The organism is Pseudomonas sp. PvP009, from assembly GCF_017832995.1.
GTDB classification, from domain to species: domain Bacteria; phylum Pseudomonadota; class Gammaproteobacteria; order Pseudomonadales; family Pseudomonadaceae; genus Aquipseudomonas; species Aquipseudomonas syringae.
This window is the reverse complement of sequence record NZ_JAFIBG010000001.1, coordinates 4,172,862-4,402,878: the sequence shown is the minus strand read 5'-3', so window position 1 is coordinate 4,402,878 and position 230,017 is coordinate 4,172,862. Positions and strand designations below refer to the sequence as shown.

The following is a 230,017-nucleotide window of genomic DNA, read 5'->3' as shown; positions in this document are numbered from 1 at the left end:
GTTAACTGAGCACAGGTGAACAGCGCTGGCCTGCCGACCTTGGTGTCGGCAGGCCAGTCGTGATGTTTTGCATTACTTTCCCCGGCGACCCCCGTTCATTTCCTTGCATCAAGTTCGCAGGTCTGTGGTCACATCCTCTGTGGCATGAAAGACGTTCGTGCTGTGCAGCCTCCGCGCTGCCTGGTGCCACGTTCAATTCGATTATCAGATCAGGGACGCATTGAAATTATGAAACCTCATCTTTTGCTAGGTCTGCTTGGCGTTTTCTCTTTCGGTGTTCAGGCTGCATCGCTGGACGTTCCGGTCAATCTGGTCAGCGCTGATGGCGCGCCCAAACCTATCGGCAGCGTTACGGTGAGCGAAACGCAATACGGTTTGCTGTTCACTCCGAATCTGAAGGAGCTGCCTGCAGGCATCCACGGTTTTCATGTGCATGAAAACGGCAGTTGCGAAGCGGGTACCAAAGACGGCAAGAAGGTCGCAGCCCTCGCGGCAGGCGGTCACTTTGACCCGGCCAAGACCGGCAAGCATCTTGGGCCTTACGCCGATGGCCATCTAGGCGATCTGCCTGCGCTGTACGTGGCTGCTGACGGCACCGCGAGTTATCCGGTGCTTGCCCCACGCCTGAAGAAACTCTCGGAAGTCAAAGGCCACGCGCTGATGGTTCACGCCGGCGGCGACAACCATTCCGACCACCCCGCACCTCTGGGCGGTGGCGGTGATCGTGCTGCCTGCGGCGTGATCTGATGCCGCGTGCCTGCATCCGTTTCGGATGCAGGCACGCCAATGGTTACAGCTTTCTCGCGTGAGTGAGAAGGGCGCTACACCGTTCTCTCCACGACGCGGCGCAGAGCAATCACGCGTGCTTGAGCGCATCCCCATGATGCATCGCCGAATGACCGGTCTTGTCGCTTTTCACTTCGTACTGCGGATCGTCCTTTGAAGCGGGCCGATGTTTGCCCATGAACTCCACGTCCTGCACATGTACTTTGGTGACTTTGCCATGCACCTGGCCTGCCTCGGAGTTCCAGTGTACGGCGTCGCCAACTTTGAATGCGGTGGTCATTCAGATTTCCTCGAGTGGAGAGCGACTGATCTGCGGCGTTCGCTCGGTACTGTTCGGAGTGTTCGGCGGGGGAAGAATTCACTGTGTTTGATCGGGTGGTTGGCCTTTATCTTGCTCATGTATCTGCAGTTCGTTAAGAAGGAAGTGCTGACATGATGAAGTGGCTTACAGGTGCCCAGATTGCTGATGATCAAACTCGGGTTGTTGCTGACGGCGTCTTGCAACACGGCCGCGCATTGTCCGAGGCGAAAGGGGGAATGGCTGATCCTATTGCCTGCATGATCATGGAGAACGATCTATTGATTGGCGGCGCCACAGGCCGAACCGAGTTCCAGCGGCTGTTTGTGAGTTACCTCTGGATCGATGCCGGGTCGCGCGGAAAAGGGCTCGGGGCGCAGACCCTGCACAGGCTTGAAGCGTTGGCCATCGAGCGAGGCTGTACTGACGCTCTGATCGAAACGCTGGATGACGATGTCGCCAGATGGTACGCGCGTTACGGTTATGTGCCGATCGCATGCCTTCCACGCTACTGTGGCCCCTGGAGCCGGCATACGCTGTTGAAGTCGTTCGGTGCACAGGAGCGCATGTGAAAGAAGTACGATGGGCTCTGCCATCGCCCGGCACACCGCCTGCTTGCCGCGAACTTCAATCTTCGCGCAACACCGCCAGCCTGCGCAGGATCTTCAGCACGTAGCCTTTTTCAATCATCGCGCCATGGTGTCCATCGCAAAAACGCTCGCCTCTGATGCAGTACGTCAGCAGCGTTTGCATATCAGCGAGGTTTGCCTGGGCGATATAGATGTCGTCATTGAGCATGTCCGCCGCGCCATGATTAAGGTAATCAATGTCACACCAGCAGTCTTTGGCCACCACGCGATAAAACGCTTCGACTACCGGAAAGTAGTCTGGCCAATAGGTGTTTTCCTTGATGATATAACTCTTGATCGCCACGCCGTCTGGGTACAGCAGTGGCAGGTAGGAGAGTAACTGGTCAATATCGTCGGCCCCCGGCGAGGGTTCATCAGGCAAACGTGTTTCGCTTGAGGGATGTGGCAGAAATGTCCTGACCTGTCTTGGCGTATGTTCGGCCACATAAATATCAAACGCCCATACTTGCCCGGCCGTCAGTCGCTGGTCTTTGTAGTGCTGCACATATTCTTGATAGCGTTGAAACGCGTCCGATTGCGCGCCGTCGGCAAACAGCGAAGCAATAGCAGCGGATTGAGTCAGCCAATAAACATCCGGCGAGCTTTCGGCTTTTGACGTAACGATGTCGATTGCCGCTGACTGCAGCTCTCTGGCCAACTGCCGTCCTGTTTCACGGCATGACTCGTCCTGACTGGCTGGATCAGCCTGTTCCGTTTGCGCAACGTAGGCGTGGTAGCGGGCTCGCAGCGGTTCGTCCTGTTGCCTCAATGGGGGGCAGGCAGGCGGCTGCAGACGCAGTGGCTCCGGCTCTCTATAGACTGGCAGCCAAGCCAGATTTTCCTGCACGCGTGACATGGATTCTTGCTGATCGGCAGGCTGCGCAGGCGGCAACCGATCAGACTGCTGCCCCTTGGACTTTCGGTCGAAGCGCGCTTTCAGGCGCATCAGCAGCTTGATCATATGGGCACTCCAGTGCATCGCGTCGATTCAAAAGGGGATTCTCGCATCATTGCTCTTGGTGTAAGTTGAAATGCTTCCTGATCAAACGATCAGAAAAATTCGCGCTTTGCCTGCCAAGGAATGCCTTCAACCATGAACCTGTCACTCAAAAAACTGGCTGCTTCCACCTTGATACTCGCCAGTCTCTCGTCGTTCACCAGTCTGGCAAACGCCACTGTCACTGCACAACAGAGCGCCGTTATCCTCAAGACATTCAATGATGCATCGGTAAAGGATTTCAGGCAGTTTCTGAACAATCTTGCCAGTACTGATGTGGTTAAAACTGCCGATTTTGGCTCGGCCATCAGTGCCTTTCTCGACAACAAGCAACTTTCCGCAGCGCAACAAAACGACATTCATCGCTTGCTCGGATTGTATACCCGCATGAAGTACGGCAGCGCGGCCACTGAAACCCTGCGTGAGCTAGTGGCTATTCCCACGGTTCGTGTCGACGGCGTTGCCCAGCATGAAAACCCGGCGTTCATAAAGATCGCCGACACGATCAAGCGCCTGGCCGAGGGCTTCAATCTGAAGTTTCGCAACGTCGATAACCGTGTGTATGAAGTCTCGCTCGATGGCGCGGGTGATGAAGTAGTTGGCATTCATGTGCATGCCGATGTTGTACCGGTCACGCCGGACAACTGGGTCTTGCCTGACGGCACTCGTCTGGACCCGTTCAAGGTGACGCTGATCGGTGATCGCATGTATGGACGCGGCACCGAGGACGACAAGAACGGTATTGTGGTTGCGCTCTATGCCATGAAAGTCATCAAGGAAGAAAAGCTGCCGCTGGCCAGAAACTTCAAGTTGCTGATCGATACCACGGAAGAAACGGCCGGCGACGCAATCCCTTACTATTTTGAGCGTAACCCGACGCCCGCCTACAACCTGGCGCTGGATGGCGGTTACCCGGTCGTGATTGCCGAAAAAGGTTACGGCACGGTCATGGCCAGCTTTGCCCGACGCGAGGCTGAAGGCGAGGGGGCCGAGATTGTTTCAATGACCGGGGGTATGGCCACCAATCAGATTCCGTCGAAGTCGGTCGCCACTCTGCTGACTGACAAACCTGCCGAGCTGGCTGCAAGCTTGCAACAGGTCAGTGCCGAGTACGTGAAAAGCAATGGCGGTGACTTCGAGGTCGATGCCAGGGTCGACGGCAAGGACGTCAAGCTGACTGTTACCGGCGTGTCCGCGCACTCATCGGCACCCCAGTCCGGCGTCAACCCGGTCGCGAGGATGCTGGATTTCATTAACAGTCTGCAGGGCAAGGTTGCGCTTAAACACAACCAGATCACCGATGCTGCTCGCTATGCCGCCGACAACTGGGGACTCGATTACCTGGGAAGCAAGTTGGGCGTGGGGTTCTCCGACGACTTCATGGGGCCTCTCACAGCATCCTTGACGTACGTCGCAATGGATGAAAAGGCATTCAAACTAGCGGTCAATCTGCGTGTGCCGAAAGGCAAGTCCCCGCAGGAGCTCAAATCCGAAATCGCCGAAAAGCTCGCCGCCTGGAGTACGAAAACCGCTATCAGGCCAGTGTTCGACTATTCCATCGCCGAGCCGATGTACCGCAACCCCGAGGGTGAGTGGGTCAAGGCGCTGCTCGCTGTGGCCAGTGAAAATCTCGGTATGGAACACACCTTTGGCACGTCGGCTGGCGCTACGTCGGTCCATTCATTGCCCAACGGGGTGCAGTTCGGCCTGGCGAGACCCGAAGTCAAATACACCGGTCATACGGACAACGAGTTCAAGACCACCGGCCAGTTCTTGCTGGATCTGCAGATCGTCACTGAGATGATGGGGCGTATCGGACAACTGCCGAAGCTCTGACACGGCGTCCGGGCCTGTCGCAATGACAGGCCCGGGTTCAATGCGCAGGCAAACGAGGCGGGCAACGAGTAAAACCGAGTCTTGGTCTAAGCGCATTCCACCCGGTTGCGGCCCAGGCGCTTGGCCTGATAAAGCGCCTTGTCTGCACGCTGAATGAGGCTGGCGGCCGTTTCCCCGGCGCTGAGTTCTGCAACGCCCAGAGAAATGGTCACCGATCCGGTTTCCGGAATCACCAGGCTTTCAACGCTTTTGCGAATGCGCTCCGCGAGTTCGGCCGCCTGTTTCAACGAGCTGTCGGGCACCAGGATCAGAAACTCTTCTCCTCCCCATCGAGCGGCGACGTCCAACAGGCGGATACGTTGTTTGAGGATGGCCGCAACGCTGGTGATTACGCTGTCCCCGGCAGGATGGCCATACCGGTCATTGACCGCCTTGAAATGATCGATATCGCAGATGATCAGGCTGAACGGCTTGCCCGACATACTCACCGCAGGTATCTGTCGCTCAAGCGTATGCTCGGCTGAGCGACGGTTATCCAGCCCGGTCAGCGGATCGCTGTGAGCAATCTCCAGCAACTTTTGTTCGCGGCCCAGGCGTGTGGTCACATCCTGGCTGATGCTGACATAGTGGGTGACTGCGCCTTCAAGGTTACAGAGCGGCGAAATGCTGTGTTCCGCATAGAACAGCGAGCCGTCCTTGCGCTTGTTGATGAAGGTCGTGCGAAGCGGGGCGCCACTCTTCAGCGCTTCCTTGAATTGCGCATAGAACGCCTCATCGTGTTTTCCAGAGCTCAGCATCCGCGGGTTTTCGCCGAGGATTTCGCTGCTGCTGTAGCCAGTGATCTGCTGAAAGGCTTCATTGGCAAACACGATGGTGGAATTGCAGTCGGTGATGATAATCGGATCAAGCGCAGCGTTCAGTGCCTGCGCCAGCAGGTGTTGCTCACGCTCGGCGCGGATGCGCGGGCTGATGTTCTGCTGCACAGAGACAAAGTTGCACACCGTACCTGCATCGTCGCGCACGGGAGAAATTTTCCACTCGACGATGTAAGGACTTCCGTCCGCGCGGTAATTGACCGTCGACCCTTCGAAAAAAAGACTTTCGCTCAGGCATTCGCGCATCCGCTCGATCACTTGAGGATCGGTGTCCGGGCCTTGCAGGATCCGTGGTGAGGCACCGATCAATGCCTCTGCCGTGTAGCCGGTCATGGAGCAGAAGGCCGGATTGACGTACACGATGAAGGGGCCGCCATTGGCCAGATTGGCGTCGGTGATCAATACGGCATTGAATGACTGTTCAACAACGGCTTCAAGCAAGGCAAGACGCTGGCTGGATGAGGTCATCTGATTTCCTGTCGAGTGATCCGTTAATTGATCGCGGCTCTGATCAGATAATGTGTGACGCAATGCCGGTTGGACAATGGATGCAGTAAGTTGGACCGCAGGCACCGAGCACTGGTTGCACAGGCACTATACCGCCATGAATATACGGGTGCATGACGCCCATCACGACGGTATTCAGTACGCTGCGCAGAGCTTCCTGGATCAGTTACCAGGTCATTGGCAAGATTTTACAGGTAGAGACACATTACAAGACAGCGTGCTCACGCTCAGACTACGGGATGGCCGGGAGTCATTCCGGCCCATCAACGTCGGGGTAGATCAGGCCGTGCACTCGGCAGCGGACTTGATGATGTGCAGCAGTGCCTCTGAGCGCATCGGCCTGTTCAGCAGATAGCCCTGAAAGTAAGGGCAGCCCATTTTGCGCAGCAGGTTGTATTGTTCCGCTGTCTCCACGCCTTCCGCCGTGATATCCAGATTCAGCGCTCGGCCCAGCGACAGGATGCTGCTGACAATGGCTTTGCTGCGCTCATACGTCATCATTCGGGACACGAAGGACCGATCGATCTTCACGGCATCGATCGGGTAACGGTCAATGTAGCCGAGCGAGCTGTAACCCGTGCCGAAATCATCCAGCGCCACTCTCACGCCAAGCTGCCTGATCTGCCGGAGAACCTCGGCGATCGCGTCAGGCTGATAGAGAAACACTGATTCGGTGACCTCGATCTGAAGCTGGCCCGCGGGCAGGCCGGTGGTGGCGATGATCCGTGTCACCTGATCGACGAATCCAGGGTGGCTCAGCTCTTTCCCGGACACATTGACGTTGAGCCTCAGGTCCAGGTGAGAGAACTCCTTGCGCCAGGCCTGCACTTCGCTACAGGCCTGATGCATCACCCAGGCCCCCAACTCATGAATGATCCCGAGGTCTTCGGCAATCGGGATAAAGGCATCGGGGTAAATGATGCCCATGGTGGCATGGTTCCACCTGACCAGCGCCTCGACCCCGACCAAATGCTCACAGTTGCCGCTGTAGATCGGCTGATAAAAGACCAGGAAATCCTTGTCTTCAAGTGCCTGGCGCAGCGCGTTCTGAATCACCAGCGTGTCGATCGCCGCTTCGCGCATCGAGGTGTTGAAGATGCTCCAGCGCCCTCTGCCCTGTTTTTTTGCGGAGTACATGGCAACGTCGGCGTCACGCAGCAACTCTTCGGGTTTGGTATGGCTGTCACCTGCGGTGACGATACCGATGCTGCACGAGATGAAAATGTCCTGGTTTTCGATCTGTATTGCCGTGTGCAATTGACTGACGATACGTTCAGCCATCTTTACGGCAGTCTCCGGCTGATCCTTGCCCATCAGCAGGATCGCAAATTCGTCGCCGCCGATTCGCGCTAAAACGTCATTAGAGCGAACGCAGGTCTGCAATCGATTCGCGACCGCCTTGAGCAACTTGTCACCGGCCAGGTGCCCCATGCTGTCGTTGACTACCTTGAAGCCGTCCAGGTCCAGAAAGAGTACCGTTGCCCGTTCGTATCGGGGGTCGCGGATTTCAAAGGCCGTGGTCAACTCGTTCATCAGGTAAGCGCGGTTGAACAGTGAGGTCAGCTCATCGTGAAAAGCGATATAGGTCAGCTCTTCGGAAATGCGTTCGCGCTCCTCCAGCCGGCTCTGTAGCGCAAGCTTTTCCTCCCACTCCAGACGGGCTCGCTGAGCCAGTTGCTGAGACTCCTTGCGCTCGGTGATATCGCGCTGCACGGACACCCAGTGGGTGAACCAGCCTTTTTCGTTGGCCACCGGCACAATGCTCAACTCGACCCAGAACTTGCTGCCATCCTTGCGGGTGTTGAGCAGTTCGACCTCAACCGCCCGCCAGTGACTGAGTGCCTCACGAATGACGTCCAGTGTTGCCCGACTGGTTTCCTCGCACTGCAGGATGCGGGGCGTGCGACCTATGACTTCCTCTTCAGTGAAGCCGGTGATCGCCAGAAACGCAGGGTTGCAATAGACGATACGCGGGCCTGGCAGATCGATGGGTTCCGCTTCGGTGATAAGAATCGCGTCATTGGCGTTGATGACCACCGACTCAAGCAAGCGCAGGCGTTCGAACGAGGTGACCAGCGGGTTATTGGCTTCGGGATCACGTCCCGGTTGCAGGTAAGTACGAATATGAGCCGCCTGGGCCTGCAGCGCATAGCGTTGCGCAGCGCTCAGCACCATTGCTTGATCGCTGTTGCGCAACAGCATTGCGCCGAGCAATTCATGCCTGAAGCCACGGATAGCAACGTAGATCAGCGTAGACCCCGAGCTGTTGGTTTCCATCGTATTCGCCGGGCTGTCCTGACCGACCAGCACCACGTCGCCATACGACGAGATCATCCTCAACCATGCCTCATCCGCTTTGGGCAGGCTTTGACCGGAGCTGACCAATTGCTCCCAGCCTGTTGCGCTGGATACCATCAGCAAACCGGCGGTGCACGAGGCGGAGTGAGCAGCGGCCTGCAATACCTTGGCAACATCTTCAATATTCGTCGGTATGACGTGGTCGTGCTCATAGCCCTGTGGGTTCATCGATCACTATTCCTGAGTGGTGCGCATGTGTGGCCCCGATCATGTTTGGCAGCGCATAAGCGGCGGATCCGTCCTGTGGACCTCTTCCAGCTGCGCGCAGACATGGCCTGGTTGACTTAGCAGTTTTCAGCTGCGACTACGTACAGACTTGAAGTTGCTCACGATGTTTGGTCGAGGCGACGACTGACCCATTGCATAACGAGCCAGACGGTCATTCACCGGCGAATCTGCAGTAGGGAGTCATGTGTCAATACATCGAATACGAGATGATGGTTAAGTGCCATTACGTACTAATGGCTAGGGCAGGGCTGGTTTGAAAAGGTTGCATGGGATCATATCTATCCGCATGGAGTGCTAGCGCTACTGTGGCGTGATAGCGTCAGACGGAGAGTCGAAGTTGGCCTGCTCATATGAATGGCCAGTACGGGGAAGTTGGAGTCGTTCGCAGCCATGCTATTTGTAGCGTTACGGTGCTCCTAACGCTCAGCTTTAAAGACACCCGCTTTCTCAAGCGTTCTGACTAGATCATCCGGTTTGATGATTTCCGTCGTCGAGTTCAGTTCATGGGCGGACCACCACCGATGCTCCGTCATCACCTGGGTTTCCTGCAGCGTCCATTCTGATCGAGAGAGTACCTGGCTCTCTGCATATACAACGTAATAGCGTTCAACAGCGAGTACGCTCTCACCACTAGGGAGCAGCATTGGAAAACGTCTGTTGGCAATATGCTCAGCGACCGAGTTGACCCTGATACCGGTTTCTTCGCGCAATTCACGTATGGCGGCGGCCTCATAAGTTTCGCCGTCTTCGACGCCTCCACCAGGCGTTGCCCAATAATTGCTGCCGGCCAACGCCCCTTTTGTGTGCTGAAATCTGAAAAGCAGTATTCTCATCGACGGGCTGACGATTAACAGCCTCGATGATTTGCGCTCACGCAATGGTTTGTCTACCTGGAAATTTGACATGAAACCTCACGCCTCATACCGCCGCCGCGCATCACTGAGCATGGAAATCGTCAGTTTGCGTACTTCCAGCTTGCTGATCTCTACATGGGAGCGCAGCAGCAATAATGCTTCGTCACGTTTACGCGCCTGAAGGGCATTGAGGATCGCGGCGTGTTCGAGGTAGGTATGTTCGATGCGCGCGCTTTTGAAGAAGTCCAGACGGCGCACGATCCGGATGCGCTCGGTCACTTCCTGGTGGATGCGGGCCATTTCCAGGTTGCCTGAAGCGGCCACCAGTTGGGTATGGAACTGTTCATCGAGGTCGGCGACTACTTGCATGTCTATCTGCCAGCTATCGCGATCGATCAACCAGTGTTGGCGCAGAACAGTGAGTTCCGGATGCACTTCGGCCGATGCACAGATGCGCTCGACCGCTGCGCACTCCAGGACGATGCGCAGATCGTAGAGCTGGTCGATCTGGTTGAAGTCCAGAGGCTTGACTGACCAGCCACGCCGGAACTCGACATCCAGATAGCCTTCGCGCTGCAGGCGGTAGAGCGCGTCACGCACTGGTGTTCGCGAGACCTGATAACGGTCGGCCAGTTGGGTTTCGGTGAAGCGGTCGTAGGGCAGTAGGTAGAAGTCGAAAATCTCCTGCTTGAGCCGCCGATAGACGTCTTCAGCCAGCGCGTTGGTGGTGTTCGGGGAATTCAAGGGCGTGGCTCCAGGCTGCTCAGGTCAATGCTGACATGTGCGGCAACGACTTTCCAGCCGCCCTCCAGTCGCGCCCAGGTCTGCATCTGCCGACCAAGGCGCTGGGTGACGCCATCATGAAACTCGGTACTGACCGTGGCGAAGTCTTCACCGAAGGTGCTCACCACGGTACGCAGCAGCGTGCGTCCCGGTCCGACCGGCTGACACTGGCGTCGATAGCGAGCGATCGTGTCCGCGCCCAGCAGGTTCTCCGCGACGCCGTAGCGGACGGTCTGTTCGGAATTCCAGAAATACGCATCCAGCGTGCTCAGCTCATTGGCCAGCAGGGCGCGTTCGTAGTCGTGAAAGGCGTGGGTCACTTCAGCGACCACGTGGGGGAGGTTGATGTCCATCAAAGTGTGCTCCTTGTCAGCAGCGCCTGCTCCAGGTCCGTCAATGAGGCAACCCGGCCGACAATCCCGCCCTGTGCGGTGATCATCTCCAGCGTGGCCTTTTTGAACGCGGGAAAGTAGCTTTCGGTTGCGTCCTCGATCAGCAGGCAGCGATAACCCCGGTCGTTGGCTTCGCGCATGCTGGTCTGCACGCAGACTTCGGTGGTGACGCCGGCAAAGATCAAATGCGTGATCCCCGCTTCGCTCAGCCGTTGTTGCAGGTCGGTGGCGAAGAACATGCCTTTGCCGGGTTTGTCGATGACCCACTCGCCAGCGCGCGGCGCCAGGGTGTCGATAATCTGATTGCCGGGTTCGCCGCGAATCAGGATGCGTCCCATCGGGCCAGGATCGCCGATGCGCAGGCCCGGCGAGCCATGGTCACGTTTGGCTTGCGGGCAATCGGCAAGGTCCGGGCGGTGCGATTCACGGGTGTGGATCACCGCCATGCCCTCGTCGCGGGCCAGCGCCAGCAGGCGTTGCACGGACGGAACGATGGCCTGCAACGGTGCGACATCGTTGCCCAGCGCGGCACCAAAGCCGCCGGGTTCGAGGAAATCGCGCTGCATGTCGATGATCACCACAGCGGTACGGGATGTATCGAAGGCGAAGCGGTCAGGGCGCGCATTGACCTTGATCATGCCGGTTCCCCCGCGAGATGCTCGGCCCCGGCCATGTGTCGGCCCAGCTCGGTACGGTCGGCGTCCGCTGCGCGGGTTTCAAACACCAGCTCGCCGTCGTGAATGACCACGATACGGTCTGCCAGGCTCAGCAGTTCGTCAAGGTCTTCACTGAGCAGCAGGACCGCTGTGCCGCTGTTGCGAGCGTCGATCAGGCGCTGGTGAATGAGCGCGACACTGGCGAAGTCCAGACCGAATACCGGGTTGGCGACGATCAGCACCGCGACGTCGTGGGTCAGTTCACGGGCCAATACAGCGCGCTGTACGTTGCCTCCGGACAAGGTGGCGATCGGCCGGTTCGGGTCGTTGGGCGATACCTGAAATTGCTCAATCAGGCTGCGTGCCTGGACATCTGCTGCGCGACGATCCAGGCGCCAGCCCTGGCGGCAGAGCGGCGGCTGGTCGAAATTGCGCAGGGCCAGGTTGTCAGCCACGCTGAATGTACCGATGCAGGCGTTGCGCAGGGGTTCTTCGGGCAGGCTGAACACGCGCAGGCGCTGCATCTGTTCACGCCGCGCGTCGTAAGGCTGGCCGTCGACCGCTATCTGCCCGGCGCTGAAGGCGCGCTGGCCGAGCAGCGCTTCGGTCAGTTCGCGCTGACCGTTGCCGGAGATACCTGCAACCCCGACGATCTCACCCGGGTGAACCGCCAGAGACAGGTTTTTCACCGCCAGCGTGCCTTTGTCGCCAGGCACATCCAGGCCTGCCACCTGCAACTGCGGCGGGCGGGGCGCCATCGCCGGGCGCTCGGTGCTCACCCCGCGTACTTGGGCCTCGCCCATCATCCACGCCGCCATCTGTTGCGTGGTGGTGTCAGCCACTGCCGCGCTGCCCACCCAGCGACCCTTGCGCAACACAGTGACGTCATCGGCGTAGGTGCTGACTTCGCGAAACTTGTGGGTGATCATCAGGACGGTCAGTTCGCCACGATGCGCCATTGCCTGCATCAGCCCCAGCACTTCGTCGGCTTCCTGCGGCGTGAGCACCGAAGTGGGTTCGTCGAGAATGACCAGTCGACGCTCCAGATACAGCTGTTTGAGGATTTCCAGTTTCTGCTTTTCGCCGGCCGCCAGGCTGCTGACCGGCCGATGGATGTCCAGCCGAAAAGGCATTTTTGCCATGAACGCTTCCAGGCGCTGGTGCTCGCCGGCCCAGTCGATACGCCACGGCAGATCGCCGCGCGACAGCACCAGGTTTTCCGCCACGCTCAGGCCCGGCGCGACGGTGAAGTGCTGATACACCATGCCGATCTGCAACTGATGAGAGTCGCGCGGGGTGCGAATCTCGTGTTCGCGGTTGTTGATAAGAATGCTGCCCGACTGCAGCGGGCTGTAGCCGATGATGCCTTTGACCAGTGTGCTCTTGCCGGCGCCGTTCTCGCCGAGCAGGGCGTGAACGGTGCCGGCGCGGACCTTGAAGGACACCTCGTCGAGTGCGCGAAACGCACCGAAATGCTTGCTGGCACCAATCGTCTCAAGGCTCGGGGCGCGCATGTTCATGCTCCCAACAGGTCGCGAAGCATCGAGGAATGGCCGACGGCGCCGAACACGCCACCCTGCATTTTGACCATGCTCAGCGCCGCCGCATGGTTGCCAGGGTCGGTCGCCCCGCAGCAGTCTTCCAGCAGCAGGCACTCGAAGCCACGGTCATTGGCTTCGCGCAGGGTGGTGTGCACGCAGACGTCGGTGGTGATGCCGGTCAGGATCAGATTGTCGATGCCGCGGGTGCGCAGGATAAGTTCCAGATCGGTGGCGCAGAAGGAGCCTTTGCCGGGCTTGTCGAGCACGATTTCGCCGGGCAGCGGTGCCAGCTCGTCGATGATTTCCCAGCCCGGCTCGCCACGCACCAGAATCTTGCCGCACGGACCCGGGTCGCCGATTCCCGCGCCGATGCGCTGCGAGCGCCAGCGTTTGTTGGCGGGCAAGTCACTGAGGTCCGGGCGATGGCCTTCGCGGGTATGGATGATGGTGAAGCCCAGCGGGCGCATCGCGGCGAGCAGCGCCTTGATCGGCTCGATGGGCGCTCGGGTCAGTGCCAGGTCGTAACCCATGCTGTCCACGTAGCCGCCGACGCCGCAGAAATCGGTCTGCATGTCGATCACGATCAAGGCCGTGTTGTGCGCATGTAATTGCCCGTTCCAGGGCCAGGGGTAGGGCGCCGATGCAATATGACGTTCGCTCATGGCGTTACTCCTTCCAGCTGCTGGGGGTGGGGTTGAAGTCGCGCTCGGGGGCTGCAAAACCACACGAGCTGCCATCGGTATGCACGACGTCGTCTTCCCACGGCAGACGGTACTGGCCTGCGCTCAGATCGTGCATGTAGGTGTAAGGACAGTCGCGTGCGCCGCCCTTGACCGCCACATAGCCGCGATGCCCGAATTGATAGATGTTGTTCTCCACGCCCCAGTTCACACGGGCTTCGCGGACCAGATCGGGGCGCAGTTCGCAGCAGACGATTTCGTCGGCCCGGCCACCCCCTTCAGCCATGATCGTGCCGTCGAAGTCGACAAACATCGCTTCGCCCATGGAGTCGAACGTGCCGTCGGAGCCGCACATGCAGACGCTTGCGGTCTGCATCAGGTTGGTGAAGGCGTTGCTCTGATTGGTGATCTTCCACGAGTGGCGGATCGGTGCGGTGTAACCCGCAGTGCGCAGCATGATGTCGGCGCCCTTGTAGGCGCACTCGCGGGCCATTTCCGGGAACATGCCGTCGTGGCAGATGATCAGCGCCAACTTGCTGCCGCGCGGTCCGTCGCAGACCGGAATACCCAGATCGCCCGGCTCCCACGGTTCGACCGGCACCCACGGGTGCAGCTTGCGGTAGTACAGGCGAATCTCTCCAAGGTCATCGACGATCAGGCCGCTGTTGAAGGGGTTGCCGTGCGGGTTGGCTTCCATGATCGAGAAGCAGCCCCATATCCGGTGCGTTTTGCACGCCTCGCGCAGCGCGATCACTTCCGGGCCGTCGAGGCTGCACATGATCTCTGGTGCCGTGCTCATCGACAGGCCGTGCAACGAGTATTCGGGAAATACGATCAGGTCCATGCCCGGGTTGCTGCGTCGTGCCTTGGCAACCATGCCGACCACTTTCTGCGTCTGTGCCCACAGCGCCTCGCGCGTATGCGGATCGGGCAGCGCCAGTTGCGCCAGGCCGATCACCACGCCATTGGGCGACTTGTTCAAACCACCAAGACCACTGGCCATGCAATGCCTCCTCGAAAAGATCAGTTCATCGCGTCAGGCTGAGTTCGCCAGGCGCGCCGTTCAACGTGCGACCACGGCGACAGGTGGCGTACATCACCACCAGCGTCAGCGCATAAGGTGCTGCGGCAAACAGGTAATAGCCGCTGCTGATACCGACCGCTTGCAGGGCCGGGCCGATGGCTCCGGCCGCGCCGAACAGCAACGACGCCCACAGACATGCCAACGGGCGCCAACGGGCAAAAATCACCAGCGCCACGGCCATCAGTCCCTGACCGCTGGACAGCCCTTCGTTCCAGCTGCCGGGGTAGTAGAGCGACAGGTAGGCGCCGCCGATACCGGCCAGCCCGCCGCCGACCGCAGTGGCCACAATGCGTACCTTGAGCGGTCGATAGCCCAGCGCCTGAGCGGTTTCGGCATGGTCGCCGACCAGACGCAGCATCAGCCCCCAGCGCGTGGTGCGCAGCCCCCAGTGCAGAACGAACGCCAGTGCTGCACCGACGAAGAACAGCACATTGATGTTCAATGCCGAGCGCACCCGTTCTTCGCTGCTCCAGGCGCCCAGCGCCAGTGAAGGCAGCATGGGCGCCTGTGGCTGGATAAAGGCTTTGCCGAGAAAGAACGCCAGGCCGGTGCCGAGCAGGATCAGCGCGATGCCGAACGCAATGTCGTTGACCCGTGGCAACGAGCACGCCAGCCCATGCAGCAGGCCCAGCAGAACGCCGACCCCGGCAGCCGCACCGACGCCCAGCCACGCCGAGCCGCTGAGGCATGCGACGGCATATCCGGACATGGCGCCAGCCACCAGAATGCCCTCCAGCCCCAGGTTGATCCGGCCGCTCTTTTCGGTCAGGCATTCGCCCAGGCTGACGAACAGAAAAGGTGTGCCGACGCGGATGGCTCCGGCCAGCAGGGCGAGCAGAAAGGTAGTCAGGTCGATATCAGCCATGTTGCAGTGCTCCCTTGTCGAGCGGCGCAGGCGCCGCCGTCAGCCTGATCTTCCAGGCGGCGATACGCCCACCCAGGGCTTCCCAGAGCAGCAGATTGGTGAACAGCAAACCTTCAAGAATCAGTGTGGTGGCGTCCGGCAGACCGAGCCGTCGCTGCAGCAGTCCGCCACTGGCTTCCAGCCCGCCGAGCAGGATGGCGCAGACGATAATTGCCAGCGGATGATGGCGAGCGGCGAAGGCCACGAGGATGCCGCTGGTGCCATAGCCTGCGATCAGCGCGGCGTTGGCGCTGCCTTGCACTGCGGTGACCTCGAACATGCCGGCCAGACCCGCCGCCGCACCGCCCAGCAGGCAACTGAGCATGATCAGCCGGTCCACGGGCAAGCCGATCATCAGCGCAGTACGCACGTTGCCGCCGACCACGGCGAGGGCAAAACCCTTGACGCTGTGGCGCACCAGCACATACGCCAGCAGGCAGGCGACGACACCCGCCACCAGGCCCCAGTGCACCTCGAAACTGTCGCTGATCGTGCCGATCATATAGGCATCGTCCAGCGGCGGCGTCGAAGGCTTGTTCAGGCTTGCCGGGTCGCGCAGGGGGCCTTCCACCAACTGCCGGAACAGGGCCAGGGCGATGTACGAAAGCAGCAGGCTGCTGATCGTTTCATTGACCCCGCGCCGCTGGCGCATCCAGCCACTCAGGCCGATCCACAGTGCGCCCACGGTCATTGCCGCGACGGCCATGCAGGCGAGCATCAAAGCGGCTGGCAGATGGCTGAGCCACAAGGGTGTCACTGCGGCAGCCAGCCCGCCCAGTACCAGCGCGCCTTCACCGCCGATGATGATCAGCCCGGCCCGTGCGGGCAGGGCGACGCACAGCGCGGTCAGCATCAGCGGCGCGGCGCGTTGCAAGGTGTTTTCCAGGGCGAACCACGAGCCGAACGCGCCTTCGCCGACCAGGTGCAGCGCCTGCCAGGCAGGCTTGCCCTGAACCGCCAGAAACAGCCCGAACAGCATGCACGAGGAAAACACCGCCAGCACTGTAGGCAACCCTGGCAACAACGCGCTGGCCAGGCGGCGCAGACTTATCGATGAACTCATGAACGTTCCTCAGAGCTGGCCAAGCACGCCTTCGACCAGGTAATTCATGCTCTCCAGAGCAATGTCGGTCTGGCCTTGGGCAACACCATCGGCAATCACCACGTTGCCCTTGTTGTCCTTGAGCGGGCCTTTGAAAATCACGAACTGACCGGCCATCATCTGCGCCTTGATGGCATCCGTTTTCTGCTTGGCGTCTGCCGTGACCGCAGGCCCGTAGGCAGACGTTTTCACGAAGCCTTCCTTCAGCCCGCCGCGCAGGAAGTTGATCATCGGCGCGCCGCTCTGGGCTGCTGCGACGTGAGCACGATAAGGCGTCTCCCAGTTCCATTCGGCACCGGTCAGGTAGCCCTTGGGCGCCAGCGCAGCCTGGCTGGCGTGGTAGCCACAGGTCATCACGCCGCGTTTTTCAGCCGTCTCGACGATCACCTTGGGCCCGTCGACATGGCAGGTCAGCACGTCACAACCCTGGTCGATCAGGCCGTTGGCAGCTTCTGCTTCCTTGACCGGCAGCGACCAGTCACCGGTGAAGATCACTGTGGTGACGATGCTCGGGTCGACCGAGCGGGCACCCATGGCGAACGCGTTCAGGTTGCGCAGCACTTGCGGCACAGGTTTGGCGGCGACGAAACCGAGCTTTTTGCTCTTGCTCATGTGCCCGGCGATCACGCCGTTGAGGTATTGCGCTTCGTCGATGTAACCGAAAAAGCTCCCCGCGTTCATCGGGTCGCGACCTTTCTGCCAGAGACCGCCGCAGTGCGCGAAACGGACGTCGGGGTACTTTTTGGCGACCTTGACCACGTGCGGTTCGAAATAGCCGAACGAGGTCGGGAAAATCAACGTGGCGCCGTCCTGACGGATCATGGCTTCCATGGTCTTCTGTACGGCCACGGTTTCCGGAACGTTTTCTTCCTCGATCACTTTGACGTTGGGCAGCGTCTTGATGATGGCCGCTGCCTGAGCGTGGGCCTGGTTGTAACCAAAGTCGTCGCGAGCGCCGACGTAGATGAAACCCACTACCAGCGGCGCATCGGCTGAATAGGCGCGACCGAAAGGCAGCGCTGCGCTCAGGCCGATAATGCCCGCCAACTTGATGAAACTGCGACGATCAACATTCGACATGTGTGCTACCTCGGGTCAGTGAGCGATGGAAGATGTGTGCGCGGCGCGGTAGGCGCGCCAGCCTTTGTAGTCGGTGATGTCCAGCGCGCCTTCAAGGCCGCCAGGTTCACAGATGAAACCCTTGACCCACTGGCCGTCGGCCAATTGCAGGGAGCCGATGCCCAGTGGCGCGGGAATGGCCGCGACGAAAGCGCCGAACTGGCTCAGCGGCATTTCCCAGACTTCTATCTCGATGCTCGCGCCCTGTTCAGCGACGCGCACCAGTCCCGGCTTCGGCGGCGACGTTGCTGCCAGCGCATACAGGCGGTAATCCGCGCTGGTGGTTGTGCTGCGCAGCAGACGCGCGCCGCCTTCGAGCAATTGCCAGTTGAGTGGCTGGCCAACGAGGTGGGCACCGACCACCGCAACCTGCACGGTCGGGCTGTTATAGGGCAGGGGAGCCATCGCCACGGCGTCACGCTTGTCAGCCTGGCCGAACAGCGGCTGCCAGGCCGCGGCGATCTCTGCCAGGCGCTGATCGGCGCCGGCCGGGCCAATCAGCGTGATGCCCGCGGGCAATCCGTCCGCGCGACGATCTGTCGGGATGGCGATGGCGCACATGTTCATCAGGTTGACGAAGTTGGTGTAATAGCCGAGCTGTGAGTTAAGCGCGACCGGGTTGCCGAGCACCGCTTCGATGGTCGGCATGCACGGCGCGGTCGGCACCACCAGCACATTGATGTCGGTCAGCAACTGCTGCGCAGCGCGGGTCAGCTCTGCCAGGCGATAGCGAGCGTTGAACGTGTCCACGGCGTCGAATGAATCCGCGCTCTGCACAATGCCGCGTACCACAGGATGAATATCGGCCGCGTTGCTGGCGAAGAATTCGCCGATCGCAGCGCGGCGTTCCGCCACCCACGGGCCTTGATACAGCAGGGCAGCCGCCTCGGCGAACACGTCGAACTCGATGGTGCTGACCGTCACCAACGGGTCGTTCTGCAGGGCTTCAAGGGTTTTGAGGTAAGCCGCCTTGGCCTGCTCATCGCCGAAGAACTCGCAGTGCCGCGCGACGGCGACACGCCGAACCCTGCGCTGCACCGGCAATGCCTGCACGGCCACACTGGACGCATCCAGCGGGTCGTAAGCTGCAATGACCTGCGCTACCTGCCAGGCTTGCATGACATCCTTGGCAAAGATGGATGGGCAGTCCAGCGTGCGGCAGGCAGGCACGACTCCGCGGCTGCTGAACAGGCCGAGGCTGGGCTTGAGCCCGACGATGCCGTTGAAGCCGGCCGGCACGCGGCCTGAACCTGCGGTGTCCGTGCCCAGTGCAAAACTGACGTAGCCACGCGCTACCGCCACTGCCGAGCCGGAACTCGAGCCGCCGCTGACGTAGGCCGGATCATGCGCATTGCGCACCGCGCCGTAGGGCGAACGGACGCCCACCAGGCCAGTGGCGAATTGATCGAGATTGGTCTTGCCCATCAGGATCGCGCCGCTGTCGAGCAGCAGTTGCACAACGTGAGCATTGTCCTCGGGCACGTAGGCGAACGCCGGGCAAGCAGCCGTGGTCGGCATGTGCGCCACGTCGAAATTGTCCTTGACCGCAAAGGGCACGCCGAACAGCGGCAACCGGTCATACAGCGCATCGCCCAGTTGTTCGGCGATACTCTCCAGCGCCTTTGCCCGCTCGACAAGCTGTGCCAGCGGGACGCGATGAATCCAGACCTCTGCCCGGTCATCCGCATCGATGTGTGCGGTCAGGGTGTGCACCAGTGTCGTCAGCGTGGTGTCGCCCGAGCGGAGCGCCGACTGAAGTTCAGGGATATCGAGTGCAGTCATGGTGGTGTTCATTCATGTATACAAGATGAACTGACGGGTTTGCACGTTACGGGCCAAGCTTGGTCAGAGGGCGATTTACAGGGAGGTTACCGGCAGTTGGCAGGGTGTTATTCAGCAGTCATGCGTCATGTTTGCGCTTGAACGTGTCTGTGTGCACAAAGATGGGTCGTGTCAGCCGCAGGGCGAATGTATCGCCGCACGGCTGACATCAATGCAGGTTTCTCAGCTCTCGCAGAACCTGAGCCGGTTACCGAACGGGTCGCAGACTTCCAGGGTTTTCCCCCAACCTTGCTGGACGATGTCCGGGCGGGCATAGCCGTACTGCTTGCCGATCAGCTCATCGCGCAATTGCTCGATGTTCTGCGTCGGGATGAACACCGCCGCACCTGGACAGGCGTCACCGTGATGCTCGGAGAGGTGCAGGTTCAACCCGTTACGGCTGATGCCCAGATACAACGGCAGATCCGCTTCGAAGCGGTGCTCGAACTCGATGCTGAAACCGAGAAAGTCGATGTAAAACTCACGCGCTTTGCGTTCATCGAAGATCCGCAGGATCGGGATGGCGCTGGTGAAGGTCACGGTGGCTGGCTCGGTCGCGGGCATGGCTATTCCTTTATTTGAAATGATGGGCGTGCAGTCATTGATGCCAATGCACGCATTTATGCTATGCGGGCTGCTTTACCGGGAACGAGACGAACGGTTTTATTTCCTTGAGGACGAACATGCTCTGCATTTCCTTGATGCCGGGTAATCGTCTGACCACGGTCATGGCGAAGTCAGCAAAGGAATCCAGATCGGGCGCTACGACCTGAAGCAGAAAGTCCGCATCGCCACCGATGCTGTAGCACGCCACGACATCTTCCAGCTGCATGACTTCCTTCTCGAACTTTCTGGCCTCGGCCTCACTATGACTGTCGATGCTGATACGAATGAACACCATGACGCCCAGCCCTATCTTGCGGCGGTCCAGTACGGCTCTGTAACCCTGGATATAGCGATGTTCTTCCAGTTGCCTGACCCGTCGCCAGCAGGGCGAGGCAGACATGCCGATCTGGTCGGCCAGGGTCTGATTGGTGATACGGCCATCCTGCTGCAGCGCCGTGAGGATCCTTACATCTATCGGGCTTAATGTCGGCTGGGTCATAAATACCGTTACTCCTCATGTTGCAGGAAATTTATACCGGTTTTAGCCGCCCAGCCAGTAAGAACAGATAATTCTTTCCGCGTTGAAACACGTAATATTTTTCGACAGGGGTTTGCCTGCTGGATCTCAGGCAAGCTCTTCAATCAGCGTCAAGTCTCAAGGAGTGCAACATGCTTGATCTGACTCAGGTTCTTACGTATTCGGCAGCGTTGGGTATTGCCGCCGCCATTCCTGGCCCCGGTATGGCAGCGCTGGTCGCACGGAGTGTCAGCGGCGGGGCGGTGTCAGGCTTCTGCCTGCTGTCCGGGCTGATCCTCGGTGACCTGACCTATCTTTCATTTGCGGTATTTGGTCTTGCCATGATTGCCGAACACTTCAATGCGTTGTTTCAGGTAGTGCGATGGGGGGCGGCGATTTATCTGTGCTATCTGGCCTGGCAGTTCTGGTTCGCAGATCATCAAGCCATCGAAATCGGAAAATCAGCGAAGAAAAAAGAGTTGCTGTCCGCGGCCGCGTCCGGACTGACCATTACCTTGGGCAACCCCAAGACCATTGCCTTTTATCTGGCGCTTTTGCCGTTGGTCATCAATCTTGAAACGGTCTCTTTGCAGACGTGGGGGCTGGTTCTGGTGCCGCTGACGGTGCTGGTACTGCTGGCGGTCGGGGCCGTGTTCATATTTGCCGCCTTGCGCATTCGACATTTGCTGTCGAGTGAGAGTGCGCAAAGAAAACTGTTTCGTGGTGCGGCGGCAATCATGGTAGCGGCGGCAGCTTCGATGCTGGTGCGCTGATCTGCCTGGAGGGTGGATGAGGCCGTTGACGACCTCATCCGGTCGCCGTTACAGCTCCTTCTTCAAATGCTTTTCGATCTGCTCCAGCGACTTGCCCTTGGTTTCCGGCAGGCACAGGAACACGAAAATCAACGAGCCAATGTTGATGGCGGCGAAGATGAAGAACGTCGGGTTACCGATGGTATCGACTGCAATCGGGAATGTGAACGCTACCGATGCGTTGAACAACCACTGCATCGATACCGCTGTGCCGGTCAGCAAGCCGCGCACCTGCATGGGGAACAGTTCTGACATCAGCAGCCAGTAGACCGGCGAGATGCACATCTGCATGAACAGCAGAAACACCAGAATGCAGGCGAGGGCGGTGTAGCTCTGGGTCATGTTCTGCGGCATGAACTGCAACACGCAACCGAGCGCTGCCTGCATCAGAATGACGATGACCAGACCGGTCATCAGCAAATGCCGACGCCCGTAACGGCCGATGGCCCAGATGCCCAGCAAGGTCGCGATGACTGACACCACGCCGTTGCCTATTGTCGCAGTCAACGCAGCGTTGGTGCCCATCCCGGTGTTCTTGAGAATGATCGGCGTGTAGTACATGAACGCGTTCACCCCGGTGAACTGCGCGGTAAAGCCCAGACCTACGCCGATCAGCAGCAACTTGATGACCCAGCGCTGACGCAGCAATTCTCTTGCTTTGGGACGATGGCGAGCTTCTTCGTCCTGCGCTTTCATCTCGTCGATTTCACGCTGCGCGTCCTGTGTGCTGGGGCGCAGTTGCTCCAGCACATCCTGCGCTTCGTCGAAACGCCCTTTGGAGGCCAGCCAGCGCGGCGACGCAGGTACGAAGAACGTACCGACCAGCAGCAACACGCCTGGCACCATGGCGACGGCCAGCATGTAACGCCAGATCCCCGGTGTATGCAGCAAGGCCGCCATGACCGCACTCAGCACATAGGCGAGTAACTGGCCGCTGACGATCATCAATTCGTTACGGCTGACCAGCCGCGCACGCCTTGACGGGCCTGCGATCTCGGCGATGAACACCGGCACTGTGGCAGAGCCGCCGCCCACTGCGATACCCAGCACGAAGCGCGCTGCAATCATGAACGGAATCGACGGCGCAATGGCGGTGCCCAGTGCGCCGGCGATAAACAGCATTGACAGCAGGCGTAATGTGAGGCGGCGTCCGAAGCGGTCGGAGATATAGCCGCTGGCAAGCGAGCCGAACGCGGCGCCGACAATCAGTGACGCGGTGACCATCCCTTCGCTGTACGCATCCAGACCCAGGCCTCCCTGATCGGCGGGCAGGGTCATGAACGGCAGGGCTCCGGCGATGATGCCAGTGTCATACCCGAACGCCAGTGCGCCCATGGTCGCCACAAGCACAGAGATAAAGATGAGTCGATTCGATGCAGCGCGTTGCCGGCCTTGCTGACCCGCCGCTGCTGAGGTGCTACTAGAAGACATGAATCTGAAGTCCTTGGCTTGAAACCAGCGTTGCGCCAGTACGTGGATGTCACGCTTAGGGCGGTGTCGGCCGTGCTAGTTCCCTACAAACCCGCTCAGGATTGTTTTCCTGGCGAAAGCCTTGAGCGTCAGACTGCTGAAACGATTAACTTTTGCTTGTCATAACGCCCCTGTTTTCCCCTTTTGCTGTCAATGAAATTCAGTTTTTTTGACTGGTAAAAGAGGCTTTTCATTGATTTACAAGCCGTTTTTATCTGGCACATACGCTGCTGTCATTACTCACTCTCTGCGCCGCTCATAAGCGCTACAGTAAGGCCGCAATTGTTCGCAGCCTTTTCAACGAGGCTGCGTCGGTATCTTTTGAAAAGGAGGGCGCCATATGAACCTGGCTGAGCAGTACCGTGCCTACATCGCCTGCCTCAATGACCGTCGCTGGCAGGACTTGGGCAATTTCGTCGACGACGGCGTGCACTACAACGGCGAGCGGATCAGTCTGGCCGGTTACCGGGCGATGCTGGAAAATGACGTCAGGATCATCCCCGACCTGCGTTTCAATATCGACCTGCTGGTGGTCGAAGCACCACAGGTTGCCGCCCGTCTGCTCTTCAACTGCTCTCCGCAAGGCCGTTTTCTCGGGCTGGAGGCGCTTGGCAAGCGCATTGCCTTCAGCGAAAACGTGTTCTACACCTTTGACGACGGCAAGATCGTCGGCGTCTGGTCGATCATTGATAAAGCGGCAGTGGAGCGCGAGCTTCGTGGCGAAGCGGCGAGCGTTTCGAGTGATAGAGCTACCTGAACGATTCCACTACGTTCATCGAAGTAAAATCATTTCAGGGCACTCCGGGGTGGTAGCGCAGTCTTTTTTAGACACTCTCACCCGGCGGAGCCCGACATGATCACTGTCCATCACCTGAACAACTCACGTTCGCAGCGTATTCTGTGGCTGCTCGAAGAGCTCGACCTGCCCTACGAAATCAAACGTTATCAACGCGACCCGAAAACCAACCTTGCGCCACCCGAGCTCAAGGCGGTGCATCCGCTGGGCAAATCACCTGTCATCGAAGATGGCCCGCATGTGGTCATCGAGTCCGGTGCCATTGTCGACTACCTGATTCGCCGCCATGGCGACGGTCGTCTGCAGCCGGACCCTGCCAGCGCAACCTACGACGAATACGTGCAATGGCTGCACTTCGCGGAAGGCTCGGCGATTCTGCCGCTGATGCTCAACCTGTACGTTGGGCGTCTGGGGGACGCAGGTGCGCCACTGCATCCGCGTATCCAGTCGGAACTGGCCAACTACCTGGGCTATCTGAACGAGGCCTTGGGGCTGACTCCGTATCTGCTTGGCGACGAGCTAAGTGGTGCGGACATTCAGATGAGCTTCATCGGCGAGTTCGCCAAGGCCCAGGCAATGCTGCAGCCGTACCCGAACGTGACCGCGTGGGTTGAAAGACTGCAGGGCAGACCTGCGTACCGCAGGGCTTTGGAGCAGGGCGGGGAATATTCTTTCGCCAAGTAACCGCGGTGCCTGATATTCGGGCTGATCCTTCCTCACGCTCCAGCGTGGCAATGCAGTTCCCGACGCTCTGCGTCGCAAGAGGACGCAGAGCGTCCGGAAAGGCATACGACGCAGAGCGTCGCACGATAGTTGAGATGATCGTTCCCTACGCTCCAGCGTGGGAATGCAGTTCTCGACGCTCTGCGTCGCAAGAGGACGCAGAGCGTCCGGAAAGGCATACGACGCAGAGCGTCGCACGATAGTTGAGATGATCGTTCCGAACGCTCCAGCGTGGGAATGCAGTTCTCGACGCTCTGCGTCGCAAGAGGACGCAGAGCGTCCGGAAAGGCATAAGACGCGGAGCGCCGCACGATAATTGAGATGATCGTTCCCTACGCTCTGGTGTGGGAATGCAGTTCCCGACGCTCTGTGTCGCAAGAGGACGCAGAGCGTCCGGAAAGGCATACGACGCAGAGCGTCGCACGATAGTTGAGATGATCGTTCCGCACGCTCCAGCGTGGGAATGCAGTTCTCGACGCTCTGCGTCGCAAGAGGACGCAGAGCGTCCGGAAAGGCATACGACGCGGAGCGCCGCACGATAGTTGAGGTTATCGTTCCGCACGCTCCAGTGTGTGGATGCAGTTCCCGACGCTCTGCGTCGCACGATGGCGCTTACGTGGTGGGTCAGCCTTCAGACGGGCTGTTTGAGTCCTGATCCGCTTCGGCCGCCAGCTTCACGCGGTCGGCCTTACTGATGTATTTTTCCTTGCTCTGCGGGGCCAGTTTGGCGTTGGCCTTTTTGGCATGGGCTTTCAGCAACTGCTGGATTTTCTTGCGACGATTCATGTTCTTCAACTCGCTTGCACAGGCGCGAATCATAGCAGTTTGCCTGTCGCGCCATGCATGCGACTACCCGCCGTTCTGAACCATCTGCCACAACGACGCACCGACGCCGGTAATGCTCTCGCCGGCAATCAGGCCAGCCGCTGCGGTGATGGCGAAGCGTTCGGTAAGCGATGGCCAGCGACAGTTCACCAGCCAGGTGAGCACTGCTCCGAGCGCCATCATCAACGACACCGAGGCGGGCAGTACGAAGGCCAGGCCCAGTGCTGCGGCGCTGGGCAGGTACCGGGCGCGGTGCGCGGGCAGTGTGCTGTCGAGGATGCCCAGCAGCAAACCGGCCAGACCACCGATGAAAATTGCCCAGCGGATGCTCGCCGACAGCGAGTCCAGACCGTGCGTCAGCGTCTGCGCCACCGCTTTCCAGGTCGCCACTGCCGGGGCTGGCCACTCTTCGGTGAGCAGCATCGATTGCGGGTCCGGGATCAGCGCCATATAGGCAAGGACCCCGACGATACTGCCGACGAAAATCCCCAGGGTCTGGGCAATCAACTGTTTGCGCGGCGTGGCGCCAATCGCCCGGCCTACCTTGAAGTCGTTCATCAAATCGGTGCATTGCCCGGCTGAACCGCCGGCCGTGTTGGCGCTCATCAGGTTGATCGGCACCTGACCCGGCGCGACGATGCCGAAGCTCAGTTGCGATAACTGCCCGATTGCGCCGATGGGCGGAATACCCGTGGCACCGACCACGCGCGCCGCCACGGCTGCCAGGCAGATCGCCAGAGGAATGGTCAGCAGGGCCATCCACAGGTTGATACCGAACAACAGCGCCTGCAGGCTGACGACCAGCAGGATCGCCAGCGCAAAACCGGCGGCCGGCCCGGGCTTGGGCATTGACCAGGGTGTTCCGCCGCTGGCTTTGGTAGAAGCGTGCAGTGTCCACAGGCGGATGGCCAATGAGGCCAGCGTCGAACAGACCATCAGGCTAACGCCCGGCCACAGCAACCATTCCACCAGCGCGGCGAACTGCGGGCCGCTGCTGTCGGCCGGTAGCGTCACCAGCCCCTGTTCCAGCAGCCACGGCGCCAGGCCACCCCAGGCTAGCAAGGCTCCGATCAGCAGGGTCAAGCCGACGCGAATACCGATAATCGCCCCGAACCCCACCAGCAGCAGCGAAGGGTCAGCGGTAAAGGTCAGGCGCTCCAACTGAGCGCTCGGCGACCAGCGCGGGAACGCCCACACGAACGTGTCGACCCACTTGGCCAGCGCCGACAGCAACGCAGTACTGAGCAGCACCTTGAGGCGCGTCGCAGCTTCACGGCCATGATTGTAGATGTGCAGGAGGGTTTCCAGAGTGGCCATGCCCTCGGGAAATTTCAGCGATGTGTCATTGAGCAGTGACGGCCGCAAATACCAGGCAATCCAGATCCCCAGAAAGCTCACCGAGAAGACCCAGGCGATCATCGGGATGGCATCCAGTTGCTGGCCGGTCAGCAAGGTATAAGCCGGAATCGGCGCGACCAGCCCGCCGGAAATGATCGACGCAGCGGCGGAGGCGACCGTCTGATTGATGTTGCTCTCATGCAGCGTCCACGGCAGCTGCGCGGACGAGCGCTTTGACAGCCCTTGCCAGATCGCATAACCGATCAACAGCGCAATGATCGACATGTTGAACGACCAGCCGATCTTCAACCCGGCGTACACATTGGAAGGCGTCAACAGGATACCGAGCACAACCCCGGTAATCACCGCGCGTAGACTGAGCTCACGCTCGACAGGGCTGGCAAGAGGGGTCGATGGTGAGGTCGAAAGCATGCGAATTCCTTTCGGCAATGAGACAAGGCAACCTATAAAGTGAGCGCCATATCGGCTGAAGGTTCATATAGCAGGCATCGTTGGGTAGTGGCGTTAAGGCATCCGTTTGCTCCGGTTTTCGCCGACCGGTTACGCAGGGTGCCTGTTGCAGGAACCTCAGAAATCAGGCTGTTGAAAGGACGTCGTCACGCGCTCTCTGATGAATCACAGGCGGTGAACCAGAATATCCAGCCCCTCGTCAGTGTGCGGAATCTGGAAGTGGCCTGTGATCAGCCTGAACTGCGCATCTGTAGCCGCAAAGTCATGCTCGGCTCTTTCGTTGCGGGCATGCAGTCTGGCAAGGCAAATATCGTCCTCCACATCAAGATAGTGCAGTCGATGCTTGACCTGCGCGTCATCAGCCAGGCTGCGAAGCCACTGGCGGTCGGCGAGCGTATTGGCAGGGAAATCCAGAACCACGCACATGCCCGAATTCAGCATGTCGATAACCAGAGGGCCGATGATGTCGCGAATCCGATGGGCCAGGCGCACGTAGTCCGCCACTGATGTGATCTCGTCAGGGTAGAGCCGAGAGAGCCATTGATCTTCACTCAGCAGGATCGCTGAATGTTCGGTCGCGATTGATTTTGCCAGTGTCGATTTACCGGATGCGATCTTGCCGCACAGGAGGTGAAGTCTGGTGGCGAGCATCAACGTGTCCTTACTCTATGGGTGCCTGTCAACCAAGCACATTCAGCCCATCATTGAAATGGCACTCGCGATCATCACCGCCAAGGTTTTCCGGCAGGAAAGCGGTGAGGTCGTAGGGCAAAAACAGCGTATCCAGCGCCAGAGAGAACGGCACGTCTATCAGCCATGGCCAGGTCGATGTCACATCTTTAGTACCCCATGTCCAGCCGTGTCGTGTGCCGGGATAGACGCAACGCTCACCATCGAGGTGATACATCAGGCTCCAACAGCCGCTCAGTGAGATGGCCGTAGCGAGTAACAGGCATTGTTTGAACATACATTCCTTTGTTTCCGAGTTGATGCAACATGCGCGTCATTCTAGTCGCATAACCCGGCGGCGATCATCCTGCGCACGGCCCGGGCCATATCTTGCGCAGCCTGCGCGGTCTGCTCGCCTGGCAACTGATCGAACATATGCGGCACGCCTGGGTAGACATGCAATTCCACAGGCACCCCCGAGCGCGACAGGGCCAGCCCGAATGACAGGTCCTCTTCCAGAAACAGATCGAGTGCGCCGACGCAGATGAAAGTGGGCGGTAGATCGCTCAGGTCGGTGGCCAGTGCGGGGGAGAACAGGGCCTTGCGATCATCGTCCACTGCGTAGGCACCGCGCAGGCATTCCCAGCAAAAATGATTGGCCTGACGCGACCAGCTGAAAGTGCCGGTAGTCGGGTTGGCTGGCGGAGCGTCGGGTGTGCCTGTGCGGTGATCCAGCATCGGGTAGATCAGCACCAGGCCGGCGATGGTCCGCAGACCTCTGTCTCTTGCCAGCAGGGCGAGCGCGGCAGCAAGCCCGCCGCCGGCGCTGTGGCCCATGATCACCAGATTGCTGGTGTTCATGCCCTGCGCCGCTCCGTTGCAGAATATCCATTCCAGCGCTGCGTAACAGTCCTCCAGCGGGATCGGGAACGGATGCTCGGGGGCAAGCCGGTAATCGACGGCAATGATGATTGCCTGGAGCTCGACGGCCAGCTTGGCCAGGTCATCATCGGCCATCTCCGGGCTGCCCAGTACAAAGCCGCCGCCATGGATATACAAAATGACCGGGAGGTCAGTGTGAGGGTGTGAAAGGTCCGGGCGATAAAGACATAGCCTGATGCCATTGTCCGAATCGGAGGAGGTCCAGTGTTGCTCGCCGCGCGCTGTGGCGGCGGTGGCCCAGGTGGCGCTGACGCGAGCCCTGATGTCGGCAAGGGTGTGCAGCGTCCAGTTGCTCGACGGCTCGTCCATGAACCAACGATAGGCCGGGTCCAGTAATTCATTGGCGTTCAATACGTGCTCCCGAGGCGCAGGGAGATCAGCCCCTGCGCCTGCCAGTGCTTAAAGCCACGCCTTGATTTGCGTACAGACGGCGGGCGTGGAAATGCCATAACGGTCATGCAGTGTAGGCAGCGCGCCAGCGTCGAGAAAAGCGTCTGGCAGGGCGATCTGCCTGAACGTGGGCGTCACGCCATTGCGCAGCAGCACCGTCGCCACTGCCTCGCCCAGCCCGCCAATGACCGAATGGTTTTCGGCCGTCACCACCAGCCGGCCCGGTTTTCTGGCTTCAGCGAGTATGGTCTGCTCGTCCAGCGGTTTGATGGTGGGGACGTGCAGCACTGCCACGTCGATACCGTCAGCCTGCAGCTGCTTGGCAGCTTCCAGTGCACGCATGGTCATCAGGCCGGTGGCAATGATCAGCACGTCGTTGCCAGTGCGCAGTGTCTTGGCTTTGCCTATCTCGAACGTGTAGCCGTACTCGTCCAGCACCAAGGGCACGTTACCGCGCAGCAGGCGCATGTAAACCGGGCCTTGATGCGCTGCGATCGCGGGAACCGCCTGTTCGATTTCCAGTGCATCACAGGGATCGACGATCATCAGATTGGGCATGGCGCGAAAAATCGCCAGGTCGTCGGTGGCCTGATGGCTGGGACCGTAACCGGTGGTCAGGCCCGGCAGGCCGCAGACGATTTTGACATTGAGGTTGTCTTCGGCAATCGCCATACAAATGAAGTCATACGCGCGTCGGGAGGCGAATACCGCATAAGTGGTCGCAAACGGTACAAAACCCTCCCTGGCCATGCCGGCCGCTGCGCTCATCAGCAACTGTTCGGCCATGCCCATTTGATAGAAACGTTCGGGATGCGCCTTGGCGAAGATGTGCAGGTCTGTGTATTTCGACAGGTCAGCCGACAGTCCGACGATGTCCTGACGTTGCTCAGCGAGCGCCGCCAATGCATGGCCGAACGGAGCCGGTCGAGTGGCCTGACCCTCGGACGCAATGGACGCGATCATCGCCGAGGTGGTCAGTTTTTTCTTCGTGGTGCCGGACGGAGCCGGTGTGTGATTGGCAGAGCTCATACGGTTTTCCCCTCGTCGAGGTTATTCAGTGCGACGTCCCATTCATGCTCATCCACGCGGATGAAGTGGGTCTTTTCGCGGGTTTCCAGAAACGCCACACCCTTGCCCATTTTTGTGTCGCAGATGATGACCCTGGGCTGCGTACCGGCGTGCTGGCGCGCGTTGTCGAAAGCTGCGACGAGCGCGTCCAGATCGTTACCGTCGACCCGTTGGGTAAACCAGCCAAACGCCTGCCAGCGATCGACAATGGGTTCGAACGCCAGTACTTCACTGGAGTGGCCATCGGCCTGCTGGTTGTTCACATCGATGATCGCGATCAGGTTGTCCAGCTTCCAGTGCGAGGCGGACATCGCCGCTTCCCAGGTGGAGCCTTCGTTCAGCTCGCCGTCCGACAGCAGGTTGTAGACGAAGGCACTGGAGTTCTTGCGCTTCAAGCCCAGGCAGGCCCCCACCGCAATGCCCAGCCCATGACCCAGTGAGCCACCGGTGATTTCCATGCCGGGGGTGTAGGTGGCCATGCCGGACATGGGCAATCTGCTGTCGTCCGAGCCGTAGGTTTCCAGCTCATCGAACGGAATGATTTCCGCCTCGATCAATGCCGCGTACAGCGCAATGGCGTAGTGGCCGATCGACAGATAAAAGCGGTCGCGCTGTTCCCATTCAGGGTCTTCAGGGCGATAGTTCAGCGCGTGAAAATAGGACACGGCGAGCAGGTCCGCAGCGCCCAGCGCCTGTCCGACATAACCCTGGCCCTGAACCTGGCCCATGCGTAATGCGTGCCGGCGAATGTTATGAGCGCGCTGCGCCAGCGAGGTAGAAGGCGCAGATAAAGTAGTGGCTGTCATGGTGATTACTCCGTTGACTCAACGATTGACCGAGGCGGCAGGGATGCGCAGTACCAGATACGCGCCGATGAACAGCACGCCGGTAATCAGGTACATACCGATGGCGCTTGAGCCGGTTGTGGTGGTGATCCAGCCGATCAGATAGGGCGAACAGAAGCCCGCGAGATTGGCGAAGCTGTTGATTCCGGCGATCCCGGCGGCCGCCGATACCCCGCCCAGCAGGGTGGTGGGCAGCATCCAGAACATTGATGATGCCGAGAGAATGCCCGCTGCGGCGAGGCACAGGCTGAGCACCGACAGCAGCAGATTGCCGCCGAACAGCGCCGCCAGACTCAGCCCGAGCGCGCCTGCGATCATCGGGCCGACCAGGTGCCAGCGGCGTTCTCGATGCTTGTCGCCGCTGCGCCCCATCAACAGCATCACGACGATTGCGCACAGGTAGGGAAGGCTGGTCATCAGACCGATATGCAGCGGGTCGGAAACGCCTGCATTGCGAATCAGCGTCGGCAGCCAGAAGGTGATCGCGTACTGGCCCATCACCACGCAGAAGTAGATGCACGCCAGCAGCCATAGACGCTTGTCGCGAATGAAGGCGCCTACCGACGCGTGTACCACTTTCTGGCTGTTGTCCTCTTGCAGCTCTTTGTTGACCAGTTCCTTTTCTTCAGCGGACAACCATGTCGCCTGATGCACGCCATCCTTCAGATAGCTGAGTACCAGCAAGCCGACGATCACCGTCGGGATCGCTTCGAGGACGAACATCCATTGCCAGCCGGCCCAGCCATGAACGCCTGCGAAGCGGGTCATGATGTAGCCCGACAGCGGGCCGCCGATCATCCCCGACAGCGGGATGGCGATGAACCACAGCACGGTCATGCGCGCGCGGCGATAAGAGGGGAACCAGTACGTCAGGTACAGCAGCAGGCCGGGTGCCAGACCGGCTTCCGCCACCCCGAGCAGAAAGCGCAGGGCGTAGAACTGCCAGGCAGTTTCGACAAAGGCGAAGAGCGCGGAAATAATCCCCCAGGAGATCATGATGCGGGCGATCCAGCGTCTGGCACCGACCCTGTGAAGGATCAGGTTGCTGGGCACCTCACAGAGGAAATAGCCGATGAAAAACATGCCTGCACCCAGCCCGTAGACGGTTTCGCTGAAGGCCAGGTCGTTCATCATCTGCAGCTTGGCGAAGCCGACATTGACCCGGTCCAGGTACGCGCACAGGTAGCACAGCATCAGGAACGGCATCAGTCGCCAGGCGGTCTTGCGGTAGGCATTGGCGCGCGTGGTCGACACCGCGTCGAGGGTCATGGTGGTTATCATGATGGTCTGATCTCTTGTTTTTATAGATCGCCAGGCAACCGCCTGGCGTATCGTCGATCCAGAACAAACACAGGCTGTTTGCCAGCCCGTCCACTCGCGGTCAGTGAATCAGCATGCCGCCGTTCACATCCAGCGTTATACCGGTGAGGTAGGACGACAGGTCGCTGGCCAGAAACAGCGCAGCATTGGCCACGTCCTGCGCCGCGCCCAGACGACCCAGCGGGATGCCATCGATGATCGCGTGACGTCGCTCGTCCTGCATCAGGCCGCCGGTGATATCGGTATGGATCAGGCCGGGGGCGATGGAGTTGACACGTACCTGATCGGGTCCGAATTCCCGCGCCATTGCCTTGCCAAGTCCCAGCACGCCGGCTTTCGCGGCGCTGTAATGAGGCCCGCCGAAAATGCCGCCGCCGCGCTGGGCGGAAACCGAAGACATACACACGATACTGCCCGAGGACTGGGCACGCATGGTCGGGATCACCGCTTGCGACATGAGCAAGGTGCCGCGCAGGCTGACGTCGAGTACCTTGTCGTAATCAGAAGGGCGGATGTCCAGGGTCTTGATGGGCTGTGTGATACCGGCGTTATTCACCAGGATGTCAATGCGACCGTAGTGCGCGATGATTTTGCTGACGGCCTCGTGAACCTGGTGTTCGTCGGCGACGTTGGCTGCCAGGCCCAGATGACCTTCGCCCAGTGCGGCGGCGGCATCGCGTGCTGCGGACTCGTCGAGATCGATGATCACCACACGTGCGCCATGGTTGGCGAAGGTGATCGCGGTTGCGCGACCGATACCGCGCGCCGATGCCGCACCGGTGATCACTGCAATTTTGCCTTGAAGAAGCATGAGGGTTACCTCTGATTATTGTTATGGGTTCGATTCGGGTGATCGATGACTTCAGAGTGTTCCCGGTGCCGGCCCTGAGCAATGCCGCAAAAATCACTGGATGCTGAAAAAAATTCACCTCTCGTCAATTCGGCAGGTGAGTGGTTGAATGAACGAAATTCAAATAATCGGACACAGCGGAGCATCCATGCGGCCTGATGACGAGGCACCTCTGAGCCTGCCACCGCTGAAAGCGCTTCAGGCCTTCGAGCAGACGGCGCGTTTTGGCAATCTGGCCAGAGCCGCCGAAGTGCTGGACCTGACGCCGTCGGCAGTCAGCCACCAACTGGCTCGTCTGGAGGCCTTGATTGGTCGCCAGCTGTTCGTTCGGGCCGCCCGTGGTGTGACCCTTACGCCGGTGGGTGAGCAGTATCTGAAAGATGTCTCTGGAGTGCTGCACAGCCTCGCCGTCGCCACCGAGCGTGCCGCCAGCGATGTCAGCCTCGATTGCCTGCGTCTGCATTCTGCGCCCAGTTTCGGGCTGCTGTGGCTGATGCCGAGGCTGGAAGCCTTTCGGGTAAGCCACCCGGACATTCAGATCAACCTGTCGTGTTCTTACGAGTCGCTGCATTTCAGCAGGGACAAAATCGACGTGGATATCCGGCATGGCAGGCCGAACTGGCCGAGTTATGAAGTGCGCACCTTGCGTGACGAGAAGTTCGCTGTGCTGGCGTCTCCGCAATTATTGGCGCGCCGTCCGGTGGAGAGCGCCGCTGGCTTGCTCGACCGCGAATTGATTCTGTCCGAGGCCACACTGCTGAAATGGCCTGAATGGTTTGCCCGGCATGGCCTGGCTCGCCCGGAAAAACCCTACGCGCTGAGTTTCGACCGCTCATACATGACACTCGAAGCGGCCAGCCACGGGCTGGGGTTCGCGCTGGAAAGTACGCTGCTGGCGCAAAAGTACCTGGCCACGGGCGAGCTGATCGAAGTTGCCCCTCAAGCCCTGACTGCACCGGTCGCCGCGCACCATCTGGTATTCCCCAAGGCGCACTCGAGCTTCCCCAGAGTCAGGCGATTTCTTGAATGGATGGAAGGCGAACTGGGGCAGGGATTTGTGTTTTGAACCGTGCTGCCTGTGGTCTGGCAATGTGATGCTCAATATCCCGGATGGCGTGCCAGCGTGGAATATAGGCACGCCAGTCAAGCGCTTCTAAACCACCAGCCGATGCGGTTGCCAGGCGCTGCCCTGCTGGTCTTGCGCGTCAATCACCAGACTTTGCCTTGCCGGTGCGTCAAACATCGAGCGCAGGTTTTTTTCGATGGTGTTGCACAGGTCTTCCATGCGGATCCGGTGCTGGCTGGCGCCGAACGGAGCTTGCAGGTCAGTGCCGATGCGGTCCATTGCCAGCAGCATGCAGCCGACCACCGTGGATATCGCCGGGGTGAACCAGCCCAGAGTGGTCACCATGCTCAGCGGCATGATGATGCAGAACAGCGTACTGAACAGTCTGGGGAAATAGACATACGGGTAAGGCAGCGGCGTATTGGCGATACGTTCCATGCCGCCCTGGCAGTTGGACAGTTCGACCATGGTCGACTCCAGTCGCGCCAGACGGATACTGTCGATTCGCCCTCCGGCAAACTCTTCGGAGATCATGGCCGCCGAACCATTGAGGATGTCATTGGGAAAGTTATTGCTCTCCTTTGCGCGCTGAATCTCGGAATCCGGTAACAGCCCTTCGAGTTTTGCTGTGCTGACATCGCCTTTCAAATGAGCGCGCAGTACCCGCAGGTAAGCCACGTGACGATTGAACAATACCTCTTTCACCGGGTTGCCACGCTCGTTGGCATTGCCTTCAATCAAGGTCAGTACCTGGCGGCCATAGCTGCGCGAGCTGTTGACCATCGCGCCCCATAACGTGCGAGCTTCCCACCAGCGGTTGTAGGCGCTGGTGTTGCGAAAACTGATCAGCACGATCAATGCCGAGCAAAGCAGCGTGAGCGGCATCAGTGGGAGATCTATCCCCGCACCCTGGATCAACATGAAGTCCATGGTCACGGCCACGTCCCAGAGCAGAAGCCAGAACAGTGACCAGCCAACGTAGGTGACCGTTCTGCTGATGCACCGCCATTTTTTTTCAAAAGGACCAGGCATTGCGGCACTCCTTTGCTGGGTTGGAAGAGGTTTGGCGCGGTCAATCAACACACCACGCTGCAAACTTACTGACCGAGGCTTAAAGCTCGCTTAATTCTCCATGGTGGCGAAACAGTTACGCCTGTCTTGACCATTTCAACAGCTGGAACCCCCGGCACCCTTGCGACCACACAGCCTTGTCGGTCCTCTTCGCTGACGGGCTCCCGGACGTTTGCAATTGTTACCACTCTCGGACCGACGCCCCATTGCCGTGCCTGTTCGCAGGCCAGTCGTCCGGCCAGACCCGTCTCGTCGCGTTGCTACGCAACTTACGCAATAGAGAGGGAGTTTCAATGCACATCAACCGAACCGGCAGTCCGCAGCCCAGCATCGAGCTGGAGCTGGAGCGCTTTTATTCCGCATCGCAATCATTGGCCTCCAGTTCCGTACGCGAGCTCAGCCCTGCCGAGCAGACAATGTTGGATTCCATTACCGATTACCTGAAAGATCATGTGTTCGCTGCGCACAAACTGCCGTTGAGTGAGTCGTCCGTTGACCAAGACGCCGTTCATGCGCACAACGAGCAGATCGACAACATTATCGACTCTCGCGCCAGACGTTTGCTGGACGAGGGCGAAACGCCTGCCACCATTGCCGACACCTTCGCCAAGGCGGAGAAGTTCGACAGGATGGCAACCACCGCTTCGACCGCGCTGCGCGCCACGCCGTTTGCCGCTGCGTCAGTGCTGCAATACATGCAGCCTGCCATCAACAAGGGCGACTGGCTGCCGACGCCGCTCAAACCCCTGACGCCATTTGTGTCCGGAGCGCTGTCCGGGATCATGGATCAGGTCGGCACCACGGTCATGAATCGCGCCACGGGCAACCTGCACTACCTGAGCACCTCGCCTGAGAAACTGCATGATGCGATGGCTGCTTCCGTGAAGCGTCATTCGCCGGGTGTCATGCGTCAGGCGGTCGATCTGGGCATTGCCGTTCAGACTTACAGCGCGCGTAATGCGGTGCGTACCGTACTGGCGCCAGCATTGGCATCCAGACCCGCCGTGCAGGGTGCGGTCGACATCAGCGTGTCGGCGGCAGGCGGCCTGGTGGCCAACGCGGGGTTCGGCAATCGGATGCTCAGTGTGCAGGCGCGTGATCACTTGCGCGGCGGTGCATTCGTGCTCGGCATCAAGGACAAGCAACCCAAGGCAGACTTGAGTGAAGAAACCGACTGGCTCGATGCCTACAATGCGATCAAGTCAGCCAGCTATGCCGGCGCGGCGCTGAACGCCGGCAAGCGGGTGGCGGGTCTGCCGCTGGACGTCGCTACCGACGGCCTGAAAGCAGTGAGAAGCCTGGTGTCGGCCACCGGTCTTGCGCAAAACGGGCTGGCCCTGGCAGGCGGCTTTGCCGGCGTGGGCAAATTACAGGAGATGGCGACCAAAAATATCACTGACCCGGCCACCAAAGCGGCGGTCAGCCAACTGACCAATATGGCCGGCTCGGCAGGCGTTTTTGCGGCCTGGACCACCGCAGCGGTCGCAACCGATCCCGCAGTAAAAAAAGCCGAGTCGTTCTTGCAGGATACGGTTAAATCGGCGGCGTCGAGTTCGACCAGCTATGTCGCTGACCAGGCTGTCAAGCTGGCCAAGGCGGGCATTGACGCGAGTGGTGAAGCGATTGCTGCGACGGGGGCATCCTTGCGTGACACATTACGTCGTCGCAATGCTCGTGAGCCGGACATCGAAGAGGGTGGCATTGCAGCGGGTTCACCGAGCGCGGTGCCGTTCCAGCCAGGACGCGCATAAGCGTTTCCCATCATAGCCAGTAAAGGAAAGGGGCGCCCTACACGGAATGCGCCCCTTTCCTTGTTACTCATGTATGCGTCGTATCAGAGCTCGGTGTGCTGGGTAGACGCCTTGGTCTTGTCATAGGCGTGTTTGACGTCGGTCATGGCGATGTCGCCAGTGGCCAGTTTCAGATCGTCACTGTCGCTTTTGACGAGTGCGAACTTGCCGTGGGTTGCGTCCACGCCATTGAGCTCGACACTCATGTCATCAAACTGCTTGCCACCATTGGTACGGACCAGCGTGCCGAAATCGGTGGCCTTGAAACCGTCGACTTTCAGGTGGGTATCGGCATTGAGCTGAATGACCTTGTCATCGGCACCGTTGGCGCTGCTGTTAGTGATGTTCAGATTGGTGACCTTTGCGCCTCCTTCGCCCTTGACCGTGATCATGTCTTCACCGACGTTCTGGGCGTGCACGTTATCAATGGTGACTTGCTCCGAATTTTTGGCATTCACGTGGATGCCGTCGGCTTCGTTCTCACCCAGGTTCACGTTTTTCAGCACAGCGCCTTCGGCCAGTTCGAACAGGGGCTTCTGATGTTCGTCCTGGTCGCCGGTGCCCATCGACTTGTCGGCGGTAAAGGTTGCACCGTGACCGTCAAACACCTGGCCAGCACCTACTTTGATGGTGTCTTTCACGACATTGACTTCGCCTGATTGCTCAAGGGATCCCGTTGTATCCGAAACCGTGCCGTTGCCCGAGTTGCGGCCAGGGTTGGCCAGTTGCGGGGTGACTTGAGGTGTTACGCCATCACCGCTGTCGCTTCCGTTGTCGGTCGAAGGCGTGCCGCCGCCGTCACCTTCAGTGGTTGGGGATGTACCGCCACCATCGCCACCACCCGTCGCTGCCGTTGTACCGCCGCCGCCGTCGTCACCGCCTGAAGTCGCCTCAGTACCGCCTCCGCCTTCTTCCCCGCCTGAAGCCGCCTCAGTACCACCGCCACCGCCTTCGGTCGATGGCGTACCGAGTCCGCCATTGTTTTGAAACGGGTCTTGCCACTCGTTGGCGTCCTGACCCGTGTCCTGTTTTTTATTGAGGTTCATGAGCATTTGCAGCAGCGATGTGACGAGCGCGCTGAGCAGCTTGACGACATTGGATTGAGGGTCAGTTGCAGCACTGCTGTCGGTGGGGCTTTGAACCGTATTGTCGGGTTTTCCGAAACTGACGTCTTTCTGGCTGGCAGTGTCGAACAGCAGGGCACTCGGGTCGACGGCCTGTGCAGTGCTCTCCTCGCTGAACGTATTGGTCTGCGGGCTCTTGCCGCTCAGCGCCGAGAAGTCCAGCTGGGTTGAAGCGGGTTGGTAGGAGGTGGAGGAGTTGATACCGATGCTCATGGTGCTTTACCTCGATGGGATGGACATATGAACCAGCGTCGTCTTCCGGAGTTACCGGCGTTGATCGCCGCGTCCTTGTCGGGTTCTATAGGTCGATGAGGACTCTGCCTTGGCGTTGCCCGAAGTGAGTGGCAGCACGGGGGGATGGGTTCCCGTTTGTGTGCGTTGACTGGCGATGACTCCGCTGCACCGGGCTGGAGAGGCCGACTCGCGCCAAGGAACCAAAACGCCTTGCCCTCCGACTCAGTGCGCACACGCCAGCAAAAAAATGGTGTGGACCCACAGCGCACCGAGAGGCTGTTAAATGAATAAAAATGATGAATATCAGACGCTTATCAATGAGATTTGCACGCTCAGCCTGATCTCCGAACCCGAACGTTTTTACGAGTCAGCCAATTTCAAAATCAGCGACGTCGACTTCACCCTTCACTATCAGGACCGCGACGAGGGGCGTGCGATTCTGATCTACGGGGATATGGGCGCGCTGCCCGCGCGCAATCGTGACAGCGCCTTGCTGGCGTTGATGGACATCAATTTTCATATGTTTGCGGGTGCCCACAGCCCGGCTTTCTCCTGGAATGCCCAGACCGGCCGAGTGCTGCTGATGGGATCGATAGGCCTTGAAAGAGCGACAGCCGAGGGCGTGCTGCTGCTGATGAAGTCCTTTGCCGACCTGGCCAGAGAGTGGCGCGAGCACGGTTTCATGGGACCGGTGGGTACTGCGAGCGCCCCGGTCAATACGCCTGCCTCCAAGGCAACCATGCGTGATACGCCTGCGAGCTCCGGGAGGTTCCAATGACTGGCATACGAGTCGGCGGATCAGGCAGTACCGAGATCGTTCAGGCGAACCAGCCGCAGCCGTCTGCCGCTGTCGCCCAGGCTCATCCACACGCGGTAAGCCCGGGCAGCAACCCGCCGCTGACCGCTAGCCAATCGGCCGCACAAGCGCCGGAAAGCTCGGCGGCCGGTGCCGCTCGCCTGCCAGTCGCGCCGCGACATCTGCCGACATTGGAGAAGTTTCGTGCCGAACAGCCCACCGTAAAGGGCACCTCCACGCCGACCATCAGCGCTAACGCGGCGCTGCTGATCGGCAGTTTGTTGCAATCTGAAAAACTGCCCTTCGAGGTCATGGCCGCCCGTTTGTCGCCTGAGCGTTATGCGTTGCAACAGTTTCACGGCTCAGATTTACAGCAAATGCTCGGACGATTCGCTGAGCCAGGGCATGAGCCAAGCAAGGCCGAGACCGAACAACTGATCAAGGGCTTTGCCCGGTCGCTCGCAGACCAGCTGGAACACTTCCAGCTCATGCATGACGCGACGGCTGAGGCATTCGGCCCAGGAGGGCTGCGCGACCGCAACACGCTGGCGGTCAGTCAGGCGGCGCTTGGCGAATACGCCGGTCGGGCGAGTAAGTCCATCGAAGCGGAGCTGAACCACAGTCTTGCGGTGCTGGACGAACGCATCGCCACGCTGGACAGCCAGTTGGAGGGCGCCACTGAGGGCAGCAGACCGGTTTTGCTGATGGACCGGCAGGCGCTGGAAACGGCCAGGGCGATGCTGAGCGACCTGCACGCCGACTTCTGCAAATCGCCTGAAGCCAAGCGGCTGAATGCCGTTGCCGCTCACACGCAAATGGATGCTCTGATCGACAAGCTGAACGTTGATCGCAACTCGGTCGGCGGCTGGAAGGGGTTCGGTCCGATCGTCGCGGCAGCGGTGCCGCAGTTTATGGTGTCCATGCTCCACCTGGGGTATATCCGCACGGCCACCGGTGACGCGATGAAAGATGCCGTTCCCGAAAAAAGCGCCGACGCGAGCATGAAGAGGGCCTTGGCCGTAGGGCTGACTGCCGGGGTGGCTCACGAGGGCGTTACCAACCTGTTGAAGCCTATGGTTCAAGCCGGGTTTCAGAAAGCCGGCCTCAACGAGCGGCTGAATATGGTGCCGCTCAAGGGGATTGATACTGACTCGGTGATTCCCGACCCTTTCGAGTTGAAGAACGACAACGGCGCACTGGTCAGAAAAACGCCTGAGGAAGCCGCTGAGGACAAAGCCTTCGTCGAAAGCGAGCGAGCGGTTTTGAATCAGAAAAAGGTTCAGGTTTCGTCTACCCATCCACTGGGTGAGATGATCCCCTACGGCGCCTTTGGTGGCGGGCAGGCGGTACGTCAGATGCTCAATGATTTCAATCTGCTCAATGGCCAGACCCTGTCGGCCAGAGCGGTGACCTCCGGGATCGCCGGGGCCATATCAGCCACCACCCAGACCATTGCACAGCTGAACTCGACCTATGTCGATCCGCGCGGGCGCAAGATCCCGGTCTTCACCCCGGACCGCGCCAATGCCGATTTGGGCAAGGACCTGGCCAAAGGCCTGGACCTTCGCGAACCGGCGGTACGCACCGCGTTCTACAGCAAGGCTGTTTCAGGTGTGCAGAGCGCAGCGCTGAATGGCGCGCTGCCACCGGTTGCCGTCCAGCCCCAAGGTGCATCCGGCACGCTCAGCGCGAGGAATATCCTGCGCAACATGGCGCTGGCGGCGACCGGTTCGGTGTCTTACCTGTCGACCCTGTATGCCAACCAGTCGGTTACGGCCGAGGCCAAGGCCTTGAAAGAGGCGGGCATGGGCGGCGCAGTGCCGATGCTGCCGCGTACTGAAAGCGCCTGGAACACTATTCGCCATCCCGACAGAGCTTCACTGCCGCATACGTTCCAGCCGGATACCCTGGGTGGTGTCCCCAGAGCCGTTGAAAGCGCTTATCACATGGGCAGAGGGGCGTTGCAATTACCGACCCAACTGGTGGTGGATACACTCCGCGGGGTGGAGGACGGCGTATCGAAAGGTGTTTCGGCCTTGCGCAATTCACGCAACGCGCCAGAGACACCTTTGCCTGCGGACAACGCTGACCCCGTCGATGTCGAGCTGAGTTCGATGGAGGAGGGCCGTCGAGGCTGATAAACACACGGGGGGGCTTGTCCCTGGCGGCCCCTTTTTGTGGAACCGACAACGCCAGGCAGCCACTCACTGCCTGGTCAGCTCAGGCTTTTCTTAAAGGACTATGACGATGAATACCTCGCAACATGAGTTTTCCCGTTTCATCACTGCGCTGGGTGCCCAGCTTGGCACTTCGCTTACCTGGCAGAACGGGGTATGCGCGCTGTATGACGGCCAGGACAACGAAGCCGCCGTCATCGAGTTGCCCGAGCACAGTGAGATGGTCATCTTTCATTGCCGTGTCGGGCGCTGCCCTGAACGCTCTGCCGATTTGCAGCACTTGTTGAGCCTGAACTTCGACGTCGCCCGCTTGCACGGTTGCTGGTTTGCCGTCGATCAGGGCGATGTACGCTTGTGTGCGCAACGTGAGCTGGTGTCGCTCGATGAGCCAGCCTTTTGTGACGTGACACGTGGCTTTATTGCTCAGGCACGCGAAGCCCGCGCATTTCTGCACGCCTGAACAGGCGGGGCTGCACGTAAAAGCGTCGCTTCCATGCGGCGCTTTTGCGTTGTTTCAGCTATCAGCTTTTGACTTCGAAGCCCGACAGTTTCAACTCGCCTGCCGCCTCTTTCAGCGACGCCGAGGGCCGCGACAGCTCCCCGTCGAACGTGTAACCGATGGGTTTGTCCTGGTCTTCGCCATAGATGAAATTGATCCGCCCGAGGGTCTTGTTCACGCTCAACGATGCGCCGCTGTTGTAGCTGATCAGTGGCGTGGGTGACGTGAAATTCTCGGTCTGCGGTGGGGCATGGAACACCACCAGCCTTTTGATCCTCATGTTATTGCGATTTTCCAGAAGGCCGGAGAGTTGGGTCTGCGTCAGCGTACCCCTGCGGCTGCCTTCGTCGATGTCGTCGATCAGCGAGTCTTTTGGTTCAAGGCGTACCCGGGCGAGGGTGCCCTGGCTGTTTTCAAGCTGCTTGACCATGGCGCTGAGCGTCGGGTCCTGACGCATGTACTCCGCGACCCTCGCCGCGTTGCCTGGCGCACTGGCTTCGCGTATCGAACCCATGATTCTGGTGAGGATGCTTTCCTTGCTCAGGCCTGACAGGCTGGTCTTGCTGGTTTCGAAGCGGGCATTGTCCAGCACGCTGTGATTGTTGACCGACGCTTCGTGTTGCACGACCGCCCGTTTCAGGTCTCGAAGCGCCTTGTATTGCGTATCGTTCTGCGACGGCTTGTCGGCAAACAGCGCTTTGAGCCCGTCAAGTCGAGCCTGAATGGCCTGCTCAGGGTTCATGTCGGCGTAAAGAGCGTTCAGCGGATCCTTCAGGTCTGCAAGGCGGGCGGTCGTGGCTTTATCCTTGAAGGCCGCACCGAGACTTTTCGATAGTTTGTCCAGGCTCTCGGTGGTCATCGGGGTCGCTACGTTAAAGCGGAACTTGACCCGTTTGACGGTTTTGTCATCAATGGTCACGTTCGCTGCGACCCCCAGGTTATTGGCTGCCGATTGCGTCGCTGGCGTCGGCCCGGCAGCGGAGGCGGGTGTCGCTGTGGCGTTGGTATGTGTGCCACTGATTTGCCCGCGTGCCTGCCCGCCGACGTTCAGGCTGTTGAAAAAGCGCGGCCGGTTCTTGCCGCCTTCGCGCAGCTCTGTCTTGTCGTTCTTCTGGGTCAGGGAGTAATCGGTGTAGCTCAGCAGGTTGACCGTGACATTCGCCGCCACGCCCAGACGCGCAACTGCGGAAAGCGGCGCGCTGTCGGCCTCCGACAGACCGAAGCCGACGCGCATATCAGCGCTGAAGCCTGTCGTGATATCGAAATTGAAGCGGCGCGCTTCATAGGTTTCGTGGTCCTTGACCTTGTTCAACAGCTGCAAGGGGTTGAGCTTACCTTCGAACAGATCGTCGACGAACCCGTCGATTTCGTCGTCCGCCACATTGAAGATCACCCCGGCACGCTGGCTGGCGGCAGCCGTAGCGGTCACGTCTCCGCCAAGACGGAAGTTCGGAGTCATCTTGCGGTTGTTGCCGATATCGACGCTGCGGGCAGGGTGGTTGTCTTCGAAGAACCCCGGCCAGTAGTCCTTGCCGCCGCCCACGCCGCCGCTGATGTTGCCGGCCGCTTCTCTCATCAGGTACAGGGTCACGCCACCTTCGCAGCGTTCGGCACTGAAGAGGTAGTTGCGATTGCCGGTAGCGCCGGCGGTCGGCCACGGGCCTGTCGACTTGTCGGCAAGGACGGCGAACGGGCTGGTGAGGTTCAGCCCGTAACTGCGTTGCACGCCGATTTCATCGTCGCCATGCTCCAGATTTTTGAGCATGGCCTTGAGCGTGTCGGCCAGTTCGGACTGATCCTGGCTGCCGGTTGCCGCGCGCATATTGACGCTGACCGCGTGGTCGGATTTCTTGAGCGCGTTCGAGAACGCCTTGACTGCGTCATACGCGCCTTCCAGTGCTGCGTTATCGGTAAAGCCCATGTCGGTGACCTGCTTGACCGGGTTCTCGCCATAGGTCACATCGCGTAACGAGGTCAATTCCGCTTGCAGCCTGGGCAGGTCGCTGCTGCGTGTCAGCAGCTCAACCTTGCTGATCAGCGCGCCGAGGTCTTTCAGGGTGACCAGATCCAGCGCCAGACGGGCCTTGCTCAGCCCGTGATCTTCGTTGGCATCGCGGCGCTGGCCCAGACCGATATCGGTTTTGGTGTGAGAAAGCTTCACTCCGTTGTCTTTCAGCCGCTTGAGCGTTGTGGCCGTCGGATTTTCTGCGGATGGGGCGACTTGCGTCAGGGCGTCATCCAGCTCTTTCACGAAATCATGGCCGGAGCTTTTGAAGTTAAGCATTGAGCCCAGTTCAGCCAGCTTCTTGCCGAGCTGGGTGCGTTTTGACGACTTTGCCACTGCGCTGTGCTGGTTGAGCACACCGTCGTTCTGCCTGAGATTTTTGAGCTTGCCGTAGTCCTTGCCAATGTTTTCCAACGCAGTTCTGGCGTGCTTTTCCAGTTCGTCGCGGAAGACTTCGAGTTCTTTTGCCAGCTCAGCGCCCTCAGGGCCAAGCTGCAGGCGCGCAATGCGCGCTTTCAGATCGTTGCCCGGGGTTGGCGGTGCGCCGCCGGCTTCATGAATCAGTTCGAGTTGTTTGAACGCGATCAGCTCTTTCTTGTAGAGCTCCGTCAGGCCCTCGCGACCGTGATAGCGATGCTGGATGTTGTTGCCGACGTTCTTCATCCAGCGAGGCGGTTCCAGTGTGTGCTTGTAAACGTTGGCGCGAATGGCCTCGCTGGCGGTGGGTCGATTGCTTTTCTCCATGCCGCTGCGCCCGAATGCATTGATGTCCAGCTTTGCTGTCAACCCGGTGCCTGGAATCCGCCAGGTCTTGTGCGCGCGCGTGATGCGGTTGTAAACGTCGTTCAAGCCGTTTTTTTCTACGGGACGCTGTTCGAACGCTTGCCACTGCCCCTCTTTGAGTTGCATCAGGCCTTGACCGGCGGCGTCCTCGACCTGGACGCTCAAGCGATTGTCATCATTGCTGTACAGCGCTTTGACCGGTTGGCCGTCAGGCGCTGCAAGAGGCGTCCATTTAGCGGCCAGCTGGCCTCCGAATCGGGTTGCCTGCCATGCCTCTCGGGGCATGCAATACAGCTTGCCGGTGCTGCTCAGCGCGTAAAGGTTGTGCTTTTCGTCCAGTGCCAGTTCCTTGATGTCACCGTCAATTGCGGACGTATCCAGATCGATGGGTTTGTGGTCCTTGCTATGGGCCGTCAGCCTGTTCTGATCATCGAGCGCGACAAAGCGCTTGTCGCTGACCATGGCAAAAGCGGTCACGACCCGATTCTCCAGCCCTGCGATTTCTTTGCCCATCGCCACTTTGGTCGAGCGCGCTATCTGGGCCAGTGCCGTATTGTGGTCGAAGGCGACATTAGGGTGTTTAGGGGCCACGTCGAGCCTGAGCAACTTGCCACCTTTCAACACGTAGGCGTTGCTGTCGGCTCCGCGTTGCAAGCGATCGACATCCTTGATGCCTGCGTCTTTCCAGCACTGCGGCGTCGCGTCCCAACGCTGGATGCGACCGGCGCTCAAACCGACCAGACCGGCACGGTCGAGGTGCAGGCGGTCGGCCCCGACGGGCGCAGGCATAACCGTCAGGCCGCGTGTGTTGTCCAGAACCAGCGCATTGGTCAGGTTCCAGCCGCTTTCCAGCTTCGCACCCTGCTCGTCGAGCGCATGGGAGTGCACCTCGCCCTGACGATTCCTGATCAGTGCGTGCACGCGACCGTCATCGCCGCTGATGAATCCGCTGACGCTGTTGTGGCCGCCCATTGGTTGGTCGTCCAGCCTGTAACCGGCCCGTTCGGGCATCAGGCGCAACGTTGCGTCGTTGCTTTCGAAGGCGCTGCGATCAGTGCTGTAAAGCCTGCCCTGCGTGTCGGCAATAAATAGCCTGTCGTTGCTCAGGGCGACTTCGGCGGCCTGTGCCTGACCGCCGTCGAGTTCCAGGGTTTTGGTTTTTTTCGGGGTCAGCCCACCAATCACCGGACTCATGTCGGTCAGCAGGACGGTCTGTACATCCGAGCCACTGAGCAGTGCCGCGCTATCGTCAGGTGCGACCGAAAATGACTTCAGGTCTTTGAAGTCGGCATGCGGCATGAACGGGCTGGAGAGATCGACGACCACATCGTCACTTTTGGCGTAGACCGAGCCGTTGCCTCCGGTTATCAGGCGGTTGAAAGCGATGTTCTCGATTTCATCCACCGGCTTCCAGCGTGCGGCGAGCGGTTCGAACTGGTACAGCCGGTCTTCGTGCACGCGCAGGCGGTCGCCGTTGGTGGTCTGATGGACGTCGGTGAGGTGAGCGATATGGGCCTTGCCCGGCAACTCCTGGCTGCGCCGCCCGTCAAGGGTGTCGAGATGAATGTGGTTTTCTTCACGCTGCATGTTCACCGGCGGAGGTTTTCCGCCCGGTACCGGCAGTGTTGGCTCGCTGCTGCGGATGACGGCCAGCGAGCTGTCGCCCTGCGCCAGATGCAGCAGATGCCCGTTGGCTTGCAGAAGTTGGTGGCCCTGCGCGCCTTGCTCACTCTGCTGCGCCAGATAGGTTTGTCCGGGCTTGGCGAGTATGTCGTCCAGCAGCGCGGCCATGCCGGGCGTCTTGAACGAAGAGAAATCCGGCTTGCCGTCGGCACTCAGCCTGACAGTGGGCTGTGGTCGCGCATTGCGTATCAGTTGCTCACTCCTGAGCTCGGAGCGCCCGCTGGTGCCATGTTCCAGCCCGGGGTTGCGCAGCGCGAGCGGCCCGTCAGGATCGTCGGCTTTGGTGCCGGAACTGCTTGCCGTGTTCGTGTCGACAGGTTGCATTGACTGGCGTGTACCATCGGAGCCTTTCAGGCGGCCGCCGGGGTTACGGCGTTCGCGCATAGCGCTGGCGACGGCCTCTTCGTCAGTCATGGGCTCTGCGGAGAGTTGCTCTGAAGCGCTGCGCGTGAGCTGATCCTGCGGAAGATTGAACGTGACACGGCGATTGTTACGGGGGGGAGTGTCTGTCCGCGTCGATTCTTCTTCTATTTCATGCGTCGTCGTTCCTGAAGCGTTCGCCCTGTTCGTACGGGTGCGCAGAATGGACTTGGGGAGATGATCGCTGTGCGGTGGCGGGTTATCCGGCAAACGAGTGCCACGAGCGGTGTTTCTGCTGGCCTCGCGACTGGAGCGCGGCGCTGAGCTTGAGTTGGGTTGTGTACTGGGCGGCCTTGCTGCCGACTGCCGGGGTGTCCTGGATTTCTGGAAAACCTTGCCGACACTTTTCAGCAGCCGTTTTCCCATGCTCCCTAGGGAATGTGAGGAGCGCTGGGTCGGCTGTTCGGTTTGCTGCCGGAGATTTGAAGGGTTGTCGGCTCTTGCTGTCGCTTCTGGCGCAATGACGTTTCCGGTATTGCGTTTGACCGTTGGTACCTGCACGGTGCATCTCCCTTTCCTTTTGCCGCCCGACGACGGCGATTGTGTAACCCTTTGAAAAGTCCTTCAGTTCCTGTGTGGCATGGGAAAGGCACCGGTTCCAAAGAAAAACAGCTGGCTGAAACGTTTCAGGCTCGTGGGTACGCAAGCGAAATATGCCTTGCAGGGAACTGGAAAGGCGGGCGTGCCACGTAGGGGGACACGTTCAGGACATTCCGCACATGGCCGCCGTTGCCCTCCACGTTTCGTCCCCTCGCTTGCTGACGCGTTCGGTACAGATCGCCGTTCTGGCCCTGGGGGCGCTGTGCGTGGGCTGCCAGTCAGTCGATGACTCACAGTCGCGCCTTGACCGCTTGCCGCGACTGGTCGCCGGGCTGGGGCACAGGTCTGACGACGCGCAGGCCGACCCTCGAGCTGTAACGACTGTTTCCGATTTGCCCGTCTACAACGGTGAAGACGTTTGGCAAAGGGTGGCGCAGCGATGCCGGCTGGTGGACGGGCAGGGCGTTAATGAACGTATCGCTCGCCAGCGTGACTGGCTGCTGAACAATCGCGGCTTCCTGGCCGGGGCCAGCAAGCGTGCCACGCCTTACCTGCATTTCATTGTCGAACGTCTGGATGAGCGCAACATGCCATTGGAGCTGGCGCTGCTGCCCATGATCGAGAGCTCTTACAATCCCTTGGCCAACTCCCCGGCAGCCGCAGCGGGCCTCTGGCAGTTCATCCCGTCTACCGGTCGCCAGTTCAACTTGAACCAGAGCGCTACCTACGACGCCCGCCGCGATGTCGTCGCGTCAAGCAAGGCGGCGATGGACTATCTGACTCGCCTGCATGATCAGTTCAATAATGACTGGCTGTTGGCACTGGCGGCCTATAACGCAGGCGAGGGTACGGTTGCACGAGCGATTGACGCCAACCGTCGGCGTGGCATGCCTGTCGACTATTGGCATTTGAATTTACCCCGGGAAACCCAGGACTACGTTCCGCGCCTGCTGGCACTCTCGCTGGTGGTGCGCAATCCAGGCGCCTACGGCGTGCAACTGACGCCGGTCGCCAACATGCCGTATTTCGATGTGGTTGAGCTCAACCACACGGTAGACCTGACTCAGCTCGCCGCCACCACCGGGGTAGACGAGGCACAGTTGTTGCGCCTCAACCCGGCATTCCTGCGAAAAAAGACCCCGGATGGGCCGGGACGTTTGCTGATTCCCAAGACCCACACGCAGGTGTTGACGGCAGGTATCGAGCGGATCACCGGAGAGTCGCCGACAACCGCTGTGATCCCGGCAAGCCCCGGAAAGCGTGTGATCGAGCGTCAGCCAGCGTCACAGGTGGCCGAGCGCGCTCCGGTGCCTGGACCGTTGCAAGCAGCAGGGCGCGAGCAGACGGCAGGCCTGAGGCAGGTGCTTGAGCGCGAGCCTGCACCGGAATCGGTACAACCGGTCAGGCGTGAACCGCAACCGAAAGTCGTCCAGGTTGCCAGGCAGGAGCCCTTGCCTGGCCCAGCGCAACCCGTTCAGGCTGCCGAACAGGTGACTGTGTCCGAATCCATCCAGCCAGCGCGTCAGGCGCCACCGCAGGCGACAAACGAGCGTTCGCTGCTGGACCGCCGGATTCAAAAGAGGCTGTACATTGATGACCGTTCGTCGCCACGCAAGCGCGACGAGATCGCGTATCGCGATGAGCCGCGTGAGCTGCCGAACGGTCCTCGTGTCGTGGTATACGCAAGCGATCCACGCCAATAACCTCTCGATTTTTTTCTCCTGAGCACTTAAAGCACCTGAAAATTGCCCTTTTTTAGTGCTTTTTCGCGTTACCAGCGCGTGCCCGAAACCTGCGAATGAAAAATTCTGCTCCTTTTTTTGCCTTTATAGGGGCGTAAAAAGGGGGGCGGACCAAGCTTTACCAAATATGTTTCTCAATGGCTCACGCAAACTTTGTAAAGAATTGTAAGGAAATACTTACACATTTTTTGAAACAATCTCAGTGATGATGAGGTATCAGCACTGCTTATGGTGGTAGGCCTTCACAGCGCTATAAGCGTGGATTGCCAGATTGTCCTACAGTGAATCCTTTCAGCTAATTAGCCATTTTCATAACCTGCAAATCCGCATTCTGAAAAGGCGCCGCGTTCGGATTGCCGAATGCGAGGGTGGCAAAAAGCTATCGCGAGATGCCCCCAAAAACTGGGACACTTCAGGATCCAACCAAGCCAGAGATGCGACCTCGTTCGGAAATCCGACTGAACTCTTGTTTATATCAGCCCAGTGGTCGAGTACTGTCTGGCCACCGGTACTGCCTATTCTAATGTGTGAAATAAGTTAAATTTTTACAGGCTTTTTGTTTGAGTGCATTAGTTGTGAGTGTCATGAAAGTTAATACAGTCAGTTCGTGTGGCTGGCTCTCCTGTTTTGGAAAAATATAGTGCAGTACACAACTAAGGTGCTGCGGGGCCTATTAAGTGCATCGTCCGGTTCGCGGAGTGGCTATCTGTTTTTTCTGCGATTGGCAAGTTACAAATTTTTCGATTTCATTATGACCCATGATCGGGCATACGGCTGGATTCCCGTGCAGCCACGGGGGCTGCAGCGACGATTAGCCAGCGTAAGTCTATGATAATTTTGGAATAAGGATATATTAATAGGGTCATTTCAAAGCGCTTGCGCTATACCGAGTGGATCTTAACGCGCTGTCGCTACTTGATAGTGATTCTCGAGTTTGTGAAATTTTTCACAGTCGCTGGGGAACTAAATGGCTATATGTGTGCCTTGTAAGACGTGGTATTAATATCCCGCCTTCCTCCCGCTATGAGAGTGATCGATGAGCACAGACATTGATAACGACGTTCGAACGTGTTGGAACGTAACTGCATTATCGGCTGGTCATCAAATTGCAATGAACAGCGCGCTACTGGATATGGACTTGCTTCTTTGCGGGGAAACCGGCACCGGCAAAGATACCCTGGCCAGCCGGATTCACGAGCTGTCGAGCAGGACCGGGCCCTTTGTCGGCATGAACTGTGCGGCCATCCCCGAATCGTTGGCAGAGAGCCAGTTGTTCGGCGTGGTCAATGGTGCGTTCACCGGCGTGTGCCGGGCTCGCGAGGGCTACATCGAAGCCTCCAACGGCGGCACCCTCTATCTGGATGAAATCGACAGCATGCCGTTGAGCCTTCAGGCCAAGCTCTTGCGGGTGCTGGAAAGCAGGGGCGTCGAGCGGCTAGGCTCGACCGATTTCATACCACTGGATCTGCGAGTGATTGCTTCGGCCCAGCGTCCGCTGGATGAACTGGTGGAACAAGGACTTTTTCGTCGTGACCTGTTTTTCAGGCTCAATGTGCTGACACTGCAGTTGCCAGCCTTGCGCAAGCGTCGCGAGCAGATTTTGCCATTGTTCGACCAGTTCACCCAGGACGTCGCCGCAGAAGCCGGCCGCTCCGTTCCAACGCTCGACAATCGACGTGTACAGATCCTGTTGAGCCATGACTGGCCCGGCAACGTGCGCGAACTGAAGTCGGCTGCCAAGCGATTTGTCCTGGGGTTGCCGTTGCTGGGCGCCGAGCCGGTCGAAGCGCGTGACCCGGTAACAGGGCTGCGCATGCAGATGCGCGTCATCGAGAAAATGCTCATTCAGGATGCCTTGAAGCGACATCGGCACAATTTCGACGCTGTGCTCGAGGAGCTCGAACTGCCCCGGCGCACCCTCTACCACCGCATGAAAGAGCTGGGTGTTGCTTCGCATATCGACCTGGTAGCCGAGTCCTGAATCGCTGCTGCGCTCGCGCAACGCTGATGCCATTGGAGTCATGAAATGAATCTCGACGATGAGTTTGACGATCACCTGGATGCGGAGCGCGTACCCAATCTGGGGATCGTCGCCGAAAGTATTTCGCAGCTCGGCATTGATGTCCTGCTGTCGGGCGAGACCGGTACCGGTAAAGACACCATTGCCCGGCGCATTCACAACATGTCCGGGCGCCAGGGGCGCTTCGTCCCGATGAACTGCGCAGCCATTCCGGAATCGCTCGCCGAGAGCGAGCTGTTCGGAGTGGTGAGTGGGGCCTATACCGGCGCCGACCGCTCCCGAATGGGCTACATCGAGGCGGCGCAGGGCGGAACCTTGTACCTGGATGAGATCGATAGCATGCCGCTCGCCCTGCAGGCCAAGCTGCTGAGGGTGCTTGAAACCCGTGCACTGGAGCGTCTGGGTTCGACCTCCACGATCAACCTGGATATCTGTGTGATTGCCTCGGCCCAGGCCTGTCTGGACGACGCCGTCGAAGAAGGCAAGTTTCGGCGCGACCTGTACTTTCGCCTGAACGTGCTGACCCTCAAACTGCCGCCGCTGCGCGATCAGCCCGAGCGTATCCTGCCGTTGTTCACCCGATTTGTGGCGGCGTCGGCCAAAGAACTTAACCTCGCGATTCCCGATGTATGTCCGTTGCTTCAGCAGGTACTGACGGGGCATCACTGGCCCGGCAATATCCGCGAGCTCAAGGCCGCTGCAAAGCGCCATGTGTTGGGCTTTCCTCTGCTCGGGGCTGACTCGCAGACCGAAGAGCACCTGGCGTGCGGGCTCAAGTTCCAGCTGCGAGCGATCGAAAAGGCCTTGATTCAGCAAGCGCTCAAGCGCCACTGCAATTGCATCGACGCGGCCAGCCTGGAGCTCGATATTCCACGTCGTACGCTCTACCGCCGCATCAAGGAATTGAGCATCTGATTTTTTGCAGAAGATCTGGAACCGATTCCCGGGCACAGGCCACCTAGCTGTACCAAGCAATTACGCTGGTACAGACGAAGGGGTATGACGTTATGACTATCATGAGTTCTCTGGCGGGTGCAGGTCGCGGTGTCGTCAACACGATCGGTGGTGCCGCTCAAGGCATCAACAGCGTAAAGAGCAGCGCCGACCGTAATGCTGCACTGGTGAGCAACACCGGCAGCACTGACAGCATCGACGCTACTCGCTCCAGCATCAGCAAAGGCGATGCAAAAAGTGCCGAGCTTGACGGCACCGCGAACGAAGAGAACGGCCTGCTGCGCGAGTCGAGCATGCTGGCGGGCTTTGAGGACAAGAAAGAGGCGCTTTCCAACCAGATCGTCGCAAGCAAGATCCGGAACTCGGTCGTCCAGTTCTGATTTCTTGAAGCCCCTTCGCACCTGAGGGGGCTGCTACTTTGAGGAGGTTGTGATGCAGAGTCTCAGTCTTAACAGCAGCTCGCTGCAAACCCCGGCAATGGCCCTTGTTCTGGTACGTCCTGAAACCGAGACGACTGGCGCCAGTACGTCGAGCAAGGCGCTTCAGGAAGTTGTCGTGAAGCTGGCCGAGGAACTGATGCGCAATGGTCAACTCGACGACAGCTCGCCATTGGGCAAACTGCTGGCCAAGTCGATGGCCGCGGATGGCAAGGCAGGCGGCGGTATCGAGGATGTCATCGCTGCGCTGGACAAGCTGATTCATGAAAAGCTGGGTGACAACTTCGGCGCGTCTGCGGACAACGCCTCGGGTACCGGACAGCAGGACCTGATGACTCAGGTGCTCAGTGGCCTTGCCAAGTCTATGCTCGATGATCTTCTGACCAAGCAGGATGGCGGGGCAAGCTTCTCCGAAGACGATATGCCGATGCTGAACAAGATCGCGCAGTTCATGGATGACAATCCCGCACAGTTTCCCAAGCCGGACTCGGGTTCCTGGGTGAACGAACTCAAGGAAGACAACTTCCTTGATGGCGACAAAACGGCTGCGTTCCGCTCGGCACTCGACATCATTGGCCAGCAACTGGGTAATCAGCAGAGTGGCGCTGGTGGTCTGGCGGGGACGGGTGGAGGTCTGGGCACTCCGAGCAGTTTTTCTAACAGCTCGTCCGTGACGGGTGATCCGCTGATCGACGCCAATACCGGTCCCGGTGACAGCGGCACTACCAGTGGTGAAGCGGGGCAACTGATCGGCGAGCTTATCGACCGTGGCCTGCAATCGGTATTGGCTGGCGGTGGGCTGGGTACACCCCTAAACACCCCGCAGACCGGCACGGCGGCGAATGGCGGACAGTCCGCTCAGGATCTTGACCAGTTGCTGGGCGGCTTGCTGCTCAAGGGCCTTGAAGCGACGCTCAAGGACGCCGGACAAACCGCTACCGACGTGCAGTCGAGCGCTGCGCAAATCGCCACCTTGCTGGTCAGTACGCTGCTGCAAGGCACCCGCAATCAGGCCGCAGCCTGACCGACACCCGCCTGACGGAGAACTCACGTGACCATTTCCCACCTTGGTAATGTTAAAAGCATCTCGCCGGAACTCGGGCAGGATGTGCCACAGGGGCTCGTTTCAGAACCGGCCCAGGCGGATGTCGACATCTTCACCGCTGCCACGCAGCCGGACGGCGTTTCGAGCGGAGCGCCGCTTTCCGAGCATATCGCCAGCGCAATTTCCGGCGGTCTGGGCGAAACCGAAAAAATGTCTCAGCAAGCAATGCGGTCGATGAAGAAAGCCTCCGGCACGGGAGACGCGCTGGATATCGCCGCGATGACCAGGACCCTGTCGCAATGTTCGTTGCAGACTGCGCTCACGACCAAGGTGGTGAGCAAGACTGCGCAGGCGCTCGACAAGCTGACTAACTTGCAGTAGAGGTTTCCGTGAAATTTCTGAGCGCAGGGCTGCTGCTGATTTGCATGGTGTTGCTCGGCGGCTGCAGTGATGAAACCGATCTGTTCACCGGCTTGTCCGAGCAGGACTCCAATGAGGTCGTTGCCCGTCTTGCCGATCAGCATATCGACGCGCGCAAACGCCTGGAAAAAACCGGCGTTGTCGTCACCGTCGCGACCAGCGACATGAACCGCGCCGTCAGAGTGCTCAACGCTGCCGGCCTGCCACGCCAGTCTCGCGCCAGTCTGGGGGATATCTTCAAGAAAGAAGGGGTCATTTCGACCCCGCTCGAAGAGCGCGCCCGCTACATCTATGCCCTGTCTCAGGAACTCGAAGCGACGCTTTCGCAGATAGACGGCGTCATCGTGGCCAGGGTGCACGTGGTACTTCCGGAACGCATCGCACCGGGCGAACCAGTGCAACCTGCCTCTGCTGCGGTGTTCATCAAACACTCCGCAGCGCTTGACCCGGACAGCGTGCGCGGACGCATTCAACAGATGGTCGCCAGCAGTATCCCCGGCATGTCGACGCAATCGGCAGAGTCGAAAAAGTTTTCCATTGTGTTCGTACCGGCTACCGAGTTTCAGGAAACCACACAGTGGGTCAGTTTCGGACCGTTCAAGCTGGACAGCGCCAATCTGCCGTTCTGGAACCTGATGCTTTGGCTGGTGCCGGTTGGCCTGGCGGTGTTGCTGCTGATCATCGCGCTGCTGTTGCGCAGTGACTGGCGCGCCTCGGTGCTTCGGCGGATCGGTTTTGCCGGCCGTAGCCGCTCGACCGTACCGGCGCGCGCGTGATGGACCTGACCGCCGAGGACTATTGGACTCAGTGGTGGTGCAATCCCTGGCCATGGGCGCATGCGGGCTGGCAAAGCCGGTTCGCCGAGCGCTGCGGACTGACCGTCAGCGACTGTGAGGCCCTGATGGTCAGCCGTCACAGCGTGTTCCTGCAGAGTGTCGGCATCACGCCAAGTCAACCGCCGATGCCTGCAGCGCCGGTGTTGAGCTGGCTGGCACTGACGACCGTGCAGCGTGATCAGGCGCTGGATCTGGCGCAACGCATCTGTTTTTCCCGTAACGAAAGCGACGGACATGACGGACAGTGGTGCTGGTCCCTGACCAAGGCGTTGCGCCCCGGTGTCTGGCTGGATCTGGAACATGAAGATGTGCGCTTGCTGTTGGGTGCCTGGCTCGGGCCTGAGTATTGGCCGCGATTGCGTCTGGCCTGGGCGCCCGATGAGGTCGCCGACAGCCCTTGCTCGGCCCCCGAAAATAAACTTCAGACGCTGTGGCAGGCTGTTCTATGGCGTGTCACTGCGGCCTGAATATCCGCTTTCCTCTGCACCAGGAACTTTCCCATGCTTGCCAAACGCAGTATTACCTTGACTGCCGACGCGGTGCTGCCCGAGCCGGTATTGCGCCGTGAAGACATCGCCAACAGTCTGCTGGCTCGCGATATTCTGATGGACGCGCAACGTCAGGCGGAGCAGTTGCTGGTACTTGAGCAGGCTAAAGCCGATCGTCGGCATCAGGAGGCGCTTGCGCAGTTCTGGGAGCGCGCTAATGCCTTTCTGGACGAGCTGCACGTCCAGCGCGAAGCCTTGCAGCAGCAAGCCATGACTGCTGTCGAGGAGTTATTGACTGAGGGATTGCGCCAGTTGCTCGACGAAACGACCCTTGCCGAGCGCGCTCGGGCACTGGTCAGGAACCTGGCAGCCAGTCAGCTCAACGAAGCAGTGGCCACGCTCAGCGTTCATCCGGAGATGGCCGAGCCAGTCGCCGAATGGTTGGCAGAGAGTCGTTTTGCCGAGCACTGGGAGCTCAAACGTGATGCGACGCTGGCCACTGAAAGCCTGCGCCTGAGCGACGCCAACGGCGCGTTCGAAATCGATTGGGCAACGCTGCGCAACGGGCTGGCAGGCACTGAGCCAGCTGCCTGAAACAGACTCTTGCGGCGAAAATGGAACCGCTCCACCTGTTTGCTCCACTCAAGGTTTGAACCTTTCTGCTGGAGCATCCGGACATGATAAATTTCAAATCCCTGCAAAATAACCTCGATTCCACGCTCACTCGCGCGTTGTCCGACGTGGATGACGTGCTGGACGGGGGCAATGGGCATTTCACCGCCGACGACATCGATGCCTTCAGTGAGGCGAGCCAGCAGGCTGCGGTCAGCTCCAACATCGCTGATCAATGCCAGCAGGCTGGTTATAAAATGACCAAAAATGTCATCGATGGATTTCAGTGAGTTCGAGGAGGTCGTCGGCCTGTGGCGTGATCAGCGCCCGGCGAGCCCGCTCGACTGCTGGGTCGACGACGCCAACGCACGGCTGGAAATGGTGGGTGGCGGAGTCCGTTGCAGCATCGAGTTACTCGACCCCTATGACGCCAACGACCCTCAGCGTATCGAAGCATTGCTCAGTCATGGCGGTGCCAGCCTGGCGTGTGCCTGTGACGGCGCGTTCGCCATCGATCCGCAAACGCGCTGCATGGTGCTGGTCAGCTGGATGCCTGGCCCCTGCAGCCTTGCCGATCTGCTGAACCGTCTGGAAAGCCTGGCCAATCAGCGCGCGGCCTTGCTCAGCCTGATGCACACCACTCTGGTCAATTCTGTGCCCGCCTTAGCCGGGCGCACGACCCTCAATCACCGGCAACCGGGAGTTTGAAATGCGCAAGGCCTTGATGTGGTTGCCTTTATTGTTGATCGGGCTGTCCCCCGCCACGTGGGCGGTGACCCCCGAAGCCTGGAAACATACGGCTTACGCCTACGATGCCCGGCAGACCGAGCTGGCGACAGCGCTGGCCGACTTCGCCAAAGAATTCGGCATGGCGCTGGATATGCCGCCCATTCCCGGGGTCCTTGATGACCGGATACGCGCTCAGAGCCCGGAAGAGTTTCTCGACCGTCTGGGCCAGGAATATCACTTCCAGTGGTTTGTGTATAACGACACGTTGTACGTCAGCCCCTCTAGCGAGCACACCTCGGCACGCATCGAAGTGTCATCCGACGCGGTAGATGACCTGCAGACTGCTTTGACCGATGTGGGGCTGCTGGACAAGCGCTTTGGTTGGGGTGTACTGCCGAACGAAGGCGTGGTTCTGGTTCGCGGCCCGGCAAAATATGTGGAACTGGTGCGCGATTACAGCAAGAAAGTCGAAGCACCTGAAAAGGGCGACAAGCAGGACATCATCGTATTTCCGCTCAAATACGCCAGTGCCGCGGACCGCACCATTCGCTATCGCGATCAACAACTGGTGGTCGCCGGTGTCGCCAGCATTCTCCAGGATTTGCTGGATACCCGTTCTCATGGCGGGTCCATCAATGGTATGGATCTGCTGGGGCGAGGCGGTCGCGGTAACGGTCTGGCGGGCGGTGGCGCCCCGGACGCTCCGAGTCTGCCGATGAGCTCCAGCGGCCTCGATACCAATGCGTTGGAGCAGGGCCTCGATCAGGTACTGCACTATGGCGGCGGAGGCGGCAGCAAAAGTGGTGGAAAAAGCCGCTCTGGCGGTCGGGCCAACATCCGCGTAACGGCCGATGTCCGTAACAATGCTGTGCTGATCTATGACTTGCCCTCACGCAAGGCCATGTACGAAAAGCTCATCAAAGAGCTGGATGTTTCGCGCAACCTGATCGAAATCGACGCCGTGATTCTCGACATCGATCGCAACGAGCTGGCAGAACTGTCCAGCCGCTGGAACTTCAATGCCGGGAGTGTCAACGGGGGTGCCAACATGTTCGACGCGGGCACCAGCTCCACCCTGTTCATTCAGAACGCCGGCAAGTTCGCTGCCGAACTGCATGCGCTGGAAGGTAACGGCTCAGCCTCGGTGATCGGCAATCCATCGATTCTTACCCTTGAAAACCAGCCGGCCGTGATTGACTTCAGTCGCACCGAATACCTCACTGCGACGTCGGAACGTGTGGCCAATATAGAGCCCATCACCGCTGGCACCAGTCTGCAGGTGACTCCGCGCTCGCTGGATCACGATGGCAAGCCTCAGGTGCAACTGATCGTCGATATCGAGGATGGTCAGATCGACATCTCCGACATCAATGACACGCAGCCAAGTGTGCGCAAAGGCAATGTCAGTACCCAGGCCGTCATAGCCGAACACGGTTCACTGGTCATAGGCGGTTTCCATGGCCTTGAAGCCAACGACAAGATCCACAAGGTTCCGTTGCTGGGCGATATCCCCTACGTCGGCAAGCTGCTGTTCCAGTCCCGCAGCCGTGAACTGAGCCAGCGCGAGCGCCTGTTCATTCTGACGCCAAGACTGATTGGCGACCAGGTCAACCCGGCTCGCTATGTGCAGAACGGCAACCCTCACGATGTCGATGACCAGATGAAAAGGATCAAGGAACGGCGTGACGGCGGTGAGCTGCCTACCCGCGGCGACATTCAGAAAGTCTTCACGCAGATGGTCGATGGCGCTGCGCCAGAGGGTATGCATGACGGCGAAACACTGCCCTTTGAAACCGACAGCCTGTGTGACCCGGGTCAGGGCCTGACCCTCGATGGCCAGCGCTCGCAATGGTATGCACGCAAGGACTGGGGTGTGGCCGTTGTGGTAGCGCGTAACAATACCGACAAACCGGTGCGCATCGACGAGAGTCGCTGCGGTGGTCGCTGGGTCATCGGCGTCGCCGCCTGGCCCCACGCATGGCTGCAACCGGGCGAGGAGAGCGAAGTGTATATCGCGGTACGTCAGCCACAGATATCAAAAATGGCCAAAGAGAGTCGGCCATCACTGCTCCGGGGGGCAAAGCCATGAAGATCAGCAGCGTTGCAGTCGTGTTGGTGGTGTTCGCTACCCTGACCGGGTGCGCCACCCACGGTTGTTCGGGAACTGCCTGCAAACGCCCGGACTCCACCAGCCGTGAACTGGTCATCTGGTGGCCTCCGGACATGCGTGACGGTCTTGATGATCAAGACCACGAGCGCGATTACACCGTCGTGAAGTTAAGGGACTAGACATGATCGAGGTCGAGGAGAAAACAGCGTTCTACTACAACGTTGCGGCGCAGAGTCCCGCGGTGTGGCCGGTGGCAAACGGAGTCTCTTTTGTCAGCCGGCGCGAGCATCATGACTGGGGCATTGCGCTGCACATCGAGGGGCGAGCGCTGCGTCCCGAACAACTTAGAGAGGCGCTGCAACTGAGGTTCTCAGAAGCCGAACGATTCAATGACTACTTTCTGTTCCTGGATATGCGGCGTGATTTCGTCGTATGGCACGCGGTGAGCGACGCCCCCCATGCCGTCACCAACCTCGACGATATCCGGCGAAACGAATTGATACTGGCAGGCCTGGATCATCTGGTTTAAGAGATAACACCCGCATGAAAAAAAGACCGCTCCAGTGCAGATGGGGCGGTCTTTTTTTGCGCAGATGCAATCTACAAGCGTCAGGCAGTCACTGGTCGTGCGGAGCTCGGTCGGTTTTCGACACTGCACAGCGGTCACCCCGGCAGCGAGCACTGCCATCCGGATGGGGCAACCAGGCCAAATGCGGACGCCAGCGACAAAAAAGACGATAGCCAATATCAAGTAGCGGCCTGGTCAAGCGCCATGACAACGGTGCAGCCCAGACACCCAGCCCTGCTGCTCGCCAGCTCCAGAGCGTAGCGTCCAGGCCTGTGACCCATGTCCCATCGTCAAATCGGGCGTGCAATGATGATTCCATCTGCGCAAGTGTGAACCCCACAGATCCGGCATCAAACGCTTCACCACTAATATCGACAAAACGAAGGCGATCGGGTTTGGCGCGCGCACGCAGGATCTTGATTTCGCGCGCGCAGAGTGGGCATTCACCGTCGAAATAGAGGGTCAGGGGCCAATGGGTTATCTTGTGCATCGATGCTGTGTCCCGTACCGGTTGTGCACAAGGTAGTCGCAAACATCCAGGCCGACAATGGGCAATGCGGCCCGGTGTGACTCTGTCGGTTATTCATGCGGGTTTCGACGCTCACCAGATGACGTCGGTTCAGGTGACCTGGCCGGAAGTACGCCTGTGGCTAAACAGCCATCACAGCTCGACTTCGACCTGAATCACTTCATCGGTGACTTCGTCCAGTTGCCGAACCACTTTGTAGATGTGGCCGACAGCCTGCAGGGTGGGGCGGGGGATGTATTTGCCGACCTTGGAGCGGTACAGCGTCCGGGTCAGCCAGATGCTCTGCACCACCGGGATGCCGGCTTTTTTGGCGCGGGCAATCAATGCCAGGGCTTCCTCGTCTTCACCTTTGCAATGAATCAGAGGCAGAGGCGTTTCGCCTGGTCGGTAATACAGGGCCACCGCATAGTGGGTCGGGTTGACCAGCAGCATGTCGGCATCTTCCACAGGCTTGGGCGCAGCACTGGGCTCCTGATTGAGGATCTCCTGGGCCAGTTGCCGACGATGGCCTTTGACGTGGGGGTCGCCTTCCGACTGCTTGTACTCTTTCTTGATGTCTTCGTGGCTCATGCGCAGTTTTTTCGCATGGAAGTATTTCTGCATGGCGAAGTCGATCATGGCGATCGCCAGCAGCAGCCCCAATATCACTCGCAAAATATGCCTGAACAGCTCGACCAGGGCATGCCAGTAGGTCGTCAGATCGCTGTTGGCCAGCAACACCAGGGTGCCCAGCACAGGTTTGACTTGCACATACAGCGTCGCGCCGATGGCAATGGCCTTGAGAACGCTGAGCAGCAGGTTGAGCAGGTTTTGCCCGGAAAACATCTGTTTGGCGTGGGAGAACGGGTTGATCTTGTTGGGATCGATTTTCAGCGCCTTGGGCGCGAACAGAAAGCCGATCTGCATCCAGCTGCTGATCAGGCGCATCAGCATCGCTATACCGACGCTGCACAAGGTGAAGCTGAGCAGTACGGTGAGGCCTTCGCTGGCGATCAGCTCGACCGATGCGGCAAAGCTGCGGTCGATGCCTTTAAAGGACAGCGACAATAGCGCCTCCAGTCGGCTGACGCTTTCATCAGCCAGGGCCAGAGTGATTTCACTGACGGCCATCAACACCAGCAGTTTGCCGAGGTCCTGACTCTGCCCGACCTGACCCTTTTCCCGCGCGTCGCGCAGTTGCTTGGGCGTGGCCTTTTCGGTTTTTTCGCTCACGGCACTTGCACCAGAAGCGTCAGCAGCGACTTCAGATCAACCAGCTTCAACAATTGACCTGTGCCCAGTTCCAGCAGCGTCGGCAGATAGATCAGCAGAAAAGCGAGGCCGGCCATACTCTTGGCTGGCATGGCGAGGATCGAAACGTTCAGCTGTTGCGCATACAGGCCGATGATCGCGAACGCTGCTTCAATCAACAGCAGCAGCGCGATGAAGGGCGCGGCGTACAGCAGCATGTGCTGCATCGTCTGGTTCAACTGCTCCAGAAAGACATCCAGGCCGCCAGCGTTCATGCCCGGCATCCAGGCCGTCGGAGGCCAGACGCTGTAGCTGTCCCAGATGATCTGAGTCATCAGCGACAGCCCCCCGGTGAGGATTACCAGCATGATCAGGGTTTCTTGAAACAGTTCGCCCAGTGGCGTGGCGTCAGGGCCCAGCGCCGGGTTCAACTGGCCGCCGCTGAGCGCACCGCGCTGGCTGTCGAGCAGCGCGCCCACCGAGGCGAACATCCAGAATGGCGCATACAGCAACAGCCCCAGTAGCGTGCCGAGTACCGCTTCCTTGATCAGCAGGCCGCCGATTGCGAACCAGTTGTCGTCGAGGGACTCCAGAGCCTTGCTGATGGCCGGTGCCGGGATCATCGCCATCACCGCCACGACGGCATAACGCAACGGGCCTTTCAGGTATTTGAAGCAAAAGGCTGGCACCAGCAGCATGCAGGGCATCAGCCGTGCCATTGCCAGTCCCATGCCCAGCATGAATTGAAAGGCGCTGTGCGCGTCGAAGGGCATTTAGTGACTGACCCCGGAGCGTGCAATCAGGTCGAAGGCCATATTGATGAACTGGATCAGCTCGACGCCGATCCAGCGGCCGGTCATGGCCAGGGTCAGTCCGACGGCCCCCAGTTTGATGCCGAAGGGCAATGTCTGATCCTGAATCTGCATGAGTGCCTGCAGCAGCGAGGTGACCACACCCACGAGCACCGCAACGGCCAGCGGCGGGGCGGTCAGGATGACGACCAGAAACATGCCTTGCTTGAACAACGCCAACGCTTCCATGACCGCCTCACATGTAGGAATAGAACAGGCTGTCGAGCAGACGCGACCAGCCCGATACGAGCACGAACAGCAGCAGTTTGAGCGGCAGCGACAGTGTCATCGGCGAGACCATCTGCATGCCCAGTGCCAGCAACAGGTTGGAGACAATCAGGTCAATGACGATGAAAGGGATATAGATCAGAAAACCGATCTCGAAACCGGCCTGCAGCTCCGACAGCACAAAGGCCGGGATCGCCAGCAGAAGATCGTTTTTGTTGGCCTGATCGGCCATTTCCTTGGGCCACATGCGCTGGGTATTTTCCAGCAGATGGGCTACGACATCCGGGTCGGTGTTGCGTGTCATGAAGCGTTGCAGCGGCCCGATGACCACTTTGAGGCTGCTCTGCAGTTTGTCGGCGTTGCTTAGTTCCAGCGGGTGTTCATGAACCCGCTGCTGTATGTCGTGCGCCACCGGGGCCATGACAAACATCGTCGCGGCCAGGGCGATGCCATACAACGCCATGTTCGGCGGCACTTGCTGAACGCCGATCGCGTTGCGGGTGATCAGCAGCGTCATGGCGATCTTCAGAAAGGCGGTGCAGACGATCAACAGGAACGGGATCAGCGACAGCGAGCCGAGAAACAGCGCCAGCATGATCGGGTTGACGCCCTCCATGATCATGAGCGCGCCACCAGCCGGGTAATCTGCAAACCGAGGCGGCCTTCGACGTCGACCAGCTCGCCTTCGGCAACCACCTGCTCGCCATGGCACAGCGTGGCGTGGCCTGGCGCGATGCCGCTGACTTCGAGAATGGTTCCGGCGTCCAGTCGGCGCAGTTCGGCAAGGGTCAGTCTGAGCTCGCCGCAGCGCAAGGTCAGGGCCAGCTCCAGTGAGTCGAGCATCGGCGACTCGTTGTGTTCTCCCGACGCCTCTTCATGCTCCGCTTCGCTGTCCGCATAGCCGAATGCGTGCTCGGCATGCTCGTCGTCACGCAGTTGCTGATCAGCCTGTTCAGGCACCGGTTCTTCATAGTCGTCGAGCATCTCGACGTCGTCCTGATACAGATCTTCAGTACTCATGGTGACTGTGCTCCTCATGACCGAGCTGCAGAAAAAGATGCTGGGCCTGTTGGTCGGTGCGGGCCGCCCATTGACGTCCAGCGAGTGTCACGGACCCTTGTCCGGCGCTGTCGAACCGGCAGCGGGCGGGTAGCACCACGTCACCGGGGCGTAGCGAGGCGATTTGTTCCCGAGTCAGTGACAGTTCGCCGACGATCAGTGGTGTCGCCACCGACCAGGATTCGTCCACGTTACGATTCAAGACTTGCCAGTCAGCCGAACCCAGAAGCCTGAGCAGGGTGGCGGGTGCGGCGTGCAGGTGGGCATCGAGTCGTTCGCTGCCCAGTCGCACGAGAATCCTGCAGCCGATGGCTGGCTCGGTCGGTGCGTCTGAAAACGGCGCAACAGGCGCCAGCAGATCGGCGATCACCGGGCTCAGGCGCTGGTTGAATAACTGCCAGTACCAGGCCTGGTACTCGCCGCCGAGCGTTAAGGGCACTTCGCCCAGCAGGCTGAGCAACGCTTCGGCATCGCTTAGCAACAAGGGGCCGACCGCCGTATTCAACCAGACACCGTCTGCCGGTATCCGCGCGTCTTCGTGCTGCGGCAGCAGGCTCAGTTCGGCGTGCCAACCGCGGGCGCTGAAGCCCAGGCGTCGTCCGGCGCCGAGTGCGCGTGTGGCTTGGGCCAGCAGAGCGTCGACCTTGCGCAGACGCAGGGCGCTCATGCTGTGAAGTCTTCATGCATGTCCAGCTCGACGTCCTGGCCAAGTGCCTGCGCCAGCGATTCCCGGCATGCGCCGACCTGGCCCTGCAAGCGCTTGAGAACGTCACGTCGGCCAAAGCCCAGTTGAATGCTCCAGCGGTTTTCGGATTTGCTGGCGTTGACCCGCACGCTGCCCAGATTGGGCATGAGCAGGCTGAACGCCAGCGGACCGTCCGGCTGATCGGGCAAACGCTGCGCCAGCTCGTCGATCAGCTGAGTCGGTACGTTTTCGGACTGTGCAGAGAAGGCCACACCGCTGCCTCCGAAGCCCTGCTGATCCGGCTCTTCGCCTACCTGCGGTATCAGCAGTTGCGAGAAGAACATGCCGTCGGCGCTCATCGGGCTGTCGGCCACTGAACGGTTCAGCGCGAAACGAACCTTCTGCACATCGCCCCGTGGTGCTCCGGTAAAGGCTGGTGGCTGGTCATCGGACCTGGCGGGCTGACGCAGCGAAGGCAGGGGGCGCGAGGTGGCTGGCGGGGCGCTCGGCGCGGGTGGCGCTTTGGCAGGGGTTTTGATCGGTGCGGTCATCGTCACTTAACCTTCTTCGTTGAGCGTCTCCTCCATGCAGACGAGTTTCTCGACCGCGCGCTGAGACGCCTTGGCTTGCAGCCGTTTCTGTTCAAGCAACGCCTGTTGTTCAGCTACTCGCATTTGCTGTTGCTGCACGTCCTGGCGGATGTAAGCCAGGCGGTCGAGCATGGTTCTTTCCTTTTCGTGCCAGCCGTCGACATCAGTCAGGCTGAGCGTCTTTTGCAAATGCGCATGGGACAGACTCTCGCGGCGGCGCTTATGGTTGTCGCGTTCCTGATTCAGCGACGCCCTTGTCTCTGCTAAGTGGTCGAGCATCGATTTCAGTTCCAACTGCGCTTGGCGATGGGCCCGCTCGGCACTGGCCTGACGGTGTTGGCGTAATGGCGTGAGCAGACCGATCACCTGCTGCAGAGCGACCTGTTGCGGGTCGTCTTCCAGTGGTTCGTCCATGGCTACTCCGGCAGTTGAGAGGTGAGTTGCAGCAGCCTGTCGAGGGTTTCCTGCAACGGCACGGGTTCACGCAGGTCCTGGCGCAGGAACGCGTTTATGGCCTCGTTCAGTTGCACGGCACAGTCGGTGACCGGGTCGGCCCCGGCCTGGTATTCACCCAGGCGCAGGAGCATTTCCACTTGTTTATAGGCAGCCAGTAACTGGCGCAGGCGATTGTTCGCCCGTTGATGTTCGCGACCGGTGACGTTGCTCAGGATCCGGCTGATGCTGGCTGACACATCGATTGCCGGGTAGTGCCCGCGTTCGGCCAGTTTGCGCGACAGTACGATGTGCCCGTCGAGCAGCGAGCGCACTTCGTCGGCGACCGGATCGTTCATCGAGTCCTGTTCGATCAGCACCGTGTAAAGCGCGGTGATCGAACCGTTCTCGCTCATCCCGGCGCGTTCCACCAGGCGTGGCAGCAGGGTGTACACCGAGGGTGGCAGACCGCCGCGCCCCAGCGGCTCGCCCGAAGCAATGCCGATTTCCCGTTGCGCGCGGGCGAAGCGGGTCAGCGAGTCGAGCAGCAACAGCACTTTCTGGCCTCGGGCGCGAAAGGCTTCGGCGATGGCGGTCGCGGTGAACGCAGCGCGGGCGCGCTCCATGCTGGAACGATCGGATGTTGCACAGACCAGCACCGAGCGGCGGCGCAGGGTTTCGTCCAGTTCGTGGTCGAGAAACTCGCGCAGTTCGCGGCCCCGTTCGCCAATCAGGCCGAAAACGATGACGTCACAATCCATGTTGCGCGCCAGTTCGGCCATCAGCGTGGTCTTGCCGCAGCCTGCTCCGGCGAACAGCCCGACACGCTGGCCCTCGCCGAGCAGAATCGCACTGTCGATGGCGCGTATCCCGGTGGGTAACGCCCGGGTGATACGCGGTCGCTGGGTCGGGGGCAGGGCGTCGGCGATCACCGGCAGAGTCGTGCGGCGGTCCTCGGGGCCGGCGAAAGCGCCGAGGCAATCGCCCATCAGCGGGCGCCCGAAACCGTCCAGTACACAGCCGAGCAGGCTGTCATCGACGCCGATCCGGTGTGCCACGCCCAGCGGGCGGATCGGTGCGCCGACCTGAATACCGTCGGGTGGGCCCAAGGCACTGAGCAGCGTGCATTCCTGGGTGAAGCCGACGATTTCGGCCAGCAGCAACGAGCCGTCGGCTTTGCTCACTTCACACAGATCGCCGACCTTGGCCGATGGAATCTTGCACTCCAGCAGAATTCCGCGCACGGCGCTGACGCGGCCAATGACGCGCACCGCGCAGTACTGGCTCAAACGCTTGGCGTGCGCGTCTTTCCACAGGTTCAGTGCTGCATTCACCAGTTCACCTCGATATGGCGATTACCGTCGAATTGCAGGCGCTGATTATCGATTCGGGTGAGGCGCAGGCCATCCACTTCGTCACCTACGTAAACCCGTCGACCGTCGGCAGTCACCAGATGCGCATGCGGCCCGGTCATGATCTGAACCACCACAAAGGGCAGGGTGTTGCGATTGCTGCCCACGTTGTCCAGAACGGTTACCGGCGAGTCGTACAGGGTCTTGAAGCGCTGAAGCATGCGCTGGTAGACCAGCAGCGATTCTTCTTTCAGATCGCCGTTGAGGACCAGCCCGTCGGGCGTCTCTTCTACGCTGACATCAGTCAGCAGGCGGTCGCTGAGCATGGTGCTCAACTGGTGGCGGACGTCATCCGCGCTGCTCAGACGTATGCGTTTGTCGGTCACAGGGTTTGCAGCCCTGGCTGGCGCCTTGGGTGTATCGGGCGAGGCCTCTGTCGTGGCGGCCGCCAGGTGTGCCGGGCTCTGATCCATCGCAATAGCGGGCGGGCGGGTCAGGCTCCAGGCGCTGCCGATGACGCCCACCAGCAGCCCGGCGATGATGCCCGTGGTGCGGTTGAGAAACTGCGAGCGGGACTTGACCTTCTCCAGCGGCACGTCGTTGCGTGCCGGCCCGGATTCGGCCTCAGGCTGTTTGGGAATCACGGCGGGCACGGAGGGCCATTCATCGCCCGCAGACGAAACGCACAGCCACACCGAACCCAGCATGAAGGCGTTGTTGAGCGTCAGGTCGATGCTCGGCCGGGCGTTGCCCTGTTCGTCGCAGACCGCGCCTTGTTCAGCGTTCAGTGTCCAGTTGTCGTCGACACGTTGCAGGCGGCAATGCAGGCTTTCCACGCCCGCATCGTCCAGCGCCAGATCGTGTTGTCCGGCAGAGCCAATCGACCATTGCTCACCGATCAGCGGTAATGCCGCGCCTTGGTGCTGGCCGTTCAGTACGCGTAATTCAAACATCTGAAAGTCTCCGTGCGTTCAGGCCTTGCAGGCTCAAGCAGCATGCTCGTTGTCCAGCGGCTCGAGATCGTCTTCAAGGTCGAATCGACCCATGACCTTGACCTTGGCCGCATTGCTGATTTCCGCGAAAGATAGTACGGGTACATGGTAGAACTCCTCCCTCAACAAGGTACGCAGAGGGCTGCGCAGATCCTGTGCCACCAGCAGAACCGCCTGTTCGGGAGCTCGTACCGGGAAGGCAATGTGCAGCTGTTGCACGAGCATCTGGCTGATCTCGTTGCTCAGCGCGAAGAATGTTTCGGTTTGCGTCTGGCGCAGGCCATCCCGCAACAACCCCTCGCTTTCCGGCGTCAGCAGCCACACTTGCAGGCCTTCGGCACCGCAGTACTGGTGGTAGATCTGCGACTTGAGCGCAATGCGTACGTAGTCCGTCAGCACATTGGTATCGCGTTCATGCTGACAGTGCTCGATCAGGGTTTCGGCAATGACCCGGATCGCCCTCAGCGGCACACGCTCCGAGGCCAGGCGTTGCAGGACGGCCGAGAAGCGCGTCAGGGTGAGGACCCGTTGCATTTCCTGAGCGAGTTCCGGTTGCTCGGACTCTAGCCAGCTGAGGATGGCTTTGGTTTCCTGCAAGCCGATGAACTGCGGCGCGCAGGACTGCAATGTGCGCTCCATGCGTTCGATGATCAGGGTCGTGGAGCTGACCGGGTTCAAGTCGCCAGACTGCTCGGCCGGCAGCCAGACCCATTGATCTTCCTGGCGGTCGGTGTTGCCCGGGATGGCCGCCGGAAGGTTTTCGCCTGCCAGCTGGCGTGCTTCCACGGCGACATGGCTCTGCGTGAAGGTGGCCTTGAGCATCGGTACGTCATAGACGGTGAAGCGAAACTCGTCCGGGGCAATGTCATCGACATGCTCGATGATGAACGAAGGCAGGGTCAGGCCGTACTGCACCACCAGACGGTTGCGGCGCTTGCGTATTTCGCTGACCAGCGCTTCGATCTGCGCGCTGTCCTGGCCGGGATGGAATTGCAGCACAAACTGCCGGCTGGGGGAAAAGGTACGCAGGTCTTCCTTGCCGTTCATTTCTGGCGCCACAGCGGCTGTACGTTGCTCATCGGCCTTGGGTTTTGCCCGTTGCAACTGCAGCAGTCCACCGGCACCGCAGATAATCGCGATGGTGATGAACACACCGGTCGGCATTCCCGGCAGTGCAGCGAAGCCGAGCATGGCCACCGAGGCGATGATCCAGGCCTTGGGCTGACTGGTGATCTGCTCGGCAATCTCGCGGCCGATATTGGCTTCCGCCCCTGCCTCGGTGTTGGGCACGCGAGTGATGATCATGCCGCTGGTGACGGAGATCAGCAGCGCAGGAATCTGGGCGATCAGGCCGTCACCGATGGTCAGCACGGTATACAGCTGCAAGGCGTCGCCCGCTGCCATGTTGTGCTGCAGCACGCCGATGGATATGCCGCCGATCATGTTGATGGCCACAATGATCAGGCTGGCGATCGCATCGCCGTTGACGAACTTCATGGCGCCGTCCATCGCACCGAACAACTGGCTTTCTTTGTTCAGTTCGGCGCGTCGTTTACGGGCCTCGTGGACGGTGATCAGGTTGGCGCGCAGGTCACTGTCGATGGACATCTGCTTGCCGGGCATCGCGTCCAGGGTAAAACGCGCGCCGACTTCGGCGACCCGTTCCGAGCCTTTGGTGATCACCAGAAAGTTGACCACCGTCAGGATCAGGAAGATCACCAGACCCACCGCCAGGTTGCCGCCCACCACGAACTGCCCGAACGCCTCGACGATGTGCCCGGCGTCCTGGTTGAGCAGAATCAGCCGCGTCGTAGACACCGACAGGGCCAGGCGAAACATCGTGGTCAGCAGCAGCACGGCAGGGAAGGTCGAGAACGCCAGTGGCCTGGGCAGGTGCATCGCCAGCATGATCAGCAGGCAGGAAATACAGATGTTCACGGCGATCAGCACGTCGATCAAGCCGGTGGGCAGCGGCGTGATCATCATGAACACGATGGCGATCACAAAAAACGCACCGACCAGTTCCGAGCGGCGCATGGCCGACAGCGCGACCATGTTCAGAAAGTTGATGACCCGGTTCATCAGGCAAGCCCCTCGTATAATTGCTTCTGTTCCTTATGCGTGAGCTCGGCCATCAGCGTGAGTAGATTATTCAGCGCGGCCTGACGGCTTTTCAGGTCCCGCCAGAGCAGGATCGGCAACTGCATCAGCATCGGCCGCAGGCCATTGAGAAACGCCAACTGGTGTTCGAGCCTGTTGCCCCCGATGTGCTGGGTCAGTTGCAAGGTCTGATTCACATTCATGCCATTGGCCGTCAGGGTCAGCATGTGTTTGAGGAAGGCCGGTGGGTCCACCGTCAGTTTGGGATTCTTTTTGCGCATGCGCCCCAGCAGGTGTTCGCAGCCGCGCAACAGCGTAGTGACATGGCGCGCGGTGGTCAGGCCATGCATCAGCGTGCGCAGTTGTTCATGAGAAGCCGACGGGGTAATCGCCGAAAGATCGTCGGCGATGGCGATGCGCATGTCGCGCAGGTTCAGGTCGAACTCGCCGGGTTCCTGTTGCTCGCCAATCAAGGCTTCGATCAAGCCCGTGACGTTGGGTTGTCCGGAAACCGCTACGCCATACAGATTGCGCAAGGCCGTGCGGCGCTTGTTATCGATGTTCTGGCGCCCGAAGGCTCTTGCGGTATTGATACCGGCGCGTGCGCGCGGGCCGAATCGGCGGCGCAGATGTTTGAGCGTCTGGGTCAGCGCTGCATATTCTGCTTCAGCCCCATCGTCTTCTGCCTGTTTGCGCGCTGCCTGCAACACCACGTGAGCCTTGGCAGCGTCGCCGTCAGCGAATTCCAGAACCTGTTCCAGATCGGCGTCGTTGTCCTGCAGCAGTTTTTTGCGCAGCAGTCTGGCGGCGTTATCCAGCCCGGTGTCGCTGGTGCTCATCAGCAACTGATAAAGCTCGCCCAGCTTGACGGCCCGCGACTGCAACGCGTTCCTGCTCGCGATCAGTTCTCGCTCACGCAATATCCGGCTGTGCTGCACCAGAGCCGCAGCGAAGCGCGAAACCTGCAGTGACGAGGTGCCTTTTTCATCAGGCAACCCGCTGCCGGGAATCGCTCGCGCAGCCGGTGTGATGGCGCGGATTGGCGCTACCGGACGAATGGGCAATGTAGGCGGGGCGACAATTTTCATAGGACGATTCTGGGCCTGGTGTGACCGCTGAGTGGGTCGTTGGCCCGGTTCGGTTCCCTGGTGCCGAAGGCTCATGCGTTTGTGCCAAAAGCTGCAGAGCTAAAAATCATGTTGCGCAAAAAAATGTATTACAAAGAATTTCACATTTTAAAATATTTATATAAATCATGTGGTTATGATTATTTTTGGACTGGCATGGTTATCGCTATAGGACTTGCACTCCATCAATTGAGGCAAGCCCATGCTCCCGAATCTTGTGATCCTTGATGCAACCGAACCACGCCAACCATCGTCGTCCGCCGGTATCCGGCAATTGACGGCCGATCAGGTCCAGATGCTCAGAGCGTTCATCCAGAAGCGGGTGAAGAACGCTGATGATGTGGATGACATCCTGCAATGCGTGTTTCTCGAGGCGTTACGCAATGAGCACAAGTTTCAGCACGCCAGCAAACCGCAAACCTGGTTGTGTGGCATTGCGCTGAATCTGATCCGTAATCACTTTCGCAAAATGTATCGTCAGCCCTATCAGGAAAGCTGGGAAGACGAGGTCCATACGGACCTGGAGTCGAACGGCGATATCACCCATCAGGTAGACGGGCACCGACAGCTGGCACGCGTCATAGAGGCCATCGACTGCCTGCCGACGAACATGCAGAAGGTTCTGGAAGTTTCTCTGGAAATGGATGGCAATTATCAGGAAACCGCCAACATGCTCGGTGTTCCTATCGGCACCGTCCGCTCCCGACTGTCCCGGGCACGGGTGCAGCTCAAGCAACACATAGACCCGTTCGCCTGAGTGAATATCTGTCTGGAACCAACTTGCGCGCAAAACCACACAGTTGCCATCCCTCACCACTTGGATGGCAACCATGCGTATATCCAGTTCTCCCAGTCCTGCCCTCGGCAGCATCGTGAATCAACCCACCTCTGGCGAACTGGCTGCTGAGACGCCATTGGCCAAAGCTTCGCTTACGCAGGGCAGCGCAGGTGGTGGTCAGGCTTTTGTGCAGTTCGGCCAGGCCAACGACAGCCCCTCTTCCTTTTCGGTAACCGAGCAAAGCGGTTCATCGCTGATGAGTCTGCTGACTCGCAGCAGCAGCAGTGAAAGCACCTCCAGCGTCGATCAGGACGGTGATCAGGTGTCCCCGATGACATCGGTCTCGGCCACAGCGAGCTCGGCATCCACGGCGGCCTCCAGCCCGGCGAATGCCCCAAGCGCTACCGATGCAGCGTTTCTCGATAACTCCGAATATTCTTCGCCCGAGGCGCTCAAGCGCTGGGAGCCGATGGTTGCCAACCTGCCGCCCGAAGAACGCGAGCAGGCGGCCAAAGAACTCAACCGGCCCATCGCCGCAGCGTGGATGGCCAGAGAGGATGGTCCCAATGCCGAAAAGGCGATGGCGTTCATCAATGCCAACCCTGCGTTGAAGACGGCGGTGGACGTCGGCAAGGATGGCGGTAATGCGGATGGCAAAATCACCAACAAAGACCTCAAGGCGTTCGCCAAAAATATGGAGAAGGCGGCCGACAATGCCGACAAGGACGTGGCCAAGTACATGGAAGATAACCCCGGCGCCGATCCTCAATCCCTTGAAATGGTACGCAGCGCAGCGGTGATGCGCGCCAATATGCCGTTGGCGACGGCAGCCGACCCTCATCATGCCGTCGGGGCGGCGGACAAAACCGATGTCGATGGTAATGTCAGCGCCGAGGGTCTGAAAGCGCTGATTAAAAGTAACCCCGGGTTGTCAGGTACGCTCAAACAGTCCTGCAACATGTGGTCGCAGGCGGGCTTCCTCAGCCAGGTGGATGAAGCCGGTCTGACCGGGCGCAAGAAGGCTGCGCATAGCCCCGACCAGGTGTTCGATGCGTCCAATATGAGCGAGTGGATCAGGAAGAGCGCCCCCAAAAATGGTGGCCAGTTCGCCAGCATGCTCAGCGATGCCGCGACGTTGAATTCGGTAGCCGGTATCGATATCAGCAAACTCAATGCTCAGGTTTTCGAGAAGCCCGAGGCTTACACAGGCGCGCAGAAAGCCGCTGTGATGATCAAGTTGCAGCAGACCCAGCAAAGCGTGATAGCCGGGCGGGATTTGCGCAATACCGAGAAGACCGAGGCGGGCCTTAACGACCGAATTGCCCGGTTGCAAGAGGATCCAGACGTTCAGGAGTACCTCAACAAAAGCATTCCCGAGCAGGAGCGCAGCCTGGTTCGCAGCGATTCGGCGCTGCAGAAGGCCGTGACTGAGCAGGCTCAAAACGTCAACAGCGGAAAGGCCTTGCAAGCCGACATGGCAACCGCAGACAAGGCCGTCGACAAACACAACCCCAACCCCGATTACAGCGGCGCCATCACCGGCCTGTCGGCTCAACTGCAACTGCAAAAAGACCTGTTTCCCGATACCCAGGTGCCCACTGCCCAGCAAGTATTCAACAACCAGTCTGATGAACTGCAAACGAAGATCGCCGACTCCTACGTTCGCAATTTCAGCGAGGGGGGCGCTCTGAAACAACTGCTTGGCCAGAAAAAGTCTGACGCCGGCGAGTCTTTGCAAACCGCAGATAACCAGAAAGCGGCGTATGAAAGCGTGCTCCCCGCTGATTTCGTTAATGATGAGCGTGAGAGCTACACGGCCAGCACCTTGTCCGAACTGCAGAACTCCAAAAAAGGCCGCAAGTTGCTGGAGGGCAAGACCGATGAAGAGGGCGGCCCTTCGCTGGCCGAGCAGCTCGCCGAGCAAGGTATCGGAGGCAAGGCATTCAACTCGGTCATGGGCTTTGCGTCAGTATCTGACAGGCTCGCCAGCGGTGACAAGCTGGGCGCTGCTCAAGGCATCATCGACAGCTCCAGGTTGGGCGCGGAGGCAATCAAGGGCGGCATAGACACCGGCGCGAAAATGATGGGCCGCGAGGCGTCCGCGGGTCTTGGTCGTCTGGGCGGACAGATGATCGGCCGCGCTGTCGGTCTGGTTGCCGGTGAAGCCACAGGGCTTGCCGCAGGCGCAGCGCTGGGTGCTGCTATCCCGGTCATCGGCTGGGCCATCGACGGTGCCATGGCTTTGGGTTTTGGTATTTCGGCGATTATCGACGCAGTCAAAAAGCACAAGGCGCAGAAGGCGTTTGATCATAATGTTGACCCGGTGCTGGATCAGTTCGGGATTGACAGGGCGCATTGATTGAATTGAATCGGCTCAGACGCCTTGAATGCTGAGCCTTCATTTCTACAGATCCGTGTGAGCTGTTTAATCGGCCGCATGAAAGTTTATGGACAGCGTTAGCGCTAGACGCTAAAAAACCGAGGCTATTTGACAAATATCGGCCTTTTGTCAGGCCTGACATTAAATTAAACAGTTAAAAAAGGTGAGCCCGAAGAGTTGCGTATCGTCAAAAGCATCTGTCATTTCTTCGGACAGCTTTCGCGCATCATATACAAACTCTCCAGAGGCATCCTCTGTCCATCAACGAGCCAGGACGCCAAGGTGCGGTGAGCTTCAGGGGCCCCAAGTGAGCGGATTGATGCCTTGCCAGCAGGCGTTAGTAGGAGTGGCCCGATGGCCTGATCCGCATTTTAACAGCCTGCTGAATCGTGGGACGGTGGTGCCCTTGGTTTTCGGATTCGAAAAAGTCAAAGGTCTTTCTGCCCATGAGATCAGTACCTCTATACCGGGCAAGAATAATAGGTTTATGTACTAGGCAAATGAGCATCGCCTGGCCGGGGAGGCAGACGGTGGCAATCGAGGAAGTGGAGATCAGAAGCCTTGGCGATCTTGTAACGCTGTCTCTGGGATGTGAGCTCAAGAATATAAAGCTGCCTGAAGATCTGCTTGTAAGGCTGAAAATAAGCAAGAAAGAGAAAGCCGAGTATCTGGATGCGTCAGCTGTTGACAGGTTTCGCAAGAATCTTCTTGATCAGGTCTCGGAAATGTCCAATGGTGCGCCCTTGAATACGCTGAGTCTTGAGGCGCTACAGGATATAAACGCGGAGTTGCGTGTGCGTGATCTGCGGACTTTTCTTCGGCAGTCCTGACAGCGTTGGCGCTCTTTCAGCAAAGTGACGCACGTCTTTCTATAACCTGATTCGTCTTGCAGTGGAGCTGAGGCCGCGATACACGGCCCCGGCTCCAATAGGGGGGCTGGCCAAACCCGTTACTCCAGCTTTTCGTTTGCTGAGCAAGCCGAGCCTCGACTCGTTCCTCCTGCCTCTTGAGGTGACAACCTTTATTCTTCTCGAACACCTGTCCTCGGACAAAACGCGCCAACCATAAGGCGCGTTTTTTCAGAGGACGTGAGTCAAGGCTTGGCCCGGACCCTGTTTGCGGCAAGGAAGTCACCTGCTCGCTTTATTTCCTGCATTCTGAAACCTTCAATAGAGGTAACGTGCTGACCGGCAGATCGTTGCGCCCGGTAGGCACGGTTTCTGTGTAATAGCGTTTCCATATGCAGACCGCCCTGGTCTTTAGTGACGGTGGTATCTTTTTTCGGGTGATTCTCCACGAAGCTTTTTGACTGAGCATGTTTCAAGAAGGTCGCCGGGATAGGCACCTGCTTTTCTCCATTGTGCAGACGGGAGGTATATTCTTCGTGATGTTTAAAAGCTTTCAGGGCGTTATTAAGCGCAAACATGGTGCAGTCAGTTTTCGAGTATTGAAGAAAATTTCCTACCATTTTGAGTTTGACGTTGCCTAATGCTGAAAATATTTCCCTTTCTGCAGCATCTATAATGTTCCCCGGGGCAGACTCAAAGCCGACAATCGACGGTCGATGGCCGTATCTCAGTTGGATATCCAAGGCTATATGGTGGTCTGGCATCTTTTTGAATGGGGGGTAAACAACTCGCATACTCAGCGATTGCTTGTTTTTTTGAATATCCCTGTTTTGCTCTTTTATCGCCTGGTAACAGTCTTTATGACTTTTGAATGTATACAGATTCAAGCCGGGATTTCTTGTATTTTCCGCTTTGGCGAACAGCGGCAGTAACTTGATATCTCCTTGCGTAATATTGGAGTTCGGACCTTCACCCTTTTTCACTTGGTTACAGACCATTACGGCATATTCATGCAGATCCTTATCACGCAAAGCTAACTGGGCCAGGTTAATCGGTTCCATCTTCTCCAGTAGGCGCTTAGGTATTGCTTCGGGCTTCTCAGGTATAGCATCTCGCCGTGATGCTTTCGGTGAATTCAGCATCATTGTATGAAAATCTTCCAGCTCAGAATGGTTCCGCCCGCCGGGGAGGCGAAATTGTAAAAGGGCGGACGACGAAGGCATTGAACCTTCAGCCTGCGGAGTATCATTCGCGCCGGATGAGCTGGCCCCTGATTCATATCTTCCTGCCGCGCGCGCGTTTTGCGGTGATGCCGCTGTCTGGTTGGCGTTGTATCTGATATCCGTTGGCAGCGCATCCTGACGTCGCAGACGTCTGCCCTCGCTACGCTGTAGCGGTGGGTTAGTTACCGATGATGACGAAGCGCTTTCAGTGTTCTCTGCCTGAGTCCCCTGACGTCTGTTCGGACCTGAGATATTCATCGAATAGTCCCCGCCATGGTTAGCATTAAACCGGCTTTCGTCAGCCTGGTTGAGGAGGCGAGCGGAGCAGAATGGCCATGCAGTAACTTTGCCCGCCATATTTTCGCCACTTCGATCATCTGAACGCAGGCGCTGACAAAGTGATCCTCATCAATCCGTAACGGATCAAACCGCTGAAAAAGCAGCACTTCATTATTTTTTTCGTCCAGCCCGAAGGCCGCACCATCGCTGGAGCCGTAATGAAAGAGGTTGGCGGCCAGAATATCGCTCAGAAGTGTGCTGCTGGCTGGAGTAGAAAGCGTGCCCACGCACAGATAAACAAACAGCGTATTTTGCTGTTCAATCCGTTCCAGCGTCATGTCCAGTTCGTTGACCTTCAGACAGCACAGGTGATTCGCATCCAGAGAAAGCGGTCCACTTTCAAGCCTTATCGCCAACGCATTCAGCAAGTCTTGTATCGTCATAATCGGAACTCTGCAGGTCAGGAAAATGTGCACCAGCCGCTATCGAGGCCAAACCTCGCCCTGTCATGGCCAGGTCCTGTCCGGCTGGCCCGGTGCTCTATTACTGATCGTTGAGTGGTTGAGGCCTTCAGTCAGTTCCCCAGGCATTGATCGACTCAATGAAAGATCTTTTAGGGGGCGCCTTAGAAAAAGGATTTTAAAGTACGTTAAGCTGAACTGATTTCAGCTGTTGTAATGGCCGGAATCTTGGCGACGCCAGCTAGGGCATTACTAACCGGTCTAGCCTAGCAAGCTCTTCAGTGAATCCGTAAACGGCGTTTTTCAGCGCCTTGAATCGCTCATTCGCTGCCAGAATCGCTGTTTTCGTACCAAATCGGCGGGGTTGGCAACCACTTGGCCTAGTAGTCCGGGTCGAGAGTCGGCGGGCAGGCCCGCAGCGGCTCGATCGCGTCCTGATGGCTCATGCCTCTGGCCAGTAGCGTGTCGATTTCCTTCCGGATCTGATCGCGGCAGGCTGCCTGGTAGAGCAGGGGCCGGCTGTGAGCGATCTGGTTTAGCGCTCGCTGAATCGGCTTGGGTAGCGTTTCAGGTTTGGTGATGCTCATGGCGGTGGTGGTGTCGAGAATCAGCGCTTTACCCTCGGGCATTCCCATGGTGACAACTACCGGCGTACCCCACAGGCTCGGTGACGCTGGCGGGCGTCACGGTGGGGTAGGCGCCAAGCCCCATCATTTTGGCTTTGCCGCCGAGACGGTAACGGAACCGCCAAAGCTTCGAGCCGCCACGTGTGATCTCAAGGCAAAGGCCAGCGGTATCCGTCAGACAGTAGAGTTTTTCGCGGGGCTTTGCGGTACGAACGGCTGTGTCAGTGAGAGCCAAGACAAACCCTCTGGGCTGGCGCTGGCGGGGGATTTTCCCGTCAGAGTGTGAGTAGAAATCTGGACCGAACTCGATCTACTCACAATAAACTGGGCTTACAAGGGATTCGCTGGGAAAGCTGAGCACAAAAAAACCGGCTCGTGGGCCGGTTTATCTGGTGTTCCGGGTCTGGTTGGGACCTCTGGATACTGCTATGTGGTGCCCCGAGGGAGAATCGAACTCCCACTTCTTTCGAAAACGGATTTTGAATCCGCCGCGTCTACCAATTCCGCCATCAGGGCTCAATGGCGGCGAAGTATAAGGATGAGTTTTCTGTTGGTCAACAGGGATTTACGCAGGTTTTTTACTAATGCCGTCAAACCGGATAAACTTCCCGGCCCTGCTAAACGAACCCGATCATGCGCGTCGCTGACTTTACCTTCGAACTCCCCGATTCCCTGATTGCTCGCCATCCGCTGGCCGAGCGTCGCAGCAGTCGTCTGTTGACCCTCGATGGGCCGACGGGCGCGCTGGCACATCGTCAATTCACCGATTTGCTCGAGCATTTGCGCCCGGGCGACTTGATGGTGTTCAACAATACCCGGGTCATTCCTGCACGCCTGTTCGGGCAGAAAGATTCCGGCGGCAAGCTGGAGATTCTGGTCGAGCGCGTGCTGGACAGTCATCGGGTGCTGGCGCATGTTCGCTCGAGCAAGTCGCCCAAGCCTGGCTCGTCGATTCTGATCGATGGCGGTGGCGAGGCCGAGATGGTGGCGCGGCACGATGCGCTGTTCGAGCTGCGTTTCTCCGAAGAGGTGCTGCCGTTGCTGGAGCGTGTCGGCCACATGCCGTTGCCTCCTTATATAGACCGTCCGGATGAAGGTGCGGATCGCGAGCGCTATCAGACCGTTTACGCGCAGCGTGCCGGTGCTGTGGCTGCGCCGACTGCCGGCCTGCATTTCGATCAGCCGCTGCTCGAGGCGATTGCCGCCAAGGGTGTAGAAACCGCGTTCGTCACCCTGCATGTCGGCGCTGGGACGTTCCAGCCGGTGCGCGTCGAGCAGATCGAAGATCACCACATGCACAGCGAATGGCTGGAAGTTGGCCAGGACGTGGTCGACGCTGTGACGGCGTGTCGTGCACGGGGCGGGCGGGTGATTGCAGTGGGGACCACCAGCGTGCGCTCGCTGGAGAGTGCCGCGCGTGATGGCGAACTGAAGCCGTTCAGCGGCGATACCGACATCTTCATCTACCCAGGCCGGCCGTTTCACGTGGTCGATGCCCTGGTGACCAATTTCCATTTGCCTGAATCCACGCTGTTGATGCTGGTTTCGGCGTTCGCCGGTTATCCCGAGACGATGGCGGCCTACGCGGCGGCCATCGAGCACGGCTACCGCTTCTTCAGTTACGGTGATGCGATGTTCATCACCCGCAATCCCGCGCCGACGGCCCCACAGGAATCGGCACCAGAGGATCACGCATGAGTCGCACCTGTCGTATGTCTTTCGAGTTGTTGGCCACCGATGGCAAGGCCCGTCGCGGTCGGCTGACCTTTCCGCGTGGTGTGGTGGAAACCCCGGCGTTCATGCCGGTGGGCACCTATGGCACGGTCAAGGGCATGCTGCCCCGTGATATCGAGGCGACCGGTGCACAGATGATTCTGGGCAACACGTTTCACCTGTGGCTGCGTCCGGGTACCGAAGTCATCAAGGGCCACGGCGACCTGCACGATTTCATGCAGTGGAAGGGGCCGATTCTGACCGACTCCGGCGGCTTTCAGGTGTTCAGCCTGGGCGCCATGCGCAAGATCAAGGAGGAGGGCGTGACGTTCGCTTCGCCGGTCGATGGTGCCAAGGTGTTCATGGGGCCGGAAGAGTCCATGCAGGTCCAGCGTGATCTGGGTTCGGACGTGGTGATGATCTTCGACGAATGCACACCGTACCCGGCCGACGAAGATGTGGCACGTGTCTCCATGGAGTTGTCGCTGCGCTGGGCCAAGCGTTCCAAGATCGCCCACGGCGAAAACACTGCCGCGCTGTTCGGCATCGTTCAGGGCGGCATGCACGAGAACCTGCGCAAGCGCTCGCTGGAAGGCCTGGACGAAATCGGTTTCGACGGTCTGGCGATTGGCGGTCTGTCGGTGGGCGAACCCAAGCACGAGATGATCAAGGTGCTGGACTACCTGCCAGGCCTCATGCCGGCAGACAAACCTCGTTACCTGATGGGTGTAGGCAAGCCGGAAGATCTGGTCGAAGGTGTGCGTCGTGGCGTCGACATGTTCGACTGCGTGATGCCGACCCGCAACGCCCGCAACGGCCATCTGTTCACCGATACCGGTGTATTGAAAATCCGTAACGCGTTCCATCGCTACGACAATACGCCGCTGGATCCGACCTGCGATTGCTACACCTGCCAGAACTTCTCGCGCGCTTATCTGCATCACCTGGACAAGTGCGGGGAAATGCTGGGGAGCATGCTCAATACAATCCACAATTTGCGGCACTACCAGCTGCTTATGGCTGGTTTGCGCGAGGCTATTCAACAGGGTACATTGGCCGCCTTCGTCGATGCCTTCTATGCCAAACGCGGCCTTCCAACGCCGCCTCTGGGTTGAAACAGAACGAGTTTTTCCTGCTTTTTATACTAATTATGTAACTGGAGCGACAAATGAGCTTTTTCATCTCTCCCGCTTTTGCGGATGCTGCTGCACCGGCTGCCGGTCCTGCGGGCAGTGGTTTCGAGTGGATCTTCCTGGTCGGCTTCCTGGTCATCTTCTACCTGATGATCTGGCGTCCACAGGCCAAGCGTGCCAAAGAGCAGAAAAACCTGCTGGGCAACCTGCAGAAAGGCGATGAAGTTGTCACCAGTGGCGGTATCGCGGGCAAGATCAACAAAGTGACCGATGACTTCGTGGTCATCGAAGTGTCTGACACCGTTGAGCTGAAAATCCAGAAGGGCGCCATCGCGGCCACTCTGCCTAAAGGCACCCTGAAAGCGATCTGAGCAACAACTTTTTACCCATCGACGGGGCGCGCAAGGCGCCCCGCGTTTTAAGCGGGCGGCGTGATGCTGAACAAATACCCTCTGTGGAAATACGTACTGATCCTGGCGGTGCTGGTGGTCGGTTTTATTTATTCCGCACCCAATCTCTACCCTGATGATTCTGCCATCCAGATCAGCGGCGCAAGCACTGCGCTGCAAGTCAATCAGGCGGACGTGGATCGTGCAGCCAAGGCGCTTGCCGATGCCGGCATCTCGGTCAAGGCTTCTTCTCTGGCCGAGAATGGCAAGGGCGGTTTGTTGCGTCTGAGCAAGCAGGAAGACCAGTTGCCAGCCAAGGATGTCGTGCGCAAGGCGTTGGGTGACGATTATGTCGTCGCACTGAACCTGGCGCGTACCACGCCGACCTGGTTGCGTAAGCTGGGTGCAAGCCCGATGAAGCTCGGTCTCGACCTGTCCGGCGGTGTGCACTTCCTGCTGGAAGTCGACATGGACAAGGCGATCGATGCACGTCTGAAAGTCTACGAAGGCGAAGTCAAATCCCTGTTGCGCAAGGAAAAGGTGCGTTATCGCAGCCTGCCGCAGCTGGGCAATGTGATTCAGCTGGGCTTCACCGACGACGCAGAGCGTGAGCAGGCGCGTGCACTGGTACGCAAGACCTTTACCGATTTCGAAATCACGCCTGCCGAGCTGAACGGTATCCCGGTGCTGCGCATGGCGTTGACGCCGGCCAAGCTGGCCGAGATTCGCGAATACTCGATCAAGCAGAACCTGACCACCGTGCGTAACCGGGTCAACGAGCTGGGTGTTGCCGAGCCGCTGGTTCAGCGCCAGGGTGCCAACCGCATCGTGGTCGAGTTGCCGGGTGTGCAGGACACGGCCGAAGCCAAGCGTATTCTGGGCAAGACCGCCAACCTCGAATTCCGTCTGGGTGCAGGCCCGGATGATTCGAAAGGCACCACCGAGATGTTCGAATTCCGCGAAGGCGGTCGTCCGGCAGCGGCGGTGGAGCGTGGTCTGATCATTACCGGTGATCAGGTGACTGACGCCAAGGCCAGCTTCGACGAGCATGGTCGTCCACAGGTGAACATCAACCTCGATGGTCACGGTGGCGAACTGATGAGCCGTGCAACCCGCAGCAATGTGGGACGCAGCATGGCGGTGATCTTCATCGAACAGCGTCCGACCACCACCTACACCAAACAGATGGTCAACGGCGTCGAAAAAGACGTGCCGGTCCAGACCTTCAAGGAAGACAAGAAAATCATCAGCCTGGCGACCATTCAGTCGCCACTGGGCAGTCAGTTCCGGATTACCGGTCTGAATGGTCAGGGTGAGTCTTCCGAGCTGGCGCTGCTGTTGCGTGCCGGTGGTCTGGCGGCACCGATGTACTTCGCTGAAGAGCGCACCATCGGTCCTAGCCTGGGTGCCGACAACATCACCAAGGGTATCGATGCATCCCTGTGGGGCATGCTGTTCGTCTCGCTGTTCATCATGGCGATCTACCGCTTCTTCGGTCTGATCGCGACCGTGGCACTGGCCCTCAATATGGTCATGCTGCTGGCCTTGATGTCCTTGCTGGGTGCCACACTGACCCTGCCGGGTATCGCCGGTATCGTGTTGACCATGGGTATGGCGGTGGACGCCAACGTGCTGATCTTCTCGCGGATTCGTGAAGAGATCGCCAACGGCATGACGGTTCAGCGTGCTATCAACGAAGGTTTCGATCGTGCCTACACGGCGATCCTCGACGCCAACCTGACGACGCTGCTGGTCGGCGGCATTCTCTTTGCGATGGGCACCGGCCCGGTCAAAGGGTTTGCGGTGACCATGTCGCTCGGGATCTTTACCTCGATGTTCACGGCCATCATGGTGACCCGCGCTATGGTCAACCTGATCTACGGCGGTCGTGACTTCAAGAAGTTGTGGATTTAAGGGGCTGCCATGTTACGTACCATCAACTTCATGGGCGTTCGCAATGTTGCGTTCGCCATCACGATGCTCCTTACCGCACTGGCGTTGTTCAGCTGGTTCCATAAAGGGCTCAACTTTGGTCTGGACTTCACCGGCGGTACGCTCATCGAGCTGACCTACGAACGTCCCGCCGACCTCGGCAAGGTCCGTCAGGAGCTGGTTTCGGCGGGCTATCACGAAGCCGTTGTACAGAGCTTCGGCGCTACCACTGACTTGCTAGTGCGCATGCCGGGTGAAGACCCGCAACTGGGTACTCAGGTTGCCGAGGCGCTGCGCAAGGCTGGTGCCGATAACCCGGCAGTGGTCAAGCGTGTCGAGTTCGTCGGCCCGCAGGTCGGTGAAGAACTGCGCGATCAGGGCGGCCTCGGCATGCTGATGGCGCTGGGCGGTGTTCTGATCTACCTGGCATTCCGCTTCCAGTGGAAATTCGCAGTCGGTGCGATCGTCTCGCTGATTCACGACGTGGTGGTGACGATGGGTATCCTGTCGTTCTTCCAGATCACCTTCGACCTGACGGTGCTGGCGGCGGTGCTGGCGATCATCGGTTACTCGCTGAACGACACCATCGTGGTCTTCGACCGGGTACGCGAAAACTTCCGCCTGCTGCGCAAGGCTTCGCTGATCGAGAACATCAACATCTCCACCACGCAGACACTGCTGCGCACCATTGCCACCTCGGTTTCGACCCTGTTGGCGATCGTGGCATTGTGGGTGTTTGGCGGCGACAGCCTGGAAGGCTTCTCCATCGCGTTGTTCATCGGTGTACTGGCGGGTACCTACTCGTCCATCTACATCGCCAACGTAGTGCTGATCTGGCTGAACCTGACCACCGAGGATTTGATTCCGCCAGTGGTCGTCGAGAAGGCTGACGACCTCCCGTAGGTCCGGCCATCATAAAAAAGGCGCGAGTGCTGAACTCGCGCCTTTTTTTATGCTCCAAGGCTAGGCATTGCGCAGCCATGCTGCGTTTCGATTGGTCAGGAGGTTCAAGTGAACAAGTCTATGCTTGTTGGTGCTGTGTTAGGTGCTGCTGTCGTGACTGCTGGCGGCGCCGTTGCCACCTATAGCTTGGTCAAGGGTGGTCCTGAGTATGCGGATGTTTTGGCGGTAGAGCCGATCAACCAGCAGATCAAAACCCCCCGTGAAGTTTGCAAGGACGTAACCGTTACCCGTCAGGCGCCGGTCAAGGACCAGCATCAGATCGTCGGTAGCGTTATTGGCGCGGTTGCCGGTGGTTTGCTCGGCAATCAGGTTGGTGGTGGTAATGGCAAGAAAATCGCAACGGTCGCAGGCGCGCTCGGCGGTGGTTATGCCGGTAACAAGGTTCAGGAAGGCATGCAGGAGCGTGACACCTACACCACTACGCAGAACCGCTGCACAACGGTCAACGATGTGAGCGACAAGGTTGTGGGCTACAACGTCAAATACAAGTTGAACGAGAAAGTGGGTCAGGTTCGTATGGAGCGTGATCCGGGTAGCCAGATTCCGGTCGACAAGAACGGTCAGCTGATATTGGGTCAGGCGCAGTAACGCCAGCCGCTGGGCTTCACAAGACATAAAAAAACCGGCTTGCGCCGGTTTTTTTATGCCTGCAGCTTAACGCTTGAGTGAAGCTGGCAGGTGCGGTGCGATCGCGGTCAGTACCGCCTTGAAGCACTTGGTGTTGCCAGCAACGATGTGGCCTTTCTCAAGGAAGTCGTGACCACCGGTGAAATCGCTGACCAAACCGCCTGCTTCCTGAATCAGCAGGGCGCCTGCAGCCATGTCCCACTCGGACAGGCCTGACTCCCAGAATGCATCGAAGCGACCGGCAGCGACATAAGCCAGGTCGAGGCTTGCAGCACCTGCACGGCGGATGCCGGCGGTCTGGCCTACCAGGCTGCGGAACATGCCCAGGTAGTTCTCGATGTTGTCCATCTGGTTGTCACGAAACGGGAAGCCGGTGCCGAGCAGGGCGCCTTCCAGGCTCTTGCGCTGGCTGACGCGCAGACGGCGACCGTTCAGGGCAGCGCCACGACCACGGCTGGCGGTGAATTCTTCCTGGCGGACCGGGTCGAGAACCACGGCGTGCTCGAGGCGGCCGCGGTATTTGCAGGCGATGCTGACGGCAAAGTGCGGGATACCGCGAACGAAGTTGGTGGTGCCGTCCAGTGGGTCGATGATCCACAGGTAGTCAGTACCCTCGCCGCTGCCTTCGTGCAGGCCGCTTTCTTCGCCGAGAATGCCGTGAGTCGGGTAGGCCTTGCGCAGAGCGGTGATGATGCTTTGCTCGGCAGCGCGGTCGATCTCTGTGACGTAGTCTTTGGCTTCTTTTTCGTCAACCTTGATGGTATCCAGGCGCTCGATGGAGCGGAAAATCAATTCGCTGGCGCTGCGGGCGGCGCGCAGCGCGATATTCAGCATGGGCTGCATGGATAATTCACCTAAGGTTGTTAAAGAGAGCCGGGCATTCTATGGGCTGATTCGAATTATTTCCAGCCTTGCGTTGTTACGGTTGTCGGGTTCGTGTGTGTTTTTTTGCGTCCGGTGCGGTCGCTTCTGCGGTTGCGCTCCGCACAGCTTCATAGCGTTAGCCGAGCCGTTTCTGTAAGATTTGCCCCCCTAATTCGTGTCAGTGAGCGTTCGCTTTGTTGCAGAACATTCGTGTTGTCCTGGTCGGCACTACCCATCCCGGAAATATCGGCGGGGCTGCTCGCGCCATGAAAAACATGGGGCTTTCGCGTCTGGTGCTGGTTGATCCGCGCATTTTCCCTTCGCCCGATGCCGATGCGCGTGCGTCCGGGGCTACCGACATTCTCGAGGGCGCGCAGGTGGTGGCGACCCTTGAAGAAGCGCTGGTCGGCTGCCGTCTGGTGCTGGGCACCAGCGCGCGGGATCGAAGCCTGCCGTGGCCTATGCTGGATCCGCGTGCCTCGGGTGAAAAAGTCATCGAGCAGGCCGGCGAGGGTGCCGAGGTGGCGCTGGTGTTCGGTCGCGAACATGCGGGCCTGACCAACGAAGAGCTGCAGCGCTGCCACTTCCATGTGCACATCCCGTCAGACCCTGCGTTTAGCTCGCTCAATCTGGCGGCTGCCGTACAGGTGCTCAGTTATGAAGTGCGCGTGGCCTGGCTGGCTGCCACGGAGCAGGGCGAGGCTTCCAGACCTGCGTCGGCGCACAATGCCGAGCTGGCGACGATGGACGAAATGGAAGGTTTCTATACCCACCTTGAGGCCACGCTTGTGGCCATCGGCTTTCTTGATCCGGAAAAGCCGCGGCATCTGATGGCCCGGCTGCGCAGGCTGTACGGGCGTAGCGAAGTCGAGCGATCCGAGCTGAGTATTCTGCGCGGTGTGCTCACCGAAACCCAGAAAGCCGCACGTGGTGAACCCTACAAGCGAAAGGATCAGTGATGTTCGAGCGTCTGCGAGAAGACATTCAAAGCGTATTCCACCGCGATCCTGCGGCGCGCAATGCCTTTGAAGTCCTGACCTGCTATCCGGGGATGCATGCCATCTGGCTGCACCGCTTCGCCCATATCCTGTGGTGCACCGGCTGGAAATGGCCGGCGCGTGTGGTGTCGAACTTCGGGCGCTGGATGACCGGTATCGAGATCCATCCAGGTGCGCGTATAGGTCGCCGTTTTTTCATCGATCACGGTATGGGCATCGTGATCGGTGAAACCGCCGAGATCGGCAATGACGTCACCCTCTACCAGGGCGTGACCCTGGGTGGCACCAGCTGGAATGCCGGCAAGCGCCATCCGACGCTGGAAGATGGTGTGGTGGTCGGGGCGGGTGCCAAGGTGCTCGGGCCATTCACGGTGGGGGCGGGCGCCAAGATCGGCTCCAACGCAGTGGTCACCAAGGCTGTGCCTGCGGGCGCAACCGCAGTGGGCATCCCGGGGCGGATCATCGTCAAGTCGGACGACGAGGTTGAGGCCAGGCGCAAAGCCATGGCCGAGAAGCTCGGCTTTGATGCCTACGGTGTCAGTGCAGATATGCCTGATCCGGTCGCGCGCGCCATTGGCCAGTTGCTTGACCATTTGCAGGCTGTCGACGGTCGTCTTGAAGGCATGTGTGATGCGCTCGGCAGGCTTGGCAGCGACTACCGCGCCAAGGAGTTGCCGGAGCTGCGCGATGAGGTGTTCGACTGCGTGAAAGACCGTCAGGACGACAAGGTCGGCTAGGTATTGCAGCGGGCGAGCGCGTGCCATTACGCCGCACCTTTGCTATGATGCAGCCCGCACTTTTCGCTAATCCCGACTGTTTTACTTGGTCTAATAGTTGACTCTTTTACTCGGGAATAGCATACTCGCTCTCATTCCGAATCTCTGCGGTATACGCCATGCGACTGACTACTAAAGGCCGATACGCTGTAACAGCCATGCTTGACCTGGCGTTGCATGCGCAGAACGGGCCAGTGTCTCTGGCCGACATCTCCGAGCGGCAGGGTATTTCCCTGTCCTACCTCGAGCAGCTGTTCGCCAAGCTGCGTCGCGGCAATCTGGTTTCCAGTGTTCGTGGTCCGGGTGGTGGTTACCAGCTGTCGCGCGACATGAAAGGCATCCAGGTTGCTCAGGTTGTCGATGCAGTCAATGAATCGGTCGATGCTACGCGGTGTCAGGGTCTGGGCGATTGCCACGCTGGCGATACCTGCCTGACCCATCACTTGTGGTGCGACCTGAGCCAGCAGATTCACGAATTTCTAAGCGGTATCAGCTTGGCGGATCTTGTCACTCGCCGTGAGGTACAAGAAGTCGCTCAGCGCCAGGATATGCGCCGTGGTCATAACCACATGTCGCAACTGGGTAAGATCGAAACGTCCGCCGTCGAATGAACGCAGATGAATGAGCGGTGCGCCTGCCTGATAGGAGAGCTTCAATGAAATTGCCAATTTACCTCGACTACTCCGCGACGACCCCGGTCGATCCGCGTGTCGCGCAGAAAATGATCGATTGCCTGACCGTCGAAGGAAACTTCGGCAACCCGGCCTCGCGCTCCCACGTCTTTGGCTGGAAAGCCGAAGAAGCGGTCGAGAATGCCCGTCGTCAGGTCGCTGATCTGGTCAGCGCCGATCCGCGCGAAATCGTCTGGACCTCGGGTGCTACCGAATCCAACAACCTGGCTATCAAGGGTGTTGCGCATTTCTACGCCAGTAAAGGCAAGCACCTGATCACCTCCAAGGTTGAACACAAGGCTGTCCTCGACACCACTCGCCAGCTGGAACGCGAAGGTTTCGAAGTGACCTACATCGAGCCGGGTGAAGACGGCCTGATCACGCCTTCCATGATTGAGGCGGCACTGCGCGACGACACCATTCTGGTTTCGATCATGCATGTGAACAACGAGATCGGCACCATCAACGATATCGCCGCGATCGGTGAACTGACGCGCTCGCGCGGTGTGCTGTTCCACGTCGATGGCGCGCAGTCGACCGGCAAGGTTGAAATCGATCTGGCCAGCCTCAAGGTTGACCTGATGTCGTTCTCTGCACACAAGACCTACGGCCCTAAAGGCATCGGCGCACTCTACGTAAGCCGCAAGCCTCGTGTTCGCCTTGAAGCGACCATGCACGGCGGTGGTCATGAGCGGGGCATGCGTTCCGGCACCCTGGCGACTCACCAGATCGTCGGCATGGGCGAAGCATTCCGTATCGCCAAAGAAGAAATGGCTGCTGAAAACGTGCGCATCAAGGCACTCAGCGATCGTTTCTTCAAGCAGGTCGAAAATCTGGAAGAGCTGTACGTCAACGGCAGCCTGACTGCCCGGGTACCGCACAACCTGAACCTGAGCTTCAACTACGTCGAAGGCGAGTCGCTGATCATGGCGCTCAAGGATCTGGCGGTATCGTCCGGTTCGGCCTGTACCTCGGCGTCGCTTGAGCCTTCGTACGTGCTGCGTGCCCTGGGTCGCAACGATGAGCTGGCACACAGCTCGATTCGTTTCACCTTCGGCCGCTTCAGCACCGAAGAAGAAATCGATTACGCCGCGCAGAAGGTTTGCGAGGCGGTTACCCGGCTGCGCACACTGTCGCCGCTGTGGGACATGTTCAAAGACGGCGTCGACATCTCCAAGATCGAGTGGGCGGCGCACTAATTTAAAGTCGCCTCCAATACAGGTCATGGGCAATTGCGCGTGACCTGCAGAGCGGCTCCCTGATGTGAGAGGAATAGAATCATGGCTTACAGCGAAAAGGTCATCGACCACTACGAAAATCCACGTAACGTCGGCAAGATGAACGCGGAAGATCCTGATGTGGGCACCGGCATGGTCGGCGCTCCTGCGTGCGGCGACGTGATGCGTCTGCAGATCAAGGTCAACGAGCAGGGCGTTATCGAAGACGCCAAGTTCAAGACCTACGGCTGTGGTTCGGCCATTGCGTCCAGCTCCCTGGCGACCGAGTGGATGAAAGGCAAGACTCTGGACGAAGCAGAGACCATCAAGAACACTCAGCTGGCTGAAGAGCTGGCGCTGCCGCCAGTGAAGATTCACTGCTCGGTACTCGCTGAAGACGCCATCAAGGCGGCCGTTCGCGACTACAAGCAGAAGAAAGGTCTGCTGTAAGCAGGCTTTTCAACAGAAGCTTGCGACAGAGTTAACTGCAACAGGCTAATGCAACAGGCTAAGGAGTTCCGATGGCTATCAGCATGACAGAAGCTGCCGCTAACCACGTACGACGTTCCCTCGAGGGGCGCGGCAAGGGTGACGGCGTTCGTCTGGGTGTTCGCACCACAGGCTGTTCAGGTCTTGCCTATGTGCTCGAGTTCGTCGATGAGGCGGCCAGCGAAGACACCGTGTTTGAACTGCACGGCGTCAAGGTGATCATTGACCCGAAAAGTCTGGTCTATCTGGATGGCACCGAGCTCGACTTCGTGCGCGAAGGGTTGAACGAAGGCTTCAAGTTCAATAATCCCAACTCGCGCGGTGAGTGCGGCTGTGGCGAAAGCTTCAACGTCTGAGGCTTTTATTGTGGGTACTCCCTGTCACTTCGCCCTGTTCGACCTCAAGCCCGAGTTTCAGCTTGATCTTGACCAGTTGGCCACGCGTTACCGTGAGCTTGCGCGCAACGTGCATCCGGATCGTTTTGCGGATGCCCCCGAGCGTGAGCAGCGTGTGGCGCTGGAGCGCTCGGCCAGTCTCAACGAGGCCTATCAGACCCTGAAAAGCCCGCCGAAAAGGGCGCGTTATCTGCTGGCAATGAACGGCAACGAAGTGCCGCTCGAAGTCACGGTGCATGATCCCGAGTTTCTTCTGCAGCAGATGCAATTGCGCGAAGACCTCGAGGACTTGCAGGACGAGGCCGATCTGGCCGGCGTTGCGACCTTCAAGCGTCAGCTCAAGATCGCTCAGGACGAACTGAACCAGAGCTTCGCAGCCTGTTGGAATGATGCTGCACAACGCGAGCACGCTGAAAAGCTGATGCGGCGTATGCAGTTTCTCGACAAGCTCTCTCACGAAGTGCGCCAGTTAGAAGAGCGCCTCGACGATTAACCCCGCGCGGCTTCTGCCGCGCGCCAGTGATTATTCTGAACAGCATGGCTTTACTGCAGATCGCCGAACCCGGCCTGAGTCCTCAACCGCACCAGCGTCGTCTGGCTGTGGGTATCGACCTGGGCACTACCAATTCTCTGGTCGCTGCAGTACGCAGCGGCCTGTCCGAACCGCTGGCCGATGCAGAGGGGCAGGTCATTCTGCCGTCTGCCGTGCGCTATCACGCTGATCGTGTCGAAGTAGGGCAGTCAGCGAAGATCGCCGCCTCCCAGGACCCGTTCAATACCGTTCTTTCGGTCAAGCGTCTCATGGGTCGTGGTCTGACCGACGTCAAGCAACTGGGCGAGCAGCTGCCGTACCGGTTCGTCGGCGGTGAGTCGCACATGCCGTTCATCGACACCGTGCAGGGGCCGAAAAGCCCGGTCGAAGTGTCTGCCGACATCCTCAAGGTCCTGCGCCAGCGCGCAGAAGCCTCGCTGGGTGGCGAGCTGGTAGGTGCGGTGATCACCGTTCCTGCCTACTTCGATGATGCTCAGCGTCAGGCGACCAAGGACGCTGCCAGACTAGCGGGCCTCAATGTACTGCGGCTGCTCAATGAGCCTACGGCTGCGGCGGTGGCCTACGGCCTGGATCAAAAGGCCGAAGGCGTGGTTGCCATCTACGACCTGGGCGGCGGGACCTTCGACATCTCTATCCTGCGCCTGACCGGTGGTGTGTTTGAAGTACTGGCCACTGGCGGCGATACCGCTCTGGGTGGCGATGACTTCGATCATGCGATCGCCAGCTGGATTGTCGCTGATGCCGGTCTGTCTGCCGACATCGACCCTTCTGCGCAACGCAGCCTGCTGCAGGCTGCCTGCTCGGCCAAGGAAGCGCTGACTGACGCCGAGTCTGTCGAGGTCGCCTACGGTGAGTGGCGTGGCACGCTGACTCGCGAGGCGCTCAATGCGCTGATCGAACCTATGGTTGCGCGCAGCCTCAAGGCCTGTCGCCGAGCAGTACGTGATACCGGTATCGAGCTTGAAGAAGTCGAGGCGGTGGTCATGGTCGGCGGTTCGACCCGTGTTCCACGAGTGCGCGAAGCGGTGGCCGAGCTGTTCGGTCGTCAGCCGTTGACCGAGATCGACCCGGATCAGGTGGTAGCCATCGGGGCTGCGATCCAGGCCGATACTCTGGCCGGCAACAAGCGTGACGGTGGCGAACTGCTGCTCCTCGATGTGATTCCGCTCTCGCTGGGGCTGGAAACCATGGGCGGGCTGATGGAGAAGGTCATTCCGCGCAACACCACCATTCCTGTGGCACGTGGTCAGGAATTCACCACGTACAAGGATGGCCAGACGGCCATGAAGATTCATGTCCTGCAGGGCGAGCGTGAATTGATCAGCGACTGTCGTTCGCTGGCGCGCTTCGAACTGCGTGGCATCCCGCCGATGGTCGCGGGTGCGGCAAAGATTCGTGTCACCTTCCAGGTCGATGCAGACGGTTTGCTCAGCGTTTCGGCGCGTGAAATGGGCTCGGGTATCGAGTCGAGCATTCAGGTCAAGCCGTCCTACGGGCTGACCGATGACGAGGTCACTCGTATGCTCAAGGATTCCTTCGAGTATGCCGGCGACGACAAGGTCGCTCGTGTGCTGCGTGAGCATCAGGTTGATGCCGAGCGCCTGCTCGAAGCTGTTCAGGGTGCCCTGGACGCCGATGGCGAGCGTCTTCTCGACGAAGAAGAGCGCCTGGTCATCAACCTGCAGATGGACGAACTCCGTGAACTGATGCAAGGCACCGATGGTTATGCCATCGAGCAGCAGACCAAGCGTCTGTCGCAGGTGACCGATGCATTTGCTGCCCGACGCCTCGATTCGACGGTAAAAGCCGCACTGGCCGGGCGCAACTTGAATGAAATTGAGGAATAACTGATGCCGCAGGTGATTTTTCTGCCCCACGCCGAGCATTGCCCGGACGGGCTGGTTGTAGAAGTGGAGCCCGGCACGTCTATTCTCGAGATTGCCCACGAGCACCACATCGAGATTGAAAGCGCCTGTGGTGGCGTGTGTGCGTGCACTACCTGCCATTGCGTCATTCGCGAAGGGTTCAATTCGCTGGATGAGGCCGATGAGCTGGAAGAAGACATGCTCGACAAGGCTTGGGGGCTGGAGCCGCAGTCGCGTCTGTCCTGTCAGGCCATTGTCGGCAACGAAGACCTCACGGTCGAAATACCCAAGTATTCGCTCAACCACGCCGCTGAAGCGCCGCACTGATTCAAGGATTGCTCATGAGTCTCAAATGGGTTGATGTGCAGGAAATCGCCATCCAGCTGGCTGAAAGCCACCCGGAAGTAAATCCGCTGACCGTAAATTTCGTCAAACTGCGCAATCTGGTCATCGCCTTGCCCGAATTCGATGATGTCCCGGATCGCGGCGGGGAAAAGGTTCTTGAGGCGATCCAGGGGTTATGGATCGAAGAGGCCGATTGACGTTCAGTAACGCGCGCAGTTAGGCAATACACCAGAACCCGCGTATAATTCGCGGGTTTAATTTTTCGCTTCAATCACTGCTTCTGGAGTTTCACCATGGCTGTTCAACGTACTTTCTCCATCATCAAGCCTGACGCCGTTGCCAAGAACGTAATCGGCGAGATCACCACTCGTTTCGAAAAAGCCGGTCTGCGCGTTGTCGCTTCCAAGCTGAAGCAACTGTCCAAGGCCGAAGCTGAAGGTTTCTACGCTGAGCACAGCGCTCGCGGTTTCTTCGGCGACCTGGTTGCTTTCATGATCTCCGGTCCGGTTGTCGTTCAGGTTCTGGAAGGCGAAAACGCTATCGCTCTGAACCGTGAGCTGATGGGCGCTACCAACCCTAAAGAAGCTGCTGCCGGCACCATCCGTGCTGACTTCGCTGATTCCATCGACGCCAACGCTGTTCACGGCTCCGATTCCGAAGCAGCCGCCGCTCGCGAAATCTCGTACTTCTTCGCAGCTACCGAAGTAACCGCTCGCTAAGTCATTTTTGACTGACGAGTGAAGGGTGAATTCATGATTGCATCGACTGGTAAAACCAACCTGCTGGGGCTGACTCAACAGGAAATGGAGAAATTCTTCGACTCTATCGGGGAGAAGCGCTTCCGTGCCGGTCAGGTCATGAAGTGGATTCACCACTTCGGCGTCGATGATTTCGACGCGATGACGAACGTCAGCAAGGCCCTGCGCGAAAAGCTCAAGGCCTGTGCTGAAGTTCGCGGTCCTGAAGTGGTCAGCGAGGACATCTCCAGCGACGGCACCCGTAAATGGGTGGTGCGCGTAGAGTCCGGCAGCTGTGTCGAGACCGTCTATATCCCGCAGGGCAAGCGCGGCACCTTGTGTGTTTCGTCCCAGGCGGGCTGTGCTCTGGATTGCAGTTTCTGCTCCACGGGCAAGCAAGGCTTCAACAGCAACCTCACCGCCGCCGAAGTCATCGGTCAGGTGTGGATTGCCAACAAATCCTTTGGCAGTGTCCCGGCGACCGTCGACCGTGCCATCACCAACGTGGTGATGATGGGCATGGGTGAGCCGCTGCTGAACTTCGACAATGTCATTGCCGCCATGCATCTGATGATGGATGACCTGGGGTATGGCATTTCCAAACGCCGGGTGACCTTGTCCACTTCCGGTGTGGTACCGATGATCGATGAGCTTTCCAAGCACATCGACGTGTCCCTGGCCTTGTCGCTGCACGCACCTAACGATGCGCTACGCAACCAGTTGGTGCCGCTCAACAAGAAATACCCGTTGAAAGTGCTTCTCGAGTCCTGCCGTCGCTACATGTCCAGTCTGGGCGAAAAACGTGTGCTTACCATCGAGTACACCATGCTCAAAGACATCAACGACAAGGTAGAGCACGCGGTCGAGATGATCGAACTGCTCAAGGACACGCCTTGCAAGATCAACCTGATTCCGTTCAACCCGTTTCCGCACTCCGGTTACGAGCGTCCCAGCAATAACGCGATACGTCGTTTTCAGGACCTGTTGCATCAGGCCGGTTATAACGTCACTGTGCGTACCACACGTGGTGAGGACATCGATGCTGCATGCGGCCAATTGGTCGGGCAGGTGATGGACCGCACACGTCGTAGCGAACGCTATATAGCCGTGCGTGAGTTGAGCGCCGAGGCCGATGCGGTCCCTGTCGCGGTGACTCGAACCTGACTGCGAACCTGATCGAGAGAGACTCCATGCCTGTGCGTGCCTCGCTGCTGCTCTGTGTTGTCGTTTTGCTGACAGCGTGCGTATCCACCGGCAATGTCAACCCGCTGACGACGGCCCAGGGGCGCGAGGAAGCGCGCAAGGCTTACGTGCAACTGGGGCTGGGTTATTTTCAGCAGGGCCAGACCGAGCGAGCCAAGGTTCCGCTGAAAAAGGCGCTGGAACTCGACAACTCGGATGCACAGGCCAACGCCGCGCTGGCCCTGGTGTTCCAGACAGAGATGGAGCCAGAGCTGGCCGAGCAGTACTTTCGCAAGGCGTTGGCCGCCAGCAATAACGAAACACGCATCGTCAACAATTACGGCAGTTTTCTGTTCGAACAAAAGCGTTACAAGGAAGCCTACGAGCGTTTTGAACAGGCGGCTGCCGACAACCTGTATCCTGAGCGGTCACGGGTTTTTGAAAGCCTGGGCATGACCTCGCTGAAATTGGGCAACCGCGAGCAGGCTCGCGAGCATTTTACCAAGGCATTGCGCCTGGACCGTCAGTTGCCGTTATCCTTGCTGGAAATGGCTCAGCTGTCCTACGAAGACAAGCAATATGTGCCGGCGCGTGACTATTACGACCGTTTTAGCCAACTCAGCGAGCAAAATGCACGTAGTCTATTGCTCGGTACACGGCTGGCGAAGATATATGATGATCGTAACAAGGCGGCCAGCTTTGGCCTGCTGTTGAAAAGACTCTATCCCGGTACGCCGGAATATCAGCAATACCTGTCGGAGCAATGATGAAAGCGGCGCATCCCGAAGTTGTAGCAACCAATCGCGTGAATCCTGGAGAAACCCTGCGCCAGGCCCGCGAGAGCAGGAGCTGGTCGCTGCCAGATGTGGCCTTGAGACTCAATCTCACCGTGACCTCCCTGACCAATCTGGAGAACGGCCAGTTTGAAAAGCTGCCTGGGCATACGTTTGCCCGGGGCTACGTGCGTGCCTACGCCAAACTGCTTGAGCTTGATCAGGCGGCGCTGGTCGAACAGTTCGACCAGTTCACCGGCACTGACGGTAAAGGCAGTTCGGTTCACGCGCTGGGCCGTATCGAAGAGCCGGTCAGGCTGTCGCACAACATTCTGCGTATCGTCAGCCTGCTGTTGCTGGTGATCCTCGTCGGCGGTGGTTTCTTCTGGTGGCAGGATCAGGCGACCTTGCGCGGCAAGGATCAGTCCGGGCTGAACATGGAGCACGTCGAAGTCGAAAGCGCTGACGGCACCACGCAGATTCACCCGCTTGACGAACCGGACGAGCCTGCTGTGGCTGAAACGCCTGCCTCCGGGCAAACTTCCTTGCCGTTGAATACCGGTGCGCCTGCCAGTGAGGCGCCAGCTGCTGCGCCTGCGGCACCGGCTTCCAGCGTCACAGGCCACGCAACCGCACAACCACAGACACCTGCTGCCGCTACGCCACCGGCGAGCGCGCCTCAAGCCCCCGTTGCTGCGCCGAACGTGCCGTCGATGCCGACTGCACCTGCCGAGCAGCCGGCGCCTGTCGTAGCGGGTGCCGGTCAGGTGACCGTACAGTTCGTTGCCGACTGCTGGACCCAGGTCACTGACGGGAACGGCAAGGTGCTGGTCAGCGGCCTCAAGCGCAAGGGCGAGAGTCTGGATGTCAACGGCAAGCCGCCGTTGACCCTGCGTCTGGGTTACGCGCGCGGTGCGCAGGTCAGCTACAACGGTCAGCCTGTGGATGTAGCACCTTTTACCAGCGGCGAAACTGCTCGCCTGAAGCTAGGGCAATAAGTCATGCACGGCGAATCTCCAATCAAGCGTCGCGAATCCCGGAAAATATGGGTCGGTTCCGTACCGGTCGGCGGTGATGCGCCGATCGCGGTGCAGAGCATGACCAACAGTGATACCAACGATGTCGCCGCTACCGTGGCACAGATCAATCGTCTCGAAGCGGCAGGTGTCGACATCGTGCGTGTTTCGGTGCCGGACATGGACGCTGCCGAAGCATTCGGCCGCATCAAGCAACTGGTCAAGGTGCCGCTGGTCGCCGACATTCACTTCGATCACCGCATCGCCTTGCGTGTGGCGGAGCTGGGCGTCGACTGTCTGCGTATCAACCCGGGCAACATCGGTCGTGAAGACCGTGTGCGGGCCGTGGTCGATGCTGCGCGCGATCGCGGCATCCCGATCCGTATCGGCGTCAATGCCGGTTCGCTGGAAAAAGATCTGCAGAAGAAGTACGGCGAGCCCACGCCAGAGGCTCTGGTAGAGTCTGCGCTGCGCCATGTCGAGCACCTGGAGCGCCTGAACTTTCAGGACTTCAAGGTCAGCGTCAAGGCTTCCGATGTGTTCATGGCGGTCGCTGCCTATCGGCTGCTGGCCAAAGAGATCGTTCAGCCGCTGCACCTGGGCATCACCGAAGCCGGTGGCTTGCGTTCGGGTACGGTGAAATCGGCTGTCGGTCTCGGTATGCTGCTTGCCGAAGGAATTGGCGATACTATCCGCATCTCGCTGGCGGCTGACCCGGTCGAGGAAGTGAAGGTCGGGTACGACATTCTCAAATCGTTGCGCCTTCGTTCGCGTGGAATCAACTTCATCGCCTGCCCGAGCTGCTCGCGGCAGAACTTCGATGTGGTCAAGACCATGAACGAGCTGGAAGGTCGCCTCGAGGATTTGCTGGTTCCGCTCGATGTCGCGGTCATCGGTTGTGTGGTCAACGGTCCGGGCGAAGCCAAAGAGGCGCATATCGGCCTGACCGGTGGCACGCCGAACCTGATCTACATCGACGGCAAGCCCGCGCAGAAACTGACCAATGACAATCTCGTGAATGAGCTGGAACGCTTGATTCGCGAGAAAGCGGCTGAAAAAGCCGAAGCCGACGCCTCGGTCATCGTGCGCGGCTAACCCGGATTGCTAAGGATTTTCTGTGAGTAAGTCTCTACAAGCCATTCGTGGCATGAACGACATTCTGCCCGAGCAGACGCCGCTGTGGCGTCACTTCGAAGGCACTGTTGCCCGTCTGCTGGATAACTACGGTTACCGGCAGATTCGTATGCCTATCGTCGAATTCACCGAGCTGTTCAAGCGCTCCATCGGTGAAGTGACCGATATCGTCGAGAAAGAGATGTACACCTTCGCCGACCGTAACGGTGACTCTCTGACCCTGCGCCCTGAAGGCACTGCCGCGTGCGTGCGTGCGGTCCTCGAGCACGGCATCACTGGCGGCGGCCAGGTTCAGAAACTGTGGTACATCGGTCCGATGTTCCGTCACGAGCGTCCGCAGAAAGGCCGTTATCGTCAGTTTCACCAGATCGGTGTCGAGGTCTTCAACCTGGACGGTCCGGATATCGATGCCGAACTGATCGTCATGACCTGGCGCCTGTGGGGCCTGCTGGGCATTCGCAACGCTGTCAAGCTCGAGCTGAACAGCCTGGGCACCACCGAGGCGCGTGCGCGTTATCGCGATGCGCTGGTCGAATACCTCTCGGCACGTCTCGACCAACTGGACGAAGACAGCCAGCGCCGACTGAAAACCAACCCGCTGCGCGTGCTGGACACCAAGCACCCTGAAACCCAGGCTGTGCTGGTCGATGCGCCGAAACTGGCGGACTACCTGGATGACGAATCCCGCGTTCACTTCGAAGGCCTGAAGGCCCGTCTGGACGCCGCCGGTATTCCTTATGTGATCAATCCCAAGCTGGTGCGTGGCCTGGATTACTACAGCAAGACCGTTTTCGAGTGGGTCACCGATCAACTCGGTGCCCAGGGTACGGTCTGTGCGGGCGGTCGTTACGACGGTCTGGTCGAGCAGATGGGCGGCAAGCCTACTGCAGGCGTCGGTTTCGCGATGGGCATCGAGCGACTGGTTCTGCTGCTCGAAACCCTTGAGCAGGTGCCGGAAGAAATTGCCCGTCAGGTCGATGTCTACCTGTGCGCATTCGGCGAAGCGGCTGAGCTGGCCGCACTGGCACTTACCGAAAAGGTCCGTGATCAGTTGCCGACCCTGCGCTTGCAGGTCAACGCCGGTGCCGGCAGCTTCAAGAGCCAGTTCAAGAAAGCCGACAAGAGCGGTGCGCTGTACGCGCTGATCCTCGGCGAAGAAGAACTGGCGGCGAAGGTCATTGGCGTCAAACCCCTGCGTGGCCAGGGTGAACAACAAAATATTGCCTGGGATGCTCTGTCAGAGCACCTGGCCTCCTGCGTCGTGCAGGGTTGAAGCTGATTTAACAGCCGTTTAGCGAATAGGAGTATTGGGGTGTCGGGTACCGAAGATGAAGAGCTGGCGGTAATGAAGGACTGGTGGCAGCGCAACGGCAAACCTCTGTTGACCGGCGGTCTGCTGGCCCTGGTCGTGGTTCTGGGTTGGCAGTTCTGGCACAGGTATCAGGCCAGCCAGTCGCAAGGCGCCTCGATGCTTTATCAGCAATTGCTGGAAACCGCACTGACGCCCAGTGGCCAGGCAGACACCGCACGTGTCGCCGAGATCTCCGGCAAACTGAAAAGCGAATTCGGTGGCACTACCTACGCACAGTTCGGTAGCCTGTTCGTCGCCAAGGTGGCGGTCGATGCCGGCAAGCTGGATGATGCTGCAGCCGAGCTGAAACCCGTGGCCGACAAACCTGCCAACGACACGCTGGGCGAGATTGCCCGTCAGCGTCTGGCACGCGTGCTGGCTGCGCAGAACAAGACCGATGACGCGCTGAAGCTGCTCGACGGCGATGCCGACAAGGCTTTCCTCGCCAGTCGTGAAGAACTCAAGGGTGACCTGCTGGTACAGCTGGGTCGTACCGACGAGGCGTATGCTGCATACCAAAAGGCCAAATCTGCTCTGTCCGAAGATGCAGCAGTGGGTGGCCTGCAAATGAAGCTCGACGATCTGGCGAAAGGGGATGCGTGACGTGATTCGTTGGAAACATGCAGCATTGCTGGCTCTGGCCATTCTGGCCGCGGGTTGCAGCAGCAACAGCAAAAAGGAATTGCCTCCGGCCGAGCTGACCGACTTCAAAGAAGAAGTGGTTTTGCACAAGCAGTGGAGCCGTTCCGTTGGCGACGGTCAGGGCAAGACTTACAACATGCTCGTGCCGGCCATTGATGGCGACCGCATCTATGCGGCTGACGTCACGGGCGAAGTCGTGTCGCTGGACCGTCTGACCGGCGACGTGATCTGGAAGAAGGATCTCGACCTGCCCGTTTCCGGCGCAGTCGGCGTGGGCTATGGCCTGGTAATGATCGGCACCCTCAAGGGTGAAGTGATTGCCATGGACGCCACGTCCGGTGAGGAAAAGTGGCGCGCTCGTGTCACCAGCGAAGTGCTGGCTCCACCTGCCACCAACGGTTCTGTGGTCGTTGTCCAGACTCAGGATGACCGTATCGTCGGTTTCGACGCCTCTACCGGTTCGCAGCTCTGGATCTACGAAAGTACCCCAGCGGTGCTGACCCTGCGCGGCACTGGTGCTCCACTGGCAACCAACCGTCTTGCCGTAGCGGGTCTGTCGACCGGCAAGGTCGTCGCTCTGGACATCACCAACGGCGTGCCGGTCTGGGAACAGCGCGTTGCCATCCCGCAAGGTCGCTCGGAACTGGATCGTGTCGTCGATATCGACGGCGGCCTGTTGCTGTCCGGCGGTACGCTGTACGTCGCTACCTATCAGGGTCGCGTCGCCGGTCTCGATCTGGAAAGCGGTCGTGTGCTCTGGCAGCGTGATGCTTCGAGCTACTCGGGTGTCGCCCAGGGCTTTGGCAGCGTCTATGCCACTCTGGCCTCCGGTACTGTCGAAGGTATCGACGAGCGTTCGTCCTCTGCACTGTGGAGCAACGAATCACTGGCTCGCCGCCAGCTCGGCGCGCCGGAAGTGTATTCCAGCTATGTAGCGGTCGGTGACATGGAAGGCTACCTGCACCTGTTGAGCCAGGTGGACGGTCGTTTTGTCGGTCGCGAACGTATCGACAGCGACGGCCTGCGTGCGCGTCCGCTGGTGGTTGGGGACATGATTTACGTGTATGGCAACAGCGGCAAACTGGAAGCCCTGACCATCAAGCAATAAGTGTCCATGCCCGGGGCCATTGGCCTCGGGTGCCCTTGCTTCGGCAAGGCTGCGGTGCCTTTGTGGCATCGCCCCGAACTCCGGCCGCTGCCCTGCAGCGGCTTTTGTATTTTCTGAAATAACGAAGTGGAGAGCCGCATGGTTCCCGTAATCGCCCTGGTGGGTCGACCGAACGTCGGCAAGTCCACCATGTTCAACCGCCTGACCAGGACTCGCGACGCCATTGTCGGCGATCTGTCCGGTCTTACCCGTGATCGCCAATACGGAGAGGCGAAGTGGCAAGGGCGCTCCTATATTCTGATCGACACCGGCGGTATCTCCGGTGACGAGCATGGCATGGACGAAAAGATGGCCGAGCAGTCGCTGCTGGCCATTGAAGAAGCCGATGTGGTGCTGTTTCTGGTGGACGCCCGTGCGGGCTACACCGCTGCTGATCAGATGATTGGTGAGCACCTGCGCAAGCGCAACAAGCGTTCCTACGTGGTTGCCAACAAGATCGACAACATCGACGAGAACCTGGCACGCGCCGAGTTCAGCCCGATGGGTCTGGGCGACGCCATTCCGGTGGCCGGTGCCCATGGCCGTGGCATCTCGCAGATGCTCGAAATCGCCCTGCGGGAATTCCCCAGGGACGAGGACGAGCTTGAAGAAGGCGCTGAGGTCGAGGAAGTCGCCGAAGGTCAGGAAGCCAAGCGCATCCCCGGCCCGAGCGAGAAAGACGGCATCAAGATCGCCATCATCGGTCGTCCCAACGTCGGCAAGTCGACGCTGGTCAACCGCATGCTGGGTGAAGACCGGGTTATCGTCTATGACGAGCCAGGCACCACGCGCGACAGTATCTACATTCCCTTCGAGCGTAACGAAGAGAAGTACACGCTGATCGACACCGCCGGTGTGCGCAAGCGCGGCAAGATCCACGAGGAAGTCGAAAAGTTCTCGGTGGTCAAGACGCTGCAGGCCATCAAGGACGCCAACGTGGTGATCTTTGTGATGGACGCCCGCGAAGGAGTGGTCGACCACGACCTGAACCTGCTGGGCTTCGCCCTTGAAGCGGGTCGTGCGCTGGTCATCGCGCTGAACAAGTGGGACGGCATGACGCCGGGCGAACGCGATTTCGTGAAGATCGAGCTGGAGCGCCGCTTGTTCTTCGTCGACTTCGCCGACATCCACTTCATCTCCGCGCTGCACGGCACGGGCGTGGGCAACCTGTATCAGTCGGTACAGAACTCGTTCAAGTCAGCGGTCACACGCTGGCCAACCAGCCGCCTGACGCAGATTCTCGAAGATGCGGTCAGCGAGCATGCACCACCGATGGTCGGCAGCCGCCGCATCAAGCTGCGCTACGCCCACTTGGGTGGTGCCAACCCGCCGCTGATCGTGATCCACGGTAACCAGGTCGAGAAGGTACCCAAGTCCTACGTCCGCTACCTGGAAAACACCTATCGGCGTGTACTCAAACTGGTCGGTACGCCGATCCGTATCGAGTTCAAGGGCGGCGAGAACCCGTATGAAGGCAACAAGAACACGCTCACTGACCGTCAGGTCAACAAGAAGCGTCGGATGATGTCGCACCACAAGAAGGCCGACAAGAAGCGCCGCGACAAGCGTTGAGTCAGCATCGGGAAAAAGGCGCTTCGGCGCCTTTTTTTGTGGCCGTTTAATGGGCTATCCTGCTTGACCCGTGCCGCCCGGTGCCGGGAGATTGCAGGGAAAGGGTTCCATGATCGACAGCAAGTTGCCCAACGTGGGCACCACTATCTTCACCGTCATGTCACAGCTGGCCGCCGAAACCGGGGCTATCAACCTGTCCCAGGGGTTTCCCGATTTTGACGGGCCGCAGGCGCTGCGTGATGCGGTCTGCCGACATGTCACCCAAGGCCACAACCAATACTCCCCGATGACCGGGCTGCCTGCGCTTCGTCAGCAAGTCGCGGCAAAGATCGCCCGCAGCTATGGGCGTACGGTCAATCCGGACAGCGAAATCACTATCACGCCGGGTGCCACGCAGGCTATTTTCTGCGCGATCCACAGCGTGATTCGCGCCGGCGACGAAGTGATCATTTTCGACCCTTGCTATGACAGCTACGAGCCCGCCGTCGAACTGGCCGGTGGGCGCTGCGTCCATGTGCAACTGGGGCTGGATGACTTCGCCATCGACTGGCAAAAGCTGAGCGATGCGCTGAGCCCGCGTACCCGCATGATCGTCATCAACAGCCCGCACAACCCCAGCGGCGCGTTGATCAGCCGTGCAGAGCTCGATCGGCTGGCCGCGCTGATCGCGGATCGTGATATCTACCTGCTCAGCGATGAGGTCTATGAACACCTGGTGTTTGACGGCGCACGCCATGTCAGCGTGCTCGACCACGAAGCGTTGTATCAGCGCGCCTTCGTCGTCAGCTCGTTCGGCAAGACCTATCACGTCACAGGCTGGAAAACCGGTTACGTGGTCGCGCCGCCTGCGCTGACGTCCGAGCTGCGCAAGGTGCACCAATACGTGAGCTTCTGCGGTGTCACGCCGTTGCAGTACGCGTTGGCCGACTTCATGGCCGAACACCCGGAGCATGTCGACGAGCTGCCAGGCTTCTATCAGGCCAAGCGCGACTTTTTCTGTGGTCATCTGGCTGAGTCGCGTTTCAGCTTCCGGCCGGTGGGCGGGACTTATTTCCAGTTGGTCGATTACTCGCAGATCAGGCCCGACCTCAACGATGTCGACATGGCCTTGTGGATGACCCGCGAGCATGGCGTGGCGAGCATTCCGATTTCTGTGTTCTACCAGAGCCCTCCAGCAGGCCAGCGCCTGATCCGCTTGTGCTTCGCCAAACAGGAAGAGACGCTGCGTCAGGCGGCGGAGAAACTATGCGCGATATAAGCGGGCTACCAAACCTCAACCTCGCGCTGATCCAGACCACGCTGGCGTGGCATGATCGCGAGGCCAATCTCGAGCATTTCGAGCCATTGCTGGATCAGGCGCGCGGCGCAGACCTGGTGATCCTGCCAGAGATGTTCACCACCGGGTTCTCGATGGAGTCCGAGGCCCTGTCAGAACCGGAAGCCGGGCCTACATCGGTATGGCTATTGGCTCAGGCCAAGCGTATCAACGCCGTGGTGGCGGGCAGCGTCATGATGCGCGCCGCCGATGGCAGTCATCGCAATCGCCTGCTGTGGGCGCGACCGGATGGTGAGCTGCTGCATTACGACAAGCGCCACCTGTTTCGCATGGCCGGTGAGCACGAGCATTACACGCCGGGTGATCGCCAGGTGATGTTCGAACTCAACGGCTGGCGCGTGCGCCCGCTGATCTGCTACGACCTGCGCTTTCCGGTCTGGAGCCGTGACGCTCAGGACACCGACCTGTTGCTGTACACCGCCAACTGGCCGGGTGCGCGGCGTCTGCACTGGAATCGCTTGCTGCCTGCCAGAGCCATTGAAAACCTGTGCTATGTGGCGGCAGTCAATCGCGTTGGGTCGGACGGCAAGGGCTTTGCGTACACCGGTGACAGTCAGGTTCTGGATTTCCAGGGCGAGAGCCTGTTGAGCGTGGGCGAAGCGGACGGGGTGTTCAAGGCGACGCTTGGCGCGGCAGACTTGCATGCCTACCGCACACGGTTTCCAGCCGGGCTGGATGCTGATTCGTTTAATATTGAGTAAAAGTACTTCAGAATGTTTCTGATCGGCCGATAGCCTCTCCAGAATTCCTGGAGACCGCCATGACTACGATCAATACATCCACACTGAACAGTTACTCGAGCTCGTTGACCTTAGCGATCAAACCTACCGAGGCTGAAACAGCCAAGGCCGCAACTGCTGCTGCCACCACGACTACTGAAACAGAGAAAAGCTCTGATCAGGCGTCCACCGAAGGTGGCAAGGCCGGTGCGGCGGGTGGCGGCGGCAGCGTGGGTGGCTCCAGCGAATCTTCGCTCAATCAGACCATCGAACAGATAAAGCAGCAGATCAAGGACGCTCAGAAGCAACTCGCCGAGCAGAAGGCGCAGTTGGCTGCTGCTCAAAGCGGTAACGGCTCAGCGGAAGAAAAGGCTCAGAAATCCATGGCGATTCAGGGCCAGATCGCGACCATCAGCGCCAACCTGCAGACGTTGCAGGCCTCGTTGCTGCAGCTGGAAACCGGTGGCGGTGTAAACACCACCGCGTGATATCGCCTGCCTTGCGTCCGAAGTGACGCTCATCATGCCCGCGCACAGTGTTGCGCGGGCATCCAGCTGCTTGCGCCCCTGATCAGGCGGCGCAGCGTCCAGCGTTGCCTGTCACTCGTTGACGTTCATGAACTTGCGGGCCCACTCTACGTAGTCTTCAGGCTGTGTATAGGTGTGGGTCAGTTCGGTCGCGCTCATGTTCGATTCGCTGCCCAGGATCTGACGCTGCTCGCGCAGGCAGTCATAGGTGGCCTTGATCGCAGCGAAGTACGCCGCATGACCATGCACGCAGACCCTCACGCCCATCTCGGCAAGACGCGCGTTGTCGTGCAGTTCCGGGTTGCCGTATGTCACCAGCATCAGCGGCACGGTCACGCCTTCGGATATCTGCGCCAGGTGATCGAAGTCGCGAATGCCGACGATGGTAATACCGTCAGCCCCGGCAGCCTGGTACTGCTGAACCCGGCTGATGGCTTCCTGAACCGGAATGATTGCCGCGTTGGTGCGAGCGAAAATCGACATCTCCGGATCGACACGCGCTTCCAGCGCTGCGCGGATCTTGCCAACACCTTCTGCAGTGGAAATCAGGTCAGTGGATTTGCGTCCGAACTGCGCCGGCAGCAGGGTATCTTCGATCGTCAGTGCAGAAATACCGGCACGTTCCAGTTCGACAACGGTGCGCATGACGTTAAGGGCATTGCCATAACCATGGTCTGCGTCCGCGATGACCGGGAGCTGTGCGACGCGGCCGATGCGCGTGGCCTGTTCAACGAATTCGCTCAGGGTGATCAGGGCGAAGTCAGGGGCTGCCAGAACTTGCAGCGACGCCACGGAGCCGCCGAGGATGCCTACTTCAAAGCCCAGGTCCGCTGCGATTCGCGCTGACATGGGGTCGAACACCGAGGCTGTGTGAAAGCAAGCGTTCGACGAGGTGAGCGCACGGAAGCTGCGGCGCAAATCTTGATGGGAAGCCTTGGGCATAATCGCTCCAAATGTGATTGGATCAGCTCAGCGTACCGAGGCCGATGGTAATTTCAATGCACGGTGGGTCTGCCCGAGCATTCTTTTCGTCCGGAAATCAATGCAATAGTCGTCTTGGTTTTATAGGAAAGGTGCAGCTGGCAGGTAAGTCCGAGCAGGCATCGTCAGCATATGAATTGCTGTTGGATTGGGCGCGCTCTGGAGTAAGGGCAGCATGCTACCACAGCATAAATGAAAAAGATTATGCCGAAACAGGCAGGGTCATGCGCGGAATGCAAGAAGCTGGCGCAGCGTGAGGCGGGGAGGGAAGAGTGCGATGCGGATGGCGGACCTGCGTCCGCCATCCGGCTATTGAATCAGGCAGCCTTGGCTTGCGTCTGACTGATTGAACGATTCAGAGCACTGAACAGGGCGCGGAAGCTCGCCGTGGTGATGTTTTCATCGATGCCCACACCATGCACGGCGCGTTCGCCATTCACACGCAGCTCGATGTAGGCAGCTGCCTTGGCGGTGGTACCCGAGCCGATCGCATGCTCGTTGTAGTCCATGATTTCCACGGCCAATGGCAGGCCGGCCACCAGTGCTTCCAGGGCGCCCTTGCCCTTGCCGCGCCAGTGCTGGGTTTCACCGTCGACGTGCACCTCGGCATCCACCGAGCTGTTGCCGTTCTCTTCCTGCAACTTATGGCTGATCAGCGCATAAGGAACGTTGGCTTGCAGGTATTCACGACGCAACAGCGAGTGAATCTGCTCGGCCGTCATCTCCAGACCCAGACGATCGGTTTCACCCTGAACCACCTGGCTGAACTCGATCTGCATGCGGCGTGGCAGGGAAATGCCATATTCCTGTTCCAGCAGGTAAGCGATGCCACCTTTGCCCGACTGGCTGTTGACGCGGATCACCGCCTCGTAGCTGCGACCGATGTCAGCCGGGTCGATCGGCAAGTAAGGCACTTCCCACAACTCGCCTTCCTTCTGCTGGGTGAAACCCTTGCGGATCGCATCCTGGTGCGAGCCGGAGAACGCGGTATGAACCAGGTCGCCAACGTACGGGTGACGTGGGTGAACCGGGATCTGGTTGCACTCTTCGACGACCTTGCGCACGCCGTCGATGTCCGAGAAGTCCAGCCCGGGATTGATGCCCTGGGTGTAGAGGTTCAGCGCTACGGTGACCAGATCGACGTTGCCGGTCCGCTCGCCGTTACCGAACAGGCAGCCTTCGACGCGATCCGCACCGGCCATCAGGCCCAGCTCGGTGGCGGCAACGCCCGTGCCACGGTCGTTGTGGGTATGCAGGCTGATCAGCACGCTGTCGCGGCGGGTAATGTTGCGGCCGAACCACTCGATCTGGTCGGCGTAAATGTTGGGTGTCGCTACTTCCACGGTCGCCGGGAGGTTGAGGATCACCTTGTTCTCGGGCGTCGGGTTCCACACCTCGATCACCGCATCGCAGACTTCCTTGGCGAATTCCAGCTCGGTCGCACTGAAGGTTTCCGGCGAGTACTGGAAGGTCCACTGGGTTTCCGGCTGTTGTGCTGCGTATTTAACGAACAGCTTGGCCGCGTTGACCGCGATCTCTTTCACCCCGGCCTTGTCCTGATTGAAGACAATGCGGCGGAACGACGGGCAGGTCGCGTTATACAGGTGAACGATGGCTTTCTTGGCGCCGCGCAGCGATTCGAAGGTGCGGGCGATCAGGTCTTCGCGAGCCTGGGTCAGTACCTGGATGGTGGTGTCATCCGGGATATGGCCGTCTTCGATCAGGGTGCGCACGAAGTCGAAGTCAGTCTGCGAAGCCGATGGAAAGGATGCCTCGATTTCCTTGACGCCGACGCTGACCAGGGCTTTCCAGAAGCGCAGCTTCTTGGCCGCGTCCATCGGCTCGATCAGCGACTGGTTGCCATCGCGCAGGTCGGAACTGCACCAGATCGGCACTGCGTCGATGGTCTTCGAAGGCCAGGTGCGGTCAGGCAGATCGATGGTCGGGAACGCACGGTACTTCTTCGAGGGGTCTTTGAGCATGGTCATCAGGAAATCCTTTTGTATTCACGGGGCCGGGGTTGGGCGGCCTGCCGTTCTGGATAGATAGCACAGGGAGTTGCGAACACAGGGACGAGGCACAGCATGCTAGCCAGGCAGTCGGGCGCTGACCAGGCTGAGGCACCGATGTTGGCGCAACAGAATAAGGGTTTGAGAGGTTTTCATGAGGCCAACCGTAACCATTGGCATGGATGATGGCAAGCATTTGAAAAAGATTGGAATAAATTCTCGAAAAGGCGCTTTTGGCGATTTTTTATAGCGGGATATTACGCTTTATGTACAGGTTGTTGTTGGACGAAAGCGATGTGCGCAATGAGGGGGCAGGTGAGCGAGCGGGGTAACACTCGCTCACCAACAGGCTTACGGCTGAAACGCGCCGATGAAGATCGCCGGGTCCACGCGCGCATCGTTGAGGCTGACGTTCCAGTGCATGTGCGGCCCGGTTGCGCGACCGGTTGCGCCGACTTTGCCAACCACTCCGCCACGCGGGACGAGGTCGCCGACCTTCACGTCGATCTTCGACATATGGCAAAACATGCTGATGAAGCCTTGCCCATGATCAACGAATACCGTGTTGCCATTGAAGAAGTAATTGCCGGTCAGGATGACCTTACCCGCTGCCGGAGATTTGATCGGCGTGCCTGCAGGAACCGCGAAGTCGAGGCCCGAATGCGGGTTGCGCTCTTCGCCGTTGAAGAAGCGACGCACACCGAACTTGCTCGACAACGGGCCGTTGACCGGCTTGTCCAGAATCAGATTGCTTGGCGTGCCCGGGCTGAAACTGCGGTAGGCACGCAGTTGCTCGGCCAGTTCGCCCTCGATACGTTTGTTGTCTTCGGGGTTGGGATTGACCTGACGTTTGTTCTTGAGCGTGATGTGCTGTTCCGGGTACTTCTTGCTGCCAACGGTGAAGTTGAGCGTGCGCCCGCCGGACGTGACTTGCTGGGTACCGGGTTTGACGGTCAGCGGAATGCCGATGATGGCCAGCCAGCGTGTGCCCTGTTCCTTGACCACCAGCACCGGTTTGCCTTGATAGGTGGCGGTCGGTGCCTGAGCGCCCGTGCCCAGGTCGATAACCGCGACACCGCCGGGCACCGGCTTGTCGAGTGCGCGAGTGATGAAACTGTCGGCGTGGGCGGGGAGACAGAGCAGCAGGGCGAACAGCGGGGCGATAAAACGTAGCATCAGGCAGTCAGTCCAGAAGGGAGAGGGTCACGGGTGTGAGGTGATTGTCTTCGACGCGCACGTGCAGTTCGCCTTCGCCGAGCCTGGCGGTAAGCCGTTGGCCCGTTTGCGTCTGTGCAGCGTTGCGGATCGCGTGGCCGCGCTCGTCGAGCAGGATGCTGTAACCGCGTCCCAGTGTGGCGAGCGGGCTGACCACGTTGAGGGTCTGCACCTGACTTTGCAGTTGCAGCTTGCGCGCCTTGATCTGTTCGCGAATGGCTCTCGGCAGACGCTCGGCCAGGGCATCCAGACGCTGGCGCAAAAAGGCCAGGGTCCGGCCTGGATGCTGGGCAGCAAGGCGGCTCTGCATGTGCGCCAGACGCAGCTGACGTTGATGCATGTTCTGTTCGAAGGCGCGGCGCAGGCGCATGTCCAGGTCGTCCAGCCGTTGCGACTGCTGACGCAAACGTTCGCCAGGGTGGCGCAGACGCCGGGAAATACCCTCAAGACGCAGCCGCTCGCGCATCAGGCGGTCCTGCATGCGGCTGACCAGTCGCCGGTGCAGGTTGTCGACGCGTCGATGCAGGTCGCTTGAATCCGGGGCGAGCAGTTCGGCGGCAGCTGAGGGCGTCGGTGCGCGCACGTCGGCGACAAAGTCGCTGATGGACACATCGGTTTCATGCCCGACAGCGCTGACGATCGGCGTCACGCACGCGTCGATGGCACGGGCGACGGCTTCTTCGTTGAAGCACCACAGGTCCTCCAGCGAGCCGCCGCCACGGGCCAGGATCAGTGCATCGAAGCCTCTGCTGTCGGCCAGCTTCAGTGCGCGGACAATCTGGTTGATCGCCTCGCGACCCTGAACGGCTGTGGGAATCAAGGTCAGCTCGACCCGTGGCGCGCGACGGCGGAACACGCTGATGATGTCGCGGATCACCGCACCGGTCGGAGAACTGATAATCCCGATACGTTGCGGGTGCAGCGGCAGCGCGACCTTGCGCTCGGCGCTGAACAGGCCTTCATCGCTGAGCTTGGCTTTCAGCGCATCGAACGCCAGGCGTAACGCACCATCACCGGCAGGTTCCACCGTATCGAGAATCAGCTGATAGTCGCCACGACCTTCAAACAGCGAAACCTTGCCGCGCACCTTGACCTGCAAGCCGTCCTTGAGCGCCTGACGCACCCGCGCTGCGCTCTGCCGGAACAACGCGCAGCGTACCTGCGCGCCAGAGTCCTTCAGCGTGAAGTACACATGGCCCGAGGCCGGGCGCGAGAGGTTGGAGATCTCGCCCTCGACCCAGATGCTGCTGAACACGTCTTCCAGCAGCACGCGGGCGCGGCCGTTGAGCTGGCTGACAGTAAGGACTTCCCGGTCGAGGCCGAGTCTTGCGAAAGGGTCTTTGATCATGTCGGGCATCATAATGGCAATGCCGGTCTGGCGCACAGGTCTGTCTCGTTGGTAAAGGCAGGATTGCTTCTTGACCTGAATGGCCAGCCCATTAAGCTGCGGCCTCGAACAGCTTTAAGCGACGCTCCGTTATGAACACCCAAAGCATCATCGTCCCGCAAATCTCCACCTTTCCCGGGCACGAGGCCAGGGCGCGGCTGATCCTGCGCTGGTTGGTCAAGCTCAATGTGGTCGAGCCAGAGCTGACCACGTGCGGACGCACCTATAACAAGATGGCCTACGCAGTGGCACCGGGAGCGAGGCGGGTGGTGAAGAATCCCGATGCGTTGCCGTTCGGACAGGTCGTCAACGGGCTGGAAATCGTCACCAAGCGCTGCATCTATACCCCGCTGAACGACTTTGCCGAAGAGGCCGGTTGCCCGGAGTGTCGCCGCGAAGTGGGGGAGGCGCTGTTCGACAGCCTGGAAGACTGGATGCCCGGTCACACCGATAATTTCACCTGCCCCGAATGCCGCCATGAAGATGACATCAACGGCTTTCTTTTTCTCGACGCCTGCGGGTTTTCCAACCTCGGTTTCATCTTCAATAACTGGCTGGATGCGTCGTTCACGCAGACCTTTCTGGATGACTTCGCCGAACGTCTGGATCGCCCGGTCTCCTGCGTTAATGTGCGTCTATAAACAGCTTTGATAATAGGCTGAGGTTTACATTGAGCCGGGCGGGGTCTGTGGGTATAATGGCGCGCTTCCAATTTCCCGCCCGGGAGCCCCCGCGATGCTGCGTATCAGTCAAGAAGCCCTTACATTCGACGACATTCTCCTTGTGCCCGGTTATTCCGAGGTACTTCCCAACGAAGTCAGTCTGAAAACCCGTTTGACCCGTGGCATCGAGCTGAATATACCTTTGGTCTCTGCTGCAATGGATACAGTCACCGAGGCCCGTCTGGCAATTGCCATGGCCCAGGAAGGCGGTATCGGTATCATCCACAAGAACATGACCATCGAGCAGCAAGCTGCCGAAGTGCGCAAGGTCAAGAAGTTCGAGGCCGGTGTCGTCAAGGACCCGATCACGATCGAAGCCGACGCCACTGTCCGCGATCTGTTCGAACTCACCCGCATGCACAACATTTCCGGCGTACCGGTCCTGCACAATGGCGACCTGGTCGGCATCGTGACGTCCCGCGACGTACGCTTCGAAAATCGTCTTGATGTCCCTGTCCGCGAAGTGATGACGCCCAAAGAGCGTCTGGTCACCGTGCGTGAAGGCGCCGACAAGAACGAAGTGCGCGAACTGCTGCACAAGCACCGCCTTGAAAAAGTCCTGATCGTGGATGCTAATTTCGCGCTCAAGGGCATGATGACCGTCAAGGACATCGAGAAAGCCAAGGCTTACCCGCTGGCCAGCAAGGACGATCAGGCTCGCCTGCGTGTCGGCGCTGCAGTCGGTACCGGCAAGGACACCGGCGAGCGCGTCACCGCACTGGTCGCGGCTGGCGTTGACGTCGTGGTCGTCGATACCGCTCACGGCCATTCCAAAGGCGTGATCGACCGCGTCCGCTGGGTCAAGGAAAACTTCCCGCAGGTGCAGGTCATCGGCGGCAACATCGCCACTGGCGAAGCAGCCAGGGCACTGGTTGCCGCAGGCGCCGATGCAGTCAAGGTCGGTATCGGCCCGGGCTCCATCTGCACCACGCGTATCGTTGCCGGTGTCGGCGTGCCGCAGATCAGCGCCATCGCCAACGTCTCCGCTGCCCTTGAAGGCACTGGCGTGCCGATGATCGCCGACGGCGGTATCCGCTTCTCCGGTGACCTGTCCAAGGCCATCGTGGCTGGCGCCTCCTGCGTGATGATGGGCTCGATGTTCGCCGGTACTGAAGAAGCGCCAGGCGAGATCGAACTGTTTCAGGGCCGTTCCTACAAGGCCTATCGCGGCATGGGCTCGCTGGGTGCGATGTCCCAGGCGCAAGGCTCGTCCGATCGCTACTTCCAGGATTCGTCCGCAGGTGCCGAGAAGCTGGTGCCGGAAGGTATCGAAGGCCGTGTGGCCTATAAAGGTCCGTTGTCGGCCATCATCCATCAGTTGATGGGCGGCCTGCGTTCCTCCATGGGCTACACCGGCAGTGCCGACATCGAGCAGATGCGTACCAAGCCCGAGTTTGTTCGCATCACCGGTGCCGGTATGGCTGAGTCCCACGTCCATGACGTGCAGATCACCAAGGAAGCGCCGAACTATCGCGTCGGCTAAAGCCTCCAGCTTCAAGCCCCAAGCAATCAGCTACAAGCGGTAGTTACGCACATGTAACTACCGCATTGATTCCGACAACTTGCCGCTTGCAGCGTATAGCTTGCAGCTGCTCAGAGAGTTTCCATGGCCCTCGACATTCACGCCCACCGTATCCTGATCCTCGACTTCGGTTCCCAGTACACCCAGCTGATCGCCCGCCGCGTGCGCGAAATCGGCGTGTATTGCGAGCTGCATCCGTTTGACATGGACGACGAAGCGATTCGCGAATTCGCTCCAAAAGGCGTGATCCTCGCCGGCGGCCCCGAGTCCGTACACGAAGCCGACAGCCCGCGCTGCCCGCAAGCGGTATTTGACCTGGGTGTGCCGGTTTTCGGTATCTGCTACGGCATGCAGACCATGGCCGAGCAGTTGGGCGGCAAGGTTGCCGGTTCCGAGCTGCGCGAGTTCGGCTACGCTCGCGTTGACGTAGTCGGCAAAAGCCGTCTGCTCGATGGTATCGAAGACCATATCGACGCCGACGGCCTGTTTGGCCTCGACGTATGGATGAGTCACGGTGACAAGGTCACCAAACTGCCGGAAGACTTCCACATTCTGGCCAGCACCCCGAGCTGCCCGATTGCCGGTATGGCTGACGACGCTCGCGGTTACTACGGCGTGCAGTTCCACCCGGAAGTGACCCACACCAAGCAGGGCGGTCGCATCCTGTCGCGCTTCATCCTCGACATCTGCGGCTGTGAAGCGCTGTGGACCCCTTCGAAGATTGCTGAAGACGCTATCGCTCAGGTTCGCGCCCAAGTGGGTACTGACAACGTGTTGCTGGGCCTGTCCGGCGGCGTTGACTCCTCTGTCGTTGCCGCGTTGCTGCACAAGGCCATCGGCGATCAACTGACCTGCGTATTCGTCGACAACGGCCTGCTGCGCCTGCATGAAGGCGAGCAAGTGATGGCCATGTTCGCCGAGAACATGGGCGTCAAGGTGATCCGCGCCAACGCCGAAGAGCAGTTCCTGAACAACCTGGCAGGCGAGAGCGATCCAGAGAAGAAGCGCAAGATCATCGGCCGCACCTTCATCGACGTGTTCGATGCCGAGTCCTGCAAGCTGGACAACATCAAGTACCTGGCGCAAGGCACCATCTACCCGGACGTCATCGAGTCGGCTGGCGCGAAAAGCGGCAAGGCCCACGTCATCAAGTCGCACCACAACGTGGGCGGCCTGCCGGAAGAAATGAACCTCAAGCTGGTCGAGCCACTGCGCGAGCTGTTCAAGGACGAAGTCCGCCGCCTGGGCCTCGAACTCGGCCTGCCCTACGACATGGTCTACCGCCACCCATTCCCAGGCCCCGGCCTGGGCGTGCGCATCCTCGGCGAAGTGAAGAAGGAATACGCCGACATCCTGCGTCGTGCCGACCACATCTTCATCGAAGAACTGCGCAAGGCCGACTGGTACCACAAGGTCAGCCAGGCATTCGTCGTGTTCCAGCCGGTCAAATCAGTCGGCGTCGTCGGCGACGGCCGCCGTTATGCCTGGGTCGTCGCACTGCGTGCGGTGGAAACCATCGACTTCATGACTGCTCGTTGGGCACACCTGCCTTATGAGCTGCTGGAGACGGTGAGCGGCCGGATCATCAATGAGATCGAAGGGATCTCGCGGGTGACTTACGACGTGTCGAGCAAGCCGCCGGCTACTATTGAGTGGGAATGATTGGACGTCCGGCATTGTCCGGCACGATCTAGCAAGAAATGCCCTGGAGCCCGCTTAATTGCGGGCTTTTTGGGTCTGGCCGATCTCTTTTTGAGAATGATGTGATTACTTTTCACGCAATATGCTCACTCCCAGCCTACCTGCGAGCCGAGTCAGGTTCGCGCGATCCAGATTAAGACCTCTAGCTGCAGCAGAAACATTGCCTTCTGAAAGCCTGAGAGCCTCTTCCAATATCGCTTTCTTGTATCCGTCGACAGATGATTTGAAATCGTGAGACGGGAGCTGCTGTGCAAGGATAGTGCCTGACTTTTCCGCAACCCTCTCGGAGGGCGATTCCAGGAGGTCAAGGTCCTGCAATTCCAGCGACAAGACACTCTGCCTTTTCAAAGACGCCGCTCTTTTTTTTGCCTTCAGCGCCGCCCTTGCCATCAGGTGTTCCAGTTCCCGGATATTCCCTGGCCACGAGTAGCCGACTAATGCTTGGCGGGCAGAGTCGGAAAATCGCAACGAAGGTACGCCGACCCTCCAGCGGTTTTCTTCCGCGAAAGCTCCGGCCAGCAACATGATGTCGTCCCGACGTTCTTTCAAAGAGGGGACGCGTAATGGGTAGACGCTTAGTCGGTGATACAAGTCTGCTCGAAAGCGACCCGCACGCACTTCCTCAATCAGGTCTCGGTTGGTGGCGGCAATCAAACGAATATCGACGACATGGAGCTTGTCGGAACCGACCCGCTGAAGCTGGCCGCCCTGAAGTACGCGAAGCAGGGTGGCTTGCGCGGCCAACGGCAGCTCGCCGATCTCATCGAGAAATAGTGTGCCAGTGCTGGCCACTTCAAATTTACCCAGCCGATTTTCGATGGCTCCCGAAAAGGCGCCTTTGACGTGTCCGAAAAGCTCGCTTTCAATCAGGTGCTCAGGAAGGGCGGCGCAATTGACCGTTATGAACGGTTTGTCCGCTCGCGCCGAGAGATCGTGCAGCCGCTGGGCGACCAGTTCCTTACCTACTCCGGTTTCGCCGGTAATCAAAACCGTGAGGTCGCTTGAAGCGACCAGATCGATTTCAGAGAGGAGTTGCCTGAAACTGTCGCTGTTCCCAATCATTTCAGGCTTGGGCCTGCGTGCAGAGAGTCGATAGGCTTCTGCTCGTTTCCGTTCTCCGGCAACGGTGCGCAATAGATCATCAAATCGGGATGCCGCTACGACGGTCGCCGCAGCGAACATGGCAAAGGTCTCGACGGTTTGAAGATCCTGCTCAGAGAACTGCCCCACGGTCAGGGCGTCCATTGTCAGAACCCCCCAGGTTTTGTCATTGATCCGCAACGAGCACCCCATGCAGTCGTGTACGGGCAAGGCGCTTGAACCGATCAGTCCGTCATAGGGGTCTGGAAGATCACAGTTCGGTGGAAACAGAACGGCTCCCTGCGCTTCAATGATCGCCTCCAGTCGCGGATTGCTTGCCACGCGGTAGCGTCGCGCCATTGCGTCACTGGCCAAGCCATGCGCGGCAACCGGAATGAGTTCGCCCTGCTCCAGGCGCAGTAATGCCACAGCATCCGAGGGGACCAGCTCTCGTAACGCGTCCAGAACACGGTAGTAACGATGCTCGGCAGGCAGCTCTACTGCTAAATCCCCCAAGAGCGGAAGAAGGGCATGCAACGCCTTCAACTGATGAGTCGAAATGACATCTTTTTTCATGGATCAGGTCTTAATAACACAGTCATAAAGACTCTATACGCCTTCGGCTTGCTGTTTTACAAGGCTTTTATGCTTGGCACGGCGGTTGCTCTAGCCAAGGGTATAGATTCCTACCCTCTGGAGCCCACCATGCTGACCTCAGCCCAGCGCGACATCATCAAAGCAACTGTGCCTCTGCTTGAAACAGGAGGGAAAGCGCTGATCACTTATTTTTATCAACTCATGCTCGATACGCACCCTGAGGTGCGTCCGTTGTTCAATGAGGCGCATCAAGCTAACGGGGCGCAGCCCCGTGCGCTTGCTAATGGCGTGCTGATGTATGCCAGGAACATCGACAGGCTCGAAAATCTGGGAGGGCTGGCGAGCCAGATAATCAACAAGCATGTGGCGCTGCAGATCCTTCCCGAGCATTACCCTATTGTCGGCTCCTGCCTTTTGCAGGCTATCCGCGAGGTGCTGGGCGCAGAAATCGCGACAGATGAAGTCATCGCAGCGTGGGCCGCAGCCTATCAACAGCTTGCAGATATCCTCATCGCCGGTGAGCAGAGTGCCTATGACGCCATTGCTGCAGCACCGGGCGGATGGCGGGGTGCCCGCCCATTCACAGTCCTGAGAAAGGTGGCCGAAAGCGCTGAAATTACGTCATTTTATCTTGCGCCCACTGATCATCAGCCCGTTATCCGGCATAAAGCCGGCCAGTACATCGGCGTACGGCTCATGATCGATGGTAAGGAAGTGCGGCGTAACTACTCTTTGAGTGAGCAGGCTAACGGTGTTCGATATCGAATCAGCGTCAAGCGTGAGCTGGGGGGGCTCGCGTCTACTTATCTGCATGATTATGTGGAAGAGGGAAGCACCCTCGATGTGTTTCCTCCCTCCGGGGATTTCACGCTTAACGACCATATCAAGCCACTGATACTTATCAGCGGCGGCGTCGGTATCACGCCAACGTTGGCAATGGCCGAGCAAGCGCTGGAGTCCGGGGAGCGACCATTAACCTTCATTCACTACGCACGTAATGGTCAGGTGCATGCGTTCTCAGACCTCCTGCGAGACTGGCAACAACGCTATCCGCTGTTCAGGGCTCATGTCGTTTATGCAGAGCGAGCCGATCATGAGGTCTACACGCCAGACGCCATTGGCTTTCCCTTAATCACTCACCTTGAACAATGGCTGCCGGCCGACCGCGATGTCGACGTTTATTTCCTGGGACCCAAACCATTCATGGCATTCATGAAACGGGCCTTAAAGGATCTGGGAGTACCAGAGAAACAGGCCCGGTATGAGTTTTTCGGTCCCGCAGAAGCCTTGGCGTGAGGTTGTAAGGCAAACGTCTAACCAGGCAACAATGCTGCTGATGTGCGGCGCTTCAAGCTCTATCTGCGCTGACCTTTAAGCGCACATGGATCCAGGTAAGCGGTTAGAGTTCGAACCTGTTTTGGCCTATTTGACTTTGCTGATCGCCGTAGGCGTTGGCCTACTGCTCTCAACGCTGCTGACCGTTCGACTTCCTTCACCACTCCAGACAGGCAGGTAGTGACATGAACACCACTAATTTCTGGTCCAGCATAGGGGTTCGGCTACCCATTATTCAGGCGCCGATGGTTGGCGTTTCAACTCCTGTACTTGCTGCCGAGGTTAGTAACGCAGGAGCCCTGGGATCGATCGGCCTTGGCGCCAGCACCCCGGATCAGGCACGAGCCCTTATAAAACAGACGCGCGAACTGACTGACCAACCGTTCAACGTGAACATGTTCTGCCATAGACCTGCCTGTTTTAGCCATACGCAGAATGATGCCTGGCTGGCCTATACCGCAAAATGGTTCTCCGAATTCGATGCAGCGCCTCCTCAAGAAATACGCGAAATTTATAAAAGTTTTCTGAGTGACCGGGTGATGCTTGAAGTGCTGTTAGCCGAGCGGCCCGCCGTAGTCAGCTTCCACTTCGGCACACCCGACTCGGCCTGGGTAGCTGAGCTACGAGAGGCGGGCATTGTTACGCTGGGTTGTGCCACCACGCTTAAAGAAGCACAAATGCTTCAGAAGGCCGGCGTAGATGCCATTGTCGCGCAAGGCTATGAGGCAGGTGGGCACCGTGGCGTATTCGACGATGCGCCCAATCAGGACCACGAGCTTGGGTTGTTCCCATTGACCCGCATGCTGACAACGCACATACGCTTACCGGTGATCGCAGCCGGTGGGATCATGGACGGCGCAAGCATTAATGCAGCATTGGCACTAGGGGCCGCAGGGGTACAAATGGGAACCGCCTTTATCCTGTGTCCGGAGTCCTCAGCTACGCCCGAGCATCGCGCAGCGCTTATCTCCGCAAGAGCCCATGAAACTCGAGTAACCAGCTATGTATCCGGCCGTCCTGCCCGTGGCTTGGCGAATCGTTTGTACCTGGAAAGCACTGGACAGCAGATCCCTGTCCCAGCCGAATATCCCTTGGCTTATGATGTGACCAAAGCACTGCACGCCGCCGCTGTTCTAAAAGGCTGTCATGATTTTGCCGCTCAGTGGGCCGGGCAAGGGGCGCCGCTCGCACGCGCACTCCCTGCAGCAGAATTGATCAAAACCCTGGTGGAAGAGATGCGTTCAGCGTCTAAATCCACAACCTTCCTGTAGAGAGACAATCAATGCCATTGCTGAAAATTGATGTAATAGAGGGCCGTTCGGATCAGGAAATCGAGACGTTGCTGGATGCGATCCACGACGCGATGGTGAACGCATTCCAGGTTCCTGAACGTGACCGATACCAGGTGTTGAATGAACACAAAAGAAATCGACTGGTCATTCAGGATACGGGGCTTGGATTTACGCGGTCCGACAAAGTCGTTGTCATCACCGCCATTAGCAGGCCGCGTCCAGCAGAGATGAAAAAGCGGTTTTATGCCCTGATAGCAGAAGGATTGGAGCGCAACTGTGGCATCGCAGCAGAGGACGTCATGGTTTCGATAGTGATCAACAGTGATGAAGACTGGAGTTTCGGTCTGGGGCGCGCTCAATTTCTAACAGGTGAGCTATAAAGGCACTTCCGCCAATCACCACCTCGAACTTCACGCTAGCTGCTGGGCAAAAATCAATCAGGGTTGCGGCTTATGTGATCTATCAAACGGCCCGAGAACGCAAAGGAATCAGCGCTACTTTACCCGCTGGTGATACGTCCCAATGAGCACTTTCGCATAAGAGGCTGCCGTCGTGACGGACGTCTCAGCTCCTTACCGACCGCAAAGCACCTCATTTGAAACTGGCTTGAAGTTCGAGGAAAATCCGCTCAAAGGCACCCCAAGCCCCAAGCCCCAACATCGACGCAGGGGGCGCCCAGCAAAAAGATTCGATATTCACATCCCCAAAAACCAAGGACCCCCGTTCATGAAATCCCGATTTTCTCTCAGTTCATCTTTCCTGATCCTGTTGTCGCTGACAGGATGTGCAGCGAATATGGATGCTCCAAAGCACGATCAGCCTGGAGAAAGTGCGCTTTACGGCAGTTGGCATGTTGCAGGCGTAGCGGTATCAGACTCAGGCGTGCAGGCACTGGGGGATGATGATCCGAGCTTTATGGGGCGACGTCTCAGCTTCAGTCACGACCAGCTGGCATGGAAAGCGTCCACAGACTCAACGGAAGATGTGTGCAAGGGGCCTGTTTTTCATAAGCTTCCGGCGATGACTGGAGCTGAACTGGAGCCGCAGCTCCACAAGCTTGGCATCGAAAAAGCTGTGCGCTATAGCGTTGAATGCAAATCTGGAAGCTGGGGTCCTTTTGATAAAGAAACGCCGGCATTTTTCCTGGCACAGGACGGGTCGTTAGCTCTTTCCTGGTATGACGGCGGACTGCTGAAGCTCGTGCGAGACTGATCACGGGCAGGCCCTTCGCATAGCGCTGTGAAGGGTCTCCTGAAAAAGGTGCTCGCGCTGTAACCAGTGCGATAAGGACTCAAAGTCGGCTAGCGGGTCCAAGCGCAGCGCTCGGCAACCGAGCCATGCGTGCTCGACGAGTGTGGGGCAGGCTATGTCACCGCCAACTCTTCAACTATCCGCTTGCCGCTTTCCCCGGGAAGCAACCCACCTGAACAACCTGCTCAGCCACCAGCGGGCGCGAGCGTCGCGTATCTCATCGATTTGCATGAAGGTGTAAGGCGTGAGCATCGTCTTTTCCTGGACGCGCAGGGTGCGCAGGCCTCTGATGAGGTGACGAGAGTGGATGAGCATGAACGTGCATCCAAATACAAACAGCAGAATAATAAGGATGCCTGTTGTCAGTGGCGTGAAAGACTTTATAACCGCTGAAGCGACCAGTGTTCCAAGGCCTGCGATCACTCCGCCGCTGACGCTGGATGTGTCGGGCGAACTGAAGGAAACTTTATTGCCGGATACCTCGAATGGAAACTCTTTTGTCGGCGTCAGATAGATAAACAAATAGAGCAGCATCACGGCAGCCAACAGCGAGGCAGCGGCAAACCCGCCCGCAAGCCTGGAACCGCTCAGGTCATCTGTGACAACGCTATAGCTGACGCACGCGGGCGCGAATGCCAGGAGAAAGATCAACAGTGTTAAGTAGCCAGAGGCGAACAATGTGTAGCGCTCACACGCATACTTTATATAAAGCGCGTAAATGAATGCCGTCAGCAACATGCAGCCGTAAATCCACCAGCCACCTGAAAAGCTCACTGGACCCATGACGCCAACGGTCCCGGTGAGCAAGAATATCGCTGTCGATACTTGCCTGACCGTTCGTGCGTCCGGATCGTAAATAGTGCTCATCTCGGCCAATAATCCTTTGTTGTGTCATCCAGCAGCTTGTCCTGGCCGACTCTGGGCGTGCAGCATTGGCATCGCGCGAGCAGGTCGACCGCTGTAACTGTACTAGGCTATGACGGCTGCTCCCTGGGTGCCAGCCTGACCGGGTCCAAACGCCACAATATCTTTAGTGGCGAATTCAAAAGCTGACCCTCCGCACACGTTATGACCTGAAGCACCTGAAACCACTTGCCCACTAACCCCAAACCGCGGCGACTCCATTTATGTTCAAACGCATTCTGTCCGCCCTCAGCGGCAAGAAATCTCAAGCTTCAACAGATAACTCGCCTGCTGATACGAAGTCGCCAGAAGCTCACGACGGCGAATTGATCACCGCCTACGACAGTTACGGGCGCGAGATGAAGATCACTCGGAGCGAGTGGCGCGAGAAGGTGTTCCTGCCCAATCTGAAACAGCAGTGGGGTGATGCTGACGAGCTTTACAACCTCATTGTTTCGGGGCTCAACGATGGATTTGCGACTGACCTGATACCTGCCGCCGAACGACTGGTCGAGATCGACGCTAATCCCGAGCGCAGTTATGTGGTGAACGGCATCGTGCTGATGCATAACGCCCGGCTCGATGCTGCAGAAGCCACGCTGCGCCAAGGGCTGGCTAAAGTCGGCGTGTCGGGAATCATTCTGACCAATCTGGCCAAGGTGTTTGCCGAGCGTGGTGATCAATCAGTTGCAGAGGCAACACTTTGGCAGGCGGTTGAGGCCGATCCGAATCAGGAAAACGGCCTGTTGTGGTGGCTGAGCATCCAGCAGGAACGGGGCGGTGAGGCCGCCTATCTCGATGCTCTACGCACTGTAGCGGCGTTGCCGGACAGTTGGCGTGCGCAGTTGTGGATGGCGCGGCACTACCTGCAACAGCAGAACGTCGCGCAGGCGCGTGTGTTGTATGAGGAGGTACTGGCAGGTGGTCATTTCGACCGCAGTGCCTTGCAGATGATATCGGGTGACTTGGGCAACAATGGCCACATTCCGCTGATCATCGAGCTTGTCGGGCCTGCTTATGATGAGCACAAACATGATTCGACGGCAGGTCTCAACTTGCTGCGTGCCTATCAGGAACTGGGCAGGGTGGATGAAGGCGAGGCGTTGCTTACTCGCTTGTATGCACTCGGCTTTGCGCCAATCAAAAGTCATCTTGACCAGTTTGCGCACGCTTTCGAGGACGTGCGCAGGCAGGAAGACAAAGGCATTCCGATTGATCCTGCCAGCGTGACGATCAATACCTTGGCGCTGAACAAGCCGGTCTGGCACTACGGTTTGCGCAATGCTGACTGGCTCTTCGCGCAAAAACCGGAAGGTGCGCCAGAAATCGGTTTCTTCGCCTTGTCCAAAATCATGGAGAAAGCAGAGCCTGCCGAATCGCAGCGCGAGGATGATGTCGGGCGCTATACGCGTGCCATCTCTCTTTACATGGCGGAGTCGGTTCACTACTGGAACGACTATGTAGCCAATTGTTATGTTCAGGTCGCGGAGGGCGCGGGGCCGGTTGTATCGGGGGTTGAGGTCGACGGAAACACACTGTTCGATATCGTCCCGCCAACAACGAAGTATTTCGTGACGGGCGAAGTGGGTTGTTCGGGTGAGGGCGATCAGGCCCAGTGGCGGATTTCACTGAGCCTATGGAATTGTGCGACCCGCACCCGGCAAACCGTTGAAAATGGTAGTGCAGGCAAGGCAGAACTTGGTGCGTTGGTACTTGATCTTCAGCAGCGCTTGCTGGCCGGTATCGGACTCAAGCGTGAGCAGCCACTGGATGTGTTTTACCAGCAGCCTGCAGCCGAGGTTTTGCCGGTGTATCTGACCCAGTTGGGCCAATCATTCATGCTGACGTTGCTTGCGAACGACCATTTGCCCAAGTCGTCAATGTGGGGTGAGCGGGCCATGCTCGAATGGCCCCTGAATATGGCGCTCCAGTGGCCTGAGATGGAGACCGCAAAACTGATGTACATCTCAGGGCTGGGAAAGGCGTTCGGTTACAAGTCGGAGACAGTGGCCGAGCACCAGCAACGATGCCTGCAAGTGCTGAGCGAACTGGAACGGGCAAACAGCCCGGCATGGCGCCTTGCACCGTTGGTGTGGAAGGTGTTTGGCATGCAGGAAGAGCTGGAGGATTACCGCGCCAATCTACCGCTTGACGCAGAGCCGGCCTATATCGAATGGCTGGAGCGGGTTAGTCAGGCATAGCGGTTGATGGATACAAAAAGCCGGAGCGGGCGTCACTGCCTTGCCCGGCTTTTTTACGCCTCGACTTCAGTTCGTGGTATCCACCCTTATCTTTACGCAAATGCAGGTGTATCGTATTCGCCCCTCGCATTTGCATCGCAGATGCGCTCAGTCGTCGTTTTCGAGGTTGCGCCGTTCATGTCCTTTACCCGTCGTCAAATCCTTACAGGCATCGCCGGTCTGGCCGTAGTCGGCCTAGGCGCGGGTGGGGCTTCGCGTTACTGGATGGGGCGTCGCGAGTCTGAAGCTGGTACGGACTTTGTGCTGATCGCCGCGCCGCTGGATGTGGAACTGGTGCCTGGCCACAAGACGCCTGCCTGGGCCTTCGGCGGTTCTGCGCCGGGTACTGAGTTGCGCGTGCGGCAGGGTGAGTGGCTGCGGCTGCGTTTCATCAATCAGTTGCCGGTCGAGACGACCATTCACTGGCACGGTATCCGCTTGCCGCTGGAGATGGACGGCGTGCCGTATGTGTCGCAGTTGCCGGTCAAGCCGGGTGAATACTTCGATTACAAATTCCGTGTGCCGGACGCCGGTAGCTACTGGTATCACCCGCACGTCAGCAGCAGTGAAGAGCTGGGCCGCGGGCTGGTCGGGCCGCTGATTGTCGAAGAACGCGAGCCGACCGGTTTTGCCCATGAGCGCACGGTCAGTCTGAAAAGCTGGCATGTGGACGAAGTGGGTGCGTTCACCGAGTTCAGTGTGCTGCGTGAAGCGGCACGTGAGGGCACGGCTGGTCGATTGTCGACGCTGAACGGCATTGCGCAGGCGGTAATTGAGTTGCCTGCCGGGCAGATCACTCGCGTGCGCTTGCTCAATCTCGACAATACCGTGACCTATAGACTCAATCTGCCGGACGCCGAGGCGCAGATCTATGCGCTGGATGGCAACCCGGTGAAGCCGCGTCCCTTCGGCGACGAATACTGGCTGGGGCCGGGCATGCGCATCTGTCTGGCAATCAAGGCCCCGCCGGCGGGCGAGGAAATCTCCTTGCGTAACGGCCCGGTGCGCCTGGGTACGTTCCGCTCGGTCGCCAATAACGACGCGCCTGGCCAGTGGCCGCCCGAGCTGCCGGCCAATCCGGTGGCCGAGCCTGACATGGAAAACGCCGAGAAGATCAATTTCAACTTCGAGTGGGTGGGCTCGATGTCGGTCAACACCGGCAATGGCAAGCCGCCGAGCCTGTGGCAGATCAATGGCGAAGCGTGGGACATTACCGACAAGACCTGCGCAGATCGGCCTATCGCCAGGTTGAAGCTGGGCAAGAGCTATATCTTCGAGCTGAAGAACATGACTCAGTATCAGCACCCGATTCACCTGCACGGCATGAGTTTCAAGGTGATTGCCTCCAATCGGCGCAAGATCATCCCGTACTTTACCGACACCTTCTTGCTGGGTCGTAACGAGCGGGCGCGAGTGGCGCTGGTGGCGGATAACCCCGGTGTATGGATGTTTCATTGCCACGTGATCGATCACATGGAAACCGGCCTGATGGCCGCCATCGAGGTGGCATGATGCGGCAACCGCAGATCATCGACCGCAGCAATGATCAGTACTTCATGCGCGAGGCGCTGGCGCTCGCCGCGCAAGGCGCACTGTTGGGTGAGGTGCCAGTCGGGGCAGTGGTGGTGCAGAACGGCGAGATCATCGGTCGTGGTTACAACTGCCCGATCAGCGGCAGCGACCCCAGCGCGCATGCCGAAATGGTCGCGATTCGTGACGCCGCCAAGGCGCTGGACAATTATCGCCTGCCGGGCAGCACGCTCTACGTGACGCTAGAGCCGTGCAGCATGTGTGCGGGGCTGATCGTGCACTCACGGGTGGCGCGTGTGGTCTACGGAGCGCTCGAACCCAAGGCGGGCATCGTGCAGAGCCAAGGGCAGTTTTTCAGTCAGGCATTTCTCAATCACCGCGTGCTGTTCGAAGGCGGAGTGCTGGGCGAGGAGTGCGGGACGATGTTGAGCGAGTTTTTCAGGATGCGACGGGCAGCCAAGGACGCTGGCAAAGGCCAAGGCAACGTTTAGAGCGCAGATTCGTCCGTGCTATTGCTGGACGAGGGGACGGGAGAGGCTGGCGGGACGGGCGGTTGGGTCTTGTCGACACCAGGAACATGCAGGTTGCCGTCGGCGACCTGACTGCCTTCAAGCTGTGGCTGCGTCACCCAGGTCAGAATGTCGTAATAACGGCGGATGTTGGCCACGAAATGCACCGGCTCACCGCCTCGGGCATAGCCGTAACGCGTTTTGCTGTACCACTTCTTCTGTGCCAGACGCGGCAGCATTTTTTTCACGTCGAGCCATTTATCAGGATTCAGCCCCTCGTTCTGGGCCAATTTGCGCGCATCTTCCAGGTGACCGCTGCCAATGTTGTAGGAAGCGAGAGCTAGCCAAGTGCGATCCGGCTCTTTAATTGAGTCGTCCAGTTGATCCTTTATGTAGGCAAAGTACTTTGCCCCGCCCTGAATGCTCTGGCGCGCGTCCAGCCGGTTGGATACACCCATCGCTTGCGCGGTGTTCTGGGTGAGCATCATCAGGCCGCGTACGCCGGTTTTCGAGGTCACGGTCGGCTGCCACATCGATTCCTGATAGCCAATGGCGGCCAGCAGTCTCCAGTCGACCTGTTCTTTCTTGGCCGATGTCTGGAAGTGTTTTTCGTATTTGGGCAGGCGCTCCTGAAGGTGCTGGGCAAAGGTGTAGGCACCCACATAACCGAGTACATCGACGTGACCGTAGTAGCGGTCTTTCAGGCGTTGCAGCGTGCCGTTCTTTTCAACCTTGTCGAGGTAGGCGTTGATTTCGTTGAGCAGGCTGTTGTCTTCACCCGGCGCGACGGCCCAGCGTTGCGCGCGCGCTTCGCCCAGGTCGAAGGCGACGCGCACGTTCTGGAAGTAGACCTGGTTCATTGCCAGCTCATTGGAGTCGACCAGGGTCAGGTCGAGCTGGCCTTCGTCGACCATGCGCAGGAGATCAACGACCTCGACCGCGTCAGATTCTTCATATTCAATGCGGGGATTCTGCGCCTTCAGCGCCGCCAGTTGCTCGGCATGCGCGCTGCCCTTGAGCACCATGATGCGCTTGCCCACCAGATCGCCGGGATCGGTCGGCCGCGACTGGCCGTTGCGATAGACCACCTGAGGGGTGACTTCCAGATAAGAATGCGAGAAACGCGCCTGCGATTTGCGCTTTGGTGTCTCGATCAGGCCGGCGGCACCGAGTACCGGACCGCCTGGTTTGTTCATCTGGTCGAAAAGATCGTCGAGATTGTCAGCCGTTTCTATCTTCAATTCGACGCCCAGGTCCTTGGCAAAACGCTTGACCAGCTCGTATTCGAAGCCGGTTTCACCGTTGCGATCCTGGAAATAAGTCGCCGGGCTGTTGCGAGTGATCACCCGCAGTACGCCGTCCTCCTTGACTCGCTCCAGTGTGGTGGGTTTTTCCACACAGGCGCCGAGCATCAGGAAGAGTCCGGTTGCGATGAGCCATTTGGCGCAACGTGGGCGGAAGTCTGGTTTGAAGAACATCGGTGCAGTATACGCAAAGCGCACCGGGCGCCATATCTCGACAGTGAAGCTTGCGTCTGATAGGCGAGTGGCTTTTACAGGCATTTCCGGAGTTTTTTTGCCTGGGGCGACATTCGGGCGCAGCGGATGCCGCCGTTTTGGGTGATCAAATGCCCGGTTTAGGCTAGAATATGCGGCCTCAAAGCACACCCCCTTCTCGAGGCTGTCCCGAAGATGTTGATCCTGCGCGGTGCTCCTGCCCTTTCTGCTTTCCGCCACAGCAAATTACTAGAACAACTGAAACAAAAAGTTTCAGCTGTCAGTGGCTTGTACGCCGAATTCGCTCACTTCGCTGACGTCAACGACGTTCTGACCAGCGAAGAACAGCAGGTTCTCGACCGTCTCCTGAAATACGGCCCCAGCGTGCCGGTTCAAGAGCCGAGCGGCCGTCTGTTTCTGGTGTTGCCGCGTTTTGGCACCATTTCACCCTGGTCGAGCAAGGCCAGCGACATCGCTCGCAATTGCGGCCTGAGCAAAATCCAGCGCCTCGAGCGCGGGATTGCCTTCTATGTAGAAGGCCAGTTCAACGAGACCGAGGCTCAGGTAATCGCCGACAGCCTGCACGACCGCATGACGCAACTGGTATTGGGCGACCTCGAGCAGGCTGCCAACCTGTTCAGCCACGCCCAGCCCAAGCCGCTGACCGCGGTGGACATTCTGGGTGGCGGCCGCGCGGCGCTGGAAAAAGCCAACGTCGAGCTGGGCCTGGCTCTCGCCGAAGATGAAATCGATTACCTGATCACCAGCTTCAATGGTCTGGGGCGCAACCCGCACGACATCGAGCTGATGATGTTTGCCCAGGCGAACTCCGAGCACTGCCGCCACAAGATTTTCAACGCCAGTTGGGACATCGACGGCCAGAGCCAGGAAAAAAGCCTGTTCGGCATGATCAAGAACACCTACCAGATGCACAGCGAAGGCGTGCTGTCCGCTTACAAGGACAACGCTTCGGTGATCGTCGGCAACGTCGCCGGTCGCTTCTTCCCGGACCCTGAAACCCGTCAGTACGGCGCGGTTCAGGAGCCGGTGCACATTCTGATGAAGGTCGAGACCCACAACCACCCGACCGCCATTGCGCCGTTTCCTGGCGCGGCGACTGGCTCCGGCGGCGAGATTCGCGACGAAGGTGCAACCGGTCGCGGTGCCAAGCCCAAGGCGGGGCTGACCGGTTTCACCGTCTCCAACCTGCAGATCCCCGGTTTCGTACAGCCTTGGGAAGTGCCGTACGGCAAGCCCGAGCGCATCGTGACTGCGCTGGACATCATGATTGAAGGCCCGCTGGGTGGCGCGGCGTTCAACAACGAATTCGGTCGCCCGGCGCTGACCGGCTATTTCCGTACCTTCGAGCAGTCCATCACTACGCCGCACGGTGACGAGGTTCGTGGTTACCACAAGCCGATCATGCTGGCGGGCGGTATGGGCAATATCCGCGAAGATCACGTCCAGAAGGGCGAGATCACTGTAGGTTCCAAGCTGATCGTACTGGGTGGCCCGGCGATGCTGATCGGCCTGGGTGGCGGCGCGGCTTCCTCGATGGCGACCGGCACCAGTTCTGCAGACCTGGATTTCGCTTCGGTTCAGCGTGAAAACCCCGAGATGGAGCGTCGTTGCCAGGAAGTCATCGACCGCTGCTGGCAGTTGGGCGACCGTAACCCGATCAGCTTCATCCACGACGTGGGTGCCGGTGGTCTGTCCAACGCCTTCCCCGAACTGGTCAACGATGGCGACCGCGGCGGACGTTTCGAACTGCGTAACGTACCCAATGACGAGCCGGGCATGGCCCCGCTGGAAATCTGGAGCAACGAATCCCAGGAACGTTACGTGCTGGCCGTGGGCGTCGAAGACTTCGAGCGCTTCAAGGCTATCTGCGAGCGCGAGCGCTGCCCGTTTGCGGTTGTCGGCGAAGCCACTGCAGAGCCGCAACTGACCGTCACCGACAGTCATTTCGGTAACAGTCCGGTAGACATGCCGCTGGAAGTCCTGCTGGGCAAGGCGCCGCGCATGCACCGTTCGGTCGCCAGAGAAGAAGAGATCGGCGATGATTTCGACCCGAGCACGCTGGACATCGAAGAAAGTGTGCAGCGCGTATTGCGCCACCCGGCCGTCGCCAGCAAAAGCTTCCTGATCACCATCGGTGACCGCAGCATTACCGGCCTGGTTGCTCGCGATCAGATGGTCGGTCCATGGCAGGTGCCTGTGGCTGACTGCGCCGTCACCGCCACCAGCTTCGACGTCAACACCGGCGAAGCCATGGCGATGGGCGAGCGGACTCCGCTGGCGTTGCTGGATGCTCCGGCTTCGGGCCGTATGGCGATCGGCGAAACGCTGACCAACATCGCGGCCTCGCGTATTGAAAAGCTTTCTGACATCAAACTGTCGGCCAACTGGATGTCGGCGGCTGGTCACCCTGGAGAAGACGCGCGTCTTTATGACACCGTGAAAGCGGTCGGCATGGAGCTGTGTCCGGAACTGGGGATCACCATTCCAGTGGGCAAGGACTCGATGTCCATGAAGACCCGCTGGAGCGACGAAGGCACCGAAAAGAGCGTGACCTCGCCGCTGTCATTGATCGTGACGGGCTTTGCGCCCGTAGTCGACATCCGTCAGACCCTGACGCCCGAGCTGCGCATGGACAAGGGCATCACCGACCTGATCCTGATCGATCTGGGGCGTGGCCAGAACCGCATGGGCGCCTCGATTCTTGCGCAAACTCACGGCAAGCTCGGCCGCGTCGCTCCGGACGTCGACGACGCTGAAGACCTCAAGGCCTTCTTCGCGGTGATTCAGGGCCTCAATTCCGACGGTCATATCCTGTCCTATCACGACCGTTCCGACGGTGGTCTGCTGGTCAGCACGCTGGAAATGGCTTTCGCCGGCCACTGCGGTCTGAACCTGCACCTCGACGGTGTTGCCGACAACGTCTCCGAACTGAGCGCGATCCTCTTCAACGAAGAGCTGGGCGCGGTCATTCAGGTGCGTCAGGACGCTACTCCACTGGTGCTGGCGCAATTCAGCGCGGCTGGTCTGGAAGACTGCGTGGCAGTGATCGGTCAGCCGATCAACAACGATGAAGTGTCGATCAGCTTCCATGGCGAGCCGGTATTCACTGGTCAGCGCCGTCTGTTGCAACGTCAGTGGGCCGAGACCAGCTATCAGATCCAGCGCCTGCGTGACAACGCCGAATGCGCGGATCAGGAATTCGATGCGCTGCTGGAAGAAGACAATCCGGGCCTGACCGTCAAGCTGGGCTTCGACGTCAACGAAGATATCGCCGCGCCGTACATCAAGACGGGTGTTCGTCCTCAGGTTGCCGTTCTGCGCGAGCAGGGTGTCAACGGTCAGGTCGAGATGGCGGCAGCCTTTGATCGTGCCGGCTTCAACGCAATCGACGTGCACATGAGCGATATCCTGGCCGGTCGTGTCGACCTGAACGACTTCAAGGGTATGGTCGCCTGCGGTGGCTTCTCCTACGGTGACGTACTGGGCGCCGGCGAAGGCTGGGCCAAGTCGGCATTGTTCAACAGCCGTGCGCGTGATGCGTTCCAGGGCTTCTTCGAGCGTTCCGACAGCTTCACGCTTGGCGTGTGCAACGGTTGCCAGATGCTGTCCAACCTGCACGAGCTGATTCCGGGTAGCGAGTTCTGGCCGCATTTCGTGCGTAACCGCTCCGAGCAGTTCGAAGCGCGCGTGGCCATGGTCCAGGTTCAGGAGTCGGCGTCGATCTTCCTGCAGGGCATGGCCGGTTCGCGCATGCCAATCGCCATCGCGCATGGCGAAGGGCACGCGGAGTTCCGCAATGACGACGCACTGCTCGAGGCGGACGTGTCCGGCACCGTGGCACTGCGCTTTGTCGATAACCACGGCAAGGTCACTGAAACCTACCCGGCCAACCCGAATGGCTCGCCACGCGGTATCGGCGGCATGACCACCCTCGACGGTCGTGTGACCATCATGATGCCGCACCCGGAGCGTGTATTCCGTGCCGTGCAGAACTCGTGGCGTCCCGAGGACTGGAACGAGGACGGTGCCTGGATGCGCATGTTCCGCAACGCGCGGGCCTGGGTTAACTAAGGCGCGTGTACAAGCTCGCCTTCTTCGTTCCGCCGAGCCATGTGGACGAGGTCAAGAGCGCCGTATTCGCTGCTGGTGCAGGGCGAATCGGCGCTTACGATCACTGCTCGTGGCAAGTGCTCGGCCAGGGCCAGTTCCGCCCGCTGGATGGCAGTCAGCCGTTTATCGGGCGGAGCGGTGTGGTCGAGTCGGTGGAAGAGTGGAAGGTCGAGCTTGTCGTCGCTGACGAGCTGATTCAGCACGTGGTGGTGGCGCTCAAGCAGAGCCATCCTTACGAAATGCCTGCTTACGAAGTATGGCGGCTGGCAGAGTTCTGAATCTGGACGCAGAGCGTCCGGAAATGCGTCACCACGCTGGAGCGTGGGGACGATAATCATCCTGTAACTATCGTGCCAATGCTACGCACTCAGACTTGTACATAAATCTTGTGGGAGCGAGCTTGCTCGCGAATGCGCAACGCCGCACATTCAAGGTCGAATTTCAATCATCGTCCCGTCTTTCACCAGATCCCATATTTCCCGCATGTCGTTGTTCTTCAGCGCAATGCAGCCGTTGGTCCAGTCCAGCGTGTGGAAATACCATTCCGGATACTCTTCATCCACCGGTGTGCCATGAAGCATGATCATGCTGCCCGGTTTCACGCCCTCGGAGCGTGCGCGTGCCGAGTCCGAGACATTCGGGTAGGAAATGTGCATCGACAGGTTGTAGTTATTGCTGGGTTTGCGCCAGTCGATCCAGTAGAAACCTTCCGGCGTGCGCTGGTCGCCTTCCTGCAGCTTGGTGCCCTTGGGGTTCTTGCCCAGCGAGATTCGGTAGGTCTTCAAGGCCTCACCACCGCTGATCAACTGCAATTGGCGCGCTGACTTGAGCACCAGCACCTTATCGATCGGCTTGCTGGCGATACTCTCTGTATTGATGACCTTGTTATTGATGATTTTCTGTTCGCTGCCCTTGGGCACGATGGTTTGAGTAAACGCGGCCTGCGAAAGCGGCATGAACGACATGCAAAAGAAAGCGAGCAACCAGCGCATTACAATTTCCCTGAAGATACTTCTTTGACAAAAAGCGCCGATGTTGTATGCGACCCTGGCGTTCAGGTGTCCAGCAACGGACGTGACGGGGGAAGGGCGCTAGTATGAACCGGGTAGGCTTGGCGACGCCGATCCGCGAAGAAGTATTCTAGGGTACGCCCGACTGTCATGAAAGCCAGGTCCGACCACGGAATGTCTGCTTCGTCGAATAACTGCACTTCCAGGCTCTCGATGCCTGCGGCGAATGCCTCATTCGCCATCTCTCCACGATAGAACACATGTACCTGATTGATATGCGGCACGTCGATCAAGGTGTACAGATGCAGTTCACTCAGGCTGGCGCAGGCTTCCTCCATGGTTTCGCGCCGTGCAGCCTGTTCGATGGTTTCGCCGTTTTCCATGAAACCGGCCGGCAGCGTCCAGAAACCCAGGCGCGGTTCGATGGCCCTGCGACACAGCAGCACTTTGCCGCCCAGCGTCACCAGGCAGCCCGCAACGATGTTCGGGTTCTGGTAATGAACGGTGTGGCAATGCTCGCAGACATAGCGCAAACGGCTGTCGCCTTCGGGAATGCGCTGGATAACAGGGTTGCCGCACTGGCTGCAAAATTTCATGGGATCAGTCGATAGTGAACGCAGTCGCTATCTTGGCCTGTCGTGCAGCGGCTCGGCAACCCTCTGTGTGACAGGAGTTGTCCTACAAGGGCTTGGGCGCAGCGTTGCTTTGGTGCATGATGCCAGACAGGCAACAGATCGAGATTTCCCATGCTGGATGAGCTACTTCGCCGTGTAGTCAGGCACACGCCAGAAACCCTCGACTCGGATCGACAATTCCCCGAGGCGGCTGTTCTGGTGCCGATTACCCGCAGCGAGCAACCCGAGCTGATTCTGACCCTGCGCGCCAGTGGCCTGTCGACGCATGGCGGTGAGGTGGCGTTTCCGGGTGGCCGGCGCGACCCCGGCGACCCTGATCTGATTTTCACAGCGTTGCGCGAAGCCGAGGAGGAAATCGGCCTGCCTCCCGGGCTGGTCGAGGTGATCGGGCCATTGAGTCCGCTGATCTCCAAGCACGGTATCAAGGTCACGCCTTACGTGGGGGTGATACCTGACTTCGTCGAATACCAGCCCAATGACGGCGAGATCGCTGCAGTATTCAGCGTGCCGCTGGAATTCTTTCGTCAGGACACACGCGAGCATACTCACCGCATCGATTACGAAGGCCGCAGCTGGTACGTGCCCAGTTATCGTTATGGCGAGTACAAGATCTGGGGGCTTACCGCGATCATGATCGTCGAGCTGGTCAACGTGCTGTACGACACCAGAATCAGCCTGCATCATCCGCCCGAACGGTCGACGATCTGAGCCGCTGGCACCTTAAGCGTCATTGTTTATAGTTCGTCCCCATGAGTACGACCCGCCCGAGGAGGCTGCATGAAATTTCGCCTGGGAGAATCCCGTGTCCAGACCGATCCGCAGAGCTGGGTGGCTCCCAATGCAACGCTGATCGGCAATGTCAGGCTCGAGGCCGGCGCGAGTGTGTGGTTCAACGCGGTATTGCGGGGCGACAACGAGCTGATTCACATCGGTGAAAACAGTAATGTGCAGGACGGTACGGTGATGCACACCGACATGGGGTCGCCGCTGAGTATCGGCAAAGGCGTGACCATCGGCCACAACGCCATGCTGCATGGCTGCAGCGTTGATGATTACAGCCTGATCGGTATCAATGCGGTCATCCTCAACGGGGCGAAGATCGGCAAATACTGCATCATCGGCGCCAATTCGCTGATCGGGGAAAACAAGGTCATTCCTGATGGCTCGCTGGTCATGGGGACACCGGGTAAAGTGGTGCGCGAACTCACCGATGTGCAGAAGAAGATGCTGGAAGCCAGCGCAGCCCATTACGTACACAATGCCCAGCGTTACGCCCGTGACCTGGCGGTGCAGGAAGAGTGATGAGCACTGATACCCCGATCGAAAAACCGGTCCGTTCCCCATGTGTAAGTATTTGTGCACTGGATGAGCAGGATATATGCACCGGTTGCCAGCGAACCGTCACCGAAATCACCCGCTGGAGCCGCATGAGCAACGACGAGCGCCGCGTGGTGCTCGGCCTCTGTGACGAGCGCGCCCGAGCCAGCGGCCTGATGTGGACAGTGGGCGAAGCACGCTGATGTTCCGATGGCCTTGTAGCCGCGAGCTTTTGTAGGAGCGAACTTGTTCGCGAAGAGGGCGGTGCAGTCGATGCATTTCCTGCGTCAGAAATAGCGCTTTCGCGAACAAGTTCGCTCCTACAGGTTATCCGCGAGCTTTTGTAGGAGCGAACTTGTTCGCGAAGAGGGCGGTGCAGTCGATGCATTTCCTGCGTCAGAAATAGCGCTTTCGCGAACAAGTTCGCTCCTACAGGTTATCCGCGAGCTTTTGTAGGAGCGAACTTGTTCGCGAAGAGGTCGGTGCAGTCGATGCATTTCCTGCGTCAGGAATGGCGCTTTCGCGAACAAGTTCGCTCCTGCAGGTTATCCGCGAGCTTTTGTAGCGAACTTGTTCGCGAAGAGAGTGGTGCAGTCGATGCATTTCCTGCGTCAGGAATAGCGCTTTCGCGAACAAGTTCGCTCCTACAGGTTATCCGTGAGCTTTTGTAGCGAACTTGTTCGCGAAGAGAGTGGTGCAGTCGATGCATTTCCTGCGTCAGGAATAGCGCTTTCGCGAACAAGTTCGCTCCTACAGGTTATCCGCGAGCTTTTGTAGCGAACTTGTTCGCGAAGAGGGCGGTGCAGTCGATGCATTTCCTGCGTCAGGAATAGCGCTTTCGCGAACAAGTTCGCTCCTGCAGGTTATCCGCGAGCTTTTGTAGGAGCGAACTTGTTCGCGAAGAGGGCGGTGCAGTCGATGCATTTCCTGCGTCAGGAATAGCGCTTTCGCGAACAAGTTCGCTCCTGCAGGTTATCCGCGAGCTTTTGTAGCGAACTTGTTCGCGAAGAGAGTGGTGCAGTCGATGCATTTCCTGCGTCAGGAATAGCGCTTTCGCGAACAAGTTCGCTCCTGCAGGTTATCCGCGAGCTTTTGTAGGAGCGAACTTGTTCGCGAAGAGGGCGGTGCAGTCGATGCATTTCCTGCGTCAGAAATAGCGCTTTCGCGAACAAGTTCGCTCCTACAGGTTATCCGCGAGCTTTTGTAGGAGCGAACTTGTTCGCGAAGAGGTCGGTGCAGTCGATGCATTTCCTGCGTCAGGAATGGCGCTTTCGCGAACAAGTTCGCTCCTGCAGGTTATCCGCGAGCTTTTGTAGGAGCGAACTTGTTCGCGAAGAGGGCGGTGCAGTCGATGCATTTCATGCGTCAGAAATAATGCTTTCGTTTTCGCTTGGGCGCGGCTCTTGTCCGCGTTTGCTATCATTGCCGCTCGCTTGCACAGGCCCAAACCCTCCATGCTTTTCCTGATCGCCTACATCAGCAGTGTCGTGCTGATCAACTTCGCCTTTTCCAGTGCGCCGCATCTGGACATGATCTGGTCTGCCTGGGGCGGGTTGGTGTTCGTGTTGCGGGACATGGTGCAGATTCGCTTTGGCCACGGCGCGATCATTGCCATGCTGGTGGCGCTGGTTCTGTCATATGTCACCAGCGACCCCACCATCGCCCTGGCCAGCGCCACGGCGTTCGCGGTTTCCGAATGCATTGACTGGCTGGTGTTCAGCATTACCAGACGCCCGTTACGTGATCGGTTGTGGATCAGCTCGGCACTCAGCATTCCACTGGATACCTTTATCTTCTTCGGCATGATCGACGCCCTGACGGCGCCGGTCGTGCTCACCGCGCTGGCATCGAAGTTCGCCGGCGTTACCATTGTCTGGATGATCATGGCCTGGCGGGCGCGCAACAGTGCCTGTCCAGGCTGAGCGCCCATTTGCCGGGGCTTCGTGGTAAATTGCGCGCCTTTCTTCACAGCGGTTGCTTGCATACGGCGGGCAGCCCTCGACATCTGCTTCACGAGGACCTGAGATGACTCAAATCGGAACTCCACTGTCGCCCACCGCGACGCGCGTACTGTTCTGCGGCAGCGGCGAACTGGGCAAGGAAGTCGTGATCGAGCTGCAGCGCCTCGGCGTTGAAGTGATCGCTGTTGACCGTTACGAGAACGCGCCGGCCATGCAGGTCGCTCATCGCAGCCATGTGATCAACATGCTCGACGGTGCGGCACTGCGCGCAGTCATCGAGGCCGAGAAGCCGCATTTCATCGTTCCGGAAATCGAAGCGATCGCCACCTCGACGCTGGTCGAGCTTGAGGCCGAAGGTTTCACCGTGATCCCGACCGCACGTGCCGCGCAGCTGACCATGAACCGCGAAGGCATTCGTCGTCTGGCAGCCGAAGAGCTGAAGCTGCCGACCTCGCCTTACCACTTTGCCGACACTTTCGAGGCGTACAGCAAGGCGGTCGAAGACCTCGGTTTCCCGTGTGTGGTCAAGCCGGTCATGAGTTCTTCGGGCAAAGGGCAGAGCCTGCTCAAGAGCACCGATGACGTACAGAAAGCCTGGGATTACGCGCAAGAGGGCGGTCGTGCTGGCAAGGGTCGCGTCATCGTCGAAGGCTTCATCGACTTCGATTACGAAATCACCCTGCTGACCGTGCGTCACATCGGTGGCACCACGTTCTGCGCGCCGGTTGGGCATCGTCAGGAAAAGGGCGACTATCAGGAATCCTGGCAGCCGCAGGCCATGAGCCCGGTTGCACTGGCAGAGTCCGAGCGTGTTGCCAAGGCGGTGACCGAGGCATTGGGTGGGCGCGGGATGTTTGGCGTCGAACTGTTCATCAAAGGTGATCAGGTGTGGTTCAGCGAAGTCTCGCCGCGCCCGCACGACACCGGTCTGGTGACACTGATTTCTCAGGACCTGTCGCAGTTTGCTCTGCACGCGCGCGCGATTCTTGGCCTGCCGATTCCGTTGATCCGCCAGTTCGGCCCGTCGGCTTCGGCAGTCATTCTGGTCGAAGGCCAGTCCACGCAAACCGCTTTCGCCAACCTCGGCGCTGCACTGGCCGAGCCTGATACTGCATTGCGTTTGTTTGGCAAGCCGGAAGTCAACGGTCAACGGCGCATGGGCGTTGCCCTGGCGCGTGACGAGTCCATCGAAGCGGCTCGGGCCAAGGCGACCCGGGCATCCAGTGCGGTAGTCGTCGAGTTGTAGGTTGGTAGCTGCAAGCCTCAAGCTACAAGAAAGAGCACCACGCTTTTTCTTGAGGCTTGCAGCTTGCAGCTCAAAGCTCTCTATCTCTCGTCTCCTTCAGGCTCAACACCGCCAGCACGCTGATCAGCGCTGCTGCAGACACATACCCGCCCACCCAGCTCAGGCCACCCATCGCCACCAGTTTCTGGGCGAAGAAGGGGGCGACCGACGCTCCGACGATTCCACCCAGGTTGTAGGCCGCCGATGCCCCGGTGTAGCGGACCTGCGTTGGGAACAGCTCCGGTAGCAGCGCGCCCATCGGGGCGAACGTGATACCCATCAGAAACAGTTCGATGCACAGAAACAGCGCCACAGCCCAGGTGCTGCCGTGGGTCAACAGCGGCTCCATGGTGAAACCTGACAGGATCGCCAGCACACCACCCGCAATCAACACTGGCTTGCGCCCGAAGCGATCACTCGCCAGTGCGGCCAGTGGTGTTGCTGCCGCCATGAAAAGCACCGCAAAGCACAGCAGCCCCAGGAATGTCTCACGGGTATAGCCCAGAGTGGCCACGCCGTAGCTCAACGAAAACACCGTTGAGATATAAAACAGCGCGTAGCAGACCACCATCGACGCTGCACCGAGCAGCATGGGTTTCCAGTGCTGGCTGAAGGTCTCCACGATTGGCAGGCTGACCCGTTGGTGACGAGCCATGGCCTTGGCGAACACGGGTGTTTCTTCCAGCTTCAGGCGCACGTAAAGCCCGACCATGACCAGTACGGCACTGAGCAGAAATGGAATCCGCCAGCCCCACGAACGGAACTGCTCGTCATCCAGGGTCATGGCCAGCGCCAGAAACAGGCCGTTGGCGGCGAGGAAGCCGATCGAAGGGCCCAGTTGCGGAAACATGCCGAACCAGGCGCGCTTGCCTTTCGGGGCATTCTCGGTCGCCAGCAGCGCCGCGCCACCCCATTCGCCACCCAGGCCAAGTCCCTGACCGAAACGCAGCACACATAACAGAATCGGCGCCCATGCCCCGATCGTCGCGTAACCGGGCAATACGCCGATCAGCGTGGTGCAGATACCCATCAACAGCAGCGAGGCCACCAGCGTCGACTTGCGTCCGATCCGGTCGCCGAAGTGACCGAACAGCGCCGACCCCAGGGGGCGAGCGAGAAAGGCGATGCCGAAGGTCAGAAATGACGACAGCATCTGGGCTGTGCCCGAGGTCTGTGGGAAAAATACCGGACCGATCACCAGAGCGGCGGCGGTGGCATAAACGTAAAAGTCGTAGAACTCGATGGCCGTGCCGATGAAGCTGGCCGTAGCGACGCGGGTCGTCGAATTCACCGGCTTTGCGGGCGCGTCTTGGTCTTCGCGAGAGAGCAGGGTGCTGGTCATGCGGATTTCCTGACAGTCGACTCGCCGATCGGCAACGACCGTACTCCGGCAAGCGTGCATTTATTGTGATTGTGGTTACAGCGTCGAGCAGAGTAACCCGAATGGGTCGAGAGGCAAGGGCGGTGCAGGAATCTATTTGAAGGCAGACAGCTATTTAGCTATTTGAAGGTGCGGACCAGCGTGTTCTGCCACATGGCGACACGCTTGACGCGGTTGTCCTCGGTCTCGAGGATTTCCAGTCGGTAAGGCCCTATCTTCAAGCACACCGGAGCGTCCGGGATGGTCTCGAGTGCTTCGGTAACCAGCCCGTTGACAGTTTTTGGACCGTCTGAGGGCAGGTGCCAGCCAAGGCTCTTGTTCAAATCGCGGATGGACGCTGCGCCTTCGACTTCCAGACGCCCGTCGTCCTGTTGTTTGACGTGCGGGTTATCCAGTCGCTGCTCGCTTTCGAACTCGCCGACAATCTCTTCGAGAATATCCTCAAGGGTGACGATGCCCAGCACTTCGCCGTACTCATCGACCACCACGCCGAGACGCCGTTGCTGTTTGTGGAAATTCAGCAACTGCAACTGCAACGGGGTGCTTTCCGGCACGAAATAAGGCTCGTAGCAGACCGCCAGCAACTGCTCCTTGGTCAAGGTGCCCTTGGGCAGCAGGTGGCTGATGTCACGGGTATTGATGACGCCTTGCACCTGATTGATGTCGTTGTGATAAACCGGCAGGCGCGTGTGCCGTGAAATGATCAGGCGTTCGATGATCATTTCCATGGGGTCATCAAGGTTGATGCCGTCCACTTCGTTGCGCGGGATCAGGATGTCATTGACCGTAATGCTGTCCAGCGCACGAATCCCTGAGAGCACGCTGGCGCGTGGCGAATATTCCTGGGCAGCATCGTTGCGTGGAGTGTTTTGCGTATCGTCTTCGAAGGCCTGATCCTGCTGCTGTACAGCACGTGACAGGAAGGGGCGCAGCAGCGTCTTGGCCAGAACATTGAACACGTAGGCCAGCGGCCAGACGATCTTCATCGGAATGCGCAGCACACTGTTGCCCAGCAGCAGTGTCGAGACGGGGTGGCGGTTCGCCAAGCGACGCGGCATGTATTCAGCGAAGACCAGCATGACGCTCATGGTAGCGAGCCAGGCCACGGTCGGACCGTTGTAGAACCAGTAATTGGCGGCGATAAGCGTCGCGATGACGGTGATCAGTACCCTGATCAGGGTATTGCCCAGAATCAGACTGTTCAGGTTGAACGCCAGCTCGGGGAGCGGCGCCGACTTTTCCGGGCGGCTGGCGGCGCGCATCGCCTTGACCTGATGATGAGCGGCCTCGACCGCGGTCAGCAGGCCGGCCCACAGCAGCAGTAGAGCGAGGACACCGAGCAACGGGCCCAGGGGCAGATTATCCATGATCAGGGCCCGTCAGATGTGCAGGATGAATTCGCGTACCAGCTTGCTGCCGAAATAGGCGAGCATCAGCAGGCAGAAGCCGCCCAGGGTCCAGCGAATAGCCTTGTGCCCACGCCATCCAAGGCGGTTACGGCCCCATAGCAGCACACTGAACACGATCCAGGCCAGGCAGGCCAGCAGGGTCTTGTGCACCAGATGCTGGGCAAACAGGTTTTCGACGAACAGCCAGCCGGAAATCAGCGACAGCGAGAGCAACGACCAGCCAGCCCACAGGAAGCCGAACAGCAGGCTTTCCATGGTTTGCAACGGCGGGAAGTTCTTGATCAGCCCGGAAGGGTGCTTGTGCTTGAGGCGATAGTCCTGCAACAGCAGCAGCAATGCCTGGAATGCAGCAATGGTAAACATCCCGTAAGCCAGCAGCGACAGCAGGATGTGGCTGAGTATGCCGGGCTCTTCCATAATCGGCTGCACGGTGCCGCTAGGGGCGAACTGGGCGAGCAATACAGTAACCATGCCCAGCGGGAACAACAGCACCAGCAGGTTTTCCACCGGGATGCGCGACGTGGCGATCAGGGTGACGACGATCACCGAAGCCGCGATAAGGCTGGCGGAGTTGAAAAAGTCCAGGCCAAGGCCGACCGAGTGCGTCAGTTGGGAAAACAGACCAATGGCATGTGCGATGACCGCCAGCGTACCGAGCAGGCAAAGCAGCCGCTTGTCGGGCTTGACGGCCTGGCTCAGGCGCAGGCTCTGATAGACGGTCGCAGCGGCATAAATGATGGCGGCGGCGAGGCTGGGAAGCAGGCTGGGTGGCAAAGGGGACATAGATCCTGATGGACGGGCCTGAAAAGACGCTGAGTTTGGCATAGAACCGGTAAATCACGAAAGACCACAGAAGCAGTCTGCGTGGTGTCCGTGCGACGGAGTCTTCGCTATAATCTGCGACCTGCTCAAGCCGCAGGCTCGCCGAGCGCCATTTCTGCATTACGGGCCGGGCCGCATCAACCGGGGTTCGACGAGAGCCTGAAAGGATCGCGCATGTTTGAAAATCTGACTGACCGCCTCTCGCAGACGCTGCGCCATGTTACTGGCAAGGCCAAGCTGAACGAGGACAACATCAAAGATACCTTGCGCGAAGTGCGTATGGCGTTGCTCGAAGCCGACGTCGCCTTGCCGGTGGTCAAAGACTTCGTCAACAACGTCAAGGAACGCGCCGTCGGCACTGAGGTGTCGCGCAGCCTGACCCCGGGTCAGGCGTTCGTGAAGATCGTCCAGGCCGAACTCGAAAGCCTGATGGGTGCGGCCAACGAAGACCTGGTGCTCAACGTCACGCCGCCTGCCGTCATCCTGATGGCGGGTTTGCAGGGGGCGGGCAAGACCACCACTGCTGGCAAGCTGGCGCGCTTCCTTAAAGAGCGCAAAAAGAAAACCGTGATGGTGGTGTCGGTCGACGTTTATCGTCCCGCGGCCATCAAGCAGCTCGAAACCCTGGCCAACGACATCGGCGTGACGTTCTTCGCCTCCGACATCAGCCAGAAGCCGGTGGACATCGCCCAGGCGGCCATTAAAGAAGCCAGGCTCAAGTTCATTGACGTGGTCATCGTCGACACTGCCGGTCGTTTGCACGTCGATGTCGAGATGATGGGCGAGATCCAGGCGCTGCACGCGGCGGTCAAACCGGCCGAGACGCTGTTCGTGGTCGATGCCATGACCGGCCAGGATGCGGCCAATACCGCCAAGGCCTTCGGTGACGCACTGCCGCTGACCGGCGTGATCCTCACCAAGGTCGACGGTGATGCGCGCGGTGGTGCGGCGTTGTCGGTGCGTGCCATTACCGGCAAGCCGATCAAGTTCATCGGTATGGGCGAGAAGAGCGAGGCGCTGGAGCCGTTTCACCCGGACCGCATCGCGTCGCGCATCCTCGGCATGGGCGATGTGCTCAGCCTTATCGAGCAGGCCGAACAGACCCTCGACAAGGACAAGGCCGACAAGCTGGCGAAAAAGCTCAAGAAGGGCAAGGGCTTCGACCTCGAAGACTTCCGCGACCAGCTGCAGCAGATGAAGAACATGGGTGGCCTTGGCGGCCTGATGGACAAACTGCCGAGCATCGGCGGCGTCAACCTGTCGCAGATGGGCAACGCCCAGGGCGCAGCGGAAAAACAGTTCAAGCAGATGGAAGCCATCATCAACTCGATGACCCCTGCCGAGCGCCGTGATCCGGATCTGGTCAGTGGTTCGCGCAAGCGCCGCATTGCGATGGGTTCGGGCACTCAGGTTCAGGACATCGGGCGTCTGATCAAGCAGCACAAGCAGATGCAGAAGATGATGAAGAAATTCTCCGCTAAGGGCGGAATGGCCAAAATGATGCGCGGCATGGGTGGAATGTTCCCCGGCGGCGGCATGCCAAAAATGTAATTGCGTCGCGTGCAAGAGGCTTTGCACGCGTCCCATCTGGGGGGTGACCCCCAGTCAGCCCGCACTATGCGGGCTTTTGCCGGCTGTCATACCGACAGCTCCCTCGCAAATCTGGAAGGCATGCCGATAGGCGCCGGAAAAAGACATTTGCAAAAGTCGGGATATTCCTTAGAATATGCGGCCTTTCGGGCACCTATGCCCGCTGTGCATCTTAGATTTGCAGCACCGACTACAGGAACGATGTTCAATGCTAACCATCCGTCTTGCCCTTGGCGGCTCCAAAAAGCGCCCGTTTTACCACCTGACCGTAACCGACAGCCGCAACGCTCGTGACGGTTCCCACAAGGAACAGGTTGGTTTCTTCAACCCGGTTGCCCGTGGTCAGGAAATCCGTTTGTCCGTTAACGAAGAACGCGTCAACTACTGGTTGAGCGTGGGTGCACAAACTTCCGAGCGCGTTGCCCAGCTGCTCAAAGAGCACAACAAGACCAAGGCCGCGGCCTGAGTCTTATGAGCGCGACGCCTGCATCTGCCGACGATCTGATCGTCATTGGCAAGATTTACTCGGTTCATGGCGTTCGCGGCGAAGTGAAGGTTTATTCCTTTACTGATCCGATTGGAAACCTGTTGGACTACAAAACCTGGACGCTTCGGCGCGAAGGCAGCGTTGATAAACAGGTGGAGCTGGTCAGCGGACGCTTGCAAAGCAAGTTTCTGGTCACAAAGCTCAAGGGTCTCGATGATCGTGAAGAAGCACGTCTTCTGTCCGGTTACGAAATCTGCGTGCCGCGTAACCTGTTCCCTGATCTGGACGATGGCGAGTACTACTGGTACCAGCTTGAAGGCCTGAAGGTCATCGACCAACTCGGGCAATTGCTCGGGAAAATCGATCACCTGCTCGAAACCGGTTCGAACGATGTAATGGTTGTAAAGCCCTGCGCGGGTAGCCTGGATGATCGTGAACGCCTGTTGCCCTATACAGAGCAATGCGTGTTGGCAATCGATATGGCTGCTGGCGAGATGAAGGTGGATTGGGACGCGGACTTCTGAATGCCATGGCCAGCCTGCGCATAGAAGTCATCAGTCTGTTTCCCGAGATGTTTTCCGCCATCAGCGAATACGGCATTACCAGCCGTGCGGTGAAACAAGGGCTGTTGCAGCTCACTTGTTGGAATCCGCGGGATTACACCACTGATCGCCATCACACTGTGGATGATCGCCCATTTGGCGGTGGTCCGGGCATGGTGATGAAGATCAAGCCCCTTGAAGATGCTCTGGTTCAGGCCAGGCAAGCGGCAGGGGATGCGGCGAAGGTGATTTACCTGTCGCCACAAGGCCGCCAGCTGAATCAGTCTGCGGTACGCGAACTGGCGCAGGAGGAAGCGATTATCCTCATCGCCGGTCGTTATGAAGGCATTGACGAGCGTTTTATTGATGCTCATGTCGATGAAGAGTGGTCGATTGGTGACTATGTTCTTTCCGGTGGCGAGCTGCCGGCGATGGTCCTGATTGACGCGGTTACGCGGCTGCTGCCTGGAGCTTTAGGGCATGTGGACTCCGCGGAGGAAGATTCCTTCACGGACGGTCTGCTGGATTGCCCGCATTACACCCGACCTGAGGTGTATGCGGATCAGCGTGTTCCCGACGTGTTGCTAAGTGGCAATCACGCGCACATCCGGCGTTGGCGTTTACAGCAGTCCCTTGGTCGGACCTATGAACGACGCGCTGATCTTCTGGAAAGCCGCTCGCTTTCTGGAGAAGAGAAGAAGCTGCTGGCGGAATACATCCGCGAGCGGGACGATAGTTAACGTATCGATGGTCGATCCAGACGGATTACCTTAGGAGCACCAGCATGACTAACAAAATCATTCTTGCCCTCGAAGCAGAGCAGATGACCAAAGAGATCCCTACCTTTGCACCAGGCGACACCATCGTCGTCCAGGTTAAAGTGAAGGAAGGCGACCGCGCTCGTCTGCAAGCATTCGAAGGCGTTGTAATTGCCAAGCGTAACCGTGGCGTGAACAGTGCTTTCACTGTTCGTAAAATCTCCAACGGTGTTGGCGTTGAGCGTACTTTCCAGACTTACAGCCCGCAAATCGACAGCATGGCTGTGAAACGTCGCGGTGACGTTCGCAAGGCCAAACTGTACTACCTGCGTGACCTGTCCGGTAAAGCAGCGCGCATCAAGGAAAAACTGTCCTGATACAGTTTTTCGATGCATAAAAAAGGCAGCCTCAGGGCTGCCTTTTTGCTGTCTGTTGTTTGATGATTCATCCCTTGTCTACCGACACATGCACTGAGTGAACATGGCTGCCATCGACCACCCGCTGATTGACCGGTTTCTGGACGCGCTCTGGCTTGAGAAGGGGCTGTCCGACAATACCCGGGATTCTTACCGCAGTGATCTGGCGCTGTTCAACGGCTGGCTGCAGGAGCGCAACGTTGACCTGATCAGTGCCGGGCGCGAAGTCATCCTCGATCATCTTGCCTGGCGCGTTGAGAATGCCTACAAGCCTCGCTCCACGGCGCGTTTCCTGTCCGGCGCACGTGGCTTCTACCGCTATCTGCTGCGCGAAAAGCTGATTTCCGTCGATCCTACCCTGCAGATCGACATGCCTCAGTTGGGCAAACCGTTGCCCAAATCGCTTTCCGAAGCCGATGTCGAAGCATTGCTTGCTGCTCCCGACCTGAGCGAACCCATCGGCGAACGTGACCGCGCCATGCTTGAGGTGCTGTATGCCTGCGGTCTGCGCGTGACCGAACTGATCAGCCTGACCCTGGAGCAGGTCAATCTGCGTCAGGGCGTGCTGCGCGTGATGGGCAAAGGCAGCAAGGAGCGACTGGTGCCCATGGGCGAAGAGTCCATCGTCTGGGTCGAGCGTTACCTGCGCGGTGCCCGCGACGAGTTGCTGGGCGGAAAGCCCAGCGACGTACTGTTCCCCAGCACGCGCGGCGACCAGATGACCCGCCAGACCTTCTGGCACCGTATCAAGCATCAGGCGACGGTTGCCGGCATCAGCAAATCTCTGTCACCGCACACCCTTCGCCATGCCTTCGCCACCCATCTGCTCAATCACGGCGCTGACTTGCGTGTAGTGCAGATGTTGCTCGGGCACAGCGATCTGTCGACGACCCAGATCTACACCCATGTGGCGCGCGCGCGGTTGCAGGAATTGCATGCCAGGCATCATCCTCGCGGTTGATTCACGACGTATTTTGCGAAGCTTCTTACGTCGCTCCGAGTCGGCCCCGCGAGCCTTATGTGGTAGGCTTTGCCGGTTTCGCCTATCAAGGCTGGCACGCCTTTTTTCGACAGTTGCCAGCCTGTCCGCCGTCATAGGAGTTTTCATGCGTTTGCCACAGATTTTCGCTGCCGCCGCTTTGATGCTGGCCGGCACCTTCAGTATCTCTGCCCTGGCGGATGCAGCCCCCGATCAGGCCATCCGCAAGACGCTCGACTCGCTGGAATTGCAGCTGCCGGTCGAGAGTATTTCGCCGAGCCCGCTCAATGGCCTCTATGAAGTGAAGCTCAAGGGCGGCCGCGTCCTGTACGCCAGCGCCGACGGTCAGTTCGTGGTGCAGGGTTACCTGTTTCAGGTGCAGAACGGCAAGCCGGTCAACCTGACCGAGAAGACCGAGCGTCTGGCCATTTCCAAGACCATCAATGCCATTCCTGCTTCCGAGATGGTGATCTATCCGGCGGTGGGCGAGACCAAGTCTCACATCACGGTATTCACCGACACCACCTGCCCGTATTGCCACAAGCTGCATCAGGAAGTCGCTCAGTTGAACAAGATGGGTGTCGAAGTCCGTTACCTGGCCTTCCCGCGTCAGGGGCTTGGCTCTCCGGGTGACGAGCAGTTGCAGGCCGTCTGGTGCTCCAAGGACCGCAAAGGCGCGATGGACCGCATGGTCGATGGCAAGGACATCAAGGCCGCCAAATGCGACAATCCGGTCAGTAAGCAATATGAGCTCGGCCAGTCGATCGGCGTCAACGGCACGCCTGCGATTGTCCTGGCCGACGGTCAGGTGATTCCGGGCTATCAGCCTGCGGCGCAGGTTGCCAAGCTGGCACTGGGCGCCAAATAAGCCGGTGTTTTCAGACGCGCCTTGTGCAGACAGGGCGCAAGCAGCCGGAGTGTCGTCAAAATTTCAGCCGCATGGCGCCATGCGGCCGTTTTTCCACAGCCGATTCAGGTTCGGCTGTTTTTCGGGGAGTTCATCAGTGAAACCGGTCAAAGTAGGCATATGTGGGCTGGGTACTGTCGGTGGCGGTACTTTCAACGTACTTCAGCGTAACGCCGAGGAGATTGCCCGCCGTGCCGGGCGTGGAATCGAAGTTGCGCAAATTGCGGTTCGTACACCAAACCCCAATTGCCAGATTACCGGTACGCCGACCACCAGCGATGTGTTTGCCATTGCGACCAACCCTGAAATCGACATCGTCGTGGAACTGATCGGCGGCTATACCGTTGCCCGCGACCTGGTGCTCAAGGCCATCGAAAACGGCAAGCACGTGGTAACCGCCAACAAGGCGCTGATCGCTGTGCATGGCAACGAAATCTTCGCCAAGGCGCGTGAGAAGGGCGTTATCGTCGCTTTTGAAGCAGCTGTTGCCGGTGGTATTCCGGTCATCAAGGCCATCCGCGAAGGCCTGTCGGCAAACCGCATCAACTGGGTTGCGGGCATCATCAACGGCACTGGCAACTTTATCCTCACCGAAATGCGCGAGAAGGGCCGTACGTTCCCGGATGTGCTGGCTGAAGCTCAGGCGCTGGGTTATGCCGAGGCCGACCCGACATTCGACGTCGAAGGTATCGACGCAGCGCACAAGCTGACCATCCTTGCCTCCATTGCCTTCGGCATTCCGCTGCAGTTCGACAAGGCCTACACCGAAGGCATCACCAAGCTGACGACTGCAGACGTCAATTATGCCGAAGCGCTGGGCTATCGCATCAAGCACCTGGGCGTTGCACGCAGCACGTCTCAAGGGATCGAACTGCGCGTACACCCGACGTTGATCCCGGCCGATCGCCTGATCGCCAACGTCAACGGCGTCATGAACGCTGTGATGGTCAATGGCGATGCCTCCGGCTCGACGCTGTTCTACGGCGCAGGTGCCGGCATGGAGCCCACTGCATCTTCGGTGGTGGCCGATCTGGTCGATGTGGTCCGTGCGATGACCTCCGACCCCGAAAATCGCGTGCCTCATCTGGCCTTCCAGCCAGATTCGTTGTCCGCCCACCCGATCCTGCCGATCGAAGCCTGCGAGAGCGCCTATTACCTGCGCATTCAAGCCAAGGATCACCCGGGCGTGCTGGCTCAGGTCGCGAGCATCCTGTCCGAGCGTGGTATCAACATCGAATCGATCATGCAAAAGGATGTCGAAGAACACGATGGCCTGGTGCCGATGATCCTGTTGACTCACCGGGTAGTGGAGCAGCGTATCAATGACGCCATTCAAGCCCTGGAAGCCCTGCAGGACGTGGTTGGCCCGGTGGTTCGTATCCGCGTCGAGCACCTTAATTAACATCAACTGCAAGCTCTCAGATCCAGGCTGCAAGCCGGTCGTTTCGACCTTGCAGCCTTGGAGCCCTGGCTTTCAGCACAGACCAAAGGTTTGATCCCATGCGCTATATCAGTACTCGCGGCCAGGCGCCGGCCCTGAATTTCGAAGACGTGCTGTTGACTGGTCTGGCCAGCGATGGCGGCCTCTACGTGCCGGAAAACCTGCCGCGCTTCACACAGGAAGAGATCGCTTCGTGGGCAGGTCTGCCTTATCACGAACTCGCCTTCCGGGTGATGCGCCCCTTCGTGGCTGGCAGCATCCCGGATGCCGACTTCAAAAAGATTCTCGAAGAGACCTACGGCGTGTTTGCCCACAGTGCTGTTGCGCCGCTGCGCCAGCTGCATGGCAACGAGTGGGTGCTCGAACTGTTCCATGGTCCGACGCTGGCCTTCAAGGACTTCGCACTGCAACTGCTTGGCCGCCTGCTCGACTACATTCTGGCCAAGCGTGGCCAGCGTGTCGTGATCATCGGCGCGACCTCGGGCGACACCGGTTCTGCGGCAATCGAAGGCTGCCGTCGCTGCGATAACGTCGACATTTTCATCCTGCACCCGAACAACCGGGTATCGGATGTACAACGTCGGCAGATGACCACCATCTTCGGCGACAACATTCATAACATTGCAGTCGAAGGCAACTTCGACGACTGCCAGGAAATGGTCAAGGCCAGCTTCGCTGACCAGAGCTTCCTGAAGGGCACACCGCTGGTCGCGGTCAACTCGATCAACTGGGCGCGGATCATGGCCCAGATCGTTTACTACTTCCACGCGTCGCTGCAGCTGGGCGGACCTGCGCGTTCGGTATCGTTCTCGGTACCGACCGGTAACTTCGGCGATATCTTTGCCGGTTATCTGGCGCGCAACATGGGGCTGCCGATCAACCAGTTGATCGTCGCCACCAACCGCAACGACATCCTGCACCGCTTCATGAGCGGCAATCAGTACGTCAAGGAAACGCTGCACGCCACGCTGTCGCCTTCCATGGACATCATGGTGTCGTCCAACTTCGAGCGCCTGCTGTTCGACATGCACGGTCGTAACGGCGCTGCCATTGCCGAGTTGATGAGCACGTTCCGCCAGGGCGGCGGTTTCAGCGTCGAAGAAGAGCGCTGGACCGAGACCCGCAAACTGTTCGATTCGCTGGCGGTCAGTGATGAAGACACCTGCACGACCATCGCCGAAGTGTTCGCCAGCACCGGCGAGTTGCTCGACCCGCATACTGCTATCGGGGTGAAGGCTGCGCGCGAATGCCGCCGCAGTCTGGACACGCCGATGGTGATTCTGGGCACGGCGCATCCGGTCAAGTTTCCGGAGGCGGTGGAGAAAGCCGGTGTAGGAAAAGCGCTTGAACTGCCTGCACATTTGTCTGATTTGTTCGAGCGGGACGAGCGCTGTACGGTTCTGCCAAATGACCTGAAAGCCATACAGGCGTTTGTCAGCCAGCATGGTAATCGCGGTAAACCGCTCTGACAGAAGCGTCGTGTAACAACTTTAGGCCCGCCATCTGGCGGGCCTTTCTGTTTCTACGTGCCAAACTTCGCTGGTTTTTCGAACCATAGAGTTGAGTCATTCGTAGTGAAGCAGGCAAGTATGCAGAGCGTAGTCAGGGAGGCAGGCAGTACATCGGGATGCAGCGCATGGCGCAAGGTATGGGTATTGCTGGCGCTGATTTTTGCCGGAGCAGCCAATGCGGCGCAAAGCTTGCCGTTTTCACTGACCGCCCCTTTTGTGGTTTCCGCGGATCTGGCGCTCAAAGATCAGGACCGTGCCTGGCTCGACCAGCTCAAGGTACTTCGGGTCGGCATTGCGATCGCAGACTACGAGCCGATCGATATCACCAGTGATCGCAACCGTTATCAGGGCATCAGTGCCGATTACCTGGGGCTGGTCAGCGACCAGTTGAACCTCCCGGTGCAGGTCACCGGGTACGCCAAGCGTGACGAGGCTATCGAAGCGCTGCGCGGCGGCAAGATAGACCTGCTGACCAGTGCCAATGGTTTCGAGCGGGGTGTGAAGGGGCTGTCCTTCTCAACCGAATACATGCCCGATCGATCGGTAGTCGTTGGCCGCGGTAACGATCTGAGCCCGCCGTCGAGCCTGGCTGGCAAGAAGGTCGTGCTGCTTGATGGCTATGCCGATTCGGAGGTGCTGCACCGCGTTTATCCCGACAGCCAGATCATTATTGCGCCTAACCTCTACAGTGCTCTGGAAGCCTTGAGTCAGGGTGAAGTGGACGTTTTCATCGGCAACGAAGTCATAGTCCGTGCCTACACCGCCCTGCGGCCCTACCTCGGTTTGCAGATCAAATTCGAAAGTCGTTTGCCCCCGGTGGGGTTTTCCTTTGCGGTGCGGGGTGACGAGCAGCGCTTGCTGACCTTCATCAATCGCGCCCTGGACAGCATTGCACCCTCGACCAGTCGTGAAGTGCTCGGCCGCTGGACTATGGGCCTGGGCGCTGACGTTGAAGGACAACGCATTCGCCTCACCAGTGCCGAGCGACGCTGGCTGCTCAAGCATCCGAGTGTGACCATCGCGACCGTGCAGCACCCACCGTATATCTACAAAGACAAGAACGGCCACTGGGTGGGGTTGAACGCAGATGTGCTGTCACGTATCTCGCGTATGACCGGCTTGCAGTTCGTCCATCAGGAATTGCCCTCCACGCAGCTGAGTATCGACATGCTGCGCGCCGGTCAGGCCGACATGAACACGACGCTCGCGGAAAATACCGAGCGCCGACGGTTCCTGGATTTTACCTATTCGTTCGGCGGCAATAGCTGGATGTTCGTAGTGCGCTCCGACCGCTCGTCGCACATATCGCTCGACAGTCTGACCGGGAAAGTACTGGCACTGCCGGCCAGGCATGCGCTCGAGGACCTGATCAGGCGCGAGCACCCCTTGATCCAGCTGCGTCTGGTGGACACCTACGATCAGGCCCGTGCGCTGGTGGAAAGTGGTGCCGCCGACGCGACCATTCAGAATGAAGTGGGGGCTTACCTGTTTCCGTCCGGACAACTGAAAGTTGCCAGAAGTGTCGAAGGCCAGTGGTCGCCCGACAGATTTTCAGTGATCAAGACTCAGCCCGAACTGCTGGGGATTCTGAACAAGGCGCTGGAGGAGTTTCCGGTGGCCGAGTTGCGCTCGATCCGTCTGAAGTGGCTGGGCTCGGCGCTGCCTCAACCGTCGCTCTGGGGGCGCATACCGCCGTGGGTGTTCTGGGTCGTGTCTCTGGCTTTGCTGATCGGGCTGGTGTCGCTGACCTGGAGCAGTCGCCTCAAGGTACAGATTCGCCAGCGCCAAAGGGTGCAAAGGCAGCTCAATGATCAACTGGCCTTTAAACACGCTCTGTTCGACGGTATCCCCAATCCGATTTATGTGCGCGATCTCAAAGGGCGCCTGATTTCCTGTAACCGTAGCTACGAGCAGAGCCTGGGCATCAGTTTCGAACAGATGAATGGCCGACGCCTCACGGATGTCAATCTGATCCCGCGTGCGTTGGCCGAGCAGATGCATACCGATTACCTCACTCTGCTGGAGAATCATCAGCCGGTCTTTTCTGATCGCACCATCGAACTGCCGGGCAAACGTATGGACGTCTGGCAATGGACGGTGCCTTTCTTCGCTGCCGATGGACAGTTGCAGGGGCTGCTCGGCGGCTGGATCGATATCACAGAGCGCAAGCAACTGGAACAGCAGCTTCAGGAAGCCATGCATCTGGCTGATCAGGCCAACGAGGCAAAAAGTGCTTTTCTGGCCAGCATGAGCCATGAAATTCGCACGCCGATGGGGGCAATCATTGGTTTGCTGGAACTGGAATGCGAACAAGCCTTGCGCCTGGGCAAGATTCCATCGCAGGGCCTGCAAGTGGCTCACCGCTCGGCTACGGAACTGGTCGCGCTGATTGGCGAAAGTCTTGACCTGGCCAGAATCGAAGCGGGCGGCATGCAGTTGTCACTGGCTGTGACGTCCCTGCAAGGACTTTTCGACGGCGTGATTGAGCTTTTTTCCGCGCAGGCTGGGGAAAAGGGCGTGGAACTGCGCCTGGAATTCTCCGGGCAGGCGCGCGGCGACTACTGGCTGGATCCCTTTAGATTGCGTCAGGTGCTGCATAACGTGCTGGGCAACGCCTTGAAGTTCACCCGGCAAGGTGCGGTAGTCGTGACGCTCGACGTGACCCATGACTCGCCTGAGTCCACGCGTGTGCGCATTGTTATTCAGGACAGCGGCGAAGGTATCGATCCGCAGCGTCAGCAGCAGGTATTTCAACCTTTCACCCAGGCAAGCGATGACACGGCCGCACACTACGGAGGCAGCGGGCTGGGGTTGAGTATTACCCGGCAACTGGTGGAACTGATGAAGGGCGACATCAGCCTGCACAGCGAGCCGGGCAAGGGGACCCTGGTCACCATCGATCTGCCGTTGACCAGGGTGAGCGAGCCGGTTTTGCCCGCGGACGATGTAACGGATGTGCTTGTCGACACGCGTAGCCTTCATCTGTTGGTGGTTGATGACATGTCCGCCAATCGTCTGGTGTTGACCCGGCAGCTGGAGTTTCTTGGCCATCAGGTAACGGCTGTCGAAGACGGCAAGGCGGCGTTGTCGAGCTGGTGCGAAGGTGTGTTCGATGCGGTCATCACCGACTGCAATATGCCGGGTATCAGCGGCTATGCATTGACCCAGGCCATTCGCCAGATCGAAGAGAAAGAGCAACGTCAGCGCTGCCCGGTGATCGGCTGTACCGCCAACGCAATGAGTGACGAGGCGGCACGTTGCGAGCAGGCAGGCATGGATGGCCTGCTGATCAAGCCGCTGTCACTGGCGCGTCTGGCCCATGAGTTGGCGGATCGGGTACGTGAACCGACGTTCGACATCGGCACGCTACAAACCATGACTCAGGCCAACCCGCAACAGATGCAACGGTTGCTAAGCGAATTATGGAAGAACCTCAGGCATGAGCACGCGTTGCTGGAGCCCGCGGTGTCGGCCAGTGACTGGGAGACCCTGAGCGCCTGTCTGCATCGGCTCAAGGGCGCTGCGAGTCTGGTTGACGCAGTGCCGCTTGCCAAGGCCTGTGCCGCGCTGGACGACAGTGTTCGGCTGCAGAGCACGGCCAGCCTGGCCGAACGCTGGCAGGCACTGGAAGTGGCCATGACCGGTCTGCGCGCGGATATCGAATTGCAACTGGTGGCCGTGCCCGAGCCCGCAGGGCCAGGCAATTGAATCCAGCGACACAGTGTGGCGGGTTTAGGACATGTCCTATGGGGCGGATGTCCGGGACGAGCTACAGTTGGCGTTATCCCGGGCCGATGGCTCTGACTCCGCAGGCGTGATCGTGCACTCACTCAAGGTTCTCATTCTCGAAGACCATCCTTTCCAACTGATGGCTCTGCATCAGATGCTCAACGCCAATCAGGTGTTCGATGTGCTGGCGGCCGACAGCGTCGAGGTCGCCAGGCTTTCCCTGCAAAGCCGCGGCCCTGTCGACATCGCGATCTGTGACTTGCAGATGGAAGGGCCTGATGGTCTGGAGCTGATCCGCTTCATGGCTGAGAACGGCCTGGCGCGCGCGCTGATCATTGTCAGCTGTTCTGCCGCCTGCGTGTTGGAAGGGGTGGCGCAACTGGCGCTCGCCCAAGGCCTGAACGTTCTGGGCTACATGCAGAAACCGGCCTCCGCGGGGGCGTTGTACGAGCTGCTCGAGGCGTATGGACCCGGCCGCTCAGACTGTATAGAGCAGGCAGCGTCGGGCAGCACGTTCAGCGCTCTTTGCGCCATCGAATTGTTTGACCCGACCGGCAGCGGACCGATAGACGTGGCGTCCATCGCCGAACAATGGATCACCTATTTTCAACCCAAGGTCAGTCTGCAGGGCGAGTTGCTGGGCGCCGAAGCGTTGGTTCGCTGGCAGCATCCGGTGTACGGCCTGCTGGCACCCGGGCGATTTATCGAGGCCATCGAGGCTGAAGGACTCACCGTTGCGTTGACCTGGCGGGTGCTTGATCAGGCGCTGCAGTTTTCTGCGCAGGCCATGCGCGAGCAGGGTAAGGCGCTGTCGGTTGCCGTCAACATTGACCCACAAGTGCTGCAACAGCTGGATTTCGCCGAGCAGATCACGCAAGCGCTTGCCCGTCATGGCGTGCCGGCCACCGCGCTGACCCTGGAAATTCTCGAGCAGGACGCCGCGCGCCCGGAAACCTGGCAGCTCGAAGGCCTGCTGAGGTTATGCATGCAGGGCTGCAAGTTGTCTATCGATGACTTTGGTATGGGCGCCTCGAATATCGACCGTCTTCTGCAATTACCTTTCAGCGAGCTGAAAATACCGACCGAGTTCGTGCGCGGCATGGCCGACGACGCGCGTAAATCGGCGGTGGTGGCCGGTGCCTTGCTGATGGCGCAGAGGCTGTCGATGTCGGTCGTGGTTGAAGGTGTCGAGACGATTGAAGACGTCCACAGTCTGCTGGCGTTGGGCGACCCCGCCATTCAAGGGTATTTCATCGCTCGCCCGATGTCGGCCTCGGCGTTCATGCGCTGGGTCGCCGAGCGTGACAGCGGCCACCTGCACGCCGTTTGCAGAGACGACCCGCTTCAGGACATGCCGCTTTCCTGCAAATAAATGAACAGGGCTGCGTCATTGGCCAGTCCGAGCTTGCGCATGGCGGCGACTTTCTGAGCGCTGACGGTCTGTTTGCTGCGATTGAGTTGCGCAGCGATCTGGCCAACCGTATGGCCCGCCGAGAGCAGGCGTAACACTTCCAGCTCCCTTGGCGACAAGCGATCTGCCGGCAGTAGCGCATCGGGGCCATGCTGACGGGCTTCGCTCAGCACGCTGCGTACCGAATCGGCGACAAAAAGCTCACCGCGCCTGACCCCCTTGATGGCAGCAGGCAGCTCTCCGGCAAGGCTGGCCTTGCTCAACAGACCTCGGACATCCAGGTCGAGCATGGACTGAAACAGTCCGGCATTGCTCAGGGTTGTGACAACGATCACCGGCAGCGTCGGAAAGTCCCGGCGGATGCGCTGCAGCAGACGCAGGCCATCGTTCTGCCGTTCGACGGGCATCATGAAGTCGGTCACCAGCACATCGCATGCGTGGCGTTCGAGTGCCTGGAGCAGTTCGTCCGGATTGCAGGCCTCGGCGACGACGCTGGCCAGATTGTCCTGCTCCAGGACGACGCGCAGGCCGATGAGAAAAATCGGGTGGTCATCAGCCACGATGACCCGCAGCGGGCGATCAGCGGACTCGCTCAAGAGGTGGCTCCGTGAAAAAGGCTATACGGGTATTGCACGCGCTGGAGGTGTTTAGCGCAGTGATCAAGAGCATAGGCACCTTGTAGGACGCGTAGCGAAATTATGTTGGATTCTTCCTACAAGCTCGCTTTCTGTTGTCATTGGCGTCCGGTTTTTTCCTTGTCACATTCAACAGGCATGCTCGAAATGACAGACAGGTGCTGCGATTCGGCGATAGAAAGAACTTTCTGCTGTCGCCGATGGTCATTGGTTAGCACCTTTGCATTCAAACTGTTGAGTGGTGATCCGGATGGAAAATATCAGCTTACTGCTAAGCGAAGCGCTGGCTCCCTATCAGGCCAGTATTGGCCCGGCCGGCTCTCGGGGCGAACGTCTGGTGACTCTGAAAGACAAATCGGGCACCAGTGTGATCGAACGCGCATTTGGCGCTGATCAACTGAGCGACAAGCGTCAGCTCACCGACGTGGTAGACGGTCTGCGCCGCGATCTGATGGTTGCGGAGGGTCGAATCGAACCCTGCGTCATTGCCGCCATGCGCAATGCTGCAATCAGCCGCACGTTTGTCGGCACTCCATCATTTGCTTAACAGTTGCTTAACCGACGTCTCCGATACCGGAACCTGACGGGTTCGCTGCACTCCTATCGATTACGTCAGGTTTGATCATTGTGCTCCGGTGATCAAGGGCTGACGTACTGACCACAATGGTCATGTTTACCCCGAGCAGGTCCCCCTCTGCCCGGGGTTTCTTTTGTCTGATCATTCCTTGTCCAGCAGTGCCTTGACGTCCTCCAGGTAGCCGGCCCGTTGCGCAGGCTCCAGCCACTGCGCATAAAAGCCCATCAGGCTGGTTTCGCGCAGCACGCGCATCACGCGGTTGACCAGTGCGATGGCCTGCTCGCCCTCGGGCGAGCTGCTGCAGCTGACGTAGACGAACTGGTATGCAGGATTGCCCTTGATCGGCAAGAAGGCCAGTTCCTCCGGCCTTATGCCTTGTTGCATGGCATGATAGCGCGCCTCCGGCCAGAAGCTGATAAAGGCTTGCAGACGCTCCAGACGCTCCATTTGCAGCAGGCTGCCGACGGCATCGTTACCGTAGTGCGGGACGAGGGTGCCCTCATCGACGTCGTGCAACGTGTGGTCGATCATCTCTCCGTAGCTGCGTTCGGCAACGATGCCCAATTTGATCGTCCGGCTGGCCATCAAGGCCGCGACGTCGATTTTTCCGTCCTCGACGTAGGGCTCGAACTTCGACATTTCCTCCTTGCGCACAATCAGACCGCTGCTGAGGATGGCGCCGATCGGTATGGAAAAAAGCAGGGTTCTGGCTCTTTCTGCCGTCCACAGCATGGTGGGATCACAACTGAGAGACGTGTTGTCGCTCAGCATTTGCAGAGCCCTGGCGCGGTTGACCCGCATCAGCACATGATCGTATTCGGGCATTTGCGCGGTCAGCAAGGGCATCAGCTGATCAATTGCTCCTTGCCCGCGCATGGAACCGGAAAAAATCGTCGAAGGAGGGATGTCGCGCATCAGCCAGGTCAGCGTCTCCCTGGCCTGGCTGACACACGGCATGGCAGCCAGCGACAGGGCGAGCATCAATCGAGCCGTTGTACAGTACGAGGCAGGAAGGGGCATTCGCGGGTGTCATCCTCGAAAAGGGTTCAACAGTCTGAGGTAGGGTTGGCAGCTCTTTGAATGGCGCTGCGCCAGTGGCGTCACATTCAGGTGCCCCGGTTGGGAGTCCGGGTGCTCGCCGCATATCGTCATTAGCACAGATATGTATCAGAAATTTGTTTCAAACTATCGATTTTTGTTCGTCCTGCAAATGGGGCGCAAACACATCCTTGCGCGAGCAAGTTCGTTCACAGGCCCGGCATCGGGTAGACTTGCCGTCTTCCCTCCAGACTCTAGAAGCCCGTTCATGGCCCAGCCGTCCACGACCTACAAATTCGAACTCAACCTCACCGACCTCGATCGCGGCGTGTACGAGAGCGTCAAGCAGACCATCGCCCGCCATCCTTCGGAAACCGAAGAGCGCATGACCGTGCGTCTGCTGGCCTATGCCTTCTGGTACAACGAACAGTTGTCGTTCGGTCGCGGCCTGTCTGATGTCGACGAGCCCGCTCTGTGGGAAAAAAGCCTGGATGACCGGGTTCTGCACTGGATCGAAGTGGGCCAGCCGGACGCCGACCGACTGACCTGGTGCTCGCGCCGTACCGAACGCACCAGCCTGCTGGCCTACGGCAGCCTGCGCGTCTGGGAAGGCAAGGTCATCCCGGCGATCAAGAACCTGAAAAACGTCAATATCGCCGCCGTCCCGCAGGAAGTGCTGGAAGTGCTGGCCAAGGATATGCCGCGGGTCATCAAGTGGGATGTGATGATCAGTGAAGGGACGGTGTTCGTCACTGACGACCGCGGCCAGCATGAAGTCCAGTTGCAATGGCTTGCGGGCGAGCGCGGCTGACAGCCGCCGGTTCCGATCGAAATCACATTCATCGACACTGCAAAGAGAATCAGCTGACCCGCATGCGCATCGAACCTCGTCTATTGCCCGACACCTTGCCGTTCCTTGGCGACCTGCCGCCCCTGCTCACACGTCTGTACGCAGCACGAGGTGTGGCCTGCGAGGCCGAACTGGACAAAAGCCTGGCGCGGCTGATCCCCTATCAGCAACTCAAGGGGATCGATGCGGCAGTAGACCTGCTGGTCACTGCGCTGCGCGAGGGCCAGCGTATGTTGATCGTCGGCGATTTCGACGCCGATGGCGCGACTGCCAGCACGGTGGGTGTCCTGGGCCTGCGTCTGCTGGGCGCGGCGCATGTGGATTATCTGGTGCCCAATCGGTTCGAATATGGCTACGGCCTGACGCCGGAAATCGTCGAAGTGGCGCTGCAGCGCGAACCTCAGCTGTTGATCACCGTGGATAACGGCATTTCGAGCGTCGAGGGCGTGGCGGCGGCCAAGGCGGCCGGCTTGCAGGTACTGGTGACCGATCACCATTTGCCTGGTCATGAGCTTCCTGCCGCAGACGCCATCGTCAACCCGAACCAGCCAGGCTGCACCTTCCCCAGCAAATCGCTGGCCGGTGTCGGGGTCATTTTCTATGTACTGATGGCCTTGCGTGCGCGTCTGCGCGACACCGGCTGGTTCGAGAGCAATCAGCGTGCCCAGCCCAATCTGGGCGAGCTTCTGGACCTGGTCGCGTTGGGCAGTGTGGCCGATGTGGTGCCGCTGGATGCCAACAATCGCATTCTGGTCCATCAGGGGCTGATGCGCATTCGTGCCGGGCGTGCCCGACCGGGGTTGCGCGCCATTCTGGAAGTGGCCCGGCGTGAGCCTTCGCGCATCACCTCCACCGACCTGGGGTTCATTCTCGGGCCACGCCTGAACGCGGCGGGGCGCCTGGATGACATGAGCCTGGGGATTGAGTGCCTGCTCTGCGACGACCCGACCCTGGCGCGGGAAATGGCCGTGCAACTGGACGAGCTGAACCAGGATCGCAAATCCATCGAGCAGGGCATGCAGCGTGAGGCGCTCGCCCAGCTCAAGGACCTGCCGCTGGAGTCGATGCCGTTCGGCCTCTGCCTGTTCGACGCCGAGTGGCATCAGGGTGTCATTGGCATCCTTGCTTCGCGGCTCAAGGAACGTTACCACCGTCCCACCATCGCGTTCGCCAGCGCCGGGGAGGGCGTGCTCAAAGGTTCGGCCCGTTCGGTACCGGGGTTTCACATTCGCGATGCGCTGGACGCCGTGGCGGCCAGTCATCCGCATCTGATCAGCAAGTTCGGTGGTCACGCCATGGCGGCAGGCCTCTCGCTGCCTGAAGAGAACTTTCCGGCGTTTGCCGAAGCGTTCGACCAGGAGGTACGTCGTCAGCTCGACGAGCAGGACCTGACCGGGCGTCTGCTGTCCGACGGCTCGCTGGCCGTCGAGGAATTTCATCTGGAACTGGCCCGCGCGCTGCGCAATGCCGGTCCCTGGGGGCAGCACTTCCCCGAGCCCTTGTTCCACGGCGTGTTTCAGCTGGTCGAGCAGCGAGTGGTGGGCGAGCGTCACTTGAAGATGGTGCTCAAGACCGAGTGCGGCAGCGTCAAACTCGATGGCATTGCGTTTGGCGTCGACCGGGATATTTGGCCCAACCCGAATATTCGCTGGGTCGAGCTGGCCTACAAACTCGACCTCAATGAGTTTCGCGGCAACGAAACCGTGCAACTTCTGGTGGTGCATATCGCGCCACGCTGACGATAGCAGGAACCCCTCTCGCTACCGGGTTGTCGACACTACACAGTCTGCCAAACCTGTTCTTTGAATGAACGGAACCTGGACACCTGAATTTTCATTACGAGAGGTTGCCATGAGCCTGCTGCTTGAACCCTATACCCTGCGCCAATTGACCCTTCGCAATCGCATCGCAGTGTCGCCGATGTGCCAGTATTCCAGTGTCGACGGCCTGGCCAATGACTGGCACCTGGTTCACTTGGGAAGCCGTGCCGTTGGCGGCGCCGGCCTGGTCATCACCGAAGCGATGGCGGTGACGCCGGACGGGCGCATCACTCCCGAAGACCTCGGGTTGTGGAACGACGAACAGATCGAACCGCTGCAACGTATCACCCGTTTTATCAACGCTCAGGGTGCGGTTGCAGGCGTCCAGCTGGCGCACGCCGGCCGCAAGGCCAGCACCTGGCGCCCGTGGCTTGGCAAGCACGGCAGTATTTCCCTGAATGAAGGCGGCTGGACCCCGGTCGGACCTTCGGCAATTGCTTTCGATCCGCAGCACACCACCCCTGTGCAACTGAGCGAAACGCAGATTCAGGAGTTGATCAAGGCGTTTGTCGATTCCGCACGGCGTGCCTTGGAGGCGGGCTTCAAAGTGGTGGAAATTCACGCCGCCCATGGTTATTTGCTGCATCAGTTCCTCTCGCCTCTGAGCAACCAGCGTACCGACGAGTATGGCGGTTCATTCGAGAACCGCATTCGCTTTACGCTGCAAGTCACCGAAGCCGTACGCGCGGTGTGGCCTGCAGAGCTGCCGGTGTTCGTTCGTGTGTCCGCCACCGACTGGGTGGAAGACGGCTGGAACGCCGATGAAACGGTCGAGCTGGCGCGTCGATTGAAAGCCATCGGGACCGATCTGATCGATGTATCGTCGGGCGGTACGTCAGCCAACGCGGAAATTCCGGTCGGTCCGGGCTACCAGACGCGCTTCGCCGAGCGGGTTCGCAAGGAGTCCGACATCGCGACAGGCACGGTGGGCATGATTACCGATCCGGCGCAGGCAGAGCACATTCTGCGTACCGGGCAGGCCGATATCATCCTGCTGGCGCGTGAGCTACTGCGTGATCCGTACTGGCCTCTGCGCGCCGATGAAGACCTGGGTGGCCGCCTGGCAACCTGGCCTGCGCAGTATCAACGCGCGACGCACCGAGATCAGCCGATTCATGAGTCTGACTTGCGCGACTGATCGCCAATCGCTTCGCTGCTGGCAATACCGACAAATGAGCGCCGCACGGCGCTCATTTTTGTTACTCGCCTTCCAGCAGCTCGGTGACGCGGCTGATCAGTTCGGCAATCGCAAACGGCTTGGGCAGCACATGCATGCCCGGCTCGAGCGTGTCATGCGCCAATACAGCGTTTTCAGCATAACCGGTCACGAACAGGATTTTCAGGTCGGGCCGGACGTCACGAGCCGCGTCTGCGACCTGACGACCGTTCATGCCGCCCGGCAGACCGACGTCGGTAATCAGCAGGTCGATGGCCGCTTTGGACTGCAGTATGGTCAGCGCATCGGCGCCTCGTTCAGCCTGCAAAACGATATAACCAAGGTCTTCAAGCAACTCTGCAATGAGCAAGCGCACCGCGGGTTCGTCATCGACAACCAGAATGGTTTCGTCGCCGGTGCTCGAGGCGGGGACTTGCAACGGGCTGTCATCGAAGGCCACCGTTTCAGCTTCACCTTCGTGCATCGGCAGCAGAACGCAGACCTTCGAACCCTCACCCAGCTTCGAGGTAATGTGCACGCCGCCGCCTGACTGCCGTGCAAACCCGTAAATCATCGACAGCCCCAGCCCGGTGCCCATGCCTAACGGTTTTGTGGTAAAGAACGGGTCGAAGGCCCGCGCCATGACGTCGTTGCTCATGCCCGTGCCGGTGTCGCTGACGGAGAGTTCCACGTAGCGGCCTGCGGGCAACTGATACCTGGTCGCAGTGGCGGCAGTCAGGTGACGGTTGCCCGTCTGGATCAGCAGTTTTCCACCATCGGGCATGGCGTCCTTGGCGTTGATGCACAGGTTGAGCAGCGAGTTTTCCAGTTGATGCGGATCAACCAGGGTCGCCCACAGCCCGTGCGAGGCATTGACCTGCATGTCGATCGCCGGGCCCACAGTGCGCCGGATCAGCTCGTCCATGCCCGCGACCAGCAGGTCGATATCCGTAGCCTTGGGCGCCAGTGTCTGACGGCGCGAGAATGCCAGCAGTCGGTGTGTCAGGGATGCCGCGCGTCTCGAACCTTCCAGGGCTGCGTTGATGTAGCGATCCAGTTCAGTGAAGCGCTCCTGTCTGATCCTCGACAGCAGCAGCTCCATGTTGCCGGTGACGCCCATCAGCAGGTTGTTGAAGTCATGGGCCAGCCCGCCGGTCAATTGCCCGACCGCTTCCATTTTCTGCGATTGAATCAAGGCCTCCTCGGCAATACGCAGGGCCTTGATGCGGTCCTTCTCGTGGGTCAGGTGCTTGCCCAGCGCAAAAATGATTCCATTGCCAGGCGCAGCGGTCCAGCCGAACCAGTGGTAGCTGCCGTCGACATGCTGGTAACGATTTTCAAACAGCGGCAGTACGTGGTTGATGGTGTGTTTCAAGGCGTTCTGCGTGCTGCTGACATCATCCGGATGCAGCAGGGTCATGATTGACGTGCCCAGCAGCTCGTGTTCCGGGTGGCCCAGCAGCGCTGTCCAGGCCGGGTTTACCCGCAGAAAAATACCGTTGAAATCGAGTATCGCCAACGGGTCAGGAGAAATCTCCCAAAACGTGTCCAGCTCCAGCGTGCGTTGTTCAAGTCTGGCGGTCTGCTGTCGTTCCAGGTTGACCAGGTCATCGATCAGTTTCAGGCGCTTGCGCTCGCTTTCCTGCAGCGCTTGCTGATTGAGGACATGCGCGGTGGTTTCGTTGGTGATGCAGAACATGCCAACCACCACGCCGTGCTCATCGATTACCGGTGAAAACGAGAATGACCACCATGTCTGTTCGATCTCGCCGTAGCGCGCCATGCTCAGCGGCATATCCGTGTAGCGGCAGGGCTTGCCGGCGAACGCATCGATCACCAGCGGCGCGACCTGATCCCATACGTCTGCCCACAGATCCGGGATCAGCGCACCGATGGCGTTGTCCTTGCGCGGTCCGAGGATCGGGGTATAGGCGTCGTTGTGGAAAAACACCAGCTCCGGCCCCCAGAGCAGGTACATCGACTCCGGGGAATTAAGGATCAGATTCAGGGTGTTTTTCAGCGATACCGGCCAGTGTTCGATCGGTCCGAGTGGTGTCTGGCTCCAGTCCCTGGATCGAATAATCCCGGCGGCTTTGCCGTTGGCGGTCGGGAAACCAGTGGGCGATGTCACGTCAGACAAACTCCTGAAAATCTGAATCGGAGTGCAATGGCATTCATATGAATGTAAGTGTGTATTGGGTCAATTCAGAAAAGGGTTTGCATACCTGCTTTTACCTGCAGCTTGTACATTATTGACTCTTTGCTACAGGTACGGGTTTCATGCATTTCGCTGTCGCGCGGGGCAGATTGACGAACGGGTAGTGCTTTTAGCCGTAACATCCGGAAGCAAACCGGTAATAGCCAGGCAGTGACTTCTCTTCAAGTTGTTGGTCAATGAACTATCTGACAAACCTTGTAGGAGGCTTCCTGTGAATACGCGTGGTTTACTCGATCAATTGCTCAAGTCCGGACAAAGCATGTTGCAGGACAAGAACAAAGGCAAATCCGGCAAGCAATCGTCGGGCAGCGATTCACTGATCAACGGTCTCGGCAGCCTGCTTGGCGGTGGCAAAGGGCAGGGCGTTTCCCAGAATGGATTGGGCAGTCTGCTATCTGGCGCCGGTGGTGGTGCGCTGGCCGCAGGTGCCATGAGCCTTCTGCGCGGCAAACGCTCACGCGGGATGGGCGGCAAGGTGCTGACCTACGGAGGTCTGGCGGCGCTGGGGGTACTGGCTTACAAGGCGTACAACAACTGGCAGGCCAGTCAGGGACTCACCGCTCAGCGCGAACCGCAAACCATCGACCGGCTGCCCGAGGCTGAAGCCGAGCAGCACAGCCAGGCGATCCTGCGCGCACTGGTCGCCGCCGCAAAGGCCGATGGCCATGTCGATGAGCGCGAGCGCGAACTGATCGAGGGAGAGTTCACCAAGCTGAACAACGATCAGACGCTTCAGCAGTGGCTTCATGCCGAGTTGAACAAGCCGCTGGACCCGGCCGAGGTGGCCCGGGCCGCGACCACGCCGGAAATGGCTGCGGAGATGTACATTGCCAGTGTGATGCTGGTGGATGAAGAGCACTTCATGGAACGCGCCTACCTTGATGAGTTGGCGCGGCAGTTGAAGCTGGAACCCGGCCTCAAGACCGAGCTGGAAGGCCAGGTGCGGAACGCTCAGTAAACTGGCGCTCCGGCCGCCGGCTGCCTGGCACGCATTGCGTGCCAGGCAACTCGATCGATCAATGATGTTCCATTCCTTCGGCGTTGGTCAGCTCCCTGATCAGCGCTGTCTGCTGCTCTTTGAATGTGGCTTCAAATTCTAGAATCCGTCCTTCGTATTCCGGGTCGTCAAGGCTGATATTGCGTTGCTCGAACTCGTCGGTGAGTCGATGCAGTTCAGTCCTGTAGTTACGTTCGAGTGCTTCGAAGCGTCCAGAGTGGGTTTCGCGCAAGTAGTTGATCCAGTAATCCTGCTGCCCGGCAAAGCGCAGGAAGGGCTCGCCGCGTTCACCGCTTTGCACACGAAGCAGTGCCGTCTCGAACTCCCCCGGCCTGATGGCGGCGTGGGCCGGGTACATCATGCCTTCCGGCGGCACGGGCAAGTCCAGCGTGCTGGCCCAGTGCGTGCGATACGCCAGACGTACCTCGGCTTCATCACGGTTTCCGGCCTGTTCGCGGGCTGCGACATCCAGCTCCGACAGGCGATACAGCCGCACGGTCAGTCGATACAACAGGGCTCCACGCTGCTCCGTTACGACGTCCTGCAACGACTGGCGGATGAACACCAGCACCTCCATCTGGTTAAATTCCAGAAGGATGCCGTCCGAGCAAGTGTCGTTGTGATGAAACAGCCTGAGCGGTTCCTCGGCGATGGCGTTGAGGGTCAGTGCCAGTTGAGGGTCCTCACTCACGGTCGCCAGTACTCGCCAGACGCGTTCGCGCAGCGCTGCACGGCTGGCGATGTTGCGATAATCGGCGCTGTGACGCAGCGAATCGATCAGGTCGAGCAGGTGGCGGGTGTGCTCTCTCGCTTCCAGTTGCTCCCAAATCTCGCGCCGTCCGGTGCTCAACGGGTTGCTGTCGTCCAGCCAGGGCTCTACCGTGACGGGTTCCGGAGTCGCTGCCCGGCTGTCCTCTGATGACTCGTAATCTGATATCGATGAGTCCGAATCATGGTGTTCCGTCCAGTCCATTGCGCTGAGTTCGGGCGGCAGGTCCATGTCGAAAGTGAATGAGCGTCCATAACGCTCCGACAAATGCGCCCGCCGCATGGTGTCGTCGGAAAGCGGATTGCTCAGCAGGCTTATTTCCGTGTGCGCAAACTCGCTGCCGGGATTGGCGAGTATGTGCTCTGGCAATTCGCTGATCAGATTGCCCTCCAGCGACAGTGTCCTGATTTGCGCCGGCACCATGCTCTCCACCCAGGTTGGCCATTCGACCAGCCCTGCATTGTTCAGTGATAGCCAGTTGAACGCTGTGCCACCGAGGCTGTTCAGGTTGTTGATGACGCCTATCCGGTTGCCATCCAGTTCCAGCCGCTCAAGCGTGGCAATCCGGCCGAAGAAATCGATGTGCTGTTGATCGACCAGCATTCCCTGATCCATCAGCGATAGCGAACGAAGTGATCGAAGCTCGAGCAGTGCCGGTGGCAGTTGCAGCAGGGGCGCGACATGCCCGTTCAATTCCAGCGAGGTCAGGTCAGTCATGCGGCGCAACAGTTGATCAAGATCAGCGGCCGTGCCGGTGATTCTGCTCAGATGCAGATAGCGTACCTGGCGATAAAAGAAATCCGGCAGTTGGCGCGGAAAGTCGGTCAACGCAATGTCTGCAAGGCGCAGGGGGCTGTGGATTTGTCCCAGGCTGAAGGTTCGCCAGTGATTGATCAGGATCCTGCCGATCTGACGGCGCGATTCGATGAGCTGCTCGCTCGGTGCGGCCATTGAGCTGGAGGCATGCGTCCACTGATCAACGGCGGCAAATAGTTCGGCGCCTTGTGTCAATTGCCTGTTTACAGCGGCCCTCACGGCAAGCGGAGTGTCCATGACAAAACTGAAGGAACTGCCAGCGACCGCTTCGTTGATACGTGCGTGTATTGCGGTGTGTCGGGACAAGGCGTTGCCGCGCAAGTCAATCACGGTTCGATGCTCTGCGCTGGGGGGATTGTCGAGGATCCACCCGGGCAGTTCCGTCAGGTTGTTGTGGGCCACCGACAGTTCGCGGATGTTGTTGGGGATCATGTCGGTCAACCAGGACGGCCAGCGGTGCATGCCGACCCGCTCCAGCACCAGCCGATCGAGGTGCAGCCAGCTCAGGTCCATGGGCAATACGCTTATCAGTCGATTGCCACTGAGGTCCAGCATCCTCAGGCCGGGCATGTTGCGTAAATGATTCATCTGCGCCTGATCCAGAAAAATCCCCTGGTTGATCAACCCCAGTTCGGTCAGTTGTGGCAGCACACGGGACACTTGTTGAGGCAGGTTGAAAAAGACCGAGGTCTCGGGGGCGAGCCCTGCAGATGGCTCACTGACCAGGTTCAGTGCACGGGTATGCGGGAAGCGTTGCAGGAAGACTCCCAGTTCGGCGCTGTTGTTCAGTTGCCGGGGCAGGTTCATGCCGGCAGGCGCCAGGTCAATTGCGTCCGGCTCGACCGCTATGTTTTCCAGATGCAGCGCAGTAACGCGGCTGAAGAAGAAATCCGGCAGATGTCGCGGAAAGTCACTCAACGAGACCTGCTGCAGGCGCAGCGGCTCAAGCGTGCGTCCTATCTCGGGGAGATTGTTGAGGCGCCAGTGGCTCCAGATCGCGTCGTTGAGACGCCTGCGACTGTCTATATGAGTCTGACTCATAGCGGGCATTGCCACGGATTCATAAGCCCAGGCATCGAGACTTGCGCGCAACAGCATTTGCTCGCCCAGCAGGTCGTTGAGGCGCGCATCAATGGTTCTGTTGTCCCAGCCGGTGTGGCGCAGGCGGTTGAGAATGTCGTCGGGAAACGCGTCTTCCAGTTCAAGCATGCGGATCTTGTCCAGCAGGCTCTCGTCGGTCATGTGCCAGTCGACCCTGGCGCCGCCGCTTAACGGATAGCCAAGGCGACCGTCGGCCAGGCGCATGGGAGATTTCGTGCCTGGCTTGATCGCCTGCATGTTCAGCAATGGCGCGAGGTGCCGGCGGGGCAGGGGGTTTTCCTGGATCAGCGCTGCCAGCGCCTGACCCTGGCCGGGGTGGGCAAAGCCCAATTGGTTGCGCTCGGCATCGGGCAGGGCGTGCAGCACGGACGAGTAAAGATCGTCGAGCCCGTGCAGGTGCCGGTCGTCGGCGTCACGGGTTTCGTAGCGATTGCCGTCCTTGATCAGCACTTTGCGTACCGGCGCATCCGTCGGGCCAATGCTGTCGATCAAACGGCCACCGAAATACCGGTTATGGACCTCAAGCCTGACCTGTGCAGGCCATTGCGGCAGGGCTTCAAGGCTGTGCAACGCTAGACAGTCGCTGTCGGCGCTGGAGACCGAGGTCAGATAAAGCCCCTCATAGGCCCGCGCCAGCCTCACTTGTTGTAAATAGGCGCTGGCCTCTTCGGCAATGGGCAGTGGCACACGGCGTTCCGTCGTCAGTTGCAGTCGCTCTGCCGACGAGGCGTGGCTGGCCAGCTCCTGAGCGACCAAAGGTGGCAGGCCGGGAAATGCCTTCTGCAAAGTTTGCGCTCCGTCCGCCTCGGCAACGTTCAATGCGCGGTAACGGGACTCGAACAGCCAGCCTCTGGTGACGCGGGCGCGTGCCGCCAATTGCGCCCGTAGCGTGATCAGTCGCGGTGACATGCCAAGCTGACCTGCGCCGAACTCTTCATTGAGCAGGGTGCGGATTTCGTTGTTGCTGAGCTTTTCCAGCACCTGACGCAGGGCATCCGGCTGATCGGCATGTACAGTGATGTCGAGGGTGTCAGCCGCGACCGGCTGGTACGCCGGGGCGAATGTCTGGAGCTTTTGGCCCTCGGCATCCACCAGCACCAGCGCGCGATTGCCCGGCCAGCCACGGTCCTGGCTCAGCAGTTCAAGTTGAAGCGGTGCCGCCGCGTTTACATCGTTGGTTTCCAGTTGCTCTATGCAACGCTCGATCTCCTGGTCCAGTTGGAACCGGCGCGCAGTGTCCTCAAGCAATGCGGGAGGGCGACGCTGATCGGTCAGTGCCTCGCGCATCACCGATTCAGGCGTGTTGCTGACATTGACGATGCGCCTGGCGGTGCTGTCGGAAAACGTATCGCTGGAATAGCCCAGCCGTCGAAACAGGTTCAGTCCTTCCATCGCCAGCGGCTGATCGAGCTCATGCAGCCATGCTCCGGCGCCGTTGTGTCGCAAGGCGGGCCGGTAGCTGTCCACGCGGGTCGGATGCTCGATCAGGTAACCGTCGCCGTTGGCGGCAGAGCTGACCGAATAGGTGCGTCCTTCAAGTGGCAACCATTGTTTACCCTGCCATGTGTACAGGCCTGTAGCGTCGGGCTGCAGACCCTTGGGCAGGACGATGTCATGGGCAAAGGGGGTCAGATCAGGCTTCCACAGGCGGGTCATGCCGCCCGGCAAATCCACGGGCTTGAGGCTGTTCACGAATTCGGGCGCCTGTACCGCCGGGATGCCTGCTGCGCTCGTCGCCGCAGCGCCAAGCGCCGATATCAGCGCAACGTTCTCGACCACATCGAACAGGTAGGCGAACGCCTGCTGCTTCTCGTCCCTGGCCCAGCTCTCCACGCCCTCATACACTTCGTGAGCCAGCTGGATAGCGGTGACCGCCATCATCACCTCGCCCAATACCGGAACCACGAAGCCTGCAATATTCAGAACATTGAAGGCGGTGTCCATGAAGTACTGCACGCGCTCATCGAAGGTCTTCTGGTCCTGTGCCGCAGTAGGCACACCATGAAACAGTGCGTCGTCGCGCAAGGCTGCGCGTTTGCGCTCGTGCAGGTTGTCCAGCAGCGGACCTTGCAGCACGGTTTCTCTCAGGTCGAGTCGGGCGTTTCTGTCCGCCTCACGCTCCAGCCACTGACGCTCGAAAATGCCGCCTTTCTTGACTTTGGGGTGCAGGCGCTCGGACAACTTTTCAAACAAGGCACTTCGATGGCGCGCAGGTATGAAGCGCATGAAGAAGTTCAGGTAGCCGTTAATGAACATCCGGTCGCGCAATGCGTTTATAAACACTTCGACCGAGTCGTACTCCTTCAGCGGCGCAACCGGATCATCCGGGATATACACCACAATCCGTTCTGTCTGCGTGGCCATCTCCCGGTCTTTGCCAATCACCAGAATACCGGTTAGTTCGATATCGCCCAGGCACAGTACGCTGCAACTGACCGGCCGGTTATCGAGTCGGACATGCTGTTTGCCGTCGAGAAGCTCCAGTAAGGCGCCTTGCAAACCCCGGCTGATCAGCTGTTGCAATGACGCAATCTGCAACTGCAGCCGGATCGACGATGCTTCCAGTTGCATGAAGCTCTGGCGCAGTCTCGATGCCGCAGCGTCTGCCGCTTCGTCGGGTGTCGAAGGCCTGCTGAAGGCGGCCTGGATATGCGCCTGATATTGGCCGCCCAGATCCAGCTCACGGCACAGCGCCGCAAAGCCGGTCGGGGGAATCGGCAAGGACGTGCCGCTGATCTGTTGGCCGATGATGTCGAACGAAGAGAACACCTGGGCCTTGATGCCGGTGCTGGAGTCCATTGCGCCCGGAGCTGTTTCCCAGGCTTCGAAATTCTGCAATGCGGCCTTTAGCAGGCTCTGGGTCGACGCCCTCAGGGCAATGTTTGCCTGCGTTATCGGGTCTCTGGATGCCGTATTGAATGATTGGTCGACCCGTGCACGGCTGGCGTGGAACAGCCAGGTGTTGGCGACGTCCACTTCCAGCCCGAAGCGATCCTTGATGGCAGCTGTCAGCAGGGGCCTTGCGAAGTTCTCCAGCGTCGACAGACTGTCCAGCGTCGGACGAACCTGTTGTTCGTACTTGCGATGCTCGGCATACAGGCGCTGCAGCTCGGCGAGCTGATCAGGGCTGGACTTACGTGCGCCTGCCAGCCATCGCAACGGGCGCCGAAGGGCTTTGCGCAAGGTTGCATGGGTTGCCGGCGCTGCGTGAAGCAGCCACTCGGGGGATTTGTCTTTTATCAGTTGCAGATGCGGGAGCTCAGGAGCCTTGCCCGACAGAGATAGATCCAGCATTTAAGTGCCTTGTCGTGAATGAACAGGCGACAAAGCTTACGGCCGCGACTTGCCGTGCAAGTGCTAACTATCTATGTACTCTCGCTGTTTCTGAAGGCCATTGCTCAAGTAGTGGTCGCGATGGCCGACAAGACATGAAGAAGGGTGAAAGAGCGGCGTTCGATAGCGGCCGTGACTTCATTTTGTATTACCCATGTAACGTTTGACGGCTGGGCTATACTCACGCCGTTTGGACCGTCCGTCGGTCCGCTTCTTGAACACGGCCCGACGCCGTCGTTGAACTCTTGAGGGCTGACTGTGAAGAACTGGACCTTGCGCCAACGGATTCTGGCGAGTTTCGCCGTCATCATCGCAATCATGCTACTGATGGTCGTTGTATCTTATTCACGGTTGTTGTCCATCGAGTCCAGCGAGGAAGATGTACGTCTCGATGCGTTGCCCGGTGTCTACTACAGCACCTTGGTGCGCAGTGCCTGGGGCGAGAGTTACATCCGCACGCTGGAGCTGATTGCCGAAGGGCAGGGGCGGCCGCTGACCAAGCAGGAACGAGACCAGTTTCAGGGCTTTGACGAAAACCTGCAGGCCCAGATGGACGGCTACAAGAAGTCCATTTTCGATGATTCAGACAGAGACAGCTTCGCGCTTTTCGAAAAGCGCCGCGAAGCTTATTCGCGCATGCTCGCCGAGGTTCACGCCAAGTACGATCGCGGCGACTACGCAGGCGCGCGTGCCGAGTTCTATGGCGATGTCAACCCGGTCTGGCTCGCCGGCCGCAAGCAGCTCAATGAGCTTATCGTGGCCAACAAACAGCTGGCTGATCAGGCCACCACCAACATTGTCAACGCCGTGCTGGCGGCCAAGATCAGCATGATCCTGTCGCTGTTGGTTGCTGTGCTGGCGGCTGCGGCCTGCGGTCTGTTACTGATGCGTTCGATCATGGCGCCAATGCAATTGATCGTGAGTATCCTGGACGTCATGCGCAAGGGGGATTTGAGCACCCGTCTGAGCCTGTCGCGCAAGGACGAGTTCAATGCGGTCGAGACCGGTTTCAACGACATGGTCACCGAGCTCACCGCGCTGGTTGCGCAGGCGCAGCGCTCCTCGGTACAGGTCACTACCTCGGTCACCGAGATCGCTGCAACGTCACGTCAGCAGCAGGCCACCGCCACCGAAACCGCTGCAACCACCACCGAGATCGGCGCTACGTCGCGGGAAATCGCCGCTACCTCGCGGGACCTGGTGCGGACCATGACCGAAGTCACTTCGGCGGCAGACCAGGCGTCGATTCTCGCCGGCTCCGGTCAGCAGGGCCTGGCACGCATGGAAGACACCATGCATCAGGTGATGGGCGCTGCCAATCTGGTCAACGCCAAGCTGGCGATCCTCAACGAGAAGGCCGGCAACATCAATCAGGTCGTCGTCACTATCGTCAAGGTCGCCGACCAGACCAACCTGCTGTCGCTCAATGCCGCCATCGAGGCCGAGAAGGCCGGTGAGTACGGTCGCGGTTTTGCAGTGGTGGCCACCGAGGTGCGTCGCCTGGCCGACCAGACTGCCGTTGCCACGTATGACATCGAGCAGATGGTGCGGGAAATCCAGTCGGCGGTGTCTGCTGGCGTGATGGGTATGGACAAGTTTTCCGAAGAGGTGCGCCGCGGCATGTTCGAGGTCACTCAGGTCGGCGAGCAATTGTCGCAGATCATTCATCAGGTTCAGGCGTTGGCACCCCGTGTGCTGATGGTCAACGAAGGCATGCAGGCCCAGGCCACCGGCGCCGAACAGATCAACCAGGCGCTGGTGCAACTGGCGGATGCCAGCAGCCAGACCGTCGACTCACTGCGTCAAGCCAGTTTCGCCATCGACGAGTTGAGTCAGGTCGCGGTCGGGCTGCGCAGTGGCGTTTCGCGTTTCAAGGTCTGAAGGATCAATGAGCGATCAATCGCCGAGGCGCAATGGCACGCCACTGACCGCCAGCAAGCTCTTTCTGCTGTTTTGCATCGGCGAAGACCGCTATGCACTGGACGCGACCGAGATCGCTGAAATTCTGCCGCGGGTAAAACTCAAGGCGATTGCCCAGGCACCACACTGGGTGGCGGGAATCTTTGCCCACCGCGGCGAGATCGTCCCGGTGATCGACATCAGTGCGCTGAATTCCGGTCAACCGGCCCGCTCGCGGACCAGTACGCGCATGGTGCTGGTGCATTATCGCTACGACGACGCGCACCCGGCGCAGTTGCTGGGGCTGATTCTGGAACAGGCCACCGAGACGCTGCGCTGCCCTGTTGCGCAGTTCAAGGCGTACGGGCTGGACAATCGCTTGTCACCTTACTTGGGGCCGGTGCGTGAGGATGAGCAGGGCCTGTTGCAGTGGATTCATGTCCACGAGCTGTTGAGCGAGCCGGTCCGCGAGTTGTTGTACCCGGTGCCGCCGATTGACCTCGAATTGCTTGAGGACGCGCAATGAAGGTGGATGATTCGCGCTTCTTCAGCTTTCTCAAGGAGCGTATCGGCCTGGATGTGACGTCCGTCGGCGAGGCTATTATCGAGCGCGCCCTGCGGCAGCGGGCGGCGGCCGCCCACTGCGCTGACAGCGATGCCTACTGGCATCTTCTGGTCTCGTCGCCACAGGAGCAGCAGGCGCTGATCGAGGCGGTGATCGTTCCCGAGACCTGGTTCTTTCGTTATCCCGAATCGTTTCTCAGCCTGGGCATGCTGGCCCGTGAGCGTATCGCCAGCCTTGCCGGTGCGCGCCCCTTGCGCATTCTCAGCCTGCCGTGCTCGACCGGTGAGGAGCCATATTCCATCGCCATGGCGTTATTCGACGCCGGGGTCGACGCCAGGCAATTCAAGGTCGATGCCATCGATATCAGCCCTGTTTCGATTGCCAAGGCCGAGCACGGCGTTTACGGGAAAAACTCCTTCCGTGGCAGCGACATCAGTTATCGCGAGCGGTATTTCAATCCGGTCGCTGACGGCTTTGAAATCGCTGACAGTGTGCGCGCCTGTGTGAGTTTTCAGCCGGGCAACCTGCTGGACCCAAAACTCGCCTCGCACGTGGCCTATGACATCGTTTTTTGCCGCAATCTGGTGATCTATTTCGATCGACAGACCCAGCAACATGTGTTCAAGGTGCTCAAACAACTGACCCGCGAAGACGGCCTGCTGTTTATCGGTCCGGCGGAGGGCAATCTGCTGGCCGCTATCGGCATGCGCTCGACGGGGATCGCTCAGTCATTCGCTTTTCGGCACGCGCCCGTCGATGCGGCGGTGCCGGCCCCGGCGCCAAAACAGGTCGCTGCACCCGTTGCCCCGCGTCCTGTCGTCGAGGCGCCTGCCAGAGCGGTCGCGCCACGACCTGCGCCGCGCACATCAGCTGCATTTGCGCCTATTGCAAAACCAGTCGCTGCGCAGGCCAATAGCGAGGTGTCGGCAGTGCTCGACAAGATTGCGGGGCTGGCCAACGAAGGCAAAACTGCCGAAGCGCGGGCTGCATGCGAGCGTTACCTGCAACAGCATGAGCCGGTCGCGCAGGTGTTTTACTGGCTGGGTCTGCTCAGTGAAGTGGAGGGCCGTGTGCCACAGGCGCAGGGCTTCTATCGCAAGGCGCTGTATCTGCAACCGCAGCACTCCGAGTCGCTGGCCCAACTGGCGGCATTGCTGGCGGCCCAGGGTGACACTGCCGGCGCGCGCCGCTTGCAGGACCGCGCTGCGCGTGGCGCGAATAAACAAGGAAACCACTGATGACGGGCGTGTCCGGTTTTTCCAGTCTGACCCATGATCAGGCCCAGGATATCGATGATTGCTGGAACCGCATCGGCATTCATGGCGATCGCTCCTGCCCGCTGCTTGCAGAGCACATCCACTGCCGCAACTGCGCGGTTTATTCTGCCGCCGCCACCCGACTGCTGGACCGCTATTCGCTGGCCCAGGAGTCGCATGAACATTTTCAGGGCTCGGTGTTGCTGCGCGACCTCGAGACCCGCTCGATTCTGGTATTCCGTCTTGGCGAAGAGTGGCTGGGGCTGGCGTCGCGCTGCCTCTCGGAAGTCGCCCCCAGCCAGACCATCCATTCACTGCCACACCAGCGCTCGCGTGCGTTGCTGGGTGTCGCCAATGTACGCGGCGCTCTGGTAGCGTGCATCTCACTGGTCGAGCTGCTCGGGCTGGACAGCACAGCGGTGAGCACCCCGTCTACGCGTGTTGTGCCGCGCATGCTGATCTTGAGCGCCGAAGGCGGCCCTGTGGTGGTGCCGGTCGACGAGGTGGACGGCATTCACGCCATTGACGAGCGCGAGCTGGAAGCCGCTTCGGCGTCCGGCTCGCACGCCAATGCCCGTTTCACTCGTGGCGTCCTGCAATGGAAGGGCCGCAGCCTGCGCTGGCTGGACGAAGATGAGTTGTTGTCGGCGGTGTATCGGAGCCTCACATGACGCCAGATCAAATGCGTGACGCCTCGCTGTTCGAACTGTTCACGCTGGAAGCCGACGCGCAGACCCAGGTACTGAGTGCGGGCCTGCTGGCACTCGAACGTAACCCGACCCAGGCGGATCAGCTGGAAGCCTGCATGCGGGCCGCTCATTCGCTCAAGGGCGCAGCGCGTATTGTCGGCGTCGATTTCGGCGTGAGCGTCGCGCATGTCATGGAAGACTGCCTGGTCAGCGCCCAGGAAGGCCGTCTGCTGCTTCAGGCCGAGCACATCGACGCGCTGCTGTCGGGGACCGATCTGTTGATGCGTATCGCCACGCCAGGCAGCGACAGTATTGGTCAGCCTGATATCGACAGTTATGTCGAAAGGCTCAATACGTTGCTGACTTCCGGCGCTGGCGCAGCACGCACGGTGAGCACGCCGCTGTCAGACCCGGCCTCGGACGCTTTGCTCGCCAGCGCGATGCTTCAGCTTGAGACTTCCAGCGGTGCGGCTGTGCCCGAGCCCTTGGTCGCAGCATCGCCTGCGCCCGCTCAACCAGCCGTCATGCCGGAACCTGAAGCGCCGTTCACGCCATTGCGTGAACGGCGTGTGGCCGAAGGTGGCGAGCGTGTGTTGCGAGTCACTGCCGAGCGCCTCAACGGGTTGCTGGACATGTCCAGCAAATCGCTGGTCGAGACTCAGCGCCTCAAACCGCTGCTGGCCGGTATGCAGCGGCTCAAGCGTCTGCAAAGCAGCAGCGACCGTGCGCTGGAAGTGCTGGGCGCCAGTTTTGGCGAGGAAGGTCCTTCGGCCGATGTGCAAAAAGCCCTGGAAGACGCACGCAACCTCTTGTCCCAGGCGCAGCAGGTGTTGGCCCGGCACACTGCCGAGCTGGATGAATTCGGCTGGCAGTCGGCACAACGTGCGCAACTGTTATACGACACAGCACTGGCCTGCCGCATGCGGCCTTTCGCCGATGTGCTGAACGGCCAGGCGCGCATGGTCCGCGACCTCGGGCGTGAGCTGGGCAAACAGGTCCGCTTGCAGATCGAAGGCGAGAAGACGCAGGTCGATCGCGATGTGCTGGAAAAGCTCGATGCACCACTGACCCATTTATTGCGCAACGCCGTGGACCATGGCATCGAATCGCCCGAGCAGCGCGTGGCGTCCGGTAAGGATCCGGAAGGCCTGATTCGTCTGCAGGCCTCGCATCAGGCCGGCTTGCTGGTCGTTGAGTTGAGCGATGACGGTGGCGGCGTGGACCTTGAACGTGTGCGCCAGAGTATCGTCGACCGCAAGCTTTCGCCTGCCGAGACCGCTGCGCAGTTGAGCGAGGAAGAACTGCTGAGTTTTCTGTTCCTGCCGGGCTTCAGCATGCGCGACAAGGTCACGCAGATTTCCGGCCGTGGTGTCGGCCTCGATGCCGTGCAGCATATGGTTCGCCAGATGCACGGCAGCGTCGAGCTGCAGCAATGGGCGGGCGAGGGCAGTCGCTTCAGAATTGAAATGCCGCTGACGCTTTCAGTGGTGCGCAGTCTGGTCGTGGAAGTGGGTGGTGAAGCCTACGCCTTTCCGCTGGCTCATATCGAACGTATGCGCGACCTGCAGCCTGACGACATTCTGCAGTTGGAAGGGCGTCAGCATTTCTGGGATGAAGAGCGCCATGTAGGCCTGGTCTCGGCCACTCAATTGCTGAACCGGCCGCCTGCGCAGAAGGCCGGAGAGACGCTCAAGGTCGTGGTGATTCGCGAGCGCGATGCGGTTTATGGCGTCGCCGTCGAACGCTTCATTGGTGAGCGTACGCTGGTGGTGATGCCGCTCGATACGCGCCTGGGCAAGGTGCAGGACGTGTCGGCAGGGGCTTTGCTCGACGACGGTTCGGTGGTGCTGATCATCGATGTCGAAGACATGCTGCGCTCGGTGGAAAAACTGCTGAATACCGGCCGCCTGGAACGCATTGATCGACGCAATCGCCAGGTAGACCAGGTATCACGCAAGCGCGTGCTGGTGGTCGATGATTCGTTGACCGTGCGCGAACTGGAACGCAAGCTGCTGCTCAGTCGCGGCTACCAGGTGTCGGTGGCCGTGGACGGAATGGACGGCTGGAACGCCCTGCGCGCCGAGGACTTCGACCTGCTGATTACCGACATCGACATGCCGCGTATGGACGGTATCGAGCTGGTGACCCTGTTGCGCCGCGATACCCGCTTGCAGTCCTTGCCGGTCATGGTCGTGTCCTACAAGGACCGCGAAGAAGACCGGCGTCGCGGCCTGGACGCCGGCGCCGATTATTACCTGGCCAAGGCCAGTTTTCACGATGATGCCTTGCTCGACGCTGTCGTCGAATTGATAGGAGACGCGCAAGGATGAAGATTGCCATCGTCAACGATATGCCCATGGCCATCGAAGCCCTGCGCCGTGCGCTGGCGTTCGAGCCCGCGCATCAGATCATCTGGGTGGCGTCCAATGGTGCCGACGCCGTGCAGCGTTGCGTCGAGCATACCCCGGATCTGATCCTGATGGACCTGATCATGCCGGTGATGGACGGCGTGGAAGCCACGCGCCGGATCATGGCCGAAACACCCTGCGCTATCGTCATCGTGACCGTCGACCGCGAGCAGAACATGCGCCGCGTGTTCGAAGCGATGGGGCACGGCGCGCTTGATGTGGTGGACACGCCGGCCATTGGCGGTCCCAATCCAAAAGAGGCGGCGGCGCCCCTGCTGCGCAAGATCCTCAATATCGACTGGCTGATCGGCCAGCGTGTCGGCGTTGAACGTGTCGCGGCTGCACCGCGGGCCGCGCCGTCCAGACGTGACCGGCTCGTGGCGATCGGCTCCTCGGCGGGCGGGCCTGCGGCGCTGGAGATTCTGCTCAAGGGGCTTCCGGTGAGCTTCCCGGCGGCGATCGTCCTTGTGCAGCATGTCGATCAGGTCTTCGCCGCCGGTATGGCCGACTGGTTGAGCTCCGCCTCCGGCCTGCCGGTGCGTCTGGCAAGGGAAGGTGAAACGCCACAGCCGGGTGTGGTGTTGCTGGCGGGCACCAATCATCATATTCGATTGCTCAAGGACGGCACGCTGGCGTACACGGCGGAGCCGGTGAATGAAGTTTACAGGCCCTCGATCGATGTGTTTTTCGAGAGCGTTACGCGTTATTGGAATGGCGAGGCGGTCGGCGTTCTGCTGACCGGGATGGGGCGCGACGGTGCACAGGGACTCAAGGCCATGCGAGAGCGGGGGTTTCTGACCATCGCTCAGGATCAGGCCAGTTCTGCTGTGTATGGCATGCCCAAGGCTGCCGCAGCCATTGATGCTGCCGTGGAAATCTGTCCGTTGCCCGCCATAGCACCTCGCTTGATCGAGGTATTTACTCAATGACTGCAGTGCTGAACTCAGCGGCAGTCGGCGATCAGGAGAAAGATCATGAATGACCTGCAAACGGATGAGCTCAAGACACCGGATGAAAACAGCGCAATGGTGCTTCTGGTGGATGATCAGGCCATGATTGGTGAAGCCGTACGGCGCGGCCTGGCTGGCCATGAGTCTATCGACTTTCATTTTTGTGCCGACCCGCATCAGGCAATTGCCCAGGCCGTGCAGCTTAAGCCGACGGTGATTCTGCAGGACCTGGTGATGCCGGGCCTCGACGGGTTGACGCTGGTTCGTGAGTACCGCAGCAACCCGTTGACCCGCGATATCCCGATCATCGTGCTGTCCACCAAGGAAGACCCGCTGATCAAGAGCGCGGCGTTTACGGCGGGGGCCAACGACTATCTGGTCAAGCTGCCGGACAACATCGAGCTGATTGCGCGTATTCGCTATCACTCGCGCTCGTACATGACCCTGTTGCAGCGCGACGAGGCCTATCGCGCCCTGCGCGTCAGCCAGCAACAATTGCTCGATACCAACCTGGTGTTGCAGCGCCTGATGAATTCCGATGGCCTCACAGGGCTGTCGAACCGTCGTCATTTCGATGAGTATCTGGAGCTGGAGTGGCGCCGGGCAATTCGCGAGCAATCCCAGTTGTCGATGCTGATGATCGATGTCGACTACTTCAAACCCTACAACGATAACTTCGGCCACCTGGAGGGCGACGAGGCCCTGCGTCAGGTCGCCAAGGCCATCCGTAACAGTTGCAGTCGTCCATCTGATTTGCCAGCACGCTACGGTGGTGAAGAATTCGCCATGGTCCTGCCCAATACCTCGCCCGGCGGCGCACGTCTGCTGGCAGAGAAGCTGCGCCAAAGCGTGGCGGGCATGAACATCCCGCACATTGCGCCAGTGCCCGGCTCCAGCCTGACGGTGAGTATCGGTGTAGCAACCATGACGCCACAGGTCGGGATGCAAAGCCGTCAGCTCATTCTGGATGCCGACAAAGGGCTTTATCAGGCCAAGAACAACGGACGCAACCAGGTCGCGGCTGGCTGACGCCGATAAAATAGGCTTCACAACGCCTGCCCGACGGGCTGCTTTCGTGGCCCGGCCTGGGGTATACTCGTCGGCTTTGAAAATTTCGCCTGCGAGTGCTGCCTACCATGGAAATCAACCCGATCCTAAACAGCATCAAGGATTTGTCCGAGCGCTCCGAAACCATTCGGGGGTATCTTTGACTACGATCACAAACATGATCGTCTGACCGAAGTCAACCGCGAGCTCGAAGATCCAAACGTCTGGAACAACCCGGCCTACGCCCAGGAACTGGGGCGCGAGCGCTCCCTGCTGGCGCAGATCGTAGAAACCCTGGACGAAATGTCCTCGGGGCTGACCGATGCCAAAGACCTGTTGCTGATGTCTGCCGAAGAAGAAGACCAGGCTGCCGTCGATGACGTAGCAGCCGAAGTCGAGCGCCTGCGCGAATCGCTGGAAAAGCTCGAGTTCCGCCGCATGTTCAGCGGCGACATGGACCCCAACAATGCTTACCTGGACATCCAGGCCGGCTCCGGCGGTACCGAAGCGCAGGACTGGGCCAATATCCTGCTGCGCATGTACCTGCGCTGGGCCGACAAGCGCGGTTTCGACGCCACCATCATGGAACTGTCCGCCGGTGAAGTCGCCGGTATCAAGGGCGCTACCGTGCACATCAAGGGCGAATACGCCTTTGGCTGGCTGCGTACCGAGATCGGCGTTCACCGTCTGGTGCGCAAGAGCCCGTTCGACTCCGGCAACCGTCGCCACACCTCGTTCTCGGCTGTATTCGTTTCGCCGGAAATCGATGACAACATCGAAATCGACATCAATCCGGCGGACCTGCGTATCGACACTTACCGTTCCTCCGGGGCCGGTGGTCAACACGTAAACACCACTGACTCGGCGGTGCGTATCACCCACGTTCCGACCAATACCGTGGTCAGTTGCCAGAACGAGCGTTCCCAGCATGCGAACAAGGACACCGCCATGAAAATGCTGCGGGCCCGTTTGTATGAGCAGGAAGTGCAGAAGCGTAACGCGGCGTCCCAGGCGCTCGAAGACACCAAGTCCGATATCGGCTGGGGTCACCAGATTCGTTCCTACGTACTGGACGCCTCGCGTATCAAGGACCTGCGGACCAACATCGAACGCAGCGACTGCGACAAGGTGCTTGATGGCGATATCGACGAATACCTGATCGCGAGCCTCAAGCAAGGGCTGTAAACCGTCAGCCGACACCTCAAGTCCCTCGTCGCAAGGCGAGGGCGAACCTGTGATGGAATATTTAAAGACATGAGCGACCAACAACTCGACCCGCAAGCCCTGCAACAGGAAGAAAACACCCTGATCGCCTTGCGCAAGGAAAAGCTTGCTGCAGGCCGTGCCAAGGGTCAGGCCTTCCCCAACGACTTCCGCCGCGACAGCTACTGCAACGACCTGCAGAAACAGTACGTCGACAAGACCAAGGAAGAACTGGCAGAGGCAGCGATTCCGGTCAAGGTTGCCGGTCGCATCATGCTCAACCGTGGCTCGTTCATGGTGATCCAGGACATGACCGGGCGCATCCAGGTCTACGTCAACCGCAAGACCCTGCCTGAAGAAACCCTGGCCGAGGTGAAAACCTGGGACCTGGGCGACATCATCGCTGCCGAAGGTACGCTGGCACGCTCCGGCAAGGGCGACCTGTACGTCGAGATGACCAGCGTTCGCCTGCTGACCAAGTCGTTGCGTCCGCTGCCCGACAAGCACCACGGCCTGACCGACACCGAACAGCGCTACCGTCAGCGTTACGTCGACCTGATCGTCAACGAGGAAGTGCGCGAGACCTTCCGCGTGCGCTCGCAGGTCATCGCCCACATCCGCAGCTTCCTGATGAAGCGCGACTTCCTCGAAGTCGAAACGCCGATGCTGCAGACCATTCCCGGCGGCGCGGCGGCCAAGCCGTTCGAAACCCACCACAACGCGCTGGACATGGAAATGTTCCTGCGTATCGCCCCGGAGCTGTACCTCAAGCGTCTGGTGGTCGGTGGTTTCGAGAAGGTCTTCGAGATCAATCGCAACTTCCGTAACGAAGGTGTTTCGACCCGGCACAACCCCGAGTTCACCATGCTCGAGTTCTACCAGGCCTACGCCGATTACGAAGACAACATGGACCTCACCGAGGAACTGTTCCGCGAACTGGCGCAACTGGTGCTGGGTACCACCGACGTGCCTTATGGTGACAAGGTGTTCCACTTTGGCGAACCGTTCGTGCGCCTGTCGGTGTTCGACTCGATCCTCAAGTACAACCCCGAGCTGACCGCTGCCGACCTGCAGGACATCGACAAGGCGCGCGCCATTGCGAAAAAGGCCGGTGCCAAGGTGCTGGGCTTCGAAGGCCTGGGCAAATTGCAGGTGATGATTTTCGAAGAGCTGGTCGAGCACAAGCTGGAACAGCCGCACTTCATTACCCAGTACCCGTTCGAAGTGTCGCCGCTGGCGCGTCGCAATGACGAAAACCCGAACGTCACCGACCGTTTCGAGCTGTTCATCGGCGGTCGCGAAATTGCCAACGCCTACTCCGAGCTCAACGACGCCGAAGATCAGGCCGAACGCTTCCAGGCGCAGGTGGCCGACAAGGATGCCGGTGACGACGAAGCCATGCACTACGACGCCGACTTCGTCCGTGCGCTGGAGTACGGCATGCCGCCGACGGCAGGCGAGGGGATCGGTATCGACCGGTTGGTGATGCTGCTCACCGACTCGCCGTCGATCCGCGACGTGATTCTCTTCCCGCATATGCGCCCGCAAGCGTAATCAGTGTTAAAACAGCCGCCTTCAATGGGCGGCTTTTTTTTAGGTGTTTTTCAGATCGACTCATTTCAGAGCGACTTATAAGGAAGCTGTCGTGACGATTGCCAGAGAAGGGGCCGCCGGAGTAGCGAGCGCGGTGGCCAAAAGTGTCAAGTATCAGGGCCGCAAGGCTGCGCGCGAGGGCAGTGAGCAGCGCAGGCAGGTCATTCTCGATGCCGCCATGCGTATCGTGGTGCGTGACGGCGTACGCGCCGTGCGCCATCGCGCAGTGGCCGCTGAAGCCAGTGTGCCTCTGTCGGCAACCACCTATTACTTCAAGGACATTGATGATCTGCTGACCGATGCCTTCGCCCAGTATGTACAGCGCAGCGCTGACTATCTGGCGCGGCTGTGGCAGAACACCGAAGGCATTCTGCGCGAAATGATGAGCCGCAGTTCCGGTAGTCCGACCGACCGTTTTCGTCTGGCGGACGACATCGCGCGTATGGTGATGGAGCACATCCGCCATCAACTGCTGACCCGGCGTGACTATCTGATCGCCGAGCAGGCGTTCTACCACGAAGCACTGATCAACCCGCGCCTGACGCCATTGGTCATGGCACACCAGGAAATTTTGCTGCAAGGCAGTTGTCAGTTTTTCCAGGTGCTCGGTTCCCTGCAGCCCTATCAGGATGCTCAGGTGTTGACGGGGCTTATCCGTCGCATTGAGTATCAAGGCCTGCTGCATGGGCCGCAGCGTCAAGCCGACGAAGAAATGCTCTGTATCCTGACCCGGCAGATGCGTCTGGTCCTGGGGACCCCGCAGCCGCTTCGAGGGTGACTATACTGCTGCGCGAGTGCCCCGGATCGGCTGCTCAGACGGTTTGACGATCCTGCCAGTTTCGATATTTTTCCAGCGGTGGCGTGTTGTTCCGCGCCGCCAAGCAGTAGCGTGACAGCCAGCCAAGGAGTACCGGTGGACGAGTATCAACAGACTATTCGTGCTTTATCGGATCGGATCGTCGTTGCACAGACGCCGATTCGCATTCTGGATGCAGTTAAATGGGATGAGAACGTCCGCAAGGAGTTTCTGGCCGCCAAGGGCAAGGCGCTGCCTGCCGTGGACCGTGCCTATTACGAAAACCGTCCGCTGGGTTTCGACTCTTCCGCCTTGAAGCAAGAGTTTCAGAACATCGAGCGGGACGTCACGCGTCAACTGGGGCAGTTCAACCCGGTCGGGCAGATCATGCGCCGCATGTGCCGTGAGTACCGCATGGTGGTGCGTATGCTTGAGGCACGCGGTACGTCTGACTTCGGGCTGATTTCTCAGGAATTGTACGGCGCTGCATCCGACGCTTTTCATGCGGGTGATCCGACGCTGGCCGATCTCGGCTTGATGCTCTCGGATTACCTGAACAACATTGCCGGGCGCGGTGACCTGAAGGACGAGCCGAAAACGCTCACCGCCAAGGACGCTGTTTCGCTGCTGCAATCGCGTTTGAACCGCGTGTTCGGTGAGGCCGAGGAGACCATCCGGGTTTTCGAATCCGACGGGATCGTCGCCGATGCGGCTGCCGGTGCCGACTACATCAAGATCCGCACCGACGCGATGTTCAACGAGCGCGATGTACGCGCGCTGGAAGTTCATGAAGGACTGGTGCACGTGGGCACCACGCTGAACGGGCAAAACCAGCCGATCTGTACGTTCTTGTCCAAAGGCCCGCCGTCGTCGACGGTGACGCAGGAAGGCCTGGCGATTCTCATGGAAGTCATCGCCTTTGCATCCTATCCGAGCCGCCTGCGCAAGCTGACCAATCGCACGCGCGCCATTCACATGGCCGAGCAGGGTGCCGATTTTCTGCAGGTGTTCGAGTTTTACCAGGAGCAGGGCTTTGGCATGTCGGAGAGCTACGGCAATGCCAGTCGCGTCTTCCGCGGCTCGGTGCCCAATGGCCTGCCGTTCACCAAGGACCTGTCCTACCTGAAGGGCTTCATCATGGTCTACAACTACATTCAGCTCGCCGTGCGCAAGGGCAAGCTCGAACAGGTGCCGCTGCTGTTCTGCGGCAAGACCACGCTGGAAGACATGCGTACCCTGCGCCAACTGGTGGACGAAGGGCTGGTGGTCGCACCCAAGTACTTGCCCGAGCAGTTCCGTGACATGAACGCCCTGTCAGCCTGGATGTGCTTCTCCAACTTCCTCAACCACCTGAGCCTGGACCGTATCGAAGCGGATTACTCGAATATTTTGTAGGCAGCGATCTTCGCTGTACGCCAGCCTGTTTTTGACTCTGGCCGAAGGCCGTAGGCGAACTTGTTCGCGAAGGAGAGGTACATTCTCCGAAAGCTCATGACTATGCCTATCGGCCAATGCTCGCGGAACATGGGAACGAGAATCTGAGTCTCGCGCCAGCACGGCAGTGATGTGGCGATGAAAACAACAAGGAAACCTCATTTGAAACTGCTCGGCATCTTCACCCTGGTCCTTGCGCTCACCGGTTGCAGTTCGATGTTGTTCTATCCCGAGCAAGGTGTTCCGTTCACACCCGACAAGGCGCGCCTGCAGTATCAGGACGTGAACCTCACCGCTGCCGACGGTACGCGCCTGCATGGCTGGTGGCTGCCCGCCAAGGAAGGCGTGCCGGTGAAGGGGACGGTGCTGCATCTGCATGGCAACGGTGGCAACCTGTCCTGGCATCTTGGAGGCGTCTGGTGGTTGCCCGAGCAGGGTTATCAGGTATTGATGCTGGATTATCGGGGCTATGGCGAGTCGCAGGGCGAGCCAAGCCTGCCAGCGGTCTACGAGGACGTTCAGGCCGCTTTCGACTGGCTGAACACTGCGCCGCAAGTGCAAGGCAAACCGCTTGTGGTGCTGGGGCAAAGCATTGGTGGGGCGCTGGCGGTGCATTACCTGTCCGAACACCCGCAGGAGCGCTCGCGGCTCAAGGCGCTGGTGCTGGACAGCGTGCCGGCCAGCTACCGCAGTGTCGCGCGAAACTCGCTGAGCAAGTCGTGGCTGACCTGGCCATTGAAAACGCCCTTGTCCTGGCTGATCCCGGAGGCCGACAGCGCGGTCAACGGCCTCCCAAAACTGGCTGGCACACCGATGCTGATCTTTCACAGCATGGACGACACGCTGGTGCCGCTCGCCAACGGCATCGAGCTGTACAAGGCCGCGCCGCCACCGCGCGTATTGCAATTGACCCGCGGCGAACACGTACAGACGTTCGCAGACCCTCTCTGGCGTCAGGTCATGCTGCGCTACCTGGACGACCCGACGCATTTCAACGGCCTGCGCCGCCTCGCGGAAGTGCCCAACTACCCGACCCCTGCAACACCGCCAGCGCCATGAGCCGCGAGCGTAACCTCAACGGCATGATCCTCAGCGCGGTGGGTGCCGTCATCGGCACGGTGGGCTGTCTGTGGTTTTACGGCTACCTGCACTTCGCAAAGCCCGAGGATGCACTGCTGCTCGGTGAATTCACCCTGCTCAAAACCGTCCCCGGCGAGGATTACAAGGTCGCTGCCACGCCAGCCGCCGAGGTGGCGCAGTGCGTTGATGGCGTACTGGTGTTGTTCGATACGTCGCGGAAAGGTCTGTCGGGCGTATTGATCGATGACCGTAGGCAGGCAGTGCGTTGCCTCGACCAGCAAACGCCTCGGCAATAACGACAGCCGTAAAAAACCTCGCCCATGAAAAAGCCCCGCCTGTATGCGCAGGCGGGGCTTCGGTGCAGCAGCTCAGTCGCTTATTTCATCGAAGAGCGTGGTGCAACAGGCTGGTTGTCGTTGGAGATGGTGACTTCCACACGACGGTTCATGGCGCGGCCCGAGTTGCTGGAGTTGTCAGCAACCGGGTATTCCTTGCCATAACCCATGGTCACAACGCGCGCTGGGTCTACACCCATGCGTACCAGAGCCATACGCACCGAGTTGGCGCGACGCTCGGACAACGACTGGTTGTAGGAAGCCGAACCGGTGCTGTCGGTGTAGCCTTCGACAATCACTTTACGGTCCGGGTTTTCCTGCAGGAAACCAGCCAGCTTGCCAATGTCGCCCTGGGCGGTTGGCTTCAGTTCGGCCTTGTTGTAGTCGAACAGCACGTCACCGAAAGTTACCAGCGTACCGCGTTCGGTCTGCTTGGCGTTCAGGCTGTTTTTCAATGCGGCGATCTGTGCGTCACGTGCTTCCAGGCGTGCTTTTGCACGGTCGGCAGAAGCGTTTTGCAGCGCTGCTTCAGAAGTCCGCAGGGCGATGGTCTGCTTGGCCAGCTCGATACGCTGGTTGGTCAGGTACGACAGTTGGTCGACTTTCTGTACGTCGTCATCGTTGCGGAAGGCTTGTTCTGCCTTGGTCAGCCATTCGCTGGCGTCCTTGGTTTCAAGGGCTGCGACTTGAGTGGCCTGAGGGTTGGTCTGCAGCGCGGTGAAGTTGCTGCGAGCCTGTTCCAGGTTAGGGTTTGGCTTGGTTGCACAGGCTGCCAGGGCAACGCTCATGGCCAGCAGAGCAGGGATCATCAATTGTTTGCGCATAATAAGGTCGTCCTTTAATCAGTTACGAATTCATGAAAACGGAAGGGTGTGCGGGGCAATCACTGCACCTGACGCAGGCCTTCTTCACGGAGTTCGTTGACGCCTTGACGAGCGTCCTGCACGGCCTTGGCAGCTTTGGCGGCCTGAGATTTACGTTCTGCTACACGAGCGTCCCACTCGGCCTGTTCAGACAGTCGGCGTGCTTCTTCGTATTTGTGATCCTGCATGGCCAGATCAGCAGCTTTGAGCTTGTCCTGAGCCGACTTCATTTCCACCGCCGCGAACTCGGTACCGCCAGCGCTGACAGCGCTGTTGACGGCCGATTGCGAAACCGCGTACTGCTCGGAAGGCGGGTTACCGGCACAACCGGCCAGGATAAAGGTGCTACCGAGTGCCAGCGCAGCTAACTTGAGACCGCGCAGGCCTTTGAATTTGGTTTTGGCAGTTAAGGTGTTCATGTTGATCAACTCCAATGTCTGACTCCAACGTGGTTATCCATGACAGTCGTTGCATCAAGTCCGGGCATCAGGTTCTACAACCGCCTACTGCCTTTCGGGCTTTCCTGTAATGGTTAAATGTTCCGACCTTCACGGTTTTTGAATAGTTCAGATAAATATCTACTGGCCGGTCAGGAATTTTCAGAAGCATTCAGATGAATGCCAATATGTTGGCCATCATATGAAGGGGTGTGGAGCCACAATCAATGACCCTGATGGCGTTCAGGTTTTTGCTGAAGCATTTGTCCAATTGCAGGCTTTTGGTGCACTGTTGGCACAGCGGATTTGAATTCACGTACGCCCGTGCTGCCGAGCGGGTACGCAACTGAGCCCAGATAAAAAACGGGAGAGGAACGATGGCCGATATCGATGCGCGTCTGCGCGAAGACGTTCACCTGTTGGGTGAGCTGTTGGGGAATACGATTCGTGAGCAGCGAGGCGCTGAATTTCTCGACAAGATCGAGCGTATTCGCAAAGGTGCCAAAGCGGGCAGACGTGGTTCGGCGGAAGGGGCTGAACAGCTCAGTTCCAGCGTCGACGGGCTGGGTGATGACGAACTGCTGCCGGTTGCGCGTGCCTTCAACCAGTTTCTCAACCTGGCCAATATTGCCGAGCAGTATCAGCTCATGCACCGCCGCGACGATAAACAGCCGCTGCCATTCGAATCGCGAGTACTGCCCGAGCTGCTTGATCGCCTCAAGGCCGAAGGCCATTCACCCGACGCCCTGGCGCGTCAGCTGAGCAAGCTGGAAATCGAACTGGTGCTGACTGCGCACCCGACCGAGGTAGCACGTCGTACGCTGATTCAGAAATACGACGCCATCGCTGCGCAACTGGCCGCACTGGATCATCGCGATCTCAACAGCAGCGAGCGCACACAGATTACTTCGCGCCTGCAGCGGCTGATTGCCGAGGCCTGGCACACCGAAGAGATCCGGCGCATCCGACCGACCCCGGTCGATGAAGCCAAATGGGGTTTCGCGGTCATTGAACACTCCTTATGGCACGCCATTCCAAACTACCTGCGCAAGGCTGACCATGCGCTGCATGCGGCCACCGGCCTGCATCTGCCCCTGGAAGCCGCGCCGATCCGTTTTGCTTCATGGATGGGCGGCGATCGTGACGGCAACCCGAATGTCACGGCTGCGGTCACCCGCGAAGTGTTGTTGCTGGCGCGCTGGATGGCGGCTGACCTGTATTTGCGTGACGTGGACAATCTCGCCGCAGAACTGTCGATGCAGCAGGCTAGCGACGCTCTGCGTGCCAGCGTGGGTGACAGCGCCGAGCCTTATCGGGCGGAACTCAAACGCCTGCGCGAGCGCTTGCGTGCGACGCGCAACTGGGCCAATGCCTCACTAAGCGAAACCCTGCCTGCGCCGGAAGCGGTGCTGCAAGACAACCGTGAACTGCTCGACCCGCTGATGCTGTGCTTCCAGTCGCTGCACGAATGCGGCATGGGTGTGATCGCCGACGGGCCGCTTCTGGATTGCCTGCGTCGGGCCGTCACATTCGGTCTGTTCCTGGTGCGTCTGGATGTTCGCCAGGATTCCAGCCGTCACTGCGCAGCGATGACCGAAATCACTGATTATCTGGGGCTGGGTCGCTACGAAGAGTGGGATGAGCAGACCCGTATCGACTTTCTGTTGCGTGAATTGAATAACCGCAGGCCGCTGCTGCCGAGCTACTTCAAGCCGGCAGCCGATACCGCAGAGGTGCTGGCAACCTGTCGGGAGGTGGCGGCCGCTCCGGCGGCGTCGCTGGGGTCTTATGTGATCTCGATGGCCGGCTCGGCCTCGGATGTGCTGGCCGTGCAACTGCTGCTCAAGGAATCCGGGCTGCAGCGGCCCATGCGTGTGGTACCGCTGTTCGAAACCCTGGCCGACCTGGATAACGCCGGTCCGGTGATCGAGACACTGCTCGGGCTGCCGGGCTATCGCTCGCGTCTGCACGGGCCACAAGAAGTAATGATCGGCTATTCCGACTCGGCCAAGGATGCCGGCACGACGGCGGCAGCCTGGGCTCAGTACCGCGCGCAGGAAAGGCTGGTGGAGATCTGTCGCGAGCAGCAGGTCGAATTGCTGCTGTTTCACGGCCGCGGCGGTACAGTCGGTCGTGGCGGCGGTCCGGCGCACGCGGCGATTCTGTCGCAGCCGCCGGGTTCTGTGGCCGGGCGCTTCCGGACCACCGAGCAAGGGGAAATGATTCGTTTCAAATTCGGTCTGCCGGACATCGCCGAGCAGAACCTCAACCTTTATCTGGCTGCCGTGCTGGAAGCGACCCTGTTGCCGCCGCCACCTCCACAACCGGCGTGGCGGACGATGATGGACCAGATGGCCGGCGATGGGGTCAGCGCCTACCGCGCGGTGGTGCGCGAGAACCCGGAATTCGTCGAGTATTTCCGCCAGGCGACACCCGAGCAGGAGCTGGGGCGTTTGCCACTCGGCAGCCGTCCGGCCAAGCGCCGCGAGGGCGGTGTAGAGAGTCTCCGTGCCATTCCGTGGATCTTCGCCTGGACGCAGACGCGTCTGATGCTGCCCGCCTGGCTGGGCTGGGAGGCTGCACTGAGCAAGGCACTGGAGCGCGGGGAAGGCGAGGTACTGGCGCAGATGCGTGAGCAGTGGCCGTTCTTCAGAACGCGCATCGACATGCTGGAAATGGTCCTCGCCAAAGCCGATGCGGACATCGCCCGACTCTACGACGAACGTCTGGTCAGCGCCGAGCTGCAACATTTGGGCGCACATTTACGCGACCTATTGTCGCAGGCGTGCAATGTGGTTCTGGGGCTGACCGGGCAGACGCAACTGCTGGCCCACAGCCCTGAAACGCTGGAATTCATCAGCCTGCGCAACACCTACCTTGACCCGTTGCATTTGCTCCAGGCAGAGCTGTTGTCGCGTTCGCGTAATCGTGAAGCCAGTCTGGACAGTCCTTTGGAACTGGCGCTGCTGGTGTCTGTAGCGGGGATTGCTGCCGGTCTGCGCAATACGGGCTGATGGATCAGGCCGATGCCATCGTCGGGCCTTTTTGGTCCGGCGATGGCCAGCGCGGGATTTGCAGGCTGGCCTGCCGTAAACCTTGATACAGGTCATCTCACTCTGAAATCAAGGCTGACAAGCCGGTACGCCTGCGGTTACTGCGACTTTCGGCGGCTTGTGCGGCCTCGGTCTGCTGTGTATCTTGATCAGCCTTTCGGCCTATTGGCCTGATTCATTTTTTAGATTGGCCCCCGAGGCGAATCCGATGATTTCACTATAAAAAATTTGAGGAGCATGACGATGCGCGTGATTCTGCTGGGAGCTCCCGGGGCCGGTAAAGGTACTCAGGCAAAATTCATCACTGAAAAGTTCGGCATCCCGCAGGTTTCGACAGGCGACATGCTGCGCGCTGCAGTCAAGGCTGAAACCGAGCTGGGCCTTAAGGCCAAAAGCGTTATGGACTCGGGCGGTCTGGTTTCCGATGACCTGATCATCGGCCTGATCAAGGACCGTCTGGCCGAGCCGGACTGCGCGAACGGCGTGCTGTTCGATGGTTTCCCGCGCACCATTCCACAGGCCGAAGCCCTGTTGAAAGCCGGTCTGGAAATCGACCATGTACTGGAAATCGCCGTCGATGATGAAGAAATCGTCAAGCGCATGTCCGGCCGCCGGGTTCACGAAGGTTCCGGGCGCATTTACCACACCATCTTCAATCCACCGAAGGTTGAAGGTATCGATGATGTGACTGGTGAGCCGCTGCTGCAGCGCAAGGACGACGTCGAAGAGACCGTGCGTCATCGCCTGTCGGTGTACCACGCCCAGACCAAGCCGCTGGTCGAGTTCTACAGCAAGCTGGAAGCGAAGAACGGCAAGCCCAAGTGCAGCCATATTCCGGGCGTCGGTTCGGTTGAGGACATCACTGCAAAAGTACTGGAAGCTCTTAAGTAAGGCTCTCGGTCTGAACAATAAATGGCCCGCTTGCGGGCCATTTGTCATTTATACTGCTGCACTTTTTCATATTGACCACGACGGAAACACCGATGACCACCTTGCTGGCCCTGGACACCGCCACTGAAGCCTGCTCGGTCGCTTTGCTGCATGACGGCAAGGTGCTGAGCCACTACGAGGTGATTCCGCGCCTGCACGCCCAGCGGCTGCTGCCCATGATCAAAACCCTGATGGCTGAGGCGGGCATTGCCATGTCGGCGCTGGACGCCATCGCTTTCGGACGCGGGCCTGGTGCATTCACCGGTGTACGTATTGCCATCGGCGTCGTGCAAGGCTTGGCATTCGCCCTGGAACGTCCGGTACTGCCTGTTTCGAACCTCGCCGTACTGGCGCAGCGCGCCTGGCGCGAGCACGGCGTGTCGCAAGTGGCATCGGCCATCGATGCGCGCATGGACGAGGTGTACTGGGGCTGCTATCACGAGACCGCTGGCGAGATGCGTCTGTTGGGCGACGAAGCTGTGATGGCGCCCGAACTGGCCACGCTGCCTGCGCAGGCCAGCGGTCAATGGTTTGGTGCCGGTACGGGCTGGGGCTACGCAGAGCGTATTCCGGTCAGCCTGGCAGGTCATGATGCAGCCATGCTGCCGCACGCGCAGGATCTGTTGACGCTGGCGACCTTTGCCTGGCACCGCGGCGAGGCCCTGCCTGCAGATGACGCTCAGCCGGTTTACCTGCGTGACAAGGTGGCTACGCCGAAGGCGCGTTGAATGAACGGGGGGCGGGAATTGCACGACAGCCTGCCGCTTTCATGAGGATGTCTTTTCGATACCCGCCAACCAGTCAGCCAGTTTTTGAAAAATATCAGTTTGCCATCTACCGTTTATCGTGCAAATGGTCTTTAATCTCATTTGGCGATAACAGTTTGCAATATATGTGGTCTAGTTATCGTTACGCAATTTGCGAACTACAAGGCAGTAACGCTAAATTGCCACTATCGACGCCGAGTACATAATCGATGCGCATAGACGGAACCTCATCACGCTCGTATCCCATCAAGCGAAAGCCGCAGAAAACGCCTTCGACCGTCGAAGGTTCTTTTGAGGAAGTCGTAGTTGATGCCGAGCTGCCGCCGCCTCCAGCGCGCGCTCGCCGTGAAACGGGTGATTCAACGATTGGCAGCACTGCCAACGTACCTGCGCGTCCGCAAGACATCATTTTCCCGCGCTCCATGAGCTCTCGTGTCGCCCATGCGCTGGCCAGTTATATGGCCACTGCCAGTTTTGTCGATTGGGACCTTGAAGTATCGGGGCTCGATCTGCACGTCTGATTGTGTCTCGTCTGCCTTACTACGTCGGTTGTCCGTCATGGAGTGAAAACGCCTGGCGAGATTCGCTGTACCCCGCAGATGCCCGCCCCAATGATTTCCTGAATCTCTACACTCAGGTATTCAACGCTGTCGAAGGCAATACCACGTTCTATGCCCGTCCCGCCGCCACCACGGTGCAGCGTTGGGCAGAAACAATGCCCGACGATTTTCGCTTCACCGCCAAATTCCATAAAGACATCAGCCACAACGGCGATCTTCGTGAGCAGGTGGGCGCCGCTGAAGAGTTTATTCGCCTGCTTGCGCCGCTGGGTGGGCGTATCGCGCCGTTCTGGCTGCAGTTGCCCGCCAGCTTCACGCCGCAGCGTCTGGCCGAGCTGGCCGGCTTTCTCGACGAGCTCAACGTGCCGCTGGCCGTGGAAGTGCGCAATATGGCGTTTTTCATGAAGGGTGACGAAGAGCGCATGCTCAATCGCCTGTTGCTGGACCGAGGCGTCGAGCGCATCTGCCTCGATTCCCGGGCATTGTTCAGCTGTGTATCGACTGATCCTGCAGTCCTGCACGCCCAATCGAAAAAGCCCAAGGTGCCGCCTCGTCCGGCTGCGCTGACCCTGTTTCCCCAAGTGCGCTTCATCGGCGGTCCGGACCTGGAGGCCAACGATCAGTTTCTGCTGCAGTGGGTTGAGAAGGTCGCCGTGTGGATCGAAGAGGGGCGCACGCCGTATGTGTTCCTGCACACCCCTGACAACATCAGGGCTGCCGAGCAGGCCATGCGCTTTCATCAGCAACTGATGGCGCGATTGCCTGGCTTGCCGGCATTGTTCGAACTGGATCGCGGGCCTCAGGTGGAACAGTTGGGCTTGCTCTGAGGTCTTCCAGGTGTGGGCTGATGAAGTCCGACCTTGTGGAGAGCCCGCTTATGGATTCGCAACTGCGCTGTTTTGCCCCTGTTTGTAAACGCTTCATCCGATTCGCACCTGTTGCCCGGTTCAAGGGTTGAGCATGCGCATGCTGCTGGTATTCCTGCTGCTCTGCGCAATGGCTGCATTCGCAGTCTGGCGTGGCTGGGTCGATGTCCCCGAGCGCTGGAACCCATGGGCACCGCTGGATGTGCGGGCCGAGCCCAACTTTCTGACGTCTTACAAGCTGTCGCGACTGCGCAACGATCCCGCACTGTGCGATCAGGTGCTGAGTTCGTCTGGGTTGCGTTTCAGTCGCCAGGCCGACAGTGATCCTTCTGCTCGTTGCCCTCTGCAAAATACTCTGCGTATTCAGGGGGGCGACATGGCGCTGAGCAGTAGCTTTCTGGCCAGTTGCCCGTTGGCGGTCGCCTATGCGCTGTTTGATATCCACACATTGCAACCTGCCGCTCAGGCCGTTTTCGGCCAGCGCGTAGCGCGGATCGATCACTTGGGCAGCTTTGCCTGCCGCAACATCTACAACCGCGCCAATGCTCGGCTCAGCCAGCACGCCACGGCCAATGCGCTGGACATGGCAGGTTTTCGCCTGGCAGACGGTCAGCGCATCGGTGTGCTCAAGGATTGGGGCGATGAGGGGGACAAGGGGCGTTTTCTAAGGCTGTTACGTGACGGTGCCTGCAAAAACTTCAGTACGGTGCTCGGGCCGGAGTACAACGCGGCGCATCGCGATCATTTTCACGTCGACATGGGGCGCTGGTCGGTGTGTAAGTAAGCGTTCGGGGCTTATGCCGCCATCCGCAGGTTTTGCAGGATCAGCGGACGTGCCCAGCCGTTCTCGTAGTCGAACTGACGCTGTTGGGCGGCAATGGTCTGCTCATCCAGCGGCTGGGCAGGCTTGTCGGCCAGTTCCCATTCGAATTCGGCAATCGGCAGATGCAGCGGGCGTGGCTGCGGGCCAGGGCCTGGTTTGACGCTATCGTCATAAAGGTTCAGGACGGTAGGGCGCACCCAATGGCTCTCGAATTCCAGATGGCGTTGCTGTTCGATCATTTCAGCCATGCTGAACGGCTCGGCAGGCGGAGGCAGCAGATCAAGGTCGAATTCGGCAATCGGCAGGAACAGCGGCTCTGGAGGCTTGACCTCGGTGTCGGTGACCGGGCAGGTACGTTGCTCGACGATCTTGCTCAGGGTTTTTGCGCCAGCGACCGGTTCGCCGGTTTCTACATCCACCTCGACAGCCGTCGGGTGGACGGGTACTGAAGCGCTTTCACTGACCTGATCCGCCATCGCCCGGGCAAATGCATCCGACCACAGCTGCGTCACACCACCCAGTGTGCGGCTGTTGCGTACGCTAAAGTCGCCTGAGTGCGACAAATAGCCTATGGATGATTGAACAATCTCTGACATAGCGATCAGTACTGGCCTTGGGTCTGGCAAAATGCCGGATACTTGGTTATCGGCAGATTTTGCCGATCATTAACAATTTTTGAGTGTGTAAGCGCAATGATTGATCAGCAAGCAGGCAGTCGTATCCGGGTCGAAGCCCTGGCCGTTGGCGAACAGGAGCAGGCGGCACAGTGGGCGCAGCGCCTGGGCCTGCCGTTGAGCGACGCGCACGCTGATTTTGCACTGCAATTGACTGAACACGGGCTGCAATTGCAGCAGTTGGGCGATGATGCACCTGGCGCCGTACGTGTCGATTTTGTCGAGGGCGCGGTGGCTCATCGGCGGTTGTTCGGTGGCGGGACCGGGCAGATGATTGCCAAGGCGGTCGGTATTCAGCCGGGCATTCGCCCCAGCGTGCTGGACGCAACGGCAGGTCTTGGCAAGGATGCATTCGTGCTGGCAAGTCTGGGCTGCGACATGAGCCTGATCGAGCGTCAGCCGATCATCGCTGCATTACTGGAGGATGGTCTGGCTCGCGGGCGCGGTGATCGTGATGTCGGCTCCATCATTGCCCGTATGCGCCTGTTGACCGGCAACTCGATCGACATCATCCGCGCCTGGACAGGGGAGCCGCCCCAGGTGATCTACCTGGACCCGATGTTCCCGCACCGGGAAAAGACCGCGCTGGTGAAAAAGGAAATGCGTCTGTTCCGGCCGCTGGTCGGTGATGACATGGACGCGCCTGCGTTGCTGGAGGCCGCACTGGCGCTTGCCACCCACCGCGTGGTGGTCAAACGCCCGCGCAAGGCCCCCTGCATCGACGGCGTCAAGCCGGGCTATGCGCTGGACGGCAAATCCAGCCGCTACGACATCTACCCGAAGAAGGCTTTGAAGCCCAAGGCAGCCACAGACGAGAGCGGTGCATAGCGCCTATCGTCGACAGCCCGAGTCAAACGCAGATGCGCCTGTGAATACAGGCGCAAACACCGCACTCAAAGCGCGCCAAAGACCTTCTTCGCCAGGCCCGTAGCTGCAGCAGCAGGGTTGGCGCGAATGCTTTCTTCCTGTTTGGCGATCATTTCGAACAGCCCGTTCAGCGCCTGTTCGGTCACGTAGCCTTCAAGATTTGCACTTTTGCTGTCAAGCGCGCCAAGCGCCGCCGCCTTGCCGGCAAAGGCGTTGTACTTCTGCGCCAGACCGACCTGATCGGTGGACTTCTTGACGATAGGCAGGAACTTGGCGCGGATCTGCTCGCGGCTGGTGCTGCTCAGGTACTGGGTGGCCGAGTCCTTGCCGCCGCCGAGAATGGCCTTGGCGTCGGTTACGCTCATCTTTTTCACTGCATCTACAAGCAGTGCCTGAGCTTGAGGCACGGCGGCTTCGGCGGCCTGGTTCATGCTGGTTTCCAGCTGATCGACTTGAGCGCCCATGCCGAGCATTTTCATCTTTTTCGCGATCTGGCCGAGTTTGCCCGGCAGCTCGATACGCACCTCTTCATTTTTGCTGAAACCGCCGGGAACGCCGAGTTGTTTGACGGCGACCTGTGCGCCTTGAGTCAGGGCATCCTTGAGCCCACCGGTCGCGTCCGATTGCGAGAGGTCGCCCAGCGATAGAGCGAAGACGTTGGCCGACAGTAGAAGGCCTGCGCACAGGCCGGCCAGGGTGAACGAAAAACGAGGCATGAGAGCGTCCTTGTTGAAGTGGGTTCTGACCTGAACCCGGATCGATAATGGTGCGGTGCGTGATCAAGCGTATCAGGAAGTCGCGACAGGCACTTGCACCTGCGAGCGATGGACGTCAATCGATGTTGAGGGGGAGGAAGCCTTGTGAAACGACAACGGCGCGCCGAGGCGCACCGTTGAAGGGAGCAATCAGTGCTGAACGGATCAGCCGGCTGCCTGAATGACCTTGATCAGCAGGCCTTTCTGGTCTTCGTGGGTCAGCTCGACCGAATGAACGGTATCGTTGATCCATACCAGCGTGCCGTTGTGTTCGATTCGTGCCGACAGGGAGTAGCTGTGGCCCTGAACGGGATAGCGGTCGGCGGCGTAGTTCAGTTCAAACGGCAGCGGCACCTGGTGAGTAATCTCTGTTTCGCTGACATCGATGACATGGGCCGGTGCGTCAGCAAGGCTGATGTCATTCAGCGCAACAATCAGCTTGCAGCCAGTTGGCAATGCGATGCGTGGCAGGTAATAAACTTCACCCTGAAGGCGTACTAGGGGTTCGCTGGACATTTCAATTTCCTTATTTGATAAGTACCAGTCATTGGTACCCACCAAACCCTAGCAGGGGCCAGAGAGCAGAAAACAGCTGTCTAAAGATCCCTGCCAGGTTACGGAAAAGCCCTACGTTTTCTCTTGATCGCTTCCCACATCCTGCTCCTCTTCATTGCTGTGCAAGGCCACTTGCCGTATCGAAAGACGGATTTCGGCAGACAATACTCGCTTGGCCGCACCTTCCGCCAGTTCTCCCAGCATCGGGTGATAGCTCAGCTTGCCGGCACTGTCCTTGCGCAGCACACCCAGGTCCAGGAGGGTCTGGATGAAGTGCCGGAACAGGCTCTTGTCGAAGAACTCCGGCGCATTGAGGCCATGCAGAATCGACAGGCGCTGGGCCATGACCGTGCACAGGTCCTCGAGCTGCTCGGGGCTCAGCGTGTTCTGCCCGCTGTTGAGCAACAAGGCAATCGCCATGTAGAAGCGCTGCAGGGTCTGGGCGATGGCGCGGGACAACAGGGTCAGCAAGACGAACTCGCGTGAACTGGGCTCCGGGCGCACGTAGGCGTCCTTTTTGAAGCGCAACAGACCTTGTTCCACGAACGCAGCCAGCCATTGATCGACCACTTCATCCAGCTCGTTCAGCGGCCAGCGAATGAACAGTTCCGATTGCAGGAACGGGTACAGCGCACGTGTGTAGCGCAGGATCTGTTCGCGGGTCATGCGCGACGAGCTCTGGAAAAAGCTCGCCAGCAGCGAGGGCAGGGCGAAGATGTGCAGGACGTTGTTGCGGTAGTAGGTCATCAACACCGCATTCTGTTCGTTCAGGTACAGAATTTTGCCCAGCGCGTCTTTTTGTTCGGCGAGCAGGTCCATGCCTTTTACGTGCTCGATCAGCGAACGGCCATCACCTTCCGGCAGTGTCGTGTGCGGGGAGTACGGAACGGCGCGTAGCAAGGTCAGGTACAGGTCGAGAACCCGCTCCATGGCCTGATCGTCCAGCGCCAGTCTTTGCGTCGACAATAACGCCACGGCAACCAGGTTCATCGGGTTGACGGCAGCGGCTTCGTTCAGATGCTGGGCCACACGCTCACCCAGGCGGTGCGTGGTCTCGCTCAGCCATTCGGGGCGAAATTGCGGGTCCAGCTGCTGTTCGCGCCAGTCCGGTTGTTCGCCATCGAGAAACTCGGCCAGTTTGATCGGCGCACCGAAGTTCACCGAGACCTGACCGAAGCGCTGCTTCAGCGCGCCGATGACTTTGAAGATATCGAAGATCGACTCTTTCTTCTTGGTTGCGCCGCGCAGTTCGCCCAGGTAAGTACGGCCTTCCAGAACACGCTCGTAGCCGATGTACACCGGGATAAAGACGATGGGCATCCGCGAGTTGCGCAGGAAGCTGCGCAGGGTGATGGCGAGCATGCCGGTTTTCGGTTGTAGCATGCGTCCGGTGCGTGAACGGCCGCCTTCGACAAAGTATTCGACCGGAAAGCCCTTGATGAACAGCGTGTGCAGGTACTCGGTGAACACCGCCGTATACAGCGGGTTACCCTTGAACGTGCGGCGCATGAAAAATGCCCCACCACGTCGCAGCAGGCCGCCGACCACAGGCATATTCAGGTTGATGCCGGCGGCGATGTGCGGCGGCGTGAGGCCGTTGCGAAATAGCAGGTAAGACAGCAGCAGATAATCGATATGGCTTCGGTGGCAAGGCACATAAATGACCTCATGTCCCGGTGCGACTTCCTGAACGCCTTCGATGTGGCTGACCTTGATGCCGTCGTAGATCTTGTTCCAGAACCAGCTGAGCACCACCTCCATGAAACGGATCACCGAATAGGTGTAGTCCGAGGCGATCTCGTTGCCGTAGCTCAGCGCCCGTTCCCGGGCCTTTTCCTGGGTGATGTGTTCACGCTCGGCCTCTTCGATGATCGCCTGCTTGACCAGCGGTTCGTCCAGCAGACCTTTGACCACCGTGCGCCGGTGCGACACGTCCGGGCCGATCACGGCGCTTTTCAGGTTGCGAAAGTGCACGCGCAGCAGACGTTGGGTCATGCGCAGCGTCAGCTCGTAACCTTTGTTTTCACCCACCAGTTCGCGCATGTGAATGGGCGCGGAAAACTGCACGCGGGTCTTGCGGCCCAGAATCAGAATGCTGACCAGACGGCGCAAACGGCCGGTCACCGCCCAGCTGTCGGCAAAAAGCAGCTTCCAGGCACTGGATTCGCGGTCAGGTGACTGGCCCCAGAACACGCTGACCGGGATGATCTGCGCGTCTTCGCCGGGGTTCTGGCTGACGGCTGCGACCACACGCTCCAGCGTCGGGGGCGCACCACGCTTGTCCTGGCGACCGAGCCAGTCGGGGGAGGGGGTCAGGTAAAAGAATGCGGCGGGCTCGATCAGGTTGCCAACCGCTACCGACAGCATCGGACGAGGTAGACCGGCTTTACGGCATTCTGTATCGATCACTGCCAGGTCGCTGATTGAAGGCGATTGCAGTGCATAGAACACCGGGCGACTGCGGTCCAGATTCAGCGTAAAAGACGATTGATTGATGGTTTCCGAGCGAACCCAGAGATACAACAACCGGCGCAGGGTGCCGAACACAAGACGACGGAATGGAGAGCGGGTCATACGGCTTCTGCTGAGTGAGGGGCGGGCGGCTGCCCTGGATGGGCGCCAGTGTGACGTATCCCGAAGCGATCGGCAAAAGCGCCGGTGTGCCCGCTGAACGGATCAAGTCCGAATGACCGCTTGCCGAGCCAGGCTCACCTGACGACGGCACGTATCAGGAACGTCGCGGCGAAAAGTCTTACGCGGTTCGCCAGGTAATCTCTTCCTCACCGTCGGCACTGACGCGTATCCAGCGGTCAGCAGTTTCGTCGCTTTCTTCTTCAACCCAGGTGCCCGGGGCGCAACGTACTTCGACGTTCAAGGCCTTGAATGCGGCGCGTGCGCAGGCGATGTCGTCTTCCCACGGGGTCTGATCGCTGTCCAGATGCAGGCTGTTCCATTTGCCGACTGCTCTGGGCAACCAGGTCACGGCTACAGTGCCCGCTGTGCATTTCCAGGTCTGGCCTTTCTGCTTCCAGTCGCTGCAGGAGCCCAGCGCGTCGCCGAGCCACTGGGCGATTGCCTTGTGATCGACGTCTTCGTCTTTCAGGTAAATCTCGATATCGGGTTGGCGCATGGGGGCCTCTGTTGAATGCTTATTGCAGTACGAAATAATCGTAGCGCATGGAAACGGTGACCTTGAAAGGTCCTGGTTGCTCGATGACCGCTGCCCGACGTTCGGCGCTGGCGCGCCAGCCGTGAGGTGTCATGGCCAGCAGATCGGCGCGGGACTGGCTGTCGATCAGCTTCAGCGTATAGCGCAGGGTTTCGCTGTGTTGCAGCTGCATGTCTTGTGGCACCAGCGACAGGTGCTTGTCGTCGGCGTAATCGCGCACTTCATCATAGAGCCGCTGACGCAGCTCCATCAGATGCTCATTGGTCGGGCCGACCCGCATCAGTCCGCCGCCCGGGGTCAGCAAGCGCTTGGCTTCCTGCCAGTCCAGCGGGCTGAACACACTGGCCAGAAACTGGCAACTGGCATCCGGAAGTGGCACACGGGCCATGCTGGCGACCATCCAGGTCAGCGTCGGGTCACGACGGCAGGCGCGCTTGACCGCCTCGCGGGAGATGTCCAGCGCATAGCCATCGGCATGGGGCAAAGCTTCGGCAATCTGCGCGGTGTAATAACCTTCGCCACAGCCGATGTCCAGCCAGCGCGCCGGGGATCGCTCGGCGGCCAGTTCAGCCAGACGCCGGGCTACCGGAGCGTAGTGCCCGGCATTGAGAAAGTCGCGTCGCGCCTCGACCATGGCCTGATTGTCGCCAGGGTCGCGACTGTTCTTGTGCTGCACCGGCAACAGGTTCAGATAACCCTGACGGGCTCGGTCGAAACGGTGATTGGCCGGGCACACCACGCCGTTGTCGGCAGTGCTGAGCGGCGCTGAGCAGATCGGGCAGGTCAGCATCAGGCGAGCAACTTGACCAGAGTCTGGTAGTAGATCTCGGTCAGCACATCGAGGTCGCTGGCCAGAATACGTTCGTTGACCTGATGGATCGTTGCGTTGACCGGCCCCAGTTCGACCACTTGGGTGCCGAGGGTGGCGATGAAACGACCATCGGAGGTTCCGCCGCTGGTCGAGGCTTTAGTCTCACGGCCCGTTACGCTTTTGATGCTGGAGGACACAGCGTCCAGCAACGCGCCCGGCTCGGTGAGGAACGGCAGGCCGGACAATGCCCAGTCCACGTTCCAGTCGAGTTCATGCCTGTCGAGGATATCGGCCACGCGCTGTTGCAGGCCTTCTACGGTCGACTCGGTGGAAAAACGGAAGTTGAAGACCGCCACCAGATCGCCGGGGATGACGTTGGTGGCGCCGGTGCCAGCGTTCAGGTTAGAAATCTGGAAGCTGGTTGGCGGGAAGAAATCGTTGCCGTGGTCCCAATGCTCGGCAGCCAGTTCGGCCAAGGCCGGAGCGGCCAGGTGAATCGGGTTCTTCGCCAGATGCGGGTAAGCCACATGGCCCTGCTTGCCGCGCACCGTCAGCGTGGCCCCCAGCGAACCGCGCCGACCGTTCTTGACCACATCGCCGACCAGCGTGGTGCTCGACGGCTCGCCGACGATGCACCAGTCCAGGCGTTCCTTACGTGCTGCGAGGCGCTCGACCACGGCTTTGGTGCCGTGATGCGCCGGGCCTTCTTCGTCGCTGGTGATCAGGAATGCCACCGAGCCCTTGTGATCAGGGTGATCGGCGACAAAGCGTTCGGCCGCCACCAGCATGGCCGCCAGACTGCCTTTCATGTCTGCCGCGCCACGTCCGCAAAGCATGCCGTGCTCGTCGATCAACGCATCGAACGGATCGTTCTGCCAATTCTGCAGCGGCCCGGTCGGAACCACGTCGGTATGACCGGCGAAACACAGTACCGGGCCGTCGGTGGTGCCGTGGGTGGCCCAGAAGTTGTCGACGTCTTCGATGCGCATCGGCTCCAGCTTGAAGCCGGCATCGCCCAGGCGCTGCATCATCACGGCCTGGCAATCGGCATCGACCGGCGTCACTGACGGACGGCGGATCAGATCGCAGGCGAGTTGGAGGGTGGGCGAGAGGTCGGCTGGGGCCGTCATGTACAGAACTCCGGTAGCAAGACTTTGGGCGCGAAAAGGCGGATATCTTAAAGCAAAACGACGACCTGAGGCCGTCGTTTATCGCGCCCGGTGGATATGTCAGGCAGTGGATGTGGCGGGGCGGGTTGCGCGAGCGGACAGGACGGCCATGGTTATGGCTGCCAGATAAGGGACTGATTGTGCGAAAAGCATGGTTATCCAGAATCCCAGGTCTGGATCGATGGTGTCTTTTCGGATGCAGAGAAGTATGATCGCAGCCCACCAAAGCAATATCATGCACACATCTTCTGCGGCTTCCTGTACGGCTTGGCCGAACCGGGTGTGTGCAGTCTGCTTGGGCGTGCGAAAAAACGGCAATCCTGACGTGAACAATGCTGACAGCACGGCTTTGCCTATGACGGAATAGAGCGCCGTGCTCGCCAGCATCGCTGCCAGTGCGTCTTTGATGTCTGTATTGGCCAGCCGCTGGTAGAGGGTAAACGCCTTGAATATTCCCAAAACGAACATCAGCAATAATGAGGCCGAAAACAACCAGGGCACCGGTTCAAGCAGGTCGGGCTCAACGATCATTGCCATCGACCACAGCAGCACGGCCAGTGCCAGGAAGTAATTGACGCCGCCTGCCATCCACGGCACCCACCCGGCGATAAAGTAATAACGCTGGACAGGCGTCAACGCGGTACCGGTTCCCGCCAGCAAACTTCCTGCATGCCGCTTGAATATCTGCATGGCACCATAGGTCCAGCGGTAGCGCTGTTTTTTAAAGTCCATGAAAGTGTCGGGCATCAACCCTTTGCCGTAACTGATGGCGGCATAGCCGGTAGAAAAGCCGTTCTCCAGTATTCTCAATCCCAGTTCAGCATCCTCGCAGATACACCATTCTGCCCAGCGCAGCCGCTGCAGTACGGATTTGCGAATCAGGGTCATGGTGCCGTGCTGAATGATTGCGTCGTGGTCGTTGCGGATCACCATGCCGATATTGAAGAAAACGCGATACTCGGCCTCGCAATAACGTTTGAACAGACTCTCGTCCCCGTCACGATAATCCTGAGGTACCTGAATGACGGCGATGTCCGGGTCCGCAAAGTGCGACACCATATGTTTGAGCCAGTGCCGATGCACGCAATAGTCGGCGTCGATGGCTGCGACTATTCCGGCGTCCTCGGCCGTGTATTCCAGCAGGTAATTCAGGGCGCCGGCCTTGAAGCCGCTTAGCCGATTGACGTGAAAGAACCGGAAGCGAGCTCCCAGCTGTCGACAGTACGCCTGGACGGGTTTCCAGATGTTCGGGTCTTGAGTGTTGTTATCGATTACCAGCACTTCAAAATCCGGATAATCCAGTTTTTGCAATGCGTCGAGAGTCAGCTTCACCATGTCCGGAGGTTCGTTGTAGCAGGGTACATGTATGGAAACCTTGGGCCACGGGCCTGGATAGGCACGTATTGGCGGAAAGGATCGCGGATTTTCCGCTCCCCAGAACGACTCCAGAAACTCGTAACCCTGTGTGACCACGACGATCATTAGGCAGGTGGCCCATGCCAGAGCAATGGGCAGGGCTATCCATGCGGATAACGGCTGCGCGTAACTCATACCGACCCAGACCAGCACGGCGTACGCCACAGCGCACATTACCGCTGTTGTTCGCCAGGCGTCAGGCTGCAAACCGGCGATTATTCTCGGAATTTCCGACTGCCAACTGGCGCGTGTTTTCACAGGACCCTTCAGTTGCAGCTTCATGTTGCGCTGTGCATCAAACAGGCCCCAGTGCGGCCCTGGCAAACCTTGCGAGGTCTTCCACGGCTGATCGAACGCTTCCATGACAAAGTAGTCGTGGCCTTGCTGTTCGAGTAGAGAGAGCTGATGACGCAGATAAATCGACTGTTCTGCACGATACGTTGTTATGCGCCTTCTGAAGTTGCCTTTGCCGGGCCAGCCAACTTCGGAAATGATCAGGGGTTTGTCGGGAAACATCAGCTTCAGTTCGTTAGCCCGCGCAAGTACTCGTGCGCTTGCTTCGGTCACCGGCACAGCCTCTTTGAACGGCAGTATATGAGCCGCTATGAAGTCCGCATGTTCGGCCAGTTCAGGCGTCTCGTGCCATTGCTGCCATCCTTCCGAGGTCGACACCGGAACTTCGACATAGCGTCGTGCAGTGTTCATATAGGCAATCAGTTGATCGACGGTCACATCGTTGCGCAGCAGTGCTTCATGTCCGATGAGTAAGCGCTGGACGCTGGAGAATCGATTGGCCAGGTCTACGCCGGTCAGCAAGTCCCGGTCATTATGTTTCTCGTCCCAAGTGATCCATACGCCGAGTGTGACGCTCATGCCCAATGCCTCGGCGATCTCGGGAATACAGGCCAGCGTACCCTCCACTGAATAGGTTCTTATGTGTCGAGTCAAAGGCCGGATCAGCAGCAGGTCTTCGGTAATTTGCTCGCGGGTCGGATAGAGGTGCGTGTACGGACTCTGCCCAGGACGAAAAGGGCTGTATGAGACCCCCGGGATATTTTCAGGCCAGTCCGGAACCTCGCTGGCCATTGTTGTTAATGAATGGGCTGGCCATATGTTCCCCTTGGATAGATTGTCATCCATGTCTGCAATGTGCTCCATGCTTGTTGCGCTGGTGCCGCGAGTTCCCTTCGCGTTGGTTAACCTTAGTCGCCTTCGTTCATTGCCGTTTGCAATGCTTAGACTCTTTTCCTCGGGCGTTTCCAAAAACGGAATGGCGTTTAAGCAGTCAGCGTTGATCGTTCTAACATCATTATTTTTTACTTCCCTTGAATCTCTGGGTCAGCTCGTCAACGGATAAGGACCTTGCCTGCCGGGAACAAGTCAGGTGTCTTGTCGTCGACAAACCCCTATAATGCGCGCCGGTTTTTGAGGTATTGGTCATGAGCGCAGAAGATCCACGTTTCGCTGGCATCGCCCGTCTTTATGGCGTCGAGGGGCTGGCACGCCTGCGCGCGGCTCATGTGGCCGTGGTCGGTATCGGCGGCGTGGGCTCCTGGGCTGCGGAAGCGATGGCGCGCAGTGGCGTGGGTGAGATTTCGCTGTTCGACATGGACGATGTCTGTGTCAGTAACAGCAACCGCCAGTTGCATGCACTGGACAGCACGGTCGGTCGGCCGAAGGTCGAGGTAATGGCTGAGCGTATCCGCGCGATCAACCCCGATTGCATCGTGCACGCGGTGTCTGATTTCGTGACCCGCGACACCATGGCCGAGTGCATTACCCCGGACATGGACTTCGTGATCGATTGCATCGACAGCGTCAACGCCAAGGCTGCGCTGATTTCATGGTGCAAACGACGCAAGATTCAGATGGTCACCACCGGGGGCGCCGGCGGGCAGATCGATCCGACCCTGATTCAGATCGCCGACCTCAACCGCACCTTCAATGACCCGCTGGCCTCCAAGGTGCGTTCGACCCTGCGTCGGGATTATGGCTTTTCACGCACGCCTAACCGTCACTACAGCGTGCCTTGCGTGTTTTCCACTGAACAACTGCGCTACCCCAAGCCGGATGGCAGCATTTGTCTGGAAAAGAAATTCGTCGGCGAAGGCGTAAAGCTCGATTGCGCCGGTGGTTTCGGTGCAGTGATGATGGTGACCGCAACCTTTGGCATGGTTGCCGCCACCCGAGCGGTGGACAAACTGGTAGCGGGCACGCGACGGCCTTCGGAGCGGATCAAGCCAGCGCTTGTAACACCCGATCAGGCTTGAGTCAGCTGGCGCATCTTCTGCAGTACGGCATTCAGGCCGTTGCTGCGCGAGGGTGAGAGCTGGCGGGCGAGGCCCAACTGATGGAACCAGTCAGGTAAATCCACGGCTGTCAGCTCCCGTTCCGACAGGCCGTTGACACGCGCCAGTAGCAGCGCCACCAGGCCGCGAATCAGTCGCGCGTCGCTGCCGGCCCGAAACAGCCAGGCGTCGTCGCTGACTTCGCCGGTCAGCCAGACCTTGCTTTCACAACCGTGTACCAGATTGTCGTCGGTCCTTTCTTCGTCACTCAGCGGCGCAAGTTGATCACCCCATTGCATCAGCAGGCGTGCGCGCTGTTCCCAGCCTTGCGGCCGGGAAAAACTGTCGAGCGCAGTTTGCGCTAAGGGCGGCAGGCTCATCGAAGCAGCTCCAGTGCTTGATCCAGTGCGCTGAAGAACTGCAGCAGATCGTCCGAATCGTTGTACAGCGCCAGTGACACGCGAATCGCGCCGGGCAGGCCAAGGGTCTTGAACAGCGGCATCGCGCAGTGATGGCCGGCGCGTACGGCAATGCCCTGCTCGGTCAGCAGGTGGGCCACATCAGCATTGTGAACGCCATCGACGACGAAGCTGACCAGTGCCAGATCCGGCGAGCCCAGAACTTGAATGCCGTCCCGCTGCTGCAGGCCCTCGAGCAGGCGACGGTGCAGTCTGGCTTCATGTTCTGCAACCGCCTGATGGTCGAGACTGTCCAGGTAACTCAGGGTAGCGCCCAGACTGATCACACTGGCAATGGGCGGGGTGCCCGCCTCGAAACCCAGTGGTGCCGGACGAAATTTCGCGTGCTGATAATCGGCTGTCAGCACCATCTCGCCGCCGAACTGCCAATGCGCGAGGCTGGGCAGCGCCTCGTTGCGTCCATAGAGCACGCCGAGTCCTTCCGGGCCATACAGTTTGTGGCTGGAAAACACATAAAAATCGCAGCCCAGCGCCTGCACATCATGGCGTCCGTGCACCACGCCCTGCGAGCCGTCCACGACGGTGAGTGCGCCTTGGTTCTTGGCCAGTGCGATGAGGCGGGCAAGGGGTTGCCAGGTGCCGAGCACGTTGGAGAGCTGGGTGACTGCGAGCAGGCGTGTGCGCGGTCCGATCAGGCTGGCTGCCGCGTCGCAGTCGATCACGCCGTCGATGTCCAGCGGCAGAACCACCAGTTTCAGGCCCCGACGCTGAGCCAGTTGCTGCCATGGCAGCAGATTGGCGTGATGTTCCAGCGCGCTGATGGCGATCTCGTCGCCCGCCGCGAATTCATGTTCCAGCCCGTAGGCCAGCAGGTTCAGCGCAGACGTTGCGCCGTGGGTGAAGATGATCTGGCCGTTCTCGCCGGCATTCAGCCAGCGGGCGACCTTGCCACGGCTGGCCTCGAACGCTTGAGTGGCGTGTGCGCCGGGCAGATGCTGGGCGCGATGCACATTGGCGGCACCGTTGGCGTAGTAATGAGTCAGGGCGTCGAGGAGTGCCTGAGGCTTTTGCGTCGTGGCGGCGTTGTCCAGATAGGTCTGGCCTTGCCGTTGCAGCGCAGCGATGGCGGGGAAGTCGCCGCGCCAGGGAGAGAAGAGGGGCATTGTTCGTCCAGCGTGTGGAGGCGGGTTCAAAGCCGTCAGCCTTGAACCCGCACACAGCATCAGTTATGAGCGTGCAGTGCTTCGTTCAACTCGACGGCCGACTTGTGGGTTTTGCATTCCACTGCGCCGGTCTGAGAGTTGCGACGGAACAACAGGTCGGTCTGACCCGCCAGCTCGCGAGCCTTGACGATCTTGACCAGCTCATTGTTTTCGTCGAGCAGCGCGACCTTGGTACCCGCGGTCACGTACAGACCCGATTCCACGGTGTTGCGATCACCCAGCGGGATGCCAATGCCGGCGTTGGCGCCGATCAGGCAGCCTTCACCGACCTTGATGATGATGTTGCCACCGCCGGACAGCGTACCCATGGTCGAGCAGCCTCCGCCCAGATCCGAGCCCTTGCCGACGAATACGCCAGCGGAAACGCGGCCTTCGATCATGCCCGGGCCTTCGGTACCGCCATTGAAGTTGACGAAGCCTTCGTGCATGACGGTCGTGCCTTCACCGATATAGGCGCCCAGACGCACGCGAGCGCTGTCAGCGATACGAACGCCGCTCGGCACAACGTAATCGGTCATCTTCGGGAATTTGTCGACCGAGAACACTTCCAGCAGCTCGCCCTTGAGGCGTGCTTCGAGCTGACGCTCGGCCAGTTCGACCAGGTCGACCGCGCCCTGGCTGGTCCAGGCCACGTTTGGCAGCAGAGGGAAGATACCTGCCAGGTTAAGACCGTGCGGCTTGACCAGGCGGTGTGAAAGCAGATGCAGCTTGAGGTACGCCTCGGGAGTCGACGTCAGTGTGGCGTCTTCAGCCAGCAGGGTCGCGACCAGCGGCTTCTGGCTTTCGGCCAGACGAGTCAGCAGTGCGGCTTGAGTCGCGTCAACGGATTTGGCCGCTTCGGCCAGCTTGTAGGCCAGGTCGACATTGAAGGTGATTGCCTGGTTGCCGCCGGTGTAACCCAGAACCGGTGCGATAGCCGCGACCAGTTCCGCAGAAGGATTGATCAGAGGCTGAGCATAAAATACTTCAAGCCATGCGCCTTGACGATTTTGGGTGCCGACGCCGAAGGCCAGGCTGAACAGGGTGGTGGACATGTAAATACCTCGTGGCTTTATCAAGGGGCTTTCAGTAGCGCTCTGGCTTACTGTAAAGCCGCTGCATACAGGTCAGGCTTGAAGCCGATCAGGGTTTTATCGCCCAGATCAAGCACTGGACGCTTGATCATGGACGGCTGCGCGAGCATCAGTTCTATGGCTTTCGCCTGATCGAGATCGGCCTTTTGTCCGTCTTCGAGCTTGCGAAAGGTCGTGCCTGCGCGGTTCAGCACAACCTGCCATCCGTGTTCATTGCACCACTGCTCGAGGTGCACACGGTCGATGCCCTGGGTCTTGTAGTCGTGAAATTCGTAGCTCGCCGAATGCTCGTCGAGCCAGGTACGAGCCTTCTTCATCGTGTCGCAGGCTTTGATGCCAAATAGAGTGTAAGTCATTGTTTAAGGTGGGGTGGCTGATCTTGCTCGATACTCCCCACGTCCTCTCCTCGCAATTTAGCCGGCTATTATGCCACGTCAGTCAGTTCAGTGTCGTGACAGCGCCAGTACGGTGGCTGAACGAAAATTAGATAATAAGGCTAACCGTCATTAAGAAAACTTCACCCGCTCACGCTTGAGTCGCTGGCTGCTGCGCGCAATTATTACCCGTCATTTGAAGTTTGGGTGCGTTATGTCTGAGCAAGAGAAGAAGCGTCAGGAAGCGCTTGTACGGCAACGTTATTACAGGGAGCGTCAGCGTGCCGAGGGATTCAAGCAGAGTACCCTCTGGATTCACGGTGAAGCTGAAGCCCAGGGCCGGCTGGCTGCCCGCGAAGGAAAGCCGTTGCTGCCCATGCAGTCCCATGATCCGGTCAGTTGGGCGGTCGGCTGGGTGGCGGAAAAGCTGCGAACCCGAGAGTAGTCAGCACTTTTTTCGGGCGGTCACGCCACACGTTGGAAACGTATGGCGCTGTTGATTGCCGCATGATCAGCACGTGCCCCGACGCTTTCCGTCAGGGTGTTTCAAATTTCGAGTTGCCACGGTCCGGGTAGATAGCGCCCATCACGGCGATGTCATTGCTGCTGAGCGTCTTGCCCACATTGATGATCTCGAATTCGCCGAGGGTCAGGCCGTTGGGGATATCGAAATGCATGACCGAGTCACGGTCGTAAGGCGAGTGGTGGAAGTCGGCGGCCTCGTACCTGTCGAAAAAGTTGGTGTTGATCTCTTCGTCACTCAATCCGGTTTGCGAAAGCAGTGAGCGCACGAGCGGTTCGTTCCAGGGGATGTTTGCCTGCGGATGCTGATGCTCGTGAACCGCGCCCAAGGCGTGACCGAATTCATGCAGCACGATGCGCGTCAGTTCCGGCATGGGTTTCAGATCCGCCGTATACAGCTCTTTGAGGTTGAACTCCATGGTCGACTCGTCAGGCTCGGCCAGCAGGATATCGGTGCCTATGGCGCTCCAGTTCAGGTGTTCATTGAAGCCGATTCTGATATCGCTTGCCCCGTCCGTAACGAACTCGAATTTCAGATTTATATGAGGCAGCCATTTGCTTGCCGCTTCTACGATGGGCGCTGTGAGGGTGGCTGGAGGGTTCTTGAGGAAAAGAACTTTCAGGGTTCGCCCGCGAGCCCAGTATTTGCTGAACGAAACCAGCAGGCGCGCCTGGTGCCTTGACTGGCCGGTGTTGTTGCCGGTTTCCGATTGGTAAGCAGGGGTGGTTTCCGCGTTAGCGGGGTTTTCGCGAATCGCCGCTTCATACGAAGCCTGGTGATTTCCAGCGCTGCGCATGCAGCAGGATGCGGGCAGTTTTAAGCCTTTGGGAGCAGTGGATGCGGGCATGAGATTGGCCTTCATGGTTGTTCGCTTCCTGTCTGGAAGCATGAAAAATGAAGGTTGAGAGTACGTTCACGCACCGGGCGGGAGGTGGTAACTAATTACCCCGCCGCACGTTGCATGCGGCGGGGCAATCTTTTGGGGTTTGGCTTTTACTTGCTCAGGAAGGCGCGGATACGTTCGGCCGCTTCTATGCATTCGGCCAACGGTGCCACCAGCGCCAGACGCACCCGGCCTGCGCCAGGGTTGACGCCATCCACTTCGCGGGAAAGGTACGAGCCCGGTACTGCGGTGACGTGCTGATCGACGAACAGATCGCGGCAAAATGCAGCGTCATCGGTGCCAACATTCGGCCACAGGTAAAAGCCGCCGTCCGGGCGCTGAACGTCGAGCACCGGGCTCAGGATGTCGAGCACCGCAGCGAACTTCTCGCGGTACAGATCACGGTTGGCGCGTACGTGCTTCTCATCATTCCAGGCCGCGATGCTGGCCAGTTGAGTCTGAACCGGCATGGCGCAGCCGTGATAAGTCCGATACAGCAGGAAAACCTTGAGGATCTCCGCGTCACCCGCCACAAAACCGGAGCGCAGGCCCGGCAGGTTGGAGCGCTTGGACAGGCTGTGGAAGACCACGCAGCGCTTGAAATCCTTGCGGCCCAGCTCGACGCAAGCGCTGAGCAGGCCCGGCGGCGGGGTTTGTTCGTCGAAGTACAGCTCGCTGTAGCACTCGTCCGCAGCAATGACAAAGTCATGTTCGTCAGCCAGGGCAATGAGCTTTTTCAGGGTTTCAACCGGAATCAGTGCCCCGGTCGGGTTGCCCGGCGAGCACAGAAAGAGGATCTGGCAACGCTTCCAGATGTCCGGGCTGACCGCATCGAAATCGGGATTGAAACCGTTCTCGCTCAGGCATGGCAGGTAGTGTGGCTGGGCTCCGGCCAGAAACGCAGCGCCTTCATAGATCTGGTAGAACGGATTCGGGCTGATCACCAGGCCGTCATCGCTGCGATTGACCACGGTCTGGGTGAAGGCGAACAGCGCTTCGCGCGTGCCGTTGACCGGTAGTACATTGCGCGCCGGATCGATCCAGCCCTGTGGTACGCCGAATCGACGGCTGCACCAGCCGGCAATGGCTTCGCGCAGTGCCGGAATACCCAGCGTGGTCGGGTAAACCGCCATCTGATCGAGATTGTCTGCCAGCGCCTTGGCGACGAAATCGGGGGAGCGGTGCTTCGGCTCGCCAATCGACAGCGCTACCGGACGCTTTTCCGGATTGGGCGTTACGCCGGCCAGCAAGGCGCGCAGCTTCTCGAAAGGGTAAGGTTGAAGCAGTTGCATGGCGTTATTCATGGAACGTGTTCCTCAATGAGCTGCGTTGAGTCGATTCGTAGGAGCGAATGTTCATATGCTGATCCGCAAATCGCCGCCTTGCTCTGAGTTGACACTCAGTTGCTTGACGATTGCATCCTGCAACTGGCGGCACAATTGTGGATCGGACAGCGGGTGATTGTTGGCGTCGGTGATGAAGAACACGTCTTCCACGCGTTCGCCCAGCGTTGCAATCTTGGCGTTCTGCAGGGACAGGTCGAACTCCAGGAAGATCTTGCCGACGCGCGCCAGCAGCCCGGGACGATCCGGTGCCAGCAACTCGAGTACCGTCACTGGGCGCTGGGCGTCGTTGTGGATGGTGACTTGCGGGGCGAAGGCAAAGTGCTTGAGCTGACGCGGCACGCGGCGCTTGATGATTGTCGGGTAATCATCCGGGTTGCGCAGGGCTTCGGTCAGGCCTTCGCGGATGTCCTGAATGCGCTCCGGATTATTGCCGATCGAACCACCCTCATGGTCGAGGACGATGTAGGTGTCGAGTGTGAATTTGCTGCTGGAAGTGATAATGCGCGCGTCGTGAATGTTCAGGTTCAACTGGTCCATCGCCGCCACGGTCACCGCGAAGAAGTCATGCTGATCCGGGGCGTAAATGAAAATCTGCGTCCCACCCTCGAATTCACGCTGCGTGGTCTCCTTGATCAGCACCAGCGGACCGCCGTCGGCCGGTTGCTGCAGGATTGCATCGCTATGCCAGGCCACGTCGCCGGCGGTGTGACGCAGGAAGTAATCGTCGCCCAGTGCTGACCAGAGTTGCTCGACGTCATCAGGATCGGTGCCGTTGCGTACCAGAATATCCAGCGCGGCAGTCTGTGTGCGACGAATCTGCTCTTCGCGGTCGACCGGGTTTTCCAGGCCGCGGCGCAAGGCTCGCTTGGTCTCGGTGTACAGTTGGCGCAGCAGGCTGGCGCGCCATGAGTTCCAGAGCGTCGGGTTGGTCGCGTTGATGTCGGCGACAGTCAGTACATACAGGTAATCCAGATGCACTTCGTCGCCCACGAACTGGGCAAAGTCGTGGATGACCTGCGGGTCGGAGAGATCCTTGCGCTGTGCGGTGGTCGACATCACCAGGTGGTTGCTCACCAGCCATACGATGAGTCGGGTGTCCCAGGCAGGCAGATGATGGCGCGTACCGAAGGCCTGCGCGTCGACGGCGCCGAGCTCCGAGTGATCACCGCCACGACCCTTGCCGATGTCGTGATAAAGCCCGGCCAGGTAGATCAGCTCCGGCTTGGGCAGGCGGCCCATGATCTTGCTGGCCAGCGGAAATTTCTCGGACACTTCGGTGTACTGCAGCTTGCGCAGGTGCTTGATCAGATTCAGCGTGTGCGCATCGACCGTATAGATGTGAAACAGGTCATGCTGCATCTGGCCAACGATATGGCCGAACTCCGGCAGGTACAGGCCGAGAATGCCGTAGCGATTCATTCGGCGCAGGTTGCGATGAATGCCTATTTCGCACTTGAACAGCTCGATGAACAGGCTGGTGTTGCGAATATCGTTGCGGAACTCGTCGTTGATCAGATGCCGATGTTCACGCAGCAGGCGAATGGTGTCGGCGCGCACACCTTTTATCTCCGGGTGCTGGGCCATGAGCACGAAGATTTCGATCATGGCAAACGGGGTGCGCTTGAAGACGTGCGGATGGGTGGCTTCTATATAGCCGTCGTGCAGTTGAAAGCGTGAATTGATCGGCTGTGGTATACCGCTGTCGTCGGAAAGAATCACTTCTTCGAAATGCTGGATGATCAGATCGCTGAGTTCGGCGATGCTCATGACCACTCGGTAGTACTTCTGCATGAAGCGCTCTATGGCCAGTTTGGCATCATTGTCTTCATAGCCAAGCAATCCGGCGATGCGCACCTGATAATCGAACAGAAGCCGGTCCTCTGAGCGCCCGGCCAGCATGTGCAACGCATAACGCACCTTCCACAAAAACTCCTGGGAGGAGGCGAGCAGGGCGTTTTCGCTGCCCAGCAGGAAGCCTTCGCCTGCCAGCGCATGCAGGTTAAGCGTGCCGTACTGACGTCGCGCGACCCAGAGAATGGTCTGAATATCGCGCAGGCCGCCCGGAGAGCCCTTGACGTTGGGTTCCAGGTTGTATTCGGTGTCGTTGTACTTGTGGTGGCGTTTTTTCTGCTCCGCGTGCTTGGCGAGGAAGAACTCCTTGCTCGGCCACATATGCTCGGTGCTGGTGACTTCCAGCATGCGCTGGCGCAGGCGTTCGGGGCCGGCGATGGTGCGGCTTTCCATCAGATTGGTGATCACGGTCAGGTCGGCGCGGCCTTCCTGTGCGCATTCGTTGACCGAGCGTACGCTTTGCCCGACTTCCAGGCCGATGTCCCACAGCAGCGTCAGAAACCGCTCGATGGGTTCGCGGAAAACTTCGTGGTCGTCGCTGTCCAGCAGGATCAGCAGATCGATGTCCGAGTAAGGATGCAGCTCGCCGCGCCCGTAGCCACCCACTGCCAGAAGCGCGATGTCGGCGTCTTCACTCCATTCGAACTGATCCCAGGCCTTTTGCAGGATGTTATCGACAAACCATGCCCGGTCCTCGATCAGTCGTCGAATGTCACGGCCCGACCTGAAGCGCTCATCAAGGACGTCTCTCGCTCGGCGGATGGCCTTCTTGAACGCAGCGATGGGGCTGGCTTTCAAGGCCAGTTCGGCCTGGAACTGGCCACGATCGAACAAGTCTGGATCTACTTGCGGCATTGAGCAGTATTCCTCGTGTCGGGCTGTGCAGTGACGGGCGGGCGTTCAGCCGGGCATGATCGGGTCAGGGAGCTTTTTGGGCAATGGTGTCATCGCTGCGCAAGGTGAAGATTTCGTAACCGTCAGCGGTCACCAGCAGCGTGTGCTCCCATTGCGCCGAGAGCTTGCGGTCCTTGGTGATCGCCGTCCAGCCATCGCCGAGAATCTTGGTCTCAGGGCGACCCTGGTTGATCATCGGTTCGATGGTGAAGGTCATGCCTTCCTGCAGCTCGATACCGGTTCCGGCCTCGCCAAAGTGCATGACCTGTGGCTCTTCATGAAACACCTTGCCGATGCCATGACCGCAGAACTCGCGAACCACGGAGAAACCGTTCTTTTCAGCGTGTTTCTGGATGACGGCACCGATGTCACCCAGGCGAGTGCCGGGTTTGACGATTTCGATGGCCTTGTACAGGCACTCCTGAGTCACCTTCGACAGGCGTTCGGCCCATACCGGAACGGTGCCGACATGGAACATCCGGCTGGTGTCGCCATGGTACCCGTCCTTGATGACGGTGACGTCGATATTCAGCGAGTCGCCGTCCTTCAGCTTCTTGTCGCTCGGGATGCCGTGGCAGACCACCTGGTTGATCGAGGTGCAGATCGATTTTGGGAAGCCCTTGTAGTTCAGCGGGGCCGGGATCGCCTTCTGTTCGTTGACGATATAGTCGTGGCAGAGGCGGTCCAGCTCTTCGGTGGTCACACCGGGCTTGACGTGCGGCGCTATCATTTCCAGAACATCGGCGGCCAGGCGACCGGCGATGCGCATCTTTTCGATGTCTTCCGGGGTTTTGAGGGTGATGGTCATACGAATTCTCTCGGCGTGGCAGGCACGCGGTGGGTGCGCAAAGGCGCAATTCTATCAGACCACCGATGTCGGGTAATCATCGCTTCCTTCTATAGGCTGTCCGTGAAGCTGCAAAGTCGCCGCAAAACAAGCACTTGATGGGAGTTCCGTTCTCTTCCCTTTTGTGATATAAAATGCGCCGCTTTCCAAGGTCCGTCCTTGGAAGCACAAACCCACACACGTGTCGACACGATGACCTGGGTGCCCTTGGCAGATGCCATTGGTTGGTCATTGGGATACGTGGAGGCCTAACCCGACTTATCAAGGAACTATTTATGTCCCAAGTCAATATGCGCGATATGCTGAAGGCTGGTTGCCACTTCGGTCACCAGACCCGTTACTGGAATCCGAAAATGGGTAAATACATTTTCGGCGCGCGCAACAAGATTCACATCATCAACCTTGAAAAAACCCTGCCTATGTTCAACGAAGCGCTGACTTTCGTTGAGCGCCTGGCTTCGGGCAAAAACAAGATTCTGTTCGTCGGCACCAAGCGTTCCGCTGGCAAGATCGTTGCTGAAGAAGCAGCACGTTGCGGTTCGCCGTACGTCGACCATCGCTGGTTGGGCGGCATGCTGACCAACTTCAAGACCATCCGTCAGTCGATCAAACGTCTGCGCGAGCTGGAAGTACAGGCTGAAGACGGTACTTTCGCCAAGCTGACCAAGAAAGAAGCCCTGATGCGTACCCGTGATCTGGAAAAACTGGATCGCAGCCTGGGTGGTATCAAGGACATGGGCGGTCTGCCAGACGCTCTGTTCGTTATCGACGTTGATCACGAGCGCATCGCGATCACCGAAGCCAACAAGCTGGGCATCCCGGTTATCGGCGTCGTCGATACCAACAGCAGCCCGGAAGGCGTTGACTACATCATCCCGGGCAACGATGACGCAATCCGCGCCATCCAGCTGTACATGGGTTCGATGGCTGATGCTGTTATCCGTGGTCGTAACAATGTTGCTGGCGGCACCGACGTTTTCGTCGAAGAAGCTCCAGCTGCAGCCGCTGTAGAAGGCTGAGTACAAACGCCTGGCGTTTACTCAGTACGCGAAAAGGGGGCTTAGCCCCCTTTTTGCCACCTAGGAAATGATTTGTCGGTCTGTAACCATGGCCTCTCTGTCATGTGTTGCTGCCACCCTGATTTTTCAAGAATTGCACGCCCGGCCTGCCGGGTGGAATGGTTGAAGACCTATCCAAGAGGATTTTGAAATGGCAGAGATTACTGCAGCGTTGGTCAAAGAACTGCGCGAGCGTACCGGCGAAGGCATGATGGATTGCAAAAAGGCCTTGACCAAGGCTGGCGGCGACATCGAAAAAGCAATCGACGATATGCGTGCTTCCGGCGCCATCAAGGCCGCCAAGAAAGCAGGTAACGTGGCTGCTGAAGGCGCTATCGCCATCAAGGACGACGGCAAAGCCGCTGTCATCATCGAAGTCAACTCGCAGACCGACTTCCTGGCCCTGCAAGACGACTTCAAGGCTTTCGTTGCTGCAAGCGTCGAAAAAGCCTTCGCTGACAAGCTGACTGATGTCGCTCCGTTGATCGAAGCTCAGGAAGCTGCACGTCTGGTACTGGTCGGCAAGGTTGGCGAAAACGTCAACATCCGTCGCCTGAAGCGTATCGAAGGTGACGTGGTAGGGACTTACCTGCACGGCAACAAGATCGGCGTGGTTGTTACCCTCAAGGGTGGCAACGTCGAACTGGCCAAAGATATCGCCATGCACGTAGCAGCAAGCAACCCCGAGTTCCTGTTCCCTTCGGAAGTTTCTGCCGAAGCGATCGAGCGCGAGAAGAACGTCTTCCTGCAATTGAACGAAGACAAGATCAAAGGCAAGCCAGCTGAAATCGTTGAGAAGATGGTTGGCGGTCGTATCACCAAGTTCCTGGCAGAAGCCAGCCTGGTCGAGCAAGCCTTCGTCAAGAACCCGGAAGTCAAGGTCGGTGATCTGGCCAAGAAAGCCGGCGCTGAAATCGTTTCCTTCACCTACTTCAAAGTAGGCGAAGGCATCGAGAAGCCAGTTGATAACTTCGCTGACGAAGTGGCTGCTCAACTGGCTGCCGCCAAGCAGTAAGACGGTTTTTCAACTGTCGCCCCAAAGAGGCTGCCCGCTCACGCGTGCGGCCTCTTTGTCGAAAGAGAAAAGGAAATTTTCCTTGGAGATTGTGCTCACAAGGCTGCATTCTCCCGACGCGCGCATAGCGTCAAGCTAAAGTAAGCGCAGGCTTGAAATAGCCCGCACAGATTTTTTTCAGAAAACGCCGCAGGAGAGATTCGCAATGGCTCAGCAGGGCAGTGGTTATCAGGCTCGCTATAAACGCATTCTACTCAAGCTTAGCGGTGAGGCCCTCATGGGCTCAGAAGAGTTCGGCATTGATCCCAAGGTGCTGGACCGCATGGCGCTGGAAGTCGGCCAGCTGGTCGGTATCGGCGTTCAGGTCGGTCTGGTGATCGGTGGCGGCAACCTGTTCCGTGGCGCGGCCCTGAGTGCTGCGGGCATGGATCGGGTGACAGGCGACCACATGGGCATGCTGGCCACTGTGATGAACGCCCTGGCAATGCGCGATGCGCTGGAGCGCGCTAATATCACCGCCATCGTGATGTCGGCCATTTCCATGGTGGGTGTGACCGATCATTACGATCGTCGCAAGGCCATGCGCCATCTCAGCGCCAAGGAAGTGGTGATTTTTGCTGCCGGTACCGGTAATCCGTTCTTTACGACCGATTCTGCTGCCTGTCTGCGCGCGATCGAGATTGACGCCGACGTGGTGCTCAAGGCCACCAAGGTGGACGGTGTGTACACCGCAGATCCGTTCAAAGACCCGAATGCCGAGAAGTTCGATCATCTGACGTACGATGAAGTGCTGGATCGCAAGCTGGGTGTGATGGATCTGACCGCAATCTGCCTGTGTCGCGATCACAAGATGCCGTTGCGCGTCTTCAACATGAACAAGCCGGGTGCTCTTCTGAATATCGTCCATGGTGGCGCCGAAGGGACCCTGATCGAGGAAGCACAATAATGATCAACGAAATCAAGAAAGATGCTCAGACCCGCATGCAGAAGAGTCTGGAGTCGCTGACCCATGCCTTCACCCGTATCCGTACCGGCAAGGCGCATCCAAGCATCCTGGGTGGCGTCATGGTTCCTTACTACGGTGCTGATACCCCGCTGGCCCAAGTGGCCAACGTGACCGTCAAGGACTCGCGTACCCTTCAGGTCGTGGCGTTCGAACGCAACATGCTGGCGGCTGTCGACAAGGCTATCCAGAGCTCTGGTCTGGGTTTCAACCCGACCAACCTGGGTGAGCTGCTGCTGATCTCCATGCCGGCGCTGACCGAAGAAACCCGCAAGGGCTTCACCAAGCAGGCGCGCGATGCCGCGGAAGATGCCCGTGTGGCCGTCCGTAACATTCGCCGTGACGCCTTGAGCCAGTTGAAAGACCTGGTCAAGGAGAAGGAAATCAGCGAAGACGAAGAGCGTCGTGCGGCTGACGACGTACAGAAGCTGACTGACAAGTTCGTTGCGGAAATCGAAGTTGCGGTCAAGCAGAAAGAAGCCGATCTGATGGCTGTTTAAGGTTTCGGACGCTTTCATGGAAAAGATAAAACCGGCCGTGCCGTCTTCGGTGCCGCGCCATGTCGCGATTATCATGGATGGTAATAATCGCTGGGCGAAGAAACGCCTGCTGCCAGGCGTTGCAGGCCATAAGGCGGGTGTCGATGCTGTGCGGGCCGTTATCGAGGTCTGCGCTGAAGCCCGGGTCGAAGTACTGACACTGTTCGCGTTCTCCAGTGAAAACTGGCAGCGCCCGGCCGAAGAGGTTGGCGCGCTGATGGAGCTGTTTTTCACGGCGTTGCGCCGTGAGACCAAGCGCCTGAACGAGAACGAGATCAGCCTGCGGATCATCGGCGACCGCTCGCGCTTTCATCCTGAGCTTCAGGCTGCCATGCGCGAGGCGGAAGTGCGCACTTCAGGCAACAGCCGCTTCGTGCTGCAGATCGCTGCCAACTACGGTGGGCAGTGGGACATTGCGCAGGCTGCGCAGCGGCTGGCGCGTGAGGTTCAGGCCGGACACCTGCAGCCGGAGGACATCACTCCCCAGTTGTTGCAGACCTGCCTGGCCACCGGCGACTTGCCGTTGCCGGATCTGTGCATACGCACCGGCGGCGAGCATCGCATCAGCAATTTCCTGCTTTGGCAGCTGGCCTACGCCGAGCTGTACTTCTCCGACCTGTTCTGGCCGGACTTCAAACACGATGCCATGCGCGCTGCGCTGGCAGATTTCGCTTCTCGCCAACGTCGCTTCGGTAAAACCAGCGAACAGGTAGAAGCTGGAGCCCGGGCTTAATGCTGAAACAACGGATCATCACGGCACTCATTCTGTTGCCGATCGCCTTGTGCGGGTTTTTCCTGCTGACCGGCATGTACTTCGCCCTGTTCATCGGGGTGGTTGTCGTTCTGGGTGCCTGGGAATGGGCGCGGCTCGCTGGTTTCGCCGCGCAGTCGATGCGTATCGGTTATGCGGCTGTGGTCGCCGTTCTGCTATTTCTCATGTACCTGCTGCCGGGGCTGGAGCCCTGGGTGCTGGTTGCCGCGGTCATCTGGTGGAGTGTTGCGACCTTTCTGGTACTTACCTATCCGGACTCGAGCAGCCACTGGGCGAGTGCAGCGTGCAAGCTGGTCATCGGCCTTCTGATTCTGCTGCCTGCATGGCAGGGCCTGGTCCTGATCAAGCAATGGCCGCTGGGTAACTGGCTGATTCTGTCGGTGATGGTGCTGGTCTGGGCCGCCGACATCGGCGCTTATTTCTCCGGCAAGGCTTTTGGCAAGCGCAAGCTGGCACCCAAGGTAAGCCCTGGCAAGAGCTGGGAGGGCGTATATGGCGGTCTGGTCGTCAGCCTGGGCATCACGGCAGCAGTGGGCGTTTCCCGCGACTGGACGGTTGCGCAGTTCATAGCAGCGCTCTTTGGTGCCGCGGTGATCGTATTCATCTCGGTGATTGGCGACCTGACCGAAAGCATGTTCAAACGCCAGTCCGGGGTCAAGGACAGCAGCAATCTGCTGCCTGGCCACGGCGGGGTGCTCGACCGTATCGACAGCCTGACGGCGGCCATCCCGGTATTTGCGGTGCTGCTCTGGGCCGCTGACTGGGGTGTCATGTGAGTGGGCCGCAACAAATCACCATTCTGGGTGCAACCGGTTCCATCGGGCTAAGCACTCTGGATGTCGTTGCCCGTCATCCAGCGCTTTATCAAGTGTTCGCGCTTACCGGCTTCAGTCGCCTGGACGAATTGCTGGCCTTGTGCATCAGGCACACGCCGCAGTACGCCGTAGTGCCTGATCAGGTGGTCGCCCGCAAGCTGCAGGATGACCTCGCTGCGGCCGGGCTCGATACCCGGGTGCTGGTCGGCGAAGGCGGTCTGTGCGAAGTAGCCGCAGACCCTCGGGTAGACGCAGTCATGGCCGCGATTGTCGGAGCTGCCGGCTTGCGTCCGACGCTGGCTGCGGTGGAGGCGGGCAAGAAGGTATTGCTGGCCAACAAGGAAGCGCTGGTCATGTCCGGTGCCTTGTTCATGCAGGCCGTTCGGCAAAGTGGCGCTGTGCTGTTGCCGATCGACAGCGAGCACAATGCGATCTTCCAGTGCCTGCCCGGCGACTTCGCTCGCGGGCTGGGTGCCGTCGGTGTTCGGCGGATCATGTTGACTGCCTCGGGCGGGCCGTTTCGCGAAACGCCGCTGGAGCAGTTGCACAATGTCACGCCTGAGCAGGCCTGTGCCCATCCGGTATGGTCGATGGGGCGCAAGATCTCCGTCGATTCGGCAACTATGATGAACAAGGGGCTCGAGCTGATCGAAGCCTGCTGGCTGTTCGATGCGCGCCCGGATCAGGTCGAGGTGGTCATTCACCCGCAAAGCGTGATCCACTCACTGGTCGATTATGTCGATGGCTCAGTGCTGGCTCAATTGGGCAATCCCGACATGCGTACGCCCATCGCCAATGCACTGGCATGGCCTGCACGTGTAGACTCTGGCGTTGCGCCACTGGACCTGTTTCGTATCGGTCAGCTCGATTTTCAGGCGCCGGACGAAGAACGATTCCCTTGCCTGCGGCTGGCCCGACAGGCGGCAGAGGCTGGAGGCAGTGCGCCTGCCATGCTCAACGCGGCCAATGAAGTGGCCGTTGCGGCATTCCTCGACGGGCGTATCCGCTATCTGGAAATCGCCGGTATTATCGAGGAGGTTCTGGATCATGAGCCTGTCATCGCGGTCGAAGGACTCGATGCGGTGTTCGCCGCCGATGCGAAAGCGCGTTTGCTGGCGGGCCAATGGCTTGAAAGAAACGGGCGATAGCGATCTGACAACCCGACAGATATGAGTGAATGGGTTGATGTGGTGCGTCAACGGCGGGCCTGGAGGCCTGCAATGATTAACACACTGGCCGACCAGTCGGTACCCGGAGAAGGCTGATGAGCGCTTTATACATGATTCTCGGCACCCTGATTGCGTTGGGCGTGCTGGTGACCTTCCACGAATTCGGCCACTTTTGGGTGGCTCGTCGCTGTGGCGTCAAAGTGCTGCGTTTTTCAGTAGGCTTCGGCACGCCTCTTCTGCGCTGGCATGACCGTCAGGGCACCGAGTACGTCGTCGCTGCCATTCCTCTGGGCGGCTATGTGAAAATGCTCGACGAACGCGAAGGCAATGTCCCGCCCGAGCTCGCCGACCAGTCGTTCAACCGCAAGACAGTAGGCCAGCGCATTGCAATCGTGATCGCCGGTCCGACAGCCAATTTCCTTCTCGCCATCGCATTTTTCTGGGTGCTGGCGATGATGGGCAGCGAGCAGGTTCGCCCGGTGATCGGCGCAGTCGAGTCCGGAAGCATCGCCCAGCAGGCTGGCCTGACGGCCGGACAGGAAATCGTCGCTGTCGATGGCGAGCCTACTTCTGGCTGGTCCGGGGTCAACCTGCAGCTGGTCCGTCGCCTGGGTGAAAGCGGTACCATCGCTTTCAAGGTCCGGGATCAGGGTTCTACGGTCGACACTTCCCGTGAGCTGGTACTCAATGACTGGCTGAGAGGGGCAGAAGAGCCTGATCCGATCAAGTCGCTGGGTATTCGCCCGTGGCGTCCGGCGCTGCTGCCGGTGCTGGCAGAAATCGATCCGAAAGGTCCGGCGCAGAGCGCAGGACTTAAATCGGGTGATCGTCTCGTTTCGATGGACGGCCAGCCGCTCGATGAGTGGCAGCAGGTTGTCGATCGGGTGCGCGAGCGCCCCGAAGCGAAGATTTCGCTGCGCATCGAGCGCGACGGCGTGCAAATGGACGTGCCGGTGACGCTCGCGGCCAAAGGCGAGGGCAAGGCTGCCACAGGTTACCTCGGCGCTGGTGTGAAAGCTGTCGATTGGCCACCCGAAATGCTGCGCGAGGTCAGCTACGGGCCTTTCGCGGCGATGACCGAGGGTGTGAAGCGCACCTGGAACATGAGTGTGCTGACCCTGGACTCGCTGAAGAAAATGTTGTTCGGCGAGCTCTCGGTAAAAAACTTGAGTGGACCGATAACCATTGCTAAAGTGGCGGGCGCTTCGGCCCAGTCGGGCATCGGAGATTTTCTGAACTTCCTCGCTTATCTGAGTATTAGCCTGGGTGTTCTGAATCTGCTGCCCATTCCCGTCCTGGACGGGGGGCATTTGCTGTTTTATCTGATCGAGTGGGCGCGTGGTCGTCCCCTTTCGGAAAAGGTTCAAGGTTGGGGGGCGCAGATCGGTATCAGTCTGGTAGTGGGCGTAATGTTGCTCGCGCTGGTCAACGATCTGGGCCGACTGTAAAGCGTTGCCGAGTTGCGAATCTGCCGCATTTTGCGGCAGTTTGTTTATTGCCAGTTGGAATAAGAAAGGACTTCATGAAACGTCTGCTGCTAACTGCGGTTCTTTCCGCACTGATGATCGCTGAAGTTCACGCCGAGTCCTTCACCATCTCCGATATCCGTGTCAACGGCCTGCAGCGGGTTTCCGCCGGCAGCGTCTTTGGTGCACTGCCGCTGAACGTAGGCGAGCAGGCGGACGATGGTCGTTTGGTCGATGCTACCCGTTCGCTGTTTAAAACCGGTTTCTTTCAAGATATCCAGCTGGGTCGCGACGGCAACGTGCTCGTCATCAACGTCGTCGAGCGTCCTTCGGTTGCGAGTATCGAAATCGAGGGTAACAAGGCCATCTCCACCGAAGACCTGATGAAGGGGCTGAAACAGTCCGGTCTGGCCGAAGGTGAGATTTTCCAGCGTGCCACCCTCGAAGGCGTGCGTAACGAGCTGCAACGTCAATACGTTGCCCAGGGCCGTTACTCTGCCGAGGTTGACGCCGAGGTTGTTCCTCAGCCGCGCAACCGCGTAGGCCTGAAGATCAACATCAATGAAGGCACCGTAGCCTCCATTCAGCACATTAACGTGGTGGGCAACAAGGTCTTCTCCGACGAAGACCTGACCGACCTGTTCGAGCTCAAGACCAGCAACTGGCTGTCGTTCTTCAAGAATGACGACAAGTACGCCCGTGAAAAGCTGTCGGGTGACCTTGAGCGTCTGCGTTCGTACTACCTCGATCGCGGCTATATCAACATGGATATCGCCTCGACCCAGGTCTCGATCACGCCTGACAAGAAGAACGTGTACATCACGGTCAACATCAACGAAGGCGAGAAGTACAGCGTCAAGTCGGTCAAGCTCAGCGGTGACCTGAAGGTCCCTGAAGACCAGGTCAAATCCCTGCTGTTGGTGCAACCTGGTCAGGTCTTCTCGCGCAAGGTCATGACCACGACGTCCGAACTGATCACCCGCCGTCTGGGCAACGAAGGCTATACCTTCGCTAACGTCAACGGCGTGCCGACACCGAACAATGAAGACCACACGGTCGATATCACCTTCGTCGTCGACCCGGGCAAGCGTGCCTACGTCAACCGTATCAACTACCGCGGCAACACCAAGTCGGAAGACGAAGTGCTGCGTCGCGAAATGCGTCAGATGGAAGGCGGCTGGGCATCGACCTACCTGATCGACCAGTCGAAAACCCGTCTGGATCGTCTGGGCTTCTTCAAGGAAGTCAACGTCGAAACGCCACCTGTTCCTGGCACCGACGATCAGGTCGATGTGAACTACGCCGTTGAAGAGCAGGCGTCCGGTTCGATCACCGCCAGCGTGGGCTTTGCGCAAAGCGCCGGTCTGATCCTCGGTGGTTCGATCAGCCAGAACAACTTCCTCGGTACCGGTAACAAGGTCAGCATCGGCCTGACCCGCAGCGAATACCAGAGCCGTTACAACTTCAGCTACGTCGATCCGTACTACACGCCGGACGGTGTCAGCCTGGGTTACAACGCGTTCTACCGCACCACCAACTACGATGACCTCGACGTTGATGTTGCAAGCTATGCGGTTGACAGCCTGGGTGCCGGTATCAACCTCGGCTACCCGATCAGCGAGACCTCGCGCCTGACCTACGGCCTGACCGTGCAACAGGACGAAATCAAGACCGGCAAGTACACCGTTGACGAGATTTTCGACTTCGTACAGAAGGAAGGCGACAAGTACCTGAACTTCAAAGGCTCTGTTGGCTGGTCTGAATCGACTCTGAACAAGGGCGTGCTGGCGACCCGTGGTCACTCGCAAAGCCTGGTGTTCGAATCCACCTTGCCGGGTAGCGACCTGTCGTTCTTCAAACTGGATTACCGTGCTCAGTACTTCCACCCGATCACCGATAACTACACCCTGCGTCTGCACACCGAGCTGGGTTATGGTGACGGATACGGTTCGACCTCGGGTCTGCCGTTCTACGAGAACTACTATGCGGGCGGCTTCAACTCGGTACGTGGCTTCAAGGACAGCACGCTGGGTCCTCGAAGTACGCCGAGCTCGGGTAAAAATGGAACAGCCGTCGATCCCGACCAGGACCCACTGCCGTTCGGTGGCAACGCCTTGGTTCAGGGTGGCGTAGAAGTCATGTTCCCGCTGCCATTCGTCAAGGATCAGCGCTCGCTGCGTACCTCTGTGTTCTGGGACGTGGGTAACGTGTTCAATACCAATTGTGACTCGAAGAAGAAGAATGACGCTGGCAAGACTATCGAGTGCAACAACATCGACCTTTCCGGCATGGCGAGCTCTGTGGGTATCGGCGTCACCTGGATCACCGCACTCGGCCCGCTGAGCTTCGCTCTGGCGATGCCGATCAAGAAGCCGGACGACGAAGCCGAAACGCAGGTCTTCCAATTCTCCCTGGGTCAGACCTTCTAAGAGTCTGATCTTTGATAACGCAACGAATTTTGTAGGAGTTGTATTGTGCGTAAGTTGACTCAACTGGTAATGCTGGCAACCGTACTGGTCGCAAGCCCTGCATTCGCCGACATGAAAATTGCGGTACTGAACTATCAGATGGCCTTGCTGGAATCGGACGCTGCCAAGCGTTACGCAGTGGACGCCGAGAAGAAATTCGGCCCGCAACTGACCAAGCTGAAAAGCCTGGAAAGCAGCGCCAAGGGCATTCAGGATCGTCTGGTCAGCGGTGGCGACAAGATGGCTCAGCCTGAGCGCGAGCGTCTGGAGCTTGAGTTCAAGCAAAAGGCCCGTGATTTCCAGTTCCAGTCCAAGGAACTGAACGAAGCCAAGGCCGTTGCTGACCGCGAAATGCTCAAGCAGTTGAAGCCGAAGCTGGATCAGGCTGTAGAAGAAGTCATCAAGAAAGGTGGTTTCGATCTGGTTTTCGAGCGCGGTGCGGTGATCGACGTCAAGCCACAGTATGACGTGACTCGCCAGGTCATCGAGCGCATGAACCAGCTGAAGTAACCATGAGCATAACCATCAAGCTCGGCCAGTTGGCCGAGTTCCTTGGTGCTACGTTACGTGGCGACAAGGATATCGAAATCACCGGGCTGGCCACTTTGCAAGAGGCCGGCCCTGGTCAAGTCAGTTTCCTGGCAAATCCCAAGTATCGTAAATTGCTGGTCGATACCCAGGCCACTGCCGTGCTGCTCAAGCCGGCAGACGCCGAAGGTTACACCGGTAATGCGCTGGTGGTTCCTGATACTTATCTGGCCTATGCGCGCATTTCGCATTTTTTCGATCCCAAGCCTAAAAGTAGCGCAGGCGTTCATCCGACGGCAGTGATTGCCGCAGATGCACTGATTGATCCAGCTGCCAGCATTGGCGCTTTTGCTGTGATCGAGAGCGGTGTGCGCATTGCAGCAGGTGTCACCATCGGTGCTCACTGCTTCATCGGCGCTCGCTGCGAGATCGGTGAAGGCGGCTGGCTGGCCCCGCGGGTAACGCTTTACCACGATGTGCGCATTGGCAAGCGCGTGGTCATCCAGTCGGGTGCCGTGCTGGGTGGCGAAGGCTTTGGCTTTGCCCAGGATAAAGGTATCTACCACAAGGTTGCACAGATCGGTGGCGTCACCCTCGGTGATGACGTCGAGGTTGGCGTCAATACGGCAATCGATCGGGGTGCGCTGGCTGATACGCGAATTGGCAATGGCGTCAAACTGGACAACCAGATTCAGATTGCCCACAACGTGCAGGTCGGCGACCACACGGCGATGGCTGCGTGTGTTGGTATCTCTGGAAGCACTAAAATCGGCAAGCATTGCATGCTGGCGGGCGGGGTTGGTCTGGTGGGGCATATCGATATTTGCGATGGTGTTTACATCACGGGTATGACCATGGTCACGCACTCCATCACCGAGCCTGGTTCTTACTCCTCAGGTACGGCTATGCAACCAGCGGACGAATGGCGCAAGAGCGCAGCTCGTCTGCGCAAGATCGACGACATGGCGCGACGTCTGCAAAAGCTCGAAAAGGTTGTAGAGACGGTGACCTCCTCGGGTAATCGCTCATCTGATGGCTGATACCTTTTTAATATCAAGCGTGCTCAGTCGATAAACTGCCTCCTTGATGTAGAGGGGTGCTGCGCAGTCGCGACGCACTCCTAATCTTTACTACAGGCTTCCCCTCGAAATGATGGACATCAAAGAAATTCGCGAATACCTGCCTCATCGTTACCCGTTCCTGCTGGTGGATCGCGTAACCGAGCTGGATATCGAGAACAAGAACATTCGCGCCTACAAGAATGTCAGCGTCAATGAGCCTTTTTTCAACGGTCATTTCCCTGAGCATCCCATCATGCCGGGTGTGCTGATCATCGAAGCGATGGCGCAGGCTGCTGGTATTCTTGCGTTCAAGATGCTCGACTCCAAGCCGTCGGACGGCACGCTCTATTATTTCGTCGGTTCGGACAAACTGCGTTTCCGTCAGCCGGTTCTGCCGGGCGACCAACTGGTTCTGGAGGCGAAATTCCTGAGCAGCAAGCGCCAGATCTGGAAGTTCGAATGTAAGGCTACAGTTGATGGCAAGGCAGTCTGCTCTGCTGAAATCATCTGTGCGGAACGCAAACTATGAGTTTGATTGACCCTCGCGCAATCATCGATCCGACGGCCGTTCTGGCCGACAATGTTGAGGTCGGCCCTTGGTCGATCATCGGACCCGGTGTGGAAATTGGCGAGGGTACAGTCGTCGGTCCTCACGTTGTCCTCAAGGGGCCAACCAGAATCGGCAAGCACAACCGCATCTACCAGTTTTCATCGGTGGGTGAGGACACGCCTGATCTGAAATACAAGGGCGAGGAAACCCGCCTTGTCATCGGCGATCACAATGTGATCCGCGAAGGCGTGACCATTCACCGTGGAACCGTTCAGGACCGTGCCGAAACCACGCTGGGCGATCACAACCTGATCATGGCCTATGCCCACATCGGGCATGACAGCGTGATCGGCAACCACGTGATTCTGGTCAACAACACCGCCCTGGCAGGCCATGTTCACGTGGATGACTGGGCTATCCTGTCCGGCTTTACTCTGGTGCATCAGTTCTGCCACATCGGTGCGCACAGCTTCTCCGGCATGGGCACTGCGATCGGCAAGGATGTACCCGCGTTCGTCACGGTCTTTGGCAACCCGGCCGAGGCGCGCAGCATGAACTTCGAGGGCATGCGCCGTCGGGGTTTCTCCGAAGAAGCCATTCATGCGCTGCGCAGAGCCTACAAGACGGTTTATCGTCAGGGTCTGACCATCGGCCAGGCGCTGGCCGATCTGGCAGAGCCTGCGGCGCAGTTTCCTGAAGTGGCGGTATTTCTTCAGTCCATTCAGACGTCGACTCGCGGCATCATTCGCTAATCATGAGCAGCCCACTCTGTGTCGCTCTGGTCGCGGGTGAAGCATCCGGCGATATCCTCGGATCCGGTCTGATGCGTGCCCTCAAGGTGCGCCATCCCGATATCCGCTTCATCGGTGTCGGCGGTCCGTTGATGGAAGCCGAAGGCATGCAGTCCTCCTTCCCGATGGAACGTCTATCGGTGATGGGGCTGGTTGAAGTGCTCGGGCGACTGCGCGAACTGCTGGCCCGGCGCAAGTTGCTGGTCCAGACCCTGATCAATGAAAAGCCGGATGTCTTCATCGGCATCGACGCCCCTGACTTCACGCTCAACATCGAACTTCAACTGCGTCGCGCCGGCATCAAGACCGTACACTACGTCAGCCCGTCAGTCTGGGCCTGGCGTCAGAAGCGTGTGCTGAAGATTCGTGAAGGCTGTGATCTGATGCTGACCCTGTTGCCGTTCGAAGCGCGTTTCTACGAAGAGCAGGGCGTACCGGTGCGTTTTGTCGGTCACCCGCTGGCAGATACCATCCCCCTGGAGTCCGATCGTGCAGGTGCTCGTGCTGGCCTGGGATTCGCGCAGGATACGCCGGTTGTCGCGCTTATGCCGGGCAGCCGGGGCGGTGAGGTGGGGCGTCTGGGCGGGTTGTTTTTCGACACGGCCGAGCTGCTGCTTGCCCGGCGCCCTGACCTGCGCTTCGTCCTGCCCTGCGCCAGCCCACAGCGGCGAGCTCAGGTGGAGCAATTGCTGCAGGGTCGTGATCTGCCCGTCACGCTGCTCGACGGCCAGTCGCACGTTGCCCTGGCTGCGTGTGATGCGGTACTGATCGCCTCCGGCACCGCGACCTTGGAAGCCCTGCTTTACAAGCGCCCCATGGTGGTTGCCTACCGCCTGGCGCCGCTGACCTTCTGGATCCTCAAGCGAATGGTCAAAAGCCCTTACGTGTCGCTGCCGAACCTGCTGGCCCAGCGTCTGCTGGTGCCTGAACTGCTGCAGGACGACGCTACGCCAGAAGCCCTGGCGCGTACGCTGCTGCCATTGATCGAAGACGGTCGCGAGCAAACCGCCGGTTTTGATGCCATTCACCGGATCCTGCGCCGCGATGCGTCCAATCAGGCCGCCGATGCGGTATTGAGCCTGCTCGGACGGTCGCCTTCACTGTGAGGTCGCCCATGATGCAAACAGGTCTGGATTTTACCCTCGTCGAGGACCTGGTGGCGGGTGTTGATGAAGTGGGTCGCGGCCCGCTGTGCGGTGCAGTGGTAACCGCCGCCGTCATTCTCGACCCGACCAGGCCCATTCTCGGTCTCAATGACTCGAAGAAACTGACCGAAGCCAAGCGCGAAAAGCTCTACGTCGAAATTCAGGAGAAGGCCCTGTGCTGGTTCATCGCCAGGGCTGAAGTCGAAGAGATCGACCAGTTGAATATCCTGCACGCCACGATGCTGGCCATGCAGCGCGCAGTCGAAGGCTTGAGTATCACGCCCAGACTGGCGCTTATCGACGGCAACCGCTGCCCGCAGTTGTCGGTGCCCTCGGCGCCGGTGGTAAAGGGTGACTCCAAGGTACCTGCCATCGCTGCCGCTTCGATTCTCGCCAAGGTGAGTCGGGATCGAGAAATGGCGGCGTTTGAACTCATCTATCCCGGTTATGGCATCGGTGGGCACAAGGGTTATCCTACGCCGGTGCATCTGGAAGCACTGGCCCGGCTCGGGCCTACGCCCATTCATCGGCGCTCCTTTGCACCGGTGCGTGCAGCCCACGAAGCGCGTGCAACGATAATGATGGGCGGCTCGCTTGCGCCGTCAGTCGGTTTGCTGCAGGACTGACGTTTCACTCCGGGCCAGCTACAATCCTGCCCTTCGTTTTTTGTATTTTCGCGTTTTATAGGATCACCATGCCGGCTTCTTTCGTTCATCTACGCCTGCACACCGAATATTCGCTGGTTGACGGCCTGGTCCGGGTCAAACCGTTGATCAAGGCGCTGACCGGCATGAACATGCCCGCCGTGGCGGTGACCGACCAGAACAACATGTGTTCGCTGGTCAAGTTCTACAAGGCCGCTCAGGGCTCCGGCATCAAGCCGATCTGTGGTGTCGATCTGTGGCTGGCGGGCAGGGACGAAGATGCCGCGCTCAGCCGCATCAGCCTGCTGGCCATGAATGCCCAGGGCTACCGCAACCTGACCGAGCTGATTTCCCGAGGCTTTATCGAAGGCCAGCGCAACGGTCAGATCGTCATTCAGCGCCAGTGGGTCGCGCAGGCCAGTGAAGGCGTGATTGCGCTTTCTGCGGCCAAGGAAGGCGAGATCGGCATGGCCTTGCTTGGCGGCAATCCGGGGGAGGCCGACGAACTGTTGCGCGAGTGGCTGGAAGTCTTTCCTGACCGCTTCTATATCGAAGTGCAGCGTACCAACCGCGCCAACGACGAAGAGCATCTGCACGCTGCGGTGGCCCTGGCCGAGCGTCACGGCGCGCCGCTGGTGGCGACCAACGATGTGCGCTTCATCAAGCAGGCCGATTTCGAAGCCCACGAAACCCGCGTATGCATCGGTGAAGGCCGTGCTCTGGACGACCCGCGTCGTTCGCACAACTACAGCGATCAGCAATACCTGAAAAGCCCGGAAGAAATGGCCGAGCTGTTCAGCGACCTGCCGGAAGCGCTGGAAAACACCGTCGAGATTGCCAAGCGCTGCAACATCGACGTCAAGCTGGGCACGCACTTCCTGCCCAACTTCCCGATTCCCGATGGTATGACCATCGATGAGTATTTCCGCAAGGTCTCCTTCGATGGTCTGGAAGAGCGTCTTGCAGTCCTGTTGCCCAAGGACACGACCGAAGATTACGAAGCCAAGCGTCAGGTGTATGTCGATCGGCTGAATTTCGAACTGGATATCATTATCCAGATGGGCTTCCCCGGTTACTTCCTGATCGTGATGGACTTCATCCAGTGGGCCAAGAGCAACGGCGTGCCGGTGGGGCCGGGTCGTGGTTCGGGTGCCGGATCGCTGGTTGCTTATGTCCAGAAGATCACCGACCTCGACCCGCTGGAATACGACCTGCTGTTCGAACGCTTCCTGAACCCGGAGCGGGTTTCCATGCCTGACTTCGACGTCGACTTCTGCATGGATGGTCGTGACCGGGTGATCGAATATGTGGCCGAGAAGTACGGTCGCAACGCGGTCAGCCAGATCATCACCTTCGGTTCCATGGCCGCCAAGGCGGTGGTGCGTGACGTGGCGCGGGTGCAGGGCAAGTCTTACGGGCTGGC

At 59.3% G+C, this 230,017-nt stretch carries 209 protein-coding genes, 1 tRNA gene and 1 pseudogene (1 of these 211 running past the window's edge); 128 read left to right on the top strand and 83 right to left on the bottom strand.

The genetic code is table 11. From position 1 onward, the window contains the following. The first annotated feature begins 228 nt into the window (after positions 1–228). Positions 229–747 (top strand): superoxide dismutase family protein, encoded by a 519-nt coding sequence (gene sodC, locus JOE29_RS18925; protein WP_057406401.1) that lies wholly within the window; start codon positions 229–231, stop codon positions 745–747. Positions 748–856: 109 nt separating this feature from the next. Here sodC and JOE29_RS18920 read toward each other — a convergent pair whose 3' ends face one another. Continuing rightward, complete coding sequence (locus JOE29_RS18920) at positions 857–1,066, bottom strand: HVA1 family protein (protein WP_003320186.1); 210 nt, start codon at positions 1,064–1,066, stop codon at positions 857–859. Positions 1,067–1,218: 152 nt separating this feature from the next. On the opposite strand from JOE29_RS18920, the gene JOE29_RS18915 reads away from it, so the two are divergent. Then, complete coding sequence (locus JOE29_RS18915) at positions 1,219–1,656, top strand: GNAT family N-acetyltransferase (protein WP_198700968.1); 438 nt, start codon at positions 1,219–1,221, stop codon at positions 1,654–1,656. Positions 1,657–1,711: 55 nt separating this feature from the next. On the opposite strand, the gene JOE29_RS18910 is transcribed toward JOE29_RS18915, so the two are convergent. Further along, the gene (locus JOE29_RS18910; protein ID WP_210079764.1) at positions 1,712–2,674 is read right to left on the bottom strand and encodes a DUF6508 domain-containing protein; all 963 of its coding nucleotides are present in this window, start codon (positions 2,672–2,674) and stop codon (positions 1,712–1,714) included. 132 nt (positions 2,675–2,806) lie between these two features. Here JOE29_RS18910 and JOE29_RS18905 point away from each other — a divergent pair, with 132 nt between their 5' ends. Continuing rightward, a complete protein-coding gene (locus JOE29_RS18905) occupies positions 2,807–4,546 on the top strand; it encodes a dipeptidase (RefSeq protein WP_210079763.1) in 1,740 nt (579 codons plus the stop codon). An 86-nt stretch (positions 4,547–4,632) separates the two neighbouring features. On the opposite strand, the gene JOE29_RS18900 is transcribed toward JOE29_RS18905, so the two are convergent. The 15 genes from JOE29_RS18900 to JOE29_RS18830 all read right to left on the bottom strand — a co-directional run bounded on the left by JOE29_RS18900 (position 4,633) and on the right by JOE29_RS18830 (position 20,555). After that, positions 4,633–5,889 carry a sensor domain-containing diguanylate cyclase gene (locus JOE29_RS18900; RefSeq protein WP_016567339.1) on the bottom strand — a complete coding sequence of 419 codons (1,257 nt, stop codon included), beginning with the start codon at positions 5,887–5,889 and terminating at the stop codon, positions 4,633–4,635. Between the two features lie 318 nt (positions 5,890–6,207). Then, the gene (locus JOE29_RS18895) at positions 6,208–8,454 is read right to left on the bottom strand and encodes an EAL domain-containing protein (protein WP_210079762.1); all 2,247 of its coding nucleotides are present in this window, start codon (positions 8,452–8,454) and stop codon (positions 6,208–6,210) included. Positions 8,455–8,930: 476 nt separating this feature from the next. Next, positions 8,931–9,419, bottom strand: coding sequence for an NUDIX domain-containing protein (locus JOE29_RS18890; protein ID WP_010424439.1), 489 nt, complete (start codon positions 9,417–9,419; stop codon positions 8,931–8,933). A gap of 6 nt (positions 9,420–9,425) precedes the next feature. Further along, positions 9,426–10,112, bottom strand: a complete 687-nt coding sequence (locus JOE29_RS18885; protein WP_003341908.1) for a GntR family transcriptional regulator — start codon at positions 10,110–10,112, stop codon at positions 9,426–9,428. Further along, positions 10,109–10,504, bottom strand: coding sequence for an oxalurate catabolism protein HpxZ (gene hpxZ / locus JOE29_RS18880; RefSeq protein WP_010424436.1), 396 nt, complete (start codon positions 10,502–10,504; stop codon positions 10,109–10,111). Before hpxZ ends, JOE29_RS18885 begins: the two co-directional genes overlap by 4 nt. Then, complete coding sequence (locus JOE29_RS18875; RefSeq protein ID WP_210079761.1) at positions 10,504–11,181, bottom strand: isochorismatase family cysteine hydrolase; 678 nt, start codon at positions 11,179–11,181, stop codon at positions 10,504–10,506. The genes hpxZ and JOE29_RS18875 overlap by 1 nt, the downstream gene beginning before the upstream one ends. Then, entirely contained in the window at positions 11,178–12,719 is a 1,542-nt protein-coding gene (locus JOE29_RS18870; RefSeq protein ID WP_210079760.1) for an ABC transporter ATP-binding protein, read from the bottom strand. Before JOE29_RS18870 ends, JOE29_RS18875 begins: the two co-directional genes overlap by 4 nt. Further along, positions 12,716–13,402, bottom strand: a complete 687-nt coding sequence (locus JOE29_RS18865; protein ID WP_003421848.1) for an isochorismatase family cysteine hydrolase — start codon at positions 13,400–13,402, stop codon at positions 12,716–12,718. The genes JOE29_RS18870 and JOE29_RS18865 overlap by 4 nt, the downstream gene beginning before the upstream one ends. A gap of 4 nt (positions 13,403–13,406) precedes the next feature. Continuing rightward, positions 13,407–14,423, bottom strand: coding sequence for a formamidase (locus JOE29_RS18860; protein WP_210079759.1), 1,017 nt, complete (start codon positions 14,421–14,423; stop codon positions 13,407–13,409). A 25-nt stretch (positions 14,424–14,448) separates the two neighbouring features. Further along, positions 14,449–15,369, bottom strand: a complete 921-nt coding sequence (locus JOE29_RS18855) for an ABC transporter permease (RefSeq protein WP_003421850.1) — start codon at positions 15,367–15,369, stop codon at positions 14,449–14,451. Further along, positions 15,362–16,471, bottom strand: coding sequence for an ABC transporter permease (locus JOE29_RS18850; RefSeq protein ID WP_057419595.1), 1,110 nt, complete (start codon positions 16,469–16,471; stop codon positions 15,362–15,364). The genes JOE29_RS18855 and JOE29_RS18850 overlap by 8 nt, the downstream gene beginning before the upstream one ends. A gap of 9 nt (positions 16,472–16,480) precedes the next feature. Continuing rightward, positions 16,481–17,590 (bottom strand): BMP family ABC transporter substrate-binding protein, encoded by a 1,110-nt coding sequence (locus tag JOE29_RS18845; protein WP_210079758.1) that lies wholly within the window; start codon positions 17,588–17,590, stop codon positions 16,481–16,483. A gap of 15 nt (positions 17,591–17,605) precedes the next feature. Further along, a complete protein-coding gene (atzF, locus tag JOE29_RS18840; protein WP_210079757.1) occupies positions 17,606–19,411 on the bottom strand; it encodes an allophanate hydrolase in 1,806 nt (601 codons plus the stop codon). A gap of 222 nt (positions 19,412–19,633) precedes the next feature. Beyond that, a complete protein-coding gene (locus JOE29_RS18835) occupies positions 19,634–20,014 on the bottom strand; it encodes a glyoxalase superfamily protein (protein ID WP_010424410.1) in 381 nt (126 codons plus the stop codon). A gap of 61 nt (positions 20,015–20,075) precedes the next feature. Beyond that, a complete protein-coding gene (locus JOE29_RS18830) occupies positions 20,076–20,555 on the bottom strand; it encodes an Lrp/AsnC family transcriptional regulator (protein ID WP_011266867.1) in 480 nt (159 codons plus the stop codon). 170 nt (positions 20,556–20,725) lie between these two features. Here JOE29_RS18830 and JOE29_RS18825 point away from each other — a divergent pair, with 170 nt between their 5' ends. Then, positions 20,726–21,346, top strand: a complete 621-nt coding sequence (locus JOE29_RS18825) for a LysE family translocator (protein WP_003339882.1) — start codon at positions 20,726–20,728, stop codon at positions 21,344–21,346. Between the two features lie 48 nt (positions 21,347–21,394). On the opposite strand, the gene JOE29_RS18820 is transcribed toward JOE29_RS18825, so the two are convergent. Continuing rightward, a complete protein-coding gene (locus JOE29_RS18820) occupies positions 21,395–22,816 on the bottom strand; it encodes a sugar porter family MFS transporter (RefSeq protein WP_210079756.1) in 1,422 nt (473 codons plus the stop codon). Positions 22,817–23,195: 379 nt separating this feature from the next. Between JOE29_RS18820 and JOE29_RS18815 the strand changes: the two genes are divergently transcribed. Further along, positions 23,196–23,612: an ester cyclase gene (locus tag JOE29_RS18815; RefSeq protein WP_024683254.1), complete on the top strand. Its 417-nt coding sequence runs from the start codon at positions 23,196–23,198 to the stop codon at positions 23,610–23,612. A gap of 96 nt (positions 23,613–23,708) precedes the next feature. Next, positions 23,709–24,335: a glutathione S-transferase gene (locus JOE29_RS18810; protein WP_057406390.1), complete on the top strand. Its 627-nt coding sequence runs from the start codon at positions 23,709–23,711 to the stop codon at positions 24,333–24,335. 663 nt (positions 24,336–24,998) lie between these two features. Here JOE29_RS18810 and JOE29_RS18805 read toward each other — a convergent pair. From JOE29_RS18805 to JOE29_RS18765, 9 genes are all read right to left on the bottom strand, one after another. Next, complete coding sequence (locus JOE29_RS18805; protein ID WP_099315309.1) at positions 24,999–25,160, bottom strand: DUF2986 domain-containing protein; 162 nt, start codon at positions 25,158–25,160, stop codon at positions 24,999–25,001. A gap of 63 nt (positions 25,161–25,223) precedes the next feature. After that, on the bottom strand, positions 25,224–26,969 hold the full coding sequence (locus JOE29_RS18800; RefSeq protein WP_058444525.1) for an OPT family oligopeptide transporter: 1,746 nt from the start codon (positions 26,967–26,969) through the stop codon (positions 25,224–25,226). A gap of 204 nt (positions 26,970–27,173) precedes the next feature. Next, the gene (locus JOE29_RS18795) at positions 27,174–27,659 is read right to left on the bottom strand and encodes an ATP-binding protein (RefSeq protein WP_057406387.1); all 486 of its coding nucleotides are present in this window, start codon (positions 27,657–27,659) and stop codon (positions 27,174–27,176) included. Between the two features lie 28 nt (positions 27,660–27,687). Beyond that, the gene (locus JOE29_RS18790; RefSeq protein ID WP_210079755.1) at positions 27,688–27,975 is read right to left on the bottom strand and encodes a YceK/YidQ family lipoprotein; all 288 of its coding nucleotides are present in this window, start codon (positions 27,973–27,975) and stop codon (positions 27,688–27,690) included. Positions 27,976–28,016: 41 nt separating this feature from the next. Then, on the bottom strand, positions 28,017–28,970 hold the full coding sequence (locus tag JOE29_RS18785) for an alpha/beta hydrolase (RefSeq protein ID WP_210079754.1): 954 nt from the start codon (positions 28,968–28,970) through the stop codon (positions 28,017–28,019). A gap of 48 nt (positions 28,971–29,018) precedes the next feature. Next, entirely contained in the window at positions 29,019–30,038 is a 1,020-nt protein-coding gene (locus JOE29_RS18780) for a transketolase family protein (protein ID WP_004418859.1), read from the bottom strand. Continuing rightward, positions 30,035–30,883, bottom strand: a complete 849-nt coding sequence (locus JOE29_RS18775; RefSeq protein WP_032658671.1) for a transketolase — start codon at positions 30,881–30,883, stop codon at positions 30,035–30,037. The genes JOE29_RS18780 and JOE29_RS18775 overlap by 4 nt, the downstream gene beginning before the upstream one ends. 18 nt (positions 30,884–30,901) lie before the next feature. Further along, complete coding sequence (locus tag JOE29_RS18770; protein ID WP_003409041.1) at positions 30,902–32,203, bottom strand: MFS transporter; 1,302 nt, start codon at positions 32,201–32,203, stop codon at positions 30,902–30,904. Between the two features lie 100 nt (positions 32,204–32,303). Further along, positions 32,304–33,053 (bottom strand): SDR family NAD(P)-dependent oxidoreductase, encoded by a 750-nt coding sequence (locus JOE29_RS18765; RefSeq protein WP_003415356.1) that lies wholly within the window; start codon positions 33,051–33,053, stop codon positions 32,304–32,306. Between the two features lie 187 nt (positions 33,054–33,240). On the opposite strand from JOE29_RS18765, the gene JOE29_RS18760 reads away from it, so the two are divergent. Next, the gene (locus JOE29_RS18760) at positions 33,241–34,158 is read left to right on the top strand and encodes a LysR substrate-binding domain-containing protein (protein WP_003409043.1); all 918 of its coding nucleotides are present in this window, start codon (positions 33,241–33,243) and stop codon (positions 34,156–34,158) included. An 87-nt stretch (positions 34,159–34,245) separates the two neighbouring features. On the opposite strand, the gene JOE29_RS18755 is transcribed toward JOE29_RS18760, so the two are convergent. Continuing rightward, entirely contained in the window at positions 34,246–35,190 is a 945-nt protein-coding gene (locus tag JOE29_RS18755) for a bestrophin family ion channel (RefSeq protein WP_103363051.1), read from the bottom strand. Between the two features lie 332 nt (positions 35,191–35,522). Here JOE29_RS18755 and JOE29_RS18750 point away from each other — a divergent pair, with 332 nt between their 5' ends. Further along, positions 35,523–36,980, top strand: coding sequence for a hypothetical protein (locus JOE29_RS18750; protein ID WP_003421866.1), 1,458 nt, complete (start codon positions 35,523–35,525; stop codon positions 36,978–36,980). Between the two features lie 83 nt (positions 36,981–37,063). On the opposite strand, the gene JOE29_RS18745 is transcribed toward JOE29_RS18750, so the two are convergent. Beyond that, a complete protein-coding gene (locus tag JOE29_RS18745; RefSeq protein ID WP_210079753.1) occupies positions 37,064–38,356 on the bottom strand; it encodes a pectate lyase in 1,293 nt (430 codons plus the stop codon). Positions 38,357–38,660: 304 nt separating this feature from the next. Here JOE29_RS18745 and JOE29_RS18740 point away from each other — a divergent pair, with 304 nt between their 5' ends. The 3 genes from JOE29_RS18740 (at position 38,661) to JOE29_RS18730 (ending at position 41,810) form a co-directional block, all read left to right on the top strand. Further along, positions 38,661–39,155, top strand: a complete 495-nt coding sequence (locus JOE29_RS18740; RefSeq protein ID WP_003409051.1) for a CesT family type III secretion system chaperone — start codon at positions 38,661–38,663, stop codon at positions 39,153–39,155. Then, positions 39,152–41,311, top strand: coding sequence for a restriction endonuclease (locus tag JOE29_RS18735; protein WP_103364921.1), 2,160 nt, complete (start codon positions 39,152–39,154; stop codon positions 41,309–41,311). The genes JOE29_RS18740 and JOE29_RS18735 overlap by 4 nt, the downstream gene beginning before the upstream one ends. Before the next feature lie 109 nt (positions 41,312–41,420). Beyond that, positions 41,421–41,810, top strand: coding sequence for a type III secretion system chaperone (locus JOE29_RS18730; protein WP_003314129.1), 390 nt, complete (start codon positions 41,421–41,423; stop codon positions 41,808–41,810). 61 nt (positions 41,811–41,871) lie between these two features. On the opposite strand, the gene JOE29_RS18725 is transcribed toward JOE29_RS18730, so the two are convergent. Then, on the bottom strand, positions 41,872–47,241 hold the full coding sequence (locus JOE29_RS18725; RefSeq protein WP_210079752.1) for an AvrE-family type 3 secretion system effector: 5,370 nt from the start codon (positions 47,239–47,241) through the stop codon (positions 41,872–41,874). Between the two features lie 218 nt (positions 47,242–47,459). On the opposite strand from JOE29_RS18725, the gene JOE29_RS18720 reads away from it, so the two are divergent. From JOE29_RS18720 to JOE29_RS18655, 14 genes are all read left to right on the top strand, one after another. After that, positions 47,460–48,983: a lytic transglycosylase domain-containing protein gene (locus JOE29_RS18720; protein WP_210079751.1), complete on the top strand. Its 1,524-nt coding sequence runs from the start codon at positions 47,460–47,462 to the stop codon at positions 48,981–48,983. Positions 48,984–50,058: 1,075 nt separating this feature from the next. Beyond that, the gene (gene hrpR, locus JOE29_RS18715; protein WP_016567365.1) at positions 50,059–51,003 is read left to right on the top strand and encodes a transcriptional regulator HrpR; all 945 of its coding nucleotides are present in this window, start codon (positions 50,059–50,061) and stop codon (positions 51,001–51,003) included. A 45-nt stretch (positions 51,004–51,048) separates the two neighbouring features. Continuing rightward, on the top strand, positions 51,049–51,957 hold the full coding sequence (gene hrpS, locus JOE29_RS18710) for a transcriptional regulator HrpS (RefSeq protein ID WP_137982997.1): 909 nt from the start codon (positions 51,049–51,051) through the stop codon (positions 51,955–51,957). A 92-nt stretch (positions 51,958–52,049) separates the two neighbouring features. Further along, positions 52,050–52,376, top strand: coding sequence for an Hrp pili protein HrpA (locus tag JOE29_RS18705; protein WP_003314134.1), 327 nt, complete (start codon positions 52,050–52,052; stop codon positions 52,374–52,376). Positions 52,377–52,428: 52 nt separating this feature from the next. After that, positions 52,429–53,457: a type III secretion system effector HrpZ gene (gene hrpZ / locus JOE29_RS18700; protein WP_210079750.1), complete on the top strand. Its 1,029-nt coding sequence runs from the start codon at positions 52,429–52,431 to the stop codon at positions 53,455–53,457. A gap of 27 nt (positions 53,458–53,484) precedes the next feature. Beyond that, positions 53,485–53,859 carry a type III secretion system inner rod subunit SctI gene (sctI, locus tag JOE29_RS18695; RefSeq protein ID WP_003314135.1) on the top strand — a complete coding sequence of 125 codons (375 nt, stop codon included), beginning with the start codon at positions 53,485–53,487 and terminating at the stop codon, positions 53,857–53,859. An 8-nt stretch (positions 53,860–53,867) separates the two neighbouring features. Further along, complete coding sequence (sctJ, locus tag JOE29_RS18690) at positions 53,868–54,674, top strand: type III secretion inner membrane ring lipoprotein SctJ (protein ID WP_003314136.1); 807 nt, start codon at positions 53,868–53,870, stop codon at positions 54,672–54,674. Then, positions 54,674–55,201, top strand: coding sequence for a hypothetical protein (locus JOE29_RS18685; protein WP_003421875.1), 528 nt, complete (start codon positions 54,674–54,676; stop codon positions 55,199–55,201). Before sctJ ends, JOE29_RS18685 begins: the two co-directional genes overlap by 1 nt. A 33-nt stretch (positions 55,202–55,234) precedes the next feature. Further along, positions 55,235–55,816, top strand: a complete 582-nt coding sequence (gene sctL / locus JOE29_RS18680; protein ID WP_058444547.1) for a type III secretion system stator protein SctL — start codon at positions 55,235–55,237, stop codon at positions 55,814–55,816. A gap of 83 nt (positions 55,817–55,899) precedes the next feature. Next, positions 55,900–56,124, top strand: a complete 225-nt coding sequence (locus JOE29_RS18675; RefSeq protein ID WP_003314139.1) for a type III secretion protein — start codon at positions 55,900–55,902, stop codon at positions 56,122–56,124. Beyond that, the gene (locus JOE29_RS18670) at positions 56,102–56,542 is read left to right on the top strand and encodes a type III secretion system protein HrpG (protein ID WP_017277760.1); all 441 of its coding nucleotides are present in this window, start codon (positions 56,102–56,104) and stop codon (positions 56,540–56,542) included. Before JOE29_RS18675 ends, JOE29_RS18670 begins: the two co-directional genes overlap by 23 nt. Before the next feature lies 1 nt (position 56,543). Then, entirely contained in the window at positions 56,544–58,652 is a 2,109-nt protein-coding gene (gene sctC, locus JOE29_RS18665; RefSeq protein WP_003421878.1) for a type III secretion system outer membrane ring subunit SctC, read from the top strand. Further along, positions 58,649–58,852 (top strand): HrpT family type III secretion system protein, encoded by a 204-nt coding sequence (gene hrpT / locus JOE29_RS18660; protein ID WP_003314144.1) that lies wholly within the window; start codon positions 58,649–58,651, stop codon positions 58,850–58,852. The genes sctC and hrpT overlap by 4 nt, the downstream gene beginning before the upstream one ends. Positions 58,853–58,854: 2 nt before the next feature. Beyond that, entirely contained in the window at positions 58,855–59,202 is a 348-nt protein-coding gene (locus tag JOE29_RS18655; RefSeq protein WP_003314145.1) for a hypothetical protein, read from the top strand. A gap of 88 nt (positions 59,203–59,290) precedes the next feature. Here JOE29_RS18655 and JOE29_RS18650 read toward each other — a convergent pair whose 3' ends face one another. The 13 genes from JOE29_RS18650 to sctW all read right to left on the bottom strand — a co-directional run bounded on the left by JOE29_RS18650 (position 59,291) and on the right by sctW (position 70,377). Next, a complete protein-coding gene (locus JOE29_RS18650) occupies positions 59,291–59,731 on the bottom strand; it encodes a DUF393 domain-containing protein (protein WP_003339815.1) in 441 nt (146 codons plus the stop codon). 171 nt (positions 59,732–59,902) lie between these two features. Next, positions 59,903–60,982, bottom strand: coding sequence for a type III secretion system export apparatus subunit SctU (sctU, locus tag JOE29_RS18645; RefSeq protein ID WP_003421879.1), 1,080 nt, complete (start codon positions 60,980–60,982; stop codon positions 59,903–59,905). Next, positions 60,979–61,773 carry a type III secretion system export apparatus subunit SctT gene (gene sctT, locus JOE29_RS18640; RefSeq protein WP_003339813.1) on the bottom strand — a complete coding sequence of 265 codons (795 nt, stop codon included), beginning with the start codon at positions 61,771–61,773 and terminating at the stop codon, positions 60,979–60,981. The genes sctU and sctT overlap by 4 nt, the downstream gene beginning before the upstream one ends. Then, positions 61,774–62,040: a type III secretion system export apparatus subunit SctS gene (gene sctS / locus JOE29_RS18635; protein WP_003339811.1), complete on the bottom strand. Its 267-nt coding sequence runs from the start codon at positions 62,038–62,040 to the stop codon at positions 61,774–61,776. A 7-nt stretch (positions 62,041–62,047) separates the two neighbouring features. Next, complete coding sequence (sctR, locus tag JOE29_RS18630) at positions 62,048–62,701, bottom strand: type III secretion system export apparatus subunit SctR (RefSeq protein ID WP_210079749.1); 654 nt, start codon at positions 62,699–62,701, stop codon at positions 62,048–62,050. Continuing rightward, complete coding sequence (locus tag JOE29_RS18625) at positions 62,698–63,099, bottom strand: FliM/FliN family flagellar motor switch protein (protein ID WP_024959577.1); 402 nt, start codon at positions 63,097–63,099, stop codon at positions 62,698–62,700. The genes sctR and JOE29_RS18625 overlap by 4 nt, the downstream gene beginning before the upstream one ends. Then, positions 63,089–63,805 carry a hypothetical protein gene (locus tag JOE29_RS18620; RefSeq protein ID WP_024959578.1) on the bottom strand — a complete coding sequence of 239 codons (717 nt, stop codon included), beginning with the start codon at positions 63,803–63,805 and terminating at the stop codon, positions 63,089–63,091. Before JOE29_RS18620 ends, JOE29_RS18625 begins: the two co-directional genes overlap by 11 nt. Next, the gene (gene hrpP, locus JOE29_RS18615) at positions 63,802–64,374 is read right to left on the bottom strand and encodes a type III secretion system protein HrpP (RefSeq protein WP_003383951.1); all 573 of its coding nucleotides are present in this window, start codon (positions 64,372–64,374) and stop codon (positions 63,802–63,804) included. Before hrpP ends, JOE29_RS18620 begins: the two co-directional genes overlap by 4 nt. 6 nt (positions 64,375–64,380) lie before the next feature. Then, positions 64,381–64,827 (bottom strand): type III secretion protein, encoded by a 447-nt coding sequence (locus JOE29_RS18610; protein ID WP_210079748.1) that lies wholly within the window; start codon positions 64,825–64,827, stop codon positions 64,381–64,383. Positions 64,828–64,829: 2 nt separating this feature from the next. Then, positions 64,830–66,179 carry a type III secretion system ATPase HrcN gene (hrcN, locus tag JOE29_RS18605; protein ID WP_004418817.1) on the bottom strand — a complete coding sequence of 450 codons (1,350 nt, stop codon included), beginning with the start codon at positions 66,177–66,179 and terminating at the stop codon, positions 64,830–64,832. Then, positions 66,176–67,150: a type III secretion system inner membrane ring subunit SctD gene (gene sctD / locus JOE29_RS18600; RefSeq protein WP_016567371.1), complete on the bottom strand. Its 975-nt coding sequence runs from the start codon at positions 67,148–67,150 to the stop codon at positions 66,176–66,178. The genes hrcN and sctD overlap by 4 nt, the downstream gene beginning before the upstream one ends. Before the next feature lie 33 nt (positions 67,151–67,183). Continuing rightward, positions 67,184–69,271, bottom strand: coding sequence for a type III secretion system export apparatus subunit SctV (sctV, locus tag JOE29_RS18595; RefSeq protein WP_003339795.1), 2,088 nt, complete (start codon positions 69,269–69,271; stop codon positions 67,184–67,186). Continuing rightward, on the bottom strand, positions 69,271–70,377 hold the full coding sequence (gene sctW / locus JOE29_RS18590; RefSeq protein WP_003421896.1) for a type III secretion system gatekeeper subunit SctW: 1,107 nt from the start codon (positions 70,375–70,377) through the stop codon (positions 69,271–69,273). Before sctW ends, sctV begins: the two co-directional genes overlap by 1 nt. Before the next feature lie 241 nt (positions 70,378–70,618). On the opposite strand from sctW, the gene hrpL reads away from it, so the two are divergent. The 4 genes from hrpL (at position 70,619) to JOE29_RS18570 (ending at position 74,404) form a co-directional block, all read left to right on the top strand. Continuing rightward, positions 70,619–71,173, top strand: coding sequence for an RNA polymerase sigma factor HrpL (hrpL, locus tag JOE29_RS18585; protein ID WP_004403098.1), 555 nt, complete (start codon positions 70,619–70,621; stop codon positions 71,171–71,173). 73 nt (positions 71,174–71,246) lie between these two features. Then, on the top strand, positions 71,247–73,553 hold the full coding sequence (locus JOE29_RS18580) for a type III effector HrpK domain-containing protein (protein WP_210079747.1): 2,307 nt from the start codon (positions 71,247–71,249) through the stop codon (positions 73,551–73,553). Between the two features lie 184 nt (positions 73,554–73,737). After that, on the top strand, positions 73,738–74,070 hold the full coding sequence (locus tag JOE29_RS25505) for a hypothetical protein (protein ID WP_229699124.1): 333 nt from the start codon (positions 73,738–73,740) through the stop codon (positions 74,068–74,070). A gap of 4 nt (positions 74,071–74,074) precedes the next feature. Continuing rightward, entirely contained in the window at positions 74,075–74,404 is a 330-nt protein-coding gene (locus JOE29_RS18570) for a hypothetical protein (protein WP_210079746.1), read from the top strand. A 263-nt stretch (positions 74,405–74,667) separates the two neighbouring features. On the opposite strand, the gene hopZ3 is transcribed toward JOE29_RS18570, so the two are convergent. From hopZ3 to JOE29_RS18545, 5 genes and pseudogenes are all read right to left on the bottom strand, one after another. Further along, on the bottom strand, positions 74,668–75,903 hold the full coding sequence (hopZ3, locus tag JOE29_RS18565) for a YopJ family acetyltransferase (RefSeq protein ID WP_210079745.1): 1,236 nt from the start codon (positions 75,901–75,903) through the stop codon (positions 74,668–74,670). Continuing rightward, on the bottom strand, positions 75,900–76,367 hold the full coding sequence (locus tag JOE29_RS18560) for a type III secretion system chaperone (protein ID WP_024664423.1): 468 nt from the start codon (positions 76,365–76,367) through the stop codon (positions 75,900–75,902). The genes hopZ3 and JOE29_RS18560 overlap by 4 nt, the downstream gene beginning before the upstream one ends. A 398-nt stretch (positions 76,368–76,765) precedes the next feature. Then, the gene (locus JOE29_RS18555) at positions 76,766–77,020 is read right to left on the bottom strand and encodes a hypothetical protein (RefSeq protein WP_235387512.1); all 255 of its coding nucleotides are present in this window, start codon (positions 77,018–77,020) and stop codon (positions 76,766–76,768) included. A 46-nt stretch (positions 77,021–77,066) separates the two neighbouring features. Further along, positions 77,067–77,246 (bottom strand): annotated as a pseudogene (locus JOE29_RS18550) (Arm DNA-binding domain-containing protein); the annotation flags it as partial. A gap of 196 nt (positions 77,247–77,442) precedes the next feature. Next, a tRNA-Leu gene (locus JOE29_RS18545) sits at positions 77,443–77,527 on the bottom strand. Between the two features lie 117 nt (positions 77,528–77,644). On the opposite strand from JOE29_RS18545, the gene queA reads away from it, so the two are divergent. The 6 genes from queA to JOE29_RS18515 all read left to right on the top strand — a co-directional run bounded on the left by queA (position 77,645) and on the right by JOE29_RS18515 (position 83,729). Next, positions 77,645–78,709, top strand: coding sequence for a tRNA preQ1(34) S-adenosylmethionine ribosyltransferase-isomerase QueA (queA, locus tag JOE29_RS18540; protein WP_210079744.1), 1,065 nt, complete (start codon positions 77,645–77,647; stop codon positions 78,707–78,709). A 14-nt stretch (positions 78,710–78,723) separates the two neighbouring features. Next, entirely contained in the window at positions 78,724–79,839 is a 1,116-nt protein-coding gene (gene tgt / locus JOE29_RS18535; RefSeq protein WP_177205322.1) for a tRNA guanosine(34) transglycosylase Tgt, read from the top strand. Positions 79,840–79,892: 53 nt separating this feature from the next. After that, the gene (yajC, locus tag JOE29_RS18530; RefSeq protein WP_002552468.1) at positions 79,893–80,228 is read left to right on the top strand and encodes a preprotein translocase subunit YajC; all 336 of its coding nucleotides are present in this window, start codon (positions 79,893–79,895) and stop codon (positions 80,226–80,228) included. 63 nt (positions 80,229–80,291) lie between these two features. Continuing rightward, the gene (gene secD / locus JOE29_RS18525; RefSeq protein WP_003421910.1) at positions 80,292–82,160 is read left to right on the top strand and encodes a protein translocase subunit SecD; all 1,869 of its coding nucleotides are present in this window, start codon (positions 80,292–80,294) and stop codon (positions 82,158–82,160) included. Between the two features lie 9 nt (positions 82,161–82,169). Further along, entirely contained in the window at positions 82,170–83,081 is a 912-nt protein-coding gene (secF, locus tag JOE29_RS18520) for a protein translocase subunit SecF (RefSeq protein WP_003415403.1), read from the top strand. A gap of 108 nt (positions 83,082–83,189) precedes the next feature. Beyond that, positions 83,190–83,729: a glycine zipper 2TM domain-containing protein gene (locus JOE29_RS18515; RefSeq protein WP_003421912.1), complete on the top strand. Its 540-nt coding sequence runs from the start codon at positions 83,190–83,192 to the stop codon at positions 83,727–83,729. 66 nt (positions 83,730–83,795) lie between these two features. On the opposite strand, the gene suhB is transcribed toward JOE29_RS18515, so the two are convergent. Beyond that, entirely contained in the window at positions 83,796–84,611 is an 816-nt protein-coding gene (suhB, locus tag JOE29_RS18510; RefSeq protein WP_003314166.1) for an inositol-phosphate phosphatase, read from the bottom strand. A gap of 215 nt (positions 84,612–84,826) precedes the next feature. On the opposite strand from suhB, the gene trmJ reads away from it, so the two are divergent. The 22 genes from trmJ to JOE29_RS18400 all read left to right on the top strand — a co-directional run bounded on the left by trmJ (position 84,827) and on the right by JOE29_RS18400 (position 104,038). Further along, the gene (gene trmJ / locus JOE29_RS18505) at positions 84,827–85,591 is read left to right on the top strand and encodes a tRNA (cytosine(32)/uridine(32)-2'-O)-methyltransferase TrmJ (protein WP_003339760.1); all 765 of its coding nucleotides are present in this window, start codon (positions 84,827–84,829) and stop codon (positions 85,589–85,591) included. Further along, positions 85,591–86,367, top strand: coding sequence for a serine O-acetyltransferase (gene cysE, locus JOE29_RS18500; RefSeq protein WP_096113202.1), 777 nt, complete (start codon positions 85,591–85,593; stop codon positions 86,365–86,367). The genes trmJ and cysE overlap by 1 nt, the downstream gene beginning before the upstream one ends. Before the next feature lie 158 nt (positions 86,368–86,525). Further along, positions 86,526–87,017, top strand: a complete 492-nt coding sequence (gene iscR, locus JOE29_RS18495) for a Fe-S cluster assembly transcriptional regulator IscR (RefSeq protein WP_002552474.1) — start codon at positions 86,526–86,528, stop codon at positions 87,015–87,017. Positions 87,018–87,061: 44 nt separating this feature from the next. Continuing rightward, positions 87,062–88,276 carry an IscS subfamily cysteine desulfurase gene (locus tag JOE29_RS18490; RefSeq protein WP_003409112.1) on the top strand — a complete coding sequence of 405 codons (1,215 nt, stop codon included), beginning with the start codon at positions 87,062–87,064 and terminating at the stop codon, positions 88,274–88,276. A gap of 81 nt (positions 88,277–88,357) precedes the next feature. Continuing rightward, entirely contained in the window at positions 88,358–88,744 is a 387-nt protein-coding gene (iscU, locus tag JOE29_RS18485) for a Fe-S cluster assembly scaffold IscU (protein ID WP_002552476.1), read from the top strand. 71 nt (positions 88,745–88,815) lie between these two features. Next, entirely contained in the window at positions 88,816–89,139 is a 324-nt protein-coding gene (iscA, locus tag JOE29_RS18480) for an iron-sulfur cluster assembly protein IscA (protein WP_003314173.1), read from the top strand. Between the two features lie 10 nt (positions 89,140–89,149). Beyond that, complete coding sequence (gene hscB, locus JOE29_RS18475; RefSeq protein WP_003339753.1) at positions 89,150–89,671, top strand: co-chaperone HscB; 522 nt, start codon at positions 89,150–89,152, stop codon at positions 89,669–89,671. A gap of 44 nt (positions 89,672–89,715) precedes the next feature. Next, positions 89,716–91,578, top strand: a complete 1,863-nt coding sequence (hscA, locus tag JOE29_RS18470) for a Fe-S protein assembly chaperone HscA (protein ID WP_004418787.1) — start codon at positions 89,716–89,718, stop codon at positions 91,576–91,578. A 3-nt stretch (positions 91,579–91,581) separates the two neighbouring features. Continuing rightward, a complete protein-coding gene (gene fdx / locus JOE29_RS18465; protein ID WP_004403126.1) occupies positions 91,582–91,923 on the top strand; it encodes an ISC system 2Fe-2S type ferredoxin in 342 nt (113 codons plus the stop codon). 14 nt (positions 91,924–91,937) lie between these two features. Beyond that, entirely contained in the window at positions 91,938–92,138 is a 201-nt protein-coding gene (gene iscX, locus JOE29_RS18460; protein WP_004403127.1) for a Fe-S cluster assembly protein IscX, read from the top strand. Between the two features lie 96 nt (positions 92,139–92,234). Beyond that, a complete protein-coding gene (gene ndk / locus JOE29_RS18455) occupies positions 92,235–92,660 on the top strand; it encodes a nucleoside-diphosphate kinase (RefSeq protein WP_002552482.1) in 426 nt (141 codons plus the stop codon). Positions 92,661–92,693: 33 nt separating this feature from the next. Then, positions 92,694–93,842: a 23S rRNA (adenine(2503)-C(2))-methyltransferase RlmN gene (rlmN, locus tag JOE29_RS18450; RefSeq protein ID WP_137983832.1), complete on the top strand. Its 1,149-nt coding sequence runs from the start codon at positions 92,694–92,696 to the stop codon at positions 93,840–93,842. Between the two features lie 26 nt (positions 93,843–93,868). After that, on the top strand, positions 93,869–94,627 hold the full coding sequence (pilW, locus tag JOE29_RS18445; RefSeq protein WP_004403131.1) for a type IV pilus biogenesis/stability protein PilW: 759 nt from the start codon (positions 93,869–93,871) through the stop codon (positions 94,625–94,627). Next, positions 94,627–95,631, top strand: a complete 1,005-nt coding sequence (locus JOE29_RS18440) for a RodZ family helix-turn-helix domain-containing protein (RefSeq protein ID WP_024664418.1) — start codon at positions 94,627–94,629, stop codon at positions 95,629–95,631. Before pilW ends, JOE29_RS18440 begins: the two co-directional genes overlap by 1 nt. A 3-nt stretch (positions 95,632–95,634) precedes the next feature. Continuing rightward, positions 95,635–96,744, top strand: coding sequence for a flavodoxin-dependent (E)-4-hydroxy-3-methylbut-2-enyl-diphosphate synthase (gene ispG, locus JOE29_RS18435; protein WP_003339743.1), 1,110 nt, complete (start codon positions 95,635–95,637; stop codon positions 96,742–96,744). A 22-nt stretch (positions 96,745–96,766) separates the two neighbouring features. Beyond that, on the top strand, positions 96,767–98,056 hold the full coding sequence (gene hisS, locus JOE29_RS18430; RefSeq protein ID WP_198705486.1) for a histidine--tRNA ligase: 1,290 nt from the start codon (positions 96,767–96,769) through the stop codon (positions 98,054–98,056). Positions 98,057–98,095: 39 nt separating this feature from the next. After that, entirely contained in the window at positions 98,096–98,737 is a 642-nt protein-coding gene (locus tag JOE29_RS18425; protein ID WP_003409121.1) for a tetratricopeptide repeat protein, read from the top strand. Further along, positions 98,730–99,884, top strand: coding sequence for an outer membrane protein assembly factor BamB (gene bamB, locus JOE29_RS18420; RefSeq protein WP_003409122.1), 1,155 nt, complete (start codon positions 98,730–98,732; stop codon positions 99,882–99,884). The genes JOE29_RS18425 and bamB overlap by 8 nt, the downstream gene beginning before the upstream one ends. 138 nt (positions 99,885–100,022) lie before the next feature. Continuing rightward, complete coding sequence (gene der / locus JOE29_RS18415; protein ID WP_003409123.1) at positions 100,023–101,495, top strand: ribosome biogenesis GTPase Der; 1,473 nt, start codon at positions 100,023–100,025, stop codon at positions 101,493–101,495. A 109-nt stretch (positions 101,496–101,604) separates the two neighbouring features. Beyond that, entirely contained in the window at positions 101,605–102,753 is a 1,149-nt protein-coding gene (locus JOE29_RS18410; protein ID WP_024683228.1) for a pyridoxal phosphate-dependent aminotransferase, read from the top strand. After that, positions 102,741–103,532 carry an amidohydrolase gene (locus JOE29_RS18405; RefSeq protein ID WP_161421208.1) on the top strand — a complete coding sequence of 264 codons (792 nt, stop codon included), beginning with the start codon at positions 102,741–102,743 and terminating at the stop codon, positions 103,530–103,532. Before JOE29_RS18410 ends, JOE29_RS18405 begins: the two co-directional genes overlap by 13 nt. A 59-nt stretch (positions 103,533–103,591) precedes the next feature. Further along, complete coding sequence (locus JOE29_RS18400; RefSeq protein ID WP_210079743.1) at positions 103,592–104,038, top strand: FlxA-like family protein; 447 nt, start codon at positions 103,592–103,594, stop codon at positions 104,036–104,038. A 111-nt stretch (positions 104,039–104,149) separates the two neighbouring features. On the opposite strand, the gene JOE29_RS18395 is transcribed toward JOE29_RS18400, so the two are convergent. The 4 genes from JOE29_RS18395 to xseA all read right to left on the bottom strand — a co-directional run bounded on the left by JOE29_RS18395 (position 104,150) and on the right by xseA (position 109,630). Continuing rightward, positions 104,150–105,019 (bottom strand): oxaloacetate decarboxylase, encoded by an 870-nt coding sequence (locus tag JOE29_RS18395; protein ID WP_003314188.1) that lies wholly within the window; start codon positions 105,017–105,019, stop codon positions 104,150–104,152. A gap of 356 nt (positions 105,020–105,375) precedes the next feature. After that, on the bottom strand, positions 105,376–107,046 hold the full coding sequence (gene leuA, locus JOE29_RS18390) for a 2-isopropylmalate synthase (protein ID WP_003421933.1): 1,671 nt from the start codon (positions 107,044–107,046) through the stop codon (positions 105,376–105,378). A 372-nt stretch (positions 107,047–107,418) separates the two neighbouring features. Continuing rightward, positions 107,419–108,243, bottom strand: a complete 825-nt coding sequence (locus JOE29_RS18385) for a M23 family metallopeptidase (protein ID WP_057406372.1) — start codon at positions 108,241–108,243, stop codon at positions 107,419–107,421. A gap of 7 nt (positions 108,244–108,250) precedes the next feature. Further along, the gene (xseA, locus tag JOE29_RS18380; RefSeq protein ID WP_003421936.1) at positions 108,251–109,630 is read right to left on the bottom strand and encodes an exodeoxyribonuclease VII large subunit; all 1,380 of its coding nucleotides are present in this window, start codon (positions 109,628–109,630) and stop codon (positions 108,251–108,253) included. 131 nt (positions 109,631–109,761) lie between these two features. Between xseA and JOE29_RS18375 the strand changes: the two genes are divergently transcribed. The 3 genes from JOE29_RS18375 to guaA all read left to right on the top strand — a co-directional run bounded on the left by JOE29_RS18375 (position 109,762) and on the right by guaA (position 113,575). Further along, the gene (locus JOE29_RS18375; protein ID WP_057406371.1) at positions 109,762–110,310 is read left to right on the top strand and encodes a hypothetical protein; all 549 of its coding nucleotides are present in this window, start codon (positions 109,762–109,764) and stop codon (positions 110,308–110,310) included. A gap of 94 nt (positions 110,311–110,404) precedes the next feature. Continuing rightward, complete coding sequence (gene guaB / locus JOE29_RS18370; protein WP_003314194.1) at positions 110,405–111,874, top strand: IMP dehydrogenase; 1,470 nt, start codon at positions 110,405–110,407, stop codon at positions 111,872–111,874. Positions 111,875–111,997: 123 nt separating this feature from the next. After that, positions 111,998–113,575 carry a glutamine-hydrolyzing GMP synthase gene (guaA, locus tag JOE29_RS18365; protein WP_003409133.1) on the top strand — a complete coding sequence of 526 codons (1,578 nt, stop codon included), beginning with the start codon at positions 111,998–112,000 and terminating at the stop codon, positions 113,573–113,575. A 105-nt stretch (positions 113,576–113,680) separates the two neighbouring features. Here guaA and norR read toward each other — a convergent pair whose 3' ends face one another. Next, positions 113,681–115,270 carry a nitric oxide reductase transcriptional regulator NorR gene (gene norR, locus JOE29_RS18360; RefSeq protein ID WP_210079742.1) on the bottom strand — a complete coding sequence of 530 codons (1,590 nt, stop codon included), beginning with the start codon at positions 115,268–115,270 and terminating at the stop codon, positions 113,681–113,683. 129 nt (positions 115,271–115,399) lie between these two features. On the opposite strand from norR, the gene hmpA reads away from it, so the two are divergent. From hmpA to JOE29_RS18340, 4 genes are all read left to right on the top strand, one after another. Next, positions 115,400–116,587 (top strand): NO-inducible flavohemoprotein, encoded by a 1,188-nt coding sequence (gene hmpA, locus JOE29_RS18355; RefSeq protein WP_058444609.1) that lies wholly within the window; start codon positions 115,400–115,402, stop codon positions 116,585–116,587. 224 nt (positions 116,588–116,811) lie between these two features. After that, on the top strand, positions 116,812–117,897 hold the full coding sequence (locus tag JOE29_RS18350) for a nitronate monooxygenase (RefSeq protein WP_210079741.1): 1,086 nt from the start codon (positions 116,812–116,814) through the stop codon (positions 117,895–117,897). A gap of 11 nt (positions 117,898–117,908) precedes the next feature. Beyond that, positions 117,909–118,298, top strand: coding sequence for a tautomerase family protein (locus JOE29_RS18345; protein WP_122233625.1), 390 nt, complete (start codon positions 117,909–117,911; stop codon positions 118,296–118,298). Positions 118,299–118,644: 346 nt separating this feature from the next. Further along, entirely contained in the window at positions 118,645–119,130 is a 486-nt protein-coding gene (locus JOE29_RS18340; protein ID WP_004418767.1) for a hypothetical protein, read from the top strand. Between the two features lie 171 nt (positions 119,131–119,301). Here JOE29_RS18340 and JOE29_RS18335 read toward each other — a convergent pair whose 3' ends face one another. Beyond that, positions 119,302–120,036, bottom strand: a complete 735-nt coding sequence (locus JOE29_RS18335; protein WP_122233624.1) for a hypothetical protein — start codon at positions 120,034–120,036, stop codon at positions 119,302–119,304. 260 nt (positions 120,037–120,296) lie between these two features. On the opposite strand from JOE29_RS18335, the gene JOE29_RS18330 reads away from it, so the two are divergent. The 3 genes from JOE29_RS18330 (at position 120,297) to tadA (ending at position 124,333) form a co-directional block, all read left to right on the top strand. Further along, positions 120,297–122,273: a tetratricopeptide repeat protein gene (locus JOE29_RS18330; protein ID WP_210079740.1), complete on the top strand. Its 1,977-nt coding sequence runs from the start codon at positions 120,297–120,299 to the stop codon at positions 122,271–122,273. 177 nt (positions 122,274–122,450) lie between these two features. Beyond that, a complete protein-coding gene (locus JOE29_RS18325; protein ID WP_210079739.1) occupies positions 122,451–123,824 on the top strand; it encodes a multicopper oxidase family protein in 1,374 nt (457 codons plus the stop codon). Continuing rightward, complete coding sequence (tadA, locus tag JOE29_RS18320) at positions 123,824–124,333, top strand: tRNA adenosine(34) deaminase TadA (protein WP_003421956.1); 510 nt, start codon at positions 123,824–123,826, stop codon at positions 124,331–124,333. The genes JOE29_RS18325 and tadA overlap by 1 nt, the downstream gene beginning before the upstream one ends. Here tadA and mltF read toward each other — a convergent pair. Next, a complete protein-coding gene (gene mltF, locus JOE29_RS18315; RefSeq protein WP_080053099.1) occupies positions 124,330–125,829 on the bottom strand; it encodes a membrane-bound lytic murein transglycosylase MltF in 1,500 nt (499 codons plus the stop codon). The two genes, tadA and mltF, sit on opposite strands and share 4 nt — an antisense overlap. A 213-nt stretch (positions 125,830–126,042) precedes the next feature. Between mltF and purL the strand changes: the two genes are divergently transcribed. Together purL and JOE29_RS18305 are read left to right on the top strand one after the other, a co-directional pair. Next, positions 126,043–129,939 carry a phosphoribosylformylglycinamidine synthase gene (purL, locus tag JOE29_RS18310; RefSeq protein ID WP_024662090.1) on the top strand — a complete coding sequence of 1,299 codons (3,897 nt, stop codon included), beginning with the start codon at positions 126,043–126,045 and terminating at the stop codon, positions 129,937–129,939. A 5-nt stretch (positions 129,940–129,944) separates the two neighbouring features. Beyond that, positions 129,945–130,256: a YqfO family protein gene (locus JOE29_RS18305; RefSeq protein WP_122571995.1), complete on the top strand. Its 312-nt coding sequence runs from the start codon at positions 129,945–129,947 to the stop codon at positions 130,254–130,256. Between the two features lie 150 nt (positions 130,257–130,406). Here the strand turns inward: JOE29_RS18305 and JOE29_RS18300 are convergent, their stop codons facing one another. Both JOE29_RS18300 and JOE29_RS18295 read right to left on the bottom strand, forming a co-directional pair. Then, positions 130,407–130,970, bottom strand: coding sequence for a L,D-transpeptidase family protein (locus JOE29_RS18300; protein WP_058444617.1), 564 nt, complete (start codon positions 130,968–130,970; stop codon positions 130,407–130,409). 62 nt (positions 130,971–131,032) lie between these two features. Next, complete coding sequence (locus JOE29_RS18295; protein WP_058444619.1) at positions 131,033–131,584, bottom strand: NUDIX hydrolase; 552 nt, start codon at positions 131,582–131,584, stop codon at positions 131,033–131,035. A gap of 150 nt (positions 131,585–131,734) precedes the next feature. Here JOE29_RS18295 and JOE29_RS18290 point away from each other — a divergent pair, with 150 nt between their 5' ends. From JOE29_RS18290 to purT, 5 genes are all read left to right on the top strand, one after another. Beyond that, on the top strand, positions 131,735–132,331 hold the full coding sequence (locus tag JOE29_RS18290) for a CoA pyrophosphatase (RefSeq protein ID WP_003339685.1): 597 nt from the start codon (positions 131,735–131,737) through the stop codon (positions 132,329–132,331). 69 nt (positions 132,332–132,400) lie between these two features. Next, positions 132,401–132,925, top strand: coding sequence for a gamma carbonic anhydrase family protein (locus tag JOE29_RS18285; RefSeq protein WP_003314213.1), 525 nt, complete (start codon positions 132,401–132,403; stop codon positions 132,923–132,925). Then, positions 132,925–133,143: a DUF1289 domain-containing protein gene (locus JOE29_RS18280; RefSeq protein WP_003415455.1), complete on the top strand. Its 219-nt coding sequence runs from the start codon at positions 132,925–132,927 to the stop codon at positions 133,141–133,143. Before JOE29_RS18285 ends, JOE29_RS18280 begins: the two co-directional genes overlap by 1 nt. 1,251 nt (positions 133,144–134,394) lie before the next feature. Beyond that, positions 134,395–134,862: a preQ0 transporter gene (locus JOE29_RS18275; protein ID WP_003391204.1), complete on the top strand. Its 468-nt coding sequence runs from the start codon at positions 134,395–134,397 to the stop codon at positions 134,860–134,862. A 103-nt stretch (positions 134,863–134,965) separates the two neighbouring features. Continuing rightward, on the top strand, positions 134,966–136,147 hold the full coding sequence (purT, locus tag JOE29_RS18270) for a formate-dependent phosphoribosylglycinamide formyltransferase (RefSeq protein WP_044311845.1): 1,182 nt from the start codon (positions 134,966–134,968) through the stop codon (positions 136,145–136,147). Between the two features lie 70 nt (positions 136,148–136,217). Here purT and JOE29_RS18265 read toward each other — a convergent pair whose 3' ends face one another. The 3 genes from JOE29_RS18265 to ccsA form a co-directional block, all read right to left on the bottom strand. Then, a complete protein-coding gene (locus JOE29_RS18265; RefSeq protein ID WP_024960284.1) occupies positions 136,218–137,528 on the bottom strand; it encodes an MFS transporter in 1,311 nt (436 codons plus the stop codon). Between the two features lie 158 nt (positions 137,529–137,686). After that, positions 137,687–138,934: a transporter associated domain-containing protein gene (locus JOE29_RS18260; protein ID WP_058443906.1), complete on the bottom strand. Its 1,248-nt coding sequence runs from the start codon at positions 138,932–138,934 to the stop codon at positions 137,687–137,689. A 12-nt stretch (positions 138,935–138,946) separates the two neighbouring features. Then, the gene (ccsA, locus tag JOE29_RS18255) at positions 138,947–139,759 is read right to left on the bottom strand and encodes a cytochrome c biogenesis protein CcsA (protein ID WP_003314223.1); all 813 of its coding nucleotides are present in this window, start codon (positions 139,757–139,759) and stop codon (positions 138,947–138,949) included. Positions 139,760–139,972: 213 nt separating this feature from the next. On the opposite strand from ccsA, the gene ffh reads away from it, so the two are divergent. The 11 genes from ffh to JOE29_RS18200 all read left to right on the top strand — a co-directional run bounded on the left by ffh (position 139,973) and on the right by JOE29_RS18200 (position 153,530). Then, positions 139,973–141,349, top strand: coding sequence for a signal recognition particle protein (gene ffh, locus JOE29_RS18250; protein ID WP_004406399.1), 1,377 nt, complete (start codon positions 139,973–139,975; stop codon positions 141,347–141,349). 247 nt (positions 141,350–141,596) lie between these two features. Beyond that, positions 141,597–141,854: a 30S ribosomal protein S16 gene (rpsP, locus tag JOE29_RS18245; protein ID WP_002552521.1), complete on the top strand. Its 258-nt coding sequence runs from the start codon at positions 141,597–141,599 to the stop codon at positions 141,852–141,854. A gap of 5 nt (positions 141,855–141,859) precedes the next feature. Then, the gene (gene rimM / locus JOE29_RS18240) at positions 141,860–142,399 is read left to right on the top strand and encodes a ribosome maturation factor RimM (protein ID WP_003314225.1); all 540 of its coding nucleotides are present in this window, start codon (positions 141,860–141,862) and stop codon (positions 142,397–142,399) included. 5 nt (positions 142,400–142,404) lie between these two features. After that, the gene (trmD, locus tag JOE29_RS18235; RefSeq protein WP_002552523.1) at positions 142,405–143,157 is read left to right on the top strand and encodes a tRNA (guanosine(37)-N1)-methyltransferase TrmD; all 753 of its coding nucleotides are present in this window, start codon (positions 142,405–142,407) and stop codon (positions 143,155–143,157) included. A 44-nt stretch (positions 143,158–143,201) separates the two neighbouring features. Continuing rightward, complete coding sequence (gene rplS / locus JOE29_RS18230; protein ID WP_002552524.1) at positions 143,202–143,552, top strand: 50S ribosomal protein L19; 351 nt, start codon at positions 143,202–143,204, stop codon at positions 143,550–143,552. 103 nt (positions 143,553–143,655) lie between these two features. Beyond that, positions 143,656–144,552, top strand: coding sequence for a site-specific tyrosine recombinase XerD (gene xerD / locus JOE29_RS18225; protein WP_210079738.1), 897 nt, complete (start codon positions 143,656–143,658; stop codon positions 144,550–144,552). Between the two features lie 145 nt (positions 144,553–144,697). Beyond that, a complete protein-coding gene (gene dsbC, locus JOE29_RS18220; protein WP_010416035.1) occupies positions 144,698–145,438 on the top strand; it encodes a bifunctional protein-disulfide isomerase/oxidoreductase DsbC in 741 nt (246 codons plus the stop codon). Positions 145,439–145,574: 136 nt separating this feature from the next. Continuing rightward, entirely contained in the window at positions 145,575–146,879 is a 1,305-nt protein-coding gene (locus JOE29_RS18215; protein WP_003314229.1) for a homoserine dehydrogenase, read from the top strand. A gap of 98 nt (positions 146,880–146,977) precedes the next feature. Next, entirely contained in the window at positions 146,978–148,387 is a 1,410-nt protein-coding gene (gene thrC, locus JOE29_RS18210) for a threonine synthase (protein WP_003314231.1), read from the top strand. A gap of 120 nt (positions 148,388–148,507) precedes the next feature. Then, positions 148,508–152,137 (top strand): transporter substrate-binding domain-containing protein, encoded by a 3,630-nt coding sequence (locus tag JOE29_RS18205; RefSeq protein WP_245226726.1) that lies wholly within the window; start codon positions 148,508–148,510, stop codon positions 152,135–152,137. A gap of 31 nt (positions 152,138–152,168) precedes the next feature. Then, positions 152,169–153,530 carry an EAL domain-containing response regulator gene (locus JOE29_RS18200; protein ID WP_044311842.1) on the top strand — a complete coding sequence of 454 codons (1,362 nt, stop codon included), beginning with the start codon at positions 152,169–152,171 and terminating at the stop codon, positions 153,528–153,530. Here the strand turns inward: JOE29_RS18200 and JOE29_RS18195 are convergent. Next, positions 153,503–154,165 (bottom strand): response regulator transcription factor, encoded by a 663-nt coding sequence (locus tag JOE29_RS18195; RefSeq protein ID WP_057405593.1) that lies wholly within the window; start codon positions 154,163–154,165, stop codon positions 153,503–153,505. The genes JOE29_RS18200 and JOE29_RS18195 overlap by 28 nt on opposite strands. Positions 154,166–154,454: 289 nt before the next feature. Between JOE29_RS18195 and JOE29_RS18190 the strand changes: the two genes are divergently transcribed. Further along, positions 154,455–154,751 (top strand): DUF3509 domain-containing protein, encoded by a 297-nt coding sequence (locus tag JOE29_RS18190; protein WP_003314237.1) that lies wholly within the window; start codon positions 154,455–154,457, stop codon positions 154,749–154,751. Positions 154,752–154,922: 171 nt separating this feature from the next. On the opposite strand, the gene JOE29_RS18185 is transcribed toward JOE29_RS18190, so the two are convergent. Then, on the bottom strand, positions 154,923–155,762 hold the full coding sequence (locus JOE29_RS18185; RefSeq protein ID WP_181004348.1) for a TIGR02285 family protein: 840 nt from the start codon (positions 155,760–155,762) through the stop codon (positions 154,923–154,925). A 325-nt stretch (positions 155,763–156,087) separates the two neighbouring features. On the opposite strand from JOE29_RS18185, the gene JOE29_RS18180 reads away from it, so the two are divergent. The 3 genes from JOE29_RS18180 (at position 156,088) to JOE29_RS18170 (ending at position 159,627) form a co-directional block, all read left to right on the top strand. Next, the gene (locus tag JOE29_RS18180; protein ID WP_003314240.1) at positions 156,088–156,630 is read left to right on the top strand and encodes a YaeQ family protein; all 543 of its coding nucleotides are present in this window, start codon (positions 156,088–156,090) and stop codon (positions 156,628–156,630) included. 62 nt (positions 156,631–156,692) lie between these two features. After that, positions 156,693–158,408, top strand: a complete 1,716-nt coding sequence (recJ, locus tag JOE29_RS18175; protein ID WP_099315257.1) for a single-stranded-DNA-specific exonuclease RecJ — start codon at positions 156,693–156,695, stop codon at positions 158,406–158,408. Between the two features lie 112 nt (positions 158,409–158,520). Further along, the gene (locus tag JOE29_RS18170; RefSeq protein WP_003391177.1) at positions 158,521–159,627 is read left to right on the top strand and encodes an NADH:flavin oxidoreductase/NADH oxidase; all 1,107 of its coding nucleotides are present in this window, start codon (positions 158,521–158,523) and stop codon (positions 159,625–159,627) included. A 61-nt stretch (positions 159,628–159,688) separates the two neighbouring features. Here the strand turns inward: JOE29_RS18170 and JOE29_RS18165 are convergent, their stop codons facing one another. Continuing rightward, the gene (locus tag JOE29_RS18165; protein WP_029572926.1) at positions 159,689–161,776 is read right to left on the bottom strand and encodes a response regulator; all 2,088 of its coding nucleotides are present in this window, start codon (positions 161,774–161,776) and stop codon (positions 159,689–159,691) included. 298 nt (positions 161,777–162,074) lie between these two features. Here JOE29_RS18165 and JOE29_RS18160 point away from each other — a divergent pair, with 298 nt between their 5' ends. After that, complete coding sequence (locus tag JOE29_RS18160; RefSeq protein ID WP_103692940.1) at positions 162,075–162,821, top strand: tellurite resistance TerB family protein; 747 nt, start codon at positions 162,075–162,077, stop codon at positions 162,819–162,821. A gap of 58 nt (positions 162,822–162,879) precedes the next feature. On the opposite strand, the gene JOE29_RS18155 is transcribed toward JOE29_RS18160, so the two are convergent. Further along, complete coding sequence (locus tag JOE29_RS18155) at positions 162,880–168,840, bottom strand: NEL domain-containing protein (protein ID WP_210079737.1); 5,961 nt, start codon at positions 168,838–168,840, stop codon at positions 162,880–162,882. Positions 168,841–169,137: 297 nt separating this feature from the next. Between JOE29_RS18155 and JOE29_RS18150 the strand changes: the two genes are divergently transcribed. From JOE29_RS18150 to JOE29_RS18090, 13 genes are all read left to right on the top strand, one after another. Beyond that, the gene (locus JOE29_RS18150; RefSeq protein ID WP_057405582.1) at positions 169,138–170,760 is read left to right on the top strand and encodes a methyl-accepting chemotaxis protein; all 1,623 of its coding nucleotides are present in this window, start codon (positions 169,138–169,140) and stop codon (positions 170,758–170,760) included. Positions 170,761–170,767: 7 nt separating this feature from the next. Then, positions 170,768–171,304 carry a chemotaxis protein CheW gene (locus JOE29_RS18145; RefSeq protein WP_003314250.1) on the top strand — a complete coding sequence of 179 codons (537 nt, stop codon included), beginning with the start codon at positions 170,768–170,770 and terminating at the stop codon, positions 171,302–171,304. Continuing rightward, positions 171,301–172,581, top strand: a complete 1,281-nt coding sequence (locus JOE29_RS18140) for a CheR family methyltransferase (RefSeq protein WP_024683839.1) — start codon at positions 171,301–171,303, stop codon at positions 172,579–172,581. Before JOE29_RS18145 ends, JOE29_RS18140 begins: the two co-directional genes overlap by 4 nt. Beyond that, a complete protein-coding gene (locus tag JOE29_RS18135) occupies positions 172,581–173,270 on the top strand; it encodes a chemotaxis protein CheW (protein ID WP_003391161.1) in 690 nt (229 codons plus the stop codon). The genes JOE29_RS18140 and JOE29_RS18135 overlap by 1 nt, the downstream gene beginning before the upstream one ends. Further along, positions 173,267–175,618, top strand: a complete 2,352-nt coding sequence (locus JOE29_RS18130) for a hybrid sensor histidine kinase/response regulator (RefSeq protein WP_057405580.1) — start codon at positions 173,267–173,269, stop codon at positions 175,616–175,618. Before JOE29_RS18135 ends, JOE29_RS18130 begins: the two co-directional genes overlap by 4 nt. Next, positions 175,615–176,625: a chemotaxis response regulator protein-glutamate methylesterase gene (locus JOE29_RS18125; protein WP_210079736.1), complete on the top strand. Its 1,011-nt coding sequence runs from the start codon at positions 175,615–175,617 to the stop codon at positions 176,623–176,625. Before JOE29_RS18130 ends, JOE29_RS18125 begins: the two co-directional genes overlap by 4 nt. 45 nt (positions 176,626–176,670) lie before the next feature. Continuing rightward, positions 176,671–177,675, top strand: coding sequence for a PleD family two-component system response regulator (locus JOE29_RS18120; protein WP_003314254.1), 1,005 nt, complete (start codon positions 176,671–176,673; stop codon positions 177,673–177,675). 107 nt (positions 177,676–177,782) lie between these two features. Then, positions 177,783–178,878 (top strand): peptide chain release factor 2 gene (prfB, locus tag JOE29_RS18115; protein WP_096114110.1). Its coding sequence is split into 2 segments (ribosomal slippage): positions 177,783–177,854 and positions 177,856–178,878, totalling 1,095 coding nucleotides; the frame shifts between segments, so codons are not numbered across the junction. 69 nt (positions 178,879–178,947) lie between these two features. Next, on the top strand, positions 178,948–180,450 hold the full coding sequence (gene lysS, locus JOE29_RS18110; protein ID WP_003415497.1) for a lysine--tRNA ligase: 1,503 nt from the start codon (positions 178,948–178,950) through the stop codon (positions 180,448–180,450). A gap of 91 nt (positions 180,451–180,541) precedes the next feature. Continuing rightward, entirely contained in the window at positions 180,542–181,267 is a 726-nt protein-coding gene (locus JOE29_RS18105) for a TetR family transcriptional regulator (protein ID WP_004418716.1), read from the top strand. Positions 181,268–181,402: 135 nt separating this feature from the next. Continuing rightward, positions 181,403–182,680, top strand: coding sequence for a flavohemoglobin expression-modulating QEGLA motif protein (locus tag JOE29_RS18100; RefSeq protein ID WP_003339622.1), 1,278 nt, complete (start codon positions 181,403–181,405; stop codon positions 182,678–182,680). A 201-nt stretch (positions 182,681–182,881) separates the two neighbouring features. Further along, positions 182,882–183,778 carry an alpha/beta hydrolase gene (locus JOE29_RS18095; RefSeq protein WP_004418715.1) on the top strand — a complete coding sequence of 299 codons (897 nt, stop codon included), beginning with the start codon at positions 182,882–182,884 and terminating at the stop codon, positions 183,776–183,778. Continuing rightward, positions 183,775–184,095, top strand: coding sequence for a hypothetical protein (locus tag JOE29_RS18090; protein WP_074952536.1), 321 nt, complete (start codon positions 183,775–183,777; stop codon positions 184,093–184,095). Before JOE29_RS18095 ends, JOE29_RS18090 begins: the two co-directional genes overlap by 4 nt. Positions 184,096–184,175: 80 nt before the next feature. Here the strand turns inward: JOE29_RS18090 and JOE29_RS18085 are convergent, their stop codons facing one another. Further along, the gene (locus JOE29_RS18085; RefSeq protein ID WP_003409263.1) at positions 184,176–184,958 is read right to left on the bottom strand and encodes an OmpA family protein; all 783 of its coding nucleotides are present in this window, start codon (positions 184,956–184,958) and stop codon (positions 184,176–184,178) included. 59 nt (positions 184,959–185,017) lie between these two features. After that, the gene (locus tag JOE29_RS18080) at positions 185,018–185,431 is read right to left on the bottom strand and encodes a DUF4398 domain-containing protein (protein ID WP_003314262.1); all 414 of its coding nucleotides are present in this window, start codon (positions 185,429–185,431) and stop codon (positions 185,018–185,020) included. Between the two features lie 380 nt (positions 185,432–185,811). Between JOE29_RS18080 and ppc the strand changes: the two genes are divergently transcribed. The 6 genes from ppc (at position 185,812) to JOE29_RS18050 (ending at position 192,394) form a co-directional block, all read left to right on the top strand. Next, on the top strand, positions 185,812–188,448 hold the full coding sequence (gene ppc / locus JOE29_RS18075; protein ID WP_058443924.1) for a phosphoenolpyruvate carboxylase: 2,637 nt from the start codon (positions 185,812–185,814) through the stop codon (positions 188,446–188,448). A gap of 282 nt (positions 188,449–188,730) precedes the next feature. Next, positions 188,731–189,378, top strand: a complete 648-nt coding sequence (gene adk / locus JOE29_RS18070; protein ID WP_003314266.1) for an adenylate kinase — start codon at positions 188,731–188,733, stop codon at positions 189,376–189,378. A gap of 92 nt (positions 189,379–189,470) precedes the next feature. After that, on the top strand, positions 189,471–190,145 hold the full coding sequence (tsaB, locus tag JOE29_RS18065; protein WP_003339614.1) for a tRNA (adenosine(37)-N6)-threonylcarbamoyltransferase complex dimerization subunit type 1 TsaB: 675 nt from the start codon (positions 189,471–189,473) through the stop codon (positions 190,143–190,145). 248 nt (positions 190,146–190,393) lie between these two features. Continuing rightward, a complete protein-coding gene (locus JOE29_RS18060; protein ID WP_003314268.1) occupies positions 190,394–190,705 on the top strand; it encodes a hypothetical protein in 312 nt (103 codons plus the stop codon). Positions 190,706–190,707: 2 nt separating this feature from the next. Further along, the gene (locus tag JOE29_RS18055) at positions 190,708–191,571 is read left to right on the top strand and encodes a DUF72 domain-containing protein (protein WP_003422019.1); all 864 of its coding nucleotides are present in this window, start codon (positions 190,708–190,710) and stop codon (positions 191,569–191,571) included. Positions 191,572–191,704: 133 nt separating this feature from the next. Next, positions 191,705–192,394 (top strand): extensin family protein, encoded by a 690-nt coding sequence (locus JOE29_RS18050; protein ID WP_210079735.1) that lies wholly within the window; start codon positions 191,705–191,707, stop codon positions 192,392–192,394. A gap of 11 nt (positions 192,395–192,405) precedes the next feature. Here the strand turns inward: JOE29_RS18050 and JOE29_RS18045 are convergent, their stop codons facing one another. Beyond that, positions 192,406–193,029 carry an energy transducer TonB gene (locus JOE29_RS18045; protein WP_210079734.1) on the bottom strand — a complete coding sequence of 208 codons (624 nt, stop codon included), beginning with the start codon at positions 193,027–193,029 and terminating at the stop codon, positions 192,406–192,408. 96 nt (positions 193,030–193,125) lie between these two features. On the opposite strand from JOE29_RS18045, the gene JOE29_RS18040 reads away from it, so the two are divergent. Then, positions 193,126–193,935, top strand: a complete 810-nt coding sequence (locus JOE29_RS18040) for a class I SAM-dependent methyltransferase (protein ID WP_210079733.1) — start codon at positions 193,126–193,128, stop codon at positions 193,933–193,935. A gap of 65 nt (positions 193,936–194,000) precedes the next feature. Here the strand turns inward: JOE29_RS18040 and JOE29_RS18035 are convergent, their stop codons facing one another. The 7 genes from JOE29_RS18035 to JOE29_RS18005 form a co-directional block, all read right to left on the bottom strand. Continuing rightward, positions 194,001–194,690: a DUF4197 domain-containing protein gene (locus JOE29_RS18035; RefSeq protein ID WP_003314273.1), complete on the bottom strand. Its 690-nt coding sequence runs from the start codon at positions 194,688–194,690 to the stop codon at positions 194,001–194,003. A 204-nt stretch (positions 194,691–194,894) separates the two neighbouring features. Further along, positions 194,895–195,245 (bottom strand): YbaY family lipoprotein, encoded by a 351-nt coding sequence (locus tag JOE29_RS18030; protein WP_032658422.1) that lies wholly within the window; start codon positions 195,243–195,245, stop codon positions 194,895–194,897. A gap of 111 nt (positions 195,246–195,356) precedes the next feature. Further along, positions 195,357–197,858: a glycerol-3-phosphate 1-O-acyltransferase PlsB gene (gene plsB / locus JOE29_RS18025; protein ID WP_210079732.1), complete on the bottom strand. Its 2,502-nt coding sequence runs from the start codon at positions 197,856–197,858 to the stop codon at positions 195,357–195,359. Between the two features lie 178 nt (positions 197,859–198,036). After that, on the bottom strand, positions 198,037–198,414 hold the full coding sequence (locus JOE29_RS18020) for a hypothetical protein (RefSeq protein ID WP_003306646.1): 378 nt from the start codon (positions 198,412–198,414) through the stop codon (positions 198,037–198,039). 19 nt (positions 198,415–198,433) lie between these two features. Then, positions 198,434–199,243, bottom strand: coding sequence for a putative RNA methyltransferase (locus JOE29_RS18015; RefSeq protein WP_044311831.1), 810 nt, complete (start codon positions 199,241–199,243; stop codon positions 198,434–198,436). After that, the gene (dapE, locus tag JOE29_RS18010) at positions 199,243–200,394 is read right to left on the bottom strand and encodes a succinyl-diaminopimelate desuccinylase (protein WP_210079731.1); all 1,152 of its coding nucleotides are present in this window, start codon (positions 200,392–200,394) and stop codon (positions 199,243–199,245) included. Before dapE ends, JOE29_RS18015 begins: the two co-directional genes overlap by 1 nt. 99 nt (positions 200,395–200,493) lie before the next feature. Further along, positions 200,494–202,935: a glycosyltransferase gene (locus JOE29_RS18005; protein ID WP_245226892.1), complete on the bottom strand. Its 2,442-nt coding sequence runs from the start codon at positions 202,933–202,935 to the stop codon at positions 200,494–200,496. Between the two features lie 353 nt (positions 202,936–203,288). Here JOE29_RS18005 and tcdA point away from each other — a divergent pair, with 353 nt between their 5' ends. Next, entirely contained in the window at positions 203,289–204,119 is an 831-nt protein-coding gene (tcdA, locus tag JOE29_RS18000; RefSeq protein WP_058443934.1) for a tRNA cyclic N6-threonylcarbamoyladenosine(37) synthase TcdA, read from the top strand. On the opposite strand, the gene JOE29_RS17995 is transcribed toward tcdA, so the two are convergent. From JOE29_RS17995 to JOE29_RS17980, 4 genes are read right to left on the bottom strand one after another with little or no spacing between them, the layout of a single operon-like run. Beyond that, positions 204,110–204,517: a SufE family protein gene (locus tag JOE29_RS17995; RefSeq protein ID WP_003339602.1), complete on the bottom strand. Its 408-nt coding sequence runs from the start codon at positions 204,515–204,517 to the stop codon at positions 204,110–204,112. The two genes, tcdA and JOE29_RS17995, sit on opposite strands and share 10 nt — an antisense overlap. Next, positions 204,514–205,719 (bottom strand): cysteine desulfurase, encoded by a 1,206-nt coding sequence (locus JOE29_RS17990; protein WP_024650244.1) that lies wholly within the window; start codon positions 205,717–205,719, stop codon positions 204,514–204,516. Before JOE29_RS17990 ends, JOE29_RS17995 begins: the two co-directional genes overlap by 4 nt. A 59-nt stretch (positions 205,720–205,778) precedes the next feature. Continuing rightward, complete coding sequence (gene dapD, locus JOE29_RS17985) at positions 205,779–206,813, bottom strand: 2,3,4,5-tetrahydropyridine-2,6-dicarboxylate N-succinyltransferase (RefSeq protein WP_003339600.1); 1,035 nt, start codon at positions 206,811–206,813, stop codon at positions 205,779–205,781. Positions 206,814–206,860: 47 nt separating this feature from the next. Further along, complete coding sequence (locus JOE29_RS17980; RefSeq protein WP_032658440.1) at positions 206,861–207,208, bottom strand: ArsC family reductase; 348 nt, start codon at positions 207,206–207,208, stop codon at positions 206,861–206,863. 232 nt (positions 207,209–207,440) lie between these two features. On the opposite strand from JOE29_RS17980, the gene JOE29_RS17975 reads away from it, so the two are divergent. Next, entirely contained in the window at positions 207,441–207,671 is a 231-nt protein-coding gene (locus JOE29_RS17975; RefSeq protein WP_003314288.1) for a hypothetical protein, read from the top strand. 91 nt (positions 207,672–207,762) lie between these two features. Here JOE29_RS17975 and JOE29_RS17970 read toward each other — a convergent pair whose 3' ends face one another. From JOE29_RS17970 to map, 4 genes are all read right to left on the bottom strand, one after another. Further along, the gene (locus JOE29_RS17970; RefSeq protein ID WP_210079729.1) at positions 207,763–208,611 is read right to left on the bottom strand and encodes a matrixin family metalloprotease; all 849 of its coding nucleotides are present in this window, start codon (positions 208,609–208,611) and stop codon (positions 207,763–207,765) included. Positions 208,612–208,742: 131 nt separating this feature from the next. Continuing rightward, positions 208,743–209,936: a succinyldiaminopimelate transaminase gene (dapC, locus tag JOE29_RS17965; protein ID WP_137983430.1), complete on the bottom strand. Its 1,194-nt coding sequence runs from the start codon at positions 209,934–209,936 to the stop codon at positions 208,743–208,745. Between the two features lie 51 nt (positions 209,937–209,987). Continuing rightward, complete coding sequence (locus tag JOE29_RS17960; protein ID WP_032658445.1) at positions 209,988–212,684, bottom strand: [protein-PII] uridylyltransferase; 2,697 nt, start codon at positions 212,682–212,684, stop codon at positions 209,988–209,990. Between the two features lie 64 nt (positions 212,685–212,748). After that, positions 212,749–213,531 carry a type I methionyl aminopeptidase gene (gene map / locus JOE29_RS17955; RefSeq protein ID WP_003391089.1) on the bottom strand — a complete coding sequence of 261 codons (783 nt, stop codon included), beginning with the start codon at positions 213,529–213,531 and terminating at the stop codon, positions 212,749–212,751. Between the two features lie 314 nt (positions 213,532–213,845). On the opposite strand from map, the gene rpsB reads away from it, so the two are divergent. The 16 genes from rpsB to dnaE form a co-directional block, all read left to right on the top strand. After that, a complete protein-coding gene (gene rpsB, locus JOE29_RS17950; RefSeq protein WP_003314293.1) occupies positions 213,846–214,589 on the top strand; it encodes a 30S ribosomal protein S2 in 744 nt (247 codons plus the stop codon). 190 nt (positions 214,590–214,779) lie between these two features. Continuing rightward, complete coding sequence (tsf, locus tag JOE29_RS17945; protein WP_003391086.1) at positions 214,780–215,643, top strand: translation elongation factor Ts; 864 nt, start codon at positions 214,780–214,782, stop codon at positions 215,641–215,643. Between the two features lie 205 nt (positions 215,644–215,848). Beyond that, a complete protein-coding gene (pyrH, locus tag JOE29_RS17940; RefSeq protein WP_003339591.1) occupies positions 215,849–216,589 on the top strand; it encodes a UMP kinase in 741 nt (246 codons plus the stop codon). Then, on the top strand, positions 216,589–217,146 hold the full coding sequence (gene frr, locus JOE29_RS17935) for a ribosome recycling factor (protein WP_003314295.1): 558 nt from the start codon (positions 216,589–216,591) through the stop codon (positions 217,144–217,146). Before pyrH ends, frr begins: the two co-directional genes overlap by 1 nt. Positions 217,147–217,162: 16 nt before the next feature. Further along, positions 217,163–217,918, top strand: a complete 756-nt coding sequence (gene uppS / locus JOE29_RS17930; RefSeq protein WP_003314296.1) for a polyprenyl diphosphate synthase — start codon at positions 217,163–217,165, stop codon at positions 217,916–217,918. Beyond that, positions 217,918–218,733, top strand: coding sequence for a phosphatidate cytidylyltransferase (locus JOE29_RS17925; RefSeq protein WP_003422045.1), 816 nt, complete (start codon positions 217,918–217,920; stop codon positions 218,731–218,733). The genes uppS and JOE29_RS17925 overlap by 1 nt, the downstream gene beginning before the upstream one ends. After that, positions 218,730–219,920: a 1-deoxy-D-xylulose-5-phosphate reductoisomerase gene (gene ispC, locus JOE29_RS17920; protein ID WP_032658448.1), complete on the top strand. Its 1,191-nt coding sequence runs from the start codon at positions 218,730–218,732 to the stop codon at positions 219,918–219,920. Before JOE29_RS17925 ends, ispC begins: the two co-directional genes overlap by 4 nt. 116 nt (positions 219,921–220,036) lie before the next feature. After that, positions 220,037–221,389, top strand: coding sequence for a sigma E protease regulator RseP (gene rseP, locus JOE29_RS17915; protein ID WP_057405563.1), 1,353 nt, complete (start codon positions 220,037–220,039; stop codon positions 221,387–221,389). A gap of 74 nt (positions 221,390–221,463) precedes the next feature. Continuing rightward, positions 221,464–223,836 carry an outer membrane protein assembly factor BamA gene (bamA, locus tag JOE29_RS17910; RefSeq protein WP_024683827.1) on the top strand — a complete coding sequence of 791 codons (2,373 nt, stop codon included), beginning with the start codon at positions 221,464–221,466 and terminating at the stop codon, positions 223,834–223,836. Between the two features lie 45 nt (positions 223,837–223,881). Beyond that, on the top strand, positions 223,882–224,385 hold the full coding sequence (locus tag JOE29_RS17905; RefSeq protein WP_003314303.1) for an OmpH family outer membrane protein: 504 nt from the start codon (positions 223,882–223,884) through the stop codon (positions 224,383–224,385). Between the two features lie 2 nt (positions 224,386–224,387). Beyond that, entirely contained in the window at positions 224,388–225,443 is a 1,056-nt protein-coding gene (gene lpxD / locus JOE29_RS17900; RefSeq protein ID WP_003314304.1) for a UDP-3-O-(3-hydroxymyristoyl)glucosamine N-acyltransferase, read from the top strand. A 109-nt stretch (positions 225,444–225,552) separates the two neighbouring features. Continuing rightward, positions 225,553–225,993, top strand: coding sequence for a 3-hydroxyacyl-ACP dehydratase FabZ (fabZ, locus tag JOE29_RS17895; RefSeq protein ID WP_002554719.1), 441 nt, complete (start codon positions 225,553–225,555; stop codon positions 225,991–225,993). Beyond that, complete coding sequence (gene lpxA, locus JOE29_RS17890; RefSeq protein ID WP_003314305.1) at positions 225,990–226,766, top strand: acyl-ACP--UDP-N-acetylglucosamine O-acyltransferase; 777 nt, start codon at positions 225,990–225,992, stop codon at positions 226,764–226,766. The genes fabZ and lpxA overlap by 4 nt, the downstream gene beginning before the upstream one ends. Positions 226,767–226,768: 2 nt before the next feature. Further along, on the top strand, positions 226,769–227,911 hold the full coding sequence (gene lpxB, locus JOE29_RS17885) for a lipid-A-disaccharide synthase (RefSeq protein WP_016567417.1): 1,143 nt from the start codon (positions 226,769–226,771) through the stop codon (positions 227,909–227,911). Between the two features lie 11 nt (positions 227,912–227,922). Beyond that, complete coding sequence (gene rnhB, locus JOE29_RS17880; protein ID WP_003391065.1) at positions 227,923–228,576, top strand: ribonuclease HII; 654 nt, start codon at positions 227,923–227,925, stop codon at positions 228,574–228,576. 68 nt (positions 228,577–228,644) lie between these two features. Further along, positions 228,645–230,017: the 5' end (the start) of a DNA polymerase III subunit alpha gene (gene dnaE, locus JOE29_RS17875; RefSeq protein ID WP_003314309.1), read on the top strand. 2,149 nt of this gene lie beyond the right edge of the window; the window shows 1,373 of its 3,522 coding nt (coding positions 1–1,373); its start codon is at positions 228,645–228,647; the stop codon falls past the right edge of the window.

What these genes read in the sequence shown, in the direction of transcription:
- sodC (WP_057406401.1), top strand. Translation starts at nt 229, where the DNA reads ATGAAACCTCATCTTTTGCTAGGTCTGCTTGGCGTTTTCTCTTTCGGT.
- JOE29_RS18920 (WP_003320186.1), bottom strand. Translation starts at nt 1,066, where the DNA reads ATGACCACCGCATTCAAAGTTGGCGACGCCGTACACTGGAACTCCGAG.
- JOE29_RS18915 (WP_198700968.1), top strand. Translation starts at nt 1,219, where the DNA reads ATGATGAAGTGGCTTACAGGTGCCCAGATTGCTGATGATCAAACTCGG.
- JOE29_RS18910 (WP_210079764.1), bottom strand. Translation starts at nt 2,674, where the DNA reads ATGATCAAGCTGCTGATGCGCCTGAAAGCGCGCTTCGACCGAAAGTCC.
- JOE29_RS18905 (WP_210079763.1), top strand. Translation starts at nt 2,807, where the DNA reads ATGAACCTGTCACTCAAAAAACTGGCTGCTTCCACCTTGATACTCGCC.
- JOE29_RS18900 (WP_016567339.1), bottom strand. Translation starts at nt 5,889, where the DNA reads ATGACCTCATCCAGCCAGCGTCTTGCCTTGCTTGAAGCCGTTGTTGAA.
- JOE29_RS18895 (WP_210079762.1), bottom strand. Translation starts at nt 8,454, where the DNA reads ATGAACCCACAGGGCTATGAGCACGACCACGTCATACCGACGAATATT.
- JOE29_RS18890 (WP_010424439.1), bottom strand. Translation starts at nt 9,419, where the DNA reads ATGTCAAATTTCCAGGTAGACAAACCATTGCGTGAGCGCAAATCATCG.
- hpxZ (WP_010424436.1), bottom strand. Translation starts at nt 10,504, where the DNA reads ATGGACATCAACCTCCCCCACGTGGTCGCTGAAGTGACCCACGCCTTT.
- JOE29_RS18875 (WP_210079761.1), bottom strand. Translation starts at nt 11,181, where the DNA reads ATGATCAAGGTCAATGCGCGCCCTGACCGCTTCGCCTTCGATACATCC.
- JOE29_RS18870 (WP_210079760.1), bottom strand. Translation starts at nt 12,719, where the DNA reads ATGAACATGCGCGCCCCGAGCCTTGAGACGATTGGTGCCAGCAAGCAT.
- JOE29_RS18865 (WP_003421848.1), bottom strand. Translation starts at nt 13,402, where the DNA reads ATGAGCGAACGTCATATTGCATCGGCGCCCTACCCCTGGCCCTGGAAC.
- JOE29_RS18860 (WP_210079759.1), bottom strand. Translation starts at nt 14,423, where the DNA reads ATGGCCAGTGGTCTTGGTGGTTTGAACAAGTCGCCCAATGGCGTGGTG.
- JOE29_RS18855 (WP_003421850.1), bottom strand. Translation starts at nt 15,369, where the DNA reads ATGGCTGATATCGACCTGACTACCTTTCTGCTCGCCCTGCTGGCCGGA.
- JOE29_RS18850 (WP_057419595.1), bottom strand. Translation starts at nt 16,471, where the DNA reads ATGAGTTCATCGATAAGTCTGCGCCGCCTGGCCAGCGCGTTGTTGCCA.
- JOE29_RS18845 (WP_210079758.1), bottom strand. Translation starts at nt 17,590, where the DNA reads ATGTCGAATGTTGATCGTCGCAGTTTCATCAAGTTGGCGGGCATTATC.
- atzF (WP_210079757.1), bottom strand. Translation starts at nt 19,411, where the DNA reads ATGACTGCACTCGATATCCCTGAACTTCAGTCGGCGCTCCGCTCGGGC.
- JOE29_RS18835 (WP_010424410.1), bottom strand. Translation starts at nt 20,014, where the DNA reads ATGCCCGCGACCGAGCCAGCCACCGTGACCTTCACCAGCGCCATCCCG.
- JOE29_RS18830 (WP_011266867.1), bottom strand. Translation starts at nt 20,555, where the DNA reads ATGACCCAGCCGACATTAAGCCCGATAGATGTAAGGATCCTCACGGCG.
- JOE29_RS18825 (WP_003339882.1), top strand. Translation starts at nt 20,726, where the DNA reads ATGCTTGATCTGACTCAGGTTCTTACGTATTCGGCAGCGTTGGGTATT.
- JOE29_RS18820 (WP_210079756.1), bottom strand. Translation starts at nt 22,816, where the DNA reads ATGTCTTCTAGTAGCACCTCAGCAGCGGCGGGTCAGCAAGGCCGGCAA.
- JOE29_RS18815 (WP_024683254.1), top strand. Translation starts at nt 23,196, where the DNA reads ATGAACCTGGCTGAGCAGTACCGTGCCTACATCGCCTGCCTCAATGAC.
- JOE29_RS18810 (WP_057406390.1), top strand. Translation starts at nt 23,709, where the DNA reads ATGATCACTGTCCATCACCTGAACAACTCACGTTCGCAGCGTATTCTG.
- JOE29_RS18805 (WP_099315309.1), bottom strand. Translation starts at nt 25,160, where the DNA reads ATGAATCGTCGCAAGAAAATCCAGCAGTTGCTGAAAGCCCATGCCAAA.
- JOE29_RS18800 (WP_058444525.1), bottom strand. Translation starts at nt 26,969, where the DNA reads ATGCTTTCGACCTCACCATCGACCCCTCTTGCCAGCCCTGTCGAGCGT.
- JOE29_RS18795 (WP_057406387.1), bottom strand. Translation starts at nt 27,659, where the DNA reads ATGCTCGCCACCAGACTTCACCTCCTGTGCGGCAAGATCGCATCCGGT.
- JOE29_RS18790 (WP_210079755.1), bottom strand. Translation starts at nt 27,975, where the DNA reads ATGTTCAAACAATGCCTGTTACTCGCTACGGCCATCTCACTGAGCGGC.
- JOE29_RS18780 (WP_004418859.1), bottom strand. Translation starts at nt 30,038, where the DNA reads ATGAGCTCTGCCAATCACACACCGGCTCCGTCCGGCACCACGAAGAAA.
- JOE29_RS18775 (WP_032658671.1), bottom strand. Translation starts at nt 30,883, where the DNA reads ATGACAGCCACTACTTTATCTGCGCCTTCTACCTCGCTGGCGCAGCGC.
- JOE29_RS18770 (WP_003409041.1), bottom strand. Translation starts at nt 32,203, where the DNA reads ATGATAACCACCATGACCCTCGACGCGGTGTCGACCACGCGCGCCAAT.
- JOE29_RS18765 (WP_003415356.1), bottom strand. Translation starts at nt 33,053, where the DNA reads ATGCTTCTTCAAGGCAAAATTGCAGTGATCACCGGTGCGGCATCGGCG.
- JOE29_RS18760 (WP_003409043.1), top strand. Translation starts at nt 33,241, where the DNA reads ATGCGGCCTGATGACGAGGCACCTCTGAGCCTGCCACCGCTGAAAGCG.
- JOE29_RS18755 (WP_103363051.1), bottom strand. Translation starts at nt 35,190, where the DNA reads ATGCCTGGTCCTTTTGAAAAAAAATGGCGGTGCATCAGCAGAACGGTC.
- JOE29_RS18750 (WP_003421866.1), top strand. Translation starts at nt 35,523, where the DNA reads ATGCACATCAACCGAACCGGCAGTCCGCAGCCCAGCATCGAGCTGGAG.
- JOE29_RS18745 (WP_210079753.1), bottom strand. Translation starts at nt 38,356, where the DNA reads ATGAGCATCGGTATCAACTCCTCCACCTCCTACCAACCCGCTTCAACC.
- JOE29_RS18740 (WP_003409051.1), top strand. Translation starts at nt 38,661, where the DNA reads ATGAATAAAAATGATGAATATCAGACGCTTATCAATGAGATTTGCACG.
- JOE29_RS18735 (WP_103364921.1), top strand. Translation starts at nt 39,152, where the DNA reads ATGACTGGCATACGAGTCGGCGGATCAGGCAGTACCGAGATCGTTCAG.
- JOE29_RS18730 (WP_003314129.1), top strand. Translation starts at nt 41,421, where the DNA reads ATGAATACCTCGCAACATGAGTTTTCCCGTTTCATCACTGCGCTGGGT.
- JOE29_RS18720 (WP_210079751.1), top strand. Translation starts at nt 47,460, where the DNA reads ATGGCCGCCGTTGCCCTCCACGTTTCGTCCCCTCGCTTGCTGACGCGT.
- hrpR (WP_016567365.1), top strand. Translation starts at nt 50,059, where the DNA reads ATGAGCACAGACATTGATAACGACGTTCGAACGTGTTGGAACGTAACT.
- hrpS (WP_137982997.1), top strand. Translation starts at nt 51,049, where the DNA reads ATGAATCTCGACGATGAGTTTGACGATCACCTGGATGCGGAGCGCGTA.
- JOE29_RS18705 (WP_003314134.1), top strand. Translation starts at nt 52,050, where the DNA reads ATGACTATCATGAGTTCTCTGGCGGGTGCAGGTCGCGGTGTCGTCAAC.
- hrpZ (WP_210079750.1), top strand. Translation starts at nt 52,429, where the DNA reads ATGCAGAGTCTCAGTCTTAACAGCAGCTCGCTGCAAACCCCGGCAATG.
- JOE29_RS18685 (WP_003421875.1), top strand. Translation starts at nt 54,674, where the DNA reads ATGGACCTGACCGCCGAGGACTATTGGACTCAGTGGTGGTGCAATCCC.
- sctL (WP_058444547.1), top strand. Translation starts at nt 55,235, where the DNA reads ATGCTTGCCAAACGCAGTATTACCTTGACTGCCGACGCGGTGCTGCCC.
- JOE29_RS18675 (WP_003314139.1), top strand. Translation starts at nt 55,900, where the DNA reads ATGATAAATTTCAAATCCCTGCAAAATAACCTCGATTCCACGCTCACT.
- JOE29_RS18670 (WP_017277760.1), top strand. Translation starts at nt 56,102, where the DNA reads ATGTCATCGATGGATTTCAGTGAGTTCGAGGAGGTCGTCGGCCTGTGG.
- sctC (WP_003421878.1), top strand. Translation starts at nt 56,544, where the DNA reads ATGCGCAAGGCCTTGATGTGGTTGCCTTTATTGTTGATCGGGCTGTCC.
- hrpT (WP_003314144.1), top strand. Translation starts at nt 58,649, where the DNA reads ATGAAGATCAGCAGCGTTGCAGTCGTGTTGGTGGTGTTCGCTACCCTG.
- JOE29_RS18655 (WP_003314145.1), top strand. Translation starts at nt 58,855, where the DNA reads ATGATCGAGGTCGAGGAGAAAACAGCGTTCTACTACAACGTTGCGGCG.
- JOE29_RS18650 (WP_003339815.1), bottom strand. Translation starts at nt 59,731, where the DNA reads ATGCACAAGATAACCCATTGGCCCCTGACCCTCTATTTCGACGGTGAA.
- sctT (WP_003339813.1), bottom strand. Translation starts at nt 61,773, where the DNA reads ATGCCCTTCGACGCGCACAGCGCCTTTCAATTCATGCTGGGCATGGGA.
- sctS (WP_003339811.1), bottom strand. Translation starts at nt 62,040, where the DNA reads ATGGAAGCGTTGGCGTTGTTCAAGCAAGGCATGTTTCTGGTCGTCATC.
- sctR (WP_210079749.1), bottom strand. Translation starts at nt 62,701, where the DNA reads ATGATCATGGAGGGCGTCAACCCGATCATGCTGGCGCTGTTTCTCGGC.
- JOE29_RS18625 (WP_024959577.1), bottom strand. Translation starts at nt 63,099, where the DNA reads ATGAGTACTGAAGATCTGTATCAGGACGACGTCGAGATGCTCGACGAC.
- JOE29_RS18620 (WP_024959578.1), bottom strand. Translation starts at nt 63,805, where the DNA reads ATGAGCGCCCTGCGTCTGCGCAAGGTCGACGCTCTGCTGGCCCAAGCC.
- hrpP (WP_003383951.1), bottom strand. Translation starts at nt 64,374, where the DNA reads ATGACCGCACCGATCAAAACCCCTGCCAAAGCGCCACCCGCGCCGAGC.
- JOE29_RS18610 (WP_210079748.1), bottom strand. Translation starts at nt 64,827, where the DNA reads ATGGACGAACCACTGGAAGACGACCCGCAACAGGTCGCTCTGCAGCAG.
- sctD (WP_016567371.1), bottom strand. Translation starts at nt 67,150, where the DNA reads ATGTTTGAATTACGCGTACTGAACGGCCAGCACCAAGGCGCGGCATTA.
- sctV (WP_003339795.1), bottom strand. Translation starts at nt 69,271, where the DNA reads ATGAACCGGGTCATCAACTTTCTGAACATGGTCGCGCTGTCGGCCATG.
- sctW (WP_003421896.1), bottom strand. Translation starts at nt 70,377, where the DNA reads ATGAAAATTGTCGCCCCGCCTACATTGCCCATTCGTCCGGTAGCGCCA.
- hrpL (WP_004403098.1), top strand. Translation starts at nt 70,619, where the DNA reads ATGCTCCCGAATCTTGTGATCCTTGATGCAACCGAACCACGCCAACCA.
- JOE29_RS18580 (WP_210079747.1), top strand. Translation starts at nt 71,247, where the DNA reads ATGCGTATATCCAGTTCTCCCAGTCCTGCCCTCGGCAGCATCGTGAAT.
- JOE29_RS18570 (WP_210079746.1), top strand. Translation starts at nt 74,075, where the DNA reads ATGAGCATCGCCTGGCCGGGGAGGCAGACGGTGGCAATCGAGGAAGTG.
- hopZ3 (WP_210079745.1), bottom strand. Translation starts at nt 75,903, where the DNA reads ATGAATATCTCAGGTCCGAACAGACGTCAGGGGACTCAGGCAGAGAAC.
- JOE29_RS18560 (WP_024664423.1), bottom strand. Translation starts at nt 76,367, where the DNA reads ATGACGATACAAGACTTGCTGAATGCGTTGGCGATAAGGCTTGAAAGT.
- JOE29_RS18555 (WP_235387512.1), bottom strand. Translation starts at nt 77,020, where the DNA reads ATGGGAATGCCCGAGGGTAAAGCGCTGATTCTCGACACCACCACCGCC.
- queA (WP_210079744.1), top strand. Translation starts at nt 77,645, where the DNA reads ATGCGCGTCGCTGACTTTACCTTCGAACTCCCCGATTCCCTGATTGCT.
- tgt (WP_177205322.1), top strand. Translation starts at nt 78,724, where the DNA reads ATGTCTTTCGAGTTGTTGGCCACCGATGGCAAGGCCCGTCGCGGTCGG.
- yajC (WP_002552468.1), top strand. Translation starts at nt 79,893, where the DNA reads ATGAGCTTTTTCATCTCTCCCGCTTTTGCGGATGCTGCTGCACCGGCT.
- secD (WP_003421910.1), top strand. Translation starts at nt 80,292, where the DNA reads ATGCTGAACAAATACCCTCTGTGGAAATACGTACTGATCCTGGCGGTG.
- secF (WP_003415403.1), top strand. Translation starts at nt 82,170, where the DNA reads ATGTTACGTACCATCAACTTCATGGGCGTTCGCAATGTTGCGTTCGCC.
- suhB (WP_003314166.1), bottom strand. Translation starts at nt 84,611, where the DNA reads ATGCAGCCCATGCTGAATATCGCGCTGCGCGCCGCCCGCAGCGCCAGC.
- cysE (WP_096113202.1), top strand. Translation starts at nt 85,591, where the DNA reads ATGTTCGAGCGTCTGCGAGAAGACATTCAAAGCGTATTCCACCGCGAT.
- iscR (WP_002552474.1), top strand. Translation starts at nt 86,526, where the DNA reads ATGCGACTGACTACTAAAGGCCGATACGCTGTAACAGCCATGCTTGAC.
- JOE29_RS18490 (WP_003409112.1), top strand. Translation starts at nt 87,062, where the DNA reads ATGAAATTGCCAATTTACCTCGACTACTCCGCGACGACCCCGGTCGAT.
- iscU (WP_002552476.1), top strand. Translation starts at nt 88,358, where the DNA reads ATGGCTTACAGCGAAAAGGTCATCGACCACTACGAAAATCCACGTAAC.
- iscA (WP_003314173.1), top strand. Translation starts at nt 88,816, where the DNA reads ATGGCTATCAGCATGACAGAAGCTGCCGCTAACCACGTACGACGTTCC.
- hscA (WP_004418787.1), top strand. Translation starts at nt 89,716, where the DNA reads ATGGCTTTACTGCAGATCGCCGAACCCGGCCTGAGTCCTCAACCGCAC.
- fdx (WP_004403126.1), top strand. Translation starts at nt 91,582, where the DNA reads ATGCCGCAGGTGATTTTTCTGCCCCACGCCGAGCATTGCCCGGACGGG.
- iscX (WP_004403127.1), top strand. Translation starts at nt 91,938, where the DNA reads ATGAGTCTCAAATGGGTTGATGTGCAGGAAATCGCCATCCAGCTGGCT.
- ndk (WP_002552482.1), top strand. Translation starts at nt 92,235, where the DNA reads ATGGCTGTTCAACGTACTTTCTCCATCATCAAGCCTGACGCCGTTGCC.
- rlmN (WP_137983832.1), top strand. Translation starts at nt 92,694, where the DNA reads ATGATTGCATCGACTGGTAAAACCAACCTGCTGGGGCTGACTCAACAG.
- pilW (WP_004403131.1), top strand. Translation starts at nt 93,869, where the DNA reads ATGCCTGTGCGTGCCTCGCTGCTGCTCTGTGTTGTCGTTTTGCTGACA.
- JOE29_RS18440 (WP_024664418.1), top strand. Translation starts at nt 94,627, where the DNA reads ATGAAAGCGGCGCATCCCGAAGTTGTAGCAACCAATCGCGTGAATCCT.
- ispG (WP_003339743.1), top strand. Translation starts at nt 95,635, where the DNA reads ATGCACGGCGAATCTCCAATCAAGCGTCGCGAATCCCGGAAAATATGG.
- bamB (WP_003409122.1), top strand. Translation starts at nt 98,730, where the DNA reads ATGCGTGACGTGATTCGTTGGAAACATGCAGCATTGCTGGCTCTGGCC.
- der (WP_003409123.1), top strand. Translation starts at nt 100,023, where the DNA reads ATGGTTCCCGTAATCGCCCTGGTGGGTCGACCGAACGTCGGCAAGTCC.
- JOE29_RS18410 (WP_024683228.1), top strand. Translation starts at nt 101,605, where the DNA reads ATGATCGACAGCAAGTTGCCCAACGTGGGCACCACTATCTTCACCGTC.
- JOE29_RS18405 (WP_161421208.1), top strand. Translation starts at nt 102,741, where the DNA reads ATGCGCGATATAAGCGGGCTACCAAACCTCAACCTCGCGCTGATCCAG.
- JOE29_RS18400 (WP_210079743.1), top strand. Translation starts at nt 103,592, where the DNA reads ATGACTACGATCAATACATCCACACTGAACAGTTACTCGAGCTCGTTG.
- JOE29_RS18395 (WP_003314188.1), bottom strand. Translation starts at nt 105,019, where the DNA reads ATGCCCAAGGCTTCCCATCAAGATTTGCGCCGCAGCTTCCGTGCGCTC.
- leuA (WP_003421933.1), bottom strand. Translation starts at nt 107,046, where the DNA reads ATGACCATGCTCAAAGACCCCTCGAAGAAGTACCGTGCGTTCCCGACC.
- JOE29_RS18385 (WP_057406372.1), bottom strand. Translation starts at nt 108,243, where the DNA reads ATGCTACGTTTTATCGCCCCGCTGTTCGCCCTGCTGCTCTGTCTCCCC.
- xseA (WP_003421936.1), bottom strand. Translation starts at nt 109,630, where the DNA reads ATGATCAAAGACCCTTTCGCAAGACTCGGCCTCGACCGGGAAGTCCTT.
- JOE29_RS18375 (WP_057406371.1), top strand. Translation starts at nt 109,762, where the DNA reads ATGAACACCCAAAGCATCATCGTCCCGCAAATCTCCACCTTTCCCGGG.
- guaB (WP_003314194.1), top strand. Translation starts at nt 110,405, where the DNA reads ATGCTGCGTATCAGTCAAGAAGCCCTTACATTCGACGACATTCTCCTT.
- guaA (WP_003409133.1), top strand. Translation starts at nt 111,998, where the DNA reads ATGGCCCTCGACATTCACGCCCACCGTATCCTGATCCTCGACTTCGGT.
- norR (WP_210079742.1), bottom strand. Translation starts at nt 115,270, where the DNA reads ATGAAAAAAGATGTCATTTCGACTCATCAGTTGAAGGCGTTGCATGCC.
- hmpA (WP_058444609.1), top strand. Translation starts at nt 115,400, where the DNA reads ATGCTGACCTCAGCCCAGCGCGACATCATCAAAGCAACTGTGCCTCTG.
- JOE29_RS18350 (WP_210079741.1), top strand. Translation starts at nt 116,812, where the DNA reads ATGAACACCACTAATTTCTGGTCCAGCATAGGGGTTCGGCTACCCATT.
- JOE29_RS18345 (WP_122233625.1), top strand. Translation starts at nt 117,909, where the DNA reads ATGCCATTGCTGAAAATTGATGTAATAGAGGGCCGTTCGGATCAGGAA.
- JOE29_RS18340 (WP_004418767.1), top strand. Translation starts at nt 118,645, where the DNA reads ATGAAATCCCGATTTTCTCTCAGTTCATCTTTCCTGATCCTGTTGTCG.
- JOE29_RS18335 (WP_122233624.1), bottom strand. Translation starts at nt 120,036, where the DNA reads ATGAGCACTATTTACGATCCGGACGCACGAACGGTCAGGCAAGTATCG.
- JOE29_RS18330 (WP_210079740.1), top strand. Translation starts at nt 120,297, where the DNA reads ATGTTCAAACGCATTCTGTCCGCCCTCAGCGGCAAGAAATCTCAAGCT.
- JOE29_RS18325 (WP_210079739.1), top strand. Translation starts at nt 122,451, where the DNA reads ATGTCCTTTACCCGTCGTCAAATCCTTACAGGCATCGCCGGTCTGGCC.
- tadA (WP_003421956.1), top strand. Translation starts at nt 123,824, where the DNA reads ATGCGGCAACCGCAGATCATCGACCGCAGCAATGATCAGTACTTCATG.
- mltF (WP_080053099.1), bottom strand. Translation starts at nt 125,829, where the DNA reads ATGTTCTTCAAACCAGACTTCCGCCCACGTTGCGCCAAATGGCTCATC.
- purL (WP_024662090.1), top strand. Translation starts at nt 126,043, where the DNA reads ATGTTGATCCTGCGCGGTGCTCCTGCCCTTTCTGCTTTCCGCCACAGC.
- JOE29_RS18300 (WP_058444617.1), bottom strand. Translation starts at nt 130,970, where the DNA reads ATGCGCTGGTTGCTCGCTTTCTTTTGCATGTCGTTCATGCCGCTTTCG.
- JOE29_RS18295 (WP_058444619.1), bottom strand. Translation starts at nt 131,584, where the DNA reads ATGAAATTTTGCAGCCAGTGCGGCAACCCTGTTATCCAGCGCATTCCC.
- JOE29_RS18290 (WP_003339685.1), top strand. Translation starts at nt 131,735, where the DNA reads ATGCTGGATGAGCTACTTCGCCGTGTAGTCAGGCACACGCCAGAAACC.
- JOE29_RS18285 (WP_003314213.1), top strand. Translation starts at nt 132,401, where the DNA reads ATGAAATTTCGCCTGGGAGAATCCCGTGTCCAGACCGATCCGCAGAGC.
- JOE29_RS18280 (WP_003415455.1), top strand. Translation starts at nt 132,925, where the DNA reads ATGAGCACTGATACCCCGATCGAAAAACCGGTCCGTTCCCCATGTGTA.
- JOE29_RS18275 (WP_003391204.1), top strand. Translation starts at nt 134,395, where the DNA reads ATGCTTTTCCTGATCGCCTACATCAGCAGTGTCGTGCTGATCAACTTC.
- purT (WP_044311845.1), top strand. Translation starts at nt 134,966, where the DNA reads ATGACTCAAATCGGAACTCCACTGTCGCCCACCGCGACGCGCGTACTG.
- JOE29_RS18265 (WP_024960284.1), bottom strand. Translation starts at nt 137,528, where the DNA reads ATGACCAGCACCCTGCTCTCTCGCGAAGACCAAGACGCGCCCGCAAAG.
- JOE29_RS18260 (WP_058443906.1), bottom strand. Translation starts at nt 138,934, where the DNA reads ATGGATAATCTGCCCCTGGGCCCGTTGCTCGGTGTCCTCGCTCTACTG.
- ccsA (WP_003314223.1), bottom strand. Translation starts at nt 139,759, where the DNA reads ATGTCCCCTTTGCCACCCAGCCTGCTTCCCAGCCTCGCCGCCGCCATC.
- ffh (WP_004406399.1), top strand. Translation starts at nt 139,973, where the DNA reads ATGTTTGAAAATCTGACTGACCGCCTCTCGCAGACGCTGCGCCATGTT.
- rpsP (WP_002552521.1), top strand. Translation starts at nt 141,597, where the DNA reads ATGCTAACCATCCGTCTTGCCCTTGGCGGCTCCAAAAAGCGCCCGTTT.
- rimM (WP_003314225.1), top strand. Translation starts at nt 141,860, where the DNA reads ATGAGCGCGACGCCTGCATCTGCCGACGATCTGATCGTCATTGGCAAG.
- trmD (WP_002552523.1), top strand. Translation starts at nt 142,405, where the DNA reads ATGGCCAGCCTGCGCATAGAAGTCATCAGTCTGTTTCCCGAGATGTTT.
- rplS (WP_002552524.1), top strand. Translation starts at nt 143,202, where the DNA reads ATGACTAACAAAATCATTCTTGCCCTCGAAGCAGAGCAGATGACCAAA.
- xerD (WP_210079738.1), top strand. Translation starts at nt 143,656, where the DNA reads ATGGCTGCCATCGACCACCCGCTGATTGACCGGTTTCTGGACGCGCTC.
- dsbC (WP_010416035.1), top strand. Translation starts at nt 144,698, where the DNA reads ATGCGTTTGCCACAGATTTTCGCTGCCGCCGCTTTGATGCTGGCCGGC.
- thrC (WP_003314231.1), top strand. Translation starts at nt 146,978, where the DNA reads ATGCGCTATATCAGTACTCGCGGCCAGGCGCCGGCCCTGAATTTCGAA.
- JOE29_RS18205 (WP_245226726.1), top strand. Translation starts at nt 148,508, where the DNA reads ATGCAGAGCGTAGTCAGGGAGGCAGGCAGTACATCGGGATGCAGCGCA.
- JOE29_RS18200 (WP_044311842.1), top strand. Translation starts at nt 152,169, where the DNA reads ATGTCCTATGGGGCGGATGTCCGGGACGAGCTACAGTTGGCGTTATCC.
- JOE29_RS18190 (WP_003314237.1), top strand. Translation starts at nt 154,455, where the DNA reads ATGGAAAATATCAGCTTACTGCTAAGCGAAGCGCTGGCTCCCTATCAG.
- JOE29_RS18185 (WP_181004348.1), bottom strand. Translation starts at nt 155,762, where the DNA reads ATGCTCGCCCTGTCGCTGGCTGCCATGCCGTGTGTCAGCCAGGCCAGG.
- JOE29_RS18180 (WP_003314240.1), top strand. Translation starts at nt 156,088, where the DNA reads ATGGCCCAGCCGTCCACGACCTACAAATTCGAACTCAACCTCACCGAC.
- recJ (WP_099315257.1), top strand. Translation starts at nt 156,693, where the DNA reads ATGCGCATCGAACCTCGTCTATTGCCCGACACCTTGCCGTTCCTTGGC.
- JOE29_RS18170 (WP_003391177.1), top strand. Translation starts at nt 158,521, where the DNA reads ATGAGCCTGCTGCTTGAACCCTATACCCTGCGCCAATTGACCCTTCGC.
- JOE29_RS18155 (WP_210079737.1), bottom strand. Translation starts at nt 168,840, where the DNA reads ATGCTGGATCTATCTCTGTCGGGCAAGGCTCCTGAGCTCCCGCATCTG.
- JOE29_RS18145 (WP_003314250.1), top strand. Translation starts at nt 170,768, where the DNA reads ATGAGCGATCAATCGCCGAGGCGCAATGGCACGCCACTGACCGCCAGC.
- JOE29_RS18140 (WP_024683839.1), top strand. Translation starts at nt 171,301, where the DNA reads ATGAAGGTGGATGATTCGCGCTTCTTCAGCTTTCTCAAGGAGCGTATC.
- JOE29_RS18135 (WP_003391161.1), top strand. Translation starts at nt 172,581, where the DNA reads ATGACGGGCGTGTCCGGTTTTTCCAGTCTGACCCATGATCAGGCCCAG.
- JOE29_RS18130 (WP_057405580.1), top strand. Translation starts at nt 173,267, where the DNA reads ATGACGCCAGATCAAATGCGTGACGCCTCGCTGTTCGAACTGTTCACG.
- JOE29_RS18125 (WP_210079736.1), top strand. Translation starts at nt 175,615, where the DNA reads ATGAAGATTGCCATCGTCAACGATATGCCCATGGCCATCGAAGCCCTG.
- JOE29_RS18120 (WP_003314254.1), top strand. Translation starts at nt 176,671, where the DNA reads ATGAATGACCTGCAAACGGATGAGCTCAAGACACCGGATGAAAACAGC.
- lysS (WP_003415497.1), top strand. Translation starts at nt 178,948, where the DNA reads ATGAGCGACCAACAACTCGACCCGCAAGCCCTGCAACAGGAAGAAAAC.
- JOE29_RS18090 (WP_074952536.1), top strand. Translation starts at nt 183,775, where the DNA reads ATGAGCCGCGAGCGTAACCTCAACGGCATGATCCTCAGCGCGGTGGGT.
- JOE29_RS18085 (WP_003409263.1), bottom strand. Translation starts at nt 184,958, where the DNA reads ATGCGCAAACAATTGATGATCCCTGCTCTGCTGGCCATGAGCGTTGCC.
- ppc (WP_058443924.1), top strand. Translation starts at nt 185,812, where the DNA reads ATGGCCGATATCGATGCGCGTCTGCGCGAAGACGTTCACCTGTTGGGT.
- adk (WP_003314266.1), top strand. Translation starts at nt 188,731, where the DNA reads ATGCGCGTGATTCTGCTGGGAGCTCCCGGGGCCGGTAAAGGTACTCAG.
- tsaB (WP_003339614.1), top strand. Translation starts at nt 189,471, where the DNA reads ATGACCACCTTGCTGGCCCTGGACACCGCCACTGAAGCCTGCTCGGTC.
- JOE29_RS18060 (WP_003314268.1), top strand. Translation starts at nt 190,394, where the DNA reads ATGCGCATAGACGGAACCTCATCACGCTCGTATCCCATCAAGCGAAAG.
- JOE29_RS18050 (WP_210079735.1), top strand. Translation starts at nt 191,705, where the DNA reads ATGCGCATGCTGCTGGTATTCCTGCTGCTCTGCGCAATGGCTGCATTC.
- JOE29_RS18045 (WP_210079734.1), bottom strand. Translation starts at nt 193,029, where the DNA reads ATGTCAGAGATTGTTCAATCATCCATAGGCTATTTGTCGCACTCAGGC.
- JOE29_RS18040 (WP_210079733.1), top strand. Translation starts at nt 193,126, where the DNA reads ATGATTGATCAGCAAGCAGGCAGTCGTATCCGGGTCGAAGCCCTGGCC.
- JOE29_RS18035 (WP_003314273.1), bottom strand. Translation starts at nt 194,690, where the DNA reads ATGCCTCGTTTTTCGTTCACCCTGGCCGGCCTGTGCGCAGGCCTTCTA.
- JOE29_RS18030 (WP_032658422.1), bottom strand. Translation starts at nt 195,245, where the DNA reads ATGTCCAGCGAACCCCTAGTACGCCTTCAGGGTGAAGTTTATTACCTG.
- plsB (WP_210079732.1), bottom strand. Translation starts at nt 197,858, where the DNA reads ATGACCCGCTCTCCATTCCGTCGTCTTGTGTTCGGCACCCTGCGCCGG.
- JOE29_RS18020 (WP_003306646.1), bottom strand. Translation starts at nt 198,414, where the DNA reads ATGCGCCAACCCGATATCGAGATTTACCTGAAAGACGAAGACGTCGAT.
- JOE29_RS18015 (WP_044311831.1), bottom strand. Translation starts at nt 199,243, where the DNA reads ATGCTGACCTGCCCGATCTGCTCAGCGCCGCTCAGCACTGCCGACAAC.
- dapE (WP_210079731.1), bottom strand. Translation starts at nt 200,394, where the DNA reads ATGACGGCCCCAGCCGACCTCTCGCCCACCCTCCAACTCGCCTGCGAT.
- JOE29_RS18005 (WP_245226892.1), bottom strand. Translation starts at nt 202,935, where the DNA reads ATGGCCAGCGAGGTTCCGGACTGGCCTGAAAATATCCCGGGGGTCTCA.
- tcdA (WP_058443934.1), top strand. Translation starts at nt 203,289, where the DNA reads ATGAGCGCAGAAGATCCACGTTTCGCTGGCATCGCCCGTCTTTATGGC.
- JOE29_RS17995 (WP_003339602.1), bottom strand. Translation starts at nt 204,517, where the DNA reads ATGAGCCTGCCGCCCTTAGCGCAAACTGCGCTCGACAGTTTTTCCCGG.
- JOE29_RS17990 (WP_024650244.1), bottom strand. Translation starts at nt 205,719, where the DNA reads ATGCCCCTCTTCTCTCCCTGGCGCGGCGACTTCCCCGCCATCGCTGCG.
- dapD (WP_003339600.1), bottom strand. Translation starts at nt 206,813, where the DNA reads ATGTCCACCACCCTGTTCAGCCTGGCCTTCGGCGTCGGCACCCAAAAT.
- JOE29_RS17980 (WP_032658440.1), bottom strand. Translation starts at nt 207,208, where the DNA reads ATGACTTACACTCTATTTGGCATCAAAGCCTGCGACACGATGAAGAAG.
- JOE29_RS17975 (WP_003314288.1), top strand. Translation starts at nt 207,441, where the DNA reads ATGTCTGAGCAAGAGAAGAAGCGTCAGGAAGCGCTTGTACGGCAACGT.
- JOE29_RS17970 (WP_210079729.1), bottom strand. Translation starts at nt 208,611, where the DNA reads ATGAAGGCCAATCTCATGCCCGCATCCACTGCTCCCAAAGGCTTAAAA.
- dapC (WP_137983430.1), bottom strand. Translation starts at nt 209,936, where the DNA reads ATGAATAACGCCATGCAACTGCTTCAACCTTACCCTTTCGAGAAGCTG.
- JOE29_RS17960 (WP_032658445.1), bottom strand. Translation starts at nt 212,684, where the DNA reads ATGCCGCAAGTAGATCCAGACTTGTTCGATCGTGGCCAGTTCCAGGCC.
- map (WP_003391089.1), bottom strand. Translation starts at nt 213,531, where the DNA reads ATGACCATCACCCTCAAAACCCCGGAAGACATCGAAAAGATGCGCATC.
- rpsB (WP_003314293.1), top strand. Translation starts at nt 213,846, where the DNA reads ATGTCCCAAGTCAATATGCGCGATATGCTGAAGGCTGGTTGCCACTTC.
- tsf (WP_003391086.1), top strand. Translation starts at nt 214,780, where the DNA reads ATGGCAGAGATTACTGCAGCGTTGGTCAAAGAACTGCGCGAGCGTACC.
- pyrH (WP_003339591.1), top strand. Translation starts at nt 215,849, where the DNA reads ATGGCTCAGCAGGGCAGTGGTTATCAGGCTCGCTATAAACGCATTCTA.
- frr (WP_003314295.1), top strand. Translation starts at nt 216,589, where the DNA reads ATGATCAACGAAATCAAGAAAGATGCTCAGACCCGCATGCAGAAGAGT.
- uppS (WP_003314296.1), top strand. Translation starts at nt 217,163, where the DNA reads ATGGAAAAGATAAAACCGGCCGTGCCGTCTTCGGTGCCGCGCCATGTC.
- JOE29_RS17925 (WP_003422045.1), top strand. Translation starts at nt 217,918, where the DNA reads ATGCTGAAACAACGGATCATCACGGCACTCATTCTGTTGCCGATCGCC.
- rseP (WP_057405563.1), top strand. Translation starts at nt 220,037, where the DNA reads ATGAGCGCTTTATACATGATTCTCGGCACCCTGATTGCGTTGGGCGTG.
- bamA (WP_024683827.1), top strand. Translation starts at nt 221,464, where the DNA reads ATGAAACGTCTGCTGCTAACTGCGGTTCTTTCCGCACTGATGATCGCT.
- lpxD (WP_003314304.1), top strand. Translation starts at nt 224,388, where the DNA reads ATGAGCATAACCATCAAGCTCGGCCAGTTGGCCGAGTTCCTTGGTGCT.
- fabZ (WP_002554719.1), top strand. Translation starts at nt 225,553, where the DNA reads ATGATGGACATCAAAGAAATTCGCGAATACCTGCCTCATCGTTACCCG.
- lpxA (WP_003314305.1), top strand. Translation starts at nt 225,990, where the DNA reads ATGAGTTTGATTGACCCTCGCGCAATCATCGATCCGACGGCCGTTCTG.
- lpxB (WP_016567417.1), top strand. Translation starts at nt 226,769, where the DNA reads ATGAGCAGCCCACTCTGTGTCGCTCTGGTCGCGGGTGAAGCATCCGGC.
- rnhB (WP_003391065.1), top strand. Translation starts at nt 227,923, where the DNA reads ATGCAAACAGGTCTGGATTTTACCCTCGTCGAGGACCTGGTGGCGGGT.